This window comes from Kribbella sp. DT2 (assembly GCF_049844575.1).
In the GTDB taxonomy this organism is placed as follows: domain Bacteria; phylum Actinomycetota; class Actinomycetes; order Propionibacteriales; family Kribbellaceae; genus Kribbella.
The window spans coordinates 281,254-510,224 of the sequence record NZ_JBNCLH010000007.1 but is presented as its reverse complement, the minus strand read 5'-3'; the positions used below and the strand labels follow the sequence as shown (position 1 = coordinate 510,224).

Sequence of the window (228,971 nt, the reverse complement as noted above, 5' to 3'; positions counted from 1 at the left end):
GCTGGTCGAGCTTCTCGTCGGCGAGCCGGTACTGCCCCTCGCCCATGATGCGAACGATCATCGAACGTCTCCGTCCTGCGGCCGAACCGGCTCCTGCACCGGCTGCTGGGCCGGCTGGGCCGGCTGCGCCCCGCCGGGGGCGTCCTGGGACAGCTGCTTCGGCGCTTCGGAGCCGCCGACCTGGGCCTTCATCGCGGCCAGCTCGCTCTCGACGTCGGAGCCCGTCGACATCCGCTCGAGCTCGAGCGTGATGCTGTCCTTGCTGCTGCCGGAGGCGTCGTCGAGCGCGCCGGAGGCGAGCAGTTCGTCGATCGCGCCGGCCCGGGCCTGCATCTGCTGGGTCTTGTCCTCGGCGCGCTGGACCGCGAGGCCGACGTCGCTCATCTCCTCGGAGATGCCGGAGAAGGCCTCGTTGATCCGGGTCTGTGCCTCGGCCGCGGTGTAGGTGGCCTTGATGGTCTCCTTCTTGGTGCGGAAGGACTCCACCTTGGCCTGCAGCCGCTGGGAGGCCAGCGTGAGCTTCTCCTCCTCGCCCTGGAGCTGGGCGTGCTGCGCGGTCAGGTCGTCGATCTGGCCCTGCAGGCCGGACTTGCGGGTCAGGGCCTCGCGGGCGAGGTCCTCCCGGTTCATCGAGAGCGCCTTCTGCGCCTGTTCCTGCAGCTTGGCCGACTGTGCCTGCAGCTGCGAAGCCTGCAGCTCCACCCGCTTCCGGCTGGTGGCCACGTCGGCCACACCACGGCGTACCTTCTGCAGCAGCTCGAGCTGCTTCTGGTACGAGTAGTCAAGGGTTTCGCGAGGATCCTCAGCCTTGTCCAAGGCGGTGTTCGCCTTGGCCTTGAAGATCGTCGACATCCGCCTGAAGATGCTCATCGATATCCGTACCCCTTCTGTGCCGGAGAGTGGACCCGGCGTGCGTGTCATCCACCCTATGTCCCCATGGGTCCCCACACCATCAGGACCGGCCCCGATAAACTGGCCCGATCCTCCGGGGACCACCCCGAGTGATCGACTCGCAGTCCGAATGAGGTCCAGCTCCCGTGTTCCGTCGTAGCAAGTCCGAGACACCGTCAGAACCCGCCGTGGCGGAGGCCCAGGGCAAGACCGGGGGCAAGGGGCGCCCGACCCCGACCCGGCGCGAGGCCGAGCAGGCCCGCAAGGCCGCGCTGAAGAAGCCGCGCAACCGCAAGGAGGCCTCGGCGTACCGGCGCGAGAAGATGCGCGCCGAGCGGGCCAAGATGCAGGACGCGATGAAGACCGGCGACGACCGGTACCTGCCGGCCGCCGACAAGGGCCCGGTGCGCCGGTACGCCCGCGACTACGTCGACGCCCGCTGGTCGGTGATGGAGTTCGCGCTGCCGGTGCTGCTGGTGATCTCGCTGCTCGGCGTGGTCTTCTCGGGCGTGTTCACCTGGCTCCCGGGCCTGGTCAACCTGCTGTTCCTGGTGATGATCGCCTGCATCGCGGCCGACTGGTTCTTCCTGTCCAGCGGGATGAAGCGGGCGATCGCGAAGAAGTTCCCGAACGAGGGGACCCGCGGGATCGGGTTCTACGCCGTCCGGCGGACCATGCAGATGCGGCGCTGGCGGCTGCCCAAGCCGATGGTCGCCCGCGGCGAGAAGCCGGCCTGACCTGGTGCGCCCTCGGCTGACGGGGTCGCCCGTCCTGAGCAGCCTGTACGACGCCGCGCTGCACAACCTGCTCGACGTCAACGTCACCGCCACCGGGTACGTCCGGGCCGGCGGTGGCTACGACGACCCGTGGACCCGGGACGCCGCGATCAACTGCTGGCACGCCGCCAGCCTGCTCACGCCCGACGTGGCCCGGGCGACGCTGCTGAAGGTCTGCGACCTGGACCGCGGGGTGGTCGCGCAGGACAACCAGTGGTGGGACCAGATCATCTGGGTGATCGGCGCGTGGCAGCACGTGGCCGTCACCGGCGACACGGAGTTCGGCGCCACGGCGTACGAGATCGGGCGGGCCTCGCTGGAGATCCTCGACCGGACGCACCTCGACGCCGCAACCGGGCTGTACGCCGGGCCGGCGCTGATGCAGGACGGGATCAGCGGGCTGCCGTCGTACGAGGAGCGTGCGCCGTACTCGGAAGGCGACTCGTCGTACGTGCTGGACTACCCGGGGACGGCGCAGCTGCGGTGCCTGTCGACCAACGCGGTCTACGTCCGGGCGCTGCGCTGCCTCTCGCTGCTGGGTGGCGAGCCTTCGTTCGCTCGGCGGGCCGATGCGCTGGCTTCGGCCATCAACCAGCACCTCTGGGACGCCTCGACCGGGCTGTACGGCTACTTCCTGGGCCCTGACGGCCTCGACCCGCACCAGGAGACGGCCGGTCTGGCCCTGGCCATCGAGTTCGGCATCGCCGGGCCCGAGCGGACGCAGCAGATCCTGGCCAACGCGCACCGTGAGCCATTCGGCATGGTCAACGTCTGGCCGCACTTCCCCCGGTACGACGCCGCCCACCCCGGGCGCCACAACGCCATCTGCTGGCCGATGGTGATGGGCCTGTGGGCCTCGGCCGTCGCCTCCACCGGCAGCCCGGCCCTGTTCGGTGCGGCACTGAACGACCTGACCCGGCTCTTCCAGTCCAGCGACAACCAGCTCTTCGAGCTCTACAACGCCACCACCGGTGCCGTCGACGGCGGCTGGCAGACCGGCCACCAGTGGGAGTCCCTCCCCCACCAGACCTGGTCGGCCACCGCCTACCTCCGCCAGATCCACGAGTCCCTCTTCGGCCTCCACTTCACGCCCGCGGGCATCACCGTCACCCCGGTGGTCCCCGAAGGCCTGGGCGACCTCCACCTAACCGGCCTCCCCTACCGGGCCGCCACCCTCGACATCACCCTCACCGGCACGGGCACCCACCCCAAGCTGCTGGTGGACGGCCAGCCGGCCACCGCCGTACCGGCAACCCTCACCGGCCCCCACGCCCTCACCATCGAGGTCAGTTGAACGACTGGCAGCACGCCCTGGCCGGCTCTCCCTGGCTGGCCCACACCATCAGGGCAGTAGAGCTCGGCACTGCCCACGGCTGGGACCGGCCGCCGATTCCTTCGCTGCCCCACCTCAGCCGGCTGCTCCAGGCCGCCCGGGTCACCCCGGTGGTCGTCGACAGCTCGCCGTACGAGGTGCTCGCCTGGGACCTCGCCGACGGCAGCACCACTGGCTGGCTCTGTCTACCGCCGAGCACTACGCCGCCGGTGGGGCCGCCGGACGCGCTGCACGACCTCTGGCGGGTGACCGGCGGTGTCGTCGACCGCTGGAACGACCCCGACACCTGGGTGTGCAACCACAACTCAGTGCTGACACCGGAGCTGGCCGCGGCCTCGGCGGCCGAGCTGGTCGCCGACTGCTCGTTCCTCTGGGACGGGCTGAGCCTGCCGATCGACCCGGCGGAGTACGGCGTACTGGCTGAAGAGGCCAACAGGAACCTCACACTGTTCCATCGAGCGTCCGGTGAGGTGCTGCTTTTCGCGCAGGACCACGCCTTCGGCTACGTCGAGACGCTCGACGGGTGCCCCGAGTACACCTTCCACCGGATTCCGTCGGCGCCGGACGTGACCGCGTGGGTGGAGACCGTCGCCGGGCAGTGGCTGGCGGCTGTCCGCCGGTAGGGAGTCGCCGGGCGTGTGCGGACGGGTGGAAGTAGGGTCGGTGCCATGGACTTTCGGTATCTCGGAAACAGTGGACTGAAGGTCAGCGAGATCTCCTACGGGAACTGGCTGACCCACGGGTCGCAGGTGGAGAACGAGCAGGCCAAGGCCTGCGTGAAGGCGGCGCTCGAGGCCGGGATCACCACGTTCGACACCGCGGACGTGTACGCGAACACCGCGGCGGAGACCGTGCTCGGGGAGGCCCTGGAGGGACAGCGGCGGGAGTCGCTGGAGATCCTCACCAAGGTGTACTGGCCGACCGGCCCGGGCGGGCCGAACGACGTCGGCCTGTCCCGCAAGCACATCCACGAGTCGATCAACGGCTCACTGAAGCGGCTCAAGACCGACTACGTCGACGTCTACCAGGCGCACCGGTACGACACCGAGACGCCGCTGGAGGAGACGATGGAGGCCTTCGCCGACGTCGTCCGCCAGGGCAAGGCGCTCTACATCGGTACGTCGGAGTGGACCGCCGACCAGCTGCGCGAGGGCCACCGGCTGGCCCGCGAGCTGCGCGTCCCGCTGGTCTCCAACCAGCCGCAGTACAACATGCTCTGGCGCGTCATCGAGACCGAGGTCGTCCCGGCCTCGGAGGAGCTCGGCATCGGCCAGGTCGTGTTCTCCCCGATCGCGCAGGGCGTGCTGACCGGCAAGTACAAGCCGGGCCAGCAGCCGCCGGAGGGTTCGCGGGCGACCGACACCAAGGGCGGCGCGAACATGATCAGCCGCTGGCTCAAGGACGACGTGCTCAACCGCGTCCAGGAGCTGCAGCCGATCGCCGAGGAGGCCGGGCTGAGCCTGTCCCAGCTGGCGATCGCCTGGGTCCTGCAGAACCGCAACGTCTCCTCGGCGATCATCGGTGCCTCCCGCCCCGAGCAGGTCACCGAGAACGTCAAGGCGGCCGGCGTGAAGCTCGAGGACGCGCAGCTGAAGCGGATCGACGAGGCGCTCGGCAACGCGATCGAGAGCGACCCGGCCAAGACCACGCAGAACTCGCCGCAGACCCGGCCGGGCTCGTGAGCTGGACCTGGCGGTTCGAGACCGCCGCCGGCGAACCGGCCGACCCGGGCGACCTGGGCACGGCCGACTTCTCCGCTCAGGGTGACGCGGAGAGCTGGCTCGGCGAGATCTGGCGTGAGCTGGCCGACCAGGGCGTCGCCCAGGTCTACCTGCTCGAGGACGGCCGCGAGGTCTACGGCCCGATGAGCCTGGCCGCACAGGAGTAGTACCGACCTAGAGCCCGTACGGCGAGCTGGTGGTCCACCAGGTTCGCCGTACGGGCTCGTGCATGCCTGGGGTGGGTGTGGCCTCTTCGTACGGGGCGCAGTGTGGGGTGCCGCACGTTCGGTGTGCGGGCCTCCGCGCGGCTGGGCGTGGCGGCGGTAAGCTGCGCCCGAACCACTGCTGTGCCGCAGGGAAGCCGGTCCGAAGCCGGCGCTGACCCGCAACCGTAGGCCGCACCCGGCTCCACCGGGCGGCGGTGAGCCGGAACACTGCGTCCAGGCAGCAGGCTCACCGACCCGCCGAGGACCGCGGGAGGAGCCGTCCCCGTGCACCCGGCGGTGGCACCTCTCCTCTCGTTCGCCCCGGCCCGAGCGAGGACACGAGATGACTGCACACCGGACCCTGCGACTGGTCCTCAGCCTGCTGGCGGGTCTCCTGCTGGCGGGGACCGTCACCGCCGGCACAGCCCTGGCTGGCAGCTCGACCCAGACCGACCGGACCAGCAGCTCGGCCCAGGCCGCAGGCACCAGCGCAGCCGCCGGCACTGCCCCGGCCGCCGGCTCCGCCCGGGCCGAGGACGGCTACCGGTTCTGGGGCTACTACCAGTGGGCCAAGGGCCAGTGGGCGTTCGCCCAGAAGGGTGCGGACCAGGTGGTCCCGGCGGACGGCTCGGTCGAAGGCTGGCGGTACGCGGTCGGCGGTGCCAAGCCCCGCGTCCCCCGCGCGGCCGGTGAGTTCGAGACGATCTGCGGCGCGACCCCCGCGGAGACCGGCAAGAAGCGCGTCGCCCTGGTCGTCGACCCCGGCACGGCGGCCGACTCCGGGACCGGTGTCGCCCCGCCGCCGGCCACGGGCACCTGTGTGGTCACCGACGCGAAAGCGACCGGCGCCAAGGTGCTGGCCGCGATCGGCCCGGTGCGGATCGAGAAGGGCCTGACCTGCGGCATCGACGGCTACCCGGCGACCGGCTGCGGCACCACCGTGAAGAACATCAAGGTCCCCGCCACCGACGAGCCCGTCACGCTGGAGATCGGCCCGGCCGCCGGTTCGGCCGCCTCCCCCACCCCGGCGCCGAACCCGACCAACGCCGCCCAGCCCCCGACAGCCGACGACGAGGACGACGGCGCTCCGGTGACGGGCATCATCGTCGCCGCGGTCGTCGTACTGCTGCTGGCCGGCGGTGGCTTCGTGCTGGCTCGCCGACGCGCGCAGAGCTGATCAGGTGCGCGCGGTCCACCACCTGACGCTCCCCCGGGCTCTGCACCCGGGGGCGTGGTGGTTGTGGGCCCTCGGCCTGGCCGTAGCCGCCAGCAGGACCCGCAACCCGGTCCTGCTCATCCTGATCCTCGCCGTAGCCGGCTTCGTCGTGGCTGCGCGCCGCAGCGACGCCCCCTGGGCCAACAGCTACCTGGCGTTCCTCAAGTTGGGCCTGGTGGTGATCGGCCTCCGCGTCGTACTGCAGGCCTTGCTCTCCACCCGCTCCCAGGGCAACACCCTCCTCTTCACCCTCCCGCAGATCCCCCTGCCGGACTGGGCCAGCGGCGTGAAGCTCGGCGGCGAGGTGACCGCCGAGGCGCTCGTCACTGCCCTGTACGACGGGGGCCAGCTGGCCGTGATGCTCTGCTGCATCGGCGCGGCCAATGCCCTGGCCAGCCCGCGCCGCCTGCTCAAGTCGTTGCCGGGAGCCCTCTACGAGATGGGCGTCGCCTGCGTGGTCGCGCTGACCTTCGCGCCGCAGCTGGTCACCGACGCCCGCCGCATCCGCGGCGCCCGGCGCCTGCGCGGCCGCACGCGCGGCTCCTTCCGTACGACGGCCATGCCGGTCCTCGAAGGCGCACTGGACCGCTCGGTCGAGCTGGCCGCGGCCATGGACTCCCGCGGCTACGGCCGTACGGCGCACGTGCCGCGCCGCCAGCGCCAGATCACCGGCGCCTCGGTCCTGCTCGGCCTGCTCGGCATCATGCTGGGCGTCTACTCCCTGCTCACCGACGCGATGGCCGCACCGGCTGCTGGTGGAGCGCTGGCGTTCGGCGTACTGCTGGCAACCGGTGCGATGGCTGTCGGCCGCCAGCGGGTCACCCGGACTCGCTACCGGCCGGACCCGTGGGCCCTGCCGGAGTGGCTCGTCATCGGCTCCGGTGCACTCGCTGCGGCCGCACTGATCATCGCAGCGGCCCGTGGGGTCGAGGGGCTGGTGCTGCCGGGCCCGCTGGTCGTGCCGCCGGTCCCGCTGCTGCCGGTGCTCGGCATCCTGATCGGCCTGGCGCCTGCTGTTGCTGCTCCTCCCCTGACCCGACGACGTGAGCTGGTGACGGCATGATCGAGTTCGACCGGGTCACAGTCACGTACGACGGCGCCGCGTCGCCGGCCCTGCGAGACGTGAGCTTCACGGTCCCTGAGGGCGAGCTCGCGCTGGTGATCGGCCGGACCGGCTCCGGCAAGTCCACCCTGCTGCGGGCGATCAACGGACTGGTCCCGCACTTCACCGGCGGCACGCTGGCCGGGCGGGTGCTGGTCAACGGGCGGGACACGAAGGACTACCGCCCGCGCGACCTGGCCGACGTGGTCGGCATCGTCGGGCAGGACCCGATGGCTGGGTTCGTCACCGACACGGTCGAGGACGAACTGGCGTACAGCATGGAGTCGCTCGGCGTGGCTCCGGACGTGATGCGCCGCCGGGTCGAGGAGACGCTCGACCTGCTGGGGCTGGCCGACGTACGGGACCGGCCGCTGACCGCGCTGTCCGGTGGGCAGAGGCAACGGACAGCCATCGGAGCTGCACTGACCTCTCACCCGGCGGTGCTCGTACTGGACGAGCCGACGTCGGCCCTGGACCCGCAAGCGGCCGAGGAGGTGCTGGCCGCGCTGCAGCGGCTGGTGCACGACCTGGGCGTCACCGTGGTGATGGCCGAGCACCGCCTCGAGCGAGTCATCCAGTACGCCGACCGGGTGGTGGAGATCTCGGGAGCTGTCGCCAGTGGGCTGCCGAGCCAGGGCGCTGGACCGCCCGGCCAGGGCGCCGGGCCGCTGGTTTCCGGCGCTGTGTCGACCGGGCTTCCTGCCGACGTCATGGTGACCGCGCCGGTTGCGCCGCCGGTGGTGGAGCTGGGGCGGCTGGCTGGGTGGTCGCCGTTGCCGTTGTCGGTGCGGGACGCTCGCCGGGCGGCCGGCGTACTGCGGGAGCGGTTGGGCGATCACCGGCCGACTCCTCGCGTCACGGCGATCGGCAATGAGCTTGCCCGATGCAACGACCTCGTCGTCAGCTACGGGAGCGTGCCCGCCTTGCGTGGGGTCTCGCTGACGCTGCGCGCCGGTGAGGTGGTCGCGCTGATGGGCCGCAACGGCGCCGGCAAGTCCACACTGCTCAACGCCCTGGTCGGGCTCGTCCAACCGCGCTCAGGCAGCGTGGTGGCGGCGGGGATCGACCCACGGCGTACGAAGCCCAAGAAGCTGGTCAAGGCGGTCGGGCTGGTACCGCAGGAGCCCGCTGACCTTCTGTACGCACCGACCGTCGCAGAGGAGTGCGCAGGGGCCGACAGCGACTTCCGCGTGGCCGCTGGCAAGTGCCGCTCGCTGCTGGAACGTCTGGCACCAGGCATCGACGACCACATGCACCCGCGCGACCTGTCCGAGGGCCAGCGGCTCTGCCTGGCACTGGCCGTCGTACTGTGCGGTGCTCCCCCGCTGCTCCTGCTGGACGAGCCGACGCGCGGGCTGGACTACGGCGCGAAGCGACGGCTCGTCGAGATCCTGCGCGAGCTCGCCGCGGACGGCCACGCGGTCGTGCTGTCCACCCACGACGTCGAGATGGTCGCCGAGGTCGCCACCCGGGTCCTCGTCCTGGCCGACGGCGAACTCGTCAGCGACGGCGACACCGCAACGGTGATCGCCGGCTCCCCCGCGTTCGCCCCACAGGTCGCCAAGATCCTCGCGCCCCTCCCGTTCCTCACGGTCGGCGAAGTAGCCACCGCCCTGGAGCGCGCATCATGACCGCCCCGGAGCAGGCGCTCGTGGAGCACCCCTCGCGCGGAGCAGTGACCCCACCGGAGCGTTTCTCGTGACCGCCCTGCAGGTGCCCTCCCGGCTGGTCCGGCTGAAGCCACGCAGCACGGCGACGCTGCTGCTGGCGTCGGCGGTCGGCGTGCTGGCGTTCGGCTGGCCCCTGATCTGGCAGACCGACCAGGCCGGTGCCTCCGCGCTCGGGCACACCACCGACGCGCCCTGGCTGTTCGTCCTGCTGCTGCCGCTGCTGGTGGCCGTCGTACTGGCTGAGCTCGCCGAGTCAGGCATCGACGCCAAGGTGATCTCCCTGCTCGGCATGCTCGCCGCCGTCGGCGCCGCACTCCGCGCACTGGGCCCCGGCACAGCCGGACTGGAGCCAGGCTTCTTCCTGCTCATCCTGGCCGCCCGAGCCTTCGGCGCGGGCTTCGGCTTCGTCCTGGGCGCGGTGTCCCTGCTGGCCGGCGCACTGATCAGCGGCGGCGTCGGACCGTGGATGCCGTTCCAGATGCTCGCCTGCGCCTGGGTCGGCTGCCTGGCAGGCCTCCTGCCGCGGGTCGGCGGCCGGCTCGAGCTGCTGCTGCTCGCGGCGTACTCGCTCGTCGCAGGCATCCTGTACGGCGTCGTGATGAACCTGTGGTTCTGGCCGTACGCGACCTTCGGCAGCGACTTCTCGTTCATCCCCGGCGACGGCCTGGCCGAGAACCTGCACCGCTACTTCCTGTTCGTCGTCGCCACGTCGCTCGGCTGGGACATCCCGCGCGGCATCCTGTGCGCCGTCCTGGTGCTCGCGCTCGGCCGCCCGGTCCTGAAGGCCTTCCGCCGGACGGCACGGAAGGCCGCGTTCGACGTACCGGTCAGCTTCGAACGCTAGCCCGCAACCTGATCGCGGAGACCAGGAAGAACACCCCGCCGAGCAGCGCGTACCCGCCGAGGCTGGTCAGCGACGGGTCGGCCGCGGACGCCGAGAGGGCGAACGACGTACCGGCGAGCACCGAGATGCCGCCGCTGAGGATCATCGGCCACTGACCGCCGAGCGCACGACGGCGTACGGCGACGACGAGCTGGACGATGCCGGCGACGATCGCCCACGCACCCCAGACGCGCAGGACCGCGGGGATGCCGGACGTGGTCGCGACGACGAGGCCGACGGTGGCGAGGCCGCTGATCACGATGTTGGCGATCAGGGCCGGCGTCCTGGAGCTGCGGAGGTCGACGACCGCGGCGGCGACGTCGAACAGCGGGTAGACGATCAGCAGCGCCACGCTCAGCGGGCCGAGCTTGCCGGCGCTGAGCAGCAGGAGGACCGCCCAGACCAGCGCGAAGCCGAAGCGGACGAAGTACAGGCGGCGGAGTGCCGCCGGGACGGTGGTCGCGGGCAGGGAGGAGGTTGCTGTGGTCACGGGAACTGGTCCGATCTGCGAGATAGACTAACTAGTAACTCTACCAATGATCATGCACCGTCCAGGCCGGTCGGCGCAAGCGGAACGGGGGCCACGTACGATGCCGACCATGACCGAGCCGGTGCGAGAACGACTGCTCGCGGCCGCCGACGAACTCTTCTACGCGCACGGGATGCGCGCGGTGAGCGCGGACAAGATCATCGACCGGGTGGGCACCACGAAGGTGACCTTCTACCGGCACTTCCGCACCAAGGACGACCTCGTCGTCGCCTACCTGGAACGGCGCGCGGCCGCCGAGCGCGCGGGGGTCGAGGCCGTGATCGCCGCAGCCGGCGGCGACGCCGCGGAGGTGGTGCGGCTGATGTCGGCCGGTCTCGGCGAGATGGCCTGCCTTCCCGGCTTCCGCGGCTGCCCGTTCATCAACGCCGCGGCGGAGTACCCCGACGCCGACAGCGCGGTACGCCGACTGGTCGACTCCCATCGCGACTGGTGGAAGAAGATGTTTCAGGACCTCGTCGCGCCGCTCGGCCTGCCCGCGCACACCGGTGACGACCTGATGGTCCTGCGCGACGGCGCGATGGTCGCCGGGTACCTGAGCGAGGCCGACGCCGCCGCGGGTGCCTTCCTGCGCGCGGGCCTGGCGCTGATCGGCGATCCGCGGGATGGCTGAACTGGTCACGTCGACAGCCGGCGCGACGGTCGATGGCGTACTACGGCTGACCGGCGAGGGCTTCACTCCTGTCGAGGGCTACCAGGTCACGGTCACCCGCACTGCCGGCGGCCTTCGGTACGACGTACTGACGCCTGCCGGAGACCAGCTCTCATGGACCGCCCCGGAGGTGGGAGCGCAACTGGATGCGGGGTTGGGCGCGGATGCTGCCCCACGAGTTCGGGTGGGGGGACGAAGGTCGAGTCCGGCCGCGGAGGGGCGGTCGGAACCGGACGTGGCGCGGGGGCGGACCTTGATCCTCGGCGGGGCCCGCTCCGGCAAGTCCACCGCGGCCGAGCGCCTGCTGGCCGACACCCCCGACACCCTGTACGTCGCCACCGGCGGCGACGGGTCCTCGGACCCCGAGTGGGCCGACCGCATCGCCAAGCACCGCGAGCGCCGGCCGGCGTCGTGGGGTCTGGCGGAGACGATCGATCTCGTTCCCCTGCTCGAGCCGGACGGGCCGCCGCTCCTGATCGACTGCCTCACGCTCTGGCTGGCCCGCACCATGGATGCGTGCGACATCTGGGACCACCCGGAGAACCTGCCCGCCGTCGAGCAGCGCATCGACGACCTGGCCGCCGCCTGGTCGGGCACCCCTCGCCTAGTAGTTGCTGTGAGCAATGAAGTCGGCTCGGGCGTGGTTCCGGGCGACGCGGGCACCCGCTTGTTCCGCGACTTGATGGGTCGTGTGAACGCAACGATCTCCCGCGAGTCCGACACTGTCCTTTGGTGCGTGGCCGGCCGGACGGTCGCGCTGTGAGAGGTCCTGGCCGGGCGGGCCGGCGCCCCGCGAGAGGCCGCGCCCGGGCGGACCATCGGCCCGTGAGAGCTCACGGCGGGTCCGGCAGCTGGCTCGCAAGCGGCACAGCATGAGGCTCGACGGGCTGCGGCTGGCGTTCGGGACCCTGACGGTGCTGCCTACCCCGGCTCCTCAGCGGGTGGATCGGATCACGGCAGGCGGCGCGATGCTGCTGGCTCCCGTGGCCGGGGTGGTGATCGGCGGTTTGGCGGCTGCGGTGGTTGCCGCCGTACAGGCCCTGCAGCCGGGAGCGGACCTGCTGGCGGCAGTGCTCGGGGTGATCGCCCTGGCAGTGCTCTCCGGCGCACTGCACCTCGACGGACTGGCGGACACCGCCGACGGGTTCGGCAGCCGGCGCGACCGGGAGACCAAGCTCCGCATCATGAAGCAGAGCGACATCGGTCCGTTCGGCGTGGTGACGATCGCCGCCGTACTGCTGATCGACGTCGCAGCCCTCACCACCTGCGCGCAAGCCGGCTTCGGCTGGCAGGCCGTCCTCGTCGCCACAGTCGCCAGCCGACTCACCCTCCCCTGGTCCTGCCGCGTCGGCGTCCCGTCGGCTCGCCCCGATGGCCTCGGCGCGATGGTCGCCGCCACCGTCCGCCCGTACGCCGCCGTACTGGTGACCCTGGCCGCTCTGGCACTCCTGCTGGCCCTCACCTGGCTCACCACCGACGGCACCACGCTGCCGACCAACAGCTCCAGCTGGCGCCCGCTCGTCGGCACCAGCTTCGCCGTACTGCTGGCCGTCGTCCTGGCCCTCACCACCGCCCACCAGACCACCAAGTCCCTCGGCGGCATCACCGGAGACACCCTCGGCGCAACCGTCGAACTGGCCGTCCCGCTGGCCCTCCTGACAACAGCACTCGCCCTCTGACTCAGCACTCGTTCTCTGGCTCAGCACTCGTCCTCTGGCTCAGCACTCGTCCTCTGGCTCACCTCCCGTCCTCTGGCTCACCTCCCACCCCCTGACAGCTTCACGCCGGGCGCACTCCGGCGGCCAACGCGCCCGGCATCTCAACATCGCACCCACAACGCCGATTCCCCGGCCGGCTCCTCAAACCGGCCGCCCCTCCGGACCTGCCGGCGACGACTCTCGCCCTTCGACCCACCACCGCTCGGAGTTAGTTGAATACAGTATGTGATTCTCCCCCTCAAGCCTGGCGTCCCCGAGGCTGCTGGGACTGGTGGTGCATTAGTGTCGCGGCGGACGTCCTGACGGGCAGGACTACGCGTAACGGCGAGGACACATGGCGATCACGGTCAGGACGAGCGGGACCATTCCAGCGACGGAATCCCTGCAATCCGTTATCTTTATGTAATGAACGCAACCCGCCCGGCACCTGGCTCACAGGCTTCGCTCCGCGAAGCCAACCGTGAGCGTGTTCTGGGGGTTGTCCGGCAGCACGGTCCGCTCACCCAGGTCGAGATCGCCGCCGCCTCCGGACTGTCCGCCGCCACGGTGTCCAACATGGTCAAGGAGCTCGACCAGGCCGGTCTGGTCGGGGTGTCCCCGAGCATCCGCAACGGCCGCCGCGCCGTACTGGTGTCACTCGCCTCCGGCGGCGGCCTGCTCGCCGGGGTCGCCTTCGGCGAGCGCGACGTCCGGGTCGCCATCGCGTCGGAGAGCCGCGAGGTCCTCGCCGAGCAGCTGATGCCGCTGCAGGCCGACCACGTCGCCGACGACGGGATGGAACGCGCCGCGCGCCTGCTCGCGGACCTCGCCGAGACCGTCGGCCAGGGCGTCGAGGCCATCGGCGCGATCGGCTTCGGCCTGCCGACGCCGGTCGACTCGGTCAGCGGCGAGGCCGGGTCCGACGCGGTCCTGCCCGGCTGGCGCGGGGTCAACGTCGCGGCGGCGATGGCCGGCTACCTGCGCGCCCCGGTCGCGCTCGACAACACCGCGAACCTGGCCGCCCTCGGCGAGCTCCGCGCCGGCGCGCTGCGCGACGTACAGCACGGGTGCTACATCAAGTTCTCGTACGGCGTCGGCGCGGGGATCGTGCTCGGCGGTGAGGTGTTCCGCGGCTCGGCCGGTACGGCGGGCGAGATCGGCCACCTGACCATCGACGAGAACGGCCCGATCTGCCGCTGCGGCAACCGCGGCTGCCTGGACACGTTCGTCGGCTCCCGCGCCCTGCTCAACTCCCTCGCCGCCTCGCACGGCCCGCTGCGCCTGCGCGACGTCATCACCCGCGCCCTGGCCGGCGACCTCGGCTGCCGCCGCGTCATCGAGGACGCCGGCCGCCGCGTCGGCGTCGCCGTCGCGGGCCTGGTCAACCTGTTCAACCCCGAGGTCATCGTCGTCGGCGGACGCATGGCCGAAGCCGGCGACCTGATCATGGTCCCGCTCCGCGAAGCCCTCGACCGCTGCGCCATCCCCAGCGCCGCCGCCACCGTAGAGCTCCGCCCCGCCGAACTGGGCGACGCCGCCGACGTCCTGGGCGCCATCGAACTGGCCTCGGTCCTCAGCCACACCCGAGTAGCCCGCGCCTAGCTGATACATCCCCGTACGCCGACCAACAGGCGTCGACTCGAGGCCTGCGGGGTGGGCCCTGGGCGCCATCGATCTGGCCTCCGTCCTCAGCCACACGCGAGAGCCCGCGCCTACCTGGCACATCCCCGTACGCCGACCAGCAGGCGTCGACTCGAGACCTGCGGGGTGACCCCCTGGGCACCATCGAACTGGCCTCCGTCCTCAGCCACCCGAGCCCGCGCCTAGCCCGCACACCCCCGTTCGCCGACCAACGGGCGTCGCAACTCGAGGCCTCAGCGTCATCGAACCGGCCTCCGTTCTCAGCCACACCCGAGTAGCCCACTCCTGGCCTGCACACACCTCCGTACGCCAGCCACCGCGCGTCGCCGGCGGGCCGCCTCCCCTCGTCGCAGCCCCTTCGACAACCCACCCACAGGCGCACCCCGAGCCCGACCATCCCCTGCACCACCCGGCAACTACGCCGCCTCATGGTCCGCTCCCTGCCCCGCATGCCCTCCCTGTGGCTGGGCTGGGTAACGATGCGGCCGGCCAGGCCGCATGGGCTGAGGCCGCTCCGGCCGGATAAAAGCCAAAGGTGAAGTCGACGGCAGGCACGGGGCCTGCGATCGTCGGCGGGCGTGCCGGACAACGGCTGGCGGCAAGCACGGGGCCTGCGGTCATCGGCGGGCGTGCCGGACAACGGCTGGCGACAAGCACGGAGCCTGCGGTCATCGGCGGGCGTGCCGGACAACGGCTGGCGGCAAGCACGGGGCCTGCGGTCATCGGCGGGCGTGCCGGACAACGACTGGCGGCAAGCACGGAGCCTGCGGTCATCGGCGGGCGTGCCGGACAACGACTGGCGACAAGCACGGGGGTGGCGGGCAGGGCCGGTGGATAGACATGGGGGCCTGCGATCGCGGGCGGGCATGACCGGTCGACGGCTGGCGACAGGCATGGGGGTGGCGCGCAGGGCCGGTGGATAGACAAGGGTGCCTGCGGTCGTCGGCGGGTGGCCGGTCGACGGCCGGTCGCAGGCACGGGGTGGCGGCAGGGCCGGTGGATAGACATGGGGGCCTGCGGTCGTCGGCGGGTGGCCAGTCGACGGCCGGCGGCAAGTATGGGGGTGGCGGGCAGATGCGGTGGCCAGGCGCGGAGGCCTGCGGTCGTCGGCGACGGGCGTGGCCGGTCGCCGGCTGGCAGCAGGCATGGGGCTGGCGGGCAGGGGCGGTGGCCAGGGGCGGTGGCCAGGCATGGAGGCCTGCGGTCAGCGGCGGGCGTGGCCGGTCGACGGCTGGCGGCTGGCGGCTGGCGGCTGGCGGCTGGCGGCTGGCGGCTGGCGGCTGGCGGCTGGCGGCTGGCGGCTGGCGGCGCAGGATGGGCGGCCTGCGGCAAGGAGGCAGCTAGCGCCGCTGGCAGTGGCTGGTGGTGAGGGAGCCGCCTGTGACCGGCCGCCGACGAGAGGCGGCTGAAGGGCCGCTGGCCGGTGGCGGCGGGCAGCGGGCGCGGCCGGCGGCGGCGGGCGGCGGCCGGCGACTGTGGCTGTGGCTGTGGCTGGCGGCCGTACTGGTCGCTGGTGCTGGTGCTGGTGCTGGTGCTGGTGCTGGTGCTGGTGCTGGCGGCAGCCTGGTGCCTGGTGCCTGGTGCCTGCTGGCTGTGCCTGGCGCCTGGCGCCTGGTGCCTGCTGCCTGCTGGCTGGTGGCTGGTGGCTGGTGGCTGGTGGCTGGTGGCTGGTGGCCAGCATGGGAGCACGGCCACTGCTGGGCGGAAACCCCAAGTAACCGCCGGGGACACATACCCGTAGCACCCTCGTAAGAGATGGTGACGGAATGCGCCGGGATGGCAGCAGTTGGTGGAGATCGGGGAAGCTCGGGCGGGAGCGCTCTCTCGGGTGAGACGACCGTGTGACAACGATATGTCTACTTCTTGAATTCAAGCCTTGACGTCAAGGCTCGGGCGAGCTTGACTCTGAGTAGGCCTACTCGGGCCCTCACGTCAAGGAGTCACCAGATGTCCGTTTCACCAACTCGTCTCGTCGGCCTCGGTATCGCCGTGTCGGCCCTGGCTGTTTCGCTGGTCGCCTGTGGATCGGACGACGGCGGCTCCGACTCGGCCGGCGGTTCGGGCGGCAAGAAGATCGCCCTGCTGCTGCCGGAGTCCAAGACCACCCGGTACGAGGCCCTCGACCGGCCGCTGTTCACCGAAGCCCTCAAGGCCGCCTGTGCCGACTGCGAGCTGATCTACAGCAACGCCGACCAGGACGCCGCCAAGCAGCAGACGCAGGCCGAGGCCGCGCTGACGCAGGGCGCCAACGTGCTCGTGCTCGACCCGGTCGACGGGAAGGCCGCGGCCGCGGTCGTCGCCTCCGCCAAGGGCCAGAACGTGCCCGTCATCGCCTACGACCGGTTCATCGACGGCGCGAACTACTACGTCTCGTTCGACAACGAGACCGTCGGCAAGCTGCAGGCGCAGACCCTGGTCGACATCCTGAAGGCGGCCGGCAAGACCTCCGGCAACCTGGCCATGATCAACGGCGCCCCGACCGACCCGAACGCGGCCGACTTCAAGAAGGGCGCGCACAGCGTGCTCGACACCAGCGGCTACAAGGTCGCCGCCGAGTTCGACACCCCGGACTGGAGCCCGGACAAGGCCCAGGCCTGGATGGAAGGCCAGCTCAGCGCGATCAAGAACGGTCTCGTCGGCGTGTACGCCGCCAACGACGGCACCGCCGGTGGCGCCATCGCCGCCCTCAAGGGTGGCGGCGTGAACCCGCTCCCGCCGGTCACCGGTCAGGACTCCGAGCTCGCCGCGATCCAGCGGATCGTCGCCGGTGACCAGTCGATGACCATCTACAAGGCCGTCAAGCCGCAGGCCGAGGCCGCCGCGAAGGCCGCCGTCGCGCTGGCCGGTGGCGGGCAGCCCGAGGCGACCGGTGACTTCAAGGGCGTGAAGTCCACGATCCTCGACCCGATCGCGGTCACCAAGGCCAACATCAACGACACTGTGGTCAAGGACGGCATCTACAAGGTGACCGACATCTGCACCGCGTCGTTCGCGACCGCCTGCACGGCCGCCGGCCTCAAGTAAGGCAGCCCAGCCCCGGTGGGCGCCCCTGGCTCTGAGGAGGCCAGGGGTGCCGCCGGGGTCACGGCCGTGAACGAACCTCTCAGGAGCTGAATCGATGACTGTCACACCCACCCCCGTCGGGACCGGCACCGTGCTGGCACTACGGGGCGTCTCCAAGCGCTTCGGCGCTGTCCAGGCCTTGAAGAACATCGAGCTGGACGTCCGTGCCGGCGAGGTGCTCGCCCTGGTCGGTGACAACGGCGCCGGCAAGTCGACGCTGGTCAAGACCATCGCCGGCGTCTACACCGCCGACGACGGCACGATGGTGTTCGACGGGCAGGAGGTACGGGTCGGCAGTCCGGCCGAGGCTCAGCAGCTCGGCATCGCCACCGTCTTCCAGGACCTGGCCCTGTGCGACAACCTCGACGTGGTCGCGAACCTGTACCTCGGGCGCGAGCTGCGCAAGGGCAAGGTGCTCGACGAGGTCGAGATGGAACGCTCCTCCTGGGAGCTGCTGCGCCAGCTGTCCGCGAAGATCCCGAGCGTCCGGATCCCGGTGGCCAGCCTGTCCGGCGGACAGCGGCAGACCGTCGCGATCGCGCGCAGCCTGCTCGGCCAGCCCAAGGTCGTGATGCTGGACGAGCCGACCGCCGCGCTCGGCGTGGCCCAGACCGCCGAGGTGCTGAACCTGGTCGAGCGGCTGCGCGAACGCGGCCTCGCGGTCATCCTGATCAGCCACAACATGGCCGACGTGATGGCGGTGGCCGACCGGGTCGCCGTACTGCGCCTGGGCCGCAACAACGGCGTCTTCAACGTCAGCGAGACGAAGTCGCAGGACATCATCGCCGCGATCACCGGCGCCACCGACAACGCGGTCTCCGAGCGCGCGGCGCGCCGGATCCGGCAGGAAGGTTCCGCATCATGAGCACCCCGGTCGACGGATCGAAAGCTCCCGTGCAGGACTCCGTGCCGGAGGCGCACGAGGCGGCGGCGCTGCCCGCCGACCTGCAGGACGAGCGCCTGATCGCCAGCAACGGCCTCAGCGGAGCGGTCTCCGCCTTCACCTCGCGGCTACGCACCGGTGACCTGGGCTCGGTCCCGGTGGTGGTCGGGCTGATCATCATCTGGGCGGTCTTCCAGATCTCGAACAGCAACTTCCTGTCCAGCCGCAACCTGGTCAACCTGACCCTGCAGACCACCTCGGTCGGGGTCATTGCCCTGGGCATCGTTCTGGTCCTGCTGCTGGGCGAGATCGACCTGTCCGTCGGTTCCGTCAGCGGCTTGGCTGCCGCGGTGCTGGGCGTGACGTTCGTGAACAAGGGCTGGCCGCTGCTGGTGTCGCTGGTCCTCGCCGCGGTGATCGGCCTGATGATCGGCTTGTTCTACGGCGCGCTGTACACCCGGTTCGGGGTGCCCAGCTTCGTCATCACACTGGCCGGCCTGCTCGGTTTCCTCGGCCTTCAGCTGCTGGTGCTGGGCAAGGAAGGCACGCTGAACATCCCGTTCGACTCGGCCATCGTCAAGTTCGCCACCCAGAGCTTCCTGTCGCCCGCGCTCGCCTACGGGCTGGTCGTGGTGGTCGTCGCGGTCTACACCCTCAGCCGCCTGCGCAACCGAGGCGCCCGTGCGGCGGCCGGGCTGTCCGCGGCGCCCACCACGATGATCGGGATCAAGGCCGGCGCGCTCGCGCTGGTGCTGCTGATCCCGGTCCTGGTGCTGAACGGCGACCGCGGTGTCTCGTCGATGTTCCTGTTCTTCGTCGTCCTGGTGCTGGCCACCGACTTCATGATCCGGCGGACCCGCTGGGGCCGTTCGGTGGTCGCGGTCGGCGGCAACGTCGAGGCCGCCCGGCGGGCCGGTATCAACGTCCGGTTCATCTACCTGTCGGTCTTCGCGGCCTGCTCCACCTTCGCCGCCGTCGGTGGCATCCTGGCCGCCGCCCGGCTGATCGCGGTGAACCAGAGCAGCGGTGGCGCGGACACGAACCTGAACGCGATCGCCGCCGCCGTCATCGGCGGGACCAGCCTGTTCGGCGGCCGCGGTTCGGCGTACTCGGCACTGCTCGGCGCGCTGGTGATCATGTCGATCTCCAACGGCCTGGCGCTGCTCAGCCTGGACTCCAGCGTCCGCTACATGGTGACCGCGGGCGTGCTCCTGGTCGCCGTGACGATCGACTCGCTCAGCCGCCGCAGCCGTCAGGCGCACGGCAGGGCCTAGCTGCGTCACTCCCCTAGACCGGCGGGTTGCTGCTTGACCCCTGCATCGGCAGCAGCCCGCCGTACCAAACGCCGGAGGCGTGACAAGGCAACACAGCAAACGCCGGAGGCGTGACAAAGCAACACAGCCAGCAACGGACCGCGACTCCCCCGCCCGGGAGTCGCGGTCCGTTGCTCGTTCAGAGAGCTTTCTACACCGCGTTGACTGCTCGGGTCGCCACCAGGGCACCACGCCGTACGGCGTGCTCCAGCGCCCAGCGGCGGGCCGCGAAGTCTGCCGACGGGAGCGAGATCGCGACCGAGGCCAGTACGACGCCCGCCGACGACCGGACCGGCGCGGCCAGGCAGGACAGGCCGTCCTGGAACTCGCCGATCTCCAAGGCCACGCCGGAGCGGCGGACCTTATCGAGGTGGGTCTCGAGGGTCGGGCGATCGGTCATCGTGCTGGTCGTGCACTGCCGCAGGCCGACCCGGTCGAGGTAGGAGCCGCGCGCCTGCTCACTCATCGCCGCCAGCATCACCTTGCCGAAGGCGGTCGCGTGGGTGGCCTCGTGGAACCCGATGTCGAGCACCTGCACCCGCGGGCGCCGTTCGGAGTCGACGACGTGCGCGATCACGACGTCCACCTCGCGGTACACCGCGTAGTACGCCGCCGCGTCGGCCTCCAGGTGCAGACGCCGTACGGCGGACGCGATCAGCGGCGGCACCTCGAGCTGCCGCTCCAGCCCCTGCTCGAGCAGGCGGACCCGGTAGCCGAGGCCGTAGCGGTGGTCCTGGGCGAGGTGCACCAGGTAGCCGGACTCGGTCAGCGTCGCCAGCAGGTGGTACGCCGAGGGCAGTGCGAGCTGGAGGTGCGCGGCGATCTCCTTGGCGGTGACACCGTCGCGGCTGGCGGCCACGAACTCCATCGCCTTCAGCGCACGCGACACCGACTGCACGGTCCCGGCCGCGGGCGTGGCAGCCATCGCCGGCGGGTCGAACGGGTGCGCGGGCATGCTCACCCTCACAGAGTGCCCTGAATTCAGAGCCGGCGCACCGCCTGACCGCGCGGCCCGATCGCCTACCACCCGGCCGCCTTCACTCGGCCGCCTGGTACTGGGCCGGCTGGAACTGGGCCGGCTGGAACGGCGCCGACTGCTGCTGGGCCGACTGGTGCTCGGCCTGGGGCTCAGCCGCCTGGTCGACACCAGCAGGCCGCGGCAGCCCGTACCGCACACTCAGCAGCCCTCGGCACAGCCCCGAGTTCCCCTCGATGCTGATCCGAGTGGTCTTGGCCATCCGCAGCTGCAACGGCAGATCCACCGCAGTGATCGGAGTCCCGTCGTCCTGGACCAGCAGAGCGGCCTCGGGTCCGTGGTCCAGGCCCAGGTCGTCCCGGCGGCGCAGCAGACGCTCCAGCTCCACCTTCGAGTCCAGCGCCGCGTCGGCCTCCCCCAGGGTGGTGTCGGCGAGCGTCAGCATGGTCCAGCCGGCCTTCAGGAGGCGGCTGGCTACCTGTTCCTGGCAGGCCCGGTGGGCCTTGCGGCGGAAGGTCCGGCGGAGCTCCTCCAGCTCGCCGTCCGCCAGGCCCGGGAAGGAGCCCTCGAAGCCCCGGGACGCGGCGACGCCGTTGTTGATCTCGTCGGAGGCGAAGTGGTCCTCCAGCCGGACGACCACCTTCCGTACGCCGGGCACGGCCGCCACCGCGTCGTACGCGTCGGCGACCATCAGGTAGGCGAAGTTCGGCGCGCAGAAGTACGTCGGCAGCCGCAGCTCGACCTCGACGGCGCCTTCAACAGACGACACCCCGGCGACGAACCCGAGATCCGTGACCGGCGCGTCGAGCTCGGGGTCCCGGACCGTTCCCAGCGCGGTCCACAACTCCTCGGCGACCCCGTCGGGCCGCGTAAACACCTCAGGTCCCAGCACACCGGCCTCGCCGGCGACGGCACCCATCACGCCACCGACACCGGTTCGGAGCCGACGGCGCCGTCGGCCGACTCGGGCAGGCGCAGCTCGGCCGGTACGTCGATGTCGTACAGCTTGGCCGCGTTCAGCCCGAGGATCTTCTTCTTCGCCTCGACCGTGAGGTCCGGGTACTCGGTCAGCTCCGCCGGGTAGGAGAAGTCGACGAACCGCTCGATCAGCCAGGCCGGCGTCCAGATCGCGTAGTCGCTGGCGAACGTGATCCGGTCCTCGCCGATCCAGTACAGCAGCTCACCGATGATCTGCGCGAAGTACTTCGGACGGCTGTGGATGAACGGCATCGCGACCGCCAGACCGCCGTACACATTGGGTTCCTGCGTCGCGATCCAGCAGAAGTCCTCCAGCCGGGGCAGGCCGACGTGCTCGACGATGAAGTTCAGCCCCGGGAACGCCGACGCGACGTCGTCCACGTCCGCGACGTCGAAGGCGTCCCGGTTCAGCGGGTAGATCGTGGGGCCCTTGTGGATGTGGACGTTCTTGATCCCGAGCTCCTCGCAGCGCTCGAGGTACCGGTACGACCACGGGTCGGTCAGCTTCCAGCCCTTCGAGTCGCCCTTCCACTCCGCCGTGTAGAGCTTGACGCCCTTGAGGTTCCACCGCTCCGAGAGCTCGGACAGCTTGTCCAGCCCGGCCTCACCGTCGCGCGGGTCCCAGGCCCCGTTGACGATGAACTTGTCCGGGTGCTTCTCGGCCAGCGCGCCGTCCTGCTCGGTGGTGTTGAACCCGTTGACGTAGAAGTCGGTCAGGTACGTCGGCTGGAAGATCGCCCGGTCGACGTACCCGTCGGTGAACAGGTCCTTGAGGATCCGCTCCTCGGACTGCTTGTGGAACTCCTCCAGCGTCCACACCTTGTCCGCCGGCGACAGGTTGCGGTGGTAGTCGTAGAAGCAGTTGATGAAGCCCTCGCCGTACCGGTTCGCCTGGTTGGCCGGGGTCGCGTCCCACGCGTGCACGTGGCTGTCCACGATGAAGTAGCTGTTGCCGTCCTTGCTGTACATGGTGGTGCTCCCTCAGCTCGTCAGACTGTGCTAGCTAGTGAGAATGGCGCGGCCGCCGGGAACCCGGCCGCCGTCCAGGTCGTCCAGCGCGGTCAGCGCGTCGTTCAGCGTGTACTGCTTGGTCGCGAGCCTGACCCGGCCCTGCGCGGCCAGCTCCATCAGGTCGGCCAGGTCGTTGTACGAGCCGACCAGGTTGCCGACCACGTTGATCTCGCGGGAGATCACGTCGATGGTCGGGACGTCGACCTTGCCGCCGTACCCGATCACGAAGTACGAGCCGGAGTTGCGCGTCATCGCGACGCCGTCGGCCTCGGTGCCGTTCTCGCCGACGAAGTCGAGCACCACCTGGGCGCCCTCGCCGCTGGTCTGCTCGAGCACCTGCTCGACCTGGCTGCCGTCGCTCAGCACGGTCGAGTGCGCGCCGAGCGCGATCGCCTTGTCGAGCACTTCCTGCGACCGGTCGACGACCGTCACCCGCGACGGCGTCATCGCGACCAGGCACTGCAGCCCGATGTGTCCGAGGCCGCCGGCCCCGATCATCACGACCCGGTCCGCCGGGTGCAGCAGCGGGACGGCCTTACGGACCGCGTGGTACGCCGTGAGGCCGGCGTCGGCCAGTGCCGCGACGTCGGCCGGCGCGAGCCCGTCGTCGAGCTTGACGATCGAGCGGACCGACGTCCGGAGGTACTCGGCCATGCCGCCGTCGGTGTCGATCCCCGGGAAGCGGGAGTCGGCGCAGTGCACGTCGTCACCGGCCCGGCAGGCGCGGCAGAGTCCACACGTCACCAGCGGGTGGAGGATCACCTTGTCGCCCGGCGCGACGGTCGAGACCGCGGCGCCGACCTCCTGCACGGTCCCCGCGTTCTCGTGGCCGATCACGTACGGCAGCTCGACGCCGGACTTCTCGGCCCACTGGCCTTCGATGATGTGCAGGTCGGTCCGGCAGACGCCCGCGGCGTCGACCTTCACGATCACGTCCAGTGGTCCCTGCAGAACCGGGTCGGGGATGTCGTCGAGGGTGGGTGGTTTGCCGTACTCGTGGACGCGCACTGCCTTCACCGTGGCCACAACCTTTCGGGGTCTGCGATGGTGGATCTGATGGTGTCGGCGCGGCACGGCGTACCGGAAGGGGCGTTATCGCCTTCCGATAACCGCCCGCCCGGGCACAATGGCGGCCATGAGCACACGCAGGCCGCCGATCAAGGCGCAGGCCACCTCCGAGGACCAGTCGGTCACCACGCTGGAGCTGTTCTTCGACCTGGTCTTCGTCTTCGCGCTGACCCAGGTCACCGCGTTGATGGCGCACGACCTGACCTGGGCCGGAGCGGTCCGCGGGGTGCTGCTGATCGGGCTGCTGTGGTGGAGCTGGATCGGGTTCTCCTGGGTCTGCAACCTGGTCAAGGCCGATGAAGGCTCGATCCGGACCGTGATGCTGCTGGCGATGGGCGCGATGTTCGTGATCGCGCTCGCCATCCCGGAGGCGTTCCACGACCTGCCGGGCGGGCTGCCGGGGCCGGTGGTGATCGCGATCGCGTACTTCGTGTTCCGGGCGATGCATCTGGTGCTGTTCTGGCTGATCGCGGACGGCGACAAGACGCTGCGCCGTACGCTGCTCCGCTTCGCCCCGGCGATGCTGGCCGGTACGGCGTTGCTGCTGATCGCGTCGCAGTTCCACGGCCGGACCCAGACGCTGTTCTGGGCGGCCGCACTGGCCGCCGACTACGGCGGCACCTACCTGATCGACGCGCGCGGCTGGCGGCTGCGCTCGGCCGGCCACTTCGCCGAGCGGCACGGGCTGATCGTGATCATCGCGCTGGGCGAGTCGATCGTCGCGATCGGCGTCGGCGTCACCGATCTCCCGATCTCCTGGCCGATCATCATCGCGTCGATGCTCGGGTTGGCGATCGCGGCGGCGCTGTGGTGGATCTACTTCGACGCGACCGTGCACTACGGCGAGCAGGCGCTCGCGGCCGAACCGCACGAGACCCGGCCGAAACTGGCCCGGGACGCGTACACGTTCCTGCACTTCCCGATGGTGGCCGGCATCGTGCTGCTCGCGCTCGGGCTGAAGAAGGTGCTCGAGTACGTCGGCGACACCGAGCACCACCACCTCGACGACCCGCTGAAGGGCGTCGGCCTGTACGCGCTGTTCTTCGGCGTCGTGTTCTACCTGCTCGGCCACGTCGGGTTCAAGTACCGGACAACGAGCTCGGTCGGGTGGAGCCGGCTGATCACGGCCGCGCTGTGCGTGATCGCGGTGTTCGCGCTGGCGAAGGTCCCGGCGCTCGGACAGGTCGGCGTACTGGCGGCGCTGCTGGCCGGGCTGGTCGCGTTCGAGTCGGTACGGTTCGCCCGCGAGCGGGACGAGCTCAGGCACGGACATTCGAGCTAGCTGAAGGTTTCCCGCGCCGCGGCGGCTCCTAGGCTGCGGCGCGTGAAGCTCGTAGCAGACCAGCAGGAGTTGGCCGCCGGCGTCGGGTGGGTCGCCAAGGGACTCCCCCACCGAACCAGCACCCCGGTCCTGCTCGGGCTGTACTTTTCTGCCGGCTTCGCCAATACGACGGTCGCCGGGACCGACCACGCGATGGCTGCCGAGGTGGTGCTGAACTGCCAGGTCGATGCCGAGGGCACCTGTTTGGTGCCAGGGCGCATGCTCGCGGAGATCACCAAGCTCCTACCGCCGGGTCCGGTCGAGCTGACCGCCGCCGACGACCGCTTCGTCGTGCGCAGCGGGGGTGCTGTCTATTCGCTGCCGCTCCTGCCGGTGGCCGACTACCCGACGAACACCGCCCACCGAAGCCAGGCACCGCTCGTAGCCGAGCCAAGCCCAGCACCGCTCGTAGCCGAGCCAAGCGAAGGCGGGGGCGACGCGGCCTCCTCCCCCTCCCCCCGTTCAGCGGTTGATGCTGGTGAGTTCGCCGTGGCGGTGGGGCAGGTGGGGGTTTCTGCTGCTCGGGACGACGTGGTGCCGGCGTTGGCGGGGATCAATCTCAGTTTCTCCGGGGACACCGTCGAACTGGCGAGCACCGATCGGTATCGGCTGGGGATCGCTCGGGTTGAACTGACCGAGCCGGTGGAGGCGTTCGACGTACTGGTGCCTGCGAAGACGTTGGGTGAGTTGTCGCGCGCGTTCGCCGCCGACGGTGGGCAGGTGTTGCTGTCGCTGGCCGACGAGACTCTGCTGCTGCGCAACAACGAACGGTCAGCCTGGGTGCGCACGCTCAGCGGCCCGTACCTGCCGTACCGGCGAATCGTCCCCGACGAGACCCCCATCAGCGCGACCGTTGACCGGATCGCGTTGCGGGACGTGGTGAAGCGGCTGAGCGTGGTCGCCGACGGGATGACGCCGATCTGGCTCGAGTACGGCGAACGCTCGGTCCGCGTCTACGCCGGATCCGGCGACGACGCGTCCGGCGCCGAGACGCTGCCGATCACCGGCTCAGGCGATCCGCTGACGGTCGCCTTCACCGGGCAGCTGCTGTTGGACGCCATCAACTCGTTCGCGACCGAGCAGCTCACCATGTCGTACACAGGCGGCCGCAAGCCCGCCGTACTGACCGGCGGGCAGAGCTACCTGCACGTGATCACCCCACGCCTACTGCCCCAATAACAGGACGAGGTCCCACCCGAAGCGGGTGGGACCTCGTACCAAAAGAACTACTCAGGCAGTAGCAGCCGTGAGATCGACCTTGGGCTCGGCGAAGTGACAGGCAGCCGTGTGGCCGTCCGTCGAGCGGGGCTTGATCTCCAGCAGCGGCTCCTGGGTGGCGCAGATGTCCTCCGCCTTCCAGCACCGGGTGCGGAACCGGCAGCCGCTCGGCGGGTCGATCGGCGACGGGACGTCCCCGACCAGCCGGATCCGCTCCTTCGGCGGGACACCACGGATGGTGCCCAGGTCCGGAGCGGCCGACAGCAGCGCCTGCGTGTACGGGTGCTGCGGAGCGGTGTAGATCTGCTCCCGCGGGCCCTGCTCGACGATCTTGCCCAGGTACATCACGGCGACGGTGTCGCAGAAGTGCCGGACCACACCGAGGTCGTGCGCGATGAAGACGAACGCGATGCCGAGATCGCGGCGCAGGTCCTCCATCAGGTTCATCACCTGCGCCTGGATCGACACGTCGAGCGCGGAGACCGGCTCGTCGGCGATGATCACCTCGGGCTCGACCGCGAGCGCGCGGGCGATGCCGATCCGCTGACGCTGACCGCCGGAGAACTCGTTCGGGTAGCGGTTGTGGTGCTCGGGGTTCAGGCCGACCCGCTCCAGCAGCTCCTGGACGCGGTCGAGCTCCTTGCCCTTCTTCACCAGGTTGTGCACCCGCAACGGCGTACTGATGATGTTGCTGACCGTCTGCCGCGGGTTCAGCGAGCTGTACGGGTCCTGGAAGACGATCTGCAGCTCCCGGCGGAACGGGCGCAGGTCCTTCTCCTTCAGCCGGGCGATGTCGGTGCCCTTGAAGAGGATCTGGCCGGCCGTCGGGGTGAGCAGCCGGGTGATCATCCGGCCGGTGGTCGACTTGCCGCAGCCGGACTCGCCGACCAGGCCGAGGCTGCCGCCCGGCGCCAGGTCGAAGCTGACGCCGTCGACGGCCTGAACCACCTTGCGGGTCCGGCCCAGCCCGGCGGCTTCCTTGATCGGGAAGTGCATCTTGAGGTCGCGGACCTGCAGCAGCGGCGTGGTGGCCGCGGCCGGCGTACTGTCCTGCACGGGATTGCTCATCTCTCTCCTCAGCCCAGTCTCGGTGCGACCTCGGCCTCGTAGATCGAGGCCTTGTCGTGCAGGTGGCAGCGGGACGTGTGCGCGCCGGCGCCGTCGACCGGCAGCAGCTCGGGAAGCTCGGTGGTGCAGCGCTCGCCCTTGACCCGCTCCGTGTAGGGGCAGCGGGGGTTGAACGAGCAGCCGCCGGGCAGGTTCAGCAGGCTCGGCGGCAGCCCCTTGATCGGGCGCAGCCGCTCGCTGGCCGCCGACACCGTCGGGATCGACTCCAGCAGACCCCAGGTGTAGGGCATCCGGGGCTGGGCCAGCACGTCGGCGGCGGTGCCGTACTCGACGCAGCGCCCGGCGTACATCACCAGGACGTCGTCGGCCATCTCGGCGACCACGCCCAGGTCGTGGGTGATCAGCACGATCGCCGAGCCGAACTCCTTCTGCAGGTTGTTCAGCAGGTCCAGGATCTGCGCCTGGACGGTGACGTCGAGCGCGGTGGTCGGCTCGTCGGCGATCACCAGCTTCGGGTCGTTGACCAGACCCATCGCGATCATCGCGCGCTGCCGCATCCCGCCGGAGAACTCGTGCGGGTACTGCTTGTACCGGCGGACCGGGTTCGGGATGCCGACCAGGTCGAGCATCTCCAGGGCGCGCTTCTTGGCGACGTCCTTGGAGACCTTGTGGTGCACCAGGTACGCCTCGGAGATCTGGTTGCCGACCGTGTAGAGCGGGTGCAGCGAGGACTGCGGGTCCTGGAACACCATCGAGACCGCGTCGCCGCGGATCTTCATCAGGTCGTTCTCGGGCAGTCCGACCAGCTCGTCGCCGCCGAGCTTGATCGAGCCGGTGATCTGGGTCCGCTTGCGGTCGTGCAGGCCCATCACGGCCATGCTGGAGACCGACTTGCCCGACCCGGACTCGCCGACGATCGCCAGCGTCCGGCCCAGCGGTACGGCGTACGACAGGCCGTTCACCGCGCTGACCAGGCCGTCCGCGGTCGGGAACTTGACCGCCAGGTCGGTGACCTCGAGGTACGGCGTCTCGCCGCTCGGGTTGAGCGATCCCTGCCGGCGCTCGCGGGTCGCGATCGACGGCCCGCGCTTGGCGTCCGCCGTACCGGCGCCCACGGTGCTCGCACCGCCGCCGGCTGCACTGTCGCTCACGTTCGAGCCTGCCTCTCCGCTGCCGCCAGTCTTCCCCGGCTCGTTGATGGGTGTGCTCATGCCAGCCTCACCCGCGGGTCGACGAGGCTGTAGGCGACATCGACCAGGAAGTTCATCGCCACCAGGATCACCGAGGAGACCAGCACCGTCCCCATGATCACCGGCAGGTCGTAGTTCTGCAGGCTGTCCAGGACCAGGTTCCCCAGGCCCGGCAGGTCGAAGATCCGCTCGGTGAAGATGGCGCCCGCCAGGCTGGCGGCCACGTCGAGACCGAAGATCGTGATGACCGGGATCAGGCCGGAGCGCAGCGCGTGCTTGTAGGTGACCTTCCGGTCCGACAGGCCCTTGGCGCGCGCGGTCCGGATGTAGTCCTCGCTGAGGGTCTCGACCATCGAGCCGCGCGAGTAGCGCGCGTACTGCGTGCAGTTGTAGATCCCCAGCACCAGCCACGGTGTGAGTAACCCGACGAACCACTTGGCCGGGTTGTCCGAGAACGGCGTGTAGCCGCCCCGGGGCAGGATCGGGTAGAGCACCGTCAGGTACAGCGAGATCATCAGCGCGACGATGTAGTACGGGACCGAGCTGAGGATCAGGGTGCTGCTCATCAGCGCCCGGTCCCCGATGGTCCCCCGTCTCTTCGCAGCCATCGAGCCCACGAAGACACCAACGGTCAGAACGATGACGGCGTACCCCGCGATCAGCGAGACGGTCACCGGCATCCGGGTGGACAGCATCTCCGTCACCGGCCGGTCGTTCTTGAACGAGTAGCCCAGGCAAGGCGCCTTGCACTCGGTGACGACGCCGGACGTCTCGAAGGTCCGCCCGGCGAAGATGCCCGCCGTGTACTCGGCGAACTGCTGCACCTTGGGCTTGTCCAGGTGCAGGTTCTTCTTGATTTCTTCGTACCGCTGCTGGGTGCAGTTGCGGTCGCCACAGATCGCCGCGGCCGGATCCGTCGGCGCGACGAAGAACAGCGTGAAGGTCGCGATCAACGTGACCAGCACGACACTGAGCGCGCTGACGAAGCGGCGCGCCACGAAGTAGAGCACGAGGGATTCTCCTCACCGATCGGGGTGGTGACCGGACCGAGGTCCGGCCACCACCCCACCATCAGATGATCAGGTTGCGATCAGGCCGCAGTCCGGATCAGGGCTGCTTCAGGTACATCGAGGTGAACTCGGGCAGGCCCTGGGTCGGGTCGTTGACGACGTGGCCCAGGTTCTTCCCGATCGGGAACGAGCTGGCGGTGTAGTAGAGCGGAAGCACCGGCAGGTAGTCCTGCAGGATCTTCTTGTCGAGCTTGCTCCACTCCTTCAGCTGCTCGTCCGGACCGAGCGCGGACACGCGGTCGATCTCCTTGTCCAGCTCGGGGACCTGCAGCTGGCCGACGCTGTTGCCCAGCTTGATCGCGTCGGAGCGGAACAGCACCGGGAACCAGCTGGTGCCGCTCGGCCAGTCGGAGCACCAGCCGGCCGGGGTCTTGCCGATGTTGACCGGCGCGTCCTGCTTACCGGTCAGGGTGCGGATCTGGGCCTTCGGAACGCCGATCGCCTTGACCTTGAAGCCGGCCGCGGTGAACACCTGGGTCCGCAGCTGGTTGACCTGCGTGGCGATCTTGTCGTCGTTCTGGTAGTACCAGCTGAGCTCGAAGTTCTCCTTGCCGAGCTCCTTCAGCGCGCCCTTGACCTCTTCCGCGATCGCGGGGTCGGACGCGCCCTTACCGGTACCGGTGAGGCCCGGCAGCTCGTACTTCTCGTAGCCGGGAACCGCCGGCGGCAGAATCGTCGAGGCCGGGATCGCGCTGTCCGGGCTCAGGCCGGCGACCTTGCGCCACTCGTCGTACGGGTACGACTTGGCAATCAGCTTGCGGACCTCCAACGGGATCCGCCGGGAGTCCATCGTGTACATCTGGTTGCACGGCTGGCCACCGCGGATGATCTGCGCCTGGTCCTTGACCTCAGGGATCAGCGAGACGTCCAGGTCGGAGTAGTTCAGCGCGCTCGCGTCCGGACCGGAGCTGGCCAGCACCTGGCGCTGCACCTTGATGGTGTCCTGGGCGAACTTGAAGTCGAACTTGTCCGGGTACTGGTGCCGCACCGGGTCGCTGTTGGCGTCCCAGTTCGGGTTCTTGACCAGCTTCAGCTGCGAACCGGGGCTCAGCTGCTCGACCATGTACGGGCCGGTCGCCATCGGCTTGAGCTGGTAGTTCTTCTGGTTGTCCTTGGCCTTCGGGATCGGCGTGAACATCGGGAACGCCGCGTAGTACGGAAGGTCGTCGAACTTCTTCGCCAGGTGGATGATCAGCGTCGACTCGTCCGGCGTCTCGACACCGGCGTAGTTGTCACCGTCGGCGAACGGGCCCTTGTAGGTCTCGCCGTCCTTGAAGAACTGGGTCTGGTACTTCGGTCCGGCGTCGAAGATCTCACCGGCGAAGGAGCGCTTGATCGCGTACGCGTAGTCGGCGGCCTTGACCGGCGTGCCGTCCATGTACTTGATGCCCTGCTTGAGCTTGAACGTCCAGGTCAGGCCATCGGCGGACTTGGTGCCCAGGTCCTCGGCGAGGTCCGGCACCAGGGTCGGCTTCTGGTCCTTGTCGTCCAGCTTGTACTGGGTCAGCGACCGGTACATCAGCTTGGCGATCTGGTTGCCGTCGGTGTAGTAGATGTCCGTCGGGTCGAACGTGTCCGGCGTGACGTCGGACAGCACCGTGACGGTGCCGCCCTTCTTGGCGCCCTCGACCTCCGGCGCCGGGCCCTTGAGGGTCGGGTCGGTGGCCTTCTCCTGCGCCGTGCCCGCGTCGCCCGTGTTGTTGTTGCCGGCACCACTGTTCGACGACGGGCTTCCGCACGCGACCGCGGCCATCATGACCGTCGCCGCGACAGCGGTGATCCGTTTCCACTGCATTGTCGTGTTTCTCCTTTTCTGCCGCTGGGGCAACGCCGGCATTACCGGCGAGTCTTGGGGTCGAAGGCATCCCGCACCGCATCGCCCAGCAGCGCGAGCGCCAGGACGAGGGCGGTGATGCCGAGGACGGGGAGCCACAGGTAGAGCGGGTCCGCCTTGAACCAGTTGGTCGCGGTGGCGATCGTCTGCCCCCACGACGGGATCGGCTCGATCAGCCCGACCCCGAGGAAGGACAGGCCCGCTTCCGCGGTCACGTAGGCCGGCAGCGACAGCGATGCCGAGATCACGATCGGGGCGACCAGGTTGGGAAGCAGTTCCTTGAACAGCACCTGCCGGGTGGGAACACCGATCGCCTTGGCGGCGAGCACGAACTCACGCTCGCGCAGGGACAGCACCTCGCCGCGGATGATCCGGGCCAGGCCGGCCCAGCCGAAGAACGAGAGCACGAAGATCAGCACGAAGAAGCGGGTCGAGGCCTGCTCGTCCGGGGTCAGGTTGAAGCTGCCGCCGCGCAGCGACTCCACGATCGGCACCATCGCGATCGCGAACAGCAGGTACGGCAGGCTCAGCACGAAGTCGATGAGCCAGGAGATCACCCGGTCCACCCAGCCGCCGAGGAAGCCGGCCAGCAGGCCCATCACGACTCCGACGACGGTGCCGAACAGGGTCGCGACGAAGGCGACGATCAGCGACGGGCGGGCGCCGTACACCCAGCGGGCGAAATTGTCCCGGCCGGTCTTCGGCTCGACCCCGAACCAGTGGTCGGCGGTCGGTCCACTCACCGGGAACCCGTAGGCGTCGACCAGGTCGGTCTGGAAGGTGCCGATGTCACCGCCCTCGAGCTTGGCCAGCAGCGGGGCGAAGATCGCGACCAGGATGAAGAACAGCACGATGCACGCGCAGATCACCGCGAGCTTGTCCTTGCGCAGCCGCTCCATCGCGATCCGCGTCGGCGATTTCCCGTGCGCCACACTCGGGTCGCGTACGGGCTCCGCCGACGCCGGGTGGTCCTCGACACCTACGGTCGAGTCGGGTGAACCGATGCTCATTCGCACTCCGTCAGCTCTGTCAGCCAGATTCCGGGATGGACCGGCCACGGTCTGTAGATCGGGCCGGGCCCAGGGTCGTACCACTTGTTGCAGCCGAAACGCCTTGACAACCACCGGCGGCACAACCGCGCGCTAGCCTGCCCGACACTCCGGTGCGTTGCCAGCGGCTTCCGGCAGCAGTGTACAAATCGTTACCGGAACGAGTACCAGGGCGGTACATTTGGAACGAATGCTCACGCTACGCAACTGTTTGTCCACAATTTGCGGCGGCACAGCACCGACAATGGCCATTTTGTGCCAGATTGTCACAGACAGTGCAGAAAGTTGATCGCTCAGTCGACCACTACGCAGAGTGAGCATCGACGGTGCGTGCCAGCTCCACCTGGCGCCCGAGCTCGATCACGCCCGGCTGGTAGCCGATCGCGGCCATCGCGTCGATCCCGGCCGCGAGCACCCCGAGCCCTTCGTCGCCGTGGCCGGACCGCACCGCGAGCCACGCCCGACCCATGCACAACTGGACCTCTCCCCAGGGATCCGGCCGGGCGGCGAACACTTCGGCGGCCTGGTCGAGCAGCTTCGCCGCCGCGGTGAAGTCGCCGCGCAGTACCAGCGCCCGGGCCTCGACGACGTCCACGTGCGCCCGGCCGAGGTCGTCGCCGATCCGGCCGACGATCTCGCCGGCCTCCGCCACGATCTCCTCCAGCTCGGCGAGGTGCTCGGCACCTTGTCCCGGGCCGCTGCTCAGGTCCTGGGCGAACAGCACCAGCCGGATGGCATGGATCCTCGTTCCCGCCGGGCTGACGGCCCGGAGCCGCCGTCTGACGTCGAGCGCCTCGGAGGTCCGCCCGGTCGCTCTGAGGCCCACGCTGAGTTGGTCCAGAGCCCGTGCCTGGGCCGCCGCCGGGTCGGCGCACCGGTCGGACAGGGCGAGAATCCGATCGGCCGCCTCGATCGCGCCTTCGTAGTCGGCTGCCTCGGTAGCCGCGTAGGCGACCTGTGCCAGCGCGGCCGCCTGCCGTTCGGGGTTGCCGGTGCGCTCGGCGGCCGCCAGCGCGCGGCGCCCGATCTCGCGCGTGACCTCCAGGGGCGCGTTGCCCTGCGCCACCGCGCCGAACCTGCGCTGGAGGACCTCGGACTCGATCTCCGGATCCGTGGCGCTGGTTGCGGCGTCCGCCACGGCGAGCACCTCCTCACGCAGCTCGCGAAGGTCCCGGACCATGAGGAAGTCGTCCAGGCGCATCGCCAGCATCGCGGCCAGCCGCGGCCGGCTGGACGCGAGACCGACCGCTGCCGCCATCACCGGCGCCTCGATCTCCAGCCAGTCGGCCCCGGCGGCCGCCGCCCGGTCCGTGTCCTCGAGCGGCCGTCCCTCGCCGGCGTCGAACTCCATCCGCCGCGTGACCATCGGCCCGATCTCCTCGTCAGCGATCGCCAGCAGCCGCAGTACCGCCTGCAGGTACCGGGTCTCGACGGTCTCGCGATCGGGGTAGGTGTCCAGCTCCTCGACCGCCCGGGCGCGGACGAGCGCGTGCAGGCCGTACGTCGATGGGCTGGTCCGGCGCGGCTGGACCAGGCCGAGAGCCACCAATTCGACCAGAACCGCCCGGGCTGCTCGCTCGTCCAGATCGAGCAGTGGAGCCGCGACCCAGGCCGAGAACTCGTCCGCACCGACCAGCGCGAGACAGCCGAAGAGCCGCCGCGCCGTCTCCCCCGCCGTACGGAGGGTCAGGTCGAGGCTGGCTCGTACGGCGCGATCGCCGGCCACCAGGTAGTCGAGCCGGCTGGACTCGTCGGCCAGGGACTTGACCACCTCGGCCACGTCCTCGCGGATCAGGCTGAGTCGGGCCCCGACGATGCGCAGCGCGAGGGGCAGGCCGACGCAGTAGCCGACGATCTCCTGCAGCTCATCGGCCGGACGACCGGACAGTGCGGCGAGCAGGTCCGCACTCGTGGCGTGGTCGAGCGGGCTGATCTCGCGGTGGATCGCGTCCTCCAGACCCAGCAGCGGCCGCCGGGAGGTGACGACTACCGCGCACCGGCTGTCGGCCGGTAGCAGCGGGCGCAACTGCGCCGCGTCCGCCGCGTCGTCCAGGACCAGCAGCACCGCCTTGCCTGCCAGGGTGGACCGGAGCAGAGCCGACCTCTCCTCGACCGACTCGGGCAGGTTGTCCACGCCGAGCGAGCGGAGCAGCCGTCCGAGCAGGACGCCGGGCGGCACCGGCTCGCCGTTGACGTCCTGGAGCCTGGCGAACAGTTGGCCGTCGGGGAACTCCGCCGCCAAAGCGTGGCCCAAGCGCACGGCGGTCGCGGACTTGCCGGTGCCGGCGGCGCCGTACAGGGAGATGACCGTTGGCAACGAGGCGGGCTGCCGGGTGGGGGGCAGCGCGGCAGGTGCTTCGGTTGGATGCAGGGCTCCGGTGAGTGCTTCGATCGGGGGCAGCGCTCCGGTCGATGGCAGCGGTCGGGTCGGGCGCTGGGCTCCGGACGAACGCAGGGCTGCGGCCAGGGCTGGGACTGGGGTGCGCCGTATAAGTGCCGTCAACTCCGCCAGTACAGCGTCGCGGCCGACCAAGACGCCGATGTCGGCCGGGAGCTCGCGTGGGCCTGGTTCGGCGGCGCGGAAGTCCAGGGACTCGTCCTGGCGCAGGATGGCGACCTGGAGGTCGCGCAGCTGTGGTCCGGGCTCGACACCAAGCTCGTCGGAGAGGTGCCGCACCAGCTCGGCGTACGCCGCCAGCGCGTCGGTCTGGCGACCGGACCGGTACAGAGCAAGCATCTGGGCCTCGGCCAGCGACTCCCTGGTGGGCTGCTCGGCAGTGAGCTCGGCCAGCTCGGGGAGGAGCTCGCGGTGGCGCCCCAGTGCCAGCTCAGTGGTCAGGCGCAGCTCCTGCGCGGCCCAGCGGGACTCGTCGAGGCCGACGCACAGCCGTCGACGTACGGTCTCGGAAGCGACGTCGGCCAGGGCAGGGCCTCGCCAGAGCGCCAGTGCGTCCGTCAGGAGCTTCCGGCGTTGCTCCAGGTCGTCGAGCGGCTTGGCCTGCTCTACCAGCGCGGCGAACAGCTCCACGTCGGTGCGACCCCCGGCGCCCTCGATGGCATACCCGTGCGAGCCGTTGACCAGTCTGCTGTCACCGGTCGCCAGGACGCTCCGCAGACGGGACACGTAAACCTGGAGAGCGCGCTTGGGATTGCCGGGCTGTTCCTCCGGCCAGAGCAGCTCGATCAGGCGATCGGCGGGCACGGCCTTGCCGGACTCCAGCAGCAGGACGGCGAGCAGCAGACGCTCCTGCCGCCGCTTCAACTCGACCTGGTGCCCTTCCGCCCAGATCTGGACAGGACCAAGCAGTCGAAACTCCACGGCCCGCAGCGTAGTCCGGTGGTAAGGCCCCGGTAACAGCCCGCCCGCATCCTGTCCGCGCGACGCCCCACCGCCGCACTCCGCGCCCCACGGAAGAGGTCGATGCGCGTGCCCAGCCAATGGTTCACCGTCACAGCCGCCCTGACCCTCATCACCACCACCCTGCTCACCGGCAATCAGTTCCCCACCAACACCCCTGGCCGCTCCTGGTGCGGCACAGCAACAACCCCCCACGCCCACTGCCGCACCCCAGCCGCACCACGAACCCACCTCACCGCCCGAATCAAACCCCTCCGCCGCCGTCCATCAGGCACAGAACCCCTAACCGGCACACCGCCCAAACCCACCAGCCAATCCCCCTACACGGCCACTCTCAGAGCCACCATCCATTCCCCCTGCACGGCGACTCTCAGAGCCACCGTCCAGAACCCTGCGCCGCCGCCACCCAGCACCACCGACCAGAACCCTGCGCCGCCACCCAGCACCGTCAATCACAGGCGCGCGCCGGCGCCGTCTCACACCGTCAGGCGCGGTGCGGCGACCACGCCTCCCACCTGCCACCCCACCGGGATCTCTCCACACCAAGCCCCGGCCGCAGCGACATCAGCCACCCCGGACCTGCCCGGCCGCACAGCAGACGACCTGTAGCTGCTCGCCGGCGCCACCGTCACCCCACGCACTCGGGCGCGACGGGCCGACCAAGTCGCCAGCTGCACCCAAGTCACCCACCTGCAACCCCACAACGCCCCCTCCACACCCCACCCGGCCGCAGAGGCATCAACCACCGCAGACCTCCCCGGCCGCACAGCCGGCGACCTGAAGCCGCCCACCCGCCTGCGCCACCCCACTCCGTCGGGCGCGGTGCAGCGCCCACGCCTCCGACCTGCGTCCCCACCGGGTCCTCTCCACGCCACCACCCCACCGCAGCGGCATCAGCCACCCCGGACCTGCCCGGCCGCATGGCAGGCGAGCTGCAACTGCTCGCCCACGCCGCCGTCACCCTGCGCCTTCGGGCGCCGCGGGCCGACCACGCCGCCCAGCTGCGACCAGGCAGCACTGCTGCGCCCCACCGGGACCTCTCCACACCACCCGGCCACAGCGGAATCGACCACCGCAGAGCTGCCCGGCCGCAGCGTAGGCAGCCTGTAGCCGGACGTCCGCGCCGCCGCCAGCCGGCGCCTTCGGGCGCGCTGGGCCGACCAGGGCGCGCCCGACTGCGACCAGGCCGCCGACCTGCGCCCCCACGGCAAGCTCTCCACATCACCATCCACCCGCAGCGGCATCAGCCACCGCGGACCTGCCCGGCCGCACGGCAGGCAACCTGTAGCTGCTCACCCGCATCGGCGCTACCCGCACCCTCGGACGCGGCTGACCGACCAGGTCGCCCAGCTACGACCAAGTCCCCCACCTGCATCCCCACAACGACCTCGCCACACCAGCACCTCGGCCGCAGCGGCATCAACCACCGCAGACCCGCCCGCGGCGGCATCAACACCGCGGTTCTGTCCGGCGCACGGCAGGCGACCTCTAGCTGCTCACTCGCCCCCAGGCCGAGCACCCAGCCCGACCAGCTCAGTCCTGGCGGACGTTGACCGTGACGAACGGCGGCTTGACGACCTCAAACGCCTCCTGGCGTCCGCGGATGTCGACCGTCACCTGGTCGCCTTCCTTGACGCCGGCGTCGAGCAGCGCCAGCGCGATGCCCTTCTTCAGGGTCGGGGAGAACGTGCCCGAAGTGACCTCACCCAAAGCCCCCTCGGCCCCGCCGACGGTCATGTGCGGCCGCGGGATCCCCCGGCCAACAGCACGCAGGCCGCGGAGCACACGCTTCGGCCCGGCCTCCTTCTCGGCGCGCAGCGCGGCGTCGCCCCAGAAGTGCTCCTTCTTCCACCCGACGGCCCAGCCCGACCGCGCCTGCACCGGGGTGATCTCGGGCGAGATGTCCTGCCCGTGCAGTGGGTACCCCATCTCGGTCCGCAGCGTGTCCCGCGCCCCGAGTCCGGCCGGCACGATTCCGTACTGCTCCCCCGCGACCAGCAGCGCGTCGAACACGGCGACAGCAGCGTCGTTCGGTACGACGAGCTCGTAGCCGCGCTCGCCCGTGTAGCCCGTCCGGCACACCACAACCGGCGTACCGGAGAAGTCGGCGACGGCGAACGCCATGTAGTCGTGCCCCGTCGGCAGCCCGATCGCGGCGACGACGTCGTCCGAGTGCGTCCCCTGGACGGCGAGGATCGCGTAGTCGTCGTGGGTGTTGGTCACCACGACCCCGTCCGGCGCCTGCTCGGCCAGCCGGCGAACCACCTCGGCGGTGTTGGCCGCGTTCGGGATCAGGAACACGTCGTCGTCGGCGTGCAGGTACGCGATCAGGTCGTCGACGACGCCGCCGTCCTCGGCGCAGCACAGCGTGTACTGCGCCTGGCCCGGCCCGATCTTGCCCAGGTCGTTGGTCAGGCAGGAGTTCACGTACGCCGCGGCGCCCGGTCCCTTGACCGTCGCCTTGCCCAGGTGGCTCACGTCGAAGACGCCGACCGAGGTCCGGACCGCGGTGTGCTCGGCCACCACCCCGCCGTACTCCAGGGGCATCTCCCAGCCGCCGAACTCGGCGAACTTGGCTCCCAGGGCGACGTGCCGCTCGTGCAGCGGGGACTTCTTCAAGCTGGTCATGCAGCGGAACCTACCTGACGGTCCTGGCCGCGCGGGACAGCCCGATGGGGCAGGCTCGGTGGTGTGGCACGCATCTCGTGCCGCGCTCCCACGTAGCATGCTGACGCAGCATTCACGTACCGTCACGACCGGCGCACCTGCCATCCGGTCAAGGAGGACTGAGGATTTCGTGAGCACCATCACCCTGAGCAAGTCAGATGCGGCCGGCGTCAAGACCGACGTCGTCGTCATCGGTGTGGTCAAGCTCGACGGCGGCGTCGCGCTGCCGGCCGGCACCGAGTCGCTGAACGCCGCGTACGACGGCCGGCTGGTGGAGGTCCTGTCCGGGCTCGGAGCCACCGGCAAGGCCGGTGAGGTCACCAAGGTGCCCGGCCCGAAGACGGGCAAGTCGGCCACGCTGATCGCGGTCGGTCTCGGGGCCGCGCCGGACGGCGCGCTGAAGACCGAGGACCTGCGTACCGCCGCGGGCGTCGGCGTACGGGCCGCGAAGACCGCGCAGTCGGTCGCGTTCGCGCTGCCGACGCCGGACGCCGACTGCGTCCGCGCCGTCGCCGAGGGCGCCCTGATCGGCCGGTACTCGTTCAACGCCTACAAGTCCGAGGCCTCGACCGACGCCCCGGGCAACCTGACGCTGCTCACCGACCTGGCCCGCAACAAGGATGCCAAGGCCGCGCTGGAGCGCGCCCAGGTGGTCGCCGACGCGGTCCACCAGGTCCGCGACTGGGTGAACATGCCGCCCTCGGACCTGCACCCGGCCGAGTTCGCCGCGCACACGCAGAAGCTGGCCAAGGAGTACGGCGTCAAGGTCGAGGTGCTGGACGAGAAGGCCCTGGCCAAGGGCGGGTACGGCGGCATCCTCGGCGTCGGGCAGGGCTCGGACAACCCGCCGCGGCTGATCCGGCTCAGCTACACGCCGAAGAAGCCGGTGACGCACCTGGCGTTCGTCGGCAAGGGCATCACGTTCGACTCGGGCGGCCTGTCGCTGAAGACGGCGTCCGGGATGATCAGCATGAAGGCCGACATGGCCGGCGCGGCCGCGGTCGTCGGCGCGACGCTCGCGATCGCGCGGCTCGGGCTGCCGGTGCAGGTCACGACGTACGCCGCGATGGCGGAGAACATGCCGTCGGGCTCGGCGGCGCGGCCGTCCGACGTACTGACCATGTACGGCGGCAAGACCGTCGAGGTGCTGAACACCGACGCCGAGGGCCGGCTCGTGCTCGGCGACGCGCTGGTCCGCGCGTCCGAGGACGCCCCCGACCTGATCGTCGACGTGGCGACGCTGACCGGCGCCTGTGTCGTTGCCCTGGGCACCAAGGTGGCCGGTGCGTTCGCGAACACCGACACCGCCCGCGAGCGGGTCGTCGACGCCGCGATCGCGGCCGGCGAGGCGATGTGGCCGCTGCCGATCCCGTCGGAGATGCTCGACAAGCTGCGCTCGCACTCGAAGGTCGCCGACCTGGCCAACATCACCGGCGAACCCTGGGGCGGCGCCCTCGCCGCGGCCGCCTTCCTCGGCGACTTCGTTGCCGACGGCATCGACTGGGTGCACCTCGACGTCGCCGGCCCCGCCTTCAACGACGGCGGCCCGTCCGGCTACACCCCCACCGGCGGCACCGGCTACTCGGTCCGCACATTGGTAGAACTGGCCGCCGCGGCCAGCTGAGTTTGAGCTGCTGGAGATCCGCTACCCGACCGGGTAGCGGATCTCCAGCATCGTGCAGCCCTCCGCGGTGCTGTACGGGCCGTGGGGCATGCCGGGGTGTCTGGCGGCGTACTCCCCAGCGCCGAAGGTCTTGCCCAGGGTGAGATCTGTCAGCGAGCCCTCCAGCAGGTAGACCTCCTCGAAGTACTCGTGCCGGATCACCTCTTCGCCTGAGACCGTCCCCGGAGCCCAGCGGGCGATGCGGGTGAGATCGTTGTCGGGCCCCTCGCTCAGAATTCGCTGCGTGATCCCGCCGCCGGCGTCGGTCCACTCGACCCCGTCGACCGCGAAGAACTCGTGCTCGGCCTTCATCTCAGTCCCCTCCCTGCCTCAGCCCCATCTCAGTCCCACGCCTCGGCGAGCTGCTCCACGGCGTACTCGATCCTGCTGGTCAGCCCCCGCGGGTCGCTCAGCTCCACCCGCCACGCGTCGGCGAACTGGTCCACCCCGGCGATCATCGGAATCGTCCCACTCAGCAGCACGGTCCCGGGCCGCAGCAGCTCACCCAGCTCCTTCACCCAGTACGACGGCGGCAGCAGCTGCGCGAGAGTGCCGTCCTGGATCAGCTGCTCCTCGCCGCCGTGCCGCACCCACGCCTTCAGCGTGAACTCGTCCAGCTCACCCTCCACCGACGCCAGCGGCCACGCGACGTCGCCGAGCACGTCCGGCGCCGTCTGCTTGCTCCACGCGACCCCGTGCACCTCCAGCGCCCGATCCGTGTGGTCGCACGCCACCGCCAGCAGCAGGTCGTCCGGCCCGTCGCCGACCACCAGCGCCCACTCCGCCTCCCCCGACGTACGGGCGTGGGCGACCTGGATCACCTCCGGCCGACTGACGAGCGTCGCTGACAGCGGGTACAGCGTCGGGATCCGCCCCGGCGCCGGCACGCCCAGCTCAGCCAGCTCGTCGACGTGGTGCTGGACCTGCGTGGTGTCCCGCCCGGCGTACCCGGCGTTGAGCGCGTACCGCACCTCGATCTCCCGCACCGCCCCGTCCGGGAGCGTGAATCGCAGAACCTGAGCCATCAGAACCTCCTGTGAGCCTGCTACTCGGCGTGTCACTCGGCAGAAATCTCACACCACCGCTTGCGTGACACGTTGTATACGACGAGTATGGAGCATCGTCCCGAGGAGGTCCACCCGATGCCAACGCCCACTGGCCCAGTGCCCACCACGTCCGGTCCGCAGCCCGCGGCCGCGTCCCAGGGCGACCGCCGGAGTCTCTACAAGGCGTTCGCCGCGAGCCTGTCCGGCACGTCGCTGGAGTGGTACGACTTCGCCGTCTACAGCTCCGCCGCCGCGCTCGTCTTCGGCGACCTGTTCTTCCCCGGCAGCGACCCCCTGACCGGCACGCTCCAGGCGTTCGCCACGTACGCCGTGGGCTACGTCGCCCGCCCGCTCGGCGGCATCTTCTTCGGCCGCCTCGGCGACGTGATCGGCCGCAAGCGCGTGCTGGTCGCGACCCTGCTGCTGATCGGCGTCGCCACCTTCTTCATCGGGCTCCTGCCGACGCACGCCCAGGCCGGTGCGATCGCGCCGGCCCTGCTGGTCTTCCTGCGCTTCGTGCAGGGCGTCGGAGTCGGCGGCGAGTGGGGTGGAGCGGTCCTGCTCAGCAGCGAGTTCAGCCAGGCCGGTCAGCGCGGCTTCTGGGCGTCGGCCGCGCAGGTGGGACCTCCGCTGGGCACGCTGATGGCGAACGGCGTACTGGCTGTGCTGGCCGGCGCCCTCTCCGAGGACGCGTTCCTCAGCTGGGGCTGGCGGGTCGCGTTCCTGCTGTCCGCCGTACTGGTCGGGTTCGGTCTGCTGATCCGGACCAAGCTGGAGGAGACGCCGGTGTTCAAGGAGCTGGAGGCGCGCGGCGACCGGCCGACCGCACCGGTAACCGAGGTGTTCCGCACGCAGGGCCGCGGCCTGGTCGCGGCCATCCTGGCCCGGGTCGGGCCGGACGTGCTGTACGCGATGTTCGCCGTGTTCGTGCTGACGTACGCGACGCAGGAGCTCGACATGAGCCGCGGCCAGGCAGTCACCGCCGTACTGGTCGGCTCCGCGTTCCAGGTCGTGCTGATCCCGCTGTCGGGCTGGTTGTCCGACCGGTACGGCCGCCGCCTGATCTACGGGATCGGCGCGGTCGGCGGAGCCGTGTGGAGCGTGGTGTTCTTCGCCATCGCGTCGTCGCTGGCCACTGTGCTGCCTGGTGTAGTGATCGGGCTGGTGTTCCATTCACTGATGTACGGCCCGCAGGCGGCGTTCGTGTCCGAGCAGTTCACCGCCCGGCTGCGCTACACAGGCAGCTCGCTCGCGTACACCCTGGCCGGCGTCATCGGCGGAGCCCTGGCCCCGCTGGCGTTCACGTACTTCCTGGCCAAGGCCGGCACGGGCTACGTGATCGCGGCGTACATCGTGGTCGCCTGCCTGGTCACCCTGGTAGGCCTGCGCCTCGGCCGGGCTGTGCAGGACGACGTAGCGGCCAGCCCGCAAGACGCTGCAGCCACTGCATGAGTCAGGCCGCCGCTGCCCAGTACGGCGCGGCCGGGTCGTGCACCGCCCAGCCCTGCACGACCCGGCCCAGCACCGTCGAGCCCTGGACGGCTCGCCCCGGCATGACTCGGCGCAGCCCGGCCCAGCCCCGCGTGACTCGGCCCAGCACCGCCCAGCTCCGTAGAACCCGGCCTGGCACGCCCCGGCCCGACGACATCCCCAGCTACAGCAGCCAGCCAGTCGGCTCAGCCCTGCATGAGGATGCTGCCGGTGGTGTCGAGGTGGCGGAGGATCGCCGCCTCGGCAGCCGCCGTGTCGCCGGACGCCAGGCCGTCCACGATGGCCTGGTGCTCGGCCAGCACGTCCTGCCGCCGAGTGGCACTACGCCGAAGCGCCACAACCCCCAGCAGCACGTGCCGCGCCCGCAAGCTGTCGTACAGGCGACCGAGCACCGAGTTCCCCGCCGCCTCGATCAGCAGCGCGTGGAACTGGCTGTCCAGCTCGATGAACTCCTTGGCGTCACCGGACTCGACAATCGCCCGCTGCTGCTCCAGTACGGCGGACATCGGCGCGACCGGCGTCGTACCGGCCGCCAGGCAGGACGTCGCCGCCCAGCACTCGATCACCCCGCGCGCCTGCATCATCTCGGCGATCTCCCGCCCCGGCACCGGCGCGACGAACGCTCCCCGGTGCGGGACCAGTTGGACCAGGTCCTCCGCAGCCAGCATCAGCAATGCCTCACGCACCGGCGTCCGCGAGATCCCGACCTCGGTCGCGACCGCCTGCTCGTTGATGAACGTCCCGGACACCGCGGGATCGCTCAACACAGTCCCCCGCAGGTACTGGTAGGCACGATCGCGGCCAGAGTCCCCACTCAATTGCATACTCAATGTATACAGCCTAGGAGGGCTAATGACATCCCAGTCAACGCCACTGACCGCTAGCCGGCCTGGACCGCAGGGCGACGTGCCGTCGACGCTGCGGGTCGCCGCCGCCCAGATCCTGACCGGCGCAGACCCAGTCGCCAATCTAGCTCTAGCAACCGAAGCCGTACGCCGGGCCGCCAACGCCGGCGCCTCCCTGGTCGCTCTCCCAGAAGCCACGCTCGCGGCATTTGGCAGCGACCTCCGAGCAGTGGCCCAACCCCTCGACGGACCGTTCGCAACCGGCCTACGCAAGGTCGCAGAGGAAGCCGGCGTGGTCGTCATCGCCGGCCTGTTCGAGCCCTCGACCGACGGCCGCGTGCACAACACACTGCTCGCCACCGGCCCCGGCGTCGAGACGTCGTACCGCAAGATCCACCTGTACGACGCCTTCGGCTCACGAGAGTCCGATCTGGTTGCCCCCGGCAAGGATCTGGTGACCTTCGATCTTCAGGGCGTGACCGTCGGGCTGGCGACCTGCTACGACCTGCGCTTCGCCGACCAGTTCAGCGCACTGGGACGCCTCGGCGCACAACTGATCGTCGTACCGGCCTCATGGGGCGCCGGCCCCGGCAAGGAGGAACAGTGGGATCTGCTCACCCGAGCCCGCGCATCCGACGCCCAGTCCTGGCTCCTGGCATGCGACCAGGCATGGACTCCCCCAGCAGGAACCGACCCACTCGGCATCGGCCGCAGCGTCCTCGCCGACCCACTGGGCCGAGTCAACACCCGCCTGGGCTCCGAGACCGGCCTGCTACTAGGCACAGTCGACGTCAACCTCACCACCACCACGCGCCAGCGCGTGCCCATCCTCTGACCGACCCCGATCGCATCCAGCACACCGCGTTCGCGAGTCGCACACCAGCACCACAGCGCTCAGAGCTCTTGGGCCAGACTTTTAAGCCAGCCCGTTCTTCTTCTGGCGGGCGTTGTACTCACGCATCCGCGGCGGGTACCCCACGACGGCCGCGTCGTACGACGGGATGCCCAGCTTGTTCAGGAAGTTGTGCGCCCACTCGACCGAGGGCACCCGGCGACGGGTCCATTCACCGTCGACGGCGACCAGGAGCAGCGTGTACTCCGTCACCGCGGTGCGCGGCTCGACGAACCCCTCGACGCCCTGGCGCGTCTGGACGAACTCCCGCAGGTGCGCCTGGTCGGGGTTGTCCGACTTGCGCATCGTGCCCGGCCTCTGCCGGCGACCGAACCACTTCATGGACAAAGTGTCCCCTATTCGCGAGTGAACGTTGTGCACTCAAAGCGTACAAGTGTGCTGGTTGGAAGCGTTGTGGGTCGCCCTATCCTTCACAGCGGCCCCCGCCAGTGAGCCACCACTGACGAGGGCCTCGAACGGACACTGGAGGTCCGCCCGTGAGCCCATCCAACCAGAGCACTCCTGAGCAGGGACTGCCCGACTACGACTTCGAGACCGCCACCGAGACCGAGCGGTGGTGCTATGACCAGGGCTATGAGGCCGGCTGGAATGCGCGCCTGGACCCGTCCACGATGGACATGGCCGCCGTCGAGGCGGAGCTGCGGGTCTGCATCACCGCGCTCGAGCGCATCAAGACAGAGCGGTCGTGACCCGCCGGGAGCGGCTCGACCAGATCGAGCACGCCATCAACGAGGCACTCGACGAGATCCAGGCTCTCCGGGAGAGCCACGCGGAGGACCCGTCGTCAGCGGAATTCGCGGCAGCCGAGGCCGAACTTCGGCGCACCCTCTACGGCGTCCAATTGGCCGTGGATCAGCTGGACGCCCGTTACCCGGAGCAGCAGCAGTGATCGGCGAGGCGATCCGGATCTCGATGCCGTTGGTCGAGTGGGTCCTGATCACGGGCTTCGCGTTCGTCATCGGCTGCTGCGTCGGCTGGTGGGTCCGGGGCCGGTAGGCAGGTGCGAGGAATCTCGCACCTGTTGCAGATGCAACACCTGAAACGCAGCGCCCGCCGGGAGGGGTCCGGCGGGCGCTGCTGTCCGTGGGCTACCCGCCGATGAGGGGGGCGACCAACTGCCCGACCACTCCACCGCCGGCCGCGGCCAGACCGGCTGAGATCCAGACAGCTCGCTCCAGGCGCCGGATCCGGCCCTCGTGGTCCTGATGGCCGCCCGGGGTGTTGTCCTGCTCGAGCGCCCGGATGCGTCCCTCGTGGTCCGCCGACTGCTGCAGCGCCACGTCCTGCTTGGTCTCGATCCGGATCAGCCGCTCGATCACCGGACCCGGGTCACCTGCCTGAACGGTCATGTCAGTTGCCCACCCGTCGTACGCCCACCCGCGAGTACAGACCGGCGGTATCGCCCCGGAGGTTCAGGGCGCCGCCGCTGTTCTGGTGCGCCTGGAACTTGATCGTGCTGGCAGCCCCCAAGACGACCTCGTTGTAGATCTGCACCGTCGCTTGGTAGGTCGCCGTGGTGACGGTCGGAACCAGGATGTTCTGCCCGACCACGCCGTTGATCACGGGCCGGATGCCGCGGCTGCCTGTCGCGTTCGCGGTGTACGAGATGGACGCGAACACCAGGTAGCGGCCGGCGGGCGGCAGGGTCCAGGTCCCGCCCGAGTACGTGACGGTGTCGCTGTTGTCGACGCTCCACGACGTGATATCGGTCCACACGCCAGACGTTCCGGCGGCCACGTCGGCGTTCAGGTGCGCGTAGCTGTACGGGCCGGTGTCCAGGGCAAGGAAGTTGTCCCTGATGTGGGTGTTGAAGATCGCCGCAGTGGGCTGCTCGCCGGCAACCCAGGTGCGGGGCGGGGTCCAGGCCATCAGAGTTCCTCTCTAGAGCGCCAGGACGGCGCGACGCTTGAGTCGGACAACGGCTTGCAGGCCGTCGTCCTGAGCCTTCACAACACCGTTCACCGACCTGATCACCGTGAACGTCTGGATGGCGCCGGGAGTCGTGCCGGAGATCGCGGTCACTGTCATCTCCTCACCGGCCACCATGATCGAGATCGGCATCTGAGCAGGGTCGGTCGTCCACAACGTCACGCCGTCCTCGGTGCGGACCTGCATGCTGGTCGCGGTGGAGGAGATGTTGGACCACAGCTGCGTCGTGTCACCGGAGCCGAGACGGGTGCCCACGTCGGTCAGCTCGAACACCTCGTATCGGTCGGCCGGTGCGCACACGTAGGTGATGGTGTGCTCGACGGCGCCAATGGATTCCGAGTAGCCCTGGACCAGGAGACTGAGATCGTCGTAGATGTTCGCCGCTGCGGCTCCGTTGATCTCGATCCTGTCCCCGACGTCGACCGCCAACGCGTCCGCGATCAGCGGGGCGATGTCGGGCGCGGCGAGGTTGACCGTGATGGACGGGTAGCGGGCGGCGTCGAGGGTGCCGAGGTGCAGCAGCCAGCCGGCAACGGGCGGCAGCAGGTCGTCGGACTCGATATTGACGGTGACCTCATCCTTGTACCGGCCGACGCCCAGCGGCGGCGGCGCGATCGACAGAGGCCCGGTCTCCTGGAAGATCCGGTAGCTGTCGCCGCCGCGGCGTACCGCGGTGACGTCGTTGCGGGTGTTCTGGTCGTCGTCGACCGGCTCGAATGGGGTCGACACGTGGCCGCCGTCGAACTGCAACGTGAGTGCCGGGGTCTGGTTGTAGAGGCTTCCGTGTGTCCGGTACAGCAGGCCGAGTGCGTCGCGGGGCTCAGCGAGGGTGCCCATGTCGGCGCCCTCGGCGTCGCGCAGCTGCTTCAACTGGGCTTCGTTGTACTGCGGCCCCATCGGCATCGTGTCGGCCAAGGCACCGACGTTCTGCAACGAGATGTCAGCAAGGCCGAGAATCCGTTCGATCCGCTCGCCCGCGAGTTCGCCGGCGTACCCACGGGCGGCGTCGGTGACGTCAGCCGCTGAAGGCCACACCACCGACGCCGAGTCAGCGAACACGGCGACATGCGCGAGGGTGATCCAGGACTCCGCCGCGCTCGACCGGGCGTAGTCGAACCGGATCACTGACAGTCCTGACGACCGATAGCCCGACTGCGTCCCCGTCGAGATCTGCGCACCGTCGATCCAGACCGTGAACTTCGAGTCAGCTACACCGGTCGGTTCGACCTGGAACCGGACGTGATGCGGTAGGCCGTCGTTCAGCGCGGTGACGTCGTCCACGATCAGGAACCCGATAGGGCCGGTTGCCGGGTCGGTGAAGCCAACTTGCAGTTCGTCCGTCGAGCCGAACATGTACAGGGTCCACAGGCAGCCGGAGTAGTCCGGCATGATCATCTGGAACGAGCCCAGCGACGGGGCCTGGAACACGAAGTCGACAGCCCATTGAAGGTAGCCGTTGGCGACGTCCGCTCGGATCGGTGCACTGTCGGTGTGGAACAGCGCCATACCGGTGCCGAGGTAGTTGGTGTCGCTGCCGGCGGAGCCGGTCTCGGAGACCTCGAGTGGTTCGCCGTACCGGAACGACCCGGGGCCCTCGCTGTAGAGCCGGAAGCCCGTTGTCTGTTGTCCCCACACCGGAGCGATGTCGAGGCTGTACTGGGTCCCGACGCCACCGGACAGCGGCCAGTACCTGAACAGCCCTGCCGAGGGCTCCAGGAAGGCGCGCAGGCCCGTGGACGACGGCTCGTCGCCTTGGCCCAGGCGGCGCAGGATCCCGGCTGCCTCGATCGGGATCCACGCGTCGTTGCCGGACAGCTCGTAGCGGCCGGGGAACTCTGCCACCTCACCGTAGAACCGGTAGTTCGCGGCCCGGACCGATATGCCGATCAGTCCGTAGTGCGCGGACGAGGCGTTCCAGCCGACCGTGTAAGTGGTGGGAGGCAACGACGTCGGCCACCGCGATGACGCGACGGTCTCGTTGCCCACGTCCGTTTCGCCTGACTCGGTGAAGGAATTGCGCGGCGTGATCGTGGACCCGTCGTTCAGGTCGCTCAAGAGCGACCCGAACAGGCAAGATCTCTTGGTGGTAAGAAGGTTCCGCCCGGGGTTGGCACCCGGCGTCCCGCCGCTCTGGCCAATCACTGTCGCGTCCAGCTCCGCGCCACTGCCCCCGGTGACGGTGTGCACAGCGGCGTGCCGCAGGACCGTGGAGGCGGTGTCCACGACGACGGACTGTGGCCCTTCCGGCACGGGGCCGCTGAGGAAGTACACCGACCCGACAGCATTCAGGCTGCCGAGCGTGAAGCCAGCGAAGAGCTTGCGCGTCATCGTGACGCCGCCGTACTTCACAGAGAACAGGCTGGAGGACGTGGTGTTGACCTCCCACAGGATCAGCGCGACGCCTGTCGGTTTGCCGGCTGGCGTGTGGGTGAACGAAAGGTCGCCGGTGCCGCTGGACTGACTGAAGGCGTCGTACGTCGCGTCCGCCTCGATGACTACCCGGATCGGGGTGTTGCGGCCGATCTTGCCGTACAGATCCGACGTGGGGTTACGCGGCGAGTAGCGCCCACCGCGGTTGTTCAGGGTCAACGAGCACGCCGCCGGCGGGGCCTGCCCGGACTCGCCGGTCCTGCCCCTGGTGATCTCGATGCCACTGTCAACCCGTACATCGGACGTGATGTCCGTCCACGTCTCCGCGTCGGTTTGCAGCTCGACCCGGATGTCGCTCATCGGGGTCCCAGCACGGTCTGCACGACGCCGCCCTGGTTCCGGATCGACTTCCGCAGCACCTCGACCAGGAGGTCCCCGAGTTTCGATCCGTCGCCTGCGATGACGATCGTGCCGGCGCCGCCGGAGGCGTGGGCGGGGGTGATTCGCTCACCGGCCTGCAGCAGCGCGAGACCTTCCTGTCCGGGTGCCCCCGGCATGATGCCGCCGGTGTGGAAGCTGGGGATGCGGAACTCTCTGCCACCGAGACCGGGGATCCAGTCGGGGACCGAGAACCCCTTGCCGCCAACGGTGCTGTTCCAGGCGGACTTGATCCCGGAGAACGCTGAGGTGAATGGCCGTTTGATCGTGTTGGCGAGGCCACCGAAGAACCCCCCGATCTTGCCGGGGATGCCTTTGAACCAGTTCAGCATCGTCGTACCGGCCTTGGGGACGGCGCTCAGGTAGCCCCCAATCTTGCCGGGCAGTTCCTTGAACCAGCCGACCAGCCGCCCACCCGCGTCGGTCACCCCACGGAAGAAGCCGCTGATCTTGCCCGGTAACCCGGAGAACCAGCCGACGAGATCCTTGCCCTTGTCGATGACCCAGCCAAACGCCGTCTTGATGCCCTTCATCGCGCCGTCGACGATGGTCCGGAAGGTCTCGGACTTCTTGTAGGCGATGACGATTCCGGCGACCAGCAGCACCAGGGCAGTGACCACGAGCCCGATCGGGTTCATCCGCATGACAGCGTTCAGCGCCTTCTGCGCTCCGGCCATGGCGTTAATGATCCCGGTCTTGCCCATCGGGATCAGGAAGCTCGCCATGCCGCCCGCGAGGTCCGCCGCGCCCTGTCCGGCCATCACGAAGCCGTCGAACAGGTTGCCCTTGGCGATCTCCCCGACGCCGCCCATCAGGTCCTTGGTGCCGGTCAGGGTGTCGGAGAACCCCTGCGCCTTGCCCTCGGCGCCGTCCGCTGCTTCGCCGGCGCGGTCGAACGACGGGGCGGTGTCGCGGATCTTGCCGGACGCGTTGCCGACGTCGGTGTCCATCTGGCGGGCGGAGGAGCCGACCTTGTCGAACGCGGACTCCAGCTTGCTCGAGTCGCCCGCGAACGTCAGCGTGACCTGCGGCTTACCGGCCATCAGTCGACCTCGATCCCTGCCTGGCGGGCCACGTCCAGCAGTGCCTGCTCGACGAGCTCGGCGTAGCGCGCCCGGTTGTCGAAGTACGCGTCGTAGATGTACCGGCCGTGCTTGATGAACGGGCGGTTCACCGAGCGGTTCTTGCCGACCCGTCCGCCGAAGTCGAGCCACGGGTAGTACGGGACGCGCTTGGAGCCGCCGACGATGCGGGAGGCGGTGGCGGTCGAGCGGGACTTCACTGACGCCTTGGCCTTGCCGGACTTGGTGGGGATCTTCTGCCGGGCGTCGTTGACGACCACGTCAGCGCAGCCGTTGAACGCCACCCGTAGCGCCTTCGGGAGGTCACTGTCGAGCTTCTTCAGGTTCTTGGTGAACTCGGCGAGCCCCTCGACCTTGATCGCGTCCGTCATCCCTGCTCGCCTCCCTCAGCCTTCAGTCGTTCAAGCTCTTCCCTCTGTGCGATGCGGGCGTAGTAGATCCCCCACCGGACGAACTCGTCACTGCTCATCTGCTCCCGGAGCAGGCCCACCGTCATTCCCAGCTTCGTCGCCAGGTAGAACTCGAACTCCAGGTCCGGCGTCGTCTCGAAACGACACCACCGCCTCCTTCTCGCTGCCCTTCGCGAGACCCGACAGCTCCTGGATCTTGTTGACGACGGGCTCGATCTCGCCGGCCGGTGACACGGTCTGCCACTGGCCGACCTCGCGCTCGGTCAGCTCGGGCTCGACCATCCCGCAGGCGAGGATCAGGCGTTCGCTGGAGGCGGTGTCGCCGCGCTGCTGCACCCCGAACACCTCGCCGCGGGACAGGCCGCGTACCCGCACGGTCCCCATGCCCTCGACCTCGACCGTGCCCTCAGGCATCCCCGACGCCGTCGCGGCGCGGGGCGCCAGGAGCTTGTCCTTGTCCATGCCCATCACGCCGAGGTGGTGCTGACGACGGCATCCGAGATCTGCATCTCGCACGACCAGGTGACCATGTCGGCGACCGGGTTGGTCTCGACGTAGCCGGAGACGAGCACGTCCATCGTGTCGACCGGCTTGCCGGTGCCGGTGCCTTCGGGCTTGCGGACCAGTTCAACCACGGTCCCCAGCAGGGGGCGGATGATCGCCCGGGGGCCGGTGACTGCCGTGCTGTCGTAGATCCCGGACATGCTGGCCTTGCCGTCCAGCAGGCCACCCACGTAGACGTGGGCGGACTTGCCGTAGGTCGTCACGTCGTGGCTGTCGGCCGAGCGGTTCAGCTCGCTCGTGGTGGTGAACGCGGACAGGTCGTCCCCGTCCAGCGTGATGACTGTGTCCTTGCCGTGCTTGAACGCCATGGTCAGACTCCTTGTCCGGCTATGTCGAGGGTGAAGGTGGCGCCGAGGTACTCCACGGCGCCGATGCCGATGACGTCGAACGAGACCCCGGTGACGCGGACGGTGTCGAACGCGGTGTGGGCGCCGGCCTCGACAGCAGCCTTGATCGAGGTGGACCCGGATCCGTTGACGTACTTGGCGACGTTGTCGCGGGACGCCCGGTCGGACACCTTGCCGACCAGCACGATCACGGGCAGGTCGGAGATCCGGTCCATGCCCCGGCCGTAGGTCTCGTCGAAGGTGTAGGTGTCCGGGTAGGTGACGATCGCCGCGGGGGCAGCGATCTTGTTGGGCGGGTAGGCGTACACCCGCAGCCCGGTGATGGTGCGGACGCTGTCCGCGATCTCGTCCATGACGTCGCCGAGGTTCATACCGCAGCCCACCACCGCTGGTACGGACTCAGGACGACTGCGACGTCAGGGTCAACCTTGGCCAGCAGCCGCATCTCGGAGCCGATGTCCGGCGAACCGGCGACCCCGAACGCTGCGTCACGGCGGGCGAAGAACCGGGACGCCTGCAGGAGAGTCGCCTGCTGGACCGCGAGCGGGACGTCAGTCCAGCCCCAGCGGGCAGTGATGCTGATGCCGTCCTCGGTGCGAGTGCCGCCCTCGTTGAGGATGAGGGACGTCCAGGGCTTGCCCTTGACGTCGGCGTTGCTCGGCTGGAGCGAGTAGTCGGTGACAGCAGCGTCGCCGGTGATGGACAGTCCCGTGACCGTCATCAGGTCGTCGATGGCAACGACGTACCGGCCGCGACCTCGATCCCAGCTCGCCGTGTAGGTCCGTGCCTCGGGAATGTCGACCAGGCCGAACTGCCGGTTGCAGTGCTGGTCGACGGCGCGGGAGGCGGCAGGGATGGCCCAGGCGATCTGCATGTCGTCGACCGAGTCGCTGATGCGCAGGTACGCCTTCAGGTCCTCTTCCGTGACGTAGTCAGGTGCCCACATCTCTGCCGCCTCCTCCCGCTACTTCTTGGCCGTGGTCTTCACCGCGGGCTTGCTGTCCGCGGTCTGGACCTCGGGCTCGTCGACCTCGCCGGCGCGTGCGGCGAGCTCCTGGCGAAGCGTGGTGAGCTCCGCCTCCAGCTCGGCGCGACGCTCGCCCAGCTCCTTGATGGTTCGCTTGCTCATCTCAGAACCTCCGATCAGACCGCGTTGATGAGGACGCGGTAGGCGTTGGTGTCCTGCGGGACCCCGTCCGCCCGAGCCCACAGCGTGTACTCGACCTGCCCCTCGTTGGCCCGCGAGTACGGGTTCACGATCAGGGTCAGATCCTTGACGCGGCGGATGACGTAGCCGGCCTGCAGGTCGCCGAACACGCCCCACTTGTTCGTGCCACCGTCGGTGTAGGTGGCGAACGCCTGGTCGATGACGACCGGGTAGCCGAGCAGGGTCTTGTTCGTCGGCCCGCCGGAGATGCCGTCGTTCTGCATGTTCAGGAGCGGGCGTCCCTGGCCGTCGACCAGCGTCTCGATCTTCGCGAGCGTGGCGTCGTTGAACGCCCACTTCGCGTTCTCGCGGTACTCGGGGTCGACCTCGTGGACCGCCGCGACCAGCTCGGCGTAGGTGATGCCCGCCGAGGTGAACGCGGTACCGCTGGTGCCGGTCGTGATGCCGAACGGCAGGGTGGTGCCCGCGCCGCTGACCCAGTCCACGGCCTGCTTGCGAGCGATGCGCTCGCCCAGTTTGCGGGTGACCAGCGCCTCGATGTCGAACGCAGAGTCCTGGAGCAGCTCGACGGACACGCGCAGCGGGAGGTTCGAGGCACCCGGAGCGACGTACTTGAACGCGCCCAGCACCTTCTCGCCGAACACCAGGTCGGCGCCACCGCTGGCAGGGGCAGTGCCCTCAGCAGCGATCACACCGGAGTTCGCGGTGTCGTCGAGGGTCGGCCACCGCAGCGGCTCACCGCTCGAGGTGGAGATCTCCTCCACCGCGCCGGCCAGGCCACCGAACGCCTTGAGTCGCTCGGTCAGCTTGTCCCGCATCGAGTCGGGGACGGTGTACCCGCCGGCCGAGTCGGTGCCGACGCTCTGGGCGCGCAGCTCGACGATGTCGGAGTTCTGCTGTCCGGTGCGCAGGTAGTGGTTGAAGGCCCGCTCGAGGCTGTCCTCGGCCTTCTTCGAGGAGCCCGTGGCGAGGACGGGGGTGGTGGTCGGGGTCACGTACGCGGCCTGCCGGGAGCGGATCTCGACATCCTTGCGCTTGGCGGCGAGCTCGACTTCGAGCTTCTCGTACCGCTCGATCTCTTCGTCAGTCAGGGCCCGCTCGGTGCCATCGGGTGCGGTGGCCTGGTCGATGATCGCCTGTAGCGCGGCGAGCAGCTCTTCGATCGTCATCTGCTACCTCTCCTTGAGGTGACTCGCGCACGGGCGAGGATCAGCTGCGAGCGGCCGGACGGCTGCCCGAAGTCGTACGAGCGCAGCGCCACACCGGCGCCGCTGTATGCCGGGAAGGTCACCGGGGACACGTCCCTCAGGTACTTGATCCCGTTGATCGTGTGGATCTGCGAGCCGTCTGCGGCCCGCGTCCAGGTCGACTTGTCCAGGTCGGGGATGAACCCGAAGGACGCGCCGGTGATGTCGCCGCGGGCAAGCAGCACGCGGAGGTCATTGGCATAGCTGGTGTCCGGCAGGTCGTTCTCGAATGCCAAACCCTCGCTGTCGGCGCGGACCCGCAGCGTGCCGGCCGACTGGCGGCCCAGCAGGTACTGCGGATCGTGGTTCCACAGCGAGGTGACGTCGGAGTCGGGGAGCTTGAGCACGTCCTCGAAGGCACGCTCCGACAGCTGCTCGTAGCCGTTGCCGACCTTGGCCATCTGGCCGAACACGGCGGCATGCCCGACGAGGGTGTTGCCGTCGAGCTGGGCGCGGCACTGGACGCTGTACCGGGTCAGGTTGGTCACGTCGGTACCTCTTCGGTTGCCGGGGGCGTAGCGACGCCCTCAGGGGCCGCGACGGTGTCGCCGTTCGGGACGGGCGGAAGGTTGCGGATGGCCCGTGCCTCGTTGAGCGTCAGCAGCCCGCCCTTGACCTGCTCGATCAGCAGGCGGATCTCGTCGGTCGGGTTGGCCCGCTCGAGGCCGGCGAAGTCGAACTCTGCGAACTGGTTCTTGGACAGCAGCCGGGACAGCCGCTGTTCGACGCGCTGACCCCACGGGGAGAGCACGGTGCGGGCCAGGCCGCGCTGCTGCGACTCGATGCCGGTACCCCAGGACGTCTGCTTCTCGGTCTGCATCAGCTCGAACGGTGGGATGCCGTACCAGCGGGCGATCTCCTCGATCTGGAACTGCCGCGACTGGAGGAACTGGGCGTCCTCGTTGCTGGTGGACCACTGCGTGAACTTGAGCTTGCGGTTGATGACCGCGATGGTTCCGGCGTTCTCGGTGCCGGTCAGCTTCCCCTGCAGGTCCGCCTTGATCTGCTTGGCGTCGTCCTCGGTGATGTCGTCCTCGGGAGTGACCATGCCCGCGATAAGGGGCCCGCTGCCGAACATGTTCGCCGCGGCACGGTCGCCGGCGATCGTGGTGCCGAGCGACAGGCGCGCCACCGTGATGGGCGAGAGCCCCTTCAGCCCGTCGAGCGACAGGGCCATCACCTGGGTCATCTCGTCCTGCGTGAACGTACGGGTCGTGCCGTCGTCGAGGCTGACCTTGAACACCTTGCGACCGGTCAGCTTGTCGTTGGAGTCCTTCTCCCACTGCGGGTCAACTGCCAGCGGGTGCATCGGGACAAGGGCGACCAGGGCGCCGCCGCCGTTCCACACGTGTGCGAGGTAGGCGTTGCCGTGGATGACCAGGTGCGCGAGCACCATCTCGACCCACTCGAACGGCGTAGGCCCGTCAGGGCCGCCAGGGTTGTCGAGGAACGACGGCACCTGGTCACGTACGCCGGCCTTGTCGCGCAGGGTCCGAAGTGGGACCGAGGCGATGGTGCTGGAGATCAGCGAGACGGACCGCCAGACAGCCGACAGGCCAAGCGCGGTGGTCTCGTTCACGGGGACGCCGGACAGGTTCTGCGGGCCGACATTGAAGAACGCAGCCATCGCGGGATCACTGATCGACCAGGAGGACCGCTCCTCCACCTCACGCGACCACGGCCACTTCATGCTGTGAGTGTAACCCTCATTTACAACTTGAGGGTTACTCTCGTGGTATGGGGCTTGAGGATGTCGTGCGCAAGGCAGCCGCTGCGGTCGACGGTGCGGACCTGGCGGCCGTCGAGTTGGCCGCCACGTACGGCGCTGCGATCGACGACGGGGGCGACGTCGACAAGACCGGCCCTCTCCTGCTGGCCGCCCTCGAGTCCCTGCTGATGACCCCCCGCGCTCGTGCGGCGACCGCGAAGGGAGGCGACCGTGACGGCAGAGGTAGCAACCCACTCGACGAGCTCCGAGCCCGGCGTGGTGCTCGGGTCAACAACCCCCCGGCTGTGGACTCCGCCGCTACGTGAGCTGACCCCAGAGACGTCGTGGGGCTTCGACTTCAACGACTTCTGCCGTGACGTACTCGGTGAGCCGAACGACCCCTGGCAGGAGTGGCTGTCGATCCATGCCGGCGAACTCCTCGAGGACGGTAGGCCCCGGTTCCGTACTGTGCTGATCCTCATCGCCCGCCAGCAGGGCAAGACCACGTGGGCGCGCAAGCTCGTCCTGTTCTGGCTGTTCGTGATCCAGGTCGGGATGGTGCTCGGCACCTCCACCGACCGGCAGTACGCGAAGGCCAGTTGGCAGGCGGTGTGCGACATGGCCGAGGCCAACGAGTACCTGGCCGAGGAGATGCCCGCCAATCCGGTGCGCAAGACCATCGGCGAGGAGATGCTCACCACGAGGTGGGGCAGTCAGTACAAGTTCGCCGCGAGCAACAAGCGCGCCGGCAGATCACTGACCATCGACCGGCTGCTGCTCGACGAGCTCCGCGAGCACAACAGCTTCGACACCTGGAACGCCGCCGTCAACGCGATGAACGCCGTCTGGGATGCGCAGGTCGTGGCCATCAGCAACCAGGGTGACCACAGTGCGATCGTGCTGGACTCGCTGCGACTGCCCGCCATCACCTACATCGAGACAGGCAAGGGAGACCCGCGCCTCGGGCTGTTCGAGTGGAGCGCCCCACAGGGCAGTGACCCCACCGACCTGCACGCGCTGGCGATGGCCTGCCCCGACCTCGGACGGCGTACCGATCCCGACGTGCTGATGGCCGCGGCGATGAAGGCCAAGGCTGCCGGCGGCGAGGAACTGACCGGCTTCAAGACCGAAGTGATGTGCATGCGGGTGGCTCTGCTCGATCCCGCCATCGACCCCACCAAGTGGGAAGAGGCAGGCGCCGACTCCCCGATCGACCTGGCCGACCACCGCGACCGTACGGCCCTGTGTCTGGACGTGTCCCTCGATGGCAGCCATGCAACCCTGGTCGCCGCTGCGTTGATCGACGGGAAGATCCACACTGAGGTCGTCGAGCAGTGGGACGGGTTCGGCTGCACCCAGCAGGTACGGCGCGAGCTGCCCGGCCTCGTCCGCAAGATCCGCCCGCGCACCCTCGGGTGGTTCCCCCAGGGACCCGCCGCAGCGATCGCTGCCGACCTGGCGACCAAGCGGAGAGGCTCCGGGGACTGGTGGCCGCCGCCGCGGGTCACAGTCGACGCGCTGACGGCCGAGACGGATCAGGTGTGCATGGGCCTGCAGGATCTCGTCGTCGCCGGCGAGGTGGTCCACCCGAAGGACCCGATGCTCGACCAGCACGTAGGGGCGGCGCAGAAGCTGATCCGCGGCGACCGGTGGGTCTTCACGCGCAAGGGCACCGGCCCCATCGACGGGGCGTACGCGGTAGCCGGGGCAGTCCACCTAGCTAGGACCCTCCCGCCGCCTCTGAGCCCCGTCACGGTCGCCTGAGCCGCACACAAAAAAGACAGGTACAGCGGGTGTAGGAGGGGTGGCTCTCCGAACTTTTTCGAGTCACCATCGGCTGACTCGTCGGTGTTCGGGGCTCGAGCGTTTCGGTTCACCGATGTGCAGGTTGCATGCGCGGCACACTGCCACCAAGTACTTCGGATCATCGCCTGTTACTGCTCTGCCTTGTGTGTGGTGAACCTGATCGGCTAGGCCGCCGGTGCACACACCCTCGATCTGCAGTGTGCATCTGCCCTGGTTCTCTACCAGGTTGGCCTGTAGTACCCGGGCACGCACCCTCCTCCAGGCAGAGGTGGACCCCCCTTGCCAAGCCTTCGACATGGGGGGCCTCCTGTCCTAGTAGGTGGTGGGGGTCACTTGCGGGTGAAGCAGTGGATCATCCAGCCCCAGCAGGCGAAGCAGGCAACCCAGAAGACGACGTCGGGCCAGGTCATGAGTGTGCTCCTCGGGTGTGGAACTCGATGATGGGACGGGGTGGTTCTTCGGGTGGGCTGGTGGGGGTGAGGATCGCGATGAAGGCGAGGATCCCGAGGGTGTCCCTGACCAGCTGCAGGAGGATCACGGGTTCTCCTCAGTGGGACGGTTCTGGTAGGCGAGCCTCTTGGCCTGACGCTTCTTCAGACCGGCATCACGTGCGGCTTTGAAGGCTTCTCGGTCAGCCTTCTTGTCCTGTCTCATGAGACTCTCAGTAGGTCTCATGGACCGTGGTCTCACGTCTCACACCCATACTCTTTCTGTATGGGTGAGGGACCCTGGACCGTGAACCTGAGTCTCATGAGACTGGGACCCTGTTCAGGCTGTAGTAGGTGGATCTGCCTTGCTCTTCCTTCACCACGAGACCTTGGTCGATCAGGACGCGGACGTGGCGGTAGAACGTGGCCTTGGTGGTCAGCTCGGCATCGATCAGCTTGGTCGCGGTGACCTTGTCGGTCTGGAACGTCTCGTACCACCGCTGCGCTGTCTTGGTGGCCGCGGTCGACCCGGCAGCGGTCTTGCCATCGGTCAGAGTGAGGACCGCGCTCTCCAGGCGGGGAGTGAGCTTGAGCTCGATGTCATCGAACTCGTCCACGTCCTTCTGCTTCGGGTTCTTGACCGTGATGACGTCCTCGTCCTTCTCGACGCGGATCACCGTGGTTGCTGCGCCATCCATGGCCGTGGAGCCACGCATGTGATCGCCGCTGCGTCCCTGGTGGTGAACGGTCAGCACACAGGCTCCTGTGGCCTGCCGGAGCTTCTCCAGGGCGTCGATGAACTCGCCCATGTCCTTGGCGGCGTTCTCTTCCATGCCGACCGTGATCCGGGCTTGGGTATCGAGCACGATCATCGCGGGCTTCAGCTCCGCCGCCAGTTCCCGAAGGCCTCGCCACTCGGCCGGCTTGCCTGCCTGGACAGCCATCGGCAGCCACACGACGCCGGTCATCTTGCGGCCGTAACTCTGCTCCCAGGCCCGCACGCGTCGCTTCATCCCGGAAACACCCTCGGCCGCGACATACAGGACGAGACCTTGGATTACCCCCCGGTCCTGCCATGGTTGGCCGGTGCCGACGCATCCCGCGATGTCGAGGGCAACGAACGACTTGCCGTGTCCGGGCTTGCCGACGATCCACGCGGTCGAGTCGGTGAACAGCGTCGCTGTGATCAGCGGCACCGGCTCCGGGATGCCCTCGAGCCCCTCGGAGTCGACGAGCGCACTGCGGTAGAGCGCGACATACGGCATCGAGGTGACGTTGTCCCCGACCGCCTCGTCGTAGGGCGGAGGCACGGGTGGCTCGTCGTAGTCCACCCCGAACCCGCTCATCACGCCACCAGGTGGGTGGGGCAAGGCAGCCATTCGATACAGTCGTGGCAGTCGGTCTTCACCTGCGGGTCGAGCTGTTCCACAACCTGGTGAACGACGTCGGCATGCTCTCCGGTGACCTCGACGTCGACACCCTTCGGCAGGTACTCGCGGACGAGGCTCGGGTCGACCAGCGGGTAGCGGGCCGCGCCCATCGCGATGACCACCTTGCTGATCCGGCCGCCGATACCGCCGAGCTGCCGTACGAGGTGGCGTTCGTCGATCCGGTCGCCCGCGTTGCTCCAGGTGTCCTCGTCGGGCACGAACCCGATCATCACCGTCGCGGTGATCATGCGCTGGCGGCGTTGCGACGCCGGGCCTGAGCAGACTTCAGCGCGAGCTCGGCATAGAAACTCTTCCGGAGGCTCTCTGCCTTGACCGGGTCGCCGCCCGCCTGGTCGAGGAACTTGGCCTGAAAGGTGGCGCGTGCCTTCGCGGTCGCCGCGGTACGGTCCTCGCAGAGTCCCCAGCGCCGGTGGGCCATCGCTCGGCCGGCAAGGGACGCGTCGCCTTGGTTCTTCGGCAGGTGATCGAGAGGGACCTTGCGGCCCCGGTCGTCTTGTGTGCGCTCTGTGCGTTGTGCGACAGTGGCGGCAGTGGCCTGCGCAGCTTGGGGGATAGTGCCCCCAGGATTCTTGGTCACGACTACTCCTCTTGACAGGGTGGGTAGCGCGACGGGTGACCCTCTCGGCGTTGGTGTTAGAGCACCAGACCGGGACTAGATGGGTTGCCCGTTTCGCGTTGTAGATAAGGCTTGTGCGTTCAACCTGGAATGACTGTCCCACAAGGGATGCCTCGTTGCACAACACCCCCCGGGCGTAGTGCCGTGCGGTGCTCCATAGTCTGGAGGGCCCAGAGGAGGCGGGGATCTGCTGATCATCAACATTTCACATACAACCCGTACACTCTCGGTTACATCACGATGCATCATGAGTGATCTCCATCGTTGGAAATGTACGCATTGGAGAATCATCGCCCCGTTACCGAATCGTTATACATGGTTGTAATTCGCCAGGCTGTCGCGTGTGCCGTTCTACAGGTCGCCGAGGTTGAGCTGCTGCGACTCCGCAACCGCCCGCTCGGCCGACGTCGCCCGGGTGTAGCGGGCGATCATCTTCGGTGAGGTCCAGCCGGCCAGCGCCATCATCGACTGCTCCGAGCCGCCCGCGTTGCGCCATCTGGTCGCCCAGGTGTGCCTGAGCTTGTGCGGGTTCACCGGTCCCAGACCGGCCTGCTCGCCGCGGAGCGCCAGGCAGCGGGCCAGCCCCGGGTACCCGAACGTTCGGCCCATCCCACCGAGGAAGAAGGCGCTGGACGTGTTCGCCTTCCCGTGGGTACGCCGGACCCGCAGCCAGCGATCGAGCGCCCGCGCCGTCTGAGCTCCGAACGCCACGGTCCGTTCCCTGTTGCCCTTGCCGAGCGCCACGGCAGTCCCCGCAACGACCTTCACGTCGGTCAGCTTGAGTCCGCACAGCTCGGAGGCCCGTAGGCCGGTGTCCAGCATCAGCCGGATGATCGCCTCGTCGCGGCGCGCGAGGAAGTCCTTGCCCTTGCAGGCGCCGAGCAGGGCTTGGATCTCGTCCATGCTCAGGGGCCTGACGATCTTCTCGCCGATCTTCGGGGCCTTGATGCCCGCCAGGACGTCGGTGTCGATCTCGTCCTCGTCGTGCAGCCACCAGGAGAACCGCTTCACCGCGGTCAGCCGGACATCGGCGGTGGTGGGCTCGAGGCCCGACTCCATCATCCCCGCGATCCATGCCTGCACCTGCCGGCGGTCGAGCACCTCGGGCAGACCCTTCTCCGCGCAGTAGGTGAAGTACTGCCGGACGCCGGTCGCGTAGACGCGGATGGTCCTCGACGCCTTGTGCTCCGCCTGCAGGTGTACGACCCACGAGTCGATCAGATCAAGCATCCCGCACCCCTCCCTTATCCTTGACAAGAGCGTTATGCGGGCCTAGCGTACCACTGTGAGACGACTGCAATCGCGGTCTGACCAGCGGTTTTACCCCGAACAGGGCCACCGGCGCTGCTGGTGATAAGTGTCCCCTATCACCGCAAATTCGTCCCGGAACCGCCTGCGAGCCCACCACGCGCCGCCGCGGCCACCCCTCGCGGCGGTCGTCTCACCGGGACGGCCGCGACCGCGGCAGCACGTGGTACACGAGCCGTCCGGTCCCCCGAGGACCCCCGCCTCCGGACGGCCCGCCGTACGGGCTGCCCAGTACGACGCACCCGAGCCCGAAGAAGTTCACACCTGCTCCAGCCCGCCCGAGCAGAACCCGCACATGCTCGGTGACCGCCACGGCCCCACCCACCGCCGGCGACGAAGACAGCCGCGTTACTGAGTGACGCCGAGCAGTTTGACGCTGGTCGAGTACGGCGAATGTCGCCGGTCGAGTACGACGAGTCGAGCCGCGGACGCCCGCCCAGCCTCCTCGCCCCCGAAGGACTGCCCACCGACCCGCCAGCGGACATCGACCGATCCAGCAGACCCGCCGACAGCCGGCGTCGGCGAAGACCGACAGGTTCTGAAGACCGGCAGATCTGAAGACCGGCAGGTTCTTCGGCGACCTCGGTCAACGGACACCAGCCGGTCCACCGGCCCCCGTCGGCAGCTGCCGACACCTCCACCAGCGGCCGCGTGCTACCAACCTGACCGCCGAGTACACCTAGCGCATCGGCCGGCCCCGCACCGGCGTCTGCCACACCCTGGCCGCGATCACGAAGCCGACGGTGCTCTCCCCGCCGACGGAGGCCAGCGGGTTGTCCGCAAGCTCCAGCAACTGGGTGCCACCCCACAAGTCCAGGCCGAACTCCGGCTTCGCGGTCAGGACGGTGTACGTCGAGGCAAACGCCAACAAGCCGCCCCTCGGTGTGGCAGGGGCTGGGCTGGGCTGGGGCTGGGGGCACGGGCTGGGCTGGCGCACGGCCTCGGGCACGGCTGGGCTGGGGCATGGCTGGGCTCGGGCACGGCGGGGCTGGGGGCACGGGCTCGGGGCACGGGCTGGGCTCGGGCTAGGCTCGGGCACGGCTGGGCATGGGCACGGGCACGGCCTTGGGCACGGCTGGGCTGAGCATGGCCGGGCTGGGCATGGGCTGGGCACGGGCGCGGGGCACGGGCTGGGCACGGGCACAGCGGGGCTGGGGCACGGGCTGGGCACGGCGGGGCTGGGGCACGGGCTGGGCACGGCACGGGCTGGGCGCGGGCTGGGCACGGGCACGGCGGGGCTGGGGCACGGGCTGGGCACGGCACGGGCTGGGCGCGGGCACGGGCACGGCGGGGCTGGGGCACGGGCTGGGCACGGGCTCGGGCTGGGCTGGGGCACGGCCTCGGGCACGGCTGGGCTGAGCATGGCTGGGCTGGGCACGGGCTGGGCTGGGGCACGGGCACGGGGCTCGGGCTGGGCTCGGGCACGGGCTGGGCTCGGGCACGGGCTGAGCTCGGGCACGGGCTGAGCTCGGGCACGGCTGGGCGGGGAACACGGGCTCGGGGCACGGGCTGGGTTGGGGCTGGAGCACGGGCTGGGCTGGAGCACGGGCTGGGTTGGGCTGGAGCACGGGCTGGGCTGGCAGCACCGGTCGGCAGGCACCAGCGCGGTACTCGCCGATCGACGACGAGTGGGAGGGCGACCGCTGGAGCTCCGGTGCCGGTGGCGCAACTGCTCGATCAGGTACTTGCCGAGCGGGCGGATGCCGGCTGGATCGCCGGTGTCCTGCGCGGCACACCGACGGGCGCCAGCAGCTCCAGCCGCGGTCCTCGGCGGACGGCGGGTGGGGTGTCGGCGTCCTCAGCGGACGCCTCGGCAAACCGTCGGCCGTGTACGGCGAGCCCGAGGGTGGTCCGGCGGGGGCTCGGTGACAAGATGACGCCGGGCCGGAACTCCGCGACCCGGGGCCGCCCGCCGACCTGTTGACCCACGGAGGAACCTGTGACGACCACGGCAGACAGCACGCAGACCTACGACCTGGTGATCCTCGGTGGTGGCAGTGGCGGGTACGCCGCCGCGCTGCGCGCCGCCGTACTCGGGAAGTCCGTCGCGCTGGTCGAGAAGGACAAGCTGGGCGGCACGTGCCTGCACCGTGGTTGCATCCCCACCAAGGCGCTGCTGCACGCGGCCGAGGTGGCCGACTCCGCCCGTGAGGGTGAGCAGTTCGGCGTCCGGACGACGCTCGAGGGTGTCGACATGGGCGGCGTGAACAAGTACAAGGACGGCGTCGTCGACCGGCTGTTCAAGGGCCTGCAGGGACAGATCAAGTCCCGCGGCATCACCGTGATCGAGGGCGAGGGTCGGCTGACCTCGCCGACGACGGTCGAGGTCGGCGGTACGACGTACACGGGCAAGAACGTGATCATCGCGTCCGGCTCCTACTCGCGCTCGCTGCCCGGCCTGGAGATCGACGGGCAGCGCGTGATCGCCAGCGAGCACGCGCTGACGCTGGACCGGGTACCGGAGTCCGCGGTCGTGCTCGGCGGCGGCGTGATCGGCGTCGAGTTCGCCAGCGCGTGGACGTCGTTCGGTACCAAGGTGACGATCGTCGAGGCACTGCCGCGGCTGGTCCCGGCCGAGGACGCGGACTGCAGCAAGACGCTCGAGCGGGCGTTCCGCAAGCGCAAGATCGGCTTCAAGACCGGTACGTCGTTCGAGTCCGTCGAGGTGACCGACAACGGTGTCCGGGTGACCGTCGCCGGCGGCGAGGTGATCGAGGCCGAGCTGCTGCTGGTCGCGGTCGGCCGTGGTCCGAACACCTCCGGGCTCGGGTACGAGGAGGTCGGTGTCGCGCTCGACCGCGGCTTCGTCACCGTCGACGAGAACCTGCAGACCAGCGTGCCGGGCGTGTACGCCGTCGGCGACATCGTGCCCGGGCTGCAGCTCGCGCACCGCGGCTTCCAGCAGGGCATCTTCGTCGCCGAGCACGTCGCCGGGCTGAACCCGGCCCCGATCGACGAGGCCGGCATCCCCCGCGTCACCTACTCCGAGCCGGAGGTCGCGTCCGTCGGCCTGACCGAGGAGCAGGCGCGGGCGACGTACGGCGAGGTCGAGATCCTCAACTACAACCTGGGCGGGAACGGCAAGAGCCAGATCCTGAAGACCCAGGGGTTCGTGAAGCTGGTCCGGGCCAAGGACGGCGCGGTGGTCGGCCTGCACATGGTCGGCTCCCGGGTCGGCGAACTGATCGGCGAGGCCCAGCTGATCTACAACTGGGAGGCGTTCCCGGCCGACGTCGCGCCGCTGGTGCACGCCCACCCGACCCAGAACGAGGCCCTCGGCGAAGCGCACCTGGCGCTGGCCGGAAAGCCTTTGCACTTCCACGAGTAAGTTGGTGGTGCGCCGCTACGGGCGTGTCCGCCGTGACCCGGCGGCGCCCCGTTCCGGCGGCACCGTAGGCTGACTTCGAGACCGATCGACGAAGGAGCAACGACCGTCATGCCGACCTCTGTATCCCTGCCGGCCCTCGGGGAGAGCGTCACCGAAGGAACCGTCACCCGCTGGCTCAAGCAGGTCGGTGACACGGTTGCCGTCGACGAGCCCCTGCTGGAGGTCTCGACCGACAAGGTCGACACCGAGATCCCCTCCCCCGTGGCCGGCACTCTCCTGGAGATCAAAGCCGCCGAGGACGAAACCGTAGAGGTCGGCGCCGAACTGGCCGTCATCGGCGACGCCGGCGAGTCCACCGGTTCGGACGCCCCGGCCGAGCAGCCTGCCGCCGAGCAGGCGCCTGCTGCCGAGGAAGCCCCGGCCGCTGAGCAGGAAGCACCGGCCGAGCAGACTCCCGCGGAGGCGCCGGCCGAGGAAGCCCCCGCCGAGCAGGCGCCGGCTGCCGAAGCTCCCGCTGCCGAAGCCCCGGCAGCTTCGTCCGACAACTCCGGTTCTTCCGGCGGTGGCTCCGGTACGTCGGTAACGCTGCCGGCCCTCGGTGAGAGCGTTACCGAAGGCACCGTCACCCGCTGGCTCAAGCAGGTCGGCGACGACGTCGCCGTCGACGAGCCGCTGCTCGAGGTCTCCACCGACAAGGTCGACACCGAGATCCCGTCGCCGGTCGCCGGCAAGCTCCTCGAGATCAAGGTCGCCGAGGACGAGACGGTCGAGGTCGGCGCCGAGCTCGCGGTCGTCGGTTCCGGCGACGCGGCCCCCGCGCAGGAAGCTCCGAAGCAGGAGCCGCCGGCCGAGGCCCCGAAGCAGGACGCCCCAGCCCAGGAGGCCCCGGCCGAAAAGCCCGCGCAGTCTCCGGCAGCTCAGGCCCCCGCCGCTCAGGCCCCGGCCCCGCAGGCCGCCCCGGCCCAGGCTCCGGCGGCTCAGGCGCCGGCGCCGCAGCAGGCACCGCCGGCTCAGGCACCTGCCGCCCAGGCTCCTGCCCCGCAGGCGCCCGCTGCCCAGTCGGCTCCGGCACCGCAGCAGACCCAGGCTCCGGCGGCATCGGCCCCGGCTGCCAGCTCCAACGGTTCATCCTCCGAGGGCCCGAACTACGTGACCCCGCTGGTCCGCAAGCTCGCCGCGGAGAACAACGTCGACCTCGGCGCCGTCCAGGGCACCGGCGTCGGCGGCCGCATCCGCAAGCAGGACGTCATCGCCGCCGCCGAAGCCGCGAAGGCCGCACCGGCCCCCGCAGCCGCGGCAGCCCCGGCCTCGGCTCCGGCCGCCCAGGCGACGATCAGCCCGCTGCGCGGTACCACCGAGAAGATGAGCCGGATCCGCAAGGCGATCGCCAGCCACATGGTGAACTCGCTGAAGGTCTCCGCCCAGCTGACCACGGTCGTCGAGGTCGACGTCACCGAGATCGCCAAGCTGCGCAACGCGAAGAAGAACGAGTTCTTCGCCCGCGAAGGCGTCAAGCTCTCCTTCCTGCCGTTCTTCGCGCTCGCCGCGATCGACGCCCTGAAGCAGTACCCGAAGCTCAACGCCTCGATCAACGAGGAGGCCGGCGAGGTCACCTACCACGCCGCCGAGCACCTGGGCATCGCCGTGGACGCCGAGAAGGGCCTGATGGTCCCGGTCGTGCACAACGCCGGCGACCTGAACATCGCCGGCCTGGCCAAGAAGATCGCCGACCTCGCCGACCGCACCCGCAACAACAAGGTGCTGCCGGACGAGATGGCGGGCGGCACGTTCACGATCACGAACACCGGCAGCCGCGGCGCCCTGTTCGACACCCCGATCCTGAACCAGCCCCAGGTCGGCATGCTCGGCACCGGCGCCGTCGTCAAGCGCCCGGTCGTCATCACGCACCCCGAGCTCGGCGAAACCATCGCGATCCGGCAGATGGTCTATCTGGCCCTCACCTACGACCACCGCCTGGTCGACGGCGCCGACGCCGCCCGCTACTTGACGGCAGTCAAGACCCGTCTGGAAGAAGCCCAGTTCGACGTCTGAACTGCCTGACGCCGAGCCACCTCGGCGCCTGCCCGCCGGAGACGCGCCGATCAATTCGACGCCCGCTCCTCGGTCAGGTGCCGAGCCCACCTCAGCATCTGCCCGTTGGTGCGGCGCTGAGCCAGCCGTGGCGCTGGCTCAGCCCGGCGTCCGGTCCTCGGTACGGCGCTAAGCCCCGCTCGGAGTCAGGCCGTCGGTACGTGCTCAACCCCGCTCAGCGTTCGACCATTGGTTCGGCGCTGAGGCAGCGATTGGGCTGGCTCAGCTCGGAGCCCGGTCCTCGGTACGGTGGGTGCTCAGCACCGCCCAGCATCTGACCATTGGTGGGCGCTGAAGCAGCTGCAGCGCTGGCTCGGCCTGGCGCCCGGTCTTCGTACGATGCTCAGCCCGTTCAACGTCTGCCCGTCGGTGCGACGCCGAACCAGCCACGGCACTGACTCCGCTCGGAGTCAGGTCCTCGGTAAGGTGCTCAGCCTCGCTCGGCATCTGACCATTGGTCCGGCGTTGAACCAGCTGCGGCGCTGACTCAGCCCGGCATCCGGTCCTCGGTACGGTGCTCAGCCTCGCTCGGCGTCTGACCATTGGTGCGGCGCTGAACCAGCCACGGCACTGACTCCGCTCGAAGTCAGGTCCTCGGTACGGTGCTTCAGCGTCTGACCGTCGGTGTGACGCTGAAGCAGCTACGACGTGGCCCAGCTCGGCATCCGGTCCTCGGTGTGGTGCTCAGCCCCCGCTCGGCGTTTTACCGCTGGTTCGAGCTGAGGCAGCAGTGGTTGCGCTGGCTCAGCGTGGCGTTCGGTCTTTGGTAGGGTGCTGAGCCGCCCAACTCGGAGCCGCTCCAGCGGTCGCGTCAGGTCAGTCAGCCCGCTGGATGGTTCGGCCTTGGCGACCGCCCAACCGATCGCAGCCGACCCGCTCGGGCACAACGGCCTGGAGCGGGTCGCCGCGTTTGCAGCGCAGATCGTCTAGTGCAAGCGCCGACAAGTTCGGCGAGCGCGGCCAGCGTCGCGGCGATCCGCCTGCGCAGACGCTGCTGCTCTTCTCGGATCGAGCAGCTGCACCGGCAACTCCTAAGCTGCGCGCGATGCCCAGCCGGCGACGCCGCCGTCACTGAAGCGTTGCTGGACCTCGTTCAGGGCTGGTCGATGCCTCCGACCTACGGCTGACGGTCATGAGTCCCCAGGGCTTCCAGCAGTCAGCGCGCTGGCATGCCCAACCGGCTCGAGCGTCCCCCCGTCGGGAACTGGCCCTGAGGGCGTTCGGAGCGGGGTGCGGCTGCCCGGCTGGGGAGGCGCCGGCACCAGCACGGGCACCGGGCACGGGACCGGCACGGGACCGGCACGGGACCGGCACGGGACCGGCACGGGACCGGCACGGGACCGGCACGGGACCGGCACGGGCACGGGACCGGCACGGGACCGGCACGGGCACGGGACCGGCACGGGCACGGGACCGGCACGGGCACGGACACGGCACCGGCACCGGCACCGGCACGGGCACGGACACGGCACCGGCACCGGCACGGGCACCGGCACCGGGCACCGGGCACCGGGCACCGGGCACCGGCACCGGCACCGGGCACCGGGCACCGGGACCGGCGCCGGATGGAGCTGGATAGTCTCGGGCGCGCTCGGCACCGGCACGCGTAGCGCAAGCGGCACGGGCAGCGGCCACCTCGCTTTCGGCCACCCGCTGGGGACCCAAGTTGTTCTCGGCACCTGCTTACTCGTACGGTCCTAGCGGGTCGGACTTTCTATCGGAGGTTGGCGATGAAGTACGTTCTGGCCGGTGCGTCTGGCTTTCTCGGTACTGCGCTTGCGCGTGACCTCCTTGCTGCCGGCCACCAAGTCACGCGGTTGGTACGTCGTACGCCGGTCTCGTCGGACGAGCTGGAGTGGGACCCGGCGGCCGGTCAGCTCGATCTCACGGGGCTTGCCGGTGTTGATGTCATCGTCAACCTTGCCGGCGCGAACATCGGGCGGCCGTGGACGCCGGTGTATCGCAAGACCATTCGTGAGAGTCGGGTCCGGACTACGGCCACTCTCGCGGAGGCTGCTGCTCAGCTCGACAGCAAGCCTGTGTTTCTGACGCAGAGCGGGATCGGTGGCTACGGCATGGACTGTGGCGATGACATCCTCACCGAGGCTTCGCCGCTCGGTGAGGGCTTTCTCGCCGATGTCGTCCGTGTGTGGGAAGGGGCCGCTGCGCCCGCCCGCGAGGCCGGCTGCCGAGTGGTCAGCCTCCGCACCGGTGTGGTCCTGGGGCGCCAAGCGCCCGCGTTCCAGCTTTTGGCTCTTCCCTTTCGCTTGGGTGTGGGCGGACGCCTGGGCTCCGGTACCCAGTACTTCCCGGTCGTCTCGCTCCCCGACTGGCTTCGGGCCGTCCGTCATGCCGCCGAACACGACGCCGTCGAGGGCCCGGTCAACATCACGCTCCCTACCCCGATCACCAATCGAACCTTCACCAGATCGCTGGCCTCCCAACTCCACCGTCCTGCACTCGTGCCCGTCCCTGCTGCGGTGATGACCACCTTTCTGGGTGAGTTCGCCTGGGAGCTCCTCGGGAGCAAGCGAGCTCTCCCCACCGCGCTGCAGACCACCGGTTTCACCTTCAGCCACCCGACTCCCCAGCAAGCCGTATCCGCAGCGCTTGCCCACTAACAGGGACGAGGTGGGTGCTGCTTCGCAGTGGTCGCACGGAACTGGCGAGCGCCCGGTCGGTCCTCTGCACAGCCGGCATCGCCTGCCGCCTTGGCTCGCCTCTGGCTGACGGTTCTGCGGGCAGGGTGGAGTGGCCGTGCGATCTGGGCAAGCCGGGTTGCGCGCGCTCGTCGGCGTGGGTGAGGTGATGGGCTTACGGGGGCTTGGGCGGGTTCGGCGGACTGGCCCAGGTGGGGCGGGTGACTTGGGGACGTCCGTTGTCCATGGAGATGGTCCAGTGGGCTTGGTGGACGTCGATGTGGTGGGCCTTGCAGAGCAGGGCGAGGTTGGTGATGTCGGTACGGCCGCCGTTGACCCAGTGCGTCAGGTGGTGGGCTTCGCACATCGCGGGTGGCGCTTGGCAGATGACGCAGCCTTTGTCGCGGGCGTTCAGGGCTTGGCGGATGGCTCGGGTGACGAAGCGGTGTTCGGTCCCGACGTCGAGGGGTTCGGAGTTGGAGCCGAGGACCAGGGGGATGACACCTGCGTCGCAAGCCAGGCGGCGTACGGCGCTGGTGGACAAGGTTACGCCTGAGGCGAGAGTGCCGACGCCGGTGCCTGCGGTCAGGTCGTCGAGGTCGATCGTCACGGTGACGTGGGGCTTGATGTCGCCGTGGGCGGGGACTGCCGTCCCGGTGGCTGCGGCGGTGGTCAGGACGGCGGTGAGGGCGTCGGCCTGGCGTTTGCCGCGGCCGCGGAGGTCGCGGGCACCGTCGGGCGTCAGGTGGGGTTTGGCGCCGGCGAAGATCAGGGTCTGGAACAGTTCGGCGTTGTCGCCGGCGAGGTAGCCACCGAACTCGACGCCTAGTTCGCCGCGTTTCAGCCAGAGAGTCTCCGCGGCCAGGGCCCGGACCTCGGGCGGTTCGGGACCGTCGGTGTCGAGGGTGTCGCGGACCTGCTTGCCGAGTTTGCGGAGGTCTGCAGGACACAGGAACTGGGCGGAGCGGACGAGTTCGTGTTCGGCGACCTCGAGGTTCTCGGCCGGGATCATCGCCGAAGCGGGGATGCGTTCCAGGGTGGTGACGATGGCTTCGGCTTGGGCTGGGTGCAGGACGGCGCCGGCTGTTTCGGGGGTGTGGTGGAGGGCGGCTTGGACTTCCGGGTACTTCGGGAGCGCTTTGGCCAGGCGGAGATCGCGGCGTACCTCGGCGGCGTCGAGGCGGTGGCGGACCGCGATCAGCTGGACGGTGTCTCGGGCGCCGATCTCGGCGGCGTGGCCGGTGGCGTCGAGGGCTGACAGGAGCTGCAGGCGGTAGGTCTGGAGCTGGGCGATCTGGGACTGGACGGCGTCGAGTGCCGACAGCATTTCGCTGCCGGTCATCGACCACGGAGGTCGCTCGTCGCAAGGGGGCATACGGATCATTCTCCTGGGTAGCGCCGACAGTTCTTGAGGGAATTGCCTTGTGGACAAGGGGTTCTAGGCGGGGGTGATGGTGGTGATGCGCCAGGTCTTGCCGGTGGGAGTGAGCGTGATTCGGCGGGTGGTGGCTGGGCCGGGTGGCAACTGGGTTCGGTGGCCGGTGGGGGTCAGGGCTGTGGCGGAGACCAGGCGGTCGGTGACTCGGAGGGTGACGGTGGGGCCGGGGGTGGGCTCTTGGGTCACGTGCTGGATCTGGACGCGGAGGTTGGCGATTCGGAGCTTTTGGGATCGGTAGGTGGCTAAAGCTGCGCGGTCTGCGGTCCAGGGGTGGCTGCCGGGTTGGTAGACGGCGTCGAGCTCGGCGGGGTTGAGGGTCCAGAAGGCGTGGGCTCGGCGTTGGTCCAGGGATTCGAGGGTTGTTCGCCAGGTTTTGGGGTCGGTTGAGGGTGGGGCCGCAGGCGTCGTGAGGGTTGGGGTGGTGGGTTTGGTCGGGGTGGTGGGTTTGGTCGGGGTTGCCGAGGTCGTTGTTGACGGCGTCGGAGGTGCGGCGGCGGCCGGGTTGGTGGTGGGGGTGTCGAGGATGCCGAGGGTGGTGAGAGCCAGGGCTGTGACGACGAGGGCTGCTAATGCTGAGGCGGCGAGGACGCCGTAGGCCGTACGGCGGGAGCGAGGGGCTCGGTGGGTGGTGCTGGCGAGGATCTGGTTGAGGCGGTTGGTGTTGTCGCGGCGGGCTCGGCGGGTGGTGTCTCGGCGGGACTTGCGGCGGTTGTGGGGACGGCGGGACTGGATGGCGGGGGTCGTGTGTGGGGTGTCGGGGACTGGGGCCGGGGTGGGCGCCGGCCTTGGGGTGAGAAGAGGCTTGGAGGGAGTGGTTGGGGGTGGAGCGGGGGCTGGGGCGGAGCGGTCGGGGAAGGCGAGGTTGAGAGGGGTTGGTGGGGACAGGTCGAGCACTTTGCGGGCCAGGGCTGGCGCTGTGGTGTTGGTGAAGAGGGTGGCGGGGAACGCAGTGGTGGTGCCGGCGGCCAGTTGGGTGAGGTCGGACAGGGCCGTCAGGTCGTCGGCCCGAGTGGTGGTGGGGTGTTGGGAGCGGAGGGCTGTGTCGGTGATGACTGGGCGGCCGTCGGCGTCGAAGAGGATGTTGGCGGGGGTCAGGCGACCGTGGTGGAGGCCTTTGTGATGGAGGATGGAAAGGGCTTCGGCCAGCGGGCTGATCAGGGTGACCAGCTCGCCTAGAGATAGGTCTCCTCTTCGGCCCAGGAGAGCGGTCAGGTTGCCGGCGGGGACGTGCTGGCCGAAGAGCAGCCAGTCGGACTCGGACTGGCGGACTTCGATCAGGCGGGCGATGTGCGGGTGGTTGATGGCGAGCAGGGCGGTCAGGTCCCGCTCGAAGACGGCGGGATCGGTAACAGTCGGTCTGGGGATGCGTTTGAGGACGGCGTGGCGGCCGGAGGCGAGAGCGCGGACCAGCCAGACGGTGCCGGCCGATCCGGACCCGAGCTTCCGGCGCAAGCTGTAGCCGGCGATGTCGTCGAGTGCCATGCCAAGAGGGTGCACGAATCGCTGCTGACGGCCGTTGAGTTATCCACAGGCCAGGTGGGGGCGGGAGGGCTGTGGATGGTGGGCGACGTGGGAAACGGCGCGAGGCATACACTCGAACGCGTGAGAGCAATCAAGTACGTCGAGGCCGGATTCGGTGCCGAGGCGGTTGACTACGAGCAGGCGTGGGAAGAGCAGCGGCGGCTGCACACCGCGGTTGCCGAGGGCACCGGCGAGGACACGGTGATCCTGCTCGAGCACCCGCCGGTGTACACGGCCGGCAAGCGGACCGAGCCGCACGAGCGGCCGATGGACGGTACGCCGGTGGTGGACGTCGACCGGGGCGGGAAGATCACGTGGCACGGGCCGGGGCAGCTCGTGGGGTACCCGATCGTGAAGCTGGCTTCGCACGTGTACGTCGTGGACTACGTGCGGCGGCTTGAAGAGGCCTTGATCGCTGTGTGTGCTGAGCTCGGCGTACGGACTGGGCGGGTCAAGGGGCGGAGCGGGGTGTGGGTGCCGGCCGACGAGCGGGGGCGCGAGCGGAAGATCGCGGCGATCGGGATCCGGGTGGCGCACGGCGTGACCATGCACGGGTTCGCGCTGAACTGTGACAACGATCTGGCGTGGTTCGACCGGATCGTGCCGTGCGGGATCTCGGACGCGGACGTGACCACGCTGTCCAAGGAGCTTGGGCGGGACGTGCGTGTGACCGAGGTGCTGGCGTCGGTGCGGCGGGAGCTGGACCGGATGCTGGCGTGGGACGAGTACGAGCGGACGCCTGACCTGGAACACGTTGAGCCGGCGCCGACGGGGATCACTTACGGGCTGGCTGTTACTCCGTAGGCGGTTGCGTGGGCCTGGTTGGTCCCCGGGCAGTTGGCAGTTGCTGCGGCTGGGTTGGTGTTTCGCGGGGTGCACGGGCTGGTTGGTGCCTGGGGGTCTGCGGCGGTCGGGTTGGTGCCTGGGGGCTGCGGCGGGCGGGTTGGTGTTCGAGGGATTGCGCGGGCTGGCTCGCCTCTGGCGTCTGCTGCGGGTGGGGCGGGTGTTCAGGTTGCGCAGGCCGGCTGGTGTCTCGACGTCTGCTGCGGGTGGGTGGTGCCTCGTCGGGTTTGCGCGGGCTGGCTGGCGCCTCGGCGTTTGATGCGGGTGGGTTGGTGTTTCGTCGGTTCGGGTCGAGGTGGCCGGATGCCGTCAGTACGTGGGGTTGGGTTCTTCATGGGTTCGGGCGAGTTGGTTGTACGCCGTAAACAGCGACTACTTGTGAGGTTGGTCGTTCGTACGGTCGGGTGGGTTGGGGCGGGTGGATTGTTGCCGGTAGGGCGCGGGGGATGGCTGTTCGCCCTCGTACGTGGGGATTTGTGGCGGTGACGGGCTGTAGGTGAAGGTCCGGTGGGGTGCCGAAGTGTCGTCGCTGTCTGTGGGGGAAACGTCGCTACGGTGGGGAGGTGTCCAAATTCCTTGGTTTCCTTCTCGGGATCATCGTGGCGTTGGCGGGTCCGGCCGCGTTCGGAGTGCTGACTGCCGACGGCGGGATCGAGCTGAACGCAAAGGAGATGGCGCTTGCCTACGGCATCGGAGCGCTGATCTTCTGGGCCGTGGTGTCGTACTTCTCCGGAGCGGCCGCGCTCGGTGCCGCGCTGACGTTCGGCGCGATGATCTACGCGGTGCACTGGATCCCCAACCGGACGACGAACTTCCTGAACGACGTGCCGGGGGTGACCACCGGCATGATCGACGGGATCAAGGCGTACACGCTGAACGGCGTGGTGCCGATCCTGGCGGTGATCTCGCTGGTGTACGCGGTGCAACTGATCGTGCAGTCGGTACGGCGGCGCCGGCGCGAGCGGGCTGAGGCCGAGCGGCGGCAGCGGGAGCAGGAGATCGCGCAGGCGCAGCAGGAGGCTGAGGTTGCTGCGGTGTACGCGCCGCCGGTGGCTGCTGCTGAGTATGCGCCCGCCGCGGAGAATCGGTTCCAGAACTTTGGGAACACGAGTTACGACGACCTGTTCGAGGACGAACCGGCGCCGGTGCAGCCGCGGAGTCAGGCCGATGAGCACACGATGCAGTTCGCCGAGCCGGATGCGCGGGCCGAGCGGGCGGAGCCAGAGAACACGGCGGTGGTCGGTGCGGTAGGCAACGATGCCGGCCAGACCGTGCCGGGGACGCCGGAGCAGGCTGAGGCGCAGCAGGTTGAGGCGCAGGCTGTGGACCCGGACGAGACGCAGGTTGTCGCGGCCGGCGAGAGTGGGCGGGCTGACGAGACCCAGGTCGTTGCCGTGGGCGATTACCCGCGGACTGACGAGGCTCAGGGGGTCGGCACGGGTGAGAACCTGCCGGCTGACGAGACCCAGTTTGCTGCCGCCGGTGAGAGCCCGCGGGCGGATGAGACTCAGGTTGTTGGTGCGGGCGAGAACCCGCGGGCCGACGAGACGCAGGTAGTTGCTGCTGACTCGGATGCGACGCAGCAGGTGCAGGTGCCGGTGGATCGGGATGCGACGCAGCAGGTGCCTGTTGCTCAGGCGCCGGAGGCTGTTGAGGACGACGAGGATGATGAACCGCCGGTTGCGCCGACGGCGGGGGCTACTGCTGTTGGGCTGACCGCGGGTGCTGGTGGGCCTGTGGGTGGCGGCTCGCCGCAAGCGGCAGCGCCGCAGCCTGAGGCTCCGCAGCCTGAGGCTCCCCAGGCCCAGGCTCCGCAAGCCGAGGTTCCGCAGGCGGACGAGCCCAAGGCGCAGGACCCCAAGGCGGATGCTCCGCCTGCTGAGGCTCCCAGGGCTGAACCCCCCAAGAACCACGGCCAGCAGTCGTTTGTGCGGCCCAAGGAAGAGGTTGGGCAGCAGTACCGGGAGCGGATGGATGATCCCGAGGACACCGGGGAGTTCTTCGTCGGGCAGTTCCGGCCTGCTGGAGCCTGACGGCAAGCATTACTAGAGAGAGACCCGGTCGCAGGCGCGGCCGGGTCTCTTTTGCGTTACCTGGGGGCCGCCTGCCGGACCAAGAAAACGCCAGGATTTCGAAGGCTGGGCGGCGATAGGGTCGCCGTATGAGTTTGCAATGGGAACAGGTGATTGTTCACTCGGCCGACCCCGCGGCGCTGGGAAAGTGGTGGGCCGAGGCGCTCGGTTGGGTGGTGGTGTACGCCTCTGACGACGAGTTCGAGATTCGCCCGGAGGCTGATCGGATGCCGGGGCTGGACTTCGTCCGGCTCGAGGAGGCCAAGAAGTCGAAGAGCCGGCTGCACCTCGACTTCCGGCCGGACGACCAGGATGCCGAGGTGGCGCGGCTGGTGGCGCACGGCGCGCAGCGGGTCGACATCGGGCAGGGCGAGAATCCGTCGTGGGTCGTTCTCGCGGACCCCGAAGGCAACGAGTTCTGCATCCTGGGCCGGCGGAGCGAGTAGAACGAATCAGGCGAGGGCGCGAACCAGGCGCTCCCCCGCCGGCGTCCGATCAGGCCACGTGCATGCGCTGGTGCTGGCCCCAGCGGGCGTGTTCGGCGAAGGCCTCGTCGTACGCGTGGATGGCCATCTGGCAGACGTCCGAGGCCATCTGGGCGCGCGGTGAGTCGGTGCTCCACGCGACCAGGAGGCGCCGGTGGATCGGGTCGCCGGCCAGCGGGCGGGTGGTGACGTCGCTGGAGAGCATCCGGTACGACGTGGGCGAGATCAGCGCGACGCCCTGGCCGCTGGTCACGAAGCCCATCAGGACCGACGTGTCGACCGAGTGGTGCTCGATGCGCGGCGTGAAGCCGGCCTGCTCGCACGAGGCGCGGAACAGGACGTGGAAGCCGCTGTCGTCCGGGGGTTCGCCGATCCACTCCTCCCCCGCCAGGTCGGCGAGGTCGATGTCGGCGCGGTGGCGGCTCGCGATCGCCTTCGGGTGGTCGGCGGCCATCACGACGTACGCCGACTCGGACTCGACGATCGTGCACGCATCGACGCCGGTCGGCAGCCGCAGCTCGAAGCCGGGGAACTCGCGCAGCAGCGCGAAGTCGAGCCGACCGCTCTCCAGCTGCTGCAGCAGCACGCTGGTCGACCACTCGACCTCGATGCTGACCTGCTCGATCTCGCCGTGGTCGCGCAGCCGGGACGCGATCCCGGACATCGGCGCGGTCGGGAAGCCACCGAGCCGGACCGCGCTGGACTCGACGGCGGTCATCGCCGACACCGTCGCGGACAGGTGGTCGACGTCGACGAGGATCGCGCGGGCCCGGTCCACGGCGTACCGGCCGAGTGGGGTCGGGGTGACGCCGGTGCGGGAGCGTTCGAACAGCTCTCCGCCGAACGCCGACTCGATCCGTTTCAGCTGCGCGGTCAGGCTCGGTTGGCTCACCTTCATCCAGCGGGCGGCCCGACCCACGGACCCCGCTTCTGCCACCAGGACCACCACCCGCAGGTGGCGCAGCTCGACGTTCATGCATTGGGACCGTAGTCGAGGTTACGCCGCAGTACACAGTTGACGCGTGTTGCGGTTACGTCACAGCCGGGCAAAACCTTGTAACGTTTGCCCGGCTGTGACGATAGGTAACCTCGTACGTCAGGACGGCTTGAGCGCCAGTGCCTCTCGGTAGCCGAGCTTGCGCCCCGTCTGCAGCAGCGTCCGCTCGTAGAGCATCGCCCCGAGCCGGATGATCAGCACCGTCGCGATCAGCAGCAGCCCGATCGCCACCAGCGGCTGCCACAGCGGTACGTCCTCGGTCAGCATCCGCCCCGGCATCGCCATCGACGACGCGATCGGCACGAACGACGCCCAGGTCTTGGCCGTTCCCCCGGCGAAGACCGAGAAGAAGAACGGGATCATCAGGATCATCTGCCCCGGCAGCGTCGTCGAGCCGAGGTCCTCCTGCCGTGTGGCCAGCGAGCCGGCGACGGCCCACAGCCCGGCCAGCGCCACGAAGCCGAGCACGAAGAACACCACGAACCAGCCCGCGACCGGTGCGATCACCTCGAGGATGTCGGCCTGCCCGGTGACCAGCAGCCCGATCAGCGACGCGGCCGCGATCACCACGATCTGGGTCATCGCCATCACCGTGTTGCCGACCACCTTGCCCCACAGCAGCGCCCGGATCGGGATCGCGGCGGCCAGGATCTCGACCACCCGGCTCTCCTTCTCCTGCACGACGCTCTGCGCGATCATCATGCCGAAGCCGAGCGCGGTCATGTAGAAGGCCAGCGCGAGTCCGATGTTGACGAACTCGGCCACGATCTCGGGCAGCGGTCCCGGGTTCAGCAGCTGCTCCTGCACCGTCGTACCGGCCTGCAACTGCTCGGGCGTAAGCCCCGCCTTGGCGGCGTTGCCGAACATCCCGAGGTTGGTCACCGCCTCGCGCAGCGCGTTCTGGATCCCGCTGTCGACCTGGTCGTCACCGAGTACGACGTACCCGTTGTCGGCCGGCAGCAGCGCCGCCTTCGCGTCGCCGGAGGTGACGGCCTGCTCGGCCGCGGCGCGGTCGGCGACGCGGATCGACTCGATGCCGTCGTCGCCGTTGAACTGGTCGGCGGCCTGGACGATCCGCGCGCCGGCGTCGTCGGTGACCGCGATCTTGTCCGGCGAGCCGTTGCCGGCGATCAGCGCCGGCACGATCACGGCCAGCATCACCACGACCAGCATGAACAGCGTCGAGCCGATGAACGTCTTGTCCCGCAGCTTCGTGCTGATCTCCCGCAGCGCCACCAGCTGCCACGGGTGCCGCAATCCCTGCTTCTGGTCGTTCATCGAGTCGCCTCCCGGAAGACGTCGCTCAACGCCACGCGCTCGGGCCCGAACTCGAGCACCTGCCCGCGACTCATCGCCTGCTGCAGTACAAGTTGCTCCTGGCCCGCGTCGACCACGTCGAACAGCCCGGACGAGCCGTCCACGTCGCGTACCTTGATGCCGCGCACGTCGCGCAGCCACCCCGCGTCGACATCCGTCACCAGCCGGTACGTCGTACTGGAGCCGGCCTGCAGCGACGCCACCGACCCGGCCGCGACGACCTTGCCGCGGGACAGGACGACCAGGTCGTCGCACAGGCGCTCGACCAGTTCGAGCTGGTGGCTGGAGAACAGCACCGGCACCTCCGGCGTGACCTCCTCGCGGAGCAGGTCGACCATCGCGTCGACGGCCAGCGGGTCGAGGCCGCTGAACGGTTCGTCGAGCACCAGCGCGATCGGCTCGTGCACCAGCGCGGCGGCGATCTGGACGCGCTGCTGGTTACCCAGCGAGAGCGTCTCCAGCGTGTCGCCGGACCGCTCGGTCAGGCCGAGCCGGTCGAGGATCTTGTCGGTCCGCTCCCCCGCGTGCTGCGGGTCGAGGCCGTGCAGCCGTCCGAAGAAGACCAGCTGGTCGCGGATCTTCATCTTCGGGTACAGGCCACGCTCCTCCGGCATGTAGCCGAAGTCGCTGCGGATCGCGTGGGTCAGTGGTGCGCCGTTCCACAGCGCCTGCCCCGCGGAGGGTGCGAGCACCCCGAGCACGATCCGCATCGTTGTCGTCTTACCGGCTCCGTTGGCCCCGACGAAACCGGTCATCCGCCCCGGGACGACGTCGAACGTCACGTCGTCGAGTGCGAGGTGATCACCGAACCGCCGGGTCAGCCCAGCAACGCTCAGCATCCCGTTCACCGTTCCTCTGCTGCTTCGGCCCCCTGGCCGGGCCCACGCCCGGCCACTCCCTTTGCTGGGAGTGGTGCCAACGCTAGTCAGCCGGAAGCGTCAGCACGTCGGTCCGCAGTGTGATCACCGGTGTCATCCGGAGGAGGGACGTCACAGTGCCAGGCGGTGAGCTTGGCCGGGTTGAGGATCAGCCACAGGTGGGTGACGACCTCGTCGGCGACGTCCAGGCAGAGCACGGCCTGGGCCCGCCCTGAGCGCCGTACGACGATCGCCGGACGGCCGTTGGCCCGTACGACGGACAGGTCCGCGCCGGGGCGGGTGCAGTGCACGGTGATCACCCGGGCGATCTCCCGGACGCCGTGGACAGGCTGCAGCGGAACGGCGACCTGCCCGCCGCCGTCGGAGACCAGTACGGCGCCGGGTGCGAGCAGGGGTTCCACCTGTCCCGACCGCAGGGCCGCGACGAGGTGGTCGATCATCAGCCCACCCCGGCGAGCTTGGTCGGGTTCATCTGCCAGTAGATTCGGTCGATGCCCTCGGACGAGGCGACCACGGTGACGGCCGCGATGACCTGGCCGTCCAGCCGGAGCACGGCCGAGGACGAGCCGTTGACCGTGGCGATCTCCACCTCGACGCCGGCCCAGAAGCGCTTGGCGAACGCCCTGTAGTACTTGGCGACCCGCTCCACTCCATGCACCGGGATCCTGGAGGCCCGGACGATCCCACCGCCGTCGGAGTAGCTGGACACGTCCGCGGCGAACAGGCTCTCCAGTGCGACCAGATCGCCGGTCCGGGCCGCGCTGACGAAGGCACTGAGCAGGCGGCGCTGCTCGGCCTCGTCCACCGGCGTACGGCGCTCGCCTGTCACCCGCTTGCGGCCACGGCTGACCAGCTGGCGCACGGCCGGCTCGCTGAGCTGCAGGATCTCCGCGATCTGCGGGTACGGGTAGTCGAACGCCTCCCGCAGTACGTACGCCGCCCGCTCGTTCGGCGACAACCGCTCGAGCAGAATCAGTACGGCGAACTCCAGCGCCTCCCCGCGCTCCGCACCGAGCAGCGGGTCGGCGCTGGTGTCCACCGGCTCGGGCAGCCACGGCCCGATGTACGTCTCGCGACGGACCCGGGCGGACTGGGCCGCGTTGATCGCCAGCCGGGTCGTCGCCGTCGCCAGGTACGCCGCGGGGTTGGCCACGACGCTGCGGTCACAGATCTGCCAGCGCAGCCAGACGTCCTGCACCAGGTCCTCGGCCTCGGTCGCGCTGGACAGCATCCGGTAGGCGATGCCGAACAGCCGCGGCCGCAGCTCGTTGAAGACCCGCGCGGCCTCCTCCAGGTCGTCCGCCTCGTTCACCGCAGCTCCGTCCACAGGCTTATCTTCACTCCTCGGCCGGGCCGGGACGACGAACGTCGCCACGCACGAACAAGACTTCCTCAGGCGTGCTCACCGTTCCGCCTGGCCCTTGACCCAGTCGGCGTAGTGGATGTGTCCCAGCTGGGCGCCGTCGCCCTCCGGGACCAGGCTGCCCTCGCGCAGTTCCGAGCCGAAGTACGTCGCGTGCTCGTCGGCGACCACCTCGCGCGGGTCGCCGGTCAGCGCCAACGCCTCGCGGACGAACTCGTCCATCCGGACCTGGTCCGGCCCGGCGATCTCCTGGCGGCCGTTCAGCGGCGTACCGGCCGCGATCCTGGCGACCGCGTCGGCGACGTCGTCGCCGGCCATCGGCTGGTACTTCACCGGCGCGATCCTGACCTGCGACCCGGTGGTCGCCGCGTCGGCGATGCCGAGCGTGAACTCGAAGAACTGGGTCGCGTGCACCAGCGAGTACGGCACGCCGGACTTCACGATCAGGTCCTCCTGAGCGATCTTCGCCGCGAAGTACCCGTTGCCGGGCAGCCGCTCGGTGCCGACGATCGACAGCGCGACGTGGTGCCCGGCGCCGGCCCGCTGCTCCGCGGCCAGCACGTTCGTGGTCGACGTCGTGAAGAACTCCAGCACCGCGGCCGGCTCGAACGACGGCGAGTTGGACACGTCGACGACCACGTCCGCACCGGTCAGCACCTCGTCCAGGCCCTCACCGGTCAGCGTGTTGACGCCGGTGCTCGGCGCGGCCGCGACCGCGTCGTGCCCGTGGGCGGCGAAGCGGCGGATCAGCTTGGACCCGATCAGCCCGGTACCGCCGATGACGACGATCTTCATGTCCGTCTCCTGGTGGTTGCGGGCGGCCTGGTGCCGCCCGGTCACCAGCTAGGACAGGACAGCCCGGCGGTCTGTGACGGGGCCGCGGAAAGTCGCCGGTCACAGACTGCGCGGCTGTCCTGTCTTAGCTGCAGGTAGGGCCGGAGTCTCTTAGCTGCAGGTACGGGCCGGAGTCGAGCCCGCCCCTCAACCCCGGAGCCCACCTGCCGGCTGACCAGCACCAGGAGCCGCACCATGCCCGCAGCACTGTTCAGAAGGCGGCCGGTCCGCCGGAGCCCAGAGCGGACAGGCTCGCCCTGGTGCGTCGGGCGGCGTACAGGTCCGACCTGGGCGCGGCGCCGGATGCGCCCGCGCCGGCCGGACGAGCAGCACCGCGTCGCCAGTCCGCTCGAGCTGCTGTTCAACCTGACCTTCGTGGTCGCCGTCGCGGCCGCCGCGGCCGAGCTCGCGCACAGCCTGGCCGAGGGGCACCAGGAGCTGGCCGGCTTCCTGCAGGTGTTCTTCACGATCTGGTGGGCGTGGATGAACTTCACCTGGTTCGCGTCGGCGTACGACACCGACGACGTGCCCTACCGGCTGCTCACCATGCTGCAGATGGGCGGCGTCCTGGTGCTGGCGGCCGGCGTACCGGCTGCGGCGGCCGAGGCCGACTTCCGCCTGGTCACGCTCGGGTACGTGATCATGCGCTCCGGTCAGGTCGTGCAGTGGGTCCGCGCAGGGGTTGAGAACCCGGAGGAGCGCCGTACGGCGTTCCGCAACGCCGCTGGGATCAGCTTGCTCCAGGTCGGCTGGCTGGTCCGGCTGGCGACCGGGGAGACCACCATGCTCACCTTCGTCTGCCTGGCGGCGCTCGAGCTGACCGTGCCGTGGTGGGCCCAGCGCAGGCGGGACACCGGCTGGCACCCGCACCACATCGCGGAGCGGTACAGCCTGTTCACGATCATCCTGCTGGGTGAGAGCGTCCTGGCCGTCAGCAACGCCGTACGGGCCACCGAGGTCAGCACCGGACTGGTGGTTGTCGGGGTCGGCGGACTGGTCCTGCTGTTCAGCCTGTGGTGGCTCTACTTCCTGCAGCCCGCCGGGCACGGCCTGGAGCGCCGCCGCGACCGGTCCTACGTGTGGGGCTACTGCCACTTCGGACTGTTCGCCGCACTCGCTGCGCTCGGCGCCGGGCTGGAGGTGGCGGTCGAGCAGACCAGCCACCACCTCCCGATCTCGCCCACCAGCGCTGGGTACGCCGTCGCCGCACCGGCCGCGCTGTTCGTGGGGCTGCTCTGGGGCGTCACGCGGACGCTCCTGGCCAGGCCGACGCTCCGGCTGAGCGCCAGCGTCGTCGCCGTGGTGCTGATCGCACTGGCGCCACTGCTCGCCCCGTACGCCGGGGGGCCGCTGGTCGTCGTACTGGTTGCTGTGGTGTGCGTGCTGGCCGTGGCGGTGACGCTGGTTCAGGAGGCGGCGTCGTCGCCGGGGACGACCAGTCCGCACTCGTAGGCGAACACCACGGCCTGGACGCGGTCGCGCAGGCCGAGCTTGAGCAGGACGCGGGAGACGTGGGTCTTCACCGTCGCCTCGCCGACGAACAACTGCCCGGCGATCTCGGTGTTGGTCAGGCCGCGGGCGATCAGGCCGAGCACCTCGCGCTCGCGGTCGGTCAGGTCGGCCACCAGGTCCGGCCTGTAGACCCGCTCGCCACCGCCGGAGAACCGCTTGATCACCCGGCGGGTCACCTCGGGCGCCAGCAGGGCGTGACCGGAGTGGACGACCTGGATCGCCTCGACCAGGTCCTCGGGGGCGGTGTTCTTCAGCAGGAACCCGCTGGCCCCCGCGCCGAGCGACTCGAACAGGTAGTCGTCGCGGTCGAACGTGGTCAGGATGACGACCTTGCCCGCGTCGGCGGCGACGATCCGCTGGGTGGCGGCGATGCCGTCGAGGCCGGGCATCTGGACGTCCATCAGCACGACGTCCGGCCGCAGCTCGAGCGCGAGCTCGACCGCCTTCTCACCGTCGGAGGCTTCGCCGACCACCTCGATGTCGGCCTCGACCGACAGGATCATCCGGAAACCGGCCCGGACCAGGTCCTGGTCGTCGACCAGCAGAACCCGCATCGGCGTCTCACTCACTGCGTTGCTCCTTCACGGTCCTGCGCGGGCTGCTCGGTCTCACTGGTCTCACCGGTGTCACTGGTCTCAGGGGTCGGGACCGGCACGAGCGGGATTCTCGCGCGCACCCGGAAGCCGCCGACCGGGCGGGGGCCGATCTCGGACTCGCCGCCCAGCAGGGCGACGCGTTCGCGGATGCCGACGTGGCCCAGGCGCGAACCGACCGGGGCGTGCTTCGGGCGGCCGTCGTCGATCACCTCGACCTCGATCGCATCCTCCAGGTACCGCAGCGTGACGTGCGCCGTACGGGCCGTCGAGTGCCGCCGGACGTTCGTCAGGGCCTCCTGCGCGATCCGGTAGACCGACACCGAGATCGTCTCCGGCACCTTCGCCGGCTGCCCGATCTGGTGGAACCCGACCTCCAGCCCCTCGCCGCTCGCCTCGACCACGAGCGCCGGCAGCCGGTCCGCGCCCGCCTGCGGCGCCTTGCCGGCCGGTACGCCGAGCTCGTCGTCCAGCTCCGGGTCGGCGGCCCGCAGCATGCCGAGCAACTGGCGCATCTCGTTGACCGCCGTCCGGCTGGAGTTCTCGATCACGCTCAGCGCGTTCTTCGCCGCGTCCGGGTTCTTGTCCATCACCCGCCGCGCGCCGCCCGCCTGGACGCCGATGCTGCTGATGTGGTGCGCGACCACGTCGTGGAGCTCGCGGGAGATCCGCAGCCGCTCGTCGATCACCGCGCGCCGCGCGTTGGCCTGCTGCTGCGTGGCCAGCTCGCTGGCCTGCTGCTCCAGCTCGTGCCGCTGCCGGGCCACGCCCCACGACGTACGGCCCCAGAAGTAGGCGCCGAAGAAGTAGAGCACGTTGATCGCGAGCGTGATGACCACCCCGGACACGTACGGCCCGAGCAGGGTGTCGTTGGCGCCCTTGAACTCGTCGGTGCGCAGCGCCCGGACGAACCCGAGCGTCAGCCAGCCGAACATCGCCACGAACACGACCGCCACCGACACCTTCATCAGCCGCCGGTTCCGGGCCCACGCGACCGCCGCGTAGATCGCCATGAACGCGGTCGCCTGGGTGACGATGTTGCTGGTGAACGCGAACGTCGCCCGCTCCCCCGTCACCACGAACAGCACCGACACGATCGCCAGCACCGGGATCGGCCAGCGGCGGCGGAAGCACAGCGCCAGGGCGCCGGCCGCGCTCAGCACGTACGGCTCGACCCCGCCGATCCCCAGGTCGACCGGCGCCGGCGCCGCGCCGCGGGCCAGCTCGGTGCCGACCACCCCGGCGAGGGCCAGCACCAGTCCCAGCAGTACGTCGTACCGCTGCTCCTTCGCGGTCGGTCCGGGGCGGACCCACCCCTGGACGGTCGTCCCGGTCTTCGGCGGCGTGCCGGGCTCGGCGCGCACGGGCTGAGGACTTGACATAAGTCACCAGCCTACGGGTGGCAGGGCCTCCAGGGCTCCGGCGTACTCTTGAGGGCGTGACGATCGCCCCAGAAGGACGCAAGATGCTCAGGCTCGAGGTGCGCAACGCGGAGACCCCGATCGAGCGCAAACCCGAGTGGATCAAGACGCGCGCCAAGATGGGCCCGGAGTACCAGAAGCTGCAGGCGCTGGTGAAGTCCGAGGAGCTCCACACGGTGTGCCAGGAGGCCGGCTGCCCCAACATCTTCGAGTGCTGGGAGGACCGCGAGGCCACCTTCCTGATCGGTGGGGACCAGTGCACCCGGCGCTGCGACTTCTGCCAGATCGACACCGGCAAGCCGCAGGAGCTGGACCGCGACGAGCCCCGACGCGTCGCCGAGTCCGTGGTCAAGATGGGTCTGCGCTACGCCACCGTGACCGGTGTCGCCCGTGACGACCTCGACGACGGCGGTGCCTGGCTGTACGCCGAGACGATCCGCCAGATCCACGCGCTGAACCCCGGCACCGGCGTCGAGATGCTCGCGCCCGACTTCAACGCCGTACCGGAGCAGCTGGCCGAGGTGTTCTCGTCCCGCCCGGAGGTGTTCGCGCACAACGTCGAGACGGTGCCGCGGATCTTCCGCCGGATCCGGCCGGGCTTCCGGTACGAGCGCTCGCTCGACGTCATCACGCAGGCCCGCGACTACGGTCTCGTCACCAAGTCGAACCTGATCCTCGGCATGGGCGAGACCCGCGAGGAGGTCAGCCAGGCGCTGACCGACCTGCACGGCGCCGGCTGCGAGATCATCACCATCACCCAGTACCTGCGCCCGTCGGTGCGGCACCACCCGGTCGAGCGGTGGGTCCGTCCCGAGGAGTTCGTCGAGCTGCAGGCCGAAGGCGAGGAGATCGGGTTTGCCGGAGTGCTGTCCGGTCCGCTCGTCCGTTCGTCGTACCGCGCCGGTCGGCTGTACCGTCAAGCGGTGGAGTCGCGGATGACCTCCGCCACCCAGGATGCTTAGGACCCGACCGATCGAGAGATTGACAAGGTAGAGATGGCCAAGAACGACGCGCCCGCCGAGAAGACCAGCCGGCTGAAGCAGATCCGGTCGGCGTACCAGCTGACCAAGAAGTCCGACCCGTGGATCGGGCTGCTGCTCGCCGGGATCTTTCTCGGCGTGGTCGCCGTGTTCGTCGCCCTCGGTTTCCTGGTCGGCCCGCTGCTGATCTGGATCCCGCTCGGCGTCGCGCTCGGCTTCCTCGGCGCCACGATCGTGTTCGGCCGCCGGGTCGAGAAGGCGGCGTACAGCCAGATCGAGGGCCAGGCCGGTGCGGCCGCCTCGGCGCTGCAGACGCTGCGCCGCGGCTGGAACGTGACACCCGCCGTCGCGGTCACCAAGAACGCCGACATCGTGCACCGCGTGGTCGGCCGTCCGGGCATCGTGCTGGTCGGCGAGGGCCAGGCCAGCCGGGTCAAGAACCTGCTGACCGCCGAGCAGAAGAAGCACAGCCGGGTCGCCGGCGGCGCACCGGTGATCACGGTGACGGCCGGCAACGGTGAGGGCGAGATCGACATCCGCAAGCTGACCAAGCACGTGATGAAGCTCCCGCAGGCGCTGCAGCCGTCCGAGATCACCGACCTGCTGCAGCGGCTGAAGGCGCTCGACGCGGTCCGCCCGCAGGTGCCGATGCCGAAGGGGCCGGTCCCGACCAGCCTCAAGGGCGCCCGCCAGGCCATGAAGGGCCGCTGACCGGCCCTCGGCGCAGTTGTCGATCTCGAGGCCTTCTCGTTCGTCAGGTGATCAACGATCCTGCTGAACGAGGAGGCCTTTCCATGCCTGTCGACGATGTCTTCCCGATCCTGACGACCGCTGACCTGGGCCGGCTGCTGCCGTTCTACACCGACGTGCTCGGTGGTGAGCTGGTCTACCAGTTCCCGCCCGAGGGCGCGCCGGCGTACGTGAGTGTGCAGTTCGGCAAGGCGTCGGTCGGTCTCGGGCACGATCCAGCCCTGCACCCTACGATCGGCCGCCGTACGACGGACCGCCCGCCGATCGCGCTCTGGCTCTACACCGACGACCTCGACGCGCTCGTCGCGGCGATCCGGTCCGCCGGCGGGCGGATCACCCAGGAGCCGACCGACCAGCCCTGGGGCGAGCGCGAGGCCCGCGCCGAGGACCCGGACGGCAACCACCTGTACCTCGGCCAGCGGGCAGGCTGACCGGGCAATCGAGCGCTTGATCACTCGTTCCGCGGCCGTCCAGCACGCGGGGCCACCGGTCCAGGCCGGAATCTGAGGGGTAACCGATGGGCGTTGACGGCGTTTGTTGTGGGTGAGGACAATCCTGTGCCTGGTGTCGCCGCAAGCCTGCGCCGATCGGCCGTAGAGTGCGGCCAGGACGGATCTAGGGGCGAGGGTAGGAAATGACCGATGTGATGCCGGCGGTGCACCAGCCGGAGGCCACGACCTGGCCGAGTCTGGTGGCGCCCCGATCGAACCCGGTCCGCCGGGCCGGCGCGCTGGCGGCGATCCGGATCATCGCCAAGGACCTGCCCGCCACGATCGCGATCGACAACCGGCGGTACGGGCTGGGCGGCCCGGCGATGCGCGTGCACCGCAGCGGTCCCTTCCTGGACCGGCTCGGTCAGGACGCCGGGTCCGGGTTCGGCGAGGCCTTCCTGGCCGGCGACTGGGACCCCGAGCCGGGCACCGACCTGGCCGACCTGCTGGTCCCGTTCGCCGAGCGGTTCAACAACGAGGCGAACCGGCACCTGCTGCCGAAGTGGGCACAGTCGCTGCGCTGGCTGGTGACCAAGTCCCAGCCCGGCGAGCAGGAGAACGACCGGGCCGGCGCCCGGGAGAACATCAGCCGGCACTACGACCTGAGCAACGCGATGTTCTCGGAGTTCCTCGACCCGACGCTGACCTACTCCGCGGCCTACTTCGGTACGGCGGACCCGCTGGCCGATCTCGGCTCCGCGTCGTACGACGAACTGACGCCCGCCCAGCTGCACAAGCTCGACGCGATCCTCGACGCGGCCGGGGTCCGGTCCGGCTCCCGCGTGCTCGACATCGGCTGCGGCTGGGCCAGCCTGGCGATCCGTGCGGCCCAGCGCGGCGCCTGGGTGACCGCGATCACCATCGCCTCCCAGCAGGCCCTGCTCGCGCAGCGCCGGATCGCCGACGCGGGCGTCAGCGACCGCGTCCAGGTCGCGCTGCGCGACTACCGCGACCAGATCGGCGAGTTCGACGCCGTGCTGAGCGTGGAGATGATCGAGGCGGTCGGAGAGAGGTACTGGCCGGTCTACTTCGACGCGATCGAGCGGCGGCTCGCGCCGGACGGCGTCGCCGTCGTCCAGGCGATCGTGATGCCGCACGAGCGGATGCTCGCCACCCGCAACACGTTCACCTGGGTGCAGAAGTACATCTTCCCCGGCGGGCTGATCCCGTCGGTGAAGGTGATCAAGGACGTCACCAACCAGCACACCGGGCTGCACGCGCAGGTGCTGCGGTCGCTCGGCCCGGACTACGCCCGCACCCTGCGGATCTGGCGCAACCGCTTCGTCGAGCAGTGGCCGAACATCAGGGCCCTGGGCTTCGACGACACGTTCGGCCGGATGTGGGAGTTCTACCTCGCCTACTCCGAGGCGGGCTTCCGCTCGGGGTACCTGGACGACGTGCAGCTGCTGCTCACCCGGCGCTAGACCGGCGTGGCGCTAGACCACGTGCAGGTCGATGATCGCCCGGCCGTTGCCGACGTACGGCGCCCGCAGGGTGAGCCCGGACGGGTCCTGCGCCCGCGGGACCGGGCCGGTGATCACGCTGATCCCGGCACCGAACGTCACCGGTGACACGCCCAGCGTCCCGTTGCCGCTCCCGTAGTTCCCGGTCAGCACGAAGTGCGCGAACTTGGCGTCCACCTTCGTGATCACCAGTTTGCCGCCGCTGAACTTGATCGTCGTCTTCCCGGTACCGACCTGGACGATGCAGTCGCCGTCGCGGCAGGCGGCCAGGTTCGTCCCGTCCTTGGCCTTCGGCGGCGGCTTCGGCTTCGGGGTGGGCTTCGGCGTCGGAGTCGGAGTCGGAGTCGGCGTGGGGGTCGGGCTCGGGGTGTCGCTCGAGACCGGCGACGAGGCCGACGCGCTCGGCGCTGTCGCACTCGCGTCCGGCGCACTCGGCGTACCGGAGTCGTCCCCAGAGCCGCAGGCGGTCAGGAGCACAGCAGCCGCCAGAGTGGCGGTGATCACCTTCATGGTTGCCATCTTGCCGCTACCTGGCACGGCCGCGACCGGGCTGGCCGGTTGCGGTCACCGGCGTACGACGATCGTGCCCGCGGCGCGGTCGTGCAGGCCGCGGCGGTCGCGGTCGTACACGACGGCGGGCAGCACCAGGCAGATCAGGAACGCGCGGATCACGCCCGCCAGCAGACCCGGCTGCGCCGTGTAGCCGGGGCCGTTCGCGCCGACCCGGATCACCCGCAGGCCGCAGATCCGGTGCCCGAGCGTGAAGCCGGCCAGCCCGGCCAGCACCGCCGACATCGCGAAGAACGTGACCAGCTGGGCGGTGTTGTAGTCGTTGCCACCGGCCCATATCGGCTTGCCGGTGACCGCCGACGCGATCAGCCCGGCGAGCAGCCAGTCGATCAGCAGCGCGAGCAGCCGGCGGCCCCAGCCGGTGACCGATCCCGGGCCGTCCTCGGGCAGTCCGAGACGGTTGCCCGGATACCGGAACTCTTCGGCGGGTCCTGTCCCGGGGTGTGCGGATGATGCCATAGTGGCTAGCCTACGGACGGGGCTGGGAGTTCTCACCTCCCTCCCCCGCCTCTCCAGTGGGTCAGCGCGGACACGCTGGGCTTAACATCCGCGAAACATTGGGGTCATGGCCGAGTAATCGGCAGGGCCTACGTTCAGATGAATCTCTGAGCCACCCCGAGGAGTATGTATGTTTTCCAGCGCTGAGGAGCTGCTCGCCTACGTCAAGGACGAGGGCGTCGCTTTCATCGACGTCCGGTTCTGTGACCTGCCGGGCATCATGCAGCACTTCACCGTCCCGGTGTCGTCGTTCGGTCCCGAGGTCTTCGAGGACGGCCTGCAGTTCGACGGTTCGTCGATCCGCGGCTTCCAGCAGATCCACGAGTCGGACATGTCGCTGCTGCCCGACCCGACGACCGCGTACCTGGACCCGTTCCGCAAGGACAAGACGCTGGTCATCAACTTCTTCGTGCACGACCCGCTGACCGGTGAGGCGTACTCGCGCGACCCGCGCAACATCGCCCGCAAGGCGCAGGAGTACCTGAAGTCGACCGGGATCGCCGACACCGCGTTCTTCGCGCCCGAGGCGGAGTTCTACGTCTTCGACGACGTCCGCTTCGAGACCAAGGCGAACGAGGGCTACTACCACATCGACTCCGTGGCCGGCGCCTGGAACACCGGCCGGGTCGAGGAGGGCGGCAACCGCGGCTACAAGGTCCGCTACAAGGGTGGCTACTTCCCCGCCCCGCCGGTCGACCACTTCGCCGACCTGCGCAACGACATCACCAAGCACCTGGAGAACTCCGGGCTGATCGTCGAGCGGGCCCACCACGAGGTCGGTACGGCGGGCCAGGCGGAGATCAACTACCGCTTCAGCGAGCTGCTGAACGCCGCCGACGACGTGATGAAGTTCAAGTACATCGTCAAGAACACCGCCTGGGACGCCGGCAAGACCGCGACGTTCATGCCGAAGCCGATCTTCGGCGACAACGGCTCGGGCATGCACTGCCACCAGTCGCTCTGGACCAACGGCGACCCGCTGTTCTACGACGAGTCCGGGTACGGCGGCCTGTCCGACACCGCCCGCTGGTACATCGGCGGCCTGCTCAAGCACGCCCCGTCGCTGCTGGCCTTCACCAACCCGACGGTGAACTCCTACCACCGCCTGGTCCCCGGCTTCGAGGCCCCGGTCAACCTGGTCTACTCCCAGCGCAACCGCTCGGCGTGCATCCGGATCCCGATCACCGGCTCGAACCCGAAGGCCAAGCGCATCGAGTTCCGCTGCCCCGACCCGTCGGCCAACCCGTACCTGGCCTTCGCCGCCCAGCTGCTGGCCGGCATCGACGGCATCCGCAACAAGATCGAGCCGGCCGACCCGATCGACAAGGACCTCTACGAGCTCCCGCCCGAGGAGCACGCGTCGGTCAACCAGGTCCCCACCTCCCTGCCGGCCGTGATCGACGCCCTCGAGGCCGACCACGACTTCCTGCTCGAGGGTGGAGTCTTCACCCCCGACCTGATCGAGACCTGGATCGACTTCAAGCGCGAGCACGAGATCGCCCCGATCCAGCTCCGCCCCCACCCCCACGAGTTCGAGCTGTACTACGACGTCTGATCCGTAGCCGTCACAGCAGGCCCACTCCGCAGCGCGCGGGGTGGGCCTGCTGCTTGTTCGCTAACCGGCGTACGTCGCGCTGAGGTGGTACAGGCGGCCGCCCCAGCCCTCGTCCGGGAAGGAGTCGGCGATGCGTACGTAGGCAGTTTTGTCCGGGCCGAGGTGTGGCGTCAGGTCAACCGTGTGCGCGGCCTTGTTCGAGCTGTCGTGGATGTGCCGGGTCTCCCGCGCCACGGTGGTCCACTGCCGGCCGTCGCCGCTCACGTCGACGACGTACTCGTTGTCGAGCGTCAGCGTCGCTGACGCCGCCGTGGTGCCGGACGGGAACGGGAAGCGGTAGACGAAGTACGCGTTGCCGTCGGCGAAACGGTTCTGGACGCCGTTGCTCTGCGAGCCGCCGGCATCCGACAGCCAGGGCAGCTCGGCCGCGGTGCCGGTGTCGAAGTCCACGGTGCGCGCCACCAGGATCTCGGCCTGCGTGCTGAACGCGAGTTGCGGACCGGACGTCGCTTTCACGGTCACCGGGTAGCGGCCGGCCGCCGTACCGGCGGGGATCGCGACCTCCAGCTCGACCTCGGCCTGCGCCGGTCCGGCGTTGCCCTTCGGGCGCAGGGTCACGGTCGCCCGGCGCGGCGTCACGGTCCAGCCCGTGGGAACCGAGGCCCGTACGTCGGCAGCGATCCGCTGCCCCGCCGGCGCTGTGGCCTGGAGCCGAGCCGTCAGCTTGACCTTCGTCGCATCAGCACTCGCGGCCATCACCACGGGTTGCGCCGGAGTCATGGTCGCGGACAGGGACCGTACCGGCGGCCGCGCCGGTACGGCGGCGATCAGCGCGCTGAGAGCACTCGCCTGCGTGCGCCAGTCGAAGACGTTCGGGTCGGTCTCACTCGTCCGCCCGGACCATCGCAGCCCGAGCCGCCCGGCCGCGTCACGATCGTTGTCCCAGACGCTCGCGGCCTGCCTGGCCTGGAAATCGAGGTAGCGCCGGTCGTGCGTGGTATCGGTCAGGTCCATCCAGTAGCGCTGGAAGATGCCCTTGAACTGTTTCTGGTTGTCGTCGCAGGACTTACCCGGCACCTCGCAGGACTCGGCCAGGATTCCGTTCGGGGCGAGCCCTCCGGTACCGATCGCCGCGTCCGCCAGCCGCCGTACGGTGGTCAGCAGTTGAGGGTTCCGGGTGGCCCGCCAGAGTTCGAGGCCGGCGCCGATCGCCAGGCCCTGGTTGTAGGTCCAGACCGTCTCGCCGTTGCTCCGGCAGGTGCTGGTGTTCAGGCCGTCGTTCACCAGGCCGTCGGCGTTGACCAGTCCGCTGCCGGTGAACCAGTTCCAGCCCTGCTGCGCGCGACCGAGCCAGTGCCGGTCGCCGGGGATCCGGTTGTGCAGCTCGGCAGTGAGCCGGATCCACAGGCCGTTGGTGACGGCGTTCTTGTACGTCCGCTCGGCGTCCCACCAGACCCCACCGCCGCAGGTGTCGTCCCAGTAGCCGTCGACGTACTTCGCGATCGTGACCGCCATGTCGAGGTACTTGCGGTTCTTGGTCAGGTCGTAGGTCTGGATCCAGGTCAGCGCCCACCACTCGGAGTCGTCGATGGCGCGGCTGGTGAAGTTGCCGAGCAGCGGATCACCCGACAGGTAGCCGGCCGGGAAGACGCCCTTGTCCTTCTCGAACGTGTTGTCCAGCTGCCCCAGGTAGCGGCGGTCGCCGGTGCGCTGCATGTAGTCACCGACGGTCTGCAGAGCGACGGCGGAGTTCCACCAGCTGGAGGGGAACCACGCCTTGCCCGGCTCGTACGAGCTCATCAGGACATCGGCGGCGACCCGGGCCCGCGCCGTCGCGGTCGGACCGTCGGCGCCTCCTCCGGGATAGGCACCTCCGCCCGGGTGGGCACCTCCGCCCGGGTCGGCTCCGGCGGGGAGTGCCGACACCAGCCCGACGGCCAGCGACGCCAGGCCGGCCGTCAGGGTACGCAGCACGCGTGAACGACTCAGGATCATGGGCGGATCTCCTCGAGGCTGCAGGGCGGTTCGAAGTTTGGAAACGTTTCCTTCCGTCCTGCGCCAGTATCGTCGCCAGCGCGGACAACGATGTCAATGCCGAACGATGAGACAGCCAAAGTGCAGTAGTTCAGGTGGATTACAGTCATTTGAGTCGTTCCCCCGCCGAAAGGGTCTCGCCGTGAGTCTCGAATTCCTCTGGTACATCCCCAACCAGGTCAAGCCCGGACACCGGGGCGACGACACCACCGACGGGCACAACAGCCTCGACCGGCTGACCGACCTCGCGAAGCTGACCGAGCAGCACGGGTGGGGCGGCGCACTGCTGGGGACCGGCTGGGGCCGGCCCGACACGTTGACCGTCGCGACGGCGCTGGCCGCGCGCACCAAGACGTTCCAGCCGCTGGCCGCGATCCGGCCTGGCTACTGGCACCCGGCGCACTTCGCGTCCGCGGCGAGCACGCTCGACGGGCTGAGCGCCGGGCGACTACTGATCAACATCGTGTCCGGGCAGGACAACCTCGCGGCGTACGGCGACAGCGAGGGCGACCAGGCGCAGCGGTACGCGCGGACCAAGGAGTTCCTCCAGCTCGTACGACGCCTGTGGACCGAGGAGGACGTGACGTTCACCGGCGACCACTTCCAGGTCACCAACTCGACCGTCGCCACGCGGCCCGTCGTACGGGAAGGACGCCTGCACCCGCGGCTCTACTTCGGCGGCGCGTCCCCCGCGGCCGAGCGGGTCTCCGCGACCGACGCCGACGTGCAGCTCTTCTGGGGCGAACCGCTCGACGGCATCGCGGAGCGCATCGACCGCCTCAACGGGCTCCAGCAGGAGCTCGGCCGCGAGCACAAGCCGCTCGAGTACGGCCTCCGCATCACGACGCTGATCCGCGACACCACCGAAGAGGCCTGGGCCGACGCCGAGGCCAAGGTCGAGAAGATGGCGCAGGACACCAACTTCCGCGACACCCACGGCACCAACCCCAAACGCTTCAAGGCCGTCGGCCAGCAACGCCTGCTCGAGCTCGCCGAGCGCGGCGAGGTGCTCGACGACAACCTCTACACCGCCCCCGGCAAGTACGGCGGCGGAGGCGCCGGCACCACCTGGCTCGTCGGCTCCGCCGAGGACGTCGCCAAGTCGCTGCGCAAGTACCAGGACCTCGGCCTGACCCACTTCATCCTCTCCGACACCCCCTACCGCGAGGAGATCGTCCGCGTCGGCGACCAGCTCCTGCCGCTGCTCGGCCGGTAACTCCGCGTTTCCCTCGACGCGGTGGCCCGGAGTGAGTAGGTTCCTCGGACGGTGAGGTTTACCCGGGGACTGGGTGGGGACTACTCCGGGTACGAGCTTCGCCACTGTCGGTGAAGACGTGAGGCGTGTGAGGTGTTGTTTTGGCCCGACCGATGACGGCTGACCAGACGGTGGCGGCGTTGCGGAAGTGGGGGGTCAAGTTCCGGGAGTACCCGGGATGGCGGACGCGGAGGCGGCCCGGCGCGTTCGGTGACGTGCGCGGGGTGATCGTGCACCATACCGGCAGCAACTCCCAGAGCGACGACTACCTGAACTTCCTGTTCGTGCGCGGCCGGGCCGAGGAGGGCATTCCCGGGCCGCTGTGCAACGTGTCGACCGACATGGACGGCGACCTGCACGTCGGTGCGGTCGGCCGGGCCAACCACGCCGGGCGCGGGTCGCAGACCACGCTCAGCCGGGTGACCGCGCAGAACTACGCCGGCTACGCCTCCGAGCTGAAGCCCGGCGCCGACAACGTCGACGGCAACGCGCACTACTACGGCAACGAGGTCCGGTACGACGGCGCGCGGGCGATGACCGCGGCGGCGTACCGTACGGCGTTGCTGCACGCCGCCGCGGTCTGCGACTTCCACGGCTGGAACGCGCTCGCGGTGATCGGTCACCGCGAGCACACCCGCCGCAAGACCGACCCCGGCCGCAACCCGATGAACAAGTTCCGTACCGACCTGGCCGCCGTACTGCGGGCCGGACCCGATGGAGACGACATGGCAAACGCCGACGAGGTACTCGCCGAGCTGCGCAAGTTCCAGGCCGCGGAGACGCAGCGCTACGCCGACCTGGCCAACCGCGTCCAGGCGCTGACCGACCAGGAGGAGGGCCGGTACGCCGACATGCAGCGCCGCGTCCAGGGCCTGGTCAACCAGGAGGCCGGCCGCTACGAGGACTACGTCCGCCGCTTCAACGCCATCCTGGCAGCGCTGCCGAACGGCGCCGCCCAGCAGACCGAACCGGAAGCGGTTCCGGAAACTGACAACCCTTCCTCCACCTCTTGAATTAAGTAAGCAACTTGGCTTTCCTTAGGAGCGCGCGAATGCGCATTCCCGCCCCGCTCCTGAGGAGAGTCCCCCCATGCCTGGAGTCGCCCCGCTCCGCCCGCCGCCACGAGGTCGCCGGTACGCCGCGATCGCCGCAGCCCTGGCCGCCACGGTGGTCGCCACCGCGCTGACCGTCGTCAACTCGCCGGACGCCACGGCCGGCACCGACGCCACCGCTGGCACGGCCGCCATCTCCCCCACCGGCTGGAACACCGTCGCCGCCAAGCACAGCGGCAAGTGCGTCGACGCCCGCGCGGCCGGCACAGCCAACGGCACCGCCGTCCAGCAGTTCACCTGCACCACGAGCACCGCCCAGCAGTGGCAGTTCCAGCCGACCTCCGACGGCTACGTGCGGATCAACGCGCGCAACGCCGCGACCCAGGTGCTTGACGTCAGCAACGTCTCGGCCGCCGACGGCGCGCTGATCCATTTGTGGGCCTTCGGCAACGGAAACAACCAGCAGTTCCGTCCGGTCGAGGAGGCCGACGGCGCGTACCACCTCGTCAACCGCAACAGCGGCAAGTGCCTCGACGTACCGTCCGCGTCGGTCGCGGACAGCGTCCAGCTGCAGCAGTACACCTGCAACGGCAGCGCCGCCCAATCGTTCAGGATCAGCCCTGTGGACGGCACGCCCCCGACCAACCCGCCCGGTACGCCGGACCTCGGCCCGAACGTCTCGGTCTTCGACCCGTCGATGCCGCAGAGCCAGATCCAGTCGCGGCTGGACCAGGTGTTCGACCAGCAGGAGGAGAACCAGTACGGCGAGCAGCGCTACGCCCTCCTCTTCAAGCCCGGCTCCTACAACGTCAGCGCGAACGTCGGCTTCTTCACCCAGGTCGCGGGGCTCGGCCTGACGCCGGACAGCGTGAACATCAACGGCGCGGTGCACGTCGAGGCCGACTGGTTCCCGCCGCAGAACGCGACCCACAACTTCTGGCGCGGCGCCGAGGGCCTGTCCGTCACGCCGCCCGGCGGGCTCGACCGGTGGGCGGTCAGCCAGGCGTCGGCGTACCGGCGGATGCACCTGAAGGGCAACCTCGCGCTGGACGACGGCGGCTGGGCCAGCGGCGGTTTCATGGCCGACACGCTCGTCGACGGCCAGGTCCGGTCGGGCACCCAGCAGCAGTGGCTGTCGCGCAACACCAACTGGGGCAGCTGGACCGGCCAGAACTGGAACATGGTCTTCGTCGGCGCGCAGAACGCCCCGGCCGGCACGTTCCCCAACCCGCCGTACACGAAGGTCGCGCAGACGCCGGTCGTCCGCGAGAAGCCGTACCTGTACGTCGACAACGCCGGCGCCTACCAGGTCTTCGTCCCGGCGCTCCGGACGAACTCGGCCGGCCCGAGCTGGACCAGCGGCAACCCCGCGGGCCAGTCGCTGCCGATCAGCCAGTTCTACATCGCCAAGCCCGGCGTCTCGGGCGCGACGCTGAACGCGGAACTTGCCGCGGGCAAGAACATCCTGTTCACCCCCGGGATCTTCCGGCTCAGCGAGCCGCTGCGGATCACCCGGCCGGACACGGTCGTGCTCGGCCTCGGCCTGGCCACGGTGATGCCGACCAACGGCAACAGCGCGATCACCGTCGCGGACGTCGACGGGGTCAAGATCGCCGGCCTGCTGATCGACGCGGCGCCGACGAACTCAGCCCTGCTGATGGAGGTCGGCCAGACCGGCGCCTCGGCCAACCACAGCGCGAACCCGACGTCGCTGCACGACGTGTACTTCCGGATCGGTGGTTCGGCCGTCGGCAAGGCGACCGAGACGCTGCGGATCAACAGTGACAACGTGATCCTCGACCACGCCTGGCTGTGGCGCGGTGACCACTCGGTCGGCGTCGGCTGGAACACCAACACCGCCGACACCGGGCTGGTCGTGAACGGCGACGACGTCACGGCGTACGGGCTGTTCGTCGAGCACTACCAGAAGTACCAGACGATCTGGAACGGCAACGGCGGGCGGACGTACTTCTACCAGAACGAGATGCCGTACGACCCGCCGAACCAGGGCGCCTGGATGAACGGGTCCAGCCGCGGGTACGCCGCGTACAAGGTCGCCGACTCGGTCACCACGCACGAGGCCTGGGGGCTCGGCAGCTACTGCGTCTTCACCAGCGACGCGAGCATCGTCGCCGACCGCGCCTTCGAGGTCCCGAACAAGGCGGGGGTGAAGTTCCACAACATGGTCACCGTCTCGCTCGGCGGCCAAGGCACGATCTCGCACGTCATCAACAACACCGGCGGCCCGTCCAACTCGAGCACCAACGTCGCCCAGTGGGTGAATTACCCCTAAGAGTTCACGCTGTGCCGCAGAAGTTCACTCTGTGCTGTAGATAAGTTACGGAAATGGTCTCACCATAGGAACGAACTTACCGCCCCGTTCCGAAGGTGAGACCATGACTCCGATCAGTCGTAGATCCTTTGTGCTCGGTGGGCTGGCGGCAGCGGGCGCTGCCGCCGTGCCCGCCTACTCCTCGAGCGTCCTCAACGCCACCGCCGCCGTCCCGTACCCGTTCCAGCTCGGAATCGCCTCCGGCGAACCCGACGCGAGCAGCGTCGTCCTCTGGACCCGGCTCGCGCCCTCCCCGCTCAACGCCGACGGCCAGGGCGGCATGGCGAACGCCAACGTCGCCGTCGACTGGCAGGTCTCCACCGACGACCGGTTCAGCACGCTGGTCGCGTCCGGCTCGGTCACCGCGACGTACGCCGCCGCCCACTCCGTGCACGTCGTCGCCGGCGGGCTCAACCCCGACGCCGACTACTTCTACCGCTTCCGCGCCCAGGGCCACCTCTCCCCCGTCGGGCGCACCCGGACGGCTCCCGCGCCGGGCACGAACGGCCGCGACCTGGTGATGGCGTTCACCTCCTGCTCGCACTACGAGGAGGGCTACTTCACCGTCTACCGCCGGATGGCCGAGGACAACCCGGGCGTGATCCTGCACCTCGGCGACTACATCTACGAGTACGGCGCGACGACCGGCCGGCCGCGGCTGCACGCCGGTGCGTCGGAGATCGTGTCGCTGGCCGACTACCGCCGCCGGTACGCGCAGTACAAGTCCGACCCGGACCTGCAGGCGGCACACGCGGCCGCGCCGTGGATCGTCGTACCGGACGACCACGAGATCGAGAACAACCGGGCCGGCAACATCCGCGCCGACAGCACGCCGTCGCTGACCGCCGCGCAGTGGACCGCGCGGCAGACGTCGGCGTACAAGGCGTACTACGAGAACATGCCGCTGCGGCCCGCGCAGGCGCCGAGCGGCGCGAGCATTCCGCTGTACCGCAAGCTGCCGTGGGGCAAGCTGGCCAGCTTCCACATGCTCGACACCCGGCAGTACCGCAACGACCAGGCCTGCGGCGACGGCTGGAAGGACTGCTCGGACGCCGACCTGGCGAACCGCAGCCTGCCGGGCAACACCCAGGAGACCTGGCTGCTGAACAACCTCGCGCAGCGCACCGGGACGTGGGACATCCTCGGCCAGCAGGTGTTCTTCGCCCGCCGGTTCAGCGCGACCGGAGCCAGCATGGACTCGTGGGACGGCTACCGCGCCTCCCGCGCCCGGATCCAGCAGGGCTGGGTGGACCGCGGCGTGCGCAACCCCGTCGTACTGACCGGCGACGTGCACCGCGCCTGGGCCAGCAACTTGGTTGCCGACTACAACAACCCGGCGTCGGCGGTGGTCGGCCAGGAGCTCGTCACCAGCTCGGTCAGCTCCAGCGGTGACGGCGACGGTGCGACCACGATCCCGGACGTCGGCATGAACCCGTGGCTGAAGTTCTACAACAACCGGCGCGGCTACATCCGTACGACGTTGAGCCCGACCGAGATGCGCGCCGACTTCCGCGCGGTGGCCAAGGTGTCCGAGCACGGCGCCGCGGCGACCACCGTGAAGTCGTTCGTCGTCGAAGAGGGCCGTCCCGGCCTGCAGACGGTCTGAGGGGAGACGACCATGAAGAAGAAGCTTCTGGGGATCACCGTCGCGTCGGTCCTGCTCAGCACCACCGGGGTACTCACCGCCCAGGCCGCCGTCGCGGCGCCGACCTGGGTGACCGCGAACAGCGCCTCCACCGGCGATCAGGACGTCGCCGCGATCGCGACCAACCGGACCGGGTACGTCGCCGTGGTCTGGGAGGACGACCGCGACGCCACCGCCGCGGAGGACAACGCGCACAGCGAGATCTACCTCCGGCTGTTCCGCAACGGGACCGCCGTCTACGAGAAGAAGCTGTCGGCCGGCGGCAGCAGCGGGATCACCAACTGGCGGCACCTGACGCCCGACGTCGGCCTGGACGACAAGGGCAACGCCGTCGTGGTGTGGGCCGACGACCCGGACGGCAACGGCTACTACAACGTCCCGTACCGGGTCGTGAACACCGCCGGCACCGTCACCGCGTCGGGCAGCGCGAACAGCAGCGCCGACGGCCAGCAGGTCAAGCCGCGCGTCGCCGTCGACCCCGACGGCGCTCCGTCGACCGGGGCCGTCGCGTTCACCGTCGCCTGGGAGGACACCCAGACCGGTACGCCGGCCATGATCAAGGCGGCCGGGTTCACCGGCCCGACCACGCGCGCCTGGCAGGTGACCGCGTCGGCGACGACCGGTCAGCACCACAACCCCGACGTCGCGGTCTCGGCCTCCGGCGACGCGGTCGTGGTGTGGGACGACGACGCCGACGCCAACGCGTCGTACGACGTCGGTCTGGTCCGGCTCGCGCGGACCAACGGCGCGGTCAACCTGACCCGCCGTACGGCGAACGCGACGCTCACCGGCGAGCAGACCCGCGCGTCGGTCGCGACCAACTTCAACGGCGACTTCGCGGTCGCGTGGCAGTCCGGTACGACGACCGCCACGCGATCGTTCACGTCGACGGGCACCGCGCGTCACGCCGACCTCCAGGTCGCCACGGCGGCGACCCAGCCGTCGATCGGCATCGACGACCAGGCCAACAGCGTCGTCGGCTGGACCACCCAGACCACCGACCTCGACGTCTGGGTCCGCGGCTTCGGCCCCGACGGCAGCGATGCCGGCCGCCTGTCCGCCCAGCGGCTGAGCCAACTCACCGCCGGCCGCCAGGAACAACTGGCCGTCGCGGTCTCCCCCTGGTCCGAGGTCGCGGTCGCCTACACCGACGACAACGACGGCAACACCTTCGACCAGGTCATCCTCGGCCACTCGTTCGCCAACAACGGCTGGTGAGAACTGCTCGGTGAGTCAGGCCGGTCCTCGCTGCCCAGCTGGACAGCGAGGACCGGCCGGGCGCTCATGATCGAGGTGTCAGTCCGCGCTTCACCATGAACTCGACAGCGCTGTTCATTCCTGTTGGAGTGACCACCGTTCCAGGATGGAGCTTCGGCCACACTCGCAGCATTTCGTCGACAAATGCTTGCCCAACGCTTTCGACCCCGGTGAAGTCGATCTCCATCTCACTGAACACTTCCCTGCCGGCGAGCAAGCGCTTGGCTTCGCTCCGGCTGACGAAGGTGACTCCGAACTCGAACAGCTTCACCACCGGGCGACTTCGGCTGAACTCGTAGTCGATGGTGAACTCCTGGAACAACTGGGACAGGTCGCGGTCCGTGGCTGGATCCAGTTCCAGACTGACGGTGGTTCCCTGAACCACTCCGGACATGCCGACGGCTTGGTCGTTGCGCAGGTTGTCGACCGTCCAGTCGATTCCGTTGGCCGACAACCTGAAGACATCGACGGCCTTGGAGGTGAAGAAAATCCCCTCGCCGGTGTGGCGATCAGGCGCCGTGGTGCGCTTGCCGTTCGTCAGCTCCTGAATGGCCGTGAAGTTGTCAGGCAGCCCCAACCCCTTGGCGAGGTGCGCGAACGCGCCTCTCCCATCGTCTTGGATCATCACCCGTAAGCCCCCCTCCGAGGCGAACGCCGAGACATCCACAGACGCTCCCCCGGAGTGGTCAATGGCGTTGTTCAGCATCGCCGTGAACGCGTACGCCAAGATCTGCTCGGCGGGTCCACCTGCAACCAGGTCCAGCTTCGGCTTCACGATCGACCAGACTCGATCCTCGGCCAGACCGTCGAGCTCGAACTCGCGCTGAAAAAGCAGCTCTGCCGGCTCTTGGTGGTGGACGGCCACAGCCGTACGACCGAGACGGTGATTCATCCAAGCCGATCGGGTTGCCTCAATGTCATATCGGCGATGCCCGCCGCTGGTTCGCTCGGCGGTGAAGACCCCAGCCTCGGTCAGTTGCCGGATGCGGCTGGGTGACAGTCCGAGCTCTGCCGCGACGCTCTTGATCGACTTCAGTTCGGCCACAACACTCCTCAGAATCTACAACTCACTGCAGATTATACCGCCAGCTTCACCGGAAATCTGCAGTTTCCTGTAGATTTTGCCGCTCTTCAGCTACAAATTCTACAGTCCCCCTGTAGAATTTTCCCGTGGACATCACCGAACTGAGCGACCGGGCCGAGCACATCTCGGCCCGGTACGGCGAGCACCTCGGCATCGAGCGCGACGGCGACTGGTTCCTGCTGAAGCTGCAGGAGGAGCTGGGTGAACTCACCCAGTCCTACCTGCAGGTCACCGGCCGCGCCCGGACCAAGGGCCTGAGCGCCGACGAGATCCGGGACGACTTCGAGCTGGAGTTCGCCGACGTGCTCTGTCAGCTCCTGCTGCTCGCCCGGCACCACGCGGTCGACGTACCGGCCGCGATCGAACGCAAGTGGCTCATCCGCGAAGCCCAGCTGAACGACGGGGCCGGGCGTTCTTGACCAGGACGAACAGCGCCACCAGTTGCACCGCCGCCAGCGCGATCATGATCGGAACCTGGAACCAGCCCGGGTAGGTGTAGCCGCCGCAGCCGAGGATCTCGCCGTTGAGGTCGGCCCGGCAGGCCGCCGTGGACAAGGTGCCCAGCAACGCCACCGGGAGAAACCCGAAGGGCAGCACGAGCGTGCCCAGCAGCTTCTCCTCGCGGGTCCAGCGGTCCGAGGTCCAGAGCAAGGCGACTCCGGCAACCCAGCCGAGAAGGTAGAGGAACCCGCCGAACGACAGCAGCAACAACGTCGCGACGTCCCGGCTCCGGAACCGCGGCTGCCGTTTGACCATCACCAGCCCGTCGGTCGCCGCCGCGACGATCTCGTCGGGATCACCCAGCCGGGCGAGCATCGCCCGCACCTCCTCCGGCGTCACGACACCCGCCGCACGCTCCTCGGCAACGTGCGTCCGGACCTCGGCCAGCAGTTCGGTCCGCCGTTCCTCCGGCAACGGCTCGGCCGCCTCGCCCAAGTACTTCAGGTACGCATCGACCAACTCGTCCGCGGTGTGCCGCACGGTCATCGCCTTCCCCCAAGCCCCAGTACGGAGTCGACGGAACCGCGGAAGCGTTCCCAGTCGACGATGAACGCGGCCAGCGCGGCAGTGCCTGCGGCCGTGGTCGTGTAGTAACGCCGCGGCGGTCCCGATTCGGACTCACGCCAGACGGTGTCGACCAACCCCTCGCGCCGGAGCCGAGCCAGCAACGGGTAGAGCGTGCCCTCGGTCGTCACGAGACCGTCGACCTTGCTCAGTGCCTTCACCAGGTCGAACCCGTAGCGCTCGTCGTCCTGCAGCAGCGCGAGCACGCAGTACTCGAGCGTGCCGCGCCGGAGCTGGCTGAACACCTTCTCCGCTACCATGCAGAACAAGGTACCTCGGCACACATGGGTGCGCCAGGGAACCCGTCGTACTTACGCCGTCTTCGGCCGGACGCTGAACATGATCGCCAGCACGAAGCCCGGGATCACGTAGCTCCACAGCGGGGGCAGGCCGAACAGGACTGGCAGCAGGCAGAGCAGTAGCAGGTCGAAGCCTCGGATCGGCTGGGAGAACAGGCCTGGCGGGATCGCGCCCATCGGGGACGCGACCAGCGGGCCGGCGTACGACGGTGGTCGCGCGGACGCCTGCCGGACGACGCCGGACAGGATCCCCGCGGCGACCGCGAACGTCGTCGGCGCGTCACCCAGCGCGGGACTCGCCGCCAGCGTCCACAGCAGCACGAACCCACCCGGTACGACGGCCATCGCGACCCGGAGATCCTTCAGGTCCATCCCGAGCGCGCGCACCAGCCCGGTCGATCGGCAGACCGACCGCAGCCCGTCCATCAACGGGCGGGTCGCCGCGAACCCGGCGAAGCCGGCGGCGATCGGCACGAGTACGTCGTACCCGGTGCCGGCCACGGCGTACGGGACGACTAGCAGGCCGGCGCCGACGATCAGCCTGCGCGGCCAGCGCAGTACGCGGCGGAATTCACGGTGGATGATCGCCTGCACGCGCTCGCCCCGCCCGCGGCGCGACTTCAGCCGGCCGACGATCCGCCAGTGCCGCCCGGCGACGACGTCGGCCAGCAGGCTCACGTCCATGGTGATCGCCGCGCCCGCCATGCCGGCGAGCAAGTCGCCACCGGCAACCAAGCTCTGCTTGGGCAACCGCGCCAGAGTCCGCGCGGTGTAGAGCACCAGCAGACCACCCAGCACCACGACAGCCGCGGCCGTCACCAGCAGGCGCACCTGATAGTCGCTCGGACCACCGCTCGCCTGCCCAACCACCACCATGGTCAGAGTCTCAACGCTCTCCGGCGGACTGCTCTTGCCGGCTTGCGTCGCCAGGATCACGGCCGGGATCGCCGCGACAACCAGCAGCAAGTCAGCAATCCGCAGCGCCCACCGACCTCGTACGGGCACCTGCTGCGCCCACACCGTCGCGCACGCCGTACCGACCAGCAGCAACACCGTCAGCAGCGCCGCCTCGCCGACGGTCGACCACCCCGCGCCGAACAGCGCGAACCCGATCACCGCCGCCAGCGCGCCCATCACCGCCGCCACGATGATCACCAGCCGGTACGCCGGCCGCAGCAGCGCGCCGCGATCGACCGGTGTCGACAGCAACCAGAACCCGGTCGCCCGCGACGCCGAGACCGGCCCGACGCTCAGCAGCACGCGCAGCATCCACGACACCAGCAGCGGCACCAGGATCCACGGCACCGTGTCCAGCAACCACCCGCACGACGCCGACGAGCACGCCGCGGACTTGTTGTTCAGGTGCCGTACGACGTTCCCGCCGGTCGCGCCGAGCATCGCCAGCGCGAAGACCACCAGGTAGACGTCCTCGAACTGCTGCCAGATCGTGCGGTCCGCCTTGCCGCGCCGGACCTTGCGCATCCAGCGCCGCAGCTCCACCGACCGCGGGATCGCCCCGAAGTCGGCCGGATCGAACACCACCGGGCCGTCGGCCGCGGCTGCCCCATCGATGCCCGGCCCACCGGCAGCGCTCCGCCCGTCGACACCCGGCCCCTCGGCGCCGGCTGCCCTGTCGGCGCCCGGCCCGGACCCGGCGCTCCGCCCATCGCCACCCGGCCCACCGGCAGTGCTCATGGCAGCGGGGTGAGCTCGACGGTGGAGTCCGCCACGGCCTCCACCAGGGCCGGATCGTGACTCGCGAACACCACCGACGTACCGGACTTCTTCTCCGCGACGAGCCGCTCCGCCAGCCACGCCACACCCGCCGTGTCCAGCCGCTGCTCCGGTTCGTCCAGCACGAGCAGCTTGCGCGGCCGCACCAGTGCCGTCGCCAGCGCGAGCCGCCGGCGCTGACCCGACGACAGTGAGCCCGGCAGCTGGTCAGCCGCCGCCAGCAGCCCGACGTCGTCCAACAGCGTGTCGACGAGATCCTCGGGCTCCGCGTTGCCGTGCGCGCGAGCGAGCAGGTCGAGATGCTCGGCAGCCGTCAGGTCCGGGAAGAAGTCCAGGTCGTCGAGCAGCGCGGCGACGTCGCGCCGGACGATCTCGGCCCGTTCGTCGATCGGTACGCCGTCCAGCTCGATCTTGCCGGCCGCGGGCTCGTGCGCGCCGACGATGCAGCGCAGCACGGTCGTCTTGCCCGCGCCGTTCGGGCCGACGAGCGCGACCGCGCGGCCGGGCGCGAGGGTGAAGGTGAGGTCCTCGATCACCGGCCGGTCGGCGTACAGGTGCCGCAGGCCGGTGACCGCGAGCCGGGGAGTGCGCTTGCTCATCGCTTGCGGACCAGCGTCAGCCCGTCGCCGATGCCGAGCATCACCACGTCGACGCGGTCGTCGTTCGCGACGTGCGCGTTGAACTCCTTGCGGTCGACGGGGTCCTCGTCGTGCAGCCCGACCACGCGGCCGCCGGCCAGCGTGTTGTCGAACAGCAGCAGCCCGTTCGGGCGGATCCGCGGCACCAGGTGCTCGAAGTACTCGATGTAGCCGGGCTTGTCGGCGTCGACGAAGGCCAGGTCGAACTCACCGTCCAGCTCGGCGGTGGAGGAGTGCGCGTCGCCGATCCGCAGCTCGATCCGGCCCGCGACGCCGGCGCGCTCCCAGTACGGGCGGCCGATCGAGGTCCACTCGTCGCTGACGTCGAGGCAGATCAGCTGCCCGTCGTCGGGCAGCCCGCGGGCGATCGCCAGCGCGGAGAAGCCGGTGAAGGTCCCGATCTCGACCGCGCGCCGGGCCGAGATCAGCCGGGTCAGCGTGGTCAGCAGCGCGGCCTGGTCGGCCGTGGTCAGCATCACCGCGGCGGAGCCGAGCTTCTGGGTCTCCGCGACCAGCTCGGTCGCGATCTCGTCCAGCGGCATCCCGTGCGCCACCATGTAGTCGTGCAGCTGGTCGGTCACCTGGACCTGGTTGCCCATCCGTTTCCACCGTTTCTCGTCGTATCGCGTCGCCTGTAGTCTCTACGGGTTGCCCAAGAGCTCGACACCGACCCCTTCTAGGAGTACCCCAGCATGCAGATCGCCGTCGCCGGATCGATCGCGACCGACATCCTGATGACGTTCCCCGGACGCTTCAAGGACCAGTTCGTCGGCGACCAGATGCACAAGGTCTCGCTGTCGTTCCTGGTCGACGAGCTGGTCGTGCACCGCGGCGGCGTCGGCGCCAACATCTGCTACGGGATGGCCCAGCTCGGCCGCCCGTCCCTGCTGGTCGGCTCGGTCGGTGCCGACTTCGCCGAGTACGGCGCCGCGCTGACCGAGGCCGGCGTCGACGTCTCCCACGTCCGCGTCTGCGAGAACGTGCACACCGCGCGCTTCACCTGTACGACGGACCTGGACGCGAACCAGATCGCCTCGTTCTACACCGGCGCGATGGCCGAGGCCCGCGAGATCGACCTGGCCGACATCCACGCCAGGACCGGTGGGCTGGACCTGGTGCTGATCGGCGCGGACGACCCGGACGGCATGCTCAAGCACACCCGGCTGGCCAAGGAGAACGGCATCGCCGTCGCGGCCGACCCGTCGCAGCAGCTGGCCCGGATGGACGGCGAGCAGATCCGCGAGCTGGTCGACGGCGCGGCGTACCTGTTCAGCAACGAGTACGAGTCCGGCCTGATGGCGCAGAAGACCGGCTGGAGCCAGGACGAGATCCTCAGCCGCGTCGGCGTGCGCGTCACCACCCACGGCGGCGACGGCGTCGTGATCGAGAACGCCGACGGCGTGATCGCCAAGATCCCCGCCGTACCGGCTCCCGGCCTGGTCGACCCGACCGGCGGCGGCGACGCCTTCCGCGCCGGCTACCTGACCGGCCGCGCCGCCGGCCTCGACCACGAGGCCGCCGCCCAGATCGGCTGCACCCTGGCCACCACGGTCCTCGAGACCGTCGGCACCCAGGAGTACACGCTGGACCGCCCGGCCTTCCTGAAGCGCCTCGCCTCGGCGTACGGCGAAGAGGCCGCCACCACAGCGGCCACCACGCTCAACCTGGGCTGACCTGCGCATCACCAGCGAGCAGGCGGTCGCGTACCGCCTGCTCGCCAACCACCTGATCGACCGGCTGCCTCGTGGCGCGTACGCGGAGGCGGCGTACGCCGGCCTGCAGGACACCGCCCCGCGCGACGCCCTGCTCGCGCTGCACGCCCGGGTCACCGACTGCGCTCCGGCGGCCTGGGAAGACCCCGCGCTGATCCAGACCTACAGCCCGCGGGCTGCAGTCCACGTCCTTCCCGCGAAGGACTTCGGCGTCTTCACCGTCGGTCGCCTTCCCTGCGACGACGCCGCCGCGAAGCACCTGGACGACGTCGCTACGGCGATCTGCCGGGCACTCGGCGGACACGAAGTACGCGCCACCGAGCTCGCGGGCCGCTACCGCACCGAGCCGCCGCGCCCTCGCGGCCGCGAGCTCGACGAGCTTCGCCCGGCCTGCGCGACCGGCCGGATCGCGCTCCGCTGGACCACCAGCGCGCTCTGGGTCCACGAGGTCCCGCGCCCGGATCTCGATCGCACCGAGGCCCGCCGCGAGCTCCTCCACCGCCACCTGCGCCGCTTCGCGCCCACCACCCCGCAAGCCTTTGCCTGGTGGGCGGGCCTCTCGGCGCCCGACGCCCGGAGTACCTGGGCCTTGCTGGCCGACGAGCTTGTCGAGGTCGACCTCGACGGCACCCGGGCCTGGATCCATCAAGCCGACGAGCCCGCCTTCTCCGGCGTACCTGAACCGCACGGCGTACGGCTGCTCGTCGAGCCCGATCTGCGCCTGCTCGGGCGCGATCGCAGCGGCCTCTTCGCCGGTCCCGGCAAACGTCCACTCACGCCGGCGACCGACACCTTCCACCCCAACGGCGTACTGGTCGACGGACGGATCGTCGGCGCCTGGGGTCGCAAAGGCGGGCGGGTCAGCGTCAAGCTCTCCGAGCCGCTCACTGCTGCCCAGCGCGACGCCGTCTCCGCGGAGGCAACCAGCTTCCCGATTCCCGGCGCCGGCGAAATTTCCGTCGCGATCACGGAATGGACCGGCTGACCCTCCGGTTGGAGTGAACTGTACGTTCAGTTCACTTCAAGGAGAGCGTGATGACTGAAGCGGTAGCGGCGGCGTCGGGTGAGTTCACGATCGGTGGTGACCTGACCGTACGGCGGCTCGGGTACGGCACCATGCAACTGCCGGGAGAAGGTGTCTGGGGCGACGCCAAGGACCCGGACGAGGCGGTGCGGGTGCTGCGGCGGGCGGTCGAGCTCGGCGTGAACTTCATCGACACCGCGGACGCCTACGGGCCGTTCACCGCGGACCTGCTGCTGAAGAAGGCGCTGCACCCGTACGCCGACGACCTGGTGATCGCGACCAAGGCCGGCTTCGCGCGGACCGGCCCCGGCGACTGGGTCCCGATCGGCCGCCCGGAGTACCTGCGCCAGCAGGTCGAGCTGAGCCTTCGCCACCTCGGCCTGGAGCGGATCGACCTGCTCCAGCTGCACCGGATCGACCCGTTGGTCCCGGTCGCCGACCAGGTCGGTGAGCTCGCGGCGCTCCAGCAGGAGGGCAAGATCCGGCACATCGGCCTGTCCGAGGTCACGGTCGAGGAGATCGAGGAAGCCGGCAATACGGCCCGGATCGTCTCCGTGCAGAACCTCTACAACCTCGCCCAGCGCGACGCCGAGCCGGTGCTCGAGTACGCCGAGAAGAACAACCTCGGCTTCATCCCCTGGTTCCCGCTCGCCACCGGCGGTCTCGCGAAGGCCGCCGGCCCACTCGACGCGATCGCCAAGGACCACACCGCGTCGCCGTCCCAGCTCGCCCTGGCCTGGCTGCTCAAACGCTCCCCCGTCATGCTCCCGATCCCCGGCACCTCCTCGGTCGCCCACGTCGAGGACAACGTCAACGCCGCCCAGCTCGAGCTGACCGACGAGGAGTTCACCCGCCTCACCGAAGCTGTGAAGTAATGCTGCCCCCGTACGCCGGGCCGGCGCGATGAGCGTCTGGTTCGTGACCGGTGCCTCTCGCGGGTTCGGGGCGGAGATCGTCCGGGAGGCACTGGCGCGCGGTCACCAGGTCGTGGCGACGGCGCGCCACCCGGAGGAGATCCCGTACGACGTACTCAAGCTCCCCCTCGACGTCACCGACGAGTACCAGGCCCGAGCGGCGGTCGAGCAGACCGTCGCCGAGTACGGGCGGATCGACGTACTGGTCAACAACGCCGGCCGCGGTCTGCTCGGCGCTGTCGAGGAAGCCAGTGACGAGGTCGCCCGCGCGGTCTTCGACACGAACGTCTTCGGCCTGCTCACCGTCCAGCGCGCCGTCCTCCCGGTCCTGCGCGCCCAGCGGTCCGGGCACATCGTGCAGCTCAGCTCGGTCGGCGGTTTCACCGGTACGCCGGGCTGGGGCGTCTACGCCGCGACCAAGTTCGCCGTCGAAGGGCTGTCCGAGGCGCTCGCCGCCGAGGTCGGCCCGCTCGGCATCAAGGTCACGATCGTCGAGCCCGGCTTCTTCCGCACCGATTTCCTCGACAGCTCGAGCCTGCACACCGCCGACACCACGATCGACGACTACGCGGCGACCACCGGCCGGGTGCGCGAGTTGATGGCCGAGCGCAACCACTCCCAGCCGGGCGACCCGGTCAAGGCGGCGCGCGCGATCGTCGACCTGACCGAGCTGGACGAGCCGCCGTTGCGGATCCAGCTCGGCACGGACGCGGTCGAGCGGATCGGCGCGAAGCTCGACTTCCTGCAGGCCGAGCTGGCGAGGTGGCGGACGGTGTCGACGTCGACGGACCACAACGATGCCTGACAAGGCCACGCATCCTCGCAGTCTCAAGGCGCAGGACTCGGTGCTGTGCGCAACCAAAGAGCTGTTGGCGGAAGGCGGTCTGGCGGCGGCCACGGTCGATGCGATCGCGGCGCGGTCCGGGGTGAGCAAGGCAACGATCTACAAGCACTGGCCGTCCCGGACCGCGATCGCGGCCGAGGCGTTCGGGCGGGAGATGGCGGCCGCGATCCCCTTGCCGGACACAGGTTCGGCCCGCGGCGACCTGACCGAGCAGGTCCACCGGGTGAGCCGGTTCTACGCGGGCGAGCACGGTAAAGTGTTCGCCCAACTGCTGGCCGCGTCGGTCACCGACCCGCTGGCGGCGCCGTACTTCCGTGAGTACTTCCTGGACGCCCGCCGTACGGCGATCGCCGAGCTGTGGCAGCGGGCAACTGATCGGGGCGAGGTCATCGCGGACATCACCGCCGGTACGGCGACCGATGTCCTCTTCGGCCCGCTGATCTTCCGGCTGCTCACGGGCCCACGCCCCGCTGACCGAGGAGGAGGCCGGCAAGATCTCGTCGGCCGCCCTGGACGGACTGCTCCACCGCTGAAGGTATCCATGACTGGTGCAGGCAGCCCGCGCCGATCGCCGTGATGATGGAACCGTGACGAGCACACCACCGAACGATCTGGGCGGCTTCCTGCGCAGCCGGCGAGAACGCCTCACGCCGGCGGCCGCGGCCATCGAGCCAGGCCTCACCCACCGCAGAACCCCGGGCCTGCGCAGGGATGAACTGGCCGAGCTGGCCGGAGTCAGCGTCGGCTACTACACGCGCCTCGAGCAGGGCGTCAGCACCAGCGCCTCCGGAGCCGTCATCGACGCACTGGCCTCGGCGCTGCAGCTGGACCCTGCCGAGCACGAACACCTGCGGACTCTCGCGGCTCCCCGTACGCCGGTCCGCCCGCGGGCCCGGCGGAGCAAGCTGCGGCCATCGGTCCGCGACCTGCTGGCGGCGATACCCGGTACGCCGGCGATCGTGATCGACCACCGCTCCGACGTCCTCGCCTGGAACCGCCTCGGTCACGCCCTGCTCGCCGGCCACCTCGACTTCGACGCACCGGACCAGCGGGTCCGGCCGAACATCGCCCGGATGCTGTTCCTCGATCCGCACCACCGTGCGCTGTACCGCGACTGGCAAGCCAAAGCCGGCGTCACGGTGGCAGCCCTGCACCAGGCGGCCGCGCGTCACCCGGCCGACCTGGAGCTCGAACAGCTCGTCGGGCAGCTCGCCGTCGACAGTCCGGAGTTCGCGCGCAGCTGGGCGCGACGCCCGGTCCGGACCTGCTCGTACTACGTCCGCGAGCTCGACCACCCGGTCGTCGGCCGGGTGACCCTGGCCAACGAGACGGTCACCCTGCCCGACGACGACCAGCAGCTCGGCCTGTTCTACGCGCTCCCCGGCACCCCCGACGCCGACGCGCTTCACCTGCTGGCCCAGAGCCTCACGTCACCAGAGCCCGTTCACCACCGGGAGAACGCACGATGAAGATCATCGTCGTCGGCGGCGCCGGAACCATCGGGCGGCACCTGGTCCCCGCCCTGCGGGCCAACGGCCACGAGGTCGTCACCGCCGGCCGCACCTCGGGCGACCTCCACGTCGACCTGACCGCGCACACCACCGTCGAAGCCCTGTACGACGAGGTCCCGGACGCCGACAGCGTCGTGAGCATCGCCGCCCACGGAGCCCTCGACGACTTCGGCACACTGACCACCGACGAGCTGGCCGGCAACCTGCGCGCCAAGTTCTTCGGCCAGGTCGACCTGGTGCTGACCGGCCAGCACCGGATCGCCGACGGCGGCTCCTTCACCCTGACCTCCGGGATCTTCGCCGACCAGGCCTGGCCGCACGTCACCGGCGGCGGCGTCATCAGCGGTGCCCTGCACAGCTTCATCCTGTCGGCCGCGATCGAGCTGCCGCGCGGCCTGCGGATCAACGTGGTCAGCCCGACGCTGGTCGGCGACTCCGTCGACACCTTCGCCGACGACTTCCCCGGCCTGCGCCCGGTGCCGATGGACGAGCTGGTCGCCCACTACGTCGACTGCGTGGAAGGCGACCGGACCGGAACCGTCATCCGCGCCTACGGTCAGGAGCGCGGACTTCTGCGGTAACCACCGGCGACCGGTAGACCAACAGTCCGTTCAGCCGTTGACAGCGATGGACAAGCGGGCGTTAGGTCGAGATTTGTGCGTACAAATAACAGCTCTTCGATCGAACAACCCAGCCGGCGACGCGTCCTCGGCGCGGCCGGGCTCGGCCTGGCCGCCGGCGCGCTCCTGCCGGCCACGGCGGCGGCCGCCGTACCGGGCACCGCCGAGCAGACCCAGCCGCCGGAGCGTTTCGACGCCACCCCGCTGCGGTTCGCGGTGATCACCGACACCCACGCGGACGTCGTACTGCCCGAGCGGTCCAAGGACCTGACCCGGATGCTCACGGTCGCCCAAGGCATGCATCCCGACTTCGTCCTGCACTGCGGTGACATCACGGACTACGGCGCCGACGACGAGTTCGCGCTCTACCGTTCGTCGGTCCCGGCCGGTCTGTGGGACCGGGTGCACCACGTCCCGGGCAACCACGAGTCGCGCTGGAACCCGGACGCGTTCGAGACCTACCGCCGGTACTTCGGCTCCGAGTGGTCGTCGTTCGAGCTGCACGGGCTTCGCGTCGTCGGCCTCGCGCCGATGCAGCTGTTCCAGGAGCCCGGCCTGTTCGGCGCGGACGGGCTCGACCACGTGTCCCGGGCGCTGCGCGGCCGCGAGCTGCCGACCGCGATGTTCCTGCACTACCCGCTGGGCGCGGACAACTACTACGTGAACGACACCGAGGACTTCCTCGACCGGATCGCCGGGCATCGCGTCCGCGCGATCTTCGCCGGCCACATCCACCGCCAGCAGGTCGCCGCCTTCAACGGCCTGACCCAGGTCGCGATGCGCAACACCTTCGCGATCCCCAGCTTCTACTGGGTCGAGCGTACGGCGGACGGCAGCCGCCTCGACGTCACCGAGATCGCCGTACCGGCCACCGGTTCGCCGACCTCGACCGCCGTCACCACGATCCCGCTCGGCCGCACCGGCCCGGGCGAGGCACTCGAACCGAGCCACACCGCGGTCCACACGACGCGCGAGGCGATCACCGTCTCGGCCACGTTCAGGACCGCGCCCACGCAGGTCCTCGCGCAGGTGTACCCGCAGAACGTCTTCAGCGGCGGCAACGCCGGCACCTGGGTGCCGCTCACCAAGAAGGCCAACACCTGGCAAGCAGACCTGACCACCACCGCCCTACCACCCGGCGAGCACCGCATCCAGCTAAGGGCCATCGGCAACGACACCGCCACCTTCGACCGAACCCTGACGACAAAGCTCACTGCAAAAGAAGCCGCTGTCTCCTGGACCGCCAAGCTCGACGGTGCGATCCAAGGCACTCTCCTCCCCACCTCCGACGGCTTCGTCGCGGCGACCGCCGGCGGGCAGGTCCAGGCCTTCACGGCCCGCGGCCGATCCATCTCCCGCCGCTGGCAGCGCACGGTCGGCGCCGTCCACCGAGCCCCCGCACTGATGGACCGCACGATCCTCGTCCCCTCCGCGGACCACTGCCTCTACGCACTCGACGCGTCGAGAGGCTCGACCGTCTGGTCCACCAACCTCCGCGCCCCCGTCCTCTCCACCCCTCTGGTGACCAAGGTCGACGGCCAGCACCGCATCCTCGTGTCCGCCGGTGGAAGCCTCCACTGTCTCGACTCCCGCGGCCGCGTGCTCTGGTCCGGCGACGTGCACAGCCTGTTCGCCGGTCGCGTCGCTTGCGACGGCGACCGGGTCTATGCCGGAGGCGGCGACGGCAACGCCCGAGCCTTCGACGCCCGCACCGGCAAGGAGCTCTGGTCCGTCCCGATCACCACCAAGACCACGCCGTACCAGCAGTTGATCTACGGCGCCTGGAGCGACGAGCTCGACCTGCTCCCGGACGGTTCCGTCCTGGTCGCGACGGTGTCCAGCGCGATGGCACTCGACCCGGCGACTGGCGCGGTCCGCTGGCAAAAGCCCGGTAGCTACATCTACACGCCGTCCCGCGTCACGGCGTACGGGCTGCTACTGATCGACGAGCAGGGCAACGTCGTGATGGCCGACCCCGCGACCGGCGCCACCCGGTGGACCGTCCGGCCGGTGCTCCGCGCGTTCGAGGCCGGACCGGCGCTGTCCCGCGACGGCAAGACGGCGTGGCTCGTCGGCACCACCGGGCTGCTCACCCGGATCGATCTCGCAACTGGTACCGCCGAGCCCGTGCTCCAGGTGAGCAAGGCCAACACGTTCTCCACACCCGTTCTGATCGCCGATCGCACGCTGGTGATCGGCTTCCAGGACGGCGTACTGCGCGGTGTGACCGGCCTATGACCCCAGCCCGAGGCCCGCGGGGTTGAGCTGGTCGGCGCGCAGCTTGCGGTGGTCCACGAAGACCGTCGGGATCTCCGTGACGTCGCGCTCGGTCGCCGCGGCATCGATGTTCTCGAACCAGCTCTGGTACGGGTTCCCCGCCAAGGCCTCGGCGAACCGGTCCTTCGGTACGCCGAGCTTGTTGCCGAGCTCAACGAGTTGGTCGTCGGTCCACGCCTTGTCGGGATCGTCGAAGAACGCTCGCACGAAGCCGCGAGCGTGCCCGTTGGCGGCAGCCACGGCGAAGGCGTTGGCCAGTCGCGGCGACCGAAGGGAGCTGAGAGCCATCGGCCAGTACGTCACGGTGGTGGTGCCGTGCTCGAGCAGCGCGTCCAGCGTCGTGCCGGACGTCTGCTCGAACACCACGCACTGACGACAGCGGAAGTCCAGGTAGACGTCGATGTTCGACTTGGCGCCGGCCTTGCCGACCGTCACGCCCTTACCGGCGGTCCCCGGCCCGGTGATCACCGGCGGTTCCGGCCGGGCGGTGTCGACGCGCACCGGCGAGTGGATGCGCCAGTAGTCGACCCCGACCGCGGAGACGAGGGCGAGCACCAGCATGACCGCGACAACCGAGACGCGCAGCGTCCGAAGAAGCCGCACGCGTCCGAAGAAGCCGAGGCTATTGCGCACCCTTCTTCGGACGCGTCGCGATTCTTCGGACGCTGCTGTCCAGAGGATCGCCGCGCAGAGCAGCCCCACGACGGCGTGGACGATCGCTTCGAGCAGGTAGTCGGCCCGCCCCGCGCCGAGGACCGCCCCCACGGCCGCGATCACGAGCACCGCCACGGGAGCGACGCGTACCGGCCCAGCCCCTGCTGCGCCCGCAGGATCGCCGTCGCACCTCGCCGGTTCTCCAGCGGCGCGCCCGGCGCTCGATCTGGTCGATCCGGTTGCCACGGGCAACCAGTGGACCGCGACCGAGTACCAGAGACCGGCCAGCAGCGTCGCCCCGAGCGCGTCGCTGGGACGGTGCCAGCCCAGGTTCTGCACCGCGGCCGCGACGAACGCCAGCCAGACCATGGCGACGGCAACGACGTACGGGCGGACCCGCGGAGTGCAGACCAGCACCGCGCCGATCGCGACCCCCGCGGTGACCGCGACGTGACCGCTGGGAAAACTGGCTTCGGTGAAGCCTTCGGACGCTCCGGAGATGTCCGGACGCGGCAGGACGAACCGGTTGAGCACGTAGGTGCTGACGGCCGTGGCACCCGGTACGAACGCTCCCGCGACAGCGAGCAGCCACTGCCGGCGCAGGACGGCGATCAGGACGATCAGCGCGGTCCCGAGGACGAGGGTGAACTCCTCGCCGCGCAACGGCGGCGGCCCGATCGAGTACTGGATCCGGTAGACCCAGGCCTCGGTGACGTACCCCCTGGTCATGGCGTTCTCGACGGTCTGGCCGTACGGCGTACAGACCGCCAGGACGTAGAGCACGAGAAAGGCGATCGCGAGCTTCAGCGGTTGCTTCATCGGAGCCGAGTGTTTCTCCGCGTTGCCAGGATCAGCACCGGCAGCGTCGCCGCGAGCGCCAGTACGGCGGTCGTGCTGGGCTGCGGGTGGTAGGCGAGCATCGTCGGATCAGTGAGGATCGCCTCACCCCGCACGATCGTGAACGCGCCGATCGGGACGGCCCAGCGGAAGTCGCGGGTCAGGACGGTCGCCCAGCCGGCACCGACCACCAGCGCGACCTCCCAGGCGAACTGCCCCCGTTGGAACCACGGATCACCGGCGGTGACATGGAGGCCTCCAGCAACAAAAGCGGCCGCCACGACCGGCACCAGCCAGGCGTACGAGTAGGACTGCCTTGCCCCGCGAGCGACCAGCAGCGCGCAGGCGAGGAACAGCAGGATCGGCAGAACGAGGTGGTGGGCAAGGATCGGCGCGCCGAGACCGTAGTAGCTCGCACCGACCACGCCTTGGCTGCCGAAGACGGTCGTACTGCCGACGGTGAGCCCCGCGTAGACCATCGCCGCAGCGGCCGGCAACGCGATCCAGGCCCGGCCGCGCAGCACCGCGACGAACGCGATCAGCGGCAGCAGTCCGTACGGCAACAGGCGGGTCCGCGTGCCCTCACCGACGGCCCACGGGAATCGGCCGTTGAAGTGGAAGTTGATGGCGTGCGTGCCCGGGTCGACGTGCAGCACCCAGTTCCAGACGTCCTGCAGGTAAGGAGCCAGCGCGAGAAGAGCGAGCCAGAGCGCGGCCAACTGGAGTCCGGCCGGCCACCACGCGCCGCGCGTGGTGGCGGCGTGGATCCGGGCCCGTAGAGCGCTGCCCAGCAAGGCGACAGCCTCGCGTGGCGGCGGCCACTCGCGCCCGGGATGAGCCTCGGCGAGACAGTCCAGCAGCTCGTCGCCACGGCTGTCGCGATAGGCCTTCGGGTAGGCGCGCAGCACCAGCCGGTTCATGCTTGGGCCGTCCGGGGACGCTTGATGACGACGTTCGCCGCCTGCTGCAGCCTGGCCGCCTCGCGCTGCAGCGCCGCGCTGCCGTCGTCGGTCAGCCGGTAGTACCGACGGGCGCGGCCGTCCACGATCGCCTCGCCGTCCGTCACCACCAGCCCGGCCCGCTCGAGCCGTTCCAAGGCGCCGTACAGGGTGCCGACGGCGAGCCGCAGCCGGCCGTCGGTCGCCTGCTCGGTGACCTTGATGATCCCGTAGCCGTGCAGCGGCCCGTCCTGCAGCGCGGCCAGCAGGAAGTACTGCGCCTCGGTCAGCGTCGGCGATGCGTCCGTCATGCCGACCGACTATATATCGCCCGACGAACTATGCGAACCGCACCCCCGACTAGAGCCGGGGGTCGACCGGCTCCGACTCCAGCGCCAGGACGGCGAACACGCACTCGTGGACCCGCCACAGCGGTTCGCCACGGGCGGCGCGCTCCAGCGACTCCAGGCCGAGCGCGTACTCGCGCAGCGCGAGCGACCGCTTGTGGCCCAGGTTCCGGTTGCGCAGGCGCTCGAAGTTGGCCGGCTCGGTGTAGTCGGGGCCGTAGATGATCCGCAGGTACTCCTGCCCGCGGACCTTCAGCCCCGGCTGCGCCAGCCCCTTCCCGGTGCGGACCAGGTTCGCGGCCGGCTTCACGACCATGCCCTCGCCACCCGCGCCGGTCAGCTCCTCCCACCAGGCGATCCCGTCCGCCCACGAGTCGGCATCGACGAACAGGCGCCGCGTCGCCGTGACCAGGCCCGGGCCCGCGGCAACCATCCGGTCAGCGATCCCGAGGTGCCAGGCGTGCGGCCGGTCGTGGTACGTCGCGCCCTCCGCCGCCAGCACCTGGAACGGCGCCACCCGGACGCCGTCCAGCCCGTCGGTCGGCCAGCAGTACCGCCGGTACGCCGCGCTGAACAGCTCCGCGTTCGCCGTACGGCGCTGAGTCCGCTCGAGCAGCTCCCCGACGTCGAGCCCGGAAGCCATCGCCGTCTCCAGCGCCGAGGTTGCCACCGGCAACGACGAGCGCGCGGCCGCGCCGACCGCGGCATACTGGTTGCGCAGCAGGTCGCCGGCCTTCGCACTCCACGGCAGCAGCTCGGCGTCGAGCAGCAGCCAGGACGTGTCGAGCTCGTCGAAGAGGCCGGCCTCGGTGGCGACCTCGCGGAGCCCGAGCAGCAGCTCGTCGGTCAGGTCCGGCTTGAAGAACGACCGCCCGGTCCGCGTGTGCACGGCGCCGCGACCGGCCAGCCCGAACCGCTTCTCGGCGACGTCGTCGTCCCGCGTGATCAGCACCACGGCACGCGACCCCATGTGCTTCTCCTCGCACACGAGCTCGGTGACGCCCTGCCCCTGGTACGCCTCGAACGCCTGCCGCGGGTGCTCCAGCAGCCCCGGCTCCGGCGAGGTCGCGACCGGGCTCATCGTCGGCGGCAGGTACAGCAGGAACCGCGGATCGATCGCGAACCGGCTCATCACCTCCAGCGCCGCCCCGGCCTGCTCGGCGCGCACGCTGAGCCGCCCGTGCGTCGCGGTCTCGATCACCCGGCGCCCGGTGACGTCGGTGATGTCGAGGACGTCGGGCTCGCGCGCCGGAGCGCTCGGGACGTGTAGAGGCTTGGCCGGCGCGTAGTACTGCTCAGCAGCCTGTACGGCGACCAGCTCGCGCTCCGGGTACCGCAGCGCGGTGAGCGCGCCGCCGAACACGACACCGGTGTCGAGGCAGATCGTGTTGTTGATCCACTCCGGTTCCGGCGTCGGGGTGTGCCCGTAGACCACCATCGCGCGGCCGCGGTAGTCCTGCGCCCACGGGTAGCGCACCGGCAGCCCGAACTCGTCGGTCTCGCCGGTCGTTTCGCCGTACAGGCAGAACGCGCGGACCCGCCCGGAGGCGCGCCCGTGCATCCGCTCGACCAGCCCTGCGTGCGAGACGACCAGGTTGCCGCCGTCGAACACGTAGTGGGAGACCAGCCCGTCGATGAAGGTCTCCACCTGCGCCCGGAACTCGTCGCTCTCCCCCGCCAGCTGCTCCAGCGACTCGGCCAGCCCGTGCGAGGTCTTCACGTTCTTGCCGCGCAGAGCCTTCAGCAGCTTGTCCTCGTGGTTGCCCGGCACGCAGTAGGCGTTGCCCGAAGCAACCATCCCCATCACCAGCCGCAGCACCCCAGGAGTATCAGGCCCCCGGTCTACCAGGTCACCGACAAACACAATCTTTCTGTCAGTAGAAGAAGTTGCATCAACAGCACAACCACTGGAATCTCTTGTAATCGTGTAGTTCAGCTCTCCAAGTAGCTGTTCAAGCTCCGCCCGGCACCCGTGGATGTCACCGATCACATCGAACGGCCCCGTCTGGTCCAACAGGTCGTTGAACAGCCGGGTCCGCTCGATCGTCACCGCCTCGACCGCCTCCACGGTCTCCAGCACGTGCACCCCGCGAAACCCCTCGCGCCGCAGGCTCCGCAGCCCGCGCCGCAGCTGAGACCGCTGCCGCCCGACGACCCGCGCCCCGAAGTCCCGGTCCGGCCGCTGCGCGTTCCGCTCCAGACACACCTTCTCCGGCAGATCCAGCACGATCGCGACCGGCAGCACGTCGTGCTCCCGCGCCAGCGCGACCAGCTCGCGCCGCGCCTCCGGCTGCACGTTGGTCGCGTCGATCACCGTCAACCGCCCGGCCGCCAGCCGCGTGGCCGCGATGAAGTGCAGCACCGCGAACGCGTCCTTGGTCGCCGCCTGGTCGTTCTCGTCGTCGGAGACCAGCCCGCGGCAGAAGTCGCTCGAGATCACCTCGGTGCCGAGGAAGTGCTTGCGCGCGAACGTCGACTTGCCCGACCCGCTCGCACCCACCAGCACGATCAGGCTGAGCGCCGGTACGCCGATCGTCGTCATCAGCCGTTCTCCTTCCGGAACACCGCGAGCTGGGTCGGCGGCCCGACCTCCGGGTCGTCCGGCCCGACCGCCCGGAACGTCACGCCGTACCCGTGCAGCGCGCACACCTCGGCCGCCCACCCGCGGAACTCCTCCCGCGTCCACTCGAACCGGTGGTCCGGGTGCCGGAACGCGCCGGCCGCGAGCGTCTCGTAGCGCACGTTGTGCTCGGAGTTCGGCGTCGTCACCACGACAGCCCCCGGCCGCGCCGCCCCGAAGACGGCCTGCGCCAGCGCCGGCAGCCGCGGCGGGTCGACGTGCTCGACGACCTCCATCAGTACGGCGGCGTCCAGCCCGGTCAGCCGGGCGTCGGCGTACGTCACCGACGACTGGAACAGACGCAGCCGCTCACGCTTGCGGTCGGACATCTCGTCGACGTGCAGCCGCCGCTCGGCCAGCGTCAGCGCCCGCGCCGACACGTCCGTCGCCACGACCTCGTCGAACTGCCCGTCCTTCAGCAGCAGCCCGACCAGCTGCCCCTCACCACACCCCAGGTCAGCCACCCGATGCGCACCCAGCTCCTTCAGTACGCCGACCACAGCCTCCCGCCGCTGCACAGCCAGTGAAGGTGGGCCATCAGCCTGTACAACCTCTTCTACCGGCTCTTCCTCTTCCAGCGACAGCCCGTCGACCTCCGTCAGCCGCTCCAGCGCCAGGTCGGTCAGCGACCGCCGATGCGCCAGGTACCGCCGGCTGATCAGCTCCTTGTCCGGGTGCGTCCCCAGCCACCCGTCGCCGGCCTTGACCAGCTTGTCGATCTCGTCCGGCCCGACCCAGTAGTGCTTGGCGTCATCCAGCACCGGCAGCAGCACGTACAGGTGGTTCAGCGCGTCCGCCAGCCGCAGTACGCCGCTCAGCCGCAGGTCGACGTACCGCGAGTCGCCCCACTCCGGGATCTCCGGGTCCAGCGGCACCGGCCGCGCGTCCACGGTCCACCCCAGCGGCGCGAACAGCCGCTCGGCCAGCGCCGATCCACCGCGGCACGGCAGCGCCGGGACGTGCAGCTCCAGCGCGATCGCCCGCGCCGCGAGCTCCGGCCGCGCGTCGCACCGCCCGTTCATCGCCGTCCGGAACAGCTTGCCCAGCGCGACCGCGAGCAGGCTGGAGGCGGCGTACGGCCGGTCGTTCACGTACTGCCCGAGCGTGAACCCCTCCGCCGCCCGGCCCTTTCCGGACCGGACCAGCGCGATCGGGTCGACCTCGAGCACGACCGCCGCCGTACAGGCCTGGTCGGTCGCCACCGGGTAGATCACGTGCGCTGTCCCGCTGGTGACGTCGACCGACTGCGGTCGCGCCGGGTTCTTGTGCAGCAGGAAACCGAGCTCGGCCGCCGGGGCGCCGAGACCGCTGGACGTGGTGGCGATGGTCAGGAACACCGGCTCATTCGATCACGGGAGCAGTCCGTTCAGCGCGCCCTTTTGGTCCGCGGAGCCGACCACTCACCAAGACACGCGGACAAGCTCTGGCGCATCCGGCCGGTTTGGTTCTAGCTTGTTTTCCAGAAGATGAGTCGCTACAGACCGTTCTTCCCCGCTGACAGTCGGTACTGTCCCCGGTTCGTAGCGAGCACCCACCCGCGCCCGATCCGGGGAAAGGACCATGGCTACAGCTCTCTCAGGCCGCCCGGCCACCGCGACCGCAGAGGTCCGCCGGTGAAGCCCCAGACCTTCGAACTCGTCCGTTTCACCGACGTCAGCGGCGTCTCCGGCACCGGAGTGGTGGCCGAGGGGTGTGTGTTCACCGACGGTTCGGTGGCACTGCGCTGGCACGGCGCGAACCCCTCCACCGCCATCTGGCCGGACATCGCCTCGATCCTCGCCGTGCACGGCCACTGCGGCGCGACCGTGGTCCGCTGGCTGGACGTCTCCGAGTTGGAGACCGTGCCCGGCACCGACCTGCTCCCCGGCGAGGTGGCCCACATCCTGGCGACCGGCCGCCGCACCCACCACCCGCCACCGGTGGTCGCCACCGCCTAGTACGACGTACGGCGTACCGGCCGCCAGGCCGCGATCCCGACGTACGGCGTACCGCTCGCTACGCCGAGATGCCGGTCAGCGCGAAGAACTCCTGCCGCGACGCCGGGTTGTCGCGCAGCGTCCCGTGCACGGCCGACGTGACCGTCGTCGAGCCCACCGCCCGCACGCCGCGCAACGACATGCACTGGTGCTCGGCCTCGATCACCACGCCGACACCTTTCGGCGCCAGGTGACCCTGCAGCCAGTCCGCGACCTGCTTGGTCAGCCGCTCCTGCACCTGCAGGTCGCGCGCGAACAGCTCCACCACGCGGGCCAGCTTCGACAGCCCGAGGATCCGCTCCCCCGGCAGGTACCCCACGTGCGCCACTCCCTGGAACGGCAGCATGTGGTGCTCGCACAGCGACTGCACCGGGATGTCCCGGGCCAGCACGAGCTCGTCGTACCCCTCGTCGTTCGGGAACGTCGTCAGGTCGAACTCCCGCGGCGTCAGCATCTCGGCGTACGCGTTCGCCACCCGCCGCGGGGTGTCGGCCAGGTGGGCGCCGTGCGGGTCACGCCCGAGCGCCACCAGCAGATCAGCCACGGCACGTTCCGCCGCCGGCAGGTCGATCTCGGGGCGGCCGCCCACGACGTGCAGCTTGGCCGGTACCGCGGTGGCCGGCTCAGCGAGCTCGGTCCGGATCGTCGTCATACGCCCCTCCTGATGATCGAAGGCGATCAGTTTACTGTTTTGTCAACCGAAGTTGGAGATAGAATCATCCCGTGGACCGACAGGCCAACCTCCAGGCGGTCGCCGCCCTGGACGAACCGACCCGGCGACGCCTCTACGAGTACGTCGCCGCGGCCGCCGCGCCCGTGAGCCGGGACGACGCGGCCACCGCGCTGGCGCTGCCGCGCAACACCGCCGCCTTCCACCTCGACAGGCTGGCCACCGAGGGCCTGCTCACGGTCGTCTACGAACGCCGTACCGGCCGGACCGGCCCTGGTGCTGGGCGTCCCGCCAAGCTTTACCGCCGCTCCGACACCGAGATCGAGATCTCGCTCCCCGAGCGCCAGTACGCCGTCGCCGGGCATCTCCTGGCCGGCGCCATCACCGACGCGGAGACGTCGGGCGACTCCCCCCGGGCCGCCCTCGAACGCCAGGCCCACGCCTACGGCAAGTCGTTGCCCGGCGACTCCCTCTCGGAGGTCCTGGCGAGCCAAGGCTTCGAGCCGCACCCCGAGGGGCAGTCCATCGCCCTGTCCAACTGCCCGTTCCGAGCGCTCGCCAAGGCACACGGCTCCCTGGTCTGCGCGATGACGCTGCACCTGGTGGAAGGAGTGCTGGCCGGCCACCCCGACTCCGGCTTGAAGGCGGAGCTCCACCCGGCCCCCGGCCACTGCTGTGTTCACCTCCTCCCTCGCCGCCCCGCCTGACCACCCCCGCCTTCCTTCCCTTGATCCCCCGGTAACAGCCCGCCGGGGCTTAGGCTCGGACAGTGGCGAAGACCAAACAGACTTCCGCAGGCACTCCCGCGACCGTCACGCTGACCAAGGCCGGGTTGCCGTTCACCACGCACGCCTACGAGCACGACCCCGCCGCGAAGTCGTACGGGCTGGAAGCCGCCGAAGCGCTCGGCCTCGACCCGAAGCAGGTGTTCAAGACGCTGCTCGTCGAGGTCGACGGCAAGCTCGCGGTCGGCGTCGTACCGGTGGACAAGCAGCTCGACCTGAAGGCCGTCGCGGCGGCGCTCGACGGCAAGAAGGCGACGATGGCCGACCCGGCCGCCGCCGAGCGGACCACCGGGTACGTCGTCGGCGGGATCAGCCCGATCGGCCAGAAGCGCAAGCTGCCGACCGTCGTCGACACCACCGCGACCGCGCACGACACCGTCTACGTCTCCGGCGGCCGCCGGGGGCTCGACCTCGGCCTCGCCCCGGGCGACCTGATCACCGTCACCGCCGCCCGGACCGCGCCGATCGCCCGCTGACCAGACGAGGAGCCTGCCGGCATGGACGAACCCAACATCGAGACCACACCGTCGTTGCGCGGCTTCCTCGAGCTGTACGCCGCCGGCTTCGTCGAGCGCGAGGAGATGCTGTCCGCGGTGGCGTCCTGGCCGTTCGAGGACGAGAAGACCGATCCCGAACCGGACGAGCAGGACAACACCCTCGCCGTCGTCTCCGCGGCCCGCATCCTCGGCCAGCTCAGCCGCGAGGACATCGAGGAGATCCAGCGCCGCCTCGAGGGCCCGCCCAACTTCGCGTAACGGCCTTTCGAAGGCCCGCCTAGCTTCGGGTGACGTTCTGCAGCACCGCCGTCCCCCGGAACACGTTCAGCCCGAACTGCCCGGACGCGATCTCACCGTCGCTCGCCGAGATCACCTGCTTCCCGTCCAGCCAGACCGTGAACTGCGCCCCGGCGGCCTTCACCTTCAGGTGGTAGCCGCGGTTCCGCTCGATCGGCGTCGGGTACGTCGCGATGTCCCGGCCCGGCCGCCACAGCTTCACCACTCCCGCGTCCGCGTCGATGTTCACCGTGTAGTGCCGGCTCGCGTCCTTCGACGCCCGGAACGTCAACGCCGCCGCGGTCCCGGACACCAGCCGAACGTCGCCGTCCAGCGTGAAGTCCGAGCCGGTGGCCTTGCTCAGGTAGAACGCGTCGCCCGACGCCTGCCCCTGCTTCCCGCCGGTCGTGTCCGTCCAGCTCCCCGCGGCCGGGTACCAGTCCCCCGCGATGTTCGTCTTCAACGTCGACTCGCCGGTCTGCTTCCAGCTCGACGCCAGCTCGTGAATCTTCAGCGACTCCAGCCGAACCTTGCCGTCGACAACCAGTTCGACACCGTCGCCGCCCGGCAGGCTGTCGAAGTTCACGTTGCGGCTCTGGTAGACCTCACCGTCGTTGCCGAAGACCTCCAGCTGCCCGCGATCCACCAGCAACCGCAGCTTCACCCGGCCCTTGTCCGCCGGCATCGGCGTACCGTCGAGCGTGCCCGCTGCAACGTCGTACAGGACGTCCCGGTCCGACCAGCCGTCCGGGCTCGTGTGCAACCGGAACCCGATCGACCGCGCCTGCCGAACATCGACCGACGCCTCGATCTCGTACGTGTCCGCCTGTACGCCGGCCAGCAGCCGCTTCGCGGAGTCCTTGTCCAGCGTCCTCCCGACCCACGACCGCGTCGACTCTCGCAGCCCGGCGATCTCCGGGACCGGCGTGCTCACCACCCGCGGCTGCCCGCCGATCGACCGCAGCCGCTGCTCGACCGGGAACGTCGCGTTGCCGGTCCAGCTCGTGCCCTGGTTCTGGCCCTGCCAGGCCATCGACACCACACGGTCCGTCGGCAGGTTCCCGAACGTGAGTGCCGCGTAGTACCCGGCGCCGGCGTACGTGTCGGTCTGGTTGATCTTGGCCGGCACCGGGTGCGCCGTCGAGAAGGTGCCGTTGGCAAACGTCCCGACGACGTACTCGCCGCTGCCGTCGCTCAGCACCCACCGGTGGCCGCCCTCGTACGGCATTCGCACCATGTCCGGGCACTCGAACAGCCAGTCGGCCTGGTAGCGGGAGGCGAACGTCCAGTCGAGCAGGTTCGCCGACGTGTAGAAGTCGGCGCCGTTGCCGCCCTGGTCGGACCAGACGACCATGCCCCAGCGCCGCGAGTCCGGGTCCCAGAACACCTTCGGGTCCCGGCTGGTCTTCGCCGGCGGCACCACGACCTTCTTGCCGTCGGCAAACGTCTTGAAGGTGTTGCCGCCGTCCAGGCTGTAGAAGACCGTGACGCCGTTCGTGCCCGAGTAGACGACGATCGGGTCGTCGTCGCCGGACTTCAACCCGGTCACGTTGTGGGTGTCGACAACGCCGCCACCCGACCACAGGTCCCCTGGATGGACGCCGGGTTCGAGCGCGATCGGCTTCTGCTGCCAGTGCACGAGATCGGTGCTGGTCGCGTGCCCCCAGTGCATGGTGTCCCAGGCCAGGCCGTGCGGGTTGTGCTGGTAGTAGAGGTGGTAGACGCCGCGGTAGTACAGCGGCGCGTTCACGTCGTTCATCCAGCCGCCGCGCGAGCTGAAGTGGAACTGGCCGCGGTTGTCCTCCTGGTAGTTGGTCACCGGGTACGGGAACTCGGGCTCGGGGACCTGCTGCACGCTGCTGCCCAGTACGCCGAGGAGCGCCGCTCCGACGGCGAGGGCCTTGAGGATCACCGGTCCCTCTCCTCGGCCGAATCATCAGCGACCGGTGCGGCGCAGACGAGCTGATCGGAGACATCCGGCGGAGCGTCCGGATCACCGATCCGCAGCGCGCCGGTCATCAGCGACACCACCTGACTCATCGACGCGTCGTCGGGCCGGACGACCGCCGCCCGCCGCCCGAGCCGGTGGATGTGGATCCGGTCGGCCAGCTCGAACACCTGCGGCATGTCGTGGCTGATCAGCACCACCGGCAGCCCACGGTCGCGGATCCGCCGGATCAGGTCGAGCACCAGCCGCGACTCCTTCACGCCGAGCGCGGCCGTCGGCTCGTCCATGATCACCATCCGGTTGCCGAACATCGCCGCCCGCGCGACCGCCACGGCCTGGCGCTGACCACCCGACAGGGTCTCGACGATCTGCCCGATGTGCTGCACGGTCTCGATGCCGAGGGCATCGAGCTGCTCCTGCGCCTGCCGCCGCATCGTCGGCTTGTCGAGCAGGCGGAGTACGCCGCCGAGCGGTCCCGGCCGGCGCAGTTCGCGCCCGAGGAACAGGTTGGTCGCGATGTCCATCGCCGGGGCGAGCGCGAGCGTCTGGTGCACGGTCTCGATCCCGGCCCGGCGCGCGTCCAGCGGCGAGTGGAACCGGGTCTCGTTGCCGTCGAGCAGGATCGTGCCCTCGTCCGGGACCAGCGCCCCGGACAGCGCCTTGATCAAGCTCGACTTGCCGGCGCCGTTGTCGCCGACGACGGCGAGCACCTCACCGGCGTACAGGTCGAAGTCGGCGCCGTCGATCGCGGTCACCCGGCCGTAGCGTTTGACGAGTCCGCGTGCTTGCAGTGCTGGTGTCGTCATCGGGACCTCCGGCGGGCGAGCTGGTCGAAGGCGACGGCGGCGATCACCAGTACGCCGGTCGCGACGTCCTGGTACAGGCTGTCGATCCCGGCCTGGGTCAGGCCGCTGCGCAGCACCGCGACGATCAGCGCCCCGACGACCGTGCCGAGCACGCTGCCGCGGCCGCCGAACAGGCTGGTGCCGCCGATCACGACCGCGGTGATGCTGTCCAGGTTGCCGGTCTGGAAGGCGTTCGGGTCCGCGTTCGGGATCCGGCCGAGCGCCTGCCAGGCGGCGAACGCGTAGATCACGCCGGCGATCAGGTACACGCTGAACCGGGTCCGGCCGACGTGGATCCCGGTCAGCCTGGCCGCCTCCGGATCGTTGCCCAGGGCATAGACGTGTTTGCCCCACGAGGTCTGCGTCAGCGCGTACCAGACCAGCGCGAACAGGACGACGGCCAGCGTCATCCCGTGCGTCACCTTGATCTGGCCGAACAGGTACCCGCCCTCACCGAGCACGTTGAGCACCGGATCGGTGACCGGCCAGGAGTTGCCCTGCGAGTACAACCGCCCGGCCGCCAGTACGACGGTCAGCATGCCGAGCGTCACGATGAACGGCGGCAGGTTGAGCCACGTCACCAGACCACCGGAGACGCCGCCGAGCAGGGCGCAGACGACGAACCCGACGATCAGCGCGAGCACCGGGCTGCTCCCCTCGGTCACCAACCGGGCGAACAGCATCGTGCCGAGCACCATGATCGCGGCGTTCGCCAGGTCGATCCCGCTGGTCAGCACGATCAGCGTCTGCCCGAGCGCCAGCGTGGCCACCACCAGCGACTGCTGCACGACCAGCGACAGGTTGTCGACCGACAGGAACGTGCTGGTGGTCAGGGAGAACACGATGATCGCGACGACCAGCGCGCCGAGCGGACCCAGGGCGGGGTTGTGGAGGAACGCTTCGGACGTCCGGCGACGGCCGGCGACTGCCGACGTACTCATGTCATCCCCAGCAATTCTGGGCGCCCCACGCGGTGTCCTTGCTGTCCAGGCCCGGCAGCGGCTTGTCCGTGATCAGCTGCGCGCCGGTGTCCTGGAACCCGCTCGGCTTCGTCCCGTCCTTGCTGAAGGCAACGACCGCGTCGACGCCCTGCTCGGCCATCTTCTTCGGGAACTGCATCACCGTCGCCAGGTACTTGCCGGCCTTCACGTCGGCCACGCCCTGACACCCACCGTCGATCGACCCGACCGCGACCTTCCCGGCCAGCCCCTTCGCCGTCAGTGCCGCTACCGCGCCGCGGGCGGCCGGCTCGTTCAGCGTGTAGACGGCGTTCACCGACGCGTCGCGCTGGAGCAGGTTCTCCATCGCGGCCTGCGCCTTGTTCTGGTCGCCGTTGGTCGGCGCCGCGCCGATGATCTCCGGCGCGCCGTCCTTCAGACCCATGCCCTGCAGGAACCCGCGGTGCCGCTGCTCGTCGACCGTTCCGCCCGGCGTACCGTCCATCAGCAGCACCTTCGGCGGCGTCTGGCCGAGCGTCGCCTTGACGTACTTGCCCTGCAGCTCGCCGGCGGTGGTGTTGTTCGTCGCGTACGTCGCGTCGACGGCGTCCTTCGGGTCGGTCTCGGTGTCGAGGGCGATCACCAGAACGCCCTTCTCCTTGGCCTGCTTGAGCGCGCCGAGGATGCCGGTCGAGTTGCTCGGCGTGATCAGGATGCCCTTCACGCCCTGCTGCACCAGGTTCTCGATCGCGGCGACCTGGCCCTCGTTGTCGCCGTCGAACTTGCCGGCCACCGCGATCACCTCGGCGTTCTGGGTGCCGGCGTGCGCCTTGGCCGACTCGCGGAGCTTGACGAAGTACGGGTTGGTGTCGGTCTTGGTGACCAGGCCGATCTTGACCGGCCCGGAGCTGTCACCGCCGGAGTCGCTGCCGGACTTGGTCGCGGTGCAGCCGGCGGCGCCGAGCACGGCGGCAGCGACCAGGACGGCCTGCCAGGCGTGCGGGCGAGGGGAACGGGACACTGGCACGGATCTGCCCTCCGGGGGATCTGGGCGGCGGTGTGAGTCGTGAAGCTAGACCCCGGCCGGCGGGCGGCGCACGCTTTGCGCAAAGCCTTGCGCAAAGCACGCTCGGCGACGACCATTCGACGGATGGTCACGATGACCGAGGTCGCGCACGCCGCCGGAGTCTCGGTCAGCACGGTCTCGCACGTGGTCAACGGCACCCGCCTGGTCGCACCGACGACCCGCGAACGGGTCCTCCGCGCGATGCGCGTCCTCGGCTACCAGCACCACCCGATCGCCCGCTCGCTGGCGGCGGGGTCGAACCAGACCATCGGGCTGGCACTGACCGCGGCCTCGAACCCGTACTGGGTCGAGCTGGTCCAGGGCATCGACGGCGAGGCGACCCGGGCCGGCCTGAACCTGATCATCGTGGACACCCGCGACGAGGCGCGGCACGAAGCCGCGGCGGTCGCGAACCTGCTCGCGCACCACATCGAGGGCCTGGTGATCGCACCGGCCGACGGCTGGCGCGACCTGACCCTTCCGATGCTGCGCGACCACCCGGTGCCGTACGTCGTCGTCGACCGCATCGACGCCGACCTCCGCGTCGACCAGGTCGGCGTGGAGAACGAGGCGTCCACCGCGGCGGTGGTCGACCACCTGATCTCGGTCGGCCACCGGCGCATCGGCCTGGTGGCCGGCATCCCCGGCCTGTCCACCAGCGCCGAACGCCTGCGCGGCTACCACCTGGCCCACCAACGAGCCGACCTCGCCGTCGACCCGGCCCTGGTCGTCGACGGCGCCTCCACCAGCGAAGGCGGCCGCAGAGCCACCTTCGCCCTGCTCGACCTCCCCGATCCCCCGACCGCGGTCTTTGCCGCGAACAACGACATGACCATCGGCACCCTGGCCGCCCTGAAGGCCGCCGGCATCAAGGTCCCCCGGGACCTGGCAGTAGCCGCCTTCGACGATTTCGCCTGGGCCGACCTCTTCAGCCCCGGCCTCACCACCGTCGCCCAGCCCTCCACCGCCATCGGCGCCCGCGCCGTCCAACTCCTCCTCCGCCGCATGCACGACCCCGACGCACCCCCACAAACCGTCAGACTCCCCGCCGAGATCATGCACCGGGAATCCTGCGGCTGCTCCCCCAAGACCTAGCCGGTGACGCCCGCGTGGCCGGTTTCCACGTGGCCGGTGAGGCGGCGGCGGTAGGTGGGGTCCTCGACGACGGTGAGCTCGACGTCGTACCAGCCCTTGTCGGTCGGCCAGGTGACGGACTTCGACTGCTTGCCGCGGAGGGTCTGGGTGAGGGAGTGACTGCCGTAGCCCTTGGACCTGAGCTTGACCGTGAGGGGCTTGCTGCTGCGGTTCTCCAGCTCGAGCCGAAGGTTGCCGTGGGCAAGTTCCAGGCGGACGTCGAGCCCGGCGGCGAGGCCTTCGGTGGTGCCGGCGAGCTCGGCCCAGAAGCGGTTCGGGCCCTGGACGGCGATCTCGAACGGGCCGTCGACCTCGATCGGGAGCGCCTTGACCGTGCGGACGTCGACGTGCTCAGGGGCCGCGAGCTCACCGGCGTACGGGTAGATCGCGAAGTGCGCGGCCGCGTCGCCGTCGTTGCCCAGCCGGAGCTTCAGTACGCCGTCGACGACCGCACCGGAGACCGACGGCTGGTACGGGAGCGGGCGCGCCGGGCGGCGACCGGGCTCCTGCAGCGGCAGCGCCTGATCGGCCGGCGGCGTCGGCTTCCACCGCGCGATCGGCGTGGGAACGGCACCGGGCCGGTCGACCGATGGTTGCCGGTAGCCCCGATCGAAGTCGAACGCCGAGGTGAGGTCGCCGCACGCCGTACGACGCCAGCTGCTGATGTTCGGCTCGCGGACCCCGGTCCACGTCTCCAGGAAACGGATCACCGAGGTGTGATCGAAGACCTGCGAGTTCACGTGCCCACCGATCGTCCACGGCGACACCACCGTCATCGGCACCCGCGGACCGAGCCCGATCGGCCGGCCGCCGAACCAGTCGTCGTCGTTGCCGGACACCGGCCGCGGCGCCACCGGCGGCGGCACGTGGTCGAAGTACCCGTCGTTCTCGTCGAAGTTGATCAGCAGCACGGTCTTCGACCAGACCTCCGGGTCCTCGGCGATCGCGTCGAGGAGGTCGTAGACCAGGTTCGCGCTGCCCACCGGCGTCGACGAGCCCGGGTGCTCGGAGTCGACCGCCGACGGCACCAGCCAGCTCACCTGCGGCAGCTTCCCGGACTTGACGTCCTTGCGCAGCCGCGGCACCAGCGACTCCGGCTCGGACCGGTACATCGCCTTCCGGAACAGCATCTGCTCCTTCTTCGGCAGCTTCTTCACCGCGGCGTCGAGCTGCTGCAGCGCGGTCGCGCGCTCCTCCGGCGTCTTGGCGAAGAGCTTGTCGTAGAACTCCTCGGTCGTCCGGTAGCCACCGGGCACGTTCGCCAGGATCCGGTGCCCGAGGTCCTTGAAGGTGCGGAAGTACTCGACCGCGTTGTCGGTGAAGTTGTCCCACTCCTGGTAGATCTGCCAGGACACGCCGGCCTTCTCCAGGCGCTCTGGGTACGCCGTCCAGTCGTAGCCCGCGTGCGCGTAGTCGTACGCCGCGTTGGTGACCGCGCGGTTCGCCGTACCGGGCTCGTAGCCGGTCGTCCCGGACCACAGGTAGTTACGGTTCGGGTTGGTCGAGCCGTTGACCGAGCAGTGGTAGGCGTCGCAGATCGTGAAGGTCTCGGCCAGCTCGTACTGCAGCGGGATGTCGCGGCGCTCGTAGTGGGTCATCGTGGCGGCGGTCTTGGCCGCCACCCAGTCGTCGTTCCAGCCGTTGCCCCAGGCCTGCGTCGCGTCGGTGAAACCGTGCGCGAGTGCGCCCAGGTACTGGATGTCGCCCGGGTCGCGCCCTTCGGCGGCGGCCGCCTCGCGGATCGAGAACGGCAGCACCTCACCGCCGGCCGCGATCGGCTGGTGGAACACGGACTTGCCGTTGCGCAGCCGCAGCGGCCGGCGGTCGCCGTACCCGCGCACCCCGCGCAACGTGCCGTAGTAGTGGTCGAAGGACCGGTTCTCCTGCATCAGCACGATCACGTGCTCGACGGCTTTCAGCCCACCCCTGCGCAACGGCTGCGCCATCGCGGTGTGCAGGGACGGCGGCAGCAGCGACAGAGCTGCTCCACCGGCGGCGGACCCCAGGACGAGACGGCGGGAAATCTCAGGCATGGCTGCAGCATCAAAGCACGAGGAGCTGCCTGAATGAACGGTTCAGAACGCCTTTGTGAAGTTCAGCCGTCCGCCCGGGGCGTGCCCGTACGGCGTGCGCCCCGCACGCCGTACGGGAGCTCTCAGCCGATCTTGACCGCGGTGACCTGCGCCTCGACCGTGATCTGGCCGCCGCCGAAGTCGCTGCGGTTCTCGTTGTAGCCGAAGCCGTACACCTTGATCGCCGTCGGGCCGGTGACAGTGACGGTCTTGGTGCTCGAACCGGTCAGCTCGACGAACCCGCCCTTGGAGACCGGGCTGCCCATGATCGTGCCGGCGTCGTCGGAGTCGCCCGTGCCGTAGCGCAGCACGAGGCTCGGGTAGGTCTCGGTCGTCGGCATCACGTAACCGGCCTCGTCCGCGTTCTTGCGGTCGAAGCTGGCCGAGGTGTTCACCAGGTAGGTCCCGGCGGCGGCCAGCGTCAGTTCACCGACCACGGTCTTGCGGCTCGCGAACGCGCCCCCGATGTTCGCGATCGCCTTCGGCGCGAACGTCACGGCGCCGCCCTTGCCGTTGCCGAGCTGCCTCTTCAGGTTCTCGTCGAGGCCGATCTCGTGGACCGACCCGTTGTAGACCGTGGTGAACCACTCGACCATGCCGGGGCCGAGGTTGTCGCCGTACACGCTGCCCTTGCCGAGGTGCCAGTTGGTGACGGCCCCCTTGGTGTTCGGGATCGCCCCGCCCGCGTCGCGCGCTCCCGGAGCCGACGGCTGCGGCGCCGACTGGGCCGCGTCCGCGGACGACATCACGAGGATGCCTCCACCTCCGGCCAGTGCCAGTGCCGAGATGCCCGCTACTGCCTTCTTCGTGATCCGCACGGTGATTCCCCTCCCAAGTTGACGGCCTCGTTGCCATCAACCCCCTCGATGCGGGCAGCACCGGAGAAGTTGCGTGAGTCATCCGTACGGCGCGTCGCGCTGGTTCTGTTTGGTGGGTTCACCCACCAAATGCGCCCTTGGCCCACCGGATTTCGGTGGGCCAAGGGGACATTTCGTGGGTCAACCCACGAAATGGGTGCGCCGCGAGGTGATCGCCCGGCCCGAGCGGTCAGCTCGGCTGGCGCCGAGCCAGTACGGCGTCGCGAAGACCCTCGAGGACCTGCTCGGTGGTGTCCCAGCCCAGGCAGGCGTCGGTGATCGACTGGCCGTACGTGAGCTCGTGGCCCGGCTCCAGGTTCTGCCGGCCCTCGACCAGGAACGACTCCAGCATCACGCCCACGACCGCTTTGTTGCCCGCGGCCACCTGCGCGCCGATCTCGGCGGCGACCTGCGGCTGGCGGCGGTGGTCCTTGCGGGAGTTCCCGTGGCTCGCGTCGATGACGACCCGCTCGGGCAGACCGGCCTTGCGCAGCAGCTCCCGCGCGCCGGCGACCGACTCGGCGTCGTAGTTCGGGCCCGCGTCGGAGCCGCGCAGCACCAGGTGGCAGTCCGGGTTGCCGCGGGTGTGCAGGATCGCCGGCGTGCCGTCGTGCGCGATCCCGGTGAACACGTGAGGTACGGCGGCCGCGTTGATCGCGTCGACCGCCGTACCGATGCTTCCGTCGGGACGGTTCTTCATCCCGATCGGCATCGACAGGCCCGACGACAGCTGCCGGTGCACCTGCGACTCGACGGTCCGGGCGCCGATCGCGCCCCAGCCGACGGTGTCCGCGATGTACTGCGGGGTGATCGGGTCGAGGAACTCGCACCCGACCGGCAGCCCCTGCGCGAGCACCTCGAGCAGCAGCTTGCGGGCGATCCGGAGCCCGGAGTTCACGTCACCGGAGCCGTTGAGGCCCGGGTCGTTGATCAGGCCCTTCCAGCCCAGCGTGGAGCGCGGCTTCTCGAAGTACACCCGCATCACCACGAGCAGCCCGTCGGAGAGCCGCTCGGCGACCGGGCGCAGGCGCTCGGCGTACTCGAGGGCGGCGTCGGCGTCGTGCACCGAGCACGGCCCGACGACGACCAGGAGCCGGTCGTCGGTGCCGTTCAGTACGTCGGCGACCGCGTCACGGCCTTGGACGACGACCTTCGCCAGGTCGTCGGTCAGCGGCAGCTCGGCGTGCAACGCCTGCGGGGTGACGAGCGGGACCGTCTTCTCGATCCGGCGATCGACGACCGGGGACGGACCTGCCTGCAGCGGCTGGGTGTTCATCACGGGGAGACCTTTCCGCCGGCGACCGAACCCGAAGCCAGTGCCGGCTGACATGAGAAAAGGCAAGGACGGATGTCCTTGCCTCGTGCCGGCTCTGGGTGTTGCGTCGGGGCGTCAGCGATCGGCTGAGTCGCCCGGCACCAGGGCCGGCCACTCAAAAAACCGCCAATAGCAACGCTTCACATGACAGAGCGTAGCACCTGGGTCCGGCGGCTTCGTGGGTCCGGCGGCTTCGTGGGTCGGGCGGATCCACTGGCGCGCCCGGATCCGGTCTTCAGGCATCCGCAGCTCGTGCCGAGTTCCTCGGTCGATGTCCACGCTGTGTACGCGCGCCAACACGCCCCGCCCGAATCCCGTGGCGCGCCCGGGCCGGGGCGTGGTTGTCTCCTCAGGTGTCCATCAGACTCGCCGGACCCGGCGAACTCCCGCTGCTGCAAGCGCTCGAAACCTCCGGCGGTGAACTGTTCCGCCGGATCGGCATGACCGACGTCGCCGACCACGCGCCGCCGCCCCTGCACGTCCTGCGCACCTACCAGCGCGCCGGCCGCGCCTGGGTGACCGTCGACGCCGGTAACCAACCGGTTGGATACATCCTGGCCAAGGTGGTCGACGGCGCCGCCCACATCGAACAGGTCACCGTCCACCCCGACCACCAGCGCCAGGGCCTGGGCCGCGCCTTGATCGAGACCGTCGACCGCTGGGCAGCCGAGCAGCAACTGCCGGCGCTGACCCTGAGCACCTTCCGTGACGTCGCCTGGAACGCGCCGTACTACGCGGGCCTGGGCTTCGTCCCGCTGGCCGAGGACGAGTTGACCCCGGGCCTGCTGGAACTTCGCACGGAGGAAACCGCGATCGGCCTCGCGCCGGCCGACCGGGTCTTCATGCGCCGCGCCACCCGCTGACGGGTCTTCGTACGCCGCGCCACCCGCTGACGGGTCTTCGTACGCCGCACCAGTCGCCGGCCGCGTCAGCACCCCGCCCAGCAGCGCCGTACGGACGTTGTCTTCCAGCGCCGCCGGCGGCTGACCCGATCCCGCGGCCGTACGCCGTACCGGCTGGGACGGATACGGCCAGCGGGTGAGACCCAGCTGTCCCAGCAGTAACCGGGGTGGGAGGTGGGTCGTTGAGGGTCGCAACAACATGTCGAGGCATCTAAGGGGTCGAAGTACGGTGGCGAGTCCGCTCGGGGGTCTGGTTCGGCACAGTGGGTTCCGGCGCGGAGCGGGCCGGTGATTCCGCGGACGTTCGAGCTGGTCCGGCACCGGGACCTCAGCGGCGTCTCGGGGACCGGAGTGGTCGCCGAGGGGTGCGTGTTCACCGACGGTTCGGTGGCGTTGCGGTGGCGAGGCAACAATCCCGCGACGGCGGTCTGGCCCGACCTCGACTCGGTCCTCGCCGTCCACGGCCACCACGGCGCGACGGAAGTCCACTGGCTGGAGAGCTGGACGGAGCCCTCCACGCCTTTGGACCCGCCACAGCTCGAAACCCGACCCCCGTTGGGCAAACGCGGCGCCAGGCCGCTCCAGGACTTCCACAACGCGCCTCCGCCCGCCTACCCCTCGTCCCTCGACGAGCTCGACGGCAGTACGCCGTCGCAGGGCATCACCGACCGCCCGGACGGACGAGGAGAACGCCGAGCAGGAACCGAGGCGGCCCGGTCGCCACTCGACGGCCCGACCGTCCTGCCCAGGCTCGCTGGGCTCGACTACCCGGCTCCCCTCGACTACCCGGACCCTCTCGACGACGGCACCGCCTCCGGTGACGGGTCCGCGCCGGGCGAGTTCGACGGGACCGACGCCGACGATCGGGCCGCGCTGGACGAGCTGTTCGGCGTACAGCACGCGGTCCGGCCGCCGGGTGGGCCGGTGGATCCGTTGCAGGGTGGGCACGTCCGGGGCTGGTCCGGCGCTCGGCACCTGCGATGAGGGCGACACCACGCGGATCGCGACACGAAGCTGCCGAGTCAGGTAGAACAGGCTCGTGATCCAGATCTACCTGGTGCGGCACGGGGCACCGGACTACGAACCGGTGGAAGGCCGCGGCTGGCCGGGCATGGCCGCCGACTCGGCTCCGCTCAGCACCGAAGGCGTCAAGCAGGCCGAGACCCTCGCGGACCTGCTCAGCGGCATCGGCGCGACGTACCTGGTCAGCTCGCCGTTCACCCGTGCCCTGCAGAGCGCCTCGATCATCGGCCACCGGCTCGCGCTCGGCGTGAAGGTCGACTACGACCTGCGCGACTGGCTGCCGAACAGCACGGGCACCTGGCGCGGCGTCGCCGACGTACGGGCTGCTCAGGCGGAGCTCGACGAGTACGACGGCGAGTGGCCCGACGGCATCCCGCGCCCGTGGGAGCCGTTGTCGGCGGTCCGCGAACGCGCCCGCGCCGCGATCACCCGCCACACCGCGAGCACCGACGGCCCGGTCCTCGCGATCACCCACGCGATGGTCGTCCGGGCTCTCACCGGCACCAAGGACCTCCCCCACGGCTCCCACGAGTACTACCGCTACGACGCCACCGACAACTCGTGAGCCGCTTGGATCGACAACCCGCCGAGGCGTACGACTTCCCGGCGAGCTACGAAACGTACCGGGGCCGCCGGGACGCGGGTGCGCGCCCCGCGTCGCGCCGGGGTGTGGTGCGCCGGTGACGAAGGAGATTTCACTCGGGCGGACGCTGGTGGTGATTGCCGCCGGTGGGATCGTCGGCTCGCTGGCCCGGTACGGGCTGGCCGAGCTCTGGCCGCATCAGCTGGGCGGGTTCCCGTGGGCGACGTTCGTGACCAACGTCGCCGGGTGCTTCCTGATCGGTGCGCTGCTGGCCCGGATCACCCCGCAGACGCACCAGCTGCTCCGGCCGTTTCTCGGAACCGGAGTGCTCGGCGGGTTCACGACGTTCTCGACGTTTGCCGTCGACACCGACCGGTTGCTGCCCGACCATGCGATCGTTGCCCTGGTCTACTTCTTCGGCACGCTCGCGGCCGCCCTCGTCGCGGTCTGGGCCGGGGACCGGGTGGCCCGATGAATCTCCTGCTCGTCGCCGTCGGCGCGGCCGTCGGCGCGCCGCTGCGGTTTCTCACCGACCGGTACGTCGTCGCGCGGATCCTGCACGGCGCCAGACCGTTTCCGTGGGGGACGCTGACGGTCAATGTGCTCGGCAGCTTCGTGCTCGGCCTGCTGACCGGCGTCACCGACCACACGACGACGCTCCTGCTGGGCGTCGGCTTCTGCGGCGCGTTCACGACGTACAGCACGTTCTCCGCCGAGACCCTGCAGCTCGCTCGCTCCGGCAACCGCACGGGCGCGGCGCTCAACGCCGTACTCAATCTCGGCCTCGGCCTCGCCGCCGCGATCCTCGGCACGACGATCACCTAGAAACACGCTCTAGCCCGGGCGGACCGCCGTGACCAGCGCGTTCACCGCGTCCGCGAGCGAGTTCACCCAGCCGGCCGGCTTGCCGACCGCCTGCCAGCCCGGGCCGCCGATCACCATCGCGTACGACGGCCGCGTGCGCACCAGAGTCTTCAACGCGGCCAGGTCCGCCGTCTCCGGCGCGCTCGACCACACGAACACCGCCGCCGGCCGGACCCGGCTGACGGCCGTCGACAGCGACGCGACCGGCGTCGCCGCCCCCAGCGTCCGGACCTTCACCCCTTGCTCGGCCAGCGCCGCCGCGAGTGCCAGCAGCGGCAGCGCGTGGTCCTCCCGCTCCAGGCACGCCAGTACGACGGGACGCTCCTCGTCGTCCGGCCGGTTCCGCTCGACCGCGCGACGCGTGTGGTACCGCAGGCCGCCCGCGACCGCGTCCGACGCGAGGTGCTCGACCTCGACGCACGCGCCGGTGCGTTCCCACTGGTCGCCGACCTCGACGAGCAGCGGCATCAACCGGTTCGTCCAGGCCTCGACGGCGCCGGACCGGTCGAGGCTGCGGGCAACTTCGTGCGTGAGCCGCTCGGCGTCCATCGCGTTCGCCAGCGAGAACAGGTCCGCGGGCGGCTTCGAAGGCTCGCGCCGGGCCCGCGCCGACGGCTGAAAGGTTGCCGCGGCAGGCTTCTGCGGGCCCGGGGCAACCGACGTGGCGGATGTCACAGCCGGTGACGACACCGGGAAGCTGCGGTCGCGGACCTCCGCCGCGGCCTCGGCCGTCGGCACCCCCTGGTCGACCAGTCGCAGCATCGCGCGCAACCGGGCCAGGTCCTCCGCGTCGTACCGGCGGTGACCGCCTGTACTGCGGGCGCTCGGGCTCAGTCCGTACCGGCGTTCCCAGCTGCGCAGGGTCGGCGCGGCGATGCCCAGACGGCGTGCGGCGGCCCCGACGGTGAGGGTTTCCGAGGCGGGTGGCACGGCCTTCATCATGCCCGTTTCAGCTCCCGAGAGGAGGCAATTGCGCGCCGTTTCGCCAAGGGCCGATAACGAATCGACCGAAGTTCGAGACGACAAGGGTTGAACTACGCATGAGTTGAGCATAGTTTTCACCGAGCGCCCGTCCGCGCTCACGGTGAGTCAAGGAGGTTGCCATGTCGAGAGGGATGCCTCGCCTACCCCGCCCGCTCATGGATTTGTGGGACTGGCAGTCGCAAGCCGCTTGCCGCGACGTCAACCCGGAGCTGTTCTTCTCCCCCGAATCGGAGCGTGGCGTCCGCAAACGCGCGCGCGAGATGGTGGCGAAGTCACTCTGCGGTACCTGCCCGGTCCAGCCCGAGTGCCGTCAGCACGCACTCTCCGTCGGAGAGCCGTACGGCGTCTGGGGCGGGACCACGGAATCCGAGCGGGACAACAACGTCGTACTCGCCGAGCACAGGAAGTCCGCCTGACGGCCGCCGGGTGACGAACCACCCCGACCCTTCCGGGTCCGGCCCACGCCGGCCCCGGACCCAACCCCGGTCGTTGTCTCCCGGAGGTTGAACACCGTGTCAGCACCGGCCCCGCGGCCACGGCACCGCTGTGCCCGCAAGCCGGTGCCGCCCCGGCCGGCACGCCGGACCCCAACGCCACAAGGCGTTCGGGCTCGACGGATTCGGTTGCGCCGGGCACCGTCAACGGGCCATCATCACGCATGGTCCACGTGACGTCCGCCGTCGCCGCGAATCCGCCGGCCGTGACGACCCCGGCGTTCGTGGGACGCGAGCGGGATGTGGCGGCGCTGTCGGCCGCGCTGGCCGAGGCCCCGGCCCTCGTGCTCGTCGAAGGCGAGGCCGGGATCGGCAAGAGCCGCCTGCTCCAGGAGTGGCTGGCGCAGGCGCCGGGCCGCAGGCACCGTGCTCTGCTGTCGATGTGCCCGCCGCTCCGGGAGTCGTTGACGCTGGGTCCGATCGTCGACGCCTTCCTCGGGACGCAGCACCGCGTGGCCGACCTGGGGCTCACCGATCTGGCCGGAGCGCTGCGGCCGTTGTTCCCGGAGTGGTCCGCCGATCTGCCGCCTGCTCCGGAGCCGTTGGACGACGCCAAGACGGCACGCCACCGACTCTTCCGTGCTCTGGCCGAGCTGCTCCGTGCGTTGCACGTGGATCTCCTGGTGGTCGAGGACGCGCACTGGGCCGACGAGGTGACCCTGGAGTTCCTGCTGTTCCTCACCTCCCGCCAGCTCAGCGGCGGACCGAACCTGGTCGTCACGTACCGGCCCGAGGAGGTGGCCGACCAGTCGCTGCTCCTGCGGTTGTCGTCCCGCCTGCCGGCCGGCATCACCCACTTGCGGCTCGTCCTGGCGCAGCTCAGTCAGAACCAGACCGCGGACCTCGTCTCGTCGATGCTCGACGGCCAGCCGATGTCGGCCGAGTTCAGTTCGTTCCTGCACAAGCGGACCGACGGCGTACCGCTTGCGGTCGAGGAGTCGGTGCGCCTGATGTGCGACCGCGCGGACCTGGTGTTCCGCGACGGCCAGTGGATGCGGCTCAGCCTCAGCGAGCTGCAGGTCCCGCCGACCGTGCGCGACTCGACCCGGGAGCGGGTCGGGCGACTGTCGTCGACTGCGCAGCGAGTGCTGCAGGCACTGGCTGCCCTGTCCGAGCCGTCCACCGAGCTGACCCTGACCTCGACCGCCGACCTGACCGCCGACGCATGCCAGGCGGGCGTCACCGAGGCGTCCGAGGCAGGCATGGTGCTCGACGACGACCTCGGGCGGTGGCGGTTCCGGCACATGCTGGTGGCCGCCGCGGTGTACGAGGCGACGTCCCGGACCGAGCGCCGGTCCCTCCATCTGCGCGCGGGCCGGGTTCTGGAGGACGTCGATCCGCCGCCGGTCGCGCAGCTCGCCCGCCACTTCCGGGAGGCGGGCGAGACCAAGCCGTGGACCCGGTACGCCGAGCAGGCCGCCCACCGCGCCCTCGCCTCAGGCGACCACACCACAGCGGTCGTCCTGCTCGACGAGCTGCTGACCGCGGCCCGGCTTGCCCCACCGGACACCGCACGGATCGCCCGCGTCGCGGCGGTCGCGGCGCTCGGCCGCAGGGACTCGGTCGACGAGGTGCACCGGCGCGTGGTCCGGACCCTGCGCGCCGTGCTCGCCTCGGCCGATCTGACCGCGCGTCAGCAGGCGGAGATCCGCAACCCGCTCGGCCGGCTGCTGATCAACCTGAGCGAGGCCCAGGAGGCACTCACCGAGCTCGAGCGCGCAGTGCGGGATCTCGAGCACGATCCGGTCGAGGCCGCCAAGGCGATGACCTTTCTCGGCTGGGCGTACGCCGGGCCGTGGCCCGCCTCGACCCATCGGCACTGGCTCGAACGGGCCGCCGGCCTGACCGATGCGATCGACTCGCCGGCGGACCGGTTGTCCCTGGCGGGGAACCGTGCGGCGGCGCTGCTGATGCTCGGCGAGCAGGATGCCTGGGACGTCGTGGCCGAGTTGCCGACCGAGGGGTCGACCTCGGCGGAACGGTTCGACGTGGCCCGGATCAACGCCAACATCGGTACCGGCGCGCTGGTCTGGGGCCGGTACCCGGAGGCTCAGCACCACTTGACCGTGGCGCTGGGTCTCGCCGAGGCCGAACAGGCTTCCCGGCTGCGGTACAACGTCCTGATCGAACTGGCCAACCTGGACTGGTTCTCCGGCCGCTGGGAGGGCCTGGCCGAGCGCGCGGCGGCCCTCGCGACAGCCGACCAGGAACGGCCCAGCGTCTACCTGGCGAGCATCCGGCTGGCGGCGCGTCTGGCCGCCGCGAGCGGGGGCCGGCGGGCCGCGGCGGAGCAGTTCCAGCTGGTGCTGGACGAGGCTGCGAGGCTCGGCGCGGTCGACGACACGATGGAGCCGGCGGCGGCGCTGGCGCAGTTGTGGCTCGCGGACGGCGACGTCGATCGTGCGCTGCGGATCACCCAGCGGCCGATGGAGACGGTCGAGACCAAGGGCATCTGGATCTGGGCGACCGATCTCGCTCCGGCCCGGGTCGCGGCGCACCTCGCCGCAGGGCAGGTGGAGGAGGCGATCGACCTGACGCGGAGGTTCGCCGAAGGCCTGCGCGACCGCCACGCACCCGGACCGCAAGCGGCGCTCGCAGCGTGCCGGGCACACCTCGCGACCGCGACCGGTGACCACGAAGGTGCGGCGGCCGGCTGGGCAGGCACCGCGCGGGAGTGGGACGAACTGCCGCGCCCGTACGACGCTCTACTCGCCCGCGAGCGACAGGCCGAGGCGCTGCTCGCCGCGGGCGACGCCCGTGCGGGACAGGAGCTGTTGGCCGCGGTCTACGAACCGTTGTTCCGGCTCGGTGCCCGCGGCGACGCGGACCGGGTCGCGCAGCGGCTTCGTGATCACGGCACGGACGTGCCACGGCTGTGGAGGGGCGGCCGCCGCGGGTACGGCGACGAGCTCTCGCCCCGCGAGCTCGACGTGGTCCGCTGGGTCGTCGCCGGCAAGACCAACCGCGAGATCGCCCGGATCCTGACGAAGTCGCCGGCCACCGTGGACCAGCAGCTGCGTTCCGCGATGCGCAAGCTGAAGGTGACGTCCCGGACCGCCCTGGCGGTGACCGCCGTCGAGGTCGGGGTGTTCACCGAAGAGAACGGTCCGGCCGACGCTTCCTGATGATTGACGTATCCGCTGGATAGCGACCACGCGGCCCGTCTCGGACCATGACGGCATGATGCAAACCACCGGGACACCGCATGGGTGACCGGCCCGACCCCCCAGCTGACGGCGCCGGCTCCCCCGCTGACGAGCTCGGCCCTGCCGCGGACGCACCGCTGCGTCGCCCGGTGCAGCAGCCGGGCAGCGACGCCGAGGACGACGTACGCCCTGGCCATCAGCAGCGGGACCGTTACCAACCCCTGTAGCCACCCGCTCCCGGCCGGCGGCCATCGACCCACCGGCTGGGCTCTTGCCTGTTCGAGAGGACCCGAATGAAACTTCTTTCCGCCCTGACAGCGATGGCTGTGGCGGTCGGCCTGAGTGTGGGTGCCGCGCCACCGACGCCGGCCGCCGCCAGTCCGGCCCAGGTCACCGCCGACCCGGTGCAGCCCGCCGAGAAGATCGAGCCGGAGCTGCAGCAGTCGTTGCGCACGGCCAAGACCGACCTGTGGGTCCAGTTCTCCGAGCGGGCCGACCTGTCCACGGCGCGGCAGATCGACGACTGGGCCACCCGCGGCCGGGCCGTCTACGACACGCTCCGGAAGGCGGCCGAGTCGAGCCAGTCCGAGGTGGCCGCCGAGCTCGGCAAGCGGGGCGTCCACTACCAGAGCTACTGGGTGACGAATGCCATCCTGATCGAGGACGGTACGGCGGACCTGGCAGCCACGCTCGCCGGTCACTCCGCCGTCACGGAGATCTCGCGCCCCACGGCGTTCGTGCTGGAGGAGCCCCCGGTCGCCCCGGTCGCTGCTCCGAAGGCGGTCGCGGCGGGTCCTGAATGGGGTGTCGCCGACATCCACGCCGACCAGGTCTGGGCCACCGGGATCACCGGCCAGGGCATCACCGTGGCCAATCTCGACACCGGCGTCGACGGCGACCACGCGGCGCTGCGGAGCTCCTACCGCGGCTTCGATCCGGCCACCGGCACGATCGACGACGACTACAACTTCTACGACGCCGACGGGGTCTGCCCCGACGGCGCCGGTCCGTGCGACCGGCGCGACCACGGCTCGCACACGATGGGCACCATCGTCGGCGACGACCACGCGGGCAACCAGATCGGGGTCGCCCCGGGCGCGCACTGGATCGCGGCCAACGGCTGCGACTCGTGCTCGGCCGACGCGCTGGCCGCCTCCGCGCAGTGGCTGCTCGCGCCGACCGCCGCGGACGGCAGTGCTCCCGACCCGGCCAAGCGCCCGCACGTGGTGAACAACTCGTGGGGTTCGAACGCCCCGACCAACGAGCCGTTCATGGAGGACATCATCGAGGCCTGGGACGCCGCGGGCATCTTCTCGGTGTGGTCCAACGGCAACGAGGGGTCGGCCTGCCAGACCTCCGGCTCGCCCGGGTCGCGGACCCTCACCTACTCGGTCGGTGCGTCCGCCCAGGACGGCACGATCGCGGACTTCTCCTCCCGCGGCCCGGGCCAGGACGGCGAGATCAAGCCGAACATCGCCGCCCCGGGCGTCGCCGTACGCTCCTCGATGGGCGACGGGACGTACGCCGCGATGAACGGCACCTCGATGGCGGCGCCGCACGTCACCGGCGCCGTCGCGCTGCTGTGGTCGGCCGTGCCGGCGCTCGTCGGTGACATCGAGAGCACCCGGGCGCTGCTCGACGAGACGGCGCACGACGTCGACGACACCACCTGCGGCGGCACCGCCGACGACAACCCGACGTGGGGCGAGGGTGAGCTGGACGCTCTGGCGCTCGTCAACGCCGGCGTCGCCGCGGGCGGCGCGGGCCGCCTGACCGGAACGGTCACCGACTCCGCCGGCAAGCCCGTCGCGGGCGCCACGATCACGGCCCAGGGCGAGCACTCACGGACGGCGACGTCGGCCGCGAACGGCACGTTCTCCCTGCAACTGCTGGCCGGCGAGTACGACGTCACGACGACGGCGTTCGGCTACCTGCCCACCACCACGAAGACCACGATCACGGTGGACGGCAGCGCCACGGTCAGCGCGGTGCTCGCGACCGCGACGAAGTACGGCGTGACCGGCAAGGTCGTCACGGCCGACGGCGCCGCGGTGCCGAACGCCGACGTCACCGTGAAGGACACCCCGCTGCCGGTGGTCCGCACCGGCGCCGACGGCACGTTCACGATCGCCGGCGTACCGGCGGGCGACTACACCCTCGCCGTCCGGCCGAACTCCTGCTTCTCCCCCGCCACCGCCGCCCTCGCGGTCGACGGTGACGAGTCGCTGACCGTCCCGGTCGAGCTCGTCGAGGACGGCATCGGCTACACCTGCGCCGTGTCCGAGGGCGACTACCGCCGCGGCACGGACAAGGTGGCGTTCCCCAACGGCGTCTGGGCCGACGTCAAGCTGCCGTTCCCGGTCGCGTTGTACGACGGCTCGTTCGAAGCCCTCAAGGTCGGTCTGCGCGGCCTGATCTCGGCCGACCCGACGGCGACGCCGGGCGGCACCGGACGGGCGGTCCTGCCGTTCTACTCCAGCCGCCCGCTGGACCTTGGCGAGGGTGGCGTCTACACCGCGGCCACCACGGTGAACGGCGAGGACGCCTTCGTGATCGAATACCGCGACGTCACGGTCACGGCGCCCGACACCTCCGGCGTGCACGCCCGTGTCAACTTCTCCGTCACGTTCACGCGCTCGGGAACGATGATCGTCGGATACGGCGACGGCGTCGGCGAGAACGGCCCGATCAGCGCCGGTTCCACCGCGATCACCGGCATCCAGGGGTCGGACGGCGTCGGGATCTCGTTCTCCGACCAGGCGCCCGCGCTGCACGAAGGGCTCGTCGTAACCTACGACCTGCCCGACTTCGGCTTCCTCGACACCGTGGTGGCCGACAAGAACGACGGGTTGCCGGTGGCCGGTGCCCAGGTCTCGATCGCGGATGCCGACGGCGTCGTCGAGAACCTCACCACCGACTCGACCGGTGCGTTCCACCGGCAGCTGGCGACCGGCAAGTACACAGTGGCGGTCGTTGCCTCCGGCTACCAAACCCAGAGCCACGACTTCACCCTCGACAAGCTGTACTCATCGGCCAAGGTCGACGCACGCCTCCTGACCGGGGTCGCCGACCTGGCGACCGACGGCCTGGACGCCGTACTCGGCACCGACCAGGGCGGGACGGGGTCGTTGACGCTGACCAACTCCGGCTCGGCGCCGATGAAGTTCGAGCTCGGTGAGGTGGGTCGCCACCCGGCGTTCGACCAGCAGCCGGCGGTCACCAGCACCGTCAAGGGCGCGCAGACCTCGATCGACCTCGCGGGCTGGAACAAGGTTGCCACAGGCCCCTATGCCCCGTCGGCCGCGGACCGGGGTACGGCGAAGGCGAGCACCAAGGATCCGGCGTTCCCGGTCGGCGTACTGTCCGGCGGCGACGTGCTCACCAGCTTCAACCCCACGCCGGGCGTCGAGAGCGAGCCGGCCGGCATCGGGTACGACGGCGACGTGTGGGTGCACGACTACGACGCGGAGACCAACACCGCCTTCACCGTGACCGGCCGCAAGACCGGCAAGGAGTTCGCGGCGTCGTGGAACCCCGACTACAAGGCGTTCGACCTGGCCCTCGACACCCGCACCGGTGACATGTGCCAGATGGAGGACAGCCCGAAGAGCTACATCCACTGCTTCGACCGCGAGACCGGCAAGAAGACCCGCGAGGTCAAGGGTGACTGGTCGACGGTCCAGCTGACCGGTCTGGCCTACGACCCGGGCCGCGACGTCTTCTACGTCGGTGGCCGCAAGAACGGTCTGATCGGCACCATCGCGGGCACGTCCCACGCGACGCCGGGACAGATGCTCTCGTACTGCGCACCGCCGTTGCCCCAGGTGATGGGCCTGGCCTACAACACCGCCTCGGACACCATCTGGTACACCGACCGGAGCGCGTCCAAGACCCGGCTCCTGCAGGTCGACCCGACCGACTGCTCGCTCGTCAAGGCCTGGTGGTTCCCGCAGCCGAAGGCCAACCAGGGCGGCGGCCTGGAGACCGACGTCACCGGCGCCCTGTGGGCGACCGACCAGATCTCGGACCAGGTCCTGCTGGTGGACGTCGAGGACGACCAGGTCACCGACCTGCCCTGGCTCTCGCTGTCCAGCACCGGCGGCACGCTCGCGCCGGGTGAGTCGAGGACGGTGAAGGTCTCGCTGTCCAGCGACGACGTCGACCCGGGAGTGCTCGGCGCCAACATCGTCGTCACCTCCGACGCCGGCCGGCAGTCCAAGCACTACGTCCCCGTCACGCTCACCGCCACGGCGTACCAGGCCGCCGTGAACGCCGGCGGTTCGTCCTTCACCGATGACGCCGGCTTCACCTGGTCCAAGGACCAGGCGTACCGGAAGAACTCCTGGGGGTACCAGGGCCGGACCCGGGCGACCTCCACCAAGGCCAGGGTGGAGGGAACCGTCGACGACGCCCTGTTCCAGAGCCAGCGCACCACGTCGGACATCGAGTTCGGCTACACGTTCGACCGTGCCCCCAAGGGCAGGTACGTCGTCGATCTGGGCTTCGCCGAGATCGAGAACGCCAAGCCCGGCAAGCGCGTCTTCGACGTACTGGTCGACGGCAAGGTCACGCAGTACGGGTACGACATCGCCGGCTCGGCCGGGCGGCTGACCTCGGACGTGCACACCGCCGTCGTCGAGCACGCCGGTGGGCCGCTGACCGTGGAGCTCAAGGGTCACCGAGGGATGAAGCCTCCGAGCGTCACCTCGCTGCGGGTGACGCTCGATCCTCGGGGCACCGAGGCCGGGCCGGGGCCGGAGGATCCCGGTCCCGAGGAGCCGGAGGAGGTCGAGGTCGCGCCCGCCGGGCGCTCGTACACGCCGACGGTCACGACGGGACTGTACCGCGCGGGCACCACGCGGACTCCCTGGACCGGTACCTTCCTGTGCGGCGTGCTGTGGTTCGGGTTCGACTTCCCGTTCTACGACCGGACCTGGGACGGGGTGTGCGTGTCGCCGACCGGCATGCTGACCTTCGACCGGAGCCGGACCATGTCGGCGAACACCGATCTGCCGACCAGTGCCGCCGGAGCCGACGCGATCTACCCGTTCTGGGACAACCTGTCCGTCGACGCGTCGGCGGGGATCTACGTCGGCGTGGCCGAGGTCGACGGACACGCCGCGCAGGTCATCGAGTACCGCAACGTCGTCCTGCGGGACGCGCCCGACCAGCGGGTGAGCTTCTCGGTCACGCTCGTCGAGGACGGCCGCATCCAGCTCGGGTACGGCGACGGCGTCGGCGGCGAGAACCCGCTGACCAAGGGCTCGTCGGCCACCGTCGGCATCGAGGGCCTGAACGGCGCGCCGACGCTGGTGCACTCTTTCAACACGCCCTCGCTGACCGCGGGTCTCGACCTGGAGTACACACTCCCGGCGGCCGGCACGCTCGAAGGCGTCGTCACCGACACCAACGACGGCAAGCCGATCGTCGACGCCTCGGTCACCCTGACCGCTCCCGACGGCGGCACCCGCACGATCACCACCAACAAGGTGGGGCTCTGGAAGGCCCAGATGCTGCTCGGTGAGCACACGGTGAACGTCTCGGCGCCGAACTACGTCGCGGACACCGCCAAGGTGACCATCAGCGAAGGCGGACAGGCGCAGACGCGGGACGTCGGGCTGCGCACCGGCGTCGCCGAGGTCTCCACCGAGAAGCTGGAATGGCATCTCGGCCCGAACCAGACGGCCAGGACCAACGTGGTCGTGACCAACACGGGCTCGGCCCCGTTGTCGGTGTCGGTCGCGGAGCGGGCTCGCGGTGACCAGGCCGCCGGTACGGCGACCGACGTACCGTGGCTGTCGCTCACCGGCGACGCGACCAAGGCCGCGGTCGACCTGGCCGTCGGCCGGTCCACCACGGTGACGGCAACGGTCCGCACCGCGGGGACCACGCCGGGGCTGCTGCTCGGTGACGTCCTCGTCTCGTCGAACGACGGGCGCACCCCGGCCCGGCTCGTGCCGGCCGACCTGGCGGCTTCGGCGTACTGGGTGGGGGTGAACGCCGCAGGCCCGGCGTTCACCGACTCCGCCGGGTTCGCCTGGTCCGCGGACCAGGCGGCGCGGCCCCAGCGCGCGTGGGGTTACGTCGGCGGCACCACCAAGTCGACCAGCGCGAACATCGCGGGCACCGTGGACGACAAGCTGTTCCGCACCCAGCGGACCGGCAAGACGTTCTCATACGTGTTCGAGAACGCGCCGGCCGGGAGCTACGTGATCGGGCTGGGCTTCGCCGAGCTCGCCGACGTGAAGCCCGGCAAGCGTAAGTTCGACGTACTGGTCGACGGCGAGCCGGTGCTCTACGACCACGACGTCCGAGCAGACGTCGGCAGGCTCACCGCCGACACGCACACCACGACGGTCGAGCACACCGGCGGTGACCTCACGGTCAAGCTGGTCGGGGATCCCGGGCAGGCCGACCCGGTCCTCGGCTCGCTGAAGGTGCTGGAGGACCCACGCCCGGTCACGAAGAGGTGAGCGGGGGGTCCGGCTGACCTTCCGAAGACATCACGGTCCCGGCCGGGCCGGCACGATCGGCTCCGTCACCACCCAGGTGGCGGGGCCGATCGGGGGTCCGGCCGGACGGCTAGCTCTTGCCGTCGTCGGACTCGGTCGGGGCCTCGGAGTCCTTCGCCGAGTCGGGCTTGTCCTTGCCCTTGCCCTTCCCCTTGCCCTTGTCCTTGCCGTCCTTGCCCTTGTCCTTGCCGTCCTGCGGCGGGTCCGCCGGGAGAGGCGGGAGCTTGCCGCCCATTCTCGGGTCCCGGTAGCGCTCGAGGGTGGCGAGGAAGTCCGGGTCGTCGTCGGGCGCGACCGGGCGGCCGGGGGCCGGGGTGCGGCGGACCGGTCGTTCGGGGCGTCGCGCGTTCCGGGACATCAGCAGCCAGACGATCGGGCCCGCGAAGGGCACGAAGACGATCAGGACGAGCCACACCAGCTTGGGCAGGTAGGGGACGTCCTCGGTACGCGTCTGGATGCAGGAGAACAGCGCGTAGACGGTCAGGGCCAGGCTGATCAGGAACGGCAGATATCGCACGCCTCCACAGTACGGCGCCTTTCCCAGCGCGCGACCCCGACGGCGCGGCCGATCCCCTTTCGGCTCGAGAACGGCCGCCCGTACGCCGCGGATTCAGCTCGCCCGGGTCAGCCCGCGAGCCTTGAGCACGGAGTTCTCCAGTGGCCGGAACACCGCGAGCTCGATCCCCACGCCGACCACGAAGATCAGCAGGATGCCGGCGAAGACCATCGAGATGTCCGACAGCGACATCCCGTTGTGCAGGAACTGCCCGAGCCCCTCGCCGAGGTCCGGTGAGGTCGCGATCAGCTCGGCGGCCATCAGTGACCGCCACGAGAACGCCCAGCCCTGCTTGAGCCCGCCGAGGAACCCGGGCAGCGCGGCCGGCAGCAGGATGTACCGGATCCCGCCCCACCGCCCGGCCCCCAGTGCCTTCCCGACGCGCGGCAGGATCGGCGGGACCTGGTCCAGACCGGACACCAGACCGTTCGCGATCGACGGTACGGCGCCGAGCAGCACGACCCAGTAGATGGCCCGGTCGTTGAGCCCGAACCACAGGATCGCCGCCGGCACCCACGCCACCGACGGCAGGCTCTGCAGCCCGCTCACCAGCGGCCCGATCCCTCGCCGTACGACGGTGATGTTGGCGATCGCGAGCCCGAGCGGGACGGCGATCAGCAGCGAGATCGCGAACCCGATCACGGCCCGGTGCACCGACACCCAGAACAGCTCGAGGATGTCGCCGCTGACGATCAGCTGCCAGATCTGCGCCCAGACGTCGGCCGGCGCCGGCAGCTTGAACTCGGGCCAGAACGCCGCCGCCCAGAGCGCCTGCCAGATCGCGACGAGCAGCACGACCGCCCCGACGGGCGGCAGCACCCGCCCGGCGATCCGCCGCAGCAGGCTGCTCTGGTGGCCGGTGATCGGGGTGTCGAGCGCGTCCAGCCCGGCCTCGACCGATCCCTCGTACGGCGAACCGGACGCCGAGCGTTCCTCGACGTCCGTGGTCTCAGGCTGCGGCATGGCGGCTGATCACCTCGCGCAGAGCCGTGTTGATCTCGTCCACCGCAGCGATCTCCGGTGCCCCGGTCAGCCCGTCGACGTCCCATTGCCGTACGACGCGCCCCGGCCGCGAGGACAGCAGGACGACGCGCTGACCGAGCCGCACCGCCTCGCGGACGTCGTGGGTGACGAACAGGATCGCCGTACCGGTGGCGCGCCAGATCCGCAGCAGCTCGCCCTGCAGCACGTCACGGGTGATCGCGTCGAGCGCGGAGAACGGCTCGTCCATGAGCAGCAGCGACGGCTTGCCCGCTCCGGTGCCCGTGTGGTCGGTCGTCGAGGCCAGCGCGCGGGCGAGCGCGACCCGCTGCCGCATCCCGCCGGACAGCTCGTGCGGCCGCTTGTCGCCGACACCCTTCAGCCGGACGAGCTCCAGCAACTCGGCCGCCTTCGTCTTGCGTTCGGACTTCGGTACGCCGGCCATCCGCAGCGGGAGCTCGATGTTGCCGGCGGCGGTCAGCCACGGCATCAGCGCGGCCTCCTGGAACACCACCGCCGGGCGCGACGAGTTCACCTCGATCCGTCCGCTGGTGGGCTTGTCCAGCCCGGCGACCAGGTTGAGCAGCGTGGTCTTGCCGCACCCGGACGCGCCGAGCAGGCAGACGAACTCCCCCACCTCGACCTGGAGGTCGACCTGGTCCAGGGCGACCACGGCCTTCGCGCCCTGCCCGAACGCCTTCCCCACCTGGTGGAAACGTACCGGCTGGACGCCGGCGCTCACGGTCTGCCGGTCCTCGACGGTCGCGGTCATGGTCTGCCTCCTGGATGCGGAACCTGCGGCGGGCCTAGCGGGAACTGCGCGTGCGGTTACTTCTTGTCCAGACCGGCGGCGTCGACGGTGGGCTGTCCGGCCTTGGTCAGTACGTCGTTCAGCGGGCCGAGGTCGGCGAACCCGGCCACGGACGGCGCCTCCTTGGCGATCGCGGCGGTGACCTGGTCCTTGGCCAGCTGCGGGAACTGCCCGGCGACCGGGTCGGCGGTGATGTCGATCGCGCCGAAGGCCCGGTCGATCACGGCCGGCTGCAGCGCCTTGCCGGTGAGCTCCTTGAGCTGGGCGTTGACGAGCGTCTTGGCGGCGGCCTTGTCCTTGGTGCTGAAGTCGATCGCCGCGACCAGCCCGGTGAGCAGCTGCTTGACGGTCTCCGGGTGCTCCTGCAGGAACTGGGTCCGGACGATCAGCACGGTGGTCGGGAACTTGCCGTCGGGCCACAGCGTGGCCTCGTCGAGCAGCACCTTGGCGCCGGCGTCGAGCACCAGCCGCGACGACCAGGGCTCGGGCAGCCAGGCCGCGTCCACGTCGCCCTTCTTGAACGCGTCCAGCGTGGCCGCGTTCTCCAGGTTGGTGACCTTGACCTTGCCGGTCAGGCCCTTCTCGGACAGCCACTTCTTCAGCGACACGTCCTGGGTGTTGCCCAGCTGCGGCGTGACCACGGTCTTGCCGACCAGGTCCTCGGGCTTGGTGATGGCCGGCTTGACCACCAGTTGCGCGCCGCCGGACGTCGTACCGGCGATCAGCCGGACCGCTTCGCCGTTGGACTTGGCGTAGGCGTTGATCGCCGGGCCGGAGCCGATGAAGGACGCGTCCAGCGAGCCGCCGAGCAGCGCGCCGACAGCCTCGGGGCCGGCGTTGAACTTGGTCGGCACCAGCTTGGTGCTGCCGAGCTCCTTGGTGAACAGGTTGTCGCCGAGCCCGACCAGCGCGGCCGCGTGGGTCACGTTCGGGAAGTAGCCGAGCCGCAGCTCGGTGGCGGGGCCCTTGTCGGCCGAGGCGGCGGGCGCCTCGTCGCTGTCGGCGCGCGAGCAGCCGGCGGCAACGGCCAGGGAGAGGGCGACCGCGACGGCGGCGATCGTACGGAGACGGGCAGGGCGAGGACGGCGGATGCTCACAGGAGACCTTCGAGGGTGCGGGCGACGGGCGGTGTCGCGGGCGGGTGTGCTTCGGAGCGAGCTGGAACCGCGGAGCGGCAGCGGGCAGAGAAGTGCGCCGAAGGTCAACAGGTCGCGGAGGCGACGCGGAGCAGGTCGACGTGCCGGCGGCGGGTGAGCGCGTCGGCTGGCCGGTTGGCGGTGACCTGCATGCCCACCATGAAACCGGACAAAGTCCATCAACGGGCTCTGGTTTCACCATCCGAGACGAGAAATCGGATTCCGAGACAGATCAACCGGTTCAGCAGAACCCATCTGGTCCCGCGGCCGCTCCGAAGTCCTTCCGGGGAACGAAGAAGTTGTTCAAAACTTATGCACCCGGAAGGCTCTGAACATGAACGGTCATCGTCCTTCGGTGGCCGTGGTCGGGTCCGGCGTCGCCGGGTTGACCGCGGCGTACCTGCTGAGCCGGACGTGTCGGGTCACCGTCTTCGAGGCGGACGTCCGGCCCGGCGGGCACGCGCACACCCACGCCGTCACCGACTCGGCCGGCACCACGCACCGGGTCGACAGCGGCTTCATCGTGCACAACGAGCAGACCTACCCGTACCTGCTCAGGCTCTTCGCGGAGCTCGGCGTCCGCACGCGGCCGACCGAGATGAGCATGAGCGTGCACTGCGACGGCTGTGGTCTCGAGTACGCCGGGGGCCGCGGCGCCGCGTCGATCGTGAGCCAGCCGCGCCGGCTCGCCGATCCGCGGTTCGTCCGGATGCTCACGGAGATCCCCCGCTTCCACCGCGAAGCCCGCGCTGTCCTGAACGACGGTGACGACACGATCACCTGGGCCGAGTTCCTCGACCGGCGCGGCTTCTCGGCGTACTTCCAGAGGCACTTCGCGGTCCCGCTGGTCGCCTGCGTCTGGTCGTCCGGGACGGCCGACGCCGGGCTCTACCCCGCCCGCTACCTGTTCCGCTTCCTCGACCACCACGGCATGCTGACCGTCGGCGGCTCGCCGACCTGGCGCACGGTCGAGGGCGGTTCCGGCGCGTACGTCGACCAGGTGGTGGCCGCGATCGGCGACGTCCGGACCGCGACTCCCGTCCGCTCGGTACTGCGGCACGACGACGGAGTGGAGATCGTCACCCCCGACGGCACGCACGACTTCGACCGCGTCGTCCTGGCGACGCACGCGGACACGACGCTCGACCTGCTCGACGACGCGACGCCGGAGGAGAAGACCCTGCTCGGCGCATTCCGCTACTCGGCCAACCCGACCTGGCTGCACACCGACGCCTCCGTCCTTCCCGCCGTACGACGGGCGCGGTCGTCCTGGAACTACCGGATGCGTGACTGCCACTCCGACCAGCCGCAGGTCCTGGTCAGCTACTGGATGAATCGCCTGCAGGGCCTGGACTCCGCCGACGAGCACCTGGTCACGCTCAACCCCGACGGCTGGGTCGACCCGGCCAAGGTGACCAGCCGGATGTCGTACGCGCACCCGGTCTTCACGCCCGAGTCGGTCGCCGCCGCCGAGCAGCTCAAGTCGGCAGGCGGCCCGCGGCTCGCCTTCGCGGGCGCACACCTGGGCTGGGGGTTCCACGAGGACGGCTGCCGCTCAGGTGTCGAGGCCGCGGCCCGGTTGGGGGTCGAGTGGTAGCCGGCGAAAAAGGTCAGCCCGTCCTGCCCGCGATCGTCCCCGGACACGTCAGCCACTCGCGCCGGGTGCCGAAGCGGCACCGGTTCCGCTACCGGACGTACCAGTGGCTCGTCGACGTCACCGACCTCCCGCACCGCGGGTGGCTCGGATCGTTCCGCGCCGCCGACCACCTCGGTGATCCGGGCCGCTCGCTGAAAGACAACGTGGCCGCCTTCACCGCCGCCCACGGCGTACCGCTCGCACCGGACGATCGCGTCGTGATGCTGGCCAACGCCCGCACCTTCGGCTACGTCTTCGACCCGCTCACCGTCTTCTGGTGCCTCACCGCCGCCGGCGACCTGCGCTGCGTCGTCCTCGAGATCCACAACACGTACGGCGAACGCCACGCCCAGCTCGCCCGCGGCACCCGCTTCAGCCTGGACAAGCAGTTCTACGTCTCCCCCTTCTTCACCGTCGAAGGCCGGTACGACGTCACGCTGCGCCTCGAACCCGACCAGGTCTCGGTCGCGATCGACCTGCACCAGCACGACCGGCGGGTGTTCTCCGCCGCCTTCACGGGCAAGCCACGCCCGGCCGGCCGGCGAGCCGTCCTCACGACGGTCTTACGGAACCCTTTCGTCACCCACCAGATCGCCGCTCTGATCCGAATCCATGGAGTGTGGCTGTGGCTCCGCCGGTTACCGGTGGTGCAGCGCCGCCCGCACACCCCACCGGAAGGAGTCGCACGATGATCGACAACGAGCGCTGGCCAGACATCTCCACCAGTCCGAAAAGTACTGTTCGTGCGGCTGCCGCACGGCAGGTACTGCGCGGGGCCGTCCGTGACCTCCAGGTCGAGGTCGTTCTGCCCGACGGCCGCCGCCTCGGCCGCGGCGGTCCGACCATGGAGATCGTCTCCGACCGCTTCTTCCACCGGATCGGCGCCGACCTCAAGATCGGCTTCGGCGAGGCCTACATGGCCGGCGACTGGCGAGCAGCCCCCGGCACCGATCTCGCCGAGCTCCTGACCGTCTTCGCCCGCCGCCTCACGACCCTCGTCCCGCCGACGCTCCAGCGCTTCCGCAAGCTGATCGAGCAGCGCATGCCGGCCGCCGAGCGCAACGACCGCACCGGCGCGCGCTCCAACATCGCCCGCCACTACGACCTGTCCAACGACCTGTTCGCGACCTTCCTCGACCCGACCATGTCCTACTCGTCAGCACTTTTCGACGGCACCGACGACCTCGAGCAGGCCCAGGTCCGCAAGATCGACAACGTGCTCGACCTCGCCGGCGTACGGGACGGCTCGAACGTGCTGGAGATCGGCACCGGCTGGGGTCAGCTCGCGATCCAGGCGGCGGGCCGCGGCGCGACGATCACGTCGATCACCCTGTCCACCGAGCAGCGCGACCTGGCCCGCAAGCGGATCGCCGAGGCGGGCGTGGACGCGACCGTCGAGCTGTGCGACTACCGCGACATCGAGGGCCGGTACGACGCGGTGGTGAGCGTCGAGATGATCGAGGCGGTCGGCGAGCGCTACTGGCCGACGTACTTCGAGACCGTCGACCGCGTGCTGGTCCCCGGCGGGCGGTTCGGCCTGCAGGCGATCACGATGCCCGACGACCGGCTGCGCGCGACCCGGCACGCGCAGGGCTGGATCCACAAGTACATCTTCCCCGGCGGCCTGATCCCTTCCCTGGAGGCGATCGACCGTACGGCGGGCCGCCTGACCGTCGTCGACCAGCACGCGTTCGGCGCCGACTACGCCAGGACCCTGCGCCGGTGGCGCGACCGCTTCACCGAGCAGGCCGCGGAGGTCGACGCGCTCGGCTTCGACGCGACCTTCCGCCGGATGTGGGAGTTCTACCTGGCGTACTCCGAAGCGGGCTTCCGCTCCGGCTACCTCGACGTCGTCCAGCTCGCCCTGACCCGACGGACCTGACCCGAAGGACCTGACATGGATCTCACCGGCCGCAAGATCTGGATCGTCGGCGCCTCCTCCGGCATCGGCGCCGCCCTCGCCCACGAGCTGCACCGGCGCGGCGGGCAGGTCGCGATCTCGGCCCGCCGCGAGGACAAGCTGAAGGAGGTCGCGGGCAACCAGCTGGCCGTCAGCACCATCGACGTCACCGACCAGGACTCCGTACGCCGGGCCGCCCACGACGTGACCCAGCAGCTCGGCGGCCTCGACATCGTGATCTTCAGCGCCGGCTACTGGGAGCAGATGGACGACTTCGACGCCGCCTCCTTCCAGAAGCACCTCGACGTCAACCTGACCGGTCTCGCCAACACCCTCGACACCGTGATCCCGCGCCTGCAGGGCGGCGGCATGATCGTCGGCATCGCGTCGGTCGCGGGCTACCGCGGCCTGCCCGGCGCCGAGGCGTACGGCGCGACGAAGGCCGCGCAGATCAACCTGCTCGAGGCCCTGCGCGCCAAGCTCCGGCCCGCCGGCATCGACGTGCTCACCGTCTGTCCGGGTTTCGTCGAGACCGAGATGACCGAGACCAACTCGTTCCCGATGCCGTTCATCATCAAGGCCGACCAGGCGGCCCGCGCGATCGCCGACGGCATCGAGCGGCAGTCCGCCCGGATCGTCTTCCCCTGGCAGATGGCGCTGCTGATGCGCTTCACCAAGTTCGTCCCCGACCGGCTCTGGGCGCTGGCGCTCACGCCTCGCTCCTGATCTGTCCAGATGCGGTCATAGGTGTTGCCCTCAGCAGCTGACGGTACGTACGGTCCTCCGGGATCGACCGCCTGACGTGAGGAGCTCTCCCCGTGGCCACAGCAGCATTTCCGGACGGCTGGGCCCCCGGTGGCCCTCTCGACGTGGCGAAGCTCACGGTCGAGTACACCGACCGGCCGCTCGGCCTCGACGAGCCGCGCCCCCGCCTCGCCTGGACCGCCACCGCCCCCGGCTTCGGAGCCACTCAGTCGGCGTACCAGGTCCTCGTCGCCACCAGCGCTGACCTCCTCTCGTTGGAGCAGGCCGACGTCTGGGACTCCGGCAAAGTCACCAGCGACACCATCCAGCTCGAGTACGACGGCCCGCAGCTCGCCCCGCGCACCCGCTACCACTGGGCCGTCCGCCTCTGGGACGGCTTGGACCGGGAGAGCAAGTGGAGCCGCCCGAGCTGGTTCGAGACCGCCCTGCTCGACGAGGGCTGGCAGGACGCCCGCTGGATCGGCGCCTCCACCGAGGCCGCTCCCCTGCTCCGCCGAGCCTTCGACCTGCCCAGCCCGGTCGCAAAGGCCCGCCTCTACGTCAGCGGCCTCGCGTACGCCGACCTGCGGGTGAACGGCCAGAGCGTCAGCGACGCCGTCCTCGACCCCGGCTTCACCGACTACGACCGCACGGTCCTCTACGTCACCCATGACGTCACCGAACTGCTGCACCCGGGCGAGAACGTGCTCGGCGCCGAGCTCGGCCGCGGCTTCTTCGGCCTGACCACCGAGAACACCTGGCGCTGGCACGAAGCCCCCTGGATCGCCGACCCGCGTCTGCTCGCCCGCCTCGTCGTCGACCACGAGGACGGCACGACCACCGAGCTTCACTCGGACACCACCTGGCAGGTCACCAGCGGCCCGACGACCTCCGACAGCCTGTACGCCGGGGAGACCTACGACGCCCGCCTCGCCCAGCCCGGCTGGGACTCACCTCTCTTCGACGCCTCCACCTGGTCCCCGGCGCTCGAGCTGGACGCACCCAAGGGACAGGTCCGCGCCCAGCAGCACGAACCGATCCGGGTCGTCGAAGAGCTCGCACCGGTCGAGCTCACCACACCGCACGCCGGAATCCAGGTGGCCGACTTCGGCCAGACCACCGCCGGCTGGGTCCGCCTGAGCGCCGAGGCGCCGGCCGGGACGAAGATCACCGTCGTGTACGGCGAGACGCTCGCCCCCGACGGCCAGGTCGTCGCGGTCAACCGGCACGTCCACGGCGGCCGCTTCCAGGTCGACGAGTACATTGCCGCAGGCAACGGAATCGAGACCTGGGCGCCGCGCTTCTCGTACAAGGGTTTCCGCTACGTCCAGGTCACCGGCGCCGAGCACGTCGGGCTCACCGCCGAGGTGGTGCACTCCGATGTCCGGCCGGCGTCGCGCTTCAGCACCGACGTCGCGATCTACGCGTGGCTCGAGGACGCGATGCGCCGGACCGTGCTGAACAACCTGCACGGCATCCCCACCGACACCCCGATCCTGGAGAAGAACGGCTGGACCGGCGACGCGCAGGTGGGCGCCCCGTCGATGACGTCGCTGCTCGACCTGTCCCGGTTCTTCACCAAGTGGCTCGGCGACCTGCGCGACAGCCAGACCGCCGACGGGCAACTCCCGGTCATCGTGCCGTCGGGTGGCTGGGGGTACGCCGAGCTGGCGCCCGCGACCGAGTGGTCGACGGTCTACCCGTTCGTGCTCCGCGAGATGCACCGCTGGTACGGCGACACGCGCGTGCTCCGCGAGCACTGGGAGACGGTCAACCGCTACATCGACTGGGAACTGGCGCGGGTCGAGGACGGCCTGTCGACCAGTGTGCTCGGCGACTGGATCCCGCCGGGCTACCGCAAGGGCCCGCCGCCGGAGGACTCCCGGCTGACCGCGACGGCGTACCTGCACCGGGCACTCGTCGCGGTGATCGAGATCGGCGAGCTGATCGGCGAGACCGGCGACCTGGATCGGTTGCGCAAGGCAACCGTCGAGCTGGCCGACGGCCTGAACCGGGAGTTCCTCGACCGCGAGGCCGGGCTGTACCGGACGGCGACCGACCCCGACTACCGGCAGACGTCCAACGCGGTGCCGCTCGCGTTCGGGCTGGTCCCGGACGAGCTGATCGACCAGGTCGTCACCAACCTGGTCAAGGACATCGAGGCGCGCGACTTCCACCTGAACACCGGCTGCCTCGGCGTCGGCGTACTGCTTCCGGTTCTGACGCGGTACGGGCACGGCGACGTCGCCGCGAAGGTCGCCCAGCAGCGGACGTACCCGAGCTGGGGCTACTGGCTGGATCAGGGTGCCGACACCCTGTGGGAGATGTGGGAGACCGACACCCGGTCGCGCAACCACTACTTCCAGGGCACGGTCGTTCAGTGGCTGCTGGAGAACGTCACCGGCCTCCGCAACGCCGGCAACGGCTGGGAGCGGATCGTCGTCCGGCCGGACGCACGGGCCGACACGTCCCAGGCCTCACTGCGCAGCGACACGGTGCGCGGCAGGGTGTCCGCGAGCTGGCGGCAGGTCGGGCGCGTGCTGCACGTGGAGGTGCAGGTCCCGGTCGGCAGCACGGCGGAGGTGCACGTGCCGTCGGAGCAGCCGACGGACGTCACCGCCGTACCGGCTCCGTACGCCGGGGAACCGGTCTGGGCGGACGGCTACACGATCTACACGGTGCCGTCAGGCCACTGGTCGTTCACCAGCCGGACGGCGTGATCTTCTGGCTCTGCGACTTTTTGGTGAGGAGCAGGTCGCGGCAGACGCGGCCCTCGGTGTGTGCCCGCGACTCGAACTTGGTGAGCGGGCGCCACGAGGGCCGTGGCGCCCAGTCGTCGTACTGGTTGACGAGCTGCGGCTCGGCCGAGCCGATCGCGAGCATCTCGTCGGCGTAGTCGGCCCAGTCGGTGGCCAGGTGCAACGTGCCTCCGGGGCGCAGTCGAGACGCGACGAGCGCGACGAACGGCGGCTTCACCAGCCGCCGCTTGTGGTGCCGCTTCTTCTGCCACGGGTCCGGGAAGTAGATCCGGACGCCGTCCAGCGTGTCCGGCGCGACGTGGTCGCGCAGGAAGTCGAGCGCGTCGCCGTGCAGCAGGCGGACGTTGGTCAGCGCGGACTTCTCGACCGCGAGCATCAGCTGCCCGAGCCCGGCCGGGTAGACCTCCGCGGCCAAGTGGTTGACCTCGGGCGCCGCTTCCGCGAGCTGCGCGGTCGCCTCGCCCATGCCCGACCCGATCTCCAGCACCACCGGCGCGGTCCGGCCGAACCAGGCGTCCAGGTCCAGCGTCCCGGCCGGCAGGTCGTCCAGCTTGCGACCGAGCTCGGGCCAGCGCGTCTCCCAGACCCGCTGCTGCCCGGCCGTCATCCGCACGCTGCGCCGGACGTGACTGAACACCCCCGGCTGCCGCACCTGATCTACCTCCTGCACCGATACAAACTCAGCCACCGGTACAACTTACAGGCCGTCAGGCACTCCTCCTGTAGTCGAGCAGGAGAGGGTCCCCCCGCAGCCGGGCCAGCGCCCGGCTGGTCTGGCTCTTGATCGTGCCGACCGCGCACCCGACCTCTTCCGCGGTCTCGGCCTCGCTCAGGTCGACCAGGTACCGCAGTACGACGACCACGCGCATCCGTCCCGGCAGCCGTTCCAGCGCGGCGACCAGCACCGAGTCGCGCTCGATCCGGTCGTAGTAGTCGACCAGCACCGGCCGCGTCGGCAGCTCCTCGGTCGGGAACTCCAGCTTGCCCTTCTTCACCCGCCAGTACGCCCGGCAGGTGTTGACCAGCACCTGCCGCACGTACGCGTACGGGTCGTCGGCCCTGATCGTGTCCCAGGTCCGCCAGCACTTGGCCAGCGCGGTCTGGACCACGTCCTCCGCGAGGCCGTGGTCCCTGGTCAGCAGGTACGCCGTCCCCAGCAGCGCGCCGTACTTCTGTGTCACGAACTCGGTGAAGCTTGTTGCACTGTCCCCCGACAGTTCCGCCATTGTGATCGCCCCCAGCGTGTGCTCTGCGAGAAATCAGAGTCGCGCAGGGTCCTTTCACTGCACTTTCATGGCGCTGAAGTCCTGTAACCGGCCGATCCGGCAGTCCGACCCATCCGGCCGGGGTGCAGCTCCGAAGCCCGCCACAGTCGGCCGCCGTCGTCCGTCCCCGGCCGGCAGAGAGGCACCCGGGCGGGACTCCGTGCGGGTGACATCGAAGACCGGGAGTGAAGTCGTATGTTCGACAAACTGTTCGTCCGCAACGCCATCGATCGCAGCGCCGAGAACGGACTCGACCGGCGCAGGTTCCTGCACTCGGCCGGTGTCGCGGGACTCGGGGTCGCCGCGGCCGGTGCGCTGAGCGCGGGAGTCGCCAGTGAGGCCTCGGCGGCCGGTGCGCCCAGTGACGGCGCGGTGCTGAACTTCGCCCTGAACCTGGAGTACCTGGAGGCCGAGTTCTACCTCCGCGCGGTGCACGGCACCGGCCTGCCGGCCTCCGAGATCGGCGGCAAGGGCACGCCCGGCGGCGTCTCCGGCGGCCGCCAGGTCAACTTCAAGAACGCGGTGATCAAGCAGTTCGCGACCGAGATCGCGGCCGACGAGCTGGCGCACGTCAAGTTCCTCCGGTCCGCACTCGGCTCGGCCGCGGTGGCCCGGCCGGCCATCGACATCGACGCCGCGTTCACCGCCGCCGCGACCGCGGCCGGCCTGATCAAGCCCGGCCAGAAGTTCGACGCCTACGCCAACGACGACAACTTCCTGCTGGCGGCCTTCGTCTTCGAGGACGTCGGCGTCACGGCGTACAAGGGCGCCGCACCGCTGATCAGCAACAAGACCTACCTGGAGGCGGCCGCCGGCATCCTCGCGGTCGAGGCCTACCACGCGGCCAACATCCGCACGACGCTGCTCAACCGTGGTCTCGCGGTGGCTTCGCGGGCGATCTCCGACGCCCGGGACAGCCTGGACGGCAGCACCGACCTGGACCAGGGCCTGAACCGGCTGGACACCGCGAACATCATCCCGACCGACGGCAACGGCATCGCCTACAGCCGTTCGGCCGGGCAGGTGCTCAACGTCGTCTACCTGAACCCCGCGGCCACCACCAAGGGTGGCTTCTTCCCCGGCGGCGTGAACGGCGAGATCCGGGAAAGCGCCAAGAGCAACTGACCGACCGGTCCCTCTTCTGGAGCGAGCCCGATCACTCGCCCCAGAAGAGGTGGTCGACCACGTTGCGCGCACGGCGGGTCAACCGTAGGTAGTCGTCGGAGAAGCGACTGGTCTGCCCGGGCGGGTAGCCGCAGATCTGCGCGACCGCGGCGAGGTCGCGCGGATCACGCGGCAGCGAGTCGCTCGGGCGGGCCCGGGTCAGCATGATCGCGTTCCGGATCCGCGACGCCCGCTGCCAGGCGGCCCGCAGGACGTCGGCCTCCCGGCGCTCGAAGAGCCCTTCGTCGACAGCCACCCGCAACGCCCCGAGCGTCCGCGTCGTCCGCAGGCCTTCGACCCGGTGGGCCTCGCGCAGCTGCAGCAGCTGGACCGTCCACTCGATGTCGGCCAGGCCGCCGCGGCCGAGCTTGGTGTGGGTGGCCGGATCGGCGCCCCGCGGCAGCCGCTCGGCATCGACGCGCGCCTTGATCCGCCGGATCTCCATCACGTCCCGCGCCGGTACGCCGTCCGCCGGGTACCGCAGGGGATCGATCACGTCGCGGAACGCCTGGCACAGCTCGGCGTCGCCGCAGAGCGGATCGGCCCGCAGCAGCGCCTGCGCCTCCCAGACCGCCGACCAGCGCGCGTAGTACGACGCGTACGACGCCAGCGTCCGGACGAGCGGTCCCTGCCGGCCCTCGGGCCGCAGGTCCGCGTCGATCGCGACGGCCGGGTCGGCACCGGGCAGCGCCAGCAGGCGGCGCAGCTCGGTCGCGGCCTGGGTGGCGAAGTCGGTCGCCGCCTTTTCCGATGCCCCCGGCAACGGATCGTGGACGAACATCACGTCGGCGTCGCTGCCGTAGCCGAGCTCGTGCCCACCGAAGCGGCCCATCGCGACGATCGCCATCCGGGTCGGCTCCTCGCCGCCCTTGGCAACTGCCCGCCGAGCGACCTCCAGCGAGCTGGTCAGCGTCGCGGCCGCGATCGTGGTCAGCGCCTCGCCGACCTGCTCGACCTCGAGCAGGTTCGACAGGTCGGCGGCCGCGACCCGGAACAGCTCGCGCCGCCGGACCGCGCGGATCGCGGCGACCGCGGCCTCCGGCTTGTCCTGGCGGCGGGCCGCGGCCGACATCTCGGCGAGCAGGGCTTCGGGCCTGCGCGGGACCAGTTCGCGCTCGTCCGCGAGCATCGCGGTCGCCTCGGGCGCCCGCTGCAGCAGGTCGACGGCGTACCGGCCGCTGGCCAGCAGATGCGCGAGGCGTTCCGCGGAAGCGCCCTCGTCGCGGAGCTGGCGCAGGTACCACGGTGTGGAGCCGAGCGCGTCGGAGATCGTCCGGAAGGCGAGCAGACCGGCGTCCGGGTCAGGCGACTCGGCGAACCAGCCGAGCATCGCCGGCAGCAGCGCGCGCTGGATCGACGAGCGCCGGGACACGCCTTCGGACAACGCCTCGATGTGCCGCAGCGCCGACGCCGGATCGGCGTACCCGAGTGCGGTGAGTCGTTGCTTCGCGGCCTCCGGGGTGAGCCGGACCTCCTCGCCGGGGATCCGCGCGACGGCGGCGAGCAGCGGGCGGTAGAACAGCTTCTCGTGCAGGCGGCGGACCTCGAGCGCGTGCTTCTTCCACACCTTGGTCAGGTCGGTGATCGGGTTCTTCGTGAAGCCGAGCGAGCGACCGAGCCGCCGCAGATCGTCCTCGTGCTCGGGCACGGAGTGGGTCCGCCGGAGTCGGTACAGCTGGATCCGGTGCTCCATCGAGCGGAGGAACCGGTACGCGTCGGCCAGTACGGCGCCGTCCGTGCGCCCGACGTACCCGGAGCTGGTCAGCTGCTCCAGAGCGATCAGCGTCGTCCCGCTGCGCACAGTCTCGTCGCTACGCCCGTGCACCAACTGCAGCAGCTGTACGGCGAACTCGACGTCGCGCAGGCCGCCCGGACCGAGCTTCAGCTGGCGATCGACGTCGGCGGCCGGGATGTGGTCGACCACTCGGCGGCGCATCGACTGGACGTCGTCGACGAACCCTTCGCGGTCTGCCGCGGACCAGACCAGGCCGGCCGTCTGATCGGCGTACGCCTGACCGAGCTCGGCGTCCCCGGCGATCGGGCGGGCCTTCAGCAGCGCCTGGAACTCCCAGGTCTTGGCCCAGCGCTGGTAGTAGGCCAGGTGGCTGTCGAGCGTCCGCACCAGCGGGCCGGACTTGCCTTCGGGACGCAGCGCGGCGTCGACCGGCCAGAGCGTGCCCTCGGCGGTGTGCGCGGAGCAGATCCGCATCACGGCGGCGGCCAGCTGGGTCGCGGTCTTCAGCGCCGGGGCCTCGTCCTCGCCCTCCAGCGGCTCGGCGACGAACAGCACGTCGACGTCGCTCACGTAGTTCAGCTCGCGGCCGCCACACTTGCCCATGGCAATGATCGCCAGGCGGCAGTCGGCGGCACCGGGGTGCTGGCCGAAGTGGTCGTTGCGGGCGATCCGGAGCGCGGTCTCCAGCGCGCCACCGGCCAGGTCGGCCAGGACGGCGGCCGTCTCGTCGACGAGCAGGCCCTCGGCGAGGTCGCGGGCCGCGAGGCGGAGCAGGAGCCGGCGGTACTCGATGCGCAGGGCATCGACCGGGTTGTCGTCGTCGACGGCCAGCGCGAGCCGGGCGGCGACGTCGTCCGGGGTCGGGTTGCTGCCGGCCAGCGCCGGGTCGGCCAGGTCGTACCAGTGCCGCGGGTGCACGGTGAGATGCCGGCCGAGGGCCTCGCTCGCGCCGAGCACGCAGCACAGCCGACGGCGGAAGTCGTCGTCCATGTCGAGCGTGCGAGCGAAGGCGGACACGTCGTACTCGTGCTGCTCCAGCGCCTCGGCCAGGCCGAGCAGGTGGAGCAGCGCGAGATCAGGATCGGCCGACTCCGACAGCGAGGTGATCAGCTGCTCGGTCGCCACCGGGGTGCGCGCGTCCAGCTGGTCGAGCTGCTGGAGCATCCTCGAGGCCCGCTGGGGGTCCGCGAACCCCCGGCGGACCAGTTGGCCCTCACTGGACACCTTCCGCGACTCCGCCACCCCCGCAGGTTACCGGCGCAGATCGCGGTTCGGTTGCGGGGCGATCACAGCAAACACTCGGAGTCGCTTGGCAAAAACTGTCCGTGACGGGCATGATGACTGGTCATGGTCATGATGACGGGGTCGCTCGCTGTTCGGGGCACGGTGGTCTGGTTGACGCCCCAGCAGGGTGGGCGGGTGTCCGGGCCGCCCGAGCCGGACTACGACTACGACTACACAGCCACCGCGTACCTTCCACCACGCACGGCCGAGGACGGCCAGGTCGGCATCGCGCTGCGCCGGTTCGCCCCCGGCGCCTGGCGCTCCGCGGCCGAGGGCATCCTCGTCCCGGCCCAGGACCACCGGGCCCAGCAGGTGGTCCCCGGTTGCGTCGTGGTCGTCACCGAAGGGGTCCGCCCGGTCGGCCTGTTCACGGTCGACGAGGTCGAGATCCTCGCCTCCGACGGCACCACCGCCCCGGAGCCACGCACGACCACGCCCGCGCCCGCGGCTCTCAGCACGCCGTACCGGCACTCCACGGCCGCCGCCCGCTGGACCGCGCCCGAAACCGCCGGCGCCAGTTGACTTCTCCCCCTTTTCGCACCGTTCAGTGACGCGATCGCATGCCAGGATGACGGCGACTCAACTCGCCGTCACCCGGCGATGTCACTACGCGAAAGGAATCCACGATGCGCGTCCTCGCCATCCTCGCTCTGGGCACCACCGTTGTCGCCGCCCCGCTCACCGCGCAGGCAGCCCCCGCCGCACCCACCGGCACGGCCACCCCGGCTGCCGTCGCGGCCGCCTGGCCCTCCTGCGTGAAGGTCGTTCGGACCAAGCTGAACAACGAAGGCTGGAACGACTACAAGTGGGTCGTCGACGTCACCAACAACTGCGGCAGCGGGATCAGCTACAACGTGACGCGCAACGGTTCGTCCGACTACGGCTACCGGGACGTTGCCGCCGGCAAGCACGGCAGCACCTACACCGGCAAGCTGTCGTTCGGTCACGACGCGTCCAAGCCCGACGGCGTGAAGATGTACTACAAGGGCACGAAGTACACCAAGACCTTCTGATCACCTGAACGGCAGGCTCCCCGCGCGGGGAGCCTGCCGTTCGGCTCAGTACGATCTGCCAACAAACAACCTCATCTGAAGCTGACGCCTACAGGCTGTGTCCTACAGGACGGGCAGCAGCTTGTTGAGCTCGAACGGCGTGACCTGCTTGCGGTAGTCCTGCCACTCGACCCGCTTGTTGCGCAGGAAGAAGTCGAACACGTGCTCGCCGAGTGTCTCGGCGACCAGCTCGCTGTCCTCCATCGCGTGGATCGCCTCGGCCAGACTGCTCGGCAGCGGCTTGATGCCCAGCGCGCGGCGCTCGCGGTCGGTCAGCGACCAGATGTCGTCCTCGACCTCGCGGGGCAGCTCGTAGCCCTCCTCGATGCCCTTCAGGCCGGCGGCCAGCATCAGCGCGAACGCCAGGTACGGGTTCGCGGCGGAGTCGAGCGAGCGGAACTCCACGCGGCTCGACTGGCCCTTGTGCGGCTTGTACATCGGCACGCGCACCAGGGCGGAGCGGTTGTTGTGGCCCCAGGAGATGAACGACGGAGCCTCGTCGCCGACGGCGAGCCGCTTGTAGGAGTTCACCCACTGGTTGGTCACCGCGGTGATCTCGGCCGCGTGGTGCAGCAGGCCGGCGATGAACGCCCGCCCGGTCTTGGACAGCTGGTACTGCGCGCCGCCCTCGAAGAACGCGTTCCGGTCGCCCTCGAACAGCGACATGTGCGTGTGCATGCCCGAGCCCGGGTGGTCGCTCAGCGGCTTGGGCATGAACGAGGCGTAGATGCCCTGGCTGAGCGCGACCTCCTTGACGACCACGCGGAACGTCATGATGTTGTCCGCGGTCGACAGCGCGTCGGCGTACCGCAGGTCGATCTCCTGCTGACCCGGGCCGCCCTCGTGGTGGCTGAACTCGACCGAGATGCCCATCGACTCCAGCATCGTGATCGCCTCGCGGCGGAAGTCGTTGCCGACGCCCTGCGGGGTGTGGTCGAAGTAGCCCGAGGAGTCGACCGGCTCCGGGTACGTCCCGGGGGCGCCGGTCAGCGACTTGAACAGGTAGAACTCGATCTCGGGGTGGGTGTAGAAGGTGAAGCCGAGGTCGGCCGCCTTCGACAGGGTCCGCTTCAGCACGTGCCGCGGGTCGGCGAACGCGGCCGAGCCGTCGGGCATGTTGATGTCGCAGAACATCCGCGCGGTGCCCATCGTCTCCCCGCGCCAGGGCAGGATCTGGAACGTCGACGGGTCCGGCTTGGCGAGCATGTCCGCCTCGGTCACCCGGGCGAACCCCTCGATCGCGGAACCGTCGAACCCGATCCCCTCGGCGAACGCGCCCTCCAGCTCCGCCGGGGCGACCGCCACCGACTTCAGGAAGCCCAGCACGTCGGTGAACCACAGCCGCACGAACCGTACGTCGCGCTCCTCGAGCGCGCGCAGCACGAACTCCTGCTGCTTGTCCATCGGCGGTTCCACCTCTCTCGTCGTACGGCGTCGGACCGGACCTCACACAGTGTGCCCCGGCAGTGTTAAGCAGACGTTACGTGCCGACTGGGACAGCAGGTGGTCCAGGGCCTAAGGTTGCGCCGGTGCAGACGATTTTCCAGGCAGCGCTGATCGTGGCTGCCCTGCTCTGCATCAGCGACCTGCTGCTCAGCACCGGGCGCTTCGTCCGGTCGCTGCAACGCCGCCGGCCCGCCGAGCTGGACGTGCTCGGGCGTCGCTGGCTCCCCATTCCCGAGCTCGGGTACGGCATGTTCGCGTTCTGCTGCCCCGGGCTGGTCACCCTCGGCCTGACCCACAACGACGCCACCCTGCCGACCAAGCAGATCCTGCTCGCCGCGCTCGTCTTCGGGTACGCCGGCGCGGTGCTGTCCCGCGTCGTCCGGACGCCGGGCCCCGGCGGCCGGCGTTTCCGGCTACGCGCCGGGCTGCTGCTGGGGCTGCCGGCTGTCTTCGGGCTCGTCTTCGGGCTCTCCGGCGTCGCCACCTGACCTCCGGCCCCGCTGGAACCAGGGCACGATCCGCTCCATCGGGGCGAAGGCCAGCCAGCAGACCACGGTCGGCAGGAAGTGGATCAGCAGGATCGCGGTGTTCGCGACGTGGAAGCCGATGAAGAACAGCGCGCCGAGCAACTGCCAGCGGCCCTTCAGCCAGAGCACGAGCGGCGACAGGAACTCGCCGATGATCCCGATCCACTGCATCACGTGCAGCATCCAGGGGTGGTGCAGCAGCCACTCGCCGACCGGGTGCGGCCGGCGCACGATCGCCCAGGTCAGGACGGCGCTGCCGGGCCAGGTCAGCGCCCAGCCGGCGCTGCGGAGCTTGGCGACGGCGGACAGGAAGTACGTCGCGACGACGCTGATCTGGACACAGCGGATCGCCCAGCCGGCCGCCTCGGAGGTCGTCTGGTCGGCGTACACCGAACGGGTGCGGTTCTTGTTGGGCGCGACGGTCGGGAGCACCCACAGCGCGACGACGAGCGCGAGGTGGTCGTGGTCGACCTTGCCGTCGCTCATCCCGATCAGCACCCACCAGGTGAACGCCGGCGCGACCACCCATCCCGCGAGCCGCGGCAGCCGGTTGGAGGCGCCGAGCAGGCAGAACACGATCAGTACGACGTACAGGGTGGTCGTGTTGGCGACCGAGGGCTTCGGCAGGTCGAACAGACGCGCCAGGAAGAGCGGCTGGTAGAGCCCGGGGTGCTCGCCCTTGAGCCGCGTGTCCCGCACGAACGCGTGCATGTCGAGGATGACGAACAGGTAGAGAATCGTCCGCAGCCAGGCGACGCGGGCCAGCGCGATCTTCGGGGTGAACCAGTTGGCCACTCGGTTCAGCTTGGTGTCGCTCATCACCGCACCTGCCAGGTCGCCACGGTCTCAGACTTCGGCGGCCCGTCGACGCGACCCTCCACCAGCTGAGTCGTGTCCTGAATCAGCTCCAGCTTCACGTACTTCGGCTTGTCCGGGTGCTTGCGAGCCCACCCGTCAGCCACCTGCTGCAGCAGGGCGGGATCCTTGACGATCTCTCCCGTCCGGGCCTCGATCTCCGCCCGGGCCACGCCGGCACCTTCGATGTTCAACGGCACGTCCACCGAGGTCCCCGCATCGGTCTGCGCCTGGATCCGGGTGTAGGTGATCGAGGCGTCGTCCGGCACCGTCATCGCGTACTGCGACATCGGCCCGAACGGCCACATGTCGTCCGACATCCGCACCGACCCGTTCACCAGCAGCACGATCCCGACCGCTGCGACCACGACTCTGACCGTCTTCCCCACCCGGCCCAGCCGCAGCCCATCACCCGTAGTCACGCCGGTCATTACACACCACGCACGGTTCGCCCATCGAACTGAGAAGATCTCGTGTATGGCGACGATTCAGGAAGTGGCGGAGGCCTTCTCCCGGCACCGCTTCTCGGAGGTGTACCCGTTCCTGCACCCGGAGGTGACCTGGACGCTGGTAGGGGCGGCGAAGCTGGAGGGGCACGAGCAGGTCGTGCAGGCGTGCGAGAACGCACTGGCGGGACTGGCGCGAACGACGACGCAGTTCCTGCGGTCGAAGACGATCGCGAACGCCGACTCCGTCGCCGTGCACACGGTCACCCGGTACGTCGACACCAAGTGGCAGTCGTCGATCGTCTCGTCGTGCGACCTGTACGAGTTCACCCAGGGACATCTCACCTCGATCACGTCGTACACGGTGGAAGTCGATCCCGACACGATCCCCTGACGACGGGAACCCCGGCGGCCGCCAGGCCATCTACTCAGGCATGAGCCGTCGACGGTGGTGGGCCCGTGCCCTGGTGGTGGTTGCCGCGTCATGTGCCGCGCTGGTCGCGGCTCCCTCGTCGCAGGTCTTCGCGGCACCCGGTCCCGCGACCGAGCAGGTCGAGTCCCTCGCGATCGCCTACCGCGTTGACCGCGACGGGACGGTCCAGGTCACCGAGACGATCGTCTACCGCTTCGGCGAGTCATCGGACCGGCACGGGATCTACCGCGACCTCCTGGTCCGCGAGCCGTACGGCGACGACCACGACCAGCGGTACGACGTGAGCGACGTGAAGGTGACCAGCCCGACCGGCGCCGACACGACCGTCGAGCAGGAGGACGTCCTGCTCGGCGGCCACCGGACCAAGGCCCTGCGCCTGCGGATCGGCGCACCGGAGAAGACCGTCACCAGCGAGACCGCGACGTACGTGCTCAGCTACCGGCTGCGCGGCGCGATCCGGTACTTCGCCGACCACGCCGAGCTGTACTGGAACGCGACCGGCCGCGGCTGGATCGCCCCGCTGCAGAAGGTCGAGGTCACCGTCGAGGTCCCCGGCGGAGTCCCCCGCGCCACCTGCTACGCCGGCAAGCTCGGCTCGACGACCCCCTGCGAGCGCGCGAACCTCGCCAACGGCAAGGCGACGTACACGCACGGCACGCTCCCGACCGGCGAGCAGCTGACGATCGCCGCGTGGATCAACCCCGGCGAGCTCCGCGAGGGCGCGCCCTTCATCGAGTCCGCCGCCGGACCGACCTCGACCGGGCTGCTCGAGGTGCTCGGCGGCCTGGTCGCGCTGGTCCTGCTCGTCGCCGGCGCAGTGGTGCTGTTCTTCCGCTGGAGCGGCCGGAAGTCCGGCCGCCCAGTGATGACCACCCCGCCGGCGATCACCGCCGCCGAGGCCCGGTTCCTCCTCCACGGGTACGTCGACGGCGAAGCGATCCAGGCCACCCTGCTGGAGCTCGCCCTGCTCGGCGCGGTCCAGCTCGGCACGGACGACGAGACCACCGTGGTCCTGGTCGATCCCCAGGCCGCGAAGCGTTCTCACCACCGCGCTCTCGTCAGAGGCCTCTTCCCGACCCTCAAGTCCGGGACGACCGTCACCCTGCAGCACCGGCGCCGTCCGCTGGACGCGCAACGCGCCATGGCCCGCGCGCTCCGGGCCGACGTCACCACCAAGAACTGGTTCGCCCCGTTGCCCTCGGCCTCGCGCACCGCGCCGGTGGCCGGCCGCAAGCTCCAGTTCGTCCCGGTCTTCCTCAGCATGCTGGGCCTCGCGCTGCTCGGGTTCATCGCCGCCGGGATCGGCACCGCGGTCACCGACCGCCCGCTCGACGGCATCCTGGTCTTCGTGCTGGTCGTGCTCGCCTGCACCGCCCTGTACGTCGTACGGCGGACTACCTCGCGCGGCCGGCTGACGCGGCCGGGCCGTGAGCTGGTGGTCGAGCTGCGGTCGTTCCAGCGCTACCTCGAGACCGTCCGGGCCGAGGACCTGCCGGACCACACGCTGGTCGAGTTGTTGCCGTGGGCCATGGTGCTGGACCAGGGCGACCGGTGGGAGCAGCTGCTCGAAGGCGGCGACCCGGTGAGCTTCTTCAGCTCGGTGGGAGTCTTCCGGGTCGGCCGGTTCCGGCGTGGGGTCGCCGCGTTCATGGCCGGCACCCTGATCGGCGGCTCCGGTACGGCGTACGCCGGCAGCACCGGCTGGAGCAGCGGAGCGGACAGCGGCGCCTCCGGCTTCAGCGGCGGCGCCGGAGCGGGCGACGGCGGTGGAGGCGGGGGCGGCGGCTCCTGGTGATCAGGTGTCGAGACGCGTGAGGTGCAGCGCGACCGGGCTCGTCGTGCCGATCCACACCAGCTGCGCCTGCGCGTCGGCCGTCGTCACCGACCGCAGCCCCGGAACGCCTTCGAACGTGCCCTCGATCATCCGCGGCAGCAGGTGCTCGAGCACCTCGGCGAGCTCTGGCCCGTCCTGCCACTCGACGCGAGCCGTCGACGGGTTCGTCTGCCACAGGTCCACCCAGATCGCGGCGTCCTCACCGAACAGCCGGGTCCGCAGGACGTCGGCCACCAACCCCAGCAGGGTCGCCGCGGGCGTGGCGACCAGGTTGAGCAGGTGCCGCTCGTCGTCGGACAGGTCCGGCAGCGTCGGCTGGTCGGCAAGGCTGAGGTTCACGTAGTACTCCGTGCAGGCGATTCCGAATGGTCTGCGGATCGTCCGTCACTGCCGTACCGACGGTCGACGCGACACGCCGGTGCGGTACGTGATGCGGCGGATCAGCAGCTCGAACGGCCCGCGGTAGCCGGCCGCGCGCATCCGGTCGGCGAGGACCACCGTCACCGTCCAGGCCACCGTCGCCAGCAGCGCGGTCGTTGCCACCGTCAACGTGTCCGAGAGGTCGAGCAGGTACGGCGTGAAGACCACCGTCCACACCACCGACTGCATCAGGTAGCAGCTCAGCGATCGTTGCCCCGTCGCGGCGATCGCCTCCGTCACGCGACCCCGGCGGATGCGCGTGGCGATCAGCACGATCAGCGCGGCGTACCCGAACCCACCGAGCGTTCCGCTCGCGTCGTGCAGCGGCCCGACCAGACTGAGCGTGTCGCCCGTCGGCTGGTCGATCACTCGCGACAGCGTCAGCGCGACCGGCTGCGCACCCAGTACGGCGATGCTGATGCCCACGACCGCCGTGGCCTTGAGCAACCGAAGGTGCTCGGCCGGCCGCTCCAGGATCCGCCGACGGCCCGCCCACACCCCGATCAGGAACGGCGGCAGGAACCCGATCGGCCCGAGCAGCGCGATCACCGGGCTGACCAGGATCCGCTCCGAGAACTGCGTCCGGAGGTCCGGCGGCAGCATCGAGACGTCCGGTGCGTCGGTGCTGATCGACAGCGACGTGTCGCTCGGCAGCGCGGTCAGTGCCAGCACGAGGAACGCGACGACGAACAGCCAGCGGTCCTTCCACCGGATCGCCCAGACGCCGAAGAACAGCAGCACGCCGTACGCGGCGAGGATGTCGCCGACGTACAGCAGCATCGCGTGCAGGAACCCGAGGACCACGAGCACGGCGCTACGCCGCCACAGCAGGAACCGGGTCGCCCAGGCGGTCCCGGTCTGCCGGCGGACGATCTGCGCGACGCCGTACCCGAAGAGCAGGCCGAACATCGGGAACGCCCGGCCGTCGACGAAAGTCGCGATCAGCCAGGTGACGGCGCGGTCGATCGCCGAGCCGTCCTGCGGGAAGCCGCCGAGCACCGACGACCCGCGCAGGAAGTAGTGCGAGTTGGCCAGCGCGATGAACAGCAGCATGAAGCCGCGGGCCAGGTCGGGCCCCAGCGCGCGCTCGGTGACGGCGGTCGGTCCTTGCTCGGTGGTGGTCACGTTCTCAGTGAATCCGCGGGGCCGCGCACGGTCGTCGGCGAAAAGTATCTCGGCCCGCAACCTTGGTCGCCGGTCAAGACTTCGCCGAGTCGCTTCGGGGCACCGCGCGAACCCAGTAGGGTGCACAGGTGCCTCAGCTCCGGCTTGCTCTCGCTCAGCTCGACGTGACGGTCGGCGACCTCGACGCGAACGCGGACAAGATCGTCTCCTGGACCCGCGGCGCGGTCGAGCGCGGCGCCCACGTGGTCGCCTTCCCGGAGCTCGTCCTGACCGGCTACCCGGTCGAGGACCTGGCCCTGCGCGGCTCGTTCGTCGACGCGTCCCAGTCGAAGGTGCAGACGCTCGCGCAGCGGCTGGCCGACGAGGGCCTCGGCGACGTCGTCGTGGTCTGCGGGTACCTCGACCGCGCGGCCGGTACGGCGATGGGCGTCGACCGGCTCGGCCGGCCGAAGGGCTCCCCGACGAACTCGGCCGCGGTGATCCACCAGGGCCGCGTCGTGACCAGCGCGGTCAAGCACCACCTGCCCAACTACGGCGTCTTCGACGAGTTCCGGCACTTCGTGCCCGGCAACACGTTGCAGGTGGTCCGGATCCACGGCATCGACGTCGCGCTGGTGATCTGCGAGGACCTGTGGCAGGACGGCGGCCCGGTCGCGGTCACCCGCGCGGCCGGTGCGAATCTGCTGCTGGTGGTCAACTCCTCGCCGTACGAGGCGAACAAGGACGACGTCCGCGGCGAGCTGGTCGCGCGCCGGGCCCGCGAGGCCGGCTGCGCGCTGGCGTACGTGAACCTGGTCGGCGGCCAGGACGAGCTGGTCTTCGACGGCGACTCGCTGATCGCCGATGCCGAGGGCAACGTGCTCGCGCGGGCGCCGCAGTTCGAGCAGGGCTCGATGATCGTCGACCTCGACCTGCCCGCCGCGACCGCGATCCCGGTCGCCGAGCACGAGGGCATCGAGATCGTGCACACCGTGCTGCACGACGAGCCGCTGCCGGCGTACGAGCCGATGCCGGCCGCGATCGCGCCGCGGCTGTCGGACGAGGCCGAGATGTACGGCGCGGTCGTGCTCGGGCTGCGCGACTACGTGCGCAAGAACGGGTTCAAGTCGGTGCTGCTCGGGCTGTCCGGCGGAATCGACTCGTCACTGGTCGCCGCGATCGCCTGCGACGCGGTCGGTCCCGAGCACGTGTTCGGCATCTCCAACCCAAGCATCTATTCCAGCGACCACTCCCGCGACGACGCCGCCGAGCTGGCCGCGCGGACCGGGCTGAACTACCGGGTGATCCCGATCCAGCCGATGGTGCAGCCGTTCCTGGAGACGCTCGGGCTGAACGGGCTGGCCGAGGAGAACCTGCAGGCGCGGGTGCGGGCGGTGATCTGGATGGGCCTGTCGAACGCCGACGGCCACCTGGTACTTGCCTGCGGCAACAAGTCGGAGCTGTCCGTCGGGTACTCGACGATCTACGGCGACTCGGTCGGCGGGTTCGCGCCGCTGAAGGACGTGCCGAAGACCGTGGTCTGGCGGCTGGCCAAGTGGCGCAACGCCGACGCCGCGGCGAAGGGCAAGCAACCGCCGATCCCGGAGAACGCGATCGCCAAGCCGCCGTCAGCGGAGCTGCGGCCGGGGCAGGTCGACACCGACTCGCTGCCGCCGTACGACCTGCTGGACGACATGCTCGACGACTACGTCGAGCAGGACCGCGGCAGTGCCGAGCTGGTCGCCGCCGGGTTCGAGCCGGAGCTGGTCAGCAAGGTGGTCCAGCTGGTCGACAAGGCGGAGTACAAGCGAAGGCAGTATCCTCCGGGTCCCAAGATCACCCACAAGGCGTTCGGCCGCGACCGGCGGCTCCCGATCACGAACGCGTGGCGTGAGGACGCCAGAAAGGCTGCCGACAACTGAGTGGATCGTGGCGGAACCGCCCTCCTTCCGACGCTCCCTGGGACAGCCCGTTCGACGAGCAGCCCGGGCGGTCGGACCTGCCCGCGGACGCTGTGAGCGACGCCTCGTCGACAGCCGGTGGCGCTCACCCTCCGCAACGGTGGGACGATGAAGGCATGGTTGACAACTTCATGTCGGCCGGTACCAACGGCGACGCCGACGACGAGCTGCCGGCGCCGTACGGGACCGGACCGAAGAACCGGACAACCGAGGAGCACCACCGCTCGGACTACGGCTACGCCGACGACTCAGGCGACAGCTGGCGCGACCGCTCGACGCTGGAGGGTCTCGACCCGTCCCCGTCGCTACCCAACGCACCCCGCACGTACGAGCGCGGCCCCGTACCGCAGCAGCCGTACGTCCCCAGGTCCCCCTTCCTCCCCGCCGAGGACCGCGGCTATCCGAGCCAGTACGCCGAACCACAGCGCCATCCCGACGAGCGCCGGCCGGCTGGGTACGACGCCCCGCGCGAGAACGGGCGAGGTTTGCCCCCGGAGTCGGCGCGCGAGAACGGGCGCGGCTTGCCGTCGGAGTCGCCGCGCGAAACCGGACGAGGCTTGCCGCCTGAGTCGGCGCGCGAAACCGGACGAGGCTTGCCGCCGGAGTCGCCGCGCGAGAACGGGCGAGGTGCTCCGCCCGAGTCGCCGCGCGACGCGGGACGCGAGAACGGGCGGGGCTTTCCGCCCGAGTCGGCCCGCGAAACCGGATCCCCCTTCGCACCCGAACCCCCGCGCGACGAAGGACGCGAGAGCGGGCGCGGCTTCCCACCGGAGTCGGCGCGCGAGAACGGCCGCGGCTTCCCACCGGAACCGGGCCGCGACGCCGCGCGCGACGCTGGACGCGACCTCGGGCGCGAGCCCGCCCGCCTCCTCCCACCGGAGGGGCGCGAGCCCGCCCGCGAGTTCGGGCAGGATGCCGCGCGGTACGAGGACTCACCGTTCGCTCCTTCGGCGTACCAGGAGCGCCCGCCGGCTCCGCCTCAGCCCGGACGGCAGCAGAGCCCGTTCGCACCTCAGCCGGGTGAGCCACCGCGTCGTGCGCCTGAGCAGCCCGTCAACCGCCAGGGCCCACCGCCGCAGCAGCCCACTCCCCCGCAGCGCCCCGCCGGGCCGCCGCCGGGCAACGGTTCCAACGGCCTGACCCAGCGCAGCAACGGCACGCCCGGCAACGGCTGGAGCGGCAGCGCTCCGACGCCCCCACCGCCGCCGCCGTCGAACGGGCTCACCAATCGCCCGCCCACCAACACCCCGCCGCCCGCCCCGAGCAACGGCACCGCGAACGGCAACGGCCAGCCCGCGCCCACCCCGCTCGGCGCCGACAACGGCACCGGCCTGGGCACCAGCAACGGTCTGGGCTCCGGCACCGGCAACGGGCTGGGCTCCGGCACTAGCAACGGGCTGGGTTCGGGCACCGGCAACGGTCTGGGCTCGGGCAGCACGCTGGGTAACAGCAACGGCCACAGCAGCGGCAACGGACACACCGGCGCACCCGGCAACGGGTACCCGGCCCAGCAGTCCACTGGCATCCAGCCCGCTGTCCAGGCGTCCATTCCGTCGCCTCCCCCGCCGGCCGCCCAGCGCCCACCGGCCAACCGCCCGCCTGCTCCTCAGCCCCCGGCCGCTCAGCAGAACGCAGCGGTCAACGGCTACCCGACCGACCCGAGCGCGGAGTACGAGAGCAACCACCCGGAGACGCGCCCCGAGCCCCGCCCAGAAGGCCGTGCAGAAGGCCATGCAGAAGGCCGTCCGGAGATGCGCCCCGACGGCCGCCCGGCCGGCGCCCGCCGACGGGCCGACGTACAGCAGGACGCGCCGAGCCAGGTGAAAGCCGAAGCGGCCGTCTCTCACCGAGCCCGCCGCGCCCAGCCCGGCGGCGACGCACCCGCGGCCCAGCAAAGCCGGTCCGGCGGCAACGCACCCGGCGCGCAGCAAGCCGAGCCCGCCCGGCCGACAGGTCAGCACGCGCCCAACATCACCACCACGATCTCGTCCGACCCGTCCCACTCCGGCGCCCTCAACACCCCCGGCGCATCCGGCACCCCCGCCGACGCCGCCAAGCGCCCCCGCAAGTACCGCATCCACCACCTCCGCGACATGAAGAGCCGCGGCGAGAAGTGGGCGATGCTCACGGCGTACGACCAGTACACCGCCGAGATCTTCGACGAGGCCGGCATTCCGGTCCTGCTCGTGGGCGATTCGGCGGCGAACAACGTGTACGGCTACGAGTCGACCCTGCGGGTCACCGTCGACGAGCTCATCCCGCTCGCCCGCGCGGTGGCGACAGCCACGCAGCGCGCGCTCGTGGTCGCCGACCTCCCGTTCGGCTCGTACCAGGCCTCCGCCGAGCAGGCGTTCCACACGGCCGTCCGGTTCATGAAGGAGGCCGGGGTCGCCGCGGTGAAGCTCGAGGGCGGCCGTTCCGTCGTACCGGCGGTCGAGAAGCTCACCCAGGCGGGGATCCCGGTGATGGCCCACATCGGCTTCACCCCGCAGAGCGAGCACACCATCGGCGGCTACCGCGTCCAAGGCCGCGGCGACCAAGCAGCAGGACTGATCGACGACGCCGTGGCTCTCGCCGAAGCCGGCGCCTTCTCGGTCGTGCTGGAGATGGTCCCCGGCGACGTCGCCGCCGAGATCACCAAACGCATCAGCATCCCGACGATCGGCATCGGCGCCGGCCGCGACACCGACGCCCAGGTCCTCGTCTGGCAGGACATGGCCGGCCTGCGCTCCGGCCCGATGCCCCGCTTCGTCAAGCAGTACGCCGACCTGCGCACGATCCTCACCACCGCGGCCACGACGTACGCCGCCGAGGTCAGCAACGGCAGCTTCCCCGCCGACGAACACACCTTCTGACCACCGTTGATCGACACGCTGTTCTTCGACGGCGACAACACCCTGTGGAACTTCGACCAGGTGATGCGCAGATCCCTGCACGCCACCCTCGTCAAGCTCCGCGAACACCGCTCAGCCGCTGAGTCCCTGACGGTCGACGACCTGATCGCCGACCGTCAGGCCGTCGCCGCCGAGCTCAACGGCACCGAGCTCAACCTCGAACGCCTCCGCCTGGCCGCCTTCCAGCGCACCCTCGCACGCCTCGGTCCGTCCGATCCGCCGCTGGCCGCCGAGCTCAACGCGTTCTACCTCGACCGCCGCTTCGCCGACATCGAGCTCTACCCGGACACGCTGCCGGTACTGCGCGCACTCGGTACGACGTACACGATCGGCCTGCTCTCCAACGGCAACAGCTACCCGGACAAGGCCGGCCTGGAGGACCTGTTCGACGTCGTCCTGTTCTCGCAGGACCTCGGCGTCGCCAAGCCCGATCCAGCCGCGTACCAGCTGGCGGCGGAGAAGGTGGATCGCCCGCCGAGCGCGATCGCGATGATCGGGGACTCGCTGCCGAACGACGTGACCGGTCCGCGGGCCGCGGGCTGGACCGGGATCTGGCTGAACCGCGACGGCTTCCCGTGTCCGGCGGGGCATGCGCCGGATGCTGTGCTCGGCACCCTCCACGAGCTTCCCGGCGTACTGCGGAGCTGATCACCGCCGGATGCGGTAGTCCAGGATGACGATGCCGGACTGCAGGGGTGTGGTGCCGGTGAGGTCGAAGTGGGTGAGGGCGAGGTCGCGGTAGAGCAGGTCGTTCGGGCCTCCGCTGCCGACGAAGAACGGGTGGACCCACAGGCGGAGGCGGTCGAGCAGGCCGGCGGCCAGCAGTGTGCGGCTCACCTCGCCGAAGCCGAACTGGACGATGTCGCCGCCCGGCTCCTGCTTCAGCGCGCCGACCGCCTCCCCCAGGTCGCCCTCGATGAGGTGGGTGTTGTTCCACTTCGGGTCCGCCAGCGTGTTCGAGGCGACGTACTTCGGCATCGTGTTCATCTTGTCGACCAGCTCGCTCGCGGGCAGGTTCGGCCAGACGTCGGCGAAGCCCTCGTAGGTGTGCCGGCCCATCAGGACCGCGGAGCAGCCGAGCACGAGCTCGTCCTGGATCCGGTTTCCCTCCTCGGTGAAACCACCCGTGCTCGGCCAGGTCTGGGGGCGTTCGATGACCCCGTCGAGGCTGATGTAGGTGGAGTTGACGATCTCACGCATGGTGTTCCTTCCCTCGGTGGACGACCTCCAGCATGTGGTCGAATGCGGCACGGGCTGAAGGTCCATTTCGGGGGACGGCGAGTGAACCACTTGGGAGGCGCCATGACGGTGGAGTGGAAGGGCGACGGGCCCGGTCTGCTGATGCAGCTCGACCGCGGCGCGCCGCGGCAGCTCGGGCACCAGCTGCGCGAGCAGTTGCGGTCGGCGATCCGGACCGGCGCGCTCCGGCCGGGCGAACGGTTGCCCTCGTCCCGCAGTCTCGCCGACCAGCTCGGGATCTCGCGCGGGCTCGTGGTCGACAGCTACGCACAGCTGTACGCCGAGGGCTACCTGGTCAGCGAGGTCGGCTCCGGCACCCGGGTCGCCGAGCGCGCGGCAACAACGCCCTTGGAAAGCACCGGCACGGCGTACGACGGACCGAAGCAACGGTTCGACGTCGACTTCGAGTACGGCATCCCCGACCTCGCGTCAGCTCCCGTGCGCGACTGGGTCTGGGCACTCGGCGACGCCGCCCGGCTCGCACCCGCGACCTTGATGGGTGACGAGCCCGACCGCGGCGACCAGCGCTTGCGCGACGTCCTCACGGCGTACCACCGCCGCGTCCGCGCGGGCGCCTCGGTCGCGGAGCGCACGATCGTGACGACCGGGTTCCGGCACGCGCTCACGCTCGTTTTCGCGACGCTGGCCACGCACGGAGTCGAGCGCGTCGGCCTGGAGAGCCCGGGCCCGCGCGACCACGACCGGATCGCCGAGCGGTTCGGGCTGCACGCCGTACCGGTGCCGGTGGACGAGGACGGGGTCGATGTCGCCGCGCTGACGGTGAGCGGCGCGCGGGCCGTCGTACTGACTCCTGCGCATCAGTGCCCGACCGGTGTCGCGCTCAGTCCGGTACGCCGGCAGGAGCTGGTCGCGTGGGCCGAGCAGGTCGACGGGTTCGTGATCGAGGACGAGTACGACTCGGAGTTCCGGTACGACCGGCAGCCGGTCGGATCCCTGCAGGGCTTGGCGCCTGAGCGCGTGATCGCGCTGGGTTCGGTGAGCAAGACGCTCGCGCCGGGGATCCGGATCGGCTGGATCTTCGCGCCGCCCGCGGTCGTCGACGGGCTTGTCGAGACGAAGGCGCTGACCAGTCGCGGCGCTCCCGCGCTGGATCAGTTGGCGTTGGCCCGGTTGATGGAGTCGGGACGCTACGACCGGCATCTTCGCCGGATGCGGACGACCTACCAGGTACGGCGTGACGCGCTGATCGCCGCCGTGAACGAGCACTTGCCGGCGCTGCGGCTGACCGGTCTTGCGGCCGGTTGTCACGCCGTACTGCGGCTGCCGCCCGGGACGAGCGAAGCGGCTGTGGTCGCGGCGGCCGAGGCGCGGTCGGTGTCTGTGCGCGGCCTCGGCGACTACCTTGTCGGAGACAGCGTTCCCGGCGCTCCGGGGCTGGTGCTCGGCTTCGGCAACGTCAACGAATCGGGCATCCGCCGAGGCATTCACGGACTGGCCGAGGCGATCGACGCACTGGACGCAGGGCCAGGCCGGCCGGCTAGATCCACGGCAGAGCTGAGCGTTCCGTCCAGTACTCCGCGGGACTCTGCGTGAACTCGGCCAGCGGCTCGACCTCGGTCGCGGCGAGGTTGCTGGTGAGTTGCTCGGCGGTCGTCGCTCCGCTGAGCACGACATCGGCCCACGGGTTCGCGACGGCAGCACCGATCGCCAGCGCATCAGGCGCGACGTGATGCTGAGCGGCAAACGCCGCGAACGGCGTCGTACCGGCCTTCGCCGTGAGCCGGCCATTGGCGACCGCCTCCTTCACCACGACGAACCAACCGGCGTCATGAGCCTCCGCCAGTGCGGGCCCGACCGACCGTTCGAGCACGTTCCACGTCGACTGCACCGCGGTGAACGGACCGCCGAGTTCCAGGGCCGCCCGCAAGGTTTCAGCCTGATGCGGGCCGCTGGTCGACAGACCGACCCGTACGCCGGTGGCGGCGAGCTCACTGAGGCGGTCGAGCAGTTTGGTGTCGGCCAGCGCGGGGCTGTCCTTGGTCAGGCTGTGCACGAGGTAGAAGTCCGGCGGGCCGCCGAGCGCCTCCAAGGTCTCCGGCCACTGGCGTTCGAAGGTCGCGAGCGAGTGGTCCTTGATCTCGTGCTGGTCGGCGTCCGAGCGCCAGTCGGCGACGTACGTGTAGCCCCACTTCGACCCGACCGTCAGCTGAGCCCGTCGCTTCGGGTCCGTGGCCAGCCACTCGCCGAGGAACACTTCCGCGAGCCCGTACGACCGGGCCGCGTCGAAGTACCGCACTCCGGACTGCCAGGCCTGGTCGAGCAGTTCGTGCGTACGACGCCGCAGGTCGTCCACCGCGCGCCCCGGCGGCAGGTCCTCGTCGTGCCCGAGGTTGATGTAACCGGGACGTCCCAGAGCCGCCAGACCCAGACCGATGCGCGCTGTCATACGGCGATCGTCTCACCGTGCTCCAACCGCGGACGGGCCTGGTCCGCTGCGTGGATCACGCCGCCACAGAAGGACCAGGCCGGAACAGTTGCTGACGGCGACGCGCCGTGGAAGCGGTCGAAGGTCGGGACAGGTCGTCTAGCGTTTTGAGATGTGACAGATTCCCGGCTGCCTCCACCAGGCACTGTCGTCCGGCGGACGACGGCTCGTGTCCTGCCCGTTCGCCCGGACGGGAAGGTGCTGCTGCTGCACGGCTGGGACCCGCTGAAACCCGGTACGCCGTACTGGTTCACGATCGGTGGCGGCGTCGAGACGGGCGAGACCGTGGTGCAGGCGGGCCTGCGGGAACTGCGCGAGGAGGTCGGCATCCTGCTGCCGTCCGACGCGCTCGGCGAACCGGTCGCGACCAACACGATCGAGTTCGAGTGGGGCGGCTGCCCGATCATCCAGCACCAGACCTTCTTCGCGGTCGGTGTCGACACCGTCGAGGTGACGTTCGCGAACCAGGAGCAGCTCGAGCTGGAGACGATCAGCGACCACGGCTGGTGGCACCCCGACGAACTGGAGGCGACCGGTCAGGCCGCGCACGTCACGATCCCCGGCCTGCTGCGGGTCGCCGTCGAGGCGATCACGCTGCGGCAGGCGTCCTGACCCCGCCGTACTGATCCCGCCGTACTGCGTCAGGGAGGTGCTGGGTCAGCGCTCGCGCGCCTGCTTCAGCACCTTCTTCTTGACCTTCTTGTCCACGACGTAGTGCCGCAGGTCGAGGCGCTCCGCGCAGCCGGCGTCAGCCAGCCGCTTGAGGACCACCGGGCACTTCTTGCACCTCGGCTTGTCCTTGCAGCACTTCTTCTTCGCGGTCATCTCCGGCACCCTTGGAGGGTAGGTGAGGCTGACCTAACTGTCTACCTGAGACGGCAATCACCGTGGCGCAGGTCACGCGAGCTGTCCGCTGAGAATTCCCCGCGCCCGCACCAGCGAAGGCCCGTACCAGGTCAGATGACGACCGGTAACGCACTTCGCCGGCCGGTCGAATGCCTCCGGACCGTCGTCGGGAGAAAAGGCGTACGGCTCGTCCGGCAGCACCACGACGTCGTACGGCGGTAACGCGCCGAGCTCGATCCGCGGATAACGTTCCGGTGATTCCGTCAGCACGTTGTCGATCCCGAGATGCTTCAGCACATCACCCGCGAACGTGTCCCGGCCGAGCGCCATCCACGGCTTTCGCCAGATCGGAATCACCGCCCGCCGGCGCGGTCCTTCGTACGGCGTACTCCACACTTCGCGTGCTTCGTCGAGCCAGGACGGAGCGCCGCCAGTGATCGCCGTGAGCATTCGCGCGAGCGAAGTCAGTGACTCCTCCACCGTGGCCGGCGACGTCACCCAGACCGCGATTCCGTGCGCGCGCAACGCGTCGAGATCGACCGCGCGGTTCTCCTCGGCGTTCGCGACGACGACGTCGGGACGCAAGGCCACGATGCGTTCGACGTCGGGATTCTTGGTGCCGCGAACTCGCGTCACGTCGAGGTCGTGCGGATGGCTGCACCAGTCCGTCGCACCGACCAGCAAGGACCGGTGCGTGTGCGCGATCGACTCCGTCAACGACGGCACGATGCTGACCACCTTCGTGATTTCAGCGGGCAGTTCGACAGGGCCGTCGAGGTCGTCGTACAGGGTTCGCACCGCACCGGATCCGATCGTTCGCAGAGACGTTGCCGAGGACAACACTGTCCGAAAACGCGCCGAAGTGGCCAGTTCGTGCGCGTGTCGCCAACATTTCTTCAGCGCGTTGCGGCATGCTCGTGGGTCTCCGAAATCCCTTCTGCACAAGGATTTTCGGCATTACCGCGCGAATTGCCGGCGTGGACGCCTTGACCTGTTGGGCATTCAGGTGCTTTACGTGGGCACCAAGTGTTGTCATCATCAGGACGACGAGGAATCCACCGTGGTTTTCCTCAGCCGCACCAAGGAGGCAGAGTGCCAGCCAAGAAGGCAGCCGCAGGGAAGGCGACAGCCAAAAAGGCTTCTCCCGCCAAGAAGACTGTCGCCAAGAAGGGCCCAGCCGCGAAGACAACGACCGCGCGCAAGGTCACGGCAGCGAAGAAGACAGTGACGAAGAAGGTGAGTGCGGCCAAGAAGGCGGTCTCCAAGGCACCCGCCAAGAAGACCGCCGCGAAGAAGACCACGGCGGTGAAGAAGACGACGGCCGCGAAGAAGACGACGGCGAAGAAGGCTCCGGCCAAGAAGGTCGCCGCCAAGAAGACCGTTGCCAAGAAGGCGCCGGCGAAGAAGGTCGCCGCCAAAAAGGTGACGGCCGCGAAGAAGGCGCCGGCCAAGAAGACGACGGCGAAGAAGACCGTGGCGAAGAAGGCTCCCGCCAAGAAGGTCGCCGCCAAGAAGACGGTCGCGAAGAAGGCGCCGGCCCGCAAGGTCGCGGCCAAGAAGGCACCGGCGAAGAAGGTCGCGGCCAAGAAGGCGCCGGCCCGCAAGGTCGCCGCGAAGAAGGCGCCGGCTCGCAAGGTCGCCGCCAAGAAGGCCCCGGCCCGCAAGACCGTGGCCAAGCGGACGACGGCGCGCAAGGCGCCGGCCCGCAAGGCGACGTCGCGCTAGTCGCCGCAACGATCGAGGGGCACCACCGGAGTTCCGGTGGTGCCCCTCGGCACGTTCAGCCCGTCGCGGTCAGTCGTCGTTCCACTTCGGGTCGTTGTCCCAGGCCTCGTTGCGTTCCTCCGCCTTCTCCAGCGCGCGGGCCGCTTCCTCGCGGGAGCCGTACGGACCGAGCCGGTCGCCGGACTTCGCGCCCTGGTACGGCTCGACCTCGCCGGTCTTCGTGTTGTAGTACCACTCGTTGCTGTGATCGTCGTCGGCCATCGCAGCGGACCACCTTCCCGGTGAAGTTGTCGCAACTAACTAGAATGATCCCACCATGTCGATTCTCACTGCCGGCATCATCTCGCCGCGCCGCCCTGTTCCCGCCTCCATTCCGCGCCCGGAGTACGTGGACAAGCCCGCGCCGACGCCGTACGAGGGCTCCTACGTCACGTCCCCCGAACTGGTCGAGAAGATGCGCGTCGCGAGCAAACTCGCCGCGCGGGCGTTGCAGGCCGTCGGCGCCGCCGCGAAGCCCGGAGCGACCGCCGACGAACTGGACGCGGTCGGCCACGAGTACCTCGTGGAGCGCGACGCGTACCCGTCGACGCTGGGCTACCGCGGCTACCCGAAGTCCCTGTGCACCTCGGTCAACGAGGTGATCTGCCACGGCATCCCCGACGACCGCCCGCTCGAGAACGGCGACATCGTCAACGTCGACATCACCGCGTTCCTCGACGGCGTGCACGGCGACACCAACGCCACGTTCCTGGTCGGCGACGTCGACGAGGAAAGCCGCCTGCTGGTCGAGCGCACCCACGAGGCGCTGCTGCGCGGCATCAAGGCCGTGAAGCCCGGCCGCCAGGTCAGCATCATCGGCCGCGTGATCGAGTCGTACGCGAAACGCTTCGGCTACGGCGTCGTCCGCGACTTCACCGGGCACGGCATCGCCACCGCGTTCCACTCCGGCCTGATCATCCCGCACTACGACGACGAGCGCTTCGACGACGTGATCGAGCCCGGGATGACGTTCACGATCGAGCCGATGCTGACCCTCGGCAGCTACGACTACGACCTGTGGGACGACGGCTGGACCGCCAGCACCAAGGACAAGTCCCGCACCGCGCAGTTCGAGCACACGCTGCTCGTCACCGACACCGGCGCCGAGATCCTCACCCTGCCGTGAACATCACCGGACCTGGCGACGTACAGCCCTCGCCCGGGTCCGGGCATGGACACCCCTCGCAGGGCCCTGGCGATGCGCGCCCCGGGTCCGGCAGTTCCCGGGCCGTGCAGGTGATGCGCTACGACCGCGCGCACCTGGACGGCGTACTGAGGATCTGCGCGGCCGAGGACTGGCCGAGCTTCCCCGCCGACGCGGAGCGCGCGCACGTCGTACTGACTGCTCCTGGTGTGACGAGCGTCGTCGCGGTGGAAGGCGACGAAGTCGTCGGCTTCGCGTACCTGCAAAGCGACGGCCACATCCAGGCCCACCTGTCGCTGATGGCCGTCGCGGCGACGCACCGCCGCCGCGGTGTCGGCCGAGCCCTGCTGGAGTACGCCGCTCCCCTGACCGGTGCCCTGCGCATCGATCTCGTCACCGACACCGCCCAGGACTTCTACTCGTCCTTCCAGCACCACACCTACAACGGCTTCCGCATCTACCCGGGCTGACCTTTCCCTGGGCTTGCCCACTGCACCCGCATTCGACGACTGCTCCCGTCGTCGACGACTGCCGCGTTGTACGGCGTCAGTCGTCAAACTACGAGCCAGTCAACCGGCGAGCGAGAGGAGCAGCCGGTCCAGCGGTCGATGCCGCGCCGGCCACGATCGCAGTCCCGGCGTTTCCACCGACAGCCGTTCGCCTGCAATTGCCTGCCTGCCCAGCTGAAAGCCACCAGCGGATGAGGCCAGCGAAAGCCGCAGGTGGCAGGCCGGGTGAGTGTCGCACCTGACAGCCCGAGTGGGCATCGCAGGTGCAAGCCCGAGTGGGCATCGCAGGTGCAAGCCCGAGTGGGCATCGCAGGTGCAAGCCCGAGTGAGCGTCGCAGGTGCAAGCCCGGTGGCAACCCGTGGGAACCGCAGGCAGGCGCCCACCGATTGACAGCCCGGGGTGAGCACCCCAGGTGGAAAGCCGCGCGCTGAACCCACGGGAGCGGCCAGCATGGGCACCTCAGATAGAAGCCAAGGGGTGAGCCCCGCAGGCGGAAGCCGCAGGTGGTAGCCCGAGCGGGCACCGCAGGTGGCAGCCCGACTGGGCGCCGCAGGGAAAGCCGACGTAGCAACCCGGGTGAGCGCTGTAGGCAGGCGCGTCGCGGGTGATTGCTCGCGTGAAAGCGACGATGCCATCCTGAGTGCGCAATGCAGGTAAAGCCATAGGCGGATGCCCGAGTGGGCACCGCCGGTGGAAGCCCAGGCGGCAACCTGGGTGGGTGCCGCAGGCAGGCGCCGCGGTTGGCAGCCCGTTAGCGCCGCAGGTGGAAAGCCGCACGCTGAAGCCACGGATGGCAGCCCGATTGGGCATCGCAGGTGAAGCGGCAAGCGGGCGCCGCAGGTGGACGCCCGGGTGGGCCCGCAGAGGAAGCCCAGGTGGTAGTCGCCGCAGGCGCCAACCCGAGTGGACTCCACAGGCCGAAACCACAGGCGACAGCCCGGATGGGCACCCGCAGGTCGTTGCAGCTGATGGCACCCGAGCAGGCACGGCAGGTGGTGGCCCGGGTAGGCACCGCAGGTGGTGGCCCGGGTTAGGCACCGCAGGTGGTGGCCCGGGTAGGCAGCGCAGGTGGTGGCCCGGGTAGGCAGCGCAGGTAGGCGCCGCGGGGTACCCGGGGAGACGCCACAAGCGGCAGCCGCGGCGTGGCATCCCTGGTCGACGCCGCAAGTGGAGCCGGGGGGCATCCCAGGTCGACGCCGCAAGTGGAGGCGCGGGTTGCGGTGTGTAGGTGGACCGACGGGTGGGGTCAGCACTCGTCGTGCTGGATGCACCTGCGCAGCGGAGGCCCGGTCGGGGCGTGCTCGGGTGTTAGGCCGGGTGGAAGTTGAGGCGGGTGTACAGGGTGAGGGCGGGAGTGTTGTTGTCCTGTACGCGGAGGGCTAGGGCGGTTGTGGGGGTCAGGCAGGCGGTGAGGAGGGACTGGGCTATGCCTTGGTGGCGGTGGGTGGGGAGGGTGAAGAGCTCGATCAGGAATGGGCAGTTGGGGGTGTCGGGCCAGGGGGCTCGTTCTACGACCAGGGCGGCGGCGACAATGGTGTTGTAGTGGATGGCGAGGCGACTGGTTGACAGGTCTAGTACGCCGTACTCGCCTGCGTAGGTGAGGCGGATGTCTTCGATGGCTTCTGTCTCGGTGGCGCAGGCGATGCCTGGTGGGTAGGAGGCGAAGTACGTACGGCCGAGGGCCTCGGTGTCTTCGGGGGTCGGTGGGCGGAGGGTGATCCCGGCCGGCGGGCTGGCGGGCTCGATCGGTGCGGGTGGGCGGATGAGGAGCATCAGCGGGGCGGCGTGGCGTGGTTGGTGTGGAGCATCAGCGGGCCAGGGCGTTGGTGATGACGGCTCGGCAGAGGGTGAGGGTGGGGGCGACGTCGGCGATGGTGAAGGTTTCGGGGGTGCCGGTGCGGGTGGTGAGGCAGCGGGTGATGAGTGGGGTGTACTCGGGGAAATGGTGGAGGGCGTGTCGCCCGGCTTCGGTTTTCGAGACGATTGCGCCGGTGGTCAGGAGGGCGTGCAGGCGTGGGATGCCTAGGACGAACCACGGCATGATCCAGGCGGGAGCGACCTCGTCGTCGGGGCGGCCGGCGGTGTGGGTTTCCAGTTCGGCGAGCTTCGGGGTCCAGTACGACGTGAGGTTGGTGCGGGTGAACTCCTCGAGCGCCTGGTGGTCGTCGTGCACCACCAGGCCTGGTGCCTCGCGGACGGCGATGGACTGGCGGGCCAGCTCGGACCAGAGGACCGGGGAGATCGGCCCGCCAGTCTCCGCCTGCAGTTCGCCGGTTTGGTAGAAGACGACCGTGCGCGTGGGATCCGGCGGTAGGGCCAGCTCGTCGACCGACAGGTACGTGGCGTCGAAGGACGGTGTCTGCGGCATCGCCTCGTGGACTGCTCGCACTCGCTCGGGGTCGGTCAGCGGCGACGCGAGGATCACCGCGGCATCGATGTCGCTGGAGCCAAGATGGAAGTCGCCCAGCGGCACCGAACCCGTCAGGTAGAGGCCCAGCACCTCACCGGGCAGAGCTTCGTCAACCAGCGACAGGTACGCGGCGACACTCTCCCTGACCGGCTCCGGCAGGTCGGACAGCCCGGGCGCAGCGGCGGACAGCGCGGGCGCAGCGTCGGACGTCCCGGCGGACGAGGTGGTCACCGGTTCGAGGCTCGCTGGACGAAGGCGGCGAGGTCCTTGGACTGCTGCAGGCGGGACTCCTCGTGGACGTACATCATGTGACCGGCCGGGTAGTAGAAGAGTTCGATGTTGTCGCGGAGCTCGGCGGGGATGCGGAGCCGGGCGACGGTGTGCTCGGTGGCGAAGTACGGCGTCGCGCAGTCGTAGTGCCCGGACGCGATGTGCACCTTCAGGTGCGGGTTCGCGCGCATCGCCTCGGCGAGCTGGTCGGAGACCGTGACGTGGTCGTTCTCGAACTCCTTGAACGACCAGTCCTTCGCCGCGTCGGCGCTGATGATCTCGTACGGCAGATCGTTCAGGTACTCCAGCTCGGCGCGCACGTAGTGGTTCAGCGCGGCCGTGTACGGCCCCATGATCGCGCGCATCGACGGGTCGTCGGTCGACACCTCACCGGCGGAGTCCGCGTCCCAGCCGGTGAAGCGGGTGTCCAGCCGGCCGATCACCTGCCGCCGGGAACGCAGCAGCTCGGCGAAGAAGCGGGTGTGCTCGATCCGCAGGTCGACCCGGTCCAGGTAGTCCGGCGACAGCCCGGTCAGCGCGGCCAGCTTCTCGATCACCTCACCGCGGTAGTCGGCCGGCAACCGGTTGCCCTGGGCAAGCGCATTCGGGTACCGGCCGGCCGCGTACCGCTCGGCGTCGGCGAGCACCTCCGAAAGCTCCCGGTCGGGAATCAGCCCGTGGTAGTGCGCGGCCGCCGCGTACGACGGCAGGAACAGCGCGTACGGCAGGTCGTTGCCCGGACCGAAGATGAGCGTGCTGAACTCGAGCACCGCCGAGATCAGCATCACGCCGTTGAAGTACATCCCGTGCCGGTTCTGCAGGTGCGCGACCAGGCCGGCCGCGCGGGTCGTTCCGTACGACTCGCCGGCCAGGAACTTCGGCGACATCCAGCGCCCGTTCCGCGAGGTCCACAGCCGGATCACCTCGCCGACCGACTCGAGGTCGGGCGTGAACCCGTGGTACTCCCCCGGCTTCTCGCCCTCGACGGCGCGCGAGTACCCGGTGGACACCGGGTCGATGAACACCAGGTCGCTCACCTGCAGCAGCGTCTCCACGTTGTCCACCAGCCCGTACGGCGGTGGCGCCAGCTCCCCGGCGTCCCCCGCCACCACGCGCCGGGGCCCGAGCAGCCCCAGGTGCAACCAGATGCTCGACGACCCGGGCCCGCCGTTGAACGCGAACGTCACCGGCCGCGTCCCGGGCTCCGCGTCGTCCAGCGTGTACGACGTCAGGAACACCTCGGCCTTCGGCAGGTGCCCGTCGAACTTGCCGTCGGTCACGACCTCGCGCCGCAGCACGATCCGCCCGGTGGTCGCCGTGTACTTCAGCTTCCGCCGTCCCACGGTCAGCACGTGCTGCGTCGTCGTCAGGTCGTCGACCGGCTTGGTCGCGCCCGATGCCGACGCGTCCTCAGGTCCCCGCTCGTCTGCTGCCATGCCCGGAACACTAACAAAACAAGGCAACCCGGCGTCGTCGAATATCCACAGGCCCCTACAGCTTCACCGCCCCCGGCCGCCCGTCCTCCACCACGAACGACGCGTAGGTGTACCGCGGCGCGTCCGGCCGGCTCACCGTCGTCACCATCCGCAGATCCGTCCGGAACTGCTCGCGCGACACCGAGCACCGCACGTACCCGCGCCGGTCCCCGTCGAAGAACTTGATGTGCGGGTTGTGCTTGATCATCGGCCCGTAGTACGGCCCGTACACCTCGCCGTCGCCGTTGCTGGTCAGCGACGTCCCGACGAACTCGGTCGCCACCACCGGCGTCCCCGCACGGTCGAAGTCCGCGTGGATGTCGTTGACGAACGTCGAGTGCCAGTCGCCGGTGACAACCACCGGGTTCCGCGTCCGCGCCGTCCGCCACGCCTCGATGAGCCGCTGCCGCGCTGCCGGGAACCCGTCCCACGCGTCGTGCCAGAGCCGGTCGCCGGCGTCACCGTCGTGGTCGAGCCGCCCGACCATCACGTTGCTGGCCAGCACGTCCCACTGCGCCCGCGAGCGCTTCAGTCCGTCGTACAGCCACTTCTCCTGGGTCTTGCCGAGCATGGTGATCGACGGGTCGTAGCCGCCGGTGCAGGCGTCCGCCTCGCCCCACCCGCACGGCGGCACGCTGCGGTACTGCCGCCCGTCGACTACGTCGAACTGCGCGAGGTCGCCCCACTGCAGCCGCCGGTAGATCCGCGGCCCCTCGCCGACAGGCCGGGCCGGGCGCCGTACGGGCTGGTGCTCGTACCAGGCCTGGTACGCCGCGGTACGCAGCGCCGTGATGTCACCCTCGTACTGCGACTGGGTGTTGGCGTAGTCGTTCTGCACCTCGTGGTCGTCCCACGTGACCATCCACGGGAACCGTGCGTGCGCCCGCTGCAGATCCGGGTCGCTCTTGTAGAGCGCGTACTGCATCCGCCACCGGTCGACGCCGCGCGGAGCCTCCTGCAGTACGGCGGGCACCGGCGTCTTCCGATAACCCCCGTCAGCCGGGATGCCGCCCTCGTAGACGTAGTCGCCCAGGTGCAGCACCAGGTCCAGGTCCTCCTCGGCCAGGTGCCGCAGCGCCGAGTAGTACCCGCTGGACCACTCCTGGCAGGACGCGAAGGCGAAGTTCATCGACGCGTGCCGACCGGTCCGCACCGGCGCCGTCCGCGTGCGACCCACCGGCGACACGTCCGAGCGGTACTTGAACCGGTAGAACCACTCCCGGTCCGGCGCGAGCCCCTCGACCTCCACGTGCACCGAGTGCGCCAGCTCAGGCAGGGCCCACGTCTCCCCCTGCCGTACGACGCGGCGGAAGCCGGCGTCGAGCGCGATCTGCCACTGCACCGGCACCTTGCGGTTCGGCATCCCACCACCCGGCACGAACCGGTCCGGCACCAGCCGGGTCCACAGCACGACCCCACTGGTTGTCGGGTCCCCACTGGCCACGCCGAGTGTGAACGGGTAGTCACCTCCCCCGGGCCTCGGGGTCGCCTCGGCAGGGCCGACCGGCAGCTGCGCGAGCGCGGCCAGGCCGGCGACACCTCCAACGGCTCCTAGGAAACGACGACGGTCGACGGCATCAGGCGGAGTCATCTCCAGGACGCTAGTGCGACCAGGTGACCAGAGGCCGACCAGTGCGTGTCGGGACGGTGTGCCGGCGCCCGCCACTGGCGAGCGCCGGCACCCCAGCTAGCTCAAACTGAAGTGGTCGACGTCGAACAACGACCCCGACCCACCACTGAAGGTCAGGAACAGCGGACCGCTCCCCGACCCGTTCAGCGTCGTCGACACGGTCTGGAAGTTGTCCCACCCACCAGTCACCGGTACGGCGACAGTCCCGAGCACCGGCCCACCAGCAGACCCGGACCGGATCCGAATGGTCCCGCCGGCACCACCGGACGAGATCCGCGCGGTGAACCCGGTCCGGCCGACCGTGCTCACCTGCGAGTACCCCGCCCAGTCACCGTTGTCGATGTACCCCAGCGTCTGACCACCACTGGCGCCCCCGTGCCCAGCCACCTGTACGCCGGACTGCGATGTGAACGCCTCCCCCTGGATCTGGGTCACGGGAGGCGTGGACGAAGCCCCAGCGGCGTACTGGATGCCGCCCAGCAGGTGCCGCCGGAACGCCTGGTCGGCGTACGACTCGATGGTGTGGCCGAAGCCGGTGTAGAACGACCTGCCCGAGCCCTGCGCGTGGTACCAGGCGATCGGGTGGTCGCCCATGTTGCCGCCGCTGTAGGTGGACTCGTCCAGGTTGATCAGCACCCGCACGTTCGGCCGCGGGTTGGTCCGGTAGTTGTACAGCTCGTCGGTCCGCACCCAGGTGGTCCCCAGGTGCGAGGTCGACACGTGCGTCCGGTCCTCGACGCGTGCAGTGACCTGCTGGATCGCCGGATGGCTGTGGAACCACGCCCCGACCAGCTGCCCGTACCAGGGCCAGTCGTACTCGGTGTCAGCCGCCGCATGTACTCCGACGTACCCGCCACCGCCGTTGATGTAGCCCTCGAAGGCTGCCTGCTGCGCAGCGTTGAGGATGTCGCCCGTAGTGCTCAGGAACACCACAGCCTTGTACGCCGCCAGCTGCGACGCCGTGAAGACCGCACTGTCCTCAGTAGCCGTCACAGTGAAGCCGTTCGCCGTGCCGAGCTCCCGGATCGCCTGGATGCCGGCCGGGATCGAGTCGTGCCGGAAGCCGGCGGTCTTGCTGAACACCAGCACCTGGTACGGCGCGGCAGCAGCCGTCTGCCAGGGCAGCAGGCCGCCAACCACCAGCGCTCCACCGGTCAGCAAAGCCGCACGTCGCGTGAATGTAGTCATGACAGCTCCCTAGGAAGTGACGGTGAAGGTGTCGACGTCGAACAGCGCGCCCGCGCCGCCGGTGAAGCTCAGGAACAGCGGCCCGGTCGCGTTGCCGGTCAGCGCGGTGGAGACGGTCTGGAAGTTCTCCCACCCGCCAGTGCTCGGTACGGCGACCGAGCCGAGCAGTGTGCCCGTCGCAGACCCCGACCGCACCTGGATGGTCCCGCCGGGACCGCCCGACGAGATCCGGGCGCTGAACGACTTCAGACCGGTTGTGCTCACCGTCGAGTACCCGGCCCAGTCGCCGTTGTCGATGTAGCCGAGCGTCTGCCCACCACTGGCACCCGCGTGCGCAGCCACCTGTACGCCGGACTGCGAGCTGAACGCCTCGCCCTCACGCGTCGTACCGGTCGAGCCCGACGTCGCCAGCGTGAACGCGTCCAGGTCGAACAGGTTGCCGTTGCCCGTGACGCCCTTGAAGACCAGGAACAGCGTCGTCGTACCGGCGGGCTTGTTGCTCAGGTTGGCCGAGACGTGGGTGAACGTGTCCCAGTTGCCCGTGTTGGCCACCGGCACCGTCGCCATCAGCCGGCCGGTCGCGGAACCGGCCCGCACCTCGATCGTGCCGCCGGGGCCGCCGGACGACACCCGCGCGCTGAACGACGTCGCCGTGCTCAGCGCGTACGGCGTGAACGAGACCCAGTCGTTGTTGTCGACGTACCCGACGGTCCGGCCGCCCTCGGCCGCGGCGTGCGTCGCGAACTCGACCCCGGACATCGCGCTGAAGTGCTCGCCCTGGCGGTGCCTCGGCTGGAGCTTGCGCACGCTGTGCGAGGTGACGCCGCCGTTGTCGGTGTACTCCGCGTCGAAGACCCCGAAGATGTTCGCGGCCGGGTCGTGCTCACCGTCGGCCGGTACGGCGATCGAACCGCTGCAGCCGTTCTTCGAGGTGATCTGGTGCTGGTGCTCGTCGTGGCCGAGCAGGTAGGTGACCTTCACCCGGCTGCAGTCGATCGTGCCGTCCTCCGGGTCGCTGACGTCGACCTGGAACGGCACGGTGTCGCCGAACGAGAACGGCTGCCCGTCCGCGGGCGACTGCAGCGTCACCGTCGGCGCGGTGTTGCCGACGCTGATCTGCACGTTGGCCGAACCGGTCAGTCCGGTCGGGTCCGTCACGGTCAGCGTCGCCGTGAACGTGCCCGCGGTGTTGTAGGTGTACGACGGGTTGGCCTGCGTCGACGTACCGCCGTCACCGAACGTCCACCGGTACGACAGCGCGCCGCCTTCGGGGTCGGAGCTGCCCGCGGACGAGAACGCCACGGTCAGCGGCCGGCCACCGGACGTCGGGGTCGCGGCGGCCTTGGCGACCGGGTTGCGGTTGGCGCTGCCCTTGTACTCGATCCGCCACAGCGCCTGGTTGTTCGCGCCGGTGCCGTAGTCGAGCACGTAGAGGGCGCCGTCCGGCCCGAAGGCCATGTCCATCACCTGCGTGCCGGTCCACGGGAACGCGCCGATGTCACCGACGCCACCAGTGCCGGTCACCTCGATCGCCTTGATCCACTTGCGGCCGAGCTCGCCGGCGAAGTAGCGGCCGTTCAGCGACGCCGGGAACTTGACCGGCGAGGTGTTGTTGGCGTCGTACCGGTAGACCGGTCCGCCCATCGGCGACTCGGAGCCGCCGCCGAACTCCGGCGGGGTGCCGGCGTCACCGCCGTACTTGATCCAGGCCGCCTTGGCCGGGGGCAGCTTGGTCTGGCCGGTGTTGCGGAACGAGTTGTTGGTGGGACCACCGGCGCAGTCGTACTTGGCACCCGACGGGCCGCTCGGGAACTGCCAGTCGTTGTAGGTCTCGTTCGTGGCGTTGGTGCCGGTGCAGTACGGCCAGCCGTAGTTGCCGGGGGCAGTGATCCGGTTGAACTCGACCTGACCGTTCGGCCCGCGGTTCGGGTTGGTGACGCCGGCGTCCGGGCCGTAGTCGCCGAGGTAGACGATGCCGGTCGGTTTGTCGACACTCATCCGGAACGGGTTCCGGAAGCCCATCGCGTAGATCTCGGGCTTGGTCTGCGCCGTCCCCGGCGCGAACAGGTTGCCGGACGGGATCGTGTACGTGCCGTCGGCCTGCGGCTTGATCCGGAGCAGCTTGCCGCGCAGGTCGTTGGTGTTGCCCGAGGTGCGCTGCGCGTCGAACTGCGGGTTGCGGCCGGTCCGCTCGTCGATCGGCGTGTAGCTGTCGGACTGGAACGGGTTGCTGTCGTCGCCGGTGGTCAGGTAGAGGTTGCCCGCGGCATCGAAGTCGAGGTCACCGCCGACGTGGCAGCACTGGCCGCGGTCGTTCGGGACCCGGAGCACGATCTTCTCGCTGGCCAGGTCCAGCGTGTTGTCGGTCTTCAGCACGAAGCGCGACAGGTGCAGCTCGCCCTTGAACCGGTCCCAGTCGGCCTGCGAGCCGTCGGTCGGCGCGTCCCCGTCCGGCGTCGACAGCCGGGGCGAGAAGTACAGCCAGACGAAGCGGTTGGTCGCAAAACCTGGATCGACGGCGACGCCCTGGAGGCCCTCCTCGTCGTGGGTGTAGACGTTCAGCCGGCCGGCGAGCGTCGTCGTACCGTTGACGTCGGTGACCCGTACGGCGCCGTCGCGGGCGGTGTGGATCACCGACCGGCTGGGCATCACGGCGAGCGACATCGCCTCGCCGAGCTCGTTGGCACCACTGGCCAGCGACACCTGCTGGTAGTCGGCGGCCGGGATGGTCGACCCCGCCTCGGCCGCCGGGGCGCTGACGCCCAGGGCACCGATCAGAGCCGCCGTGATCAGCACGGCGATTGGCCTTCTCATCACGCGACTCCTTCGATCAGGTCGAACTGTTCCCACGGGCCGATCGCGTCTCGGTTCGCGATCAGTGGTGCGGCGCCGCCGTTGTCGGCGCAGACGAGCTTGTTGTTGACCTGGGCCCGGAGACTGACCGAGCCGTCACCGTTGCGGATCAGCTGGAAGGTCTCCCAGGACCCGACGTTCTGGTTCTTGGCCAGCAGCGGTCCGGCGCCCGCGTCGTCGGCCGCGACGAGCAGGTTGTTGGCCTTGGCGCGCAACGAGACGTTACCGCCGCCGAGGTCGGTCATCACGTACTGCTGGGCGGTGCCGATCGTCGTGGCGTTCGCGATCAGCGGCGTACCGGTCCCGGCGGTGACGTACTTGCCGTTGGCCCGTGCTTTCAGGGCAACGGTTCCGTTGCCGCTGCTCTGCTTCGGCAGACCGATCGTTGCCTTGTCGTAGCGCTTCGCCGTCGTGGCCGGCGTACCGGACAGAGCCTGGAACGGCTGGACGGCTGTTCCGGTCTTCTCCACCAGGTAGGACCGCCCGGCCTGGGCGGGGATCGTGAAGGTGGCGTTCGACTGCGCCGGTACGACGACGGCCTGGGTCTGACCGTCCAGAACCGTGACGCTCTGCCCCGGCCAAGGACTCCGTACGGCGAGCTGCTGGGCAGCCCCGGAGCTGATCGCGACCGTGGTCGGCGAGCCGTTGGCGATCTGGACGTGCACCTTCGACTTGTGGCCGATGGCAACCGTTCCCTCACCGCTCCAGTCGGCCGGCCAGGCGGGCGCGATCCTCAGCAGGCCGTCGTAGTCCGTCGCCAGTGACTCCGGAACGGTGATGGCCAGGACGCCGGACTGCTCGATGTACGGCTCGAACGCCGGCTGCGCGGTGAAGCTCGCCATCCCGGACGGGTACACCTGGTACTGCCGGATGGCCGCGAGCAGCGCGGTCTTCATGTCGCCGGCCAGGCCGAGCCGCGCGGCGTGCAGAGCGTCGTAGCTCCAGTCGTTGCCGTTGACGTAGCTGCGCGCCGTGTACGTACGACGGCCGACCGCGGTCAGGGGACTGCTGTCGCCGATCAGGTTGAACGGCCAGACCGCTTCGAGGCCGATGTTCTCGCTGTTGTGCCTCGGCGCGGTCGGTTGAGTGGACAGGCCGATCATCGTGTTGCCGTTGGCATCCTGCGCGGGTGTCAGCAGCTGGGTCTGCGTGGCCGTGTCGGTGCGCGGCAGCGCCTGGATCTTCGGGATCGCCGTATTGAGCTGGCCGACCAGCGCGCTGTCGACGCCGAGGGTCTGCGCCGCCTTCACCGCGACCGGGAAGAACGCCTGCATCGCGGCGATGTCCGTCGTCGGATCGGTGACACCCCACTGCGTCTCGTGCGCGTTCGAGAACGTGTGGAGCTTGCCGTCGGCACCGGTCGTCGCGTGCGAGAGCAGGAACTGCGCCGCGCCCTTGATCAGCGGGTAGTTCGCCGCCAGGAACGCCGGGTCGTCGGTCATCCGGTAGTGCTCCCAGACCCACAGGCCGATCTCGGCGCCGGTGGTCACGGTCAGGGAGTTGTACGTCGGGGCGATGATCGAGTCGCAGGACGCGTTGCTCGTGCCGCCGTCGTACGTGCCGTTGCCGTTGAACCGCATCGTCTCCGGCACGCACAGCCCTTGCTTGCCGGGCATCCGCTGACTGGTCCAGGATGCGATCGCGTCCAGGTTGTCCCGGTAGAGCCGGAACATCGGATCGTTCAGCGCCGGCAACCCGGCGGAGAGGTTCGCGGCGACCTGCATCCGGAGGTTCCAGAACCAGTACCCCGACGGGTACCAGTCCCGCTTGTCCTGCGAGAACGTGAACAGGTCGGCGACCCCGGCCTGCGACCCCGGCAGCACCCCGCGGCTCTGAGCCGCCGCGGAGTACAGGTAGATGGTCCGCAGGTTCTCGACGTAGTCACCGGTGCCGTCGGTCGAGCTGATCTTGATCAGCCCGGCCTTCTGCCAGTAGTCGTGCCACCACTGCAGATGCGCTGAGCGCACCTCGGAGGCAGGACGCGTCGCAGCACCGTTCAGTACGGCGTTGGTGGTGGCGATCGAGTCGCCGCCGGTCCAGGTCGGTGCCGCGACGACGACCCGGAACGAGCCGTCGGCGTTGGGCTGGAAGGCGACCTGGCCGGTCAAGCTGTTGGGCGTCGAGGCGACCACGTTGCGGCCGCCGGCCGTGAGACCGGCGAGCGAGCCGAAGGTCCGGCCCGACACCCCGGCGCCTTGGTTGTCGACCCAGGTTTCGGCCAGGGCGGCAACGGATCCGGAGGCCCGGGCGGTCGGCGTCCGGGGCGACCAGAGTTTGACCTGGGCGGTCTGGGTGGCGTTGGGATCGGCGCCGGTCACGTCGACGACCAGTTGCTGGGTGTCGGCGCGGATGAACGCGGTCAGCGTCATGCCGCCGCCGGACTGGCGCAGCATCCCGTCGTACAGGTCGAGGCGGCCGGTGAAGTCGGCCGCTCCGGTCATCCGGGCCAGGCCGGGGATGACCACGTGGCCGAGCGACTTGCGGCCCGGGAACGTGTCGGTGCGGTTGAGTTGCGCGGTGAAGCCGCCGGCCGACCAGACCGCGGCCCCGAGGGCGCCGTTGCCCAGCGGGAGCGACTCGGCCGGGGCCGCGTTGGCCCGGCCGAGCACGATGTCGGAGCGGCGCACCAGGTTCGGGGTGTCGACGACGAAGGACCCGTTCTGCCAGGCGGTGGTGCCGGGCGCGGCGATGGCGGGTGGGGACCCGCCGCTCGCGATCAGCCCGGCAAGTAAGGCTATCGCCGGCAAGATTTTGGGCAGGCGGGATCGCAGGAGGGTGTTCATCGGATCTCTCCTGGAGAAGGAGCGGACCCCTGGCCTGGGGGCGGAGAGGACCAGAGGTAGACATCGGATCTTTCTGGCTTCACGCTCCGCTGTCAATCCCTCACCGGTTCCGGAACTTCCGACACCGTCGACCGGGTCGCGGCGGGACGCCGTACGGTCGCTAATCTCTGGGCATGGCGAGGATCCTGCACATCGCGTTCTCCGACGAGTGGGCCGCTGCTCAGGCAGCCGGCGCGTACCGGAGGTCGACCCGCGGTACATCGCTGGACGACGGGGCGACCTTCATCCACGCGTCCCGCTGCGAGCAGGTCGATGGGGTCGCGAACAGCTTCTACACCGACGTCGAGACGCCGTTGCTGCTGCTGGTGATCGACACCGAGCGGCTCGTCTCGGCACTGTGCGACGAGGACCTGGACGGCAGCGGGACGACGTTCCCGCACATCTACGGCCCACTGAACCTGGACGCCGTGGTCGGCGTACTGGCTTATGAGCGCGGGCCCGACGGCCGCTGGCCCGAAGTGTCGCCGCAGGCCGTATCCTGATCGGCGGAACGGGTCGGTCGGGTGATCGCGTCGCGCACTCCGGTGCGCGCCGAGGAAAGTCCGGACTCCACAGGGCAGCGTGGTGGGTAACGCCCACCCGGGGAAACCCGCGGGACAGTGCCACAGAGAACAGACCGCCAGCGGCCTGAACGAACCCCGTGGTTCGTTCAGGTGCGGGTGAGGGTGAAACGGTGGTGTAAGAGACCACCAGCTCGGCAGGTGACTGCGGAGGCTAGGTAAACCCCACGTGGAGCAAGGCCAAGAAGGACGCCGGGCAACCGGCGTTCGCGCGAGCGTTCGAGGGCTGCCCGCCCGAGCTCGCGGGTAGGCCGCTGGAGACTGCCGGCAACGGCAGCCGTAGATGGATGATCACCGACTACAGAATCCGGCTTACAGACCGACCCGTTCCCTTCAGCGGCCCTGAGCGGCGGCCGATGTATTGGCCGCCAATGGATGTGCTTGAATGCCGGGGATCGTCGCACGGCAATCGACAAGCTGAGGATGTCCATGAACAGGCTGACCCGCGCGCTGCTCGCAGTTCCCGCCGCCGTCGTACTCGTCGCCACCGCGACGACCACCGTGGCGTCCGCCTCCAGCCCGAGCGGCCCACCGCCTCCGGAGGGCTTCGGCGTCTGGTGCGTGTCGGTGACCGGAGCGAAGGCGTGCTTCGCCGAGTACGGCGACCGTATGTGGGTGAAGGACACCAAGGCGAACGGAGAACCCGCCGGCGCCACGATCAAGAGCAAGCTGCCCGGGGCGTACTGGTACCGGGAGTGCTTCAACCGCCTCGGAGCGGACGGCGGCTGGGCGTACTGCGACTTCGACGTACCGGAGAACGCGGCGGGCGAGCTGTGGGTGGTCAACAACCCGTTCATCGGCGCTCAGGCGAAGGTGAACATCTACACGACGGTCATCTGATCGGCCGCGGGCTCGGCCAGGCGTCGGGCGAGCAGGCCGGCAATCGCCGGGAGCACGATCAGTACGGCGAGCACGGTCTGCAGCGAGGTCGTCTCGGCGAGGGCGCCGAGCGCCGGGGCGACCATCCCGCCGGCGCTCACCGCCAAGCCGAGCGTGACGCCGCTCGCCGTACCGACTCGGCTCGGCAGGTAGTCCTGGCCGAGCGTGATGTGCAGCGAGAACGGGACCGACAAGGCAATCGCCGTCACCACCACGAACCCGAGCATCACGAACCCGGGCACGAACGTCAGCCCGGCCAGCCCCACCGCCGCCGTGCCATAGGCGACCCGCATCACCGGCAGCCTGCCCCACCGGTTCGCGAGCCGGCCGCCGAGCAAGGTCCCGACGACGCCACCGCCGAAGAGGACCACCAGGACCGCGGAGCTTCCGGTCGCGGACAGGTCCAGCCGCTGGCCGAGGTACAGCCCGACGAACGTGGTCAGCCCGACGTACACGATCGAACGCAGCACGATGATCGTGGTGAGCCGGGCGAAGGACCGCCAGTCGTCGGCGCCCGGGCGCCGAGTGGTCTTCGGCGCCGCGCCCTTGCGCAGCAGCGGAAGCGTGATCAGCGCGCCGACGACCGCGGGGATCATCAGCGCCGGGGTCGCCTCGAGGCCGCCCGCGTGCAGCAGCGGTACGACGACGACCGGTGCGAGCGCGAAGCCGACGATGCCGCCGAGGGAGAACCAGCTCATGCCGATGTGGCCGCCGCCGGTGACCGCGCGCGCCGTACGGGCTGCTTGGGGGTGGTACGCCGCGACGCCGACTCCGGTGAGCGCGATCGCGAGCAGCGTGAGCAGGTAGTCGTCGGTGAGGCCGACCAGCGCCGTACCGGCTCCGGTGCCGAGCATGCTGACCGGGAGCAGCCAGGGCATCGACCAGCGGTCGGTGAGCAGGCCGAACAGCGGCTGGACCACCGACGACAGCAGGGTCGCGGCGAGGACGAAGCCGGAGACCGCGACGTAGTCGTAGCCGCGCTCGGCGACCAGGAACGGGACCAGGACCGGGACCAGGACCGGGACGATGCCCTGGTAGAGGTCGACGCTGCCGTGACCGGTCGCGAGCAGGACGGTGGGGAGCCTCTTCACCGGCCCTAGTCTTGTGGGTGTGCTGTTGTCCGGCTTCCGATAATCTGCCGGATGATGTCGCCAACCCGCCACCAGCCGATCGCCCCGACCGTCCTGCGCCGCCTGGACGCCGGCGCGGGCATCGACGCGCACCGGCACGACGAGCACCAGATCGCGTACGCCGCCCGCGGCGTGCTCGCCGTCGCGACCGGCCGGGGCCACTGGATCGCGCCCGCGGACCGGGCGATCTGGGTGCCGGCGGGGACTGTTCACCAGCATCGTGCTTACGGTCGGACGGATCTCTACCTGGTCGGGCTCACCGAGAACCCGTTGGAGCTGTCAGCGCCCGCGGTGCTTGCTGTGGGCCCGCTACTGCGCGAGCTCATCATCGCTTGCACCGACGACGCACGGTCGCCCGTCGAGCACAACCGCTTGCGGGCGGTGCTTCTGGACCAGCTGCAACGCACCTCGCAACAGCCCTTGAAGTTGCCTATAGCAACTGACCCTCGACTGTCGGCGGTTTGCGCCACCCTCGCCGCCGACCCGGCCTCTCCTCAGACCCTGGCTTCCCTCGGCGCTGCGGTCGGCGCGGGCGAGCGCACGCTGTCCCGCCTCTTCCGGTCCGAGTTCGCGATGACGTTCCCGCAGTGGCGCACCCAGCTCCGGCTGCACCACGCGCTGATCCTGCTGGCCGAAGGGCATCCCGTCACGACCGTCGCGCTGCGCTGTGGCTGGTCCACCCCGAGCGCGTTCATCGACACCTTCCGCCGAACCTTCGGCCACACTCCCGGCCAGCACCTTGACAGACATCGGTAAGCGCTTGCCATGATGCGGGAATGATCTACGAACTGAACCACGTAGGCGGCCCTGTCCAAGACCTCGACACAAGCCTCGCCTTCTACACCGACCTCGGCGCCCAGGTCGTCGACCGTCTCTTCATGGAGGGCCCGAAGGTCACCCGGGTCCACCTCCAGCTCGGCACCGGGCTGATCGAGCTGCTCCACAACCAGAACCCCGCGCCCGACGCGACGTACGGTCTCAACCACGTCGGCTTCATGACCGACGACCTCGACGGCGACTACGCCCGCCTGATCGCCGCCGGCTACTCCGAGCTCACCCCACCCAAGATCGCCGGCAGCGGCCAGGGCCGCCTCGCCTTCCTCGCCGACCCCAACGGCAACCGCGTAGAACTCCTCCAACGCGCCGAAGAGTTCCGCATCCCACCCATCACCACCGGCCCCCTCCGCCGCCTGTCCCACATCGCCCTGGACGCCCCCGACCTGACCGCGGCCACCACCTTCTACGGCACCCACCTGGGCCTGCAACAGACCGACCCGGAAACCTTCCGCTCGTCTCAGGACACCCTCAAACTCAGCCCGACCTGGCCCGCCACCACCACCCCGGTCAACCACCTGGCCCTCGAGGTCATCACCCCCGGCCCCGACCAACACGACCCAGACGGCAACCGCCTCACCTTCCTACCGCTCAGCTGAAACCGCTCACGACCCATTGTCACCATCCGCACGCAGCGTTACGGTGACCCCTAATCCCGAGGGGGGCTCGGGGATTCAAGGGGGGCACCATGTCACAGCCTTACTCCGGCATGCCCGGACAACAGCCAGCAACCAACCCGCAGCGGCCGCCTGGCAAGCTCCGCACTCGAACGGTGGTCCTGATCATCGTCGGCGGACTGGCGGTCGTCGGCGGTCTCAGCAGCATCGAGAGCGCGGTCAACAAGCCGGCCGGTCCGGATCCGACCAGCGCGCAGGTGGTCGAGGTCACCTCGGGCCTGCCGGCCACACCGCCGTCGACAACCCAGCCGACGCCAACGGCCGCACCGACCACCACACCGGCGCCACCGAAGCCGACAGTCACACCGAAGCCCACCGTCGCGCAGAAGCCCAAACCCGTTGTCTACAAGAAGATTTCAGCCCGCCAGTGGAAACTGATCGCGAAGTCGCCCGACTCCCACGTCGGTGAGCACCTGATCCTCTACGGCACGGTCACGCAGTTCGACTCGGCCACCGGCACCGACACGTTCCGGGCCAACGTCGACGGCATCAAGCACCGTCCGTCGTACGGCTTCGTCGACTACCCGAGCAACGTCATCCTCACCGGCACCGAAGCGGCTCTGTCCAACCTGGTCGAGGACGACCTCTTCACCGCCCGCGTCACCGTCACCGGCTCCCTCACCTACGACACCCAGATCGGCGGCCAAACCACGGTCCCTCAACTCCGGATCGCATCCCTGTCCGTCACGGGCTCCGTCGGCGACTAGCTCAGAGCCGGGTCGCTGCGAGGAAGCCGACGACAGCGGCGGCGAGAACGAGCGCGTGCAGGACCATGTGCTCGAGGTTGGGCCGGGGGCGATCGCCGATCCTCGGCACGACGATCACGGTGCGCGCGTAGGTACGCGCGTGCATCTCGGCCCAGCTGCTCCCTGTTCCGGCCGTTGCCCAAGGCACCGTGACCCCAGCGAGGTAGGGCAGCCACCACAGTGCGATCCCGCCGAGGACGACGAGCAGCTCGATCCCGCTGCCGACCATGGCGAGCCAGGGCAGCCGCAGGCCGCCTGCGAGCGCCAGCAGGACGGCGGGAAGCAGCATGATGGGGCCGTTGATGAGCACTTCGGTACGCCGCTCGGCGGGCGTCGCCCCCGTGATGTTGTTCAACGGCCGCAGATCGACCAGCGTTGTGATCACGAAGTACAGGTCGGCGAGGATGACGAGCGCGATCGCGGTGATGAGCATGGTCAGCTTCCAGGGACGAGTCGAGCTGCGACGCCGTCGAGGAAAGTCCCGACCGCGAGCTCGAACCAATGGTCGTAGTACTCCCGTGGCGCGACGGGGGCGTGAGGTGCGTCGCCGAACTCGGCCGCGGCAAGACCGACCGCGAGTACGCCGAGGGACGAGACCGCGAGCAGGGCGTCCTGGTCGTCGACGCCCAGCCGGGCGAAAGCCCGTGTGACCAGCGGGACGGCAGGACCGTAGACCTCTGCCGACATGTTCGTGACCGCCAAGACCTGGGCGGCTCCGGGGTGGGCGCGCAGTCCAGCTCGAACGTTCGCGGCGAGCTGCTCGAACAAGGGCCGCCAGGCGAGCTCTCCGTCGAGGCCGTCGATGACGCCGGTCCACACCGCGTCGGCGACGAGCTGCCGCAGCTCCGACTTGCCGGAAACGTGGTTGTACAGCGACGCCGCCTGCACCCCGAGCCGCGAGCCCAACGCCCTCATCGAGAGCCCCGCGGGCCCTTTCTCATCCAGCAGCTCGAGCGCGGCTCGAACGATCCCCTCACGATCGACGCGTGCTTTGCGCGACATCCGGCCACCTCCGACACCATTATTAACACTGTTAGTAATGGTGTGCAAACCTTACCGTCCGTCCGTGAGGTTCAGTTCGTAGTACTGGCTGAGGAGGCCTTTGCCGAAGAGGGTGTGGGGCTCGGAGCCGGTGAGGGTGAAGCCTCGGTTGAGGTAGATGGTGCGGGCGGCTTCGAGGGGGTCGTTGGTCCAGAGGACCATGCGTTGGTAGCCGGCCTTGCGGGCGAAAGCGAGGCAGGTGTCGACCAGGCGGCTGCCGAGGCCGTGGCCTCGGGCGGCCGGGGTGAGGAGGAGCAGGCGGAGTTTGGCGGTGGACTCGTCGGGGCCCTGGACGCAGAAGATGCAGCCGGCGCGTTCGCCGTCGACCTCGGCGATCCAGGCGGTTTCGCGGATCGGGTCGTGCTGCTCGGCGTAGTCGGCGACGACGCGGGCGACCAGCGCCTCGAACGCCACGCCCCAGCCGTACTCGGCGGCGTACAGCTCGCCGTGGGCCTGGACGACCCAGCCGAGATCGCCGGGCCGGTCGGCGGGACGGATCACTGCTGCGGACATCTGCACCACCCGATCTACTGACACGACTGTTTCAGTAGGAGATACTAGCGATGTGCCGACCATGAAGCCAGCCCCTTCCGCCCGGGAGCAGGAACTGCTGGAGCTCGCCTACAGCTACTCGCTCACCCACGGCCTCGCCGACCTCTCGCTGCGCCCGCTGGCGACCGCGATCGGGTCGAGCCCGCGGGTGCTGCTGTTCCTGTTCGGCAGCAAGGACGGCCTGATCCGCGCGCTGCTCACCCGGGCGCGCAGCGACGAACTGGCCCTGCTGAAACAACTCCGGTACGACGAACAGCCCGGCCTCGACGCCATCGCACTGGAACTGTGGAGCTGGCTGTCCGCTCCCGAGCACCGTCCCCTGATGAACCTCTGGGTCGAGGCCTACGGCCGCTCGCTCGTCTCCCCCGGCGGCCCGTGGGGCGACTGGGCGCGCAGCACCGTCGACGACTGGCTGGAGTTGCTCGAGGCATCACAACCCGATGCCGAGAGCAAGCATGCCCGCGCCCGGCGGACCGCCGTACTGGCGCTCCTCCGCGGCGCGCTGCTCGACCTGCTCGCGACCGGCGACCTCGACCGCACGACAAGAGCGGTCGAGCAACAACTAGTTCGCTAGCTCGAACGCGATGGTCCGCTTGGTGATGTCCGCGTCGACCAGTTTCACGCGCACCGCCTGCCCCAGCGGCAGTGGCGTCGAACTCTTGACCTTGCCCTCGATCGCCAGCGTGGACAGCGTGACGACCCCACGGTTCGGGTCGCGGTCGTCCACGTCGACGACCACGCCGTCGAACGTCGTACCGACCTGGTCGTGCACCAGCGCGGCCTCGACCATCGAGACGATCGCGCGTTCGTAGGCGTGCGCCTTGCGGTCGCACTCCTCCATGATCTTCGGGATCTCGTCCATCGACTCCCGCACCCAGTCCGGCACCGGCGCGTCCGCGCACAGGGCGACGCAGATCTCGCCGGTCCAGCGGTCGACCAGCCGGCGCAGCGGCGCGGTGACGTGCGCGTACTCCGACTTCATCGCCGCGTGCTCCGGGCTCTCGGGAACCCCACCGGAGAAGGAGGTGTAGCCCGCGCCCCGGAACAGAACGGTGCACGCGGCAAGCATCGCCGCGTGCGCCGGCACCTTCGGGTCCAGCCCGTGGATGAACTCCGCGTACGACGTACCGACCGGCCACTCGATCCCGAGCGCCTTCGCGGTGTTCTCCAGCTTGCGGCGCAGGTCGTCGTGCGATTCCGGCAGCGTCCGCAGGATCCCGATCTCGCCGTACATCATCAGGTGCGCGGCAGCCATCCCGGTCAGCAAGGAGATCTGCGCGTTCCACCCCTCGACCGGCAGCGGCGCGCGGAACTCCAGCGTCCACTGGCCGTCGGCGGTGACGACCTCCTGGTCGGGGATCGGAAGGTTGACCCCGCCGCGTTCGAGCTCGCGCTGCTCGCGCAGCTTGCCGACCTCGCGCAGCAGTTGCAGCGACTCCGACGCCGTACCGGCATCGAGGTCCTTCTGCACGCCGGCGTAGTTGAGCTTCGCGCGCGACTTCACCAGCGCGCGCTCGCAGACGACGTCGGTGCCCTCGCCGGACGCGTCGACGGTGATCGTCCACAGCAGCGCGGGCCGTACGGCGTCGGGCAGCAGCGACGCGGCGCCCTCCGACAGCTCCGGCGGGTGCAACGGCGTGCGCTTGTCCGGCGCGTACAGCGTCTCGCCCCGCTTGCGCGCCTCGACGTCGATCGGGTCGCCGGGCTGCACGAACGCCGCGACGTCCGCGATCGCGTAGTGCACGGTGTAGCCGTCGCCGGCCCGTTCGATGTGCAGGGCCTGGTCGAGGTCCATCGAGTCCGGCGGGTCGATCGTCACGAACTCGAGGTCGGTCCGGTCCAGCTTCGGCAGCCGCGGGTTGTCCTTCGCGGCGAGGGCCGCGGCGACCACCTCGGGCGGGAACTCGGCCGGCACCTCGAGCTCACGCCGGATCGTCTGCAGCGAAGCCCGCAGCACCTCGGGCACGTCCTCGGCGAAATGCACCTTCTGCAACGGCACTCGACCACTCCGTCCTCGACGACCCGGCACTTCGTCGTACCGGCGTGGACCTCAGACTAGCGGCGGCACCACGTTGAAGCCGCGCAGCGAGGCCAGGCCGTCGGCGTACCAGTTGATCTCGGTGACCGTGGCCGGCTTCAGCTCCATCCGGAACAGCGACGCCATCGGCGCCTGCAGCACGCCGCGGACCATCAGCTTGATCGGCGTCACGTGCGTGACCACGACGACGGTCTTGCCCGGGTACGACGTCAGTACGGCGTCCCGCGCGGTCCGCGCCCGCCGCGCGCACGCGTCGAACGACTCGCCACCGGGCGGCGCGACCGTGGTCGACCCGAGCCAGGCGTTCAGCGCGTCCGGCCACTTCTCCTGCACCTCGGCGAAGGTGTGCCCGTCCCAGTCGCCGAACGAGCACTCGACCCACGCGTCCCGCACCTCGACCTCGAGACCCAGCCGCTCGGCCACCGCGGCCGCGGTCTGCCGGGTGCGCAGCATCGGCGACGCGATCACCGCGTCGATGGGACCGAGCCCAGCGATGTACTGCGCCGCGGCCTCGGCCTGCTCGCGCCCGATCTCGCTCAGCCCCGGGTCGTCCCCGCCCGAACCCGAGAAGCGCTTGTCCACCGTGTGCGCCGTCTCGCCGTGCCGCAGGAAGATCAGCCGCGTCGGCGGCTCGGTCTGTACGCCGCCCCAGCCGGACATCGCCTTGCCGAGCTCCGACACCTCGGTGACCACCGGGGCGGCCGAGTTCTCGGCCGGCTTCAGCGGTACCGGCTTGCCGTCCAGCGCCATGTTCGCGAGCGTGTCGGCGGCCGCGTTCTGCGCCCGCGGCACCCAGGTCCACTCGGTCCCGAACGGCGCCAGCGACTGCGCCTTCATCGCCAGCGGCTTCATGTCCGGGTGCTTGACCTTCCACCGCCCGGCCATCTGCTCGACGACCAGCTTGGAGTCCATCCGGACCTCGATCGAGGCGTTCGGCGCGTACTCCGCGGCCAGCTCCAGCCCGGCGATCAGCCCGCTGTACTCCGCGACGTTGTTCGTCGCGACCCCGATCGTCACCCCGGCCTGGGCGATCACCTCACCCGTGGCCGGGTCCCGGACCAGCGCGCCGTACGACGCCGGGCCCGGGTTGCCCCGCGATCCACCGTCGGCCTCGACGATGACGTGCGTGTACGTCATACCGTGCTCTCCGCCGTCCTGACCAGGATCCGGCCGCACTCGTCGCAGCGCTGGACGACCTCGGGCGCGGACGCCTTGATCTTGCTCAGGTCCGACGGCGCCAGCTCCATCCGGCAGCCCATGCAGCGCTTGCCGACCAGCGGCGCGGCGCCGATGCCGCCGTTGCGCTCGCGGAGCTTCTGGTACAGCGTGACGAGGTCGTCGGGCAGCTCGGCGGCGGCGGTCGACCGTTGGTCGCCGAGCGACGCACGCTGCTCGTCGAGTTCCTTGAGCGCAGCGTCGCGCGTGCCCTCCAACTCGGTCTGGCGGCCGGCGAACGCCTCGGCGCGGCTCTGCAGATCGGTCTGGACGACCTCGGCCGCCTCCAGCTTCTCCATCACCTCGAGCTCGGCGTCCTCCAGGTCGGAGATCCGGCGGTCGAGCGAACCGATCTCGTGCTGCAGGTTCGCCAGGTCCTTCGGCGAGGTGACCTGGCCGGAGTCGATCCGCTGCTGGTTGCGGGTCTTGCGCTGACGGACCTGCTCGACGTCGCTGTCGGCCTTCTTCTGCTCGCGCCGCAGGTCCGACACGTTGGTGTCGGCACCGACCAGCTCGCGGTCGACGACCGACTTCTCGGCACCCAGGTCGACCAGTGCCTGGTGCTCGGGCAATGCCTTGCGCTTGGTCGCGACCACATCCAGCTGCAGGTCGAGATCCTGCAGGTCCAGCAACCGGCGTTGGACAGCGGGCTCGGCGTTCAGGGTCGGCTCCTTTGATCTTGCGTTCAGTTGTCAGCTCTCCGGGCGGGCCCTACAGGCGCAGGTCCCAGGCATCCGTGCGGAGCGTCGAGATGTGAGTGTCCACGGTACTGCCCTGCTCTGCCAAGCCCGCGCCCAGGAGTCGATCCGCGTCGGTCAGCCACGGCCACTCGCTGGCCCAGTGCGCGACGTCGACCAGCGCCGGGCCGTCGGCGTACGCGCGGGCCTCGGTCGCGGGGTGGTGCCGGAGGTCGGCTGTCACGTACGCGTCGACGCCTGCCGCGCGGACCCGGTCGAGCTCGGAGTCGCCTGCTCCGCCGCAGACCGCGACGGTCTTGATGGTCCGGTCGGGATCGCCTGAGACCCGTACGCCGTGCTCGGTCTTCGGCAGTCCCCGGTCGACCGTCTTGGCGAACTCGCGCAGCGACAGCGGCGTCCCGAGCGTCCCGATGCGTCCGCCACCGCGCTGACTGGGCAGCGACGCCAGCTCCAGTACGTCGTACGCGGGCTCCTCGTACGAGTGTGCTGCCCGCATCGCCTCCACCACCGCACGGCGGCGGTGCCGCGGGAGGATCATCTCGACGCGCGATTCCTGAACGACCTCGATCGCGCCGACGGTGCCGATCGTCGGGTTGGCGCCTTCGAGCGGCCGGAAGGTTCCTTCGCCGGTCGTCGACCAGGCCGCGCGGTCGTAGTCGCCAATCCGCCCCGCGCCGGCCGCGGCGAGCGCGTCGATCATCTGCTGCGTCTCGTCGATCGGCACGTAGACGACGAGCTTGTCCATCTGCTCCGACGGCATCGCCTTCAACGGGCGGGTGTCTCGCAGGTCGAGCGCGGTGGCCAGCGCGTCACTGACCCCAGGGTTCGCGTTGTCCGCGTTGGTGTGACAGACGATCAACGCCGTCCCGCTCCGGATCAGGTCATGTACCACTCGCCCCTTGGGCGTTGTCGTGGCGACGCTGTTCACTCCGCGCAGCAGCAACGGATGGTGACTGACGATCAGGTCGAACCCACCGTCGATCGCCTCGTCCACCACCGCCCGCATCGGGTCGACCGCGAACAACACCTTCCCCACCGGCTGCTCCGGATCCCCCGTCACCAGCCCGACGGCGTCCCAGCTCTCCGCCCACGCCGGGTCGTAGAGCCGATCCAGAACCGCCTTCACATCACCCAGACTCGTCGCCACCCACCCATCCTGCCGCACCCTCTCTCCCCACCCCCAAGGGGTCGGGGTGGGAAGAGAGGCGATGGTGGGAGGAATGGGGCGGCCGCCCCGGGGCCTTCGCTTCGCTTGGCGGCGCATCGCGCCCGAGCGCGGGATCAGCTGGTCCCGCCGGGATCAGCCGCTTTCCTCGCCGGCCGACCTGTCCAGCGCTCGCGGTACCGCACTCACCAACCCACGAGGGTGGCGGGTTGGTGGGTGCGGTGGGCGGCTCTTCAGATCAGCCAGGCGGTCGTGTCGGTGGGGAGCTTTTCGCCTTCCAGGGGGGCGCTGGAGAGGACGACCGCGCCTTCGGGGAGCTCGATGGGGGCGGCGCCGAAGTTGGTGATGGACTGCCAGCCGCCGGGGCGGCGGAAGTGGAGGGCCCACTCGACGCCGTCGACCCACTCGAGGCCTTCGCCGGTCTGCAGGCCACGGCGTACGGCGAGAGCCTTGCGGTAGAGGCTCAGGGTCGAGTCGGGGTCGCTCTGCTGCGCCTCCACCGAGTACCCGCCGAACCACTTCGGCTGGAGCAGGTGCGAGCCGCCGGAGCCGAAGCCGAAGGACAGACCGCCGACCGTCCACGGCAGCGGGACGCGGCAGCCGTCGCGGCCCTTCTCGGCGCCCTTGGAGCGGAAGTACGCCGGGTCCTGCAGGTTCGCTGCCGGCAGTTCGCCGACCTCCTGCAGCCCGAGCTCCTCACCTTGGTACAGGTACGCCGAGCCAGGCAGCGCCAGCATCAGCAGTACGGCGGCCCGCGCGCGCCGCAGCCCCTGCTCGACGTCGACCGTCGGCTCGGTGCCGTTGCTCAGCAGCCACGCCTTGCCGTCCTGCCAGGCGCCGTCGGGATCCCTGGGCAGCCCGTACCGCGTGGCGTGCCGTACGACGTCGTGGTTGGAGAACACCCACGTCGAGGACGACCCGTTCTGGTCGGCGAGCGCCAGGTTCTCCTTGATCACCTGACGGAACTTGTCGAAGTCCCAGTCGGCCTGCAGGAGGTCGAAGTTGAACGCCTGCCCCAGCCCGGCCGCGCTCGCGTACCGAGCCCGGCGAGCAGCCGGTACGAACGCCTCGGCGACCGCCGACCGCGGCGGGTCGTACTCGTTCAGCACCTTGCGCCACTCGACGTAGATGTCGTGCACCTCGTCGCGGTCCCACAGCGGGTGCACGCCGTACGACTCGGACTGCCGGGGCAGCGTGGTCTTGGACGGCAGCGGCTCGGTCAGGTCCTTCTTCAGCGCGTGCGCGACGTCGACGCGGAACCCGTCGACACCCCGGTCCGACCAGAACCGCAGCGTCTTCACGAAGTCCTCGCGGACCTCGTCGTTGTCCCAGTTGAGGTCGGGCTGCTCGGCGGCGAACAGGTGCAGGTACCACTGGCCGTCGTGGATCTGCGCCCACGCCGACCCACCGAAGACCGAGTCCCAGTCCGACGGCGGCTGGTCGCCGTCGCCCTCGCGGAAGATGTACCGGTCGCGCTCGGGCGAGTTCTTCGGCGCGGCCAGCGCCTCCTGGAACCACTCGTGCCGGTCGGAGCTGTGGTTCGGCACGATGTCGACGATCAGCTTGATGCCGTTGTCGTGCAGCATGCCGACCAGCTCGTCGAAGTCGGCGAGCGTGCCGAGCCGCGGGTCGACGTCGCGGTAGTCGTCCACGTCGTACCCGCCGTCGGCCAGGGCGGACGGGTAGAACGGGCTCAGCCAGACCGCGTCGATGCCGAGCGACGTCAGGTACGGGACCCGGCTGATGATTCCCTGCAGGTCGCCGATGCCGTCACCGTCGGAGTCGGCGAAGCTGCGCGGGTAGACCTGGTAGACGACCGCCTGCCGCCACCAGTCGGCAGCGCTCGTCTCCTGGGCGTAAGTAGTCAAGAGAGCCTCACTCTGGGTACCGGTTTATATAGACTTTAAATTTAGAATCTGTAGTATTGTGCGGGCGGTCCACGAGGAGGTCAAGAGGGATATGCCAAAGACATCTGCGGCCACTCCGCCACTGCTGCGGCGGGTGAACGCGAGCAAGCTACTCGGCGTGCTCTCGACCGCGGGGGTGATGACCGGAACCGGACTGATCGAGGCCACCGGGCTGACCCGGGCGACCGTGCACGCGGTCTGCAACGACCTGATCGGCATGGGCTGGGTGCTCGAGCTCGACCCGGTCCGCGACGAGTCCAGCGTCGGCCGGCCCTCGCGGCGCTTCGAGTTCAACAGCGGTGCCGGGTTCGTGCTCGGCATCGACGTCGGCGCGGCGAAGACGACCGTCGTGGTCGCCAACCTGCGCGGCGAGACGCTGGCCAAGGCCGGGCGCTCGTTCGCCGCGGTGAAGGAGCCGGGCGAGCGGACCGACCTGGTCGACGAGGCCGTGGCCGACGCGATGCGGGCCGCGGAGGTGACCGACGACCAGGTGATCGCGGCCGGCGTCGGGGTCGCGGCTCCGGTCGACCGGAGCGGGAGCATCCTGGCCGACGACGAGTTCTGGCGACGGTTCGACGCCGGGCTGACGGCGCGACTGTCGAAGCTGCACGGCTGGCCCGCACTGTTGGAGAACGACGCGAACCTCGCGGTGCTCGGGGAGCACTGGCGCGGTGAGGCGCAGGGTGTGGACGACCTCGTCGTCCTGCTGGCCGGTGAGCGGTTCGGGTCGGGTTTGATGGACTCGGGCCGATTGCTGCACGGGAGTCGCGGTGGTGCGGGCGAGATGGTCTACCTCAAGCTCGTCGAGGGCGTCGGCGACACGCACGGGATCGCGCGGATCGCGCGGGAACGCGGCGCCGCGGCGATCGCCGATCCGGCGGTTCGGACCGTACTGCGGGAGCTTGCGGCCGGTGAGCCGGTGACGGCGGAGATGGTGTTCGCCGCGGCGGCGCAGGGCGATCGCGCGGCGATCGACGTACTGGAGGTCGTCGGTCAGCGGACGGCGCGCGTGGTGGCGACGCTCGGGATTCTCTTCAACCCCGAGCTGGTGGTGATCGGCGGTGCGGTCGCGGAGGCGGCGAAGGCTTTGCTGCCGTCGATCGACGAGTTGCTCGCGACCTTCACCAGTACGCCGCCGAAGATCGCGGTGTCATCGCTCGGCGACACGATCGTGTCGGTCGGCGCGGTCCGGCACGCGCTGAACTACGTGGAGCAGAACGCACTGGACCTGACGCTGACCGCCCGGCGTTTCTAGTCGCGCGTGTGGTGCTCGGCGACGTCGAGCTCGCCTTCCAGCTCCAGCTCGACGACCGTGCAGTCGCGGTCCAGGGCTGTATCCGAGTCGACGTACAGGTACGTCCATCCCGCGGCGCCCTCGATCCCACCGCCCTGGCGGTCGATCCGGAGCTCGACGTCCGAGCCGACGATCGTTGCCTTGAGCACCTTGTTGCGGATGCCGCGGACCACGAAGTACTCGTTCGGCCGGTCGAAGCCGAACAGGTAGACCTTGCGCCGGTCCGCCGACACCGTCGACGCGCCGTAGAAAGCACCGTTCGGCAGGCCCCGCGTCGTCCCGAAGACCGCGCGCTCGTGCCGCCGGATCCAGTCCCCCAGCTCGCGCAGCCGCTCGACCTGCTCCTCGGGAATGCTGCCGTCCTCCCGCGGACCCACGTCGAGCAGTAGGTTGCCGCCACCACCGATCGTTTCCGCGAACAGCCGGATCAGCTGCCGGACCGACTTGTAGTGGTGGTCGTCGTGCTGGAACCCCCACGAGTCGTTGATCGTGACGCACAGCTCCCACGGCCCGGCCGGCGGCACGATCGGCACACCCTGCTCCGGCGTCGCGTAGTCGCCGAACCCGCCGCGCATCCGCCCGTTCACCACCGACTCCGGCAGCTTGGCGGCGATCAGGTCGCGCACCTCCTCCATCCGCCACTGCTCCGGATCGCGCTCCCAGTCCCCGTCGAACCACAGCAGGTCCGGCGTGAACCGATCCATGATCTCGGTCAGCTGCGTCCGGTGGAACGCGAGGAACCGCTCCCAGGCCTCGGGGTTCTCCTCACCAGCAGCCGGTACGGCGTACGGATTGCCCCGCTCGTCCGCCGGCATCCCGGCCGGCCGCACCGACGCGTAGTCGGGGTGCGTCCAGTCGAGATGGCTGAAGTAGAGCCCGACCTTCAGCCCGTGCGCGCGCAGCCCGTCGACGTACTCGCTGACGATGTCCCGCCGCGCCGGCGTCGCCTTCACCGTCGACAGATCGTTCGCCGCGGTGTCGTAGAGCGCGACGCCGTCGTGGTGCTTCGACGTCAGTACGGCGTACCGGGCGCCGGCCGCCTCGAACAGCTCGGCCCACGCCTCACCGTCGAACTTCGCCGCGGTGAAGCCGTCGAGCTGCTTCAGGTAGTCCTCGTGACTGATCTCGCCGGTGAAGAACGACCAGGACTCGGCGATCCCGTTCACCGCGTAGATGCCGTAGTGGATGAAGATGCCGAGTTTGGCCTGCTCGAACCAGGGCTGGATCGCCATCGCGCACTTCCTCGAGGTCGGGGTCGTGACGATAGGATATAGGATTTACGGTTTGCGGGTCAGGAGCTGCGTGACCGCCTCGAGCACGACCAGGTTCCGCCCGTACGTGACCGCGGTCGGCACGCTCGCCGGGACCAGCGCCCGGTCCTCCGGGATCCCCGTGCAGAGCACGAACACCTCGCCCTCGTGGCTCTCGATCAGGTGCTGCAGCGCCGCGCGCATCCACGGCGTCCGGACCGCGTCCTGGACGGCGACCACCAACGGCCGGCCGATCGCCGCCGCCTGGGCCTCGCCGAGCGCCTCGGCGTCCGCGCCCCGCAGCACGACCCCGGCCGAGCCGGGCGCGATCCGGGCGAAGACCTCGGGCAGACCACTGAAGTACGGGTTCCACGCCGGGTGCAGCCCCTGCGTCAGATCCACCACGTACGGCGAACCGCCGAGCGCCGGGAACTCCTGACCGGTCACTGTCCGGGCCGCGACCTCGCGGGTCGGGGCACCGTCGAGGCCGGGCAGCCTGGTCCGCGTCGCCAGGTCGGCGGCCAGATCGCGGACCCTTTGAGCCGCCTCGCTGACGCGCGCCGCGTCGAGCGTTCCGTTGCCGACGGCACCGACGATCTCGGCGGTCAGCGCCCGCGGGTCGGCCTCGCCGATCGCGATCATCGCCAGGTCCGCACCGGCGCGGATCGACGCGACCGCGGCCTGCTCGATCGACCGGGTGCTGGTGATCGCCTGCATCTCGAGCGCGTCGGTGGTGATCACGCCGGTGAAACCGAGCTCGTCGCGCAGCAAGCCCTGCAGGAGCCTGCGCGACAGGGTGGCCGGCTGGTCGTCGTACGCCGAGAAGACGATGTGCGCGCTCATCACCAGGTCCGCGCCGGCCTCGATCGTCGCCTTGAACGGCGCGAGCTCGACGGCGGTGACCTGCTCGATCGACCGGTCGACCCGCGGCAGGGTGAGGTGGGAGTCGACGGCGACGTCGCCGTGGCCCGGGAAGTGCTTCGGGCAGGCGGCGATGCCGGCGTCGTGCACGCCCTGGACGAACGCGACGCCGTGGCGCGAGACCACGCCGGCCGTCGTACCGAAGGAGCGGGTCGAGATGATCGGGTTGGCCGGGTTGCTGTTCACGTCGACCGAGGGCGCGAGCATCACGTCGATGCCGAGACCCGCCAGCGTGGCGGCGGCGTCGCGGGCCGACGAGCGGGTCAGGTCGGTGTCGTCGAGCTCGCCGAGCGCCCGCGGCGACGACAGCGGCCAGGGGTTGGCCGGTGCCAGGTGGCTGAACTCGCCGCCCTCGTGGTCGATCGCGATCAGCAGGTCCGGTCGCTCGGCGCGCAGCGCGGCGGTCAGGGCGGACACCTGGTCGGCGTCGACGACGTTGCGGGTGAACAGGATCACCGCGCCGAGGCCGTTCGCGATCGCCCGGCGCAGGTCGTCGGGGGCGGTGGTACCGGTGAAGCCGACGATCAGGGCGCCGGCGGCGTCGCGTTCCAGTTGGTCACTCATGCGGCCACCCTCTCGCGCCCGACCACCCGATGCCAATGGACCCGGGGATGTCTCACGCCACGTGAGTTCATCAACGGCACCTCCCAGCGTCACCTGAGGTTCGGAGCGGCGCACCAGGGTGGATGGGAATCCCATCCCCCGATCAGTTACGGAGCTCCGCCATGCCCGTCACACCGATCACCCGACGCAAGCTGCTGGTGGCCTCGGCCGCCGGCGCCACCGTCATCGCCGCGGCCGGTTCGCTGCCTGCCGGTTCGCTGCCCGCCGCCGGATCGCCGATGCCGGTCGGCGGCTCGCACCAGCCGCTGCCCGACCCGTTCACGCTCGGCATCGCCTCGGGCGACCCCGACTACCAGAGCGTCGTGCTGTGGACCCGGCTCGCGCTCGACCCGCTCGCCGCCGACGGCATGGGCGGGATGCCGAGCCGCCGGTACCAGGTGCAGTGGCAGGTCGCGCTCGACCCCGGCATGCGTCGCGTCGTACGGTCCGGCGTCGTTTCGGCCACGCCGGAGTCGGCGCACGCCGTCCACATCGAGGTTCGCGGGCTGCTGCCCGGCCGCGAGTACTACTACCGCTTCCGTTGCGAGCGTCACGTCTCCGCGATCGGCCGCACGCTGACGACGCCGCTGCCGGGGACGTACGGGAGCCCGCTCGACATGGCGTTCGTGTCCTGCTCGAACTACTCGGGCGGCTACTTCACGGCGTACAAGAGGATGGCCGAGGAGCACCCGTCGCTGGTGCTGCACCTGGGCGACTACATCTACGAGGGCGGCGGCGGCACCGGCGAGCGTGTCCACTCACCTGCCAAGGAGATCTGGACGCTGGCCGACTACCGGGTCCGGCACGCGCAGTACCGGACCGACCCGGACCTGCAGGCCGCGCACGCGGTCGCGCCCTGGGTCGTGGTCTGGGACGACCACGAGCTGGAGAACAACTACGCCGACGAGATCCCGTCGCCGGCCGGGCAGGCCGGGTTCCTGGAACGGCGCGCGGCGGCGTACCGGGCGTACTACGAGATGATGCCGCTGCGACGCAGCTCGATCCCGCGCGGCATCGACCTGCAGATCTACCGGCGGATCCAGTGGGGGCGGCTGGCGTCGTTCCACATGCTCGACACCCGGCAGTACCGCAGCGACCAGGCCTGCAACGACACGACGTCGGACTGCCCGGCGGCGCTCGACCCGGCGCGCTCGATCACCGGTCCGGCGCAGGAGAAGTGGCTGCTCGACGGGCTCGGCCGGTCGTCGTCGACGTGGGACGTGATCGGTCAGCAGGTGTTCTTCGGCGCGCGGGACTTCACCGCGGGCCCGGCGGTCAGCTACAGCATGGACGCCTGGGACGGGTACGTCGCCTCGCGGCAGCGGATCCTCGACGGCTTCCGGCAGCGGCACGTCACCAACCCCGTCGTACTGACCGGTGACGTGCACAAGCACTACGCCAACGACCTGAAGGCCGACTTCCGCGACCCCTCGTCGCGCACCGTCGGCGTCGAGCTGGTCACCACCTCGATCACGTCGGGCGGCGACGGCCAGGACTTCCCGTCGGGCGGTCAGCTGCAGCTCGACGAGAACCCGCACATCAAGCTCCTCAACAACCAGCGCGGCTACGTCAGCACCCGCATCACCCGCGACACCCTCCAGGCCGACTTCAAGGTCATCCCGTACGTCAGCACGCCGGGAGCCCCGGTCTCCACTCGTGCCAGCTTCACGGTCGAGGCAGGCCGCCCGGGCCTCAACCTGAGCTGATCTTCGGGATGGGCAGGGCCGGCGCAGCCCGGCCGACCGGGGCTCGGCTCTGACAGCTCCCGCTTTCCCTTCGCTCCCCCGTCGCGCCCGAAGGGCGCGACGGGGGAGCTCTTTTTGTCCTTTCAAAGGCCATCGTTGTCAGTGACCGTCAGTACGCCCCAACGGCCTATCCGCGCACGTTGTGGCGTCGTCATGCGTGATTGGCCGCGGTTACCTCTCGCTGTATCAGCGACTTGCAGATAACGTTGTCTCTCGACCTGACCGCCACCGACCGGAGCCCGATCACCGTGACAGTGCAGATCACCCGCCCATGACCGACGCGTCCGCGACCGTTCTCGGCATCGACATCGGCGGCACCAAGATGGCGGCCGCACTGGTGGCCGCCGACGGGACGATCCTCACCGAGGACCGGATTCTCACCCCGCCCGGCGACGCCGACCAGGTGTTCGCCGCGCTCGCGGAACTGGTCGGGCGCGTGACCGCCGGTACGACGCCGATCGCGGTCGGGATCGGGTCGGCGGGTCCGCTCGACCTCACCCACGGACTGGTCTCCCCGGTGAACATCACCGGCTGGCGCAACTTCCCCCTCGTCGACCGCGTCCGGGCGCTGGTCGGCGACGTACCGGTCGAGCTCGGCGTCGACGGTCACTGCTTCGCGCTCGGTGAGTCCTGGACCGGCGCGGGCCGCGCGGTCGACACGCTGCTCGGCATCGTCGTCTCGACCGGTGTCGGCGCCGGGATCGTCGTCGACGGCAAGCCGCTGCTCGGCCAGTCCGGCAACGCCGCGCACCTCGGGCACATGGTGGTCGACCTGGACGGCGAGGCGTGCGCCTGCGGTTCGTACGGGTGCGTCGAGACGTACGCGAGCGGTCCCCGGATGGTCGCCCGGGCCCAGCGTCGCGGGTGGCGGACCGGCGAGCAGGTCGACGCCGCGGTGCTGTCGGCCGACGCCGCGGCCGGCGACGAGATCGCGCTCGCGGTCTTCGACGACGGCGCCCAGGCCCTTGCCGCGGGCATCGTTGCGACCGCGGTCACGGTCGACCTCACCACGGTCGTCATCGGCGGCGGGGTGGCGAAGGCCGGCCCGATCCTGTTCGACCCGGTCGGCCGCTGGGTGAAGCGCTTGGCTCAGCTCCCGTTCGTCACGGAGCTGACGGTCGAGCCGGCGCAGCTCGCCAACGCCGGGCTGCTCGGTGCGGCCCGGCTGGCGTGGGCGACCACCTGAACGGGCTCTGACCACCTGACCTGGCTCTGACCACCGGCCTTGGACTTTGTCCGACAGTCCGACGGAAACGGCGCGTGACGGCCGGACCACCGGCTGCAGCCTTTACACACAGTTGCGCCGCTCGGAAAGGGATCTCCCGCGCAATTTTGTGCAATTTTTACCCCAATGCCGAAAAGTCTGTAACGGCGACCCCTGTCCACGCGATGCAACGGATGGATGGGGTGGGGGCACGTCATCCAAGGGCAATCAGGGGGGCCTGCATGCCAGGGATTGACCGCTTGCGAGTGCGGCGGAGAGGCGACTCTCCGCCGCGCACGCGGGCTCCACACATCACGTACGCACGTCCACCAGCGCTGTCCGGGGCAGCGCTCGACCAGAGGAACAGGTCATGATGGACGTCGCCGTACTCGTGGTCTTCGCACTCTTCTTCACCGCGCTGGTGGTCGTCACGACCAGCGCGCACGGCCGCCTGCGGGCCGCGGTACGCCGCCCGCGGCTGTTCCAGCTGGCCGTGATCGGCGTCGCCGCCGCGACGGTTCCCGTCGACGTGTACGCCGTGGTCTACGGCACCGTCGCCGGCGTACCGGTCGCCGGCATCGCCGACCGCCTGCTGCTGCTGAACGTCGCCGCCGCGTGCGGCGTCGCGGCCCTGCACGAGTTCCTCCGGGGACACGCCATCTCCGCGTTGCTCGACCCGGACGACGCGTCCGAGTCCGAGCAGCCGGTACGGATGGGCGTGCTGGGCTGGACCGGCCCACTGATCGCGCTGGTCGCGGTCACCGCCGTCGTCGCGGTCGGATCCCGTGGGAACGGGGACGAGCTCGGCAACGTCGGATCCGTCTGGGCCGTCTACTCGCTGCTCATCTGCGTGATCAGTGCCTACGCACTGCTGCGCCGCCGGGCCGTGAGTGCGATCGATCCTCAGGAGGGATGAGGATCGACGCGGGTTCTGCACCGCGGACGGTGGGCCGGTGACCGCGGGAGGGCTGTCACTGGGACTCACACCCCCGTCCACGGTGCAGAACCGACGTCCAGAGTTCTGAAAACGCCCGCCCGGTAGGACAACCGGGCGGGCATCGCTGTTTCTTGTACGACGCCGGCCGGGGCGTGCCGGCGGGGGCGGACACGCTGCTCGTCGTACTGCGGGCTGCACGTGCTCGCATCCGGCGGAAGCCGCTCGGGCTGAGCCCGGCACGCATGCGGCCGACAAGGCCGCGCGGCCTGAGGCCGCTCCGGCCGAGGGAAAGCGTTAGTGCGCGTGGGCGATCAGGCTCGCGCCGCACCGGACCGCACCGCGCCGCACCGAACCCCGCAGCGCGCCGGACCGGACCCACACCACGCCGCACCGCACCGGACTCGCACCGCGCGTACCCGCACCGCGTCCCGCCGTGGCGGACCGGACCCGCGCCACACCGCGTCGCGCCGTGGCGGACCGACCCGCGCCACACCGCGCCGGACCGCGGCCGAGGCCGAGGCGGCGCCGACCGGTGCGGCGTACGCCGGACCCACGGCGCACCGCACCGGACTCGCACCGCGCCGCACCAGACCGGGACCGCGCCGCACCGCACGAGACCCGCACCGCGCCGCACCGCGGCGGATCAGACCCACGCCACACCGCGCCGCACCGGACCGGACCGCGCCGGACCCACGGCGCACCGCACCGGACTCGCACCGCGCCGCACCAGACCGGGGCCACGCCGCACCGCACGAGACCCGCACCGCGCCGCACCGCGGCGGACCAGGCCCACGTCACACCGGACCCGGCACCGCACCAGACCCGCGGCGCGCCGTACCGGACCGGACCGGACCACGCCGCGCCGGGCCCGCGCCGAGCCGCACCGGACCCGCACCACGCCGGACCGGTCCCGCACCACGCCGCGCCGGACCCGCGGCGCACCGCACCGCGCCGGATCCCGCCGGTTCGCGGCGGGCCGGGCCCGACGGCAGGCTGACCCGGGGCGGGCTTGTCGTAGCCCACCCCGCGGGCGGGACAGGCTTCTCGCTCTCTGTCTTTCCCGGGGCGAGGTGGGCGGAGCCCACGAGCCCGGGACATCTGTAGCTGTTAGTCCTTGAGCCATTCCGGCTCGGGAAGCTGGCGGCGGTCGAGCTTGCCGGCCGCGTCCAGCGGGAGCTCCTCGATGGGGATCAGGTCGGCAGGCACCAAGTAGATCGGGAGCTCCTTGGTCAGCTCCAGCATCAACCGCGCGAGCACCGCCGGGTCCTCGTCGTCCAGTACGACGTACCCGATCAAACACGTGTCACCCGCCGGGTTCACGCACGCGACGACGACCGCGTCGATCACCCCGTCGAGGTCGGCGAGCACGTGCTCGGTCTCGCCCGGCTCGACCCGGTGCCCGCGGATCTTGACCTGGTCGTCGACCCGCCCGAGGTAGTCCAACGTGCCGTCCGGCTGCCAGCGCCCGAGGTCCCGCGTCCGGTACAACCGGCTGCCCGGCGTCGCCGGGTCGGCGACGAACGACGTCATCGTCTCGTCCGGCCGTCCGATGTAGCCCTGGGCAACAGCTACTCCCCCGAGGTGGATCTCCCCGACCGCACCGACGGGCACCGGCCGCAGCGCCTCGTCCAGCAACCGTACGACGACCCCGTCGATCGGCCGTCCGATCGACGGCCGGTCCTCGGTCGGGTCGACCTGGTGGATCGTCGTCACCACCGACGCCTCGGTCGGCCCGTACTCGTTGTACAACAGGCATTCCGGGTGCGCGGCGAGGAAGTCGCGGATCCCGTGCGTCAGCACCATCGCCTCACCGCCGGCGACGATCTCGCGCAGCGCCGGCAACTCGGGCATCTCGTCCATCGTCGCGAGCAGCGCGGTCAGCGGCGTGAACGTCATGAACAGCCGCTCGATCCCGTACTCGGTGAGCGCGGCAACGACCGCGTCCGGGTCGTACCGATCGTCCTCGCCGATCAGCACCAGCGCGGCGCCCGACGCGAGCGCGGTGAACATCTCCTGCACGTGCACGTCGAACCCGAACGACGTCCACTGCAGCGTCCGCAGCGACGACCGCGACCGCAGGTAGTGCCGGATCAGGTTCACCGGACCGCGGTGCGGAACCGCGACACCCTTCGGGTTCCCGGTCGAGCCGGACGTGTAGATGCAGTAGGCAACATCATCCGCCGCGCCCTTCACCGGCGGCGCCTGCTCGGCCCGTACGTCGTTGTCTCCGGCAACCACCGGCACCAGTCGCAGCCCGAGCCGGTCCGCGAGCGCCGCGTCGTCACCGACCAACGCGACCGCTCCGGCGTCGGCGGTCATGAAGGCCCACCGCGCCTCCGGCACACCAGGGTCCAGTGGCAGGTAAGCAGCCCCGGACTTCAGCACAGCCAGTACGCCAATCACCAGCTCAGCCCCACGAGCAACCCGTACGGCGACCAGCTGGCCCGGCTTCACGGCGACGTCGACGAGCTGCCACGCCACGGCGTTCGCGCGCCGGTCCAGCTCGGCGTACGTGATCTCGCGGTCGCCGTGGATCAGCGCGATCGCGTCCGGCGTACGGGCGACCTGCTGCTCGAACAGGGTGTGCAGCCCGCTCAGCTCACCGCTGACGACCGCGTTGCGGCGAACCCGGCCGACCGGCCCACTCGCGGGCGCGGCGCCTTCGAGCTCGCGCAAGGCGAGCCGGTCGGACTCGATCGGCAGCATCAGGTCGGGCAGCGACGCGCCCGGCTGGGCGAGCGCGCGGCGCAGGACGGCTTCGAGGTAGTCGATGAGCCGCTTGATCGTCGTCTCGTCGAACAGACCGGAGCGGTAGTCCGCTGTACAGGTGATGCCCTGCGAGTGGTTGGCGAGCGTGAGCCGGAGGTCGAGCCCGGTCGGCAGCTCGTCGGTGGTGGGTTCGAAGACGACCAGGACCTGGTAGAGCGGATCCTGCTCGAGGACGGCGAGGTCGGCGCCGGCGTGGTCGAACGCGCCGGTCGTTGCCTCGCGCACCCTTTGGGCCAGCTCGCCGAGGTCGGGCTCGCCGGACAGGTCGATCCTGAGCGGCAGCGGCGTGGGCTCCTGGCTGCGCAGCGCGGCCGCGCCGATGGTGATGTCGTCCTGCGCCGCGAACCGGCCGAGCACCGTGCCGACCGCTGCGAGCATCGTCATCAGCGGGCTCAGGCGACGCTGCCGGCTGAACGCGAACACGGCCTCGCCGAGGCCCGCGTCCAGCTCGTGCACGAGCTTCGCCGTGCCGGCCGATGCCTCGGGGCGGGCCTTGTCCGCCGGGAGGACGAGCGGCTGGGCGCCGCTCAGTGCGGCCTGCCAGTACTGGATCGCCGCGCGCTGGCGGGCGCGTTCGGCTTCGATGGTTGCCGGGTCGGCTGCGGCTGCGCCCGCGCCGGCCTGGCCCGCGCCGGCTCCGGGCTGACCCACGCCCGCTCCACCCTGGCCGGCGTCCACTCCGGGCTGACCCGCGCCCACTCCATCCTGGCTCGCGCCCACTCCGCCCTGGCCCGCGCCGGATTGACCCACGCCCGCTCCACCCTGGCCCGCGCCGGGTTGACCCGCGCCCGCTCCGCCCTGGGCGGCGCCCGCACCGGGCTGACCCGCGCCTGCTCGCGGCGTACCGGGCTGCCCTGCATCCGCGCCGCCCTGCTGCTGCGGTACGTCGCCCAGCAGCGCCAACTGCTCGTGCATGAGCTTCGTGACGCCGTCGACCAGCTGACTGGCCACGCGCAGCTGCTGCGACATCAGCGCAGCCATCCCCGAGCCGGGCAGATCGGCCTCGCTCGTCGCCGACGCCGCGGCATCGACCTTCGCCGCCAGCTCGGCCAGCCCCGATCCGAGCACCGCCAGCGCAGCGCGCGCGTTCGGCTCTTCCTTCTTCGGGACCTCCGGCAGCACGCGGATCCGGGCCGGCTTCAGTGTCACCGGCTTCGTCGGCTTCGGCTGCGCGGTGAACGCCGACGGCGGCGTCTTCGCGGCGACCGCCGACGCGAGCTTGTGCGGCGTGATCAGGTCCTCGAACAACGCCTCGGGCTTCACCTCGACGTCGAACTTGCGGAACACCTCGTCGACGACGCGCTGCATCGACGCGCGGTCGGCCCCGAGCTCGGCGAACGAGTGGTCGACGGTCACGTCGTACGGGTCGAGTCCGAGCTGCTCGCTGGTCAGGTCGAGCACGAGGTCGAGGGACTCGCGGTAGCGCTCGGCAACGACCTCGGGGTCGGCCGCCGCGGCGTAGCCGGACTCGTCGCTCGACGGCTTCCGAGCGTCGTCTGTTACCTCGGGCTCCTGGACGGTTGCCTGGGCCTCCTGACCGGTTGCCTTGGGCTCTTGAGCGGTTGCCTTGGGCTCCCGACCGGTTGCCTCGGACTCCTGAGCGGTTGCCGCAGGCGCCGGTACGACGACCACGCGGTCGACGTCGTCCGCGGGGATCGCGAACGGCGACTCCTCAGCCGCCTCCGGCTCGGGCTCCGGAGCGGTCCTCTCGGTCGTCTTCGCGGCCGGCGGGTCCAGCGGGATCCGCTTCAGCGCACCGCTCGTCCGCTCGACCGGACGCAGCTCGTCGGCCGGCTCCTCGACCCGCGCGGCCTTCGCCTGCGTCGGCTCGGGCGCGCGGGCGAAAACGTCCACCGGGTAGTGCACCCGGCGGAACGGGTACGTCGGCAGCGGCACGCGCCCGCCGTCGGCGTACACCTTGGCCCAGTTGATCTCGGTCCCCTGCAGGTACAGCTCGGCCAGCCCGTTCATCGTCGCCAGCACCGGGTCCTGCCCGAGGCGCTGCGCCGGGATCCACGTGCTGTTCGGCGCGATCCGCCGACCGGCCGGGGACAGTACGGCGTCCGGCCCGAGCTCCAGGAACCGCCGGCACCCGGCCGCGGTCAGCGCCTCGACCGCGTCGCCGAACAGCACCGGCTGCCGCAGCTGGCCGACCAGGTAGTCCTCGTCGAGCTTCGTCCCGCTCTCCAGCAGCTCGCCCGACCACGACGACACCATCGGCGTGCGCAGCGGCCGAAGCTTGACCGTGGCAACGAACTCGGCGAAGTCGGACAGGATCGGGTCGACCAGCGAGCTGTGGAACGCGCGGTCGACGTCCAGTCGTTGCCACGACACCTGAAGCCGGTCGAGCTGCTCGGCCAGCTGCCCGACGATCACCTCGGACCCGGCCAGTACGAACGACTGCGGACCGTTGCCCGCAGCAACCTCTACGCCCGGCGTCTGGGCCAGCTCGCGGACCCGGTCGGCATCGGCGCGCACGGCAACCATTGCCCCCGGCACCGTTCCGCGCTGCATCAGCTCGCCGCGCTTCGCGGTCAGCCGCACGCCGTCCGCCGTCGACAGGGCGCCCGCGACGCACAGAGCGGCGTACTCGCCGACGCTGTGCCCGACCACGAGCGCGGGCCGGACGCCGAACGACTCCCAAAGCCTCGCCAGCGCGAGTTCGAACGCGAACAGCGCCGGCTGCGCGGTCTCCGTCGGCCAGACGCCTTCGGTCCCGGTCGCGGGGGTCAGCAGCAGTTCGAGCAGGCTCCCACCGAACTCCTCGGCGTACACCTTGTCGCACTCGTCGAGTACCGAACGGAACACGGGGAACCGGGCCGCGAGCCCCGCCGCCATGCCGCGGCGCGCGGCGCCCTGACCGGTGAACGCGTACCCGAGCGGGCCGGGTCCGCCGCGCGGAACCTCCGCCGGGATCGCCGAGCCGAGCGCCTCCGCGAGCTCCTGCTCCGACGAACCCGCGACCGCGATGCGGTGCCGGTGCGCCGGGCGGCCGAGCGCCGCCGTACCGGCGAGGTCGATCAGCCGGTGCCCGGTGCCGGCCTCGAAGTCGGCGCGGTACAGCTCGGCGAGATCGCTCAGCCCGTGCGGATCCGGCGCGGACAGCGCCAGTACGACGGGCCCGTCGTCGCCGCGGCGGATCTGGCGCGGCGCCTCCTCGAGGATCACGTGCGCACTGGTGCCCCGGGCATCTATCGCGCTGACACCGGCGCGCAGCGGCGTACCGGACTCCCAGTCGCCGACCCGCGTACCGATCACGAAGGGGCTGCCGGTCAGCTGGAGCTTCGGGTTCGGCCGGTCGTAGTTGATCGTCGGAACGAGCGTGCGGTGCTGCAGCATCAGAATCGTCTTGATCAGCCCGGCCATCCCGGCCGCGCTGGCCAGGTGCCCGATGTTCGGCTTGACCGAACCGATCGTGCAGAACCCGACCTTGTCGGTGTGCTTGCGCAAGGCATTGCTCAGGGCAAGGAACTCGGCGGCGTCGGCGTCCGGCGTACCGGCCGCGCTGGCCTCGACGTAACTGATCGACTCGGCCGGGACACCGGACTTCTCCAGCGCCCGCTCGACCAGCTCGACCTGGTCGCCCTCGCTGACAGCCGATCCACGGATCACGGCGTACACGGTGTCGCCGTCGGCGATCGCCTGATCGAGCCGCTTCAGCAGCACAGCCGCGACGCCGTTGCCACCGACGGTCCCGTCGGCGTCGGCGTCGAACGCGCGCAGGTGCCCGGTCGGCGAGAGGATCGATCCGGCGCTCACGGGGTAACCCGTTGCCTGAGGCACATGTACGGCCGCCGCGCCGGCCAGCGCAAGATCGGCGTCGCCGCTCCTGAGCGCCTGACATGCGAGGTGCACGGCAACCAACGACGACGACCAAGCAGCCTGTACGCCGATCGCCGGCCCGGTCAGCCCGAGCCGGTAGGCGACGCGGGTCGCGAGGTTCTCGCCCGGCTGCGCGCCGTACAGGTTCATGCCGGACCCGGCGAACACGCCGATCCGGGAGCTCGCCCCCGCATGCCCACCGTGCTCCAGGGCCTGCTGGCAGACCTCCAGGAACAACCGCTGCGCGGGCTCGGTCAGCTCGGCCTCACGCGCACTCAGCCCGAAGAAGGCCGCGTCGAAAGACTCCACGTCATCCAGCGCGCCACTGACCGCGACCAGCCGGTCGTCACGAAGCGCCTCGGCATCGCCCGCCCGGCGCAACTCCTCCGGCGAGAACCGGCGCAAGCTCTCGGTCCCGTTGACGAGGTTGTCCCAGAACTGCTCCAACCCAGTTGCCCCGGGCAACCGAGCGGCAAGGCCGACAACAGCTACGGGCTCGACTACCTGCCCTGTGGTCGCGCCCCGGCCTGCGTGGGCTGGGGCCTTCGCTGGCGCCGCCGGCGCTTGGGCGAGCTCCACCACAGACACATCTGCGGCAGCAGCCGGCACGGCTGTGGGCGCCTTGGGCGCGGGTGCCTTGGGCGCGGGTGCCTTGGATGCGGGTGCCTTGGATGCGCGCGCCGCGTCGGGTGCTCCAGCGTCGGTTCCCCTCGCCCCCTTGGTCGGAAGCGTCGGCGCAGCCGCAAGCCCCGAAGACTCACCCGCATCCGACGACTCCACCGCCAGGACGTCGTCAGCTTCCGCCAACTCGTCCTCCGGTACGTCGCCGGCGGTTCCAGCCAACTCCCCCGGCCCGGCGACATCGAGCGACCCGTTCAGATCAGCCGCCGTAACCATCTCAGCAGACTCGGCAACATCATCCGCCGACGCCGCCGTGTCCGCCCCATCCGCGGACCCGGATGCCAACGTACGAGCCTCTACAGAACTCGGCACACCGTCACCCGACGGCTGCTCCCCCGCAAGCCCGTCAACCGCAGCTACCTCACCAGACGATTCCTCGGCGGACGCCTCATCAGCGTCTTCGTCCGCAGGCGCCCCGCCTGCCGATCGCTCGACAGAACCGCTCTGAGCCTCCACGGCCCCACCCGACGCCTCGTCGCCGACAGCCTCATCATCGCGAGTCGACATCGGTACGTCGGCGTCACCAACCTCAAGCTGCCCGCCATCGGCTTCCGCCTCATCGGTCTGCACTTCATCCGTCGCCAGCACATCAGCCTGCTCGACGTCGGTCCGCGCTGCATCGGTCTGCTCGTCGGTCTCTGGAGCATCCGTCGACAGCGCCTCGGGCTCCGCGGCGTCAGTCTCCCCAGCGTCCGCTCGCAGCGCCTCGGCCTGCACGACCTCAGTCTCCGCAACATCCGTCGGCAGCGCCTCGGCCTCGGTCTCCGCAGCATCCGTTCGCAGCGCGTCGGTCTCCACGACCTCGGTCGGGACCTCATCGGTCTGTGCCGCATCGGCGGGGTTGCCGTCTATGCCAGTCGCACCCCGCTGGCTAGCGTCAGCGGAGGCTGCGTCCGGGCGCTCGGCGGGTGCACCGCCCTCAGCCGGGAGTCCTTCAGCCTGCGTATCCGACGGTACGACGCCCGTCAGCTGTGCCTCGTCGCCCGACTCGCGGTCGGCGGACTCGCCGCCGTCGGCCTCGCGGTCGTCGGCCTCGCCAGCAGCGGACTCGCCTCCGGCCGCGGACGAGACTGCCTCGCTCGTAGTCGCCTCGGCCCGTAACTCGTCTACGTCTACCGACGGACGAGCTTCGTCGGAAGCGTCGACCGAGCCTGCCTGGTCCGGCGCGTCGACCGAGCCCGCTTGGTCGACAGCTTCGGCTGAGCCCGCCACCTCGGCAACTTCGGCTGAGCCCGCCACCTCGGCAGCTTCTGCTGAGCCCGCCTCGGAAGACGACTTCTCGCCGTCCGCGACCGAGATCGCTTCGATCGGCCGGGCTACGCCGCCGGACGCGGAGGACGCTGAGGTGACACCGGTGCTCGACGAGGTGACACCGTTGCTCGACGAGGTTCCATCGGCGTCGGCCGCGGTCGCATTGGACGGGGTTCGGTCGGCATCCGACGCTTGCGCGTCCGCGGAGGCTTCAGCTCGGCCCTTTGCGGAGGCCAGCACGCGCGGAAGAACGCTGGTCGTCGCTTCGTCGTCGACCGCACGGCCAGCGGAGGCCGCCGACGGGCGAGCGTCGTCGGACCGCTCAGCCGAGTCCGCCTCAGCGGAAACCCCCTCGTCCTTCGCGAACGAGAGGGCGTCGGTCGGCTCAGCCGAGTCCACCTCGGCGGAAGCCCCGTCGTCCTTCACGGACGAGAGCCCGTCGGTCGGAGACACCTCAGGCTGGCGCCCATCCAGGTCCGCCGATGCCGATGTACGCACGTCGTCAGATGACTCAGCCGAATCACCTTCGGCCGACGGGGCGCCTGCGTCTGCGGCGGGCGCATCCGCGTCCACTGCAACGTCGGCATCCACTGCAACGTCGCCATCGGCATCGGCGTCCGCGTCCGCGTCGGCGTCGGCGTCGGCATCCGCGTCGGCGTCGGCGTCGGCATCCGCGTCGGCGTCGGCGTCGGCTCGGCCCTTTGCGGAGGCCGGTACTTGCGGAAGAACGCTGGTAGGCGCTTCGTCGTCGAGGGCTCGTTCGGCGGAGGCTGCCGACAAGCGAGCGTCGTCGGACGACCCAGCCAAGGCTTCCTCGGCGGAAGACTCTCCGGCGCCTGCGGACGGGAGCGTAATGGTGCGGGTCGCCTCGGACGAGAGCGCATCGATCGGGGTCGCCTCGGAAGGGAGCCCGTCCCGATCTGTCGATGCCGACGTCCGAGCGTCGTCAGACGACTCAGCCGAAGCGGCCTCGACCGAAGGCACGTCGGCATCCGCGCCGGGCGCGCCCGCGCCGGCGTCGGACGGCTCAGCCGAGTCCG

At 70.1% G+C, this 228,971-nt stretch carries 205 protein-coding genes and 1 other RNA gene (1 of these 206 running past the window's edge); 95 read left to right on the top strand and 111 right to left on the bottom strand.

The features are described 5' to 3' along the window. Both pspAA and ACLQ2O_RS29850 read right to left on the bottom strand, forming a co-directional pair. On the bottom strand, positions 1-61 hold the 5' portion of the coding sequence (gene pspAA / locus ACLQ2O_RS29855) for a PspA-associated protein PspAA (protein ID WP_425837757.1). 215 nt of this gene lie to the left of the window's left edge; only the first 61 of its 276 coding nucleotides appear in the window; the start codon lies at positions 59-61; its stop codon lies off the left edge, out of view. After that, the gene (locus ACLQ2O_RS29850; RefSeq protein WP_425837754.1) at positions 58-870 is read right to left on the bottom strand and encodes a PspA/IM30 family protein; all 813 of its coding nucleotides are present in this window, start codon (positions 868-870) and stop codon (positions 58-60) included. Before ACLQ2O_RS29850 ends, pspAA begins: the two co-directional genes overlap by 4 nt. A gap of 209 nt (positions 871-1,079) precedes the next feature. Between ACLQ2O_RS29850 and ACLQ2O_RS29845 the strand changes: the two genes are divergently transcribed. From ACLQ2O_RS29845 to ACLQ2O_RS29805, 9 genes are all read left to right on the top strand, one after another. Then, complete coding sequence (locus ACLQ2O_RS29845; protein ID WP_425837751.1) at positions 1,080-1,628, top strand: DUF3043 domain-containing protein; 549 nt, start codon at positions 1,080-1,082, stop codon at positions 1,626-1,628. 4 nt (positions 1,629-1,632) lie between these two features. After that, a complete protein-coding gene (locus tag ACLQ2O_RS29840) occupies positions 1,633-2,961 on the top strand; it encodes an MGH1-like glycoside hydrolase domain-containing protein (RefSeq protein WP_425837748.1) in 1,329 nt (442 codons plus the stop codon). Beyond that, on the top strand, positions 2,958-3,623 hold the full coding sequence (locus ACLQ2O_RS29835) for a hypothetical protein (RefSeq protein WP_425837745.1): 666 nt from the start codon (positions 2,958-2,960) through the stop codon (positions 3,621-3,623). The genes ACLQ2O_RS29840 and ACLQ2O_RS29835 overlap by 4 nt, the downstream gene beginning before the upstream one ends. A 45-nt stretch (positions 3,624-3,668) precedes the next feature. Beyond that, positions 3,669-4,682 (top strand): aldo/keto reductase family protein, encoded by a 1,014-nt coding sequence (locus ACLQ2O_RS29830; protein WP_425837742.1) that lies wholly within the window; start codon positions 3,669-3,671, stop codon positions 4,680-4,682. Continuing rightward, entirely contained in the window at positions 4,679-4,888 is a 210-nt protein-coding gene (locus ACLQ2O_RS29825) for a hypothetical protein (RefSeq protein WP_344168962.1), read from the top strand. Before ACLQ2O_RS29830 ends, ACLQ2O_RS29825 begins: the two co-directional genes overlap by 4 nt. Positions 4,889-5,270: 382 nt before the next feature. Next, complete coding sequence (locus ACLQ2O_RS29820; RefSeq protein WP_425837738.1) at positions 5,271-6,104, top strand: SCO2322 family protein; 834 nt, start codon at positions 5,271-5,273, stop codon at positions 6,102-6,104. 4 nt (positions 6,105-6,108) lie between these two features. Further along, positions 6,109-7,206, top strand: coding sequence for an energy-coupling factor transporter transmembrane component T (locus ACLQ2O_RS29815; protein ID WP_425837735.1), 1,098 nt, complete (start codon positions 6,109-6,111; stop codon positions 7,204-7,206). Further along, entirely contained in the window at positions 7,203-8,876 is a 1,674-nt protein-coding gene (locus ACLQ2O_RS29810; protein ID WP_425837732.1) for an ABC transporter ATP-binding protein, read from the top strand. The genes ACLQ2O_RS29815 and ACLQ2O_RS29810 overlap by 4 nt, the downstream gene beginning before the upstream one ends. A 67-nt stretch (positions 8,877-8,943) precedes the next feature. Next, positions 8,944-9,759, top strand: a complete 816-nt coding sequence (locus ACLQ2O_RS29805; RefSeq protein WP_425837729.1) for an ECF transporter S component — start codon at positions 8,944-8,946, stop codon at positions 9,757-9,759. Here the strand turns inward: ACLQ2O_RS29805 and ACLQ2O_RS29800 are convergent. After that, positions 9,743-10,288, bottom strand: coding sequence for a hypothetical protein (locus tag ACLQ2O_RS29800; RefSeq protein WP_425837726.1), 546 nt, complete (start codon positions 10,286-10,288; stop codon positions 9,743-9,745). The two genes, ACLQ2O_RS29805 and ACLQ2O_RS29800, sit on opposite strands and share 17 nt — an antisense overlap. 109 nt (positions 10,289-10,397) lie before the next feature. On the opposite strand from ACLQ2O_RS29800, the gene ACLQ2O_RS29795 reads away from it, so the two are divergent. From ACLQ2O_RS29795 to ACLQ2O_RS29765, 7 genes are all read left to right on the top strand, one after another. Beyond that, on the top strand, positions 10,398-10,958 hold the full coding sequence (locus tag ACLQ2O_RS29795) for a TetR/AcrR family transcriptional regulator (protein WP_425837724.1): 561 nt from the start codon (positions 10,398-10,400) through the stop codon (positions 10,956-10,958). Then, entirely contained in the window at positions 10,951-11,760 is an 810-nt protein-coding gene (locus ACLQ2O_RS29790) for a bifunctional adenosylcobinamide kinase/adenosylcobinamide-phosphate guanylyltransferase (RefSeq protein ID WP_425837721.1), read from the top strand. Before ACLQ2O_RS29795 ends, ACLQ2O_RS29790 begins: the two co-directional genes overlap by 8 nt. A 109-nt stretch (positions 11,761-11,869) precedes the next feature. Continuing rightward, positions 11,870-12,676 (top strand): adenosylcobinamide-GDP ribazoletransferase, encoded by an 807-nt coding sequence (locus tag ACLQ2O_RS29785; protein ID WP_425837719.1) that lies wholly within the window; start codon positions 11,870-11,872, stop codon positions 12,674-12,676. A gap of 444 nt (positions 12,677-13,120) precedes the next feature. Further along, complete coding sequence (locus tag ACLQ2O_RS29780; protein WP_425837716.1) at positions 13,121-14,296, top strand: ROK family transcriptional regulator; 1,176 nt, start codon at positions 13,121-13,123, stop codon at positions 14,294-14,296. 1,986 nt (positions 14,297-16,282) lie between these two features. Continuing rightward, positions 16,283-17,359 (top strand): substrate-binding domain-containing protein, encoded by a 1,077-nt coding sequence (locus tag ACLQ2O_RS29775; RefSeq protein WP_425837713.1) that lies wholly within the window; start codon positions 16,283-16,285, stop codon positions 17,357-17,359. Positions 17,360-17,453: 94 nt separating this feature from the next. Further along, entirely contained in the window at positions 17,454-18,263 is an 810-nt protein-coding gene (locus tag ACLQ2O_RS29770) for an ATP-binding cassette domain-containing protein (RefSeq protein ID WP_425837710.1), read from the top strand. Beyond that, positions 18,260-19,555, top strand: coding sequence for a sugar ABC transporter permease (locus tag ACLQ2O_RS29765; protein ID WP_425837708.1), 1,296 nt, complete (start codon positions 18,260-18,262; stop codon positions 19,553-19,555). Before ACLQ2O_RS29770 ends, ACLQ2O_RS29765 begins: the two co-directional genes overlap by 4 nt. 190 nt (positions 19,556-19,745) lie before the next feature. Here the strand turns inward: ACLQ2O_RS29765 and ACLQ2O_RS29760 are convergent, their stop codons facing one another. The 4 genes from ACLQ2O_RS29760 to ACLQ2O_RS29745 all read right to left on the bottom strand — a co-directional run bounded on the left by ACLQ2O_RS29760 (position 19,746) and on the right by ACLQ2O_RS29745 (position 23,576). After that, the gene (locus ACLQ2O_RS29760; RefSeq protein WP_425837841.1) at positions 19,746-20,549 is read right to left on the bottom strand and encodes an IclR family transcriptional regulator; all 804 of its coding nucleotides are present in this window, start codon (positions 20,547-20,549) and stop codon (positions 19,746-19,748) included. A gap of 82 nt (positions 20,550-20,631) precedes the next feature. Continuing rightward, positions 20,632-21,489 (bottom strand): iron-sulfur cluster assembly protein, encoded by an 858-nt coding sequence (locus ACLQ2O_RS29755; protein ID WP_425837705.1) that lies wholly within the window; start codon positions 21,487-21,489, stop codon positions 20,632-20,634. Next, entirely contained in the window at positions 21,489-22,517 is a 1,029-nt protein-coding gene (locus ACLQ2O_RS29750) for an amidohydrolase family protein (RefSeq protein WP_425837701.1), read from the bottom strand. The genes ACLQ2O_RS29755 and ACLQ2O_RS29750 overlap by 1 nt, the downstream gene beginning before the upstream one ends. A gap of 30 nt (positions 22,518-22,547) precedes the next feature. Then, a complete protein-coding gene (locus tag ACLQ2O_RS29745; RefSeq protein ID WP_425837698.1) occupies positions 22,548-23,576 on the bottom strand; it encodes an NAD(P)-dependent alcohol dehydrogenase in 1,029 nt (342 codons plus the stop codon). 118 nt (positions 23,577-23,694) lie between these two features. On the opposite strand from ACLQ2O_RS29745, the gene ACLQ2O_RS29740 reads away from it, so the two are divergent. Both ACLQ2O_RS29740 and ACLQ2O_RS29735 read left to right on the top strand, forming a co-directional pair. Beyond that, positions 23,695-24,909, top strand: a complete 1,215-nt coding sequence (locus ACLQ2O_RS29740; RefSeq protein ID WP_425837696.1) for a low temperature requirement protein A — start codon at positions 23,695-23,697, stop codon at positions 24,907-24,909. A gap of 42 nt (positions 24,910-24,951) precedes the next feature. Continuing rightward, positions 24,952-26,127: a DNA polymerase III subunit beta gene (locus ACLQ2O_RS29735; RefSeq protein WP_425837693.1), complete on the top strand. Its 1,176-nt coding sequence runs from the start codon at positions 24,952-24,954 to the stop codon at positions 26,125-26,127. A gap of 51 nt (positions 26,128-26,178) precedes the next feature. Here the strand turns inward: ACLQ2O_RS29735 and ACLQ2O_RS29730 are convergent, their stop codons facing one another. The 8 genes from ACLQ2O_RS29730 to gcvT all read right to left on the bottom strand — a co-directional run bounded on the left by ACLQ2O_RS29730 (position 26,179) and on the right by gcvT (position 38,363). Further along, positions 26,179-27,234, bottom strand: a complete 1,056-nt coding sequence (locus tag ACLQ2O_RS29730; protein ID WP_425837690.1) for an ABC transporter ATP-binding protein — start codon at positions 27,232-27,234, stop codon at positions 26,179-26,181. 8 nt (positions 27,235-27,242) lie between these two features. Next, a complete protein-coding gene (locus ACLQ2O_RS29725; protein ID WP_425837687.1) occupies positions 27,243-28,445 on the bottom strand; it encodes an ABC transporter ATP-binding protein in 1,203 nt (400 codons plus the stop codon). Continuing rightward, positions 28,442-29,434 carry an ABC transporter permease gene (locus tag ACLQ2O_RS29720; protein WP_425837684.1) on the bottom strand — a complete coding sequence of 331 codons (993 nt, stop codon included), beginning with the start codon at positions 29,432-29,434 and terminating at the stop codon, positions 28,442-28,444. The genes ACLQ2O_RS29725 and ACLQ2O_RS29720 overlap by 4 nt, the downstream gene beginning before the upstream one ends. 97 nt (positions 29,435-29,531) lie before the next feature. Further along, complete coding sequence (locus ACLQ2O_RS29715) at positions 29,532-31,289, bottom strand: ABC transporter substrate-binding protein (protein WP_425837681.1); 1,758 nt, start codon at positions 31,287-31,289, stop codon at positions 29,532-29,534. Between the two features lie 41 nt (positions 31,290-31,330). Next, positions 31,331-32,338 (bottom strand): ABC transporter permease, encoded by a 1,008-nt coding sequence (locus ACLQ2O_RS29710; RefSeq protein WP_425837678.1) that lies wholly within the window; start codon positions 32,336-32,338, stop codon positions 31,331-31,333. Between the two features lie 343 nt (positions 32,339-32,681). Beyond that, complete coding sequence (locus tag ACLQ2O_RS29705) at positions 32,682-35,696, bottom strand: BTAD domain-containing putative transcriptional regulator (protein ID WP_425837675.1); 3,015 nt, start codon at positions 35,694-35,696, stop codon at positions 32,682-32,684. A 932-nt stretch (positions 35,697-36,628) separates the two neighbouring features. Further along, positions 36,629-36,766: a hypothetical protein gene (locus tag ACLQ2O_RS29700; protein WP_425837673.1), complete on the bottom strand. Its 138-nt coding sequence runs from the start codon at positions 36,764-36,766 to the stop codon at positions 36,629-36,631. Between the two features lie 502 nt (positions 36,767-37,268). Further along, positions 37,269-38,363 carry a glycine cleavage system aminomethyltransferase GcvT gene (gcvT, locus tag ACLQ2O_RS29695; RefSeq protein WP_425837670.1) on the bottom strand — a complete coding sequence of 365 codons (1,095 nt, stop codon included), beginning with the start codon at positions 38,361-38,363 and terminating at the stop codon, positions 37,269-37,271. A 169-nt stretch (positions 38,364-38,532) separates the two neighbouring features. Between gcvT and ACLQ2O_RS29690 the strand changes: the two genes are divergently transcribed. Further along, positions 38,533-40,026 (top strand): leucyl aminopeptidase, encoded by a 1,494-nt coding sequence (locus ACLQ2O_RS29690; protein WP_425837668.1) that lies wholly within the window; start codon positions 38,533-38,535, stop codon positions 40,024-40,026. Positions 40,027-40,047: 21 nt separating this feature from the next. Here ACLQ2O_RS29690 and ACLQ2O_RS29685 read toward each other — a convergent pair whose 3' ends face one another. Next, positions 40,048-40,377: a cupin domain-containing protein gene (locus ACLQ2O_RS29685; protein WP_425837665.1), complete on the bottom strand. Its 330-nt coding sequence runs from the start codon at positions 40,375-40,377 to the stop codon at positions 40,048-40,050. A 29-nt stretch (positions 40,378-40,406) separates the two neighbouring features. Next, the gene (locus ACLQ2O_RS29680; protein WP_425837662.1) at positions 40,407-41,090 is read right to left on the bottom strand and encodes a DUF2848 domain-containing protein; all 684 of its coding nucleotides are present in this window, start codon (positions 41,088-41,090) and stop codon (positions 40,407-40,409) included. Between the two features lie 138 nt (positions 41,091-41,228). Here ACLQ2O_RS29680 and ACLQ2O_RS29675 point away from each other — a divergent pair, with 138 nt between their 5' ends. Then, positions 41,229-42,563 (top strand): MFS transporter, encoded by a 1,335-nt coding sequence (locus ACLQ2O_RS29675; RefSeq protein WP_425837659.1) that lies wholly within the window; start codon positions 41,229-41,231, stop codon positions 42,561-42,563. Position 42,564: 1 nt separating this feature from the next. Here ACLQ2O_RS29675 and ACLQ2O_RS29670 read toward each other — a convergent pair whose 3' ends face one another. Next, on the bottom strand, positions 42,565-42,711 hold the full coding sequence (locus ACLQ2O_RS29670; RefSeq protein ID WP_425837656.1) for a hypothetical protein: 147 nt from the start codon (positions 42,709-42,711) through the stop codon (positions 42,565-42,567). Between the two features lie 76 nt (positions 42,712-42,787). After that, positions 42,788-43,426, bottom strand: a complete 639-nt coding sequence (locus ACLQ2O_RS29665; protein WP_425837838.1) for a GntR family transcriptional regulator — start codon at positions 43,424-43,426, stop codon at positions 42,788-42,790. 28 nt (positions 43,427-43,454) lie between these two features. Between ACLQ2O_RS29665 and ACLQ2O_RS29660 the strand changes: the two genes are divergently transcribed. Further along, the gene (locus tag ACLQ2O_RS29660; protein WP_425837653.1) at positions 43,455-44,282 is read left to right on the top strand and encodes a carbon-nitrogen hydrolase family protein; all 828 of its coding nucleotides are present in this window, start codon (positions 43,455-43,457) and stop codon (positions 44,280-44,282) included. An 81-nt stretch (positions 44,283-44,363) separates the two neighbouring features. Here ACLQ2O_RS29660 and ACLQ2O_RS29655 read toward each other — a convergent pair whose 3' ends face one another. Next, entirely contained in the window at positions 44,364-44,681 is a 318-nt protein-coding gene (locus tag ACLQ2O_RS29655; protein ID WP_425837650.1) for a hypothetical protein, read from the bottom strand. 155 nt (positions 44,682-44,836) lie between these two features. Here ACLQ2O_RS29655 and ACLQ2O_RS29650 point away from each other — a divergent pair, with 155 nt between their 5' ends. After that, positions 44,837-45,049 carry a hypothetical protein gene (locus ACLQ2O_RS29650; protein WP_425837647.1) on the top strand — a complete coding sequence of 71 codons (213 nt, stop codon included), beginning with the start codon at positions 44,837-44,839 and terminating at the stop codon, positions 45,047-45,049. Next, positions 45,046-45,249, top strand: coding sequence for a hypothetical protein (locus tag ACLQ2O_RS29645; RefSeq protein WP_425837645.1), 204 nt, complete (start codon positions 45,046-45,048; stop codon positions 45,247-45,249). Before ACLQ2O_RS29650 ends, ACLQ2O_RS29645 begins: the two co-directional genes overlap by 4 nt. A gap of 199 nt (positions 45,250-45,448) precedes the next feature. Here the strand turns inward: ACLQ2O_RS29645 and ACLQ2O_RS29640 are convergent, their stop codons facing one another. The 13 genes from ACLQ2O_RS29640 to ACLQ2O_RS29580 form a co-directional block, all read right to left on the bottom strand. Beyond that, entirely contained in the window at positions 45,449-45,709 is a 261-nt protein-coding gene (locus ACLQ2O_RS29640) for a hypothetical protein (protein WP_425837642.1), read from the bottom strand. 1 nt (position 45,710) lies between these two features. Next, positions 45,711-46,229: a hypothetical protein gene (locus ACLQ2O_RS29635; protein ID WP_425837639.1), complete on the bottom strand. Its 519-nt coding sequence runs from the start codon at positions 46,227-46,229 to the stop codon at positions 45,711-45,713. A 12-nt stretch (positions 46,230-46,241) separates the two neighbouring features. After that, a complete protein-coding gene (locus ACLQ2O_RS29630) occupies positions 46,242-49,019 on the bottom strand; it encodes a hypothetical protein (RefSeq protein WP_425837636.1) in 2,778 nt (925 codons plus the stop codon). Then, complete coding sequence (locus ACLQ2O_RS29625) at positions 49,016-50,140, bottom strand: hypothetical protein (RefSeq protein ID WP_425837633.1); 1,125 nt, start codon at positions 50,138-50,140, stop codon at positions 49,016-49,018. The genes ACLQ2O_RS29630 and ACLQ2O_RS29625 overlap by 4 nt, the downstream gene beginning before the upstream one ends. Then, complete coding sequence (locus ACLQ2O_RS29620; RefSeq protein WP_425837630.1) at positions 50,140-50,550, bottom strand: HK97 gp10 family phage protein; 411 nt, start codon at positions 50,548-50,550, stop codon at positions 50,140-50,142. The genes ACLQ2O_RS29625 and ACLQ2O_RS29620 overlap by 1 nt, the downstream gene beginning before the upstream one ends. Positions 50,551-50,637: 87 nt before the next feature. Then, positions 50,638-51,105, bottom strand: a complete 468-nt coding sequence (locus ACLQ2O_RS29615; RefSeq protein WP_425837628.1) for a hypothetical protein — start codon at positions 51,103-51,105, stop codon at positions 50,638-50,640. After that, positions 51,057-51,461, bottom strand: a complete 405-nt coding sequence (locus ACLQ2O_RS29610; protein ID WP_425837625.1) for a hypothetical protein — start codon at positions 51,459-51,461, stop codon at positions 51,057-51,059. The genes ACLQ2O_RS29615 and ACLQ2O_RS29610 overlap by 49 nt, the downstream gene beginning before the upstream one ends. A gap of 2 nt (positions 51,462-51,463) precedes the next feature. Further along, complete coding sequence (locus ACLQ2O_RS29605; protein WP_425837622.1) at positions 51,464-51,871, bottom strand: hypothetical protein; 408 nt, start codon at positions 51,869-51,871, stop codon at positions 51,464-51,466. After that, entirely contained in the window at positions 51,868-52,446 is a 579-nt protein-coding gene (locus ACLQ2O_RS29600; protein WP_425837620.1) for a phage gp6-like head-tail connector protein, read from the bottom strand. The genes ACLQ2O_RS29605 and ACLQ2O_RS29600 overlap by 4 nt, the downstream gene beginning before the upstream one ends. Before the next feature lie 18 nt (positions 52,447-52,464). Then, a complete protein-coding gene (locus ACLQ2O_RS29595; RefSeq protein WP_425837617.1) occupies positions 52,465-52,629 on the bottom strand; it encodes a hypothetical protein in 165 nt (54 codons plus the stop codon). A gap of 14 nt (positions 52,630-52,643) precedes the next feature. After that, a complete protein-coding gene (locus ACLQ2O_RS29590) occupies positions 52,644-53,837 on the bottom strand; it encodes a phage major capsid protein (protein ID WP_425837614.1) in 1,194 nt (397 codons plus the stop codon). Then, entirely contained in the window at positions 53,834-54,403 is a 570-nt protein-coding gene (locus ACLQ2O_RS29585) for an HK97 family phage prohead protease (RefSeq protein WP_425837612.1), read from the bottom strand. Before ACLQ2O_RS29585 ends, ACLQ2O_RS29590 begins: the two co-directional genes overlap by 4 nt. Beyond that, on the bottom strand, positions 54,400-55,605 hold the full coding sequence (locus ACLQ2O_RS29580) for a phage portal protein (RefSeq protein ID WP_425837609.1): 1,206 nt from the start codon (positions 55,603-55,605) through the stop codon (positions 54,400-54,402). The genes ACLQ2O_RS29585 and ACLQ2O_RS29580 overlap by 4 nt, the downstream gene beginning before the upstream one ends. Positions 55,606-55,652: 47 nt before the next feature. Between ACLQ2O_RS29580 and ACLQ2O_RS29575 the strand changes: the two genes are divergently transcribed. Then, positions 55,653-55,949, top strand: coding sequence for a hypothetical protein (locus tag ACLQ2O_RS29575; RefSeq protein ID WP_425837606.1), 297 nt, complete (start codon positions 55,653-55,655; stop codon positions 55,947-55,949). Continuing rightward, positions 55,855-57,387: a hypothetical protein gene (locus ACLQ2O_RS29570; RefSeq protein ID WP_425837603.1), complete on the top strand. Its 1,533-nt coding sequence runs from the start codon at positions 55,855-55,857 to the stop codon at positions 57,385-57,387. Before ACLQ2O_RS29575 ends, ACLQ2O_RS29570 begins: the two co-directional genes overlap by 95 nt. Before the next feature lie 448 nt (positions 57,388-57,835). Here ACLQ2O_RS29570 and ACLQ2O_RS29565 read toward each other — a convergent pair whose 3' ends face one another. The 8 genes from ACLQ2O_RS29565 to ACLQ2O_RS29530 all read right to left on the bottom strand — a co-directional run bounded on the left by ACLQ2O_RS29565 (position 57,836) and on the right by ACLQ2O_RS29530 (position 63,161). Beyond that, a complete protein-coding gene (locus ACLQ2O_RS29565; protein ID WP_425837600.1) occupies positions 57,836-57,967 on the bottom strand; it encodes a hypothetical protein in 132 nt (43 codons plus the stop codon). 210 nt (positions 57,968-58,177) lie between these two features. Next, positions 58,178-59,203 carry an AAA family ATPase gene (locus ACLQ2O_RS29560; protein WP_425837597.1) on the bottom strand — a complete coding sequence of 342 codons (1,026 nt, stop codon included), beginning with the start codon at positions 59,201-59,203 and terminating at the stop codon, positions 58,178-58,180. Beyond that, positions 59,203-59,535: a hypothetical protein gene (locus ACLQ2O_RS29555; RefSeq protein WP_425837594.1), complete on the bottom strand. Its 333-nt coding sequence runs from the start codon at positions 59,533-59,535 to the stop codon at positions 59,203-59,205. The genes ACLQ2O_RS29560 and ACLQ2O_RS29555 overlap by 1 nt, the downstream gene beginning before the upstream one ends. Beyond that, the gene (locus ACLQ2O_RS29550; protein WP_425837591.1) at positions 59,532-59,885 is read right to left on the bottom strand and encodes a hypothetical protein; all 354 of its coding nucleotides are present in this window, start codon (positions 59,883-59,885) and stop codon (positions 59,532-59,534) included. Before ACLQ2O_RS29550 ends, ACLQ2O_RS29555 begins: the two co-directional genes overlap by 4 nt. A gap of 390 nt (positions 59,886-60,275) precedes the next feature. Further along, complete coding sequence (locus ACLQ2O_RS29545; RefSeq protein WP_425837588.1) at positions 60,276-61,154, bottom strand: tyrosine-type recombinase/integrase; 879 nt, start codon at positions 61,152-61,154, stop codon at positions 60,276-60,278. Positions 61,155-61,365: 211 nt separating this feature from the next. Then, positions 61,366-61,545: a hypothetical protein gene (locus tag ACLQ2O_RS29540; RefSeq protein ID WP_425837585.1), complete on the bottom strand. Its 180-nt coding sequence runs from the start codon at positions 61,543-61,545 to the stop codon at positions 61,366-61,368. Positions 61,546-61,911: 366 nt separating this feature from the next. Then, entirely contained in the window at positions 61,912-62,100 is a 189-nt protein-coding gene (locus ACLQ2O_RS29535; RefSeq protein WP_425837582.1) for a hypothetical protein, read from the bottom strand. An 809-nt stretch (positions 62,101-62,909) separates the two neighbouring features. Beyond that, the gene (locus ACLQ2O_RS29530) at positions 62,910-63,161 is read right to left on the bottom strand and encodes a hypothetical protein (RefSeq protein ID WP_425837579.1); all 252 of its coding nucleotides are present in this window, start codon (positions 63,159-63,161) and stop codon (positions 62,910-62,912) included. A gap of 10 nt (positions 63,162-63,171) precedes the next feature. Here ACLQ2O_RS29530 and lpdA point away from each other — a divergent pair, with 10 nt between their 5' ends. The 3 genes from lpdA to ACLQ2O_RS29515 all read left to right on the top strand — a co-directional run bounded on the left by lpdA (position 63,172) and on the right by ACLQ2O_RS29515 (position 69,272). Next, positions 63,172-64,560: a dihydrolipoyl dehydrogenase gene (gene lpdA, locus ACLQ2O_RS29525; protein ID WP_425837576.1), complete on the top strand. Its 1,389-nt coding sequence runs from the start codon at positions 63,172-63,174 to the stop codon at positions 64,558-64,560. A 108-nt stretch (positions 64,561-64,668) separates the two neighbouring features. Next, entirely contained in the window at positions 64,669-66,612 is a 1,944-nt protein-coding gene (gene sucB / locus ACLQ2O_RS29520) for a 2-oxoglutarate dehydrogenase, E2 component, dihydrolipoamide succinyltransferase (protein WP_425837573.1), read from the top strand. A gap of 1,769 nt (positions 66,613-68,381) precedes the next feature. Further along, positions 68,382-69,272, top strand: coding sequence for a TIGR01777 family oxidoreductase (locus tag ACLQ2O_RS29515; RefSeq protein ID WP_425837571.1), 891 nt, complete (start codon positions 68,382-68,384; stop codon positions 69,270-69,272). Between the two features lie 193 nt (positions 69,273-69,465). Here ACLQ2O_RS29515 and ACLQ2O_RS29510 read toward each other — a convergent pair whose 3' ends face one another. Together ACLQ2O_RS29510 and ACLQ2O_RS29505 are read right to left on the bottom strand one after the other, a co-directional pair. Beyond that, a complete protein-coding gene (locus ACLQ2O_RS29510; RefSeq protein WP_425837568.1) occupies positions 69,466-70,632 on the bottom strand; it encodes a DUF222 domain-containing protein in 1,167 nt (388 codons plus the stop codon). Positions 70,633-70,728: 96 nt separating this feature from the next. Continuing rightward, complete coding sequence (locus ACLQ2O_RS29505) at positions 70,729-72,210, bottom strand: protein kinase domain-containing protein (RefSeq protein ID WP_425837565.1); 1,482 nt, start codon at positions 72,208-72,210, stop codon at positions 70,729-70,731. Positions 72,211-72,330: 120 nt separating this feature from the next. Here ACLQ2O_RS29505 and lipB point away from each other — a divergent pair, with 120 nt between their 5' ends. The 3 genes from lipB (at position 72,331) to ACLQ2O_RS29490 (ending at position 75,610) form a co-directional block, all read left to right on the top strand. Next, positions 72,331-73,053 (top strand): lipoyl(octanoyl) transferase LipB, encoded by a 723-nt coding sequence (lipB, locus tag ACLQ2O_RS29500; RefSeq protein ID WP_425837562.1) that lies wholly within the window; start codon positions 72,331-72,333, stop codon positions 73,051-73,053. Between the two features lie 602 nt (positions 73,054-73,655). Continuing rightward, positions 73,656-75,125, top strand: a complete 1,470-nt coding sequence (locus tag ACLQ2O_RS29495) for a hypothetical protein (RefSeq protein ID WP_425837560.1) — start codon at positions 73,656-73,658, stop codon at positions 75,123-75,125. Between the two features lie 128 nt (positions 75,126-75,253). Next, positions 75,254-75,610, top strand: coding sequence for a VOC family protein (locus tag ACLQ2O_RS29490; protein WP_425837558.1), 357 nt, complete (start codon positions 75,254-75,256; stop codon positions 75,608-75,610). A 49-nt stretch (positions 75,611-75,659) separates the two neighbouring features. On the opposite strand, the gene ACLQ2O_RS29485 is transcribed toward ACLQ2O_RS29490, so the two are convergent. The 6 genes from ACLQ2O_RS29485 to ACLQ2O_RS29460 all read right to left on the bottom strand — a co-directional run bounded on the left by ACLQ2O_RS29485 (position 75,660) and on the right by ACLQ2O_RS29460 (position 80,999). Then, positions 75,660-76,625, bottom strand: coding sequence for a LysR family transcriptional regulator (locus ACLQ2O_RS29485; RefSeq protein ID WP_425837555.1), 966 nt, complete (start codon positions 76,623-76,625; stop codon positions 75,660-75,662). Between the two features lie 120 nt (positions 76,626-76,745). Next, a complete protein-coding gene (locus ACLQ2O_RS29480) occupies positions 76,746-77,924 on the bottom strand; it encodes an ABC transporter permease (protein WP_425837552.1) in 1,179 nt (392 codons plus the stop codon). After that, positions 77,921-78,802 carry an ABC transporter ATP-binding protein gene (locus ACLQ2O_RS29475; RefSeq protein WP_425837835.1) on the bottom strand — a complete coding sequence of 294 codons (882 nt, stop codon included), beginning with the start codon at positions 78,800-78,802 and terminating at the stop codon, positions 77,921-77,923. Before ACLQ2O_RS29475 ends, ACLQ2O_RS29480 begins: the two co-directional genes overlap by 4 nt. An 86-nt stretch (positions 78,803-78,888) precedes the next feature. Beyond that, the gene (locus ACLQ2O_RS29470) at positions 78,889-79,281 is read right to left on the bottom strand and encodes a hypothetical protein (RefSeq protein ID WP_425837549.1); all 393 of its coding nucleotides are present in this window, start codon (positions 79,279-79,281) and stop codon (positions 78,889-78,891) included. Next, a complete protein-coding gene (locus ACLQ2O_RS29465) occupies positions 79,281-80,153 on the bottom strand; it encodes an RNA polymerase sigma-70 factor (RefSeq protein ID WP_425837546.1) in 873 nt (290 codons plus the stop codon). Before ACLQ2O_RS29465 ends, ACLQ2O_RS29470 begins: the two co-directional genes overlap by 1 nt. A gap of 90 nt (positions 80,154-80,243) precedes the next feature. After that, complete coding sequence (locus ACLQ2O_RS29460; protein WP_425837543.1) at positions 80,244-80,999, bottom strand: SDR family oxidoreductase; 756 nt, start codon at positions 80,997-80,999, stop codon at positions 80,244-80,246. Positions 81,000-81,341: 342 nt separating this feature from the next. Here ACLQ2O_RS29460 and ACLQ2O_RS29455 point away from each other — a divergent pair, with 342 nt between their 5' ends. Beyond that, positions 81,342-82,490 (top strand): low temperature requirement protein A, encoded by a 1,149-nt coding sequence (locus ACLQ2O_RS29455; RefSeq protein WP_425837540.1) that lies wholly within the window; start codon positions 81,342-81,344, stop codon positions 82,488-82,490. Here ACLQ2O_RS29455 and ACLQ2O_RS29450 read toward each other — a convergent pair. Together ACLQ2O_RS29450 and ACLQ2O_RS29445 are read right to left on the bottom strand one after the other, a co-directional pair. Beyond that, entirely contained in the window at positions 82,445-83,104 is a 660-nt protein-coding gene (locus ACLQ2O_RS29450) for a response regulator transcription factor (protein ID WP_184805497.1), read from the bottom strand. The genes ACLQ2O_RS29455 and ACLQ2O_RS29450 overlap by 46 nt on opposite strands. Positions 83,105-83,115: 11 nt before the next feature. Further along, positions 83,116-84,525: a sensor histidine kinase gene (locus ACLQ2O_RS29445; protein ID WP_425837538.1), complete on the bottom strand. Its 1,410-nt coding sequence runs from the start codon at positions 84,523-84,525 to the stop codon at positions 83,116-83,118. An 83-nt stretch (positions 84,526-84,608) separates the two neighbouring features. Here ACLQ2O_RS29445 and lipA point away from each other — a divergent pair, with 83 nt between their 5' ends. The 4 genes from lipA to ACLQ2O_RS29425 all read left to right on the top strand — a co-directional run bounded on the left by lipA (position 84,609) and on the right by ACLQ2O_RS29425 (position 88,209). Next, positions 84,609-85,526 carry a lipoyl synthase gene (lipA, locus tag ACLQ2O_RS29440; protein ID WP_425837831.1) on the top strand — a complete coding sequence of 306 codons (918 nt, stop codon included), beginning with the start codon at positions 84,609-84,611 and terminating at the stop codon, positions 85,524-85,526. A gap of 33 nt (positions 85,527-85,559) precedes the next feature. Then, on the top strand, positions 85,560-86,255 hold the full coding sequence (locus ACLQ2O_RS29435) for a DUF4191 domain-containing protein (RefSeq protein ID WP_425837535.1): 696 nt from the start codon (positions 85,560-85,562) through the stop codon (positions 86,253-86,255). Positions 86,256-86,338: 83 nt separating this feature from the next. Continuing rightward, the gene (locus tag ACLQ2O_RS29430) at positions 86,339-86,725 is read left to right on the top strand and encodes a VOC family protein (RefSeq protein WP_425837532.1); all 387 of its coding nucleotides are present in this window, start codon (positions 86,339-86,341) and stop codon (positions 86,723-86,725) included. A 203-nt stretch (positions 86,726-86,928) separates the two neighbouring features. Next, the gene (locus tag ACLQ2O_RS29425) at positions 86,929-88,209 is read left to right on the top strand and encodes a class I SAM-dependent methyltransferase (protein ID WP_425837529.1); all 1,281 of its coding nucleotides are present in this window, start codon (positions 86,929-86,931) and stop codon (positions 88,207-88,209) included. 12 nt (positions 88,210-88,221) lie between these two features. Here the strand turns inward: ACLQ2O_RS29425 and ACLQ2O_RS29420 are convergent, their stop codons facing one another. Both ACLQ2O_RS29420 and ACLQ2O_RS29415 read right to left on the bottom strand, forming a co-directional pair. Continuing rightward, complete coding sequence (locus ACLQ2O_RS29420) at positions 88,222-88,758, bottom strand: hypothetical protein (protein WP_425837526.1); 537 nt, start codon at positions 88,756-88,758, stop codon at positions 88,222-88,224. 54 nt (positions 88,759-88,812) lie between these two features. Beyond that, a complete protein-coding gene (locus ACLQ2O_RS29415) occupies positions 88,813-89,277 on the bottom strand; it encodes an RDD family protein (RefSeq protein WP_425837524.1) in 465 nt (154 codons plus the stop codon). A 169-nt stretch (positions 89,278-89,446) separates the two neighbouring features. On the opposite strand from ACLQ2O_RS29415, the gene glnA (ACLQ2O_RS29410) reads away from it, so the two are divergent. Further along, a complete protein-coding gene (gene glnA / locus ACLQ2O_RS29410; RefSeq protein WP_425837522.1) occupies positions 89,447-90,871 on the top strand; it encodes a type I glutamate--ammonia ligase in 1,425 nt (474 codons plus the stop codon). A gap of 60 nt (positions 90,872-90,931) precedes the next feature. On the opposite strand, the gene ACLQ2O_RS29405 is transcribed toward glnA (ACLQ2O_RS29410), so the two are convergent. Further along, positions 90,932-92,866: a glycoside hydrolase family 76 protein gene (locus ACLQ2O_RS29405; protein WP_425837520.1), complete on the bottom strand. Its 1,935-nt coding sequence runs from the start codon at positions 92,864-92,866 to the stop codon at positions 90,932-90,934. 181 nt (positions 92,867-93,047) lie between these two features. Here ACLQ2O_RS29405 and ACLQ2O_RS29400 point away from each other — a divergent pair, with 181 nt between their 5' ends. The 5 genes from ACLQ2O_RS29400 (at position 93,048) to ACLQ2O_RS29380 (ending at position 100,407) form a co-directional block, all read left to right on the top strand. Next, a complete protein-coding gene (locus ACLQ2O_RS29400) occupies positions 93,048-94,121 on the top strand; it encodes an LLM class flavin-dependent oxidoreductase (protein WP_425837517.1) in 1,074 nt (357 codons plus the stop codon). Positions 94,122-94,273: 152 nt separating this feature from the next. Beyond that, complete coding sequence (locus tag ACLQ2O_RS29395) at positions 94,274-95,173, top strand: peptidoglycan recognition protein family protein (protein ID WP_425837514.1); 900 nt, start codon at positions 94,274-94,276, stop codon at positions 95,171-95,173. 76 nt (positions 95,174-95,249) lie between these two features. Further along, positions 95,250-97,505, top strand: a complete 2,256-nt coding sequence (locus tag ACLQ2O_RS29390) for an RICIN domain-containing protein (protein ID WP_425837511.1) — start codon at positions 95,250-95,252, stop codon at positions 97,503-97,505. 103 nt (positions 97,506-97,608) lie between these two features. Beyond that, positions 97,609-99,150 carry an alkaline phosphatase D family protein gene (locus ACLQ2O_RS29385; RefSeq protein WP_425837508.1) on the top strand — a complete coding sequence of 514 codons (1,542 nt, stop codon included), beginning with the start codon at positions 97,609-97,611 and terminating at the stop codon, positions 99,148-99,150. A 12-nt stretch (positions 99,151-99,162) separates the two neighbouring features. After that, positions 99,163-100,407, top strand: a complete 1,245-nt coding sequence (locus ACLQ2O_RS29380; RefSeq protein WP_425837506.1) for a hypothetical protein — start codon at positions 99,163-99,165, stop codon at positions 100,405-100,407. A gap of 64 nt (positions 100,408-100,471) precedes the next feature. Here the strand turns inward: ACLQ2O_RS29380 and ACLQ2O_RS29375 are convergent, their stop codons facing one another. Beyond that, positions 100,472-101,491 (bottom strand): STAS-like domain-containing protein, encoded by a 1,020-nt coding sequence (locus ACLQ2O_RS29375; protein WP_425837504.1) that lies wholly within the window; start codon positions 101,489-101,491, stop codon positions 100,472-100,474. A 125-nt stretch (positions 101,492-101,616) separates the two neighbouring features. Here ACLQ2O_RS29375 and ACLQ2O_RS29370 point away from each other — a divergent pair, with 125 nt between their 5' ends. Next, positions 101,617-101,949, top strand: coding sequence for a pyrophosphatase (locus ACLQ2O_RS29370; RefSeq protein WP_425837501.1), 333 nt, complete (start codon positions 101,617-101,619; stop codon positions 101,947-101,949). Here ACLQ2O_RS29370 and ACLQ2O_RS29365 read toward each other — a convergent pair. The 5 genes from ACLQ2O_RS29365 to ACLQ2O_RS29345 are packed head-to-tail and all read right to left on the bottom strand — an operon-like array spanning position 101,906 to position 105,865. Beyond that, positions 101,906-102,517, bottom strand: a complete 612-nt coding sequence (locus ACLQ2O_RS29365) for an HAAS signaling domain-containing protein (RefSeq protein ID WP_425837499.1) — start codon at positions 102,515-102,517, stop codon at positions 101,906-101,908. The genes ACLQ2O_RS29370 and ACLQ2O_RS29365 overlap by 44 nt on opposite strands. Further along, positions 102,514-102,855, bottom strand: coding sequence for a PadR family transcriptional regulator (locus ACLQ2O_RS29360; protein WP_425837496.1), 342 nt, complete (start codon positions 102,853-102,855; stop codon positions 102,514-102,516). The genes ACLQ2O_RS29365 and ACLQ2O_RS29360 overlap by 4 nt, the downstream gene beginning before the upstream one ends. Positions 102,856-102,906: 51 nt before the next feature. Beyond that, positions 102,907-104,589, bottom strand: coding sequence for a DUF6297 family protein (locus ACLQ2O_RS29355; protein ID WP_425837493.1), 1,683 nt, complete (start codon positions 104,587-104,589; stop codon positions 102,907-102,909). After that, positions 104,586-105,227: an ABC transporter ATP-binding protein gene (locus ACLQ2O_RS29350; RefSeq protein WP_425837490.1), complete on the bottom strand. Its 642-nt coding sequence runs from the start codon at positions 105,225-105,227 to the stop codon at positions 104,586-104,588. Before ACLQ2O_RS29350 ends, ACLQ2O_RS29355 begins: the two co-directional genes overlap by 4 nt. Beyond that, positions 105,224-105,865, bottom strand: a complete 642-nt coding sequence (locus ACLQ2O_RS29345) for an O-methyltransferase (protein WP_425837487.1) — start codon at positions 105,863-105,865, stop codon at positions 105,224-105,226. The genes ACLQ2O_RS29350 and ACLQ2O_RS29345 overlap by 4 nt, the downstream gene beginning before the upstream one ends. Positions 105,866-105,958: 93 nt before the next feature. On the opposite strand from ACLQ2O_RS29345, the gene ACLQ2O_RS29340 reads away from it, so the two are divergent. From ACLQ2O_RS29340 to ACLQ2O_RS29305, 8 genes are all read left to right on the top strand, one after another. Then, positions 105,959-106,939 (top strand): carbohydrate kinase family protein, encoded by a 981-nt coding sequence (locus ACLQ2O_RS29340; RefSeq protein WP_425837484.1) that lies wholly within the window; start codon positions 105,959-105,961, stop codon positions 106,937-106,939. 1 nt (position 106,940) lies between these two features. Continuing rightward, positions 106,941-107,963: a DNA glycosylase AlkZ-like family protein gene (locus ACLQ2O_RS29335; RefSeq protein ID WP_425837828.1), complete on the top strand. Its 1,023-nt coding sequence runs from the start codon at positions 106,941-106,943 to the stop codon at positions 107,961-107,963. A gap of 50 nt (positions 107,964-108,013) precedes the next feature. Next, positions 108,014-108,877 carry an aldo/keto reductase gene (locus tag ACLQ2O_RS29330; protein ID WP_425837481.1) on the top strand — a complete coding sequence of 288 codons (864 nt, stop codon included), beginning with the start codon at positions 108,014-108,016 and terminating at the stop codon, positions 108,875-108,877. Positions 108,878-108,905: 28 nt separating this feature from the next. Beyond that, positions 108,906-109,721, top strand: a complete 816-nt coding sequence (locus tag ACLQ2O_RS29325) for an oxidoreductase (RefSeq protein ID WP_425837479.1) — start codon at positions 108,906-108,908, stop codon at positions 109,719-109,721. Continuing rightward, the gene (locus ACLQ2O_RS29320) at positions 109,714-110,337 is read left to right on the top strand and encodes a TetR/AcrR family transcriptional regulator C-terminal ligand-binding domain-containing protein (protein WP_425837476.1); all 624 of its coding nucleotides are present in this window, start codon (positions 109,714-109,716) and stop codon (positions 110,335-110,337) included. Before ACLQ2O_RS29325 ends, ACLQ2O_RS29320 begins: the two co-directional genes overlap by 8 nt. A 10-nt stretch (positions 110,338-110,347) precedes the next feature. After that, positions 110,348-111,229, top strand: coding sequence for a helix-turn-helix transcriptional regulator (locus ACLQ2O_RS29315; RefSeq protein ID WP_425837473.1), 882 nt, complete (start codon positions 110,348-110,350; stop codon positions 111,227-111,229). Continuing rightward, positions 111,226-111,852 carry a short chain dehydrogenase gene (locus ACLQ2O_RS29310; protein ID WP_425837470.1) on the top strand — a complete coding sequence of 209 codons (627 nt, stop codon included), beginning with the start codon at positions 111,226-111,228 and terminating at the stop codon, positions 111,850-111,852. The genes ACLQ2O_RS29315 and ACLQ2O_RS29310 overlap by 4 nt, the downstream gene beginning before the upstream one ends. A 75-nt stretch (positions 111,853-111,927) precedes the next feature. Next, complete coding sequence (locus tag ACLQ2O_RS29305) at positions 111,928-114,129, top strand: PQQ-binding-like beta-propeller repeat protein (protein ID WP_425837467.1); 2,202 nt, start codon at positions 111,928-111,930, stop codon at positions 114,127-114,129. Here the strand turns inward: ACLQ2O_RS29305 and ACLQ2O_RS29300 are convergent. Genes ACLQ2O_RS29300 through ACLQ2O_RS29280 form a run of 5 tightly spaced genes read right to left on the bottom strand, consistent with a single transcriptional unit; the run spans position 114,124 to position 120,901 of the window. Further along, positions 114,124-115,641 (bottom strand): thioredoxin domain-containing protein, encoded by a 1,518-nt coding sequence (locus ACLQ2O_RS29300; RefSeq protein ID WP_425837464.1) that lies wholly within the window; start codon positions 115,639-115,641, stop codon positions 114,124-114,126. The genes ACLQ2O_RS29305 and ACLQ2O_RS29300 overlap by 6 nt on opposite strands. Beyond that, complete coding sequence (locus tag ACLQ2O_RS29295) at positions 115,638-116,579, bottom strand: hypothetical protein (protein WP_425837461.1); 942 nt, start codon at positions 116,577-116,579, stop codon at positions 115,638-115,640. Before ACLQ2O_RS29295 ends, ACLQ2O_RS29300 begins: the two co-directional genes overlap by 4 nt. Next, complete coding sequence (locus ACLQ2O_RS29290) at positions 116,576-116,908, bottom strand: PadR family transcriptional regulator (protein ID WP_425837459.1); 333 nt, start codon at positions 116,906-116,908, stop codon at positions 116,576-116,578. Before ACLQ2O_RS29290 ends, ACLQ2O_RS29295 begins: the two co-directional genes overlap by 4 nt. 49 nt (positions 116,909-116,957) lie before the next feature. Beyond that, on the bottom strand, positions 116,958-119,486 hold the full coding sequence (locus ACLQ2O_RS29285) for a polynucleotide kinase-phosphatase (RefSeq protein ID WP_425837455.1): 2,529 nt from the start codon (positions 119,484-119,486) through the stop codon (positions 116,958-116,960). Continuing rightward, entirely contained in the window at positions 119,486-120,901 is a 1,416-nt protein-coding gene (locus ACLQ2O_RS29280; RefSeq protein ID WP_425837452.1) for a 3' terminal RNA ribose 2'-O-methyltransferase Hen1, read from the bottom strand. The genes ACLQ2O_RS29285 and ACLQ2O_RS29280 overlap by 1 nt, the downstream gene beginning before the upstream one ends. A 276-nt stretch (positions 120,902-121,177) precedes the next feature. Between ACLQ2O_RS29280 and ACLQ2O_RS29275 the strand changes: the two genes are divergently transcribed. Continuing rightward, complete coding sequence (locus ACLQ2O_RS29275; protein ID WP_425837449.1) at positions 121,178-121,501, top strand: hypothetical protein; 324 nt, start codon at positions 121,178-121,180, stop codon at positions 121,499-121,501. 58 nt (positions 121,502-121,559) lie between these two features. Here ACLQ2O_RS29275 and folE read toward each other — a convergent pair whose 3' ends face one another. Beyond that, positions 121,560-122,192, bottom strand: coding sequence for a GTP cyclohydrolase I FolE (gene folE / locus ACLQ2O_RS29270; RefSeq protein ID WP_425837446.1), 633 nt, complete (start codon positions 122,190-122,192; stop codon positions 121,560-121,562). A gap of 71 nt (positions 122,193-122,263) precedes the next feature. Here folE and ACLQ2O_RS29265 point away from each other — a divergent pair, with 71 nt between their 5' ends. From ACLQ2O_RS29265 to ACLQ2O_RS29255, 3 genes are all read left to right on the top strand, one after another. Next, complete coding sequence (locus ACLQ2O_RS29265; protein ID WP_425837443.1) at positions 122,264-122,917, top strand: helix-turn-helix transcriptional regulator; 654 nt, start codon at positions 122,264-122,266, stop codon at positions 122,915-122,917. A gap of 62 nt (positions 122,918-122,979) precedes the next feature. Then, positions 122,980-123,471 carry a Cys-tRNA(Pro) deacylase gene (gene ybaK / locus ACLQ2O_RS29260; protein WP_425837441.1) on the top strand — a complete coding sequence of 164 codons (492 nt, stop codon included), beginning with the start codon at positions 122,980-122,982 and terminating at the stop codon, positions 123,469-123,471. Between the two features lie 21 nt (positions 123,472-123,492). After that, the gene (locus tag ACLQ2O_RS29255) at positions 123,493-123,750 is read left to right on the top strand and encodes a hypothetical protein (protein ID WP_425837438.1); all 258 of its coding nucleotides are present in this window, start codon (positions 123,493-123,495) and stop codon (positions 123,748-123,750) included. A 19-nt stretch (positions 123,751-123,769) separates the two neighbouring features. Here ACLQ2O_RS29255 and ACLQ2O_RS29250 read toward each other — a convergent pair whose 3' ends face one another. The 4 genes from ACLQ2O_RS29250 to ACLQ2O_RS29235 are packed head-to-tail and all read right to left on the bottom strand — an operon-like array spanning position 123,770 to position 128,520. Beyond that, entirely contained in the window at positions 123,770-125,680 is a 1,911-nt protein-coding gene (locus ACLQ2O_RS29250) for a GH32 C-terminal domain-containing protein (protein ID WP_425837436.1), read from the bottom strand. After that, the gene (locus tag ACLQ2O_RS29245) at positions 125,677-126,522 is read right to left on the bottom strand and encodes an ATP-binding cassette domain-containing protein (RefSeq protein ID WP_425837433.1); all 846 of its coding nucleotides are present in this window, start codon (positions 126,520-126,522) and stop codon (positions 125,677-125,679) included. Before ACLQ2O_RS29245 ends, ACLQ2O_RS29250 begins: the two co-directional genes overlap by 4 nt. Continuing rightward, positions 126,519-127,502, bottom strand: coding sequence for an ABC transporter permease (locus ACLQ2O_RS29240; RefSeq protein ID WP_425837430.1), 984 nt, complete (start codon positions 127,500-127,502; stop codon positions 126,519-126,521). Before ACLQ2O_RS29240 ends, ACLQ2O_RS29245 begins: the two co-directional genes overlap by 4 nt. 1 nt (position 127,503) lies before the next feature. Further along, positions 127,504-128,520 (bottom strand): substrate-binding domain-containing protein, encoded by a 1,017-nt coding sequence (locus ACLQ2O_RS29235; protein WP_425837428.1) that lies wholly within the window; start codon positions 128,518-128,520, stop codon positions 127,504-127,506. Between the two features lie 129 nt (positions 128,521-128,649). Here ACLQ2O_RS29235 and ACLQ2O_RS29230 point away from each other — a divergent pair, with 129 nt between their 5' ends. Next, positions 128,650-129,660, top strand: a complete 1,011-nt coding sequence (locus tag ACLQ2O_RS29230; protein WP_425837425.1) for a LacI family DNA-binding transcriptional regulator — start codon at positions 128,650-128,652, stop codon at positions 129,658-129,660. On the opposite strand, the gene ACLQ2O_RS29225 is transcribed toward ACLQ2O_RS29230, so the two are convergent. The 3 genes from ACLQ2O_RS29225 to ACLQ2O_RS29215 all read right to left on the bottom strand — a co-directional run bounded on the left by ACLQ2O_RS29225 (position 129,657) and on the right by ACLQ2O_RS29215 (position 133,904). Next, the gene (locus tag ACLQ2O_RS29225) at positions 129,657-131,732 is read right to left on the bottom strand and encodes a phosphocholine-specific phospholipase C (RefSeq protein WP_425837422.1); all 2,076 of its coding nucleotides are present in this window, start codon (positions 131,730-131,732) and stop codon (positions 129,657-129,659) included. The genes ACLQ2O_RS29230 and ACLQ2O_RS29225 overlap by 4 nt on opposite strands. Before the next feature lie 122 nt (positions 131,733-131,854). Further along, entirely contained in the window at positions 131,855-132,589 is a 735-nt protein-coding gene (locus ACLQ2O_RS29220; RefSeq protein WP_425837419.1) for a hypothetical protein, read from the bottom strand. A 229-nt stretch (positions 132,590-132,818) separates the two neighbouring features. Further along, complete coding sequence (locus ACLQ2O_RS29215; RefSeq protein WP_425837416.1) at positions 132,819-133,904, bottom strand: 3-deoxy-7-phosphoheptulonate synthase; 1,086 nt, start codon at positions 133,902-133,904, stop codon at positions 132,819-132,821. A gap of 392 nt (positions 133,905-134,296) precedes the next feature. Here ACLQ2O_RS29215 and ACLQ2O_RS29210 point away from each other — a divergent pair, with 392 nt between their 5' ends. From ACLQ2O_RS29210 to crcB, 5 genes are all read left to right on the top strand, one after another. Next, entirely contained in the window at positions 134,297-134,806 is a 510-nt protein-coding gene (locus tag ACLQ2O_RS29210) for a GNAT family N-acetyltransferase (protein WP_425837413.1), read from the top strand. 327 nt (positions 134,807-135,133) lie between these two features. Further along, a complete protein-coding gene (locus ACLQ2O_RS29205) occupies positions 135,134-135,829 on the top strand; it encodes a hypothetical protein (protein WP_425837410.1) in 696 nt (231 codons plus the stop codon). A gap of 55 nt (positions 135,830-135,884) precedes the next feature. Next, complete coding sequence (locus ACLQ2O_RS29200; protein WP_425837407.1) at positions 135,885-136,433, top strand: histidine phosphatase family protein; 549 nt, start codon at positions 135,885-135,887, stop codon at positions 136,431-136,433. Between the two features lie 115 nt (positions 136,434-136,548). Next, complete coding sequence (locus ACLQ2O_RS29195; protein ID WP_425837404.1) at positions 136,549-136,926, top strand: fluoride efflux transporter FluC; 378 nt, start codon at positions 136,549-136,551, stop codon at positions 136,924-136,926. Then, positions 136,923-137,276 carry a fluoride efflux transporter CrcB gene (gene crcB, locus ACLQ2O_RS29190; RefSeq protein ID WP_425837401.1) on the top strand — a complete coding sequence of 118 codons (354 nt, stop codon included), beginning with the start codon at positions 136,923-136,925 and terminating at the stop codon, positions 137,274-137,276. Before ACLQ2O_RS29195 ends, crcB begins: the two co-directional genes overlap by 4 nt. A gap of 9 nt (positions 137,277-137,285) precedes the next feature. On the opposite strand, the gene ACLQ2O_RS29185 is transcribed toward crcB, so the two are convergent. Then, positions 137,286-138,257 (bottom strand): MerR family transcriptional regulator, encoded by a 972-nt coding sequence (locus ACLQ2O_RS29185; protein ID WP_425837398.1) that lies wholly within the window; start codon positions 138,255-138,257, stop codon positions 137,286-137,288. Between the two features lie 197 nt (positions 138,258-138,454). On the opposite strand from ACLQ2O_RS29185, the gene ACLQ2O_RS29180 reads away from it, so the two are divergent. From ACLQ2O_RS29180 to ACLQ2O_RS29165, 4 genes are all read left to right on the top strand, one after another. Next, complete coding sequence (locus ACLQ2O_RS29180) at positions 138,455-138,715, top strand: WhiB family transcriptional regulator (protein ID WP_344168677.1); 261 nt, start codon at positions 138,455-138,457, stop codon at positions 138,713-138,715. 242 nt (positions 138,716-138,957) lie between these two features. Continuing rightward, positions 138,958-141,918, top strand: a complete 2,961-nt coding sequence (locus ACLQ2O_RS29175; RefSeq protein WP_425837394.1) for a helix-turn-helix transcriptional regulator — start codon at positions 138,958-138,960, stop codon at positions 141,916-141,918. An 80-nt stretch (positions 141,919-141,998) separates the two neighbouring features. Next, positions 141,999-142,166: a hypothetical protein gene (locus ACLQ2O_RS29170; protein ID WP_425837391.1), complete on the top strand. Its 168-nt coding sequence runs from the start codon at positions 141,999-142,001 to the stop codon at positions 142,164-142,166. A gap of 66 nt (positions 142,167-142,232) precedes the next feature. After that, a complete protein-coding gene (locus ACLQ2O_RS29165; protein WP_425837388.1) occupies positions 142,233-148,412 on the top strand; it encodes a carboxypeptidase regulatory-like domain-containing protein in 6,180 nt (2,059 codons plus the stop codon). A gap of 109 nt (positions 148,413-148,521) precedes the next feature. On the opposite strand, the gene ACLQ2O_RS29160 is transcribed toward ACLQ2O_RS29165, so the two are convergent. From ACLQ2O_RS29160 to ACLQ2O_RS29140, 5 genes are all read right to left on the bottom strand, one after another. Further along, on the bottom strand, positions 148,522-148,968 hold the full coding sequence (locus ACLQ2O_RS29160) for a PLD nuclease N-terminal domain-containing protein (RefSeq protein WP_425837385.1): 447 nt from the start codon (positions 148,966-148,968) through the stop codon (positions 148,522-148,524). 93 nt (positions 148,969-149,061) lie between these two features. Then, positions 149,062-149,970, bottom strand: a complete 909-nt coding sequence (locus ACLQ2O_RS29155; protein WP_425837383.1) for an ABC transporter permease — start codon at positions 149,968-149,970, stop codon at positions 149,062-149,064. Next, positions 149,957-150,760 (bottom strand): ABC transporter ATP-binding protein, encoded by an 804-nt coding sequence (locus ACLQ2O_RS29150; RefSeq protein WP_425837380.1) that lies wholly within the window; start codon positions 150,758-150,760, stop codon positions 149,957-149,959. Before ACLQ2O_RS29150 ends, ACLQ2O_RS29155 begins: the two co-directional genes overlap by 14 nt. Before the next feature lie 56 nt (positions 150,761-150,816). Continuing rightward, complete coding sequence (locus tag ACLQ2O_RS29145; protein ID WP_425837378.1) at positions 150,817-151,896, bottom strand: ABC transporter substrate-binding protein; 1,080 nt, start codon at positions 151,894-151,896, stop codon at positions 150,817-150,819. A 104-nt stretch (positions 151,897-152,000) separates the two neighbouring features. After that, positions 152,001-152,096 (bottom strand): putative leader peptide, encoded by a 96-nt coding sequence (locus ACLQ2O_RS29140; protein WP_425837375.1) that lies wholly within the window; start codon positions 152,094-152,096, stop codon positions 152,001-152,003. Positions 152,097-152,269: 173 nt separating this feature from the next. Between ACLQ2O_RS29140 and ACLQ2O_RS29135 the strand changes: the two genes are divergently transcribed. From ACLQ2O_RS29135 to ACLQ2O_RS29115, 5 genes are all read left to right on the top strand, one after another. After that, positions 152,270-153,532, top strand: coding sequence for an NAD(P)/FAD-dependent oxidoreductase (locus ACLQ2O_RS29135; RefSeq protein WP_425837373.1), 1,263 nt, complete (start codon positions 152,270-152,272; stop codon positions 153,530-153,532). Positions 153,533-153,597: 65 nt separating this feature from the next. Then, positions 153,598-154,263 (top strand): DUF1365 domain-containing protein, encoded by a 666-nt coding sequence (locus ACLQ2O_RS29130; RefSeq protein ID WP_425837370.1) that lies wholly within the window; start codon positions 153,598-153,600, stop codon positions 154,261-154,263. Beyond that, positions 154,260-155,453 (top strand): class I SAM-dependent methyltransferase, encoded by a 1,194-nt coding sequence (locus ACLQ2O_RS29125; RefSeq protein WP_425837367.1) that lies wholly within the window; start codon positions 154,260-154,262, stop codon positions 155,451-155,453. The genes ACLQ2O_RS29130 and ACLQ2O_RS29125 overlap by 4 nt, the downstream gene beginning before the upstream one ends. A gap of 15 nt (positions 155,454-155,468) precedes the next feature. Continuing rightward, complete coding sequence (locus tag ACLQ2O_RS29120) at positions 155,469-156,197, top strand: SDR family NAD(P)-dependent oxidoreductase (protein WP_425837365.1); 729 nt, start codon at positions 155,469-155,471, stop codon at positions 156,195-156,197. Positions 156,198-156,289: 92 nt separating this feature from the next. Continuing rightward, a complete protein-coding gene (locus tag ACLQ2O_RS29115) occupies positions 156,290-158,935 on the top strand; it encodes a family 78 glycoside hydrolase catalytic domain (protein ID WP_425837362.1) in 2,646 nt (881 codons plus the stop codon). Here the strand turns inward: ACLQ2O_RS29115 and trmB are convergent. Next, positions 158,916-159,662 carry a tRNA (guanosine(46)-N7)-methyltransferase TrmB gene (gene trmB / locus ACLQ2O_RS29110; protein ID WP_425837360.1) on the bottom strand — a complete coding sequence of 249 codons (747 nt, stop codon included), beginning with the start codon at positions 159,660-159,662 and terminating at the stop codon, positions 158,916-158,918. The genes ACLQ2O_RS29115 and trmB overlap by 20 nt on opposite strands. A gap of 19 nt (positions 159,663-159,681) precedes the next feature. Further along, on the bottom strand, positions 159,682-160,200 hold the full coding sequence (locus ACLQ2O_RS29105) for a SigE family RNA polymerase sigma factor (RefSeq protein WP_425837357.1): 519 nt from the start codon (positions 160,198-160,200) through the stop codon (positions 159,682-159,684). Between the two features lie 234 nt (positions 160,201-160,434). On the opposite strand from ACLQ2O_RS29105, the gene ACLQ2O_RS29100 reads away from it, so the two are divergent. After that, complete coding sequence (locus ACLQ2O_RS29100; RefSeq protein WP_425837354.1) at positions 160,435-161,364, top strand: ferritin-like domain-containing protein; 930 nt, start codon at positions 160,435-160,437, stop codon at positions 161,362-161,364. A 31-nt stretch (positions 161,365-161,395) separates the two neighbouring features. Here the strand turns inward: ACLQ2O_RS29100 and ACLQ2O_RS29095 are convergent, their stop codons facing one another. Beyond that, complete coding sequence (locus tag ACLQ2O_RS29095) at positions 161,396-164,380, bottom strand: bifunctional [glutamine synthetase] adenylyltransferase/[glutamine synthetase]-adenylyl-L-tyrosine phosphorylase (RefSeq protein WP_425837351.1); 2,985 nt, start codon at positions 164,378-164,380, stop codon at positions 161,396-161,398. A gap of 105 nt (positions 164,381-164,485) precedes the next feature. Between ACLQ2O_RS29095 and ACLQ2O_RS29090 the strand changes: the two genes are divergently transcribed. Together ACLQ2O_RS29090 and ACLQ2O_RS29085 are read left to right on the top strand one after the other, a co-directional pair. After that, a complete protein-coding gene (locus ACLQ2O_RS29090) occupies positions 164,486-164,944 on the top strand; it encodes a hypothetical protein (RefSeq protein ID WP_425837349.1) in 459 nt (152 codons plus the stop codon). Positions 164,945-165,048: 104 nt separating this feature from the next. Next, entirely contained in the window at positions 165,049-165,435 is a 387-nt protein-coding gene (locus tag ACLQ2O_RS29085; RefSeq protein WP_425837347.1) for a hypothetical protein, read from the top strand. 102 nt (positions 165,436-165,537) lie between these two features. Here the strand turns inward: ACLQ2O_RS29085 and glnA (ACLQ2O_RS29080) are convergent, their stop codons facing one another. Then, positions 165,538-166,878 carry a type I glutamate--ammonia ligase gene (gene glnA / locus ACLQ2O_RS29080; protein ID WP_425837344.1) on the bottom strand — a complete coding sequence of 447 codons (1,341 nt, stop codon included), beginning with the start codon at positions 166,876-166,878 and terminating at the stop codon, positions 165,538-165,540. A 125-nt stretch (positions 166,879-167,003) separates the two neighbouring features. Here glnA (ACLQ2O_RS29080) and ACLQ2O_RS29075 point away from each other — a divergent pair, with 125 nt between their 5' ends. Then, a complete protein-coding gene (locus tag ACLQ2O_RS29075) occupies positions 167,004-167,408 on the top strand; it encodes a hypothetical protein (protein ID WP_425837341.1) in 405 nt (134 codons plus the stop codon). On the opposite strand, the gene ACLQ2O_RS29070 is transcribed toward ACLQ2O_RS29075, so the two are convergent. Then, complete coding sequence (locus tag ACLQ2O_RS29070) at positions 167,334-168,266, bottom strand: hypothetical protein (protein WP_425837338.1); 933 nt, start codon at positions 168,264-168,266, stop codon at positions 167,334-167,336. The genes ACLQ2O_RS29075 and ACLQ2O_RS29070 overlap by 75 nt on opposite strands. Further along, positions 168,266-168,733, bottom strand: coding sequence for a hypothetical protein (locus ACLQ2O_RS29065; protein WP_425837336.1), 468 nt, complete (start codon positions 168,731-168,733; stop codon positions 168,266-168,268). Before ACLQ2O_RS29065 ends, ACLQ2O_RS29070 begins: the two co-directional genes overlap by 1 nt. A gap of 46 nt (positions 168,734-168,779) precedes the next feature. On the opposite strand from ACLQ2O_RS29065, the gene ACLQ2O_RS29060 reads away from it, so the two are divergent. After that, positions 168,780-169,142, top strand: coding sequence for a nuclear transport factor 2 family protein (locus ACLQ2O_RS29060; protein WP_425837333.1), 363 nt, complete (start codon positions 168,780-168,782; stop codon positions 169,140-169,142). 40 nt (positions 169,143-169,182) lie between these two features. Further along, on the top strand, positions 169,183-170,976 hold the full coding sequence (locus tag ACLQ2O_RS29055) for a DUF2207 domain-containing protein (RefSeq protein WP_425837330.1): 1,794 nt from the start codon (positions 169,183-169,185) through the stop codon (positions 170,974-170,976). Here the strand turns inward: ACLQ2O_RS29055 and ACLQ2O_RS29050 are convergent, their stop codons facing one another. Both ACLQ2O_RS29050 and ACLQ2O_RS29045 read right to left on the bottom strand, forming a co-directional pair. Beyond that, positions 170,977-171,354 (bottom strand): hypothetical protein, encoded by a 378-nt coding sequence (locus tag ACLQ2O_RS29050; RefSeq protein ID WP_425837327.1) that lies wholly within the window; start codon positions 171,352-171,354, stop codon positions 170,977-170,979. It abuts the gene before it with no gap. Positions 171,355-171,399: 45 nt separating this feature from the next. After that, a complete protein-coding gene (locus ACLQ2O_RS29045) occupies positions 171,400-172,560 on the bottom strand; it encodes a DUF418 domain-containing protein (RefSeq protein ID WP_425837325.1) in 1,161 nt (386 codons plus the stop codon). Between the two features lie 128 nt (positions 172,561-172,688). On the opposite strand from ACLQ2O_RS29045, the gene ACLQ2O_RS29040 reads away from it, so the two are divergent. From ACLQ2O_RS29040 to ACLQ2O_RS29030, 3 genes are all read left to right on the top strand, one after another. Continuing rightward, the gene (locus ACLQ2O_RS29040) at positions 172,689-174,461 is read left to right on the top strand and encodes an NAD+ synthase (protein WP_425837322.1); all 1,773 of its coding nucleotides are present in this window, start codon (positions 172,689-172,691) and stop codon (positions 174,459-174,461) included. A 155-nt stretch (positions 174,462-174,616) separates the two neighbouring features. After that, positions 174,617-177,355, top strand: coding sequence for a 3-methyl-2-oxobutanoate hydroxymethyltransferase (panB, locus tag ACLQ2O_RS29035; RefSeq protein WP_425837319.1), 2,739 nt, complete (start codon positions 174,617-174,619; stop codon positions 177,353-177,355). Between the two features lie 6 nt (positions 177,356-177,361). Further along, positions 177,362-178,042, top strand: coding sequence for an HAD family hydrolase (locus tag ACLQ2O_RS29030; protein WP_425837317.1), 681 nt, complete (start codon positions 177,362-177,364; stop codon positions 178,040-178,042). On the opposite strand, the gene ACLQ2O_RS29025 is transcribed toward ACLQ2O_RS29030, so the two are convergent. Beyond that, complete coding sequence (locus ACLQ2O_RS29025) at positions 178,043-178,594, bottom strand: dihydrofolate reductase family protein (RefSeq protein WP_425837314.1); 552 nt, start codon at positions 178,592-178,594, stop codon at positions 178,043-178,045. It lies immediately after the preceding gene. A 102-nt stretch (positions 178,595-178,696) separates the two neighbouring features. Here ACLQ2O_RS29025 and ACLQ2O_RS29020 point away from each other — a divergent pair, with 102 nt between their 5' ends. Beyond that, complete coding sequence (locus tag ACLQ2O_RS29020) at positions 178,697-180,187, top strand: PLP-dependent aminotransferase family protein (RefSeq protein ID WP_425837311.1); 1,491 nt, start codon at positions 178,697-178,699, stop codon at positions 180,185-180,187. On the opposite strand, the gene ACLQ2O_RS29015 is transcribed toward ACLQ2O_RS29020, so the two are convergent. After that, the gene (locus tag ACLQ2O_RS29015; protein ID WP_425837308.1) at positions 180,132-181,040 is read right to left on the bottom strand and encodes an aldo/keto reductase; all 909 of its coding nucleotides are present in this window, start codon (positions 181,038-181,040) and stop codon (positions 180,132-180,134) included. The two genes, ACLQ2O_RS29020 and ACLQ2O_RS29015, sit on opposite strands and share 56 nt — an antisense overlap. Before the next feature lie 153 nt (positions 181,041-181,193). Between ACLQ2O_RS29015 and ACLQ2O_RS29010 the strand changes: the two genes are divergently transcribed. Continuing rightward, positions 181,194-181,691 carry an NUDIX hydrolase gene (locus tag ACLQ2O_RS29010; protein ID WP_425837306.1) on the top strand — a complete coding sequence of 166 codons (498 nt, stop codon included), beginning with the start codon at positions 181,194-181,196 and terminating at the stop codon, positions 181,689-181,691. Between the two features lie 45 nt (positions 181,692-181,736). Here ACLQ2O_RS29010 and ACLQ2O_RS29005 read toward each other — a convergent pair whose 3' ends face one another. Then, positions 181,737-181,913, bottom strand: coding sequence for a hypothetical protein (locus ACLQ2O_RS29005; protein ID WP_184807057.1), 177 nt, complete (start codon positions 181,911-181,913; stop codon positions 181,737-181,739). Positions 181,914-181,976: 63 nt separating this feature from the next. Beyond that, complete coding sequence (locus ACLQ2O_RS29000; protein WP_425837303.1) at positions 181,977-182,723, bottom strand: helical backbone metal receptor; 747 nt, start codon at positions 182,721-182,723, stop codon at positions 181,977-181,979. 294 nt (positions 182,724-183,017) lie between these two features. Here ACLQ2O_RS29000 and ACLQ2O_RS28995 point away from each other — a divergent pair, with 294 nt between their 5' ends. Continuing rightward, positions 183,018-183,650 (top strand): histone H1-like repetitive region-containing protein, encoded by a 633-nt coding sequence (locus ACLQ2O_RS28995; RefSeq protein WP_425837300.1) that lies wholly within the window; start codon positions 183,018-183,020, stop codon positions 183,648-183,650. A gap of 69 nt (positions 183,651-183,719) precedes the next feature. Here ACLQ2O_RS28995 and ACLQ2O_RS28990 read toward each other — a convergent pair whose 3' ends face one another. Beyond that, on the bottom strand, positions 183,720-183,911 hold the full coding sequence (locus tag ACLQ2O_RS28990; RefSeq protein WP_425837297.1) for a hypothetical protein: 192 nt from the start codon (positions 183,909-183,911) through the stop codon (positions 183,720-183,722). A 55-nt stretch (positions 183,912-183,966) separates the two neighbouring features. Between ACLQ2O_RS28990 and map the strand changes: the two genes are divergently transcribed. Both map and ACLQ2O_RS28980 read left to right on the top strand, forming a co-directional pair. After that, a complete protein-coding gene (gene map, locus ACLQ2O_RS28985) occupies positions 183,967-184,815 on the top strand; it encodes a type I methionyl aminopeptidase (protein WP_425837294.1) in 849 nt (282 codons plus the stop codon). A gap of 113 nt (positions 184,816-184,928) precedes the next feature. Continuing rightward, entirely contained in the window at positions 184,929-185,303 is a 375-nt protein-coding gene (locus ACLQ2O_RS28980; RefSeq protein ID WP_425837291.1) for a GNAT family N-acetyltransferase, read from the top strand. A gap of 1,348 nt (positions 185,304-186,651) precedes the next feature. Here the strand turns inward: ACLQ2O_RS28980 and ACLQ2O_RS28975 are convergent. The 7 genes from ACLQ2O_RS28975 to ACLQ2O_RS28945 form a co-directional block, all read right to left on the bottom strand. Next, entirely contained in the window at positions 186,652-187,116 is a 465-nt protein-coding gene (locus ACLQ2O_RS28975; RefSeq protein WP_425837288.1) for a GNAT family N-acetyltransferase, read from the bottom strand. Between the two features lie 34 nt (positions 187,117-187,150). Continuing rightward, positions 187,151-187,984: an aminoglycoside adenylyltransferase domain-containing protein gene (locus ACLQ2O_RS28970; RefSeq protein WP_425837284.1), complete on the bottom strand. Its 834-nt coding sequence runs from the start codon at positions 187,982-187,984 to the stop codon at positions 187,151-187,153. Beyond that, a complete protein-coding gene (locus ACLQ2O_RS28965; RefSeq protein WP_425837281.1) occupies positions 187,981-189,459 on the bottom strand; it encodes a S10 family peptidase in 1,479 nt (492 codons plus the stop codon). The genes ACLQ2O_RS28970 and ACLQ2O_RS28965 overlap by 4 nt, the downstream gene beginning before the upstream one ends. Positions 189,460-189,514: 55 nt before the next feature. Continuing rightward, entirely contained in the window at positions 189,515-191,089 is a 1,575-nt protein-coding gene (locus tag ACLQ2O_RS28960; protein ID WP_425837278.1) for an alkaline phosphatase D family protein, read from the bottom strand. A gap of 96 nt (positions 191,090-191,185) precedes the next feature. Further along, positions 191,186-192,316, bottom strand: a complete 1,131-nt coding sequence (locus ACLQ2O_RS28955) for a ThuA domain-containing protein (protein WP_425837275.1) — start codon at positions 192,314-192,316, stop codon at positions 191,186-191,188. A 9-nt stretch (positions 192,317-192,325) separates the two neighbouring features. After that, positions 192,326-195,130 carry a carbohydrate-binding protein gene (locus tag ACLQ2O_RS28950; protein WP_425837272.1) on the bottom strand — a complete coding sequence of 935 codons (2,805 nt, stop codon included), beginning with the start codon at positions 195,128-195,130 and terminating at the stop codon, positions 192,326-192,328. Further along, on the bottom strand, positions 195,130-197,952 hold the full coding sequence (locus tag ACLQ2O_RS28945) for a fascin domain-containing protein (RefSeq protein WP_425837270.1): 2,823 nt from the start codon (positions 197,950-197,952) through the stop codon (positions 195,130-195,132). The genes ACLQ2O_RS28950 and ACLQ2O_RS28945 overlap by 1 nt, the downstream gene beginning before the upstream one ends. A gap of 173 nt (positions 197,953-198,125) precedes the next feature. On the opposite strand from ACLQ2O_RS28945, the gene ACLQ2O_RS28940 reads away from it, so the two are divergent. The 3 genes from ACLQ2O_RS28940 to ACLQ2O_RS28930 all read left to right on the top strand — a co-directional run bounded on the left by ACLQ2O_RS28940 (position 198,126) and on the right by ACLQ2O_RS28930 (position 199,412). Next, positions 198,126-198,494 (top strand): DUF952 domain-containing protein, encoded by a 369-nt coding sequence (locus ACLQ2O_RS28940; protein WP_425837267.1) that lies wholly within the window; start codon positions 198,126-198,128, stop codon positions 198,492-198,494. A 9-nt stretch (positions 198,495-198,503) separates the two neighbouring features. Next, positions 198,504-198,903: RNase P RNA component class A (gene rnpB / locus ACLQ2O_RS28935), an RNA gene on the top strand. A 98-nt stretch (positions 198,904-199,001) separates the two neighbouring features. Beyond that, complete coding sequence (locus ACLQ2O_RS28930; RefSeq protein WP_425837264.1) at positions 199,002-199,412, top strand: hypothetical protein; 411 nt, start codon at positions 199,002-199,004, stop codon at positions 199,410-199,412. Here ACLQ2O_RS28930 and ACLQ2O_RS28925 read toward each other — a convergent pair. Then, the gene (locus tag ACLQ2O_RS28925; protein ID WP_425837262.1) at positions 199,394-200,542 is read right to left on the bottom strand and encodes an MFS transporter; all 1,149 of its coding nucleotides are present in this window, start codon (positions 200,540-200,542) and stop codon (positions 199,394-199,396) included. The two genes, ACLQ2O_RS28930 and ACLQ2O_RS28925, sit on opposite strands and share 19 nt — an antisense overlap. 51 nt (positions 200,543-200,593) lie before the next feature. Here ACLQ2O_RS28925 and ACLQ2O_RS28920 point away from each other — a divergent pair, with 51 nt between their 5' ends. The 3 genes from ACLQ2O_RS28920 (at position 200,594) to ACLQ2O_RS28910 (ending at position 202,799) form a co-directional block, all read left to right on the top strand. Beyond that, positions 200,594-201,337: an AraC family transcriptional regulator gene (locus tag ACLQ2O_RS28920; protein WP_425837260.1), complete on the top strand. Its 744-nt coding sequence runs from the start codon at positions 200,594-200,596 to the stop codon at positions 201,335-201,337. 20 nt (positions 201,338-201,357) lie between these two features. Then, on the top strand, positions 201,358-202,014 hold the full coding sequence (locus ACLQ2O_RS28915; protein ID WP_425837257.1) for a VOC family protein: 657 nt from the start codon (positions 201,358-201,360) through the stop codon (positions 202,012-202,014). 89 nt (positions 202,015-202,103) lie between these two features. Next, positions 202,104-202,799, top strand: coding sequence for a hypothetical protein (locus ACLQ2O_RS28910; RefSeq protein ID WP_425837255.1), 696 nt, complete (start codon positions 202,104-202,106; stop codon positions 202,797-202,799). Between the two features lies 1 nt (position 202,800). Here the strand turns inward: ACLQ2O_RS28910 and ACLQ2O_RS28905 are convergent, their stop codons facing one another. The 3 genes from ACLQ2O_RS28905 to ACLQ2O_RS28895 are packed head-to-tail and all read right to left on the bottom strand — an operon-like array spanning position 202,801 to position 204,392. Next, on the bottom strand, positions 202,801-203,271 hold the full coding sequence (locus tag ACLQ2O_RS28905; RefSeq protein WP_425837253.1) for a hypothetical protein: 471 nt from the start codon (positions 203,269-203,271) through the stop codon (positions 202,801-202,803). Between the two features lie 2 nt (positions 203,272-203,273). Then, positions 203,274-203,840, bottom strand: coding sequence for a TetR/AcrR family transcriptional regulator (locus ACLQ2O_RS28900; RefSeq protein ID WP_425837250.1), 567 nt, complete (start codon positions 203,838-203,840; stop codon positions 203,274-203,276). Positions 203,841-203,891: 51 nt separating this feature from the next. Continuing rightward, positions 203,892-204,392, bottom strand: coding sequence for a GNAT family N-acetyltransferase (locus tag ACLQ2O_RS28895; protein WP_425837247.1), 501 nt, complete (start codon positions 204,390-204,392; stop codon positions 203,892-203,894). 61 nt (positions 204,393-204,453) lie between these two features. Between ACLQ2O_RS28895 and ACLQ2O_RS28890 the strand changes: the two genes are divergently transcribed. Further along, positions 204,454-205,005 carry a TetR/AcrR family transcriptional regulator gene (locus tag ACLQ2O_RS28890; protein ID WP_425837244.1) on the top strand — a complete coding sequence of 184 codons (552 nt, stop codon included), beginning with the start codon at positions 204,454-204,456 and terminating at the stop codon, positions 205,003-205,005. On the opposite strand, the gene ACLQ2O_RS28885 is transcribed toward ACLQ2O_RS28890, so the two are convergent. The 5 genes from ACLQ2O_RS28885 to ACLQ2O_RS28865 form a co-directional block, all read right to left on the bottom strand. Then, complete coding sequence (locus ACLQ2O_RS28885; RefSeq protein ID WP_425837242.1) at positions 204,994-206,430, bottom strand: RNB domain-containing ribonuclease; 1,437 nt, start codon at positions 206,428-206,430, stop codon at positions 204,994-204,996. The two genes, ACLQ2O_RS28890 and ACLQ2O_RS28885, sit on opposite strands and share 12 nt — an antisense overlap. 51 nt (positions 206,431-206,481) lie before the next feature. Then, a complete protein-coding gene (locus ACLQ2O_RS28880; RefSeq protein ID WP_425837239.1) occupies positions 206,482-207,606 on the bottom strand; it encodes a bifunctional RNase H/acid phosphatase in 1,125 nt (374 codons plus the stop codon). Further along, complete coding sequence (locus tag ACLQ2O_RS28875; RefSeq protein ID WP_425837236.1) at positions 207,603-208,316, bottom strand: zinc ribbon domain-containing protein; 714 nt, start codon at positions 208,314-208,316, stop codon at positions 207,603-207,605. Before ACLQ2O_RS28875 ends, ACLQ2O_RS28880 begins: the two co-directional genes overlap by 4 nt. Before the next feature lie 79 nt (positions 208,317-208,395). Next, positions 208,396-209,529, bottom strand: coding sequence for a Nif3-like dinuclear metal center hexameric protein (locus ACLQ2O_RS28870; protein WP_425837234.1), 1,134 nt, complete (start codon positions 209,527-209,529; stop codon positions 208,396-208,398). 251 nt (positions 209,530-209,780) lie between these two features. After that, positions 209,781-211,415 carry a glycoside hydrolase family 13 protein gene (locus ACLQ2O_RS28865; RefSeq protein WP_425837231.1) on the bottom strand — a complete coding sequence of 545 codons (1,635 nt, stop codon included), beginning with the start codon at positions 211,413-211,415 and terminating at the stop codon, positions 209,781-209,783. 91 nt (positions 211,416-211,506) lie between these two features. On the opposite strand from ACLQ2O_RS28865, the gene ACLQ2O_RS28860 reads away from it, so the two are divergent. Then, positions 211,507-212,709: an ROK family protein gene (locus ACLQ2O_RS28860; RefSeq protein ID WP_425837229.1), complete on the top strand. Its 1,203-nt coding sequence runs from the start codon at positions 211,507-211,509 to the stop codon at positions 212,707-212,709. Here ACLQ2O_RS28860 and ACLQ2O_RS28855 read toward each other — a convergent pair. Continuing rightward, on the bottom strand, positions 212,706-213,980 hold the full coding sequence (locus tag ACLQ2O_RS28855) for an alpha-L-fucosidase (RefSeq protein ID WP_425837226.1): 1,275 nt from the start codon (positions 213,978-213,980) through the stop codon (positions 212,706-212,708). The genes ACLQ2O_RS28860 and ACLQ2O_RS28855 overlap by 4 nt on opposite strands. A gap of 45 nt (positions 213,981-214,025) precedes the next feature. Then, positions 214,026-215,483 carry a beta-N-acetylhexosaminidase gene (gene nagZ, locus ACLQ2O_RS28850; RefSeq protein WP_425837224.1) on the bottom strand — a complete coding sequence of 486 codons (1,458 nt, stop codon included), beginning with the start codon at positions 215,481-215,483 and terminating at the stop codon, positions 214,026-214,028. Between the two features lie 161 nt (positions 215,484-215,644). On the opposite strand from nagZ, the gene ACLQ2O_RS28845 reads away from it, so the two are divergent. The 3 genes from ACLQ2O_RS28845 (at position 215,645) to ACLQ2O_RS28835 (ending at position 219,387) form a co-directional block, all read left to right on the top strand. Continuing rightward, positions 215,645-217,228 (top strand): alkaline phosphatase D family protein, encoded by a 1,584-nt coding sequence (locus tag ACLQ2O_RS28845; protein WP_425837221.1) that lies wholly within the window; start codon positions 215,645-215,647, stop codon positions 217,226-217,228. Positions 217,229-217,538: 310 nt separating this feature from the next. Beyond that, positions 217,539-218,453 (top strand): ROK family protein, encoded by a 915-nt coding sequence (locus ACLQ2O_RS28840; RefSeq protein ID WP_425837218.1) that lies wholly within the window; start codon positions 217,539-217,541, stop codon positions 218,451-218,453. A 388-nt stretch (positions 218,454-218,841) separates the two neighbouring features. Next, complete coding sequence (locus ACLQ2O_RS28835) at positions 218,842-219,387, top strand: hypothetical protein (RefSeq protein ID WP_425837215.1); 546 nt, start codon at positions 218,842-218,844, stop codon at positions 219,385-219,387. Between the two features lie 1,128 nt (positions 219,388-220,515). On the opposite strand, the gene ACLQ2O_RS28830 is transcribed toward ACLQ2O_RS28835, so the two are convergent. After that, on the bottom strand, positions 220,516-228,711 hold the full coding sequence (locus tag ACLQ2O_RS28830) for an amino acid adenylation domain-containing protein (protein WP_425837212.1): 8,196 nt from the start codon (positions 228,709-228,711) through the stop codon (positions 220,516-220,518). Positions 228,712-228,971 lie beyond the last annotated feature (260 nt).

Excerpts from the sequence above, each read along its gene's own strand:
- ACLQ2O_RS29395 (WP_425837514.1), top strand. The coding sequence starts at position 94,274 with ATGACGGCTGACCAGACGGTGGCGGCGTTGCGGAAGTGGGGGGTCAAG.
- ACLQ2O_RS29150 (WP_425837380.1), bottom strand. The coding sequence starts at position 150,760 with ATGACCGCGACCGTCGAGGACCGGCAGACCGTGAGCGCCGGCGTCCAG.
- ACLQ2O_RS29660 (WP_425837653.1), top strand. The coding sequence starts at position 43,455 with ATGACATCCCAGTCAACGCCACTGACCGCTAGCCGGCCTGGACCGCAG.
- ACLQ2O_RS29625 (WP_425837633.1), bottom strand. The coding sequence starts at position 50,140 with ATGGCCGGTAAGCCGCAGGTCACGCTGACGTTCGCGGGCGACTCGAGC.
- glnA (WP_425837344.1), bottom strand. The coding sequence starts at position 166,878 with ATGGACAAGCAGCAGGAGTTCGTGCTGCGCGCGCTCGAGGAGCGCGAC.
- ACLQ2O_RS29350 (WP_425837490.1), bottom strand. The coding sequence starts at position 105,227 with ATGAGCAAGCGCACTCCCCGGCTCGCGGTCACCGGCCTGCGGCACCTG.
- ACLQ2O_RS29780 (WP_425837716.1), top strand. The coding sequence starts at position 13,121 with ATGAACGCAACCCGCCCGGCACCTGGCTCACAGGCTTCGCTCCGCGAA.
- lipA (WP_425837831.1), top strand. The coding sequence starts at position 84,609 with ATGCTCAGGCTCGAGGTGCGCAACGCGGAGACCCCGATCGAGCGCAAA.
- map (WP_425837294.1), top strand. The coding sequence starts at position 183,967 with ATGTCGATTCTCACTGCCGGCATCATCTCGCCGCGCCGCCCTGTTCCC.
- ACLQ2O_RS29545 (WP_425837588.1), bottom strand. The coding sequence starts at position 61,154 with ATGCTTGATCTGATCGACTCGTGGGTCGTACACCTGCAGGCGGAGCAC.
- ACLQ2O_RS29140 (WP_425837375.1), bottom strand. The coding sequence starts at position 152,096 with ATGGTGGGCATGCAGGTCACCGCCAACCGGCCAGCCGACGCGCTCACC.
- ACLQ2O_RS29680 (WP_425837662.1), bottom strand. The coding sequence starts at position 41,090 with ATGGCTCAGGTTCTGCGATTCACGCTCCCGGACGGGGCGGTGCGGGAG.
- ACLQ2O_RS29125 (WP_425837367.1), top strand. The coding sequence starts at position 154,260 with ATGATCGACAACGAGCGCTGGCCAGACATCTCCACCAGTCCGAAAAGT.
- ACLQ2O_RS29300 (WP_425837464.1), bottom strand. The coding sequence starts at position 115,641 with ATGAAGCAACCGCTGAAGCTCGCGATCGCCTTTCTCGTGCTCTACGTC.
- ACLQ2O_RS28975 (WP_425837288.1), bottom strand. The coding sequence starts at position 187,116 with ATGCTCCTCATCCGCCCACCCGCACCGATCGAGCCCGCCAGCCCGCCG.
- ACLQ2O_RS29405 (WP_425837520.1), bottom strand. The coding sequence starts at position 92,866 with ATGATCCTGAGTCGTTCACGCGTGCTGCGTACCCTGACGGCCGGCCTG.
- ACLQ2O_RS28915 (WP_425837257.1), top strand. The coding sequence starts at position 201,358 with ATGATCTACGAACTGAACCACGTAGGCGGCCCTGTCCAAGACCTCGAC.
- ACLQ2O_RS29090 (WP_425837349.1), top strand. The coding sequence starts at position 164,486 with ATGGTCATGATGACGGGGTCGCTCGCTGTTCGGGGCACGGTGGTCTGG.
- ACLQ2O_RS29710 (WP_425837678.1), bottom strand. The coding sequence starts at position 32,338 with ATGAGCATCGGTTCACCCGACTCGACCGTAGGTGTCGAGGACCACCCG.
- ACLQ2O_RS29105 (WP_425837357.1), bottom strand. The coding sequence starts at position 160,200 with ATGGCGGAACTGTCGGGGGACAGTGCAACAAGCTTCACCGAGTTCGTG.
- ACLQ2O_RS28840 (WP_425837218.1), top strand. The coding sequence starts at position 217,539 with ATGACCGACGCGTCCGCGACCGTTCTCGGCATCGACATCGGCGGCACC.
- ACLQ2O_RS29215 (WP_425837416.1), bottom strand. The coding sequence starts at position 133,904 with ATGAACACCCAGCCGCTGCAGGCAGGTCCGTCCCCGGTCGTCGATCGC.
- ACLQ2O_RS28965 (WP_425837281.1), bottom strand. The coding sequence starts at position 189,459 with ATGGCAGCAGACGAGCGGGGACCTGAGGACGCGTCGGCATCGGGCGCG.
- ACLQ2O_RS29455 (WP_425837540.1), top strand. The coding sequence starts at position 81,342 with ATGCGCCCGCGCCGGCCGGACGAGCAGCACCGCGTCGCCAGTCCGCTC.
- ACLQ2O_RS29510 (WP_425837568.1), bottom strand. The coding sequence starts at position 70,632 with ATGACCGGCAGCGAAATGCTGTCGGCACTCGACGCCGTCCAGTCCCAG.
- ACLQ2O_RS29225 (WP_425837422.1), bottom strand. The coding sequence starts at position 131,732 with ATGCCTGAGATTTCCCGCCGTCTCGTCCTGGGGTCCGCCGCCGGTGGA.
- ACLQ2O_RS29760 (WP_425837841.1), bottom strand. The coding sequence starts at position 20,549 with ATGCCCGCGCACCCGTTCGACCCGCCGGCGATGGCTGCCACGCCCGCG.
- ACLQ2O_RS28950 (WP_425837272.1), bottom strand. The coding sequence starts at position 195,130 with ATGAGAAGGCCAATCGCCGTGCTGATCACGGCGGCTCTGATCGGTGCC.
- ACLQ2O_RS29120 (WP_425837365.1), top strand. The coding sequence starts at position 155,469 with ATGGATCTCACCGGCCGCAAGATCTGGATCGTCGGCGCCTCCTCCGGC.
- ACLQ2O_RS28940 (WP_425837267.1), top strand. The coding sequence starts at position 198,126 with ATGGCGAGGATCCTGCACATCGCGTTCTCCGACGAGTGGGCCGCTGCT.
- crcB (WP_425837401.1), top strand. The coding sequence starts at position 136,923 with ATGAATCTCCTGCTCGTCGCCGTCGGCGCGGCCGTCGGCGCGCCGCTG.
- ACLQ2O_RS29165 (WP_425837388.1), top strand. The coding sequence starts at position 142,233 with ATGAAACTTCTTTCCGCCCTGACAGCGATGGCTGTGGCGGTCGGCCTG.
- ACLQ2O_RS29610 (WP_425837625.1), bottom strand. The coding sequence starts at position 51,461 with ATGGCGTTCAAGCACGGCAAGGACACAGTCATCACGCTGGACGGGGAC.
- ACLQ2O_RS29060 (WP_425837333.1), top strand. The coding sequence starts at position 168,780 with ATGGCGACGATTCAGGAAGTGGCGGAGGCCTTCTCCCGGCACCGCTTC.
- ACLQ2O_RS29665 (WP_425837838.1), bottom strand. The coding sequence starts at position 43,426 with ATGCAATTGAGTGGGGACTCTGGCCGCGATCGTGCCTACCAGTACCTG.
- ACLQ2O_RS29320 (WP_425837476.1), top strand. The coding sequence starts at position 109,714 with ATGCCTGACAAGGCCACGCATCCTCGCAGTCTCAAGGCGCAGGACTCG.
- ACLQ2O_RS29765 (WP_425837708.1), top strand. The coding sequence starts at position 18,260 with ATGAGCACCCCGGTCGACGGATCGAAAGCTCCCGTGCAGGACTCCGTG.
- ACLQ2O_RS29685 (WP_425837665.1), bottom strand. The coding sequence starts at position 40,377 with ATGAAGGCCGAGCACGAGTTCTTCGCGGTCGACGGGGTCGAGTGGACC.
- ACLQ2O_RS29255 (WP_425837438.1), top strand. The coding sequence starts at position 123,493 with ATGGACGAACCCAACATCGAGACCACACCGTCGTTGCGCGGCTTCCTC.
- ACLQ2O_RS28945 (WP_425837270.1), bottom strand. The coding sequence starts at position 197,952 with ATGAACACCCTCCTGCGATCCCGCCTGCCCAAAATCTTGCCGGCGATA.
- ACLQ2O_RS29730 (WP_425837690.1), bottom strand. The coding sequence starts at position 27,234 with ATGAGCAATCCCGTGCAGGACAGTACGCCGGCCGCGGCCACCACGCCG.
- ACLQ2O_RS29425 (WP_425837529.1), top strand. The coding sequence starts at position 86,929 with ATGACCGATGTGATGCCGGCGGTGCACCAGCCGGAGGCCACGACCTGG.
- ACLQ2O_RS29355 (WP_425837493.1), bottom strand. The coding sequence starts at position 104,589 with ATGAGCACTGCCGGTGGGCCGGGTGGCGATGGGCGGAGCGCCGGGTCC.
- ACLQ2O_RS29415 (WP_425837524.1), bottom strand. The coding sequence starts at position 89,277 with ATGGCATCATCCGCACACCCCGGGACAGGACCCGCCGAAGAGTTCCGG.
- ACLQ2O_RS29025 (WP_425837314.1), bottom strand. The coding sequence starts at position 178,594 with ATGCGTGAGATCGTCAACTCCACCTACATCAGCCTCGACGGGGTCATC.
- ACLQ2O_RS29290 (WP_425837459.1), bottom strand. The coding sequence starts at position 116,908 with ATGACGGACGCATCGCCGACGCTGACCGAGGCGCAGTACTTCCTGCTG.
- ACLQ2O_RS28990 (WP_425837297.1), bottom strand. The coding sequence starts at position 183,911 with ATGGCCGACGACGATCACAGCAACGAGTGGTACTACAACACGAAGACC.
- ACLQ2O_RS29460 (WP_425837543.1), bottom strand. The coding sequence starts at position 80,999 with ATGAAGATCGTCGTCATCGGCGGTACCGGGCTGATCGGGTCCAAGCTG.
- ACLQ2O_RS29795 (WP_425837724.1), top strand. The coding sequence starts at position 10,398 with ATGACCGAGCCGGTGCGAGAACGACTGCTCGCGGCCGCCGACGAACTC.
- ACLQ2O_RS29555 (WP_425837594.1), bottom strand. The coding sequence starts at position 59,535 with ATGATCACCGCGACGGTGATGATCGGGTTCGTGCCCGACGAGGACACC.
- ACLQ2O_RS29820 (WP_425837738.1), top strand. The coding sequence starts at position 5,271 with ATGACTGCACACCGGACCCTGCGACTGGTCCTCAGCCTGCTGGCGGGT.
- ACLQ2O_RS29450 (WP_184805497.1), bottom strand. The coding sequence starts at position 83,104 with ATGCGGGTTCTGCTGGTCGACGACCAGGACCTGGTCCGGGCCGGTTTC.
- ACLQ2O_RS29385 (WP_425837508.1), top strand. The coding sequence starts at position 97,609 with ATGACTCCGATCAGTCGTAGATCCTTTGTGCTCGGTGGGCTGGCGGCA.
- ACLQ2O_RS29295 (WP_425837461.1), bottom strand. The coding sequence starts at position 116,579 with ATGAACCGGCTGGTGCTGCGCGCCTACCCGAAGGCCTATCGCGACAGC.
- ACLQ2O_RS29380 (WP_425837506.1), top strand. The coding sequence starts at position 99,163 with ATGAAGAAGAAGCTTCTGGGGATCACCGTCGCGTCGGTCCTGCTCAGC.
- ACLQ2O_RS29445 (WP_425837538.1), bottom strand. The coding sequence starts at position 84,525 with ATGTCAAGTCCTCAGCCCGTGCGCGCCGAGCCCGGCACGCCGCCGAAG.
- ACLQ2O_RS28980 (WP_425837291.1), top strand. The coding sequence starts at position 184,929 with ATGCGCTACGACCGCGCGCACCTGGACGGCGTACTGAGGATCTGCGCG.
- ACLQ2O_RS29605 (WP_425837622.1), bottom strand. The coding sequence starts at position 51,871 with ATGAACCTCGGCGACGTCATGGACGAGATCGCGGACAGCGTCCGCACC.
- ACLQ2O_RS29055 (WP_425837330.1), top strand. The coding sequence starts at position 169,183 with ATGAGCCGTCGACGGTGGTGGGCCCGTGCCCTGGTGGTGGTTGCCGCG.
- ACLQ2O_RS28855 (WP_425837226.1), bottom strand. The coding sequence starts at position 213,980 with ATGGCGATCCAGCCCTGGTTCGAGCAGGCCAAACTCGGCATCTTCATC.
- ACLQ2O_RS29600 (WP_425837620.1), bottom strand. The coding sequence starts at position 52,446 with ATGTGGGCACCTGACTACGTCACGGAAGAGGACCTGAAGGCGTACCTG.
- ACLQ2O_RS29770 (WP_425837710.1), top strand. The coding sequence starts at position 17,454 with ATGACTGTCACACCCACCCCCGTCGGGACCGGCACCGTGCTGGCACTA.
- ACLQ2O_RS29810 (WP_425837732.1), top strand. The coding sequence starts at position 7,203 with ATGATCGAGTTCGACCGGGTCACAGTCACGTACGACGGCGCCGCGTCG.
- ACLQ2O_RS29185 (WP_425837398.1), bottom strand. The coding sequence starts at position 138,257 with ATGATGAAGGCCGTGCCACCCGCCTCGGAAACCCTCACCGTCGGGGCC.
- ACLQ2O_RS29020 (WP_425837311.1), top strand. The coding sequence starts at position 178,697 with ATGACGGTGGAGTGGAAGGGCGACGGGCCCGGTCTGCTGATGCAGCTC.
- ACLQ2O_RS29345 (WP_425837487.1), bottom strand. The coding sequence starts at position 105,865 with ATGGGCAACCAGGTCCAGGTGACCGACCAGCTGCACGACTACATGGTG.
- ACLQ2O_RS29480 (WP_425837552.1), bottom strand. The coding sequence starts at position 77,924 with ATGAACGACCAGAAGCAGGGATTGCGGCACCCGTGGCAGCTGGTGGCG.
- ACLQ2O_RS29755 (WP_425837705.1), bottom strand. The coding sequence starts at position 21,489 with ATGGGTGCCGTCGCCGGCGAGGCCGGTGTGCTGGGACCTGAGGTGTTT.
- ACLQ2O_RS29365 (WP_425837499.1), bottom strand. The coding sequence starts at position 102,517 with ATGACCGTGCGGCACACCGCGGACGAGTTGGTCGATGCGTACCTGAAG.
- ACLQ2O_RS29070 (WP_425837338.1), bottom strand. The coding sequence starts at position 168,266 with ATGAGCGACACCAAGCTGAACCGAGTGGCCAACTGGTTCACCCCGAAG.
- ACLQ2O_RS29635 (WP_425837639.1), bottom strand. The coding sequence starts at position 46,229 with ATGGCCTGGACCCCGCCCCGCACCTGGGTTGCCGGCGAGCAGCCCACT.
- ACLQ2O_RS28895 (WP_425837247.1), bottom strand. The coding sequence starts at position 204,392 with ATGTCCGCAGCAGTGATCCGTCCCGCCGACCGGCCCGGCGATCTCGGC.
- ACLQ2O_RS29580 (WP_425837609.1), bottom strand. The coding sequence starts at position 55,605 with ATGAAGTGGCCGTGGTCGCGTGAGGTGGAGGAGCGGTCCTCCTGGTCG.
- ACLQ2O_RS29340 (WP_425837484.1), top strand. The coding sequence starts at position 105,959 with ATGCAGATCGCCGTCGCCGGATCGATCGCGACCGACATCCTGATGACG.
- ACLQ2O_RS29065 (WP_425837336.1), bottom strand. The coding sequence starts at position 168,733 with ATGACCGGCGTGACTACGGGTGATGGGCTGCGGCTGGGCCGGGTGGGG.
- ACLQ2O_RS29740 (WP_425837696.1), top strand. The coding sequence starts at position 23,695 with ATGAGCACACGCAGGCCGCCGATCAAGGCGCAGGCCACCTCCGAGGAC.
- folE (WP_425837446.1), bottom strand. The coding sequence starts at position 122,192 with ATGACGACGATCCGGACCGAGCTCGCTGAGCCGGCCACCGCGGTACCG.
- ACLQ2O_RS29850 (WP_425837754.1), bottom strand. The coding sequence starts at position 870 with ATGAGCATCTTCAGGCGGATGTCGACGATCTTCAAGGCCAAGGCGAAC.
- ACLQ2O_RS28955 (WP_425837275.1), bottom strand. The coding sequence starts at position 192,316 with ATGACTACATTCACGCGACGTGCGGCTTTGCTGACCGGTGGAGCGCTG.
- ACLQ2O_RS28960 (WP_425837278.1), bottom strand. The coding sequence starts at position 191,089 with ATGACTCCGCCTGATGCCGTCGACCGTCGTCGTTTCCTAGGAGCCGTT.
- ACLQ2O_RS29170 (WP_425837391.1), top strand. The coding sequence starts at position 141,999 with ATGGGTGACCGGCCCGACCCCCCAGCTGACGGCGCCGGCTCCCCCGCT.
- ACLQ2O_RS29715 (WP_425837681.1), bottom strand. The coding sequence starts at position 31,289 with ATGCAGTGGAAACGGATCACCGCTGTCGCGGCGACGGTCATGATGGCC.
- ACLQ2O_RS28900 (WP_425837250.1), bottom strand. The coding sequence starts at position 203,840 with ATGTCGCGCAAAGCACGCGTCGATCGTGAGGGGATCGTTCGAGCCGCG.
- ACLQ2O_RS29420 (WP_425837526.1), bottom strand. The coding sequence starts at position 88,758 with ATGAAGGTGATCACCGCCACTCTGGCGGCTGCTGTGCTCCTGACCGCC.
- ACLQ2O_RS29515 (WP_425837571.1), top strand. The coding sequence starts at position 68,382 with ATGAAGTACGTTCTGGCCGGTGCGTCTGGCTTTCTCGGTACTGCGCTT.
- ACLQ2O_RS29595 (WP_425837617.1), bottom strand. The coding sequence starts at position 52,629 with ATGAGCAAGCGAACCATCAAGGAGCTGGGCGAGCGTCGCGCCGAGCTG.
- gcvT (WP_425837670.1), bottom strand. The coding sequence starts at position 38,363 with ATGACCAGCTTGAAGAAGTCCCCGCTGCACGAGCGGCACGTCGCCCTG.
- ACLQ2O_RS28835 (WP_425837215.1), top strand. The coding sequence starts at position 218,842 with ATGATGGACGTCGCCGTACTCGTGGTCTTCGCACTCTTCTTCACCGCG.
- ACLQ2O_RS29360 (WP_425837496.1), bottom strand. The coding sequence starts at position 102,855 with ATGGTAGCGGAGAAGGTGTTCAGCCAGCTCCGGCGCGGCACGCTCGAG.
- ACLQ2O_RS28845 (WP_425837221.1), top strand. The coding sequence starts at position 215,645 with ATGCCCGTCACACCGATCACCCGACGCAAGCTGCTGGTGGCCTCGGCC.
- ACLQ2O_RS29630 (WP_425837636.1), bottom strand. The coding sequence starts at position 49,019 with ATGAGCGACATCCGGGTCGAGCTGCAAACCGACGCGGAGACGTGGACG.
- ACLQ2O_RS28920 (WP_425837260.1), top strand. The coding sequence starts at position 200,594 with ATGATGTCGCCAACCCGCCACCAGCCGATCGCCCCGACCGTCCTGCGC.
- ACLQ2O_RS29175 (WP_425837394.1), top strand. The coding sequence starts at position 138,958 with ATGGTCCACGTGACGTCCGCCGTCGCCGCGAATCCGCCGGCCGTGACG.
- panB (WP_425837319.1), top strand. The coding sequence starts at position 174,617 with ATGGTTGACAACTTCATGTCGGCCGGTACCAACGGCGACGCCGACGAC.
- sucB (WP_425837573.1), top strand. The coding sequence starts at position 64,669 with ATGCCGACCTCTGTATCCCTGCCGGCCCTCGGGGAGAGCGTCACCGAA.
- ACLQ2O_RS28905 (WP_425837253.1), bottom strand. The coding sequence starts at position 203,271 with ATGCTCATCACCGCGATCGCGCTCGTCATCCTCGCCGACCTGTACTTC.
- ACLQ2O_RS29475 (WP_425837835.1), bottom strand. The coding sequence starts at position 78,802 with ATGCTGAGCGTTGCTGGGCTGACCCGGCGGTTCGGTGATCACCTCGCA.
- ACLQ2O_RS29430 (WP_425837532.1), top strand. The coding sequence starts at position 86,339 with ATGCCTGTCGACGATGTCTTCCCGATCCTGACGACCGCTGACCTGGGC.
- ACLQ2O_RS29490 (WP_425837558.1), top strand. The coding sequence starts at position 75,254 with ATGAGTTTGCAATGGGAACAGGTGATTGTTCACTCGGCCGACCCCGCG.
- ACLQ2O_RS29785 (WP_425837719.1), top strand. The coding sequence starts at position 11,870 with ATGAGGCTCGACGGGCTGCGGCTGGCGTTCGGGACCCTGACGGTGCTG.
- ACLQ2O_RS29775 (WP_425837713.1), top strand. The coding sequence starts at position 16,283 with ATGTCCGTTTCACCAACTCGTCTCGTCGGCCTCGGTATCGCCGTGTCG.
- ACLQ2O_RS29330 (WP_425837481.1), top strand. The coding sequence starts at position 108,014 with ATGACTGAAGCGGTAGCGGCGGCGTCGGGTGAGTTCACGATCGGTGGT.
- ACLQ2O_RS29575 (WP_425837606.1), top strand. The coding sequence starts at position 55,653 with ATGGGGCTTGAGGATGTCGTGCGCAAGGCAGCCGCTGCGGTCGACGGT.
- ACLQ2O_RS29100 (WP_425837354.1), top strand. The coding sequence starts at position 160,435 with ATGTTCGACAAACTGTTCGTCCGCAACGCCATCGATCGCAGCGCCGAG.
- ACLQ2O_RS29830 (WP_425837742.1), top strand. The coding sequence starts at position 3,669 with ATGGACTTTCGGTATCTCGGAAACAGTGGACTGAAGGTCAGCGAGATC.
- ACLQ2O_RS29240 (WP_425837430.1), bottom strand. The coding sequence starts at position 127,502 with ATGAGTACGTCGGCAGTCGCCGGCCGTCGCCGGACGTCCGAAGCGTTC.
- ACLQ2O_RS29655 (WP_425837650.1), bottom strand. The coding sequence starts at position 44,681 with ATGAAGTGGTTCGGTCGCCGGCAGAGGCCGGGCACGATGCGCAAGTCG.
- ACLQ2O_RS29790 (WP_425837721.1), top strand. The coding sequence starts at position 10,951 with ATGGCTGAACTGGTCACGTCGACAGCCGGCGCGACGGTCGATGGCGTA.
- ACLQ2O_RS29620 (WP_425837630.1), bottom strand. The coding sequence starts at position 50,550 with ATGACGGACGCGATCAAGGTCGAGGGGCTCGCCGAGTTCACCAAGAAC.
- ACLQ2O_RS29245 (WP_425837433.1), bottom strand. The coding sequence starts at position 126,522 with ATGACGACACCAGCACTGCAAGCACGCGGACTCGTCAAACGCTACGGC.
- ACLQ2O_RS29135 (WP_425837373.1), top strand. The coding sequence starts at position 152,270 with ATGAACGGTCATCGTCCTTCGGTGGCCGTGGTCGGGTCCGGCGTCGCC.
- ACLQ2O_RS29470 (WP_425837549.1), bottom strand. The coding sequence starts at position 79,281 with ATGATCGACCACCTCGTCGCGGCCCTGCGGTCGGGACAGGTGGAACCC.
- ACLQ2O_RS29435 (WP_425837535.1), top strand. The coding sequence starts at position 85,560 with ATGGCCAAGAACGACGCGCCCGCCGAGAAGACCAGCCGGCTGAAGCAG.
- ACLQ2O_RS29725 (WP_425837687.1), bottom strand. The coding sequence starts at position 28,445 with ATGAGCACACCCATCAACGAGCCGGGGAAGACTGGCGGCAGCGGAGAG.
- ACLQ2O_RS29560 (WP_425837597.1), bottom strand. The coding sequence starts at position 59,203 with ATGAGCGGGTTCGGGGTGGACTACGACGAGCCACCCGTGCCTCCGCCC.
- ACLQ2O_RS29015 (WP_425837308.1), bottom strand. The coding sequence starts at position 181,040 with ATGACAGCGCGCATCGGTCTGGGTCTGGCGGCTCTGGGACGTCCCGGT.
- ACLQ2O_RS29590 (WP_425837614.1), bottom strand. The coding sequence starts at position 53,837 with ATGACGATCGAAGAGCTGCTCGCCGCGCTACAGGCGATCATCGACCAG.
- nagZ (WP_425837224.1), bottom strand. The coding sequence starts at position 215,483 with ATGAGTGACCAACTGGAACGCGACGCCGCCGGCGCCCTGATCGTCGGC.
- ACLQ2O_RS29505 (WP_425837565.1), bottom strand. The coding sequence starts at position 72,210 with ATGGCACTCGACGACATCGCCGGCTACAGCTTGCGCCGGAAGCTCGGG.
- ACLQ2O_RS29310 (WP_425837470.1), top strand. The coding sequence starts at position 111,226 with ATGAAGATCATCGTCGTCGGCGGCGCCGGAACCATCGGGCGGCACCTG.
- ACLQ2O_RS28860 (WP_425837229.1), top strand. The coding sequence starts at position 211,507 with ATGCCAAAGACATCTGCGGCCACTCCGCCACTGCTGCGGCGGGTGAAC.
- ACLQ2O_RS29155 (WP_425837383.1), bottom strand. The coding sequence starts at position 149,970 with ATGCCGCAGCCTGAGACCACGGACGTCGAGGAACGCTCGGCGTCCGGT.
- ACLQ2O_RS29485 (WP_425837555.1), bottom strand. The coding sequence starts at position 76,625 with ATGAACGTCGAGCTGCGCCACCTGCGGGTGGTGGTCCTGGTGGCAGAA.
- ACLQ2O_RS29085 (WP_425837347.1), top strand. The coding sequence starts at position 165,049 with ATGCGCGTCCTCGCCATCCTCGCTCTGGGCACCACCGTTGTCGCCGCC.
- ACLQ2O_RS28890 (WP_425837244.1), top strand. The coding sequence starts at position 204,454 with ATGAAGCCAGCCCCTTCCGCCCGGGAGCAGGAACTGCTGGAGCTCGCC.
- ACLQ2O_RS28910 (WP_425837255.1), top strand. The coding sequence starts at position 202,104 with ATGTCACAGCCTTACTCCGGCATGCCCGGACAACAGCCAGCAACCAAC.
- ACLQ2O_RS28930 (WP_425837264.1), top strand. The coding sequence starts at position 199,002 with ATGAACAGGCTGACCCGCGCGCTGCTCGCAGTTCCCGCCGCCGTCGTA.
- ACLQ2O_RS29750 (WP_425837701.1), bottom strand. The coding sequence starts at position 22,517 with ATGTACAGCAAGGACGGCAACAGCTACTTCATCGTGGACAGCCACGTG.
- ACLQ2O_RS29180 (WP_344168677.1), top strand. The coding sequence starts at position 138,455 with ATGGATTTGTGGGACTGGCAGTCGCAAGCCGCTTGCCGCGACGTCAAC.
- ACLQ2O_RS29285 (WP_425837455.1), bottom strand. The coding sequence starts at position 119,486 with ATGACGACGATCGGCGTACCGGCGCTCAGCCTGATCGTGCTGGTGGGT.
- glnA (WP_425837522.1), top strand. The coding sequence starts at position 89,447 with ATGTTTTCCAGCGCTGAGGAGCTGCTCGCCTACGTCAAGGACGAGGGC.
- ACLQ2O_RS29230 (WP_425837425.1), top strand. The coding sequence starts at position 128,650 with ATGGTCACGATGACCGAGGTCGCGCACGCCGCCGGAGTCTCGGTCAGC.
- ACLQ2O_RS29640 (WP_425837642.1), bottom strand. The coding sequence starts at position 45,709 with ATGACCGTTCAGGCAGGTGACCCGGGTCCGGTGATCGAGCGGCTGATC.
- ACLQ2O_RS29325 (WP_425837479.1), top strand. The coding sequence starts at position 108,906 with ATGAGCGTCTGGTTCGTGACCGGTGCCTCTCGCGGGTTCGGGGCGGAG.
- ACLQ2O_RS29390 (WP_425837511.1), top strand. The coding sequence starts at position 95,250 with ATGCCTGGAGTCGCCCCGCTCCGCCCGCCGCCACGAGGTCGCCGGTAC.
- ACLQ2O_RS28880 (WP_425837239.1), bottom strand. The coding sequence starts at position 207,606 with ATGACGTACACGCACGTCATCGTCGAGGCCGACGGTGGATCGCGGGGC.